This is a genomic window from Vibrio gigantis, assembly GCF_024347515.1.
Taxonomy (GTDB): domain Bacteria; phylum Pseudomonadota; class Gammaproteobacteria; order Enterobacterales; family Vibrionaceae; genus Vibrio; species Vibrio gigantis.
Genome location: NZ_AP025493.1, coordinates 461,370 through 692,055, shown reverse-complemented (window position 1 = coordinate 692,055; position 230,686 = coordinate 461,370). Strand labels below are relative to the sequence as shown.

General features: G+C 43.5%; 202 protein-coding genes, 2 tRNA genes and 3 pseudogenes (2 of these 207 only partly in view). 107 read left to right on the top strand and 100 right to left on the bottom strand.

From position 1 onward, the window contains the following. Window positions 1-752 carry the 5' portion of a LysR family transcriptional regulator gene (locus tag OCV56_RS19185; RefSeq protein ID WP_004742441.1) on the bottom strand. 181 nt of this gene lie to the left of the window's left edge, so the window shows 752 of its 933 coding nt (coding positions 1-752); the start codon lies at window positions 750-752; its stop codon lies beyond the left edge, outside the window. Between the two features lie 167 nt (window positions 753-919). Here OCV56_RS19185 and OCV56_RS19180 point away from each other — a divergent pair, with 167 nt between their 5' ends. Then, entirely contained in the window at window positions 920-1,732 is an 813-nt protein-coding gene (locus tag OCV56_RS19180) for a helix-turn-helix transcriptional regulator (protein WP_086712646.1), read from the top strand. Between the two features lie 25 nt (window positions 1,733-1,757). Here OCV56_RS19180 and OCV56_RS19175 read toward each other — a convergent pair whose 3' ends face one another. Next, window positions 1,758-2,489: an EAL domain-containing protein gene (locus OCV56_RS19175; RefSeq protein ID WP_086712766.1), complete on the bottom strand. Its 732-nt coding sequence runs from the start codon at window positions 2,487-2,489 to the stop codon at window positions 1,758-1,760. A 379-nt stretch (window positions 2,490-2,868) separates the two neighbouring features. Here OCV56_RS19175 and OCV56_RS19170 point away from each other — a divergent pair, with 379 nt between their 5' ends. Together OCV56_RS19170 and tdh are read left to right on the top strand one after the other, a co-directional pair. After that, the gene (locus tag OCV56_RS19170) at window positions 2,869-4,062 is read left to right on the top strand and encodes a glycine C-acetyltransferase (RefSeq protein ID WP_086712647.1); all 1,194 of its coding nucleotides are present in this window, start codon (window positions 2,869-2,871) and stop codon (window positions 4,060-4,062) included. Between the two features lie 107 nt (window positions 4,063-4,169). Beyond that, window positions 4,170-5,201: an L-threonine 3-dehydrogenase gene (gene tdh / locus OCV56_RS19165; protein WP_048657758.1), complete on the top strand. Its 1,032-nt coding sequence runs from the start codon at window positions 4,170-4,172 to the stop codon at window positions 5,199-5,201. 95 nt (window positions 5,202-5,296) lie between these two features. On the opposite strand, the gene OCV56_RS19160 is transcribed toward tdh, so the two are convergent. From OCV56_RS19160 to OCV56_RS19145, 4 genes are all read right to left on the bottom strand, one after another. Further along, window positions 5,297-5,824 (bottom strand): DUF4236 domain-containing protein, encoded by a 528-nt coding sequence (locus OCV56_RS19160; RefSeq protein ID WP_228761191.1) that lies wholly within the window; start codon window positions 5,822-5,824, stop codon window positions 5,297-5,299. Window positions 5,825-5,933: 109 nt separating this feature from the next. Beyond that, window positions 5,934-6,650 (bottom strand): hypothetical protein, encoded by a 717-nt coding sequence (locus OCV56_RS19155; RefSeq protein ID WP_086712648.1) that lies wholly within the window; start codon window positions 6,648-6,650, stop codon window positions 5,934-5,936. Window position 6,651: 1 nt separating this feature from the next. Further along, a complete protein-coding gene (locus tag OCV56_RS19150) occupies window positions 6,652-7,515 on the bottom strand; it encodes a hypothetical protein (protein WP_086712649.1) in 864 nt (287 codons plus the stop codon). Between the two features lie 125 nt (window positions 7,516-7,640). Beyond that, the gene (locus OCV56_RS19145; protein WP_086712650.1) at window positions 7,641-9,119 is read right to left on the bottom strand and encodes an ADP-ribosylglycohydrolase family protein; all 1,479 of its coding nucleotides are present in this window, start codon (window positions 9,117-9,119) and stop codon (window positions 7,641-7,643) included. A gap of 114 nt (window positions 9,120-9,233) precedes the next feature. Between OCV56_RS19145 and OCV56_RS19140 the strand changes: the two genes are divergently transcribed. Then, a complete protein-coding gene (locus tag OCV56_RS19140) occupies window positions 9,234-10,076 on the top strand; it encodes a WYL domain-containing protein (RefSeq protein WP_158094618.1) in 843 nt (280 codons plus the stop codon). Here the strand turns inward: OCV56_RS19140 and OCV56_RS19135 are convergent. Together OCV56_RS19135 and OCV56_RS19130 are read right to left on the bottom strand one after the other, a co-directional pair. Beyond that, window positions 10,060-10,641 carry a hypothetical protein gene (locus tag OCV56_RS19135; protein ID WP_086712652.1) on the bottom strand — a complete coding sequence of 194 codons (582 nt, stop codon included), beginning with the start codon at window positions 10,639-10,641 and terminating at the stop codon, window positions 10,060-10,062. The genes OCV56_RS19140 and OCV56_RS19135 overlap by 17 nt on opposite strands. Continuing rightward, the gene (locus OCV56_RS19130) at window positions 10,619-10,939 is read right to left on the bottom strand and encodes a hypothetical protein (protein ID WP_086712653.1); all 321 of its coding nucleotides are present in this window, start codon (window positions 10,937-10,939) and stop codon (window positions 10,619-10,621) included. The genes OCV56_RS19135 and OCV56_RS19130 overlap by 23 nt, the downstream gene beginning before the upstream one ends. 266 nt (window positions 10,940-11,205) lie before the next feature. Between OCV56_RS19130 and OCV56_RS19125 the strand changes: the two genes are divergently transcribed. The 5 genes from OCV56_RS19125 (at window position 11,206) to OCV56_RS19105 (ending at window position 19,103) form a co-directional block, all read left to right on the top strand. Beyond that, window positions 11,206-12,603 (top strand): hypothetical protein, encoded by a 1,398-nt coding sequence (locus tag OCV56_RS19125; protein ID WP_086712654.1) that lies wholly within the window; start codon window positions 11,206-11,208, stop codon window positions 12,601-12,603. Then, the gene (locus tag OCV56_RS19120) at window positions 12,587-14,605 is read left to right on the top strand and encodes a hypothetical protein (RefSeq protein WP_086712655.1); all 2,019 of its coding nucleotides are present in this window, start codon (window positions 12,587-12,589) and stop codon (window positions 14,603-14,605) included. Before OCV56_RS19125 ends, OCV56_RS19120 begins: the two co-directional genes overlap by 17 nt. Continuing rightward, the gene (locus tag OCV56_RS19115) at window positions 14,592-17,297 is read left to right on the top strand and encodes a DEAD/DEAH box helicase (protein ID WP_150330738.1); all 2,706 of its coding nucleotides are present in this window, start codon (window positions 14,592-14,594) and stop codon (window positions 17,295-17,297) included. Before OCV56_RS19120 ends, OCV56_RS19115 begins: the two co-directional genes overlap by 14 nt. Before the next feature lie 283 nt (window positions 17,298-17,580). After that, the gene (locus OCV56_RS19110; RefSeq protein WP_086712657.1) at window positions 17,581-17,913 is read left to right on the top strand and encodes a lipoprotein; all 333 of its coding nucleotides are present in this window, start codon (window positions 17,581-17,583) and stop codon (window positions 17,911-17,913) included. 344 nt (window positions 17,914-18,257) lie between these two features. Continuing rightward, window positions 18,258-19,103, top strand: coding sequence for a hypothetical protein (locus tag OCV56_RS19105; protein ID WP_086712658.1), 846 nt, complete (start codon window positions 18,258-18,260; stop codon window positions 19,101-19,103). Window positions 19,104-19,322: 219 nt separating this feature from the next. Here OCV56_RS19105 and OCV56_RS19100 read toward each other — a convergent pair whose 3' ends face one another. From OCV56_RS19100 to OCV56_RS19085, 4 genes are all read right to left on the bottom strand, one after another. Then, a complete protein-coding gene (locus tag OCV56_RS19100) occupies window positions 19,323-19,670 on the bottom strand; it encodes a hypothetical protein (RefSeq protein ID WP_060981540.1) in 348 nt (115 codons plus the stop codon). Between the two features lie 500 nt (window positions 19,671-20,170). Further along, on the bottom strand, window positions 20,171-21,394 hold the full coding sequence (locus tag OCV56_RS19095; RefSeq protein WP_086712659.1) for a DUF819 family protein: 1,224 nt from the start codon (window positions 21,392-21,394) through the stop codon (window positions 20,171-20,173). A gap of 541 nt (window positions 21,395-21,935) precedes the next feature. Then, window positions 21,936-23,861, bottom strand: coding sequence for a monovalent cation:proton antiporter-2 (CPA2) family protein (locus tag OCV56_RS19090; protein WP_086712660.1), 1,926 nt, complete (start codon window positions 23,859-23,861; stop codon window positions 21,936-21,938). Further along, entirely contained in the window at window positions 23,861-24,478 is a 618-nt protein-coding gene (locus OCV56_RS19085; protein WP_086712661.1) for an NAD(P)H-dependent oxidoreductase, read from the bottom strand. Before OCV56_RS19085 ends, OCV56_RS19090 begins: the two co-directional genes overlap by 1 nt. A 302-nt stretch (window positions 24,479-24,780) precedes the next feature. Between OCV56_RS19085 and OCV56_RS19080 the strand changes: the two genes are divergently transcribed. Continuing rightward, entirely contained in the window at window positions 24,781-25,857 is a 1,077-nt protein-coding gene (locus OCV56_RS19080; protein ID WP_086712662.1) for a threonine aldolase family protein, read from the top strand. Window positions 25,858-25,957: 100 nt separating this feature from the next. Here the strand turns inward: OCV56_RS19080 and OCV56_RS19075 are convergent, their stop codons facing one another. Continuing rightward, entirely contained in the window at window positions 25,958-26,083 is a 126-nt protein-coding gene (locus tag OCV56_RS19075) for a hypothetical protein (protein ID WP_017060906.1), read from the bottom strand. Window positions 26,084-26,329: 246 nt separating this feature from the next. Between OCV56_RS19075 and OCV56_RS19070 the strand changes: the two genes are divergently transcribed. Next, window positions 26,330-26,764, top strand: coding sequence for a YccF domain-containing protein (locus OCV56_RS19070; RefSeq protein ID WP_086712663.1), 435 nt, complete (start codon window positions 26,330-26,332; stop codon window positions 26,762-26,764). A gap of 154 nt (window positions 26,765-26,918) precedes the next feature. On the opposite strand, the gene OCV56_RS19065 is transcribed toward OCV56_RS19070, so the two are convergent. The 3 genes from OCV56_RS19065 to OCV56_RS19055 all read right to left on the bottom strand — a co-directional run bounded on the left by OCV56_RS19065 (window position 26,919) and on the right by OCV56_RS19055 (window position 29,601). Continuing rightward, a complete protein-coding gene (locus OCV56_RS19065) occupies window positions 26,919-27,842 on the bottom strand; it encodes a hypothetical protein (protein ID WP_086712664.1) in 924 nt (307 codons plus the stop codon). A 195-nt stretch (window positions 27,843-28,037) separates the two neighbouring features. Further along, window positions 28,038-29,186 carry an L-threonine dehydrogenase gene (yiaY, locus tag OCV56_RS19060; protein WP_086712665.1) on the bottom strand — a complete coding sequence of 383 codons (1,149 nt, stop codon included), beginning with the start codon at window positions 29,184-29,186 and terminating at the stop codon, window positions 28,038-28,040. A 238-nt stretch (window positions 29,187-29,424) separates the two neighbouring features. Beyond that, on the bottom strand, window positions 29,425-29,601 hold the full coding sequence (locus tag OCV56_RS19055) for a hypothetical protein (protein WP_167373154.1): 177 nt from the start codon (window positions 29,599-29,601) through the stop codon (window positions 29,425-29,427). Window positions 29,602-29,815: 214 nt separating this feature from the next. On the opposite strand from OCV56_RS19055, the gene yjjG reads away from it, so the two are divergent. Both yjjG and yddG read left to right on the top strand, forming a co-directional pair. Further along, complete coding sequence (yjjG, locus tag OCV56_RS19050) at window positions 29,816-30,490, top strand: pyrimidine 5'-nucleotidase (RefSeq protein ID WP_004740299.1); 675 nt, start codon at window positions 29,816-29,818, stop codon at window positions 30,488-30,490. Between the two features lie 183 nt (window positions 30,491-30,673). Next, on the top strand, window positions 30,674-31,603 hold the full coding sequence (yddG, locus tag OCV56_RS19045; RefSeq protein WP_086712666.1) for an aromatic amino acid DMT transporter YddG: 930 nt from the start codon (window positions 30,674-30,676) through the stop codon (window positions 31,601-31,603). Between the two features lie 36 nt (window positions 31,604-31,639). On the opposite strand, the gene OCV56_RS19040 is transcribed toward yddG, so the two are convergent. Beyond that, window positions 31,640-32,536, bottom strand: a complete 897-nt coding sequence (locus OCV56_RS19040; protein WP_086712667.1) for a cation diffusion facilitator family transporter — start codon at window positions 32,534-32,536, stop codon at window positions 31,640-31,642. A 288-nt stretch (window positions 32,537-32,824) separates the two neighbouring features. Between OCV56_RS19040 and OCV56_RS19035 the strand changes: the two genes are divergently transcribed. Then, window positions 32,825-33,175 (top strand): hypothetical protein, encoded by a 351-nt coding sequence (locus OCV56_RS19035; RefSeq protein WP_086712668.1) that lies wholly within the window; start codon window positions 32,825-32,827, stop codon window positions 33,173-33,175. 10 nt (window positions 33,176-33,185) lie between these two features. Here OCV56_RS19035 and OCV56_RS19030 read toward each other — a convergent pair whose 3' ends face one another. Then, a complete protein-coding gene (locus OCV56_RS19030) occupies window positions 33,186-34,064 on the bottom strand; it encodes a LysR family transcriptional regulator (protein WP_016797108.1) in 879 nt (292 codons plus the stop codon). A 161-nt stretch (window positions 34,065-34,225) separates the two neighbouring features. Here OCV56_RS19030 and OCV56_RS19025 point away from each other — a divergent pair, with 161 nt between their 5' ends. From OCV56_RS19025 to OCV56_RS19015, 3 genes are all read left to right on the top strand, one after another. Next, on the top strand, window positions 34,226-34,807 hold the full coding sequence (locus OCV56_RS19025) for a class I SAM-dependent DNA methyltransferase (RefSeq protein WP_086712669.1): 582 nt from the start codon (window positions 34,226-34,228) through the stop codon (window positions 34,805-34,807). 333 nt (window positions 34,808-35,140) lie between these two features. Beyond that, a complete protein-coding gene (locus OCV56_RS19020) occupies window positions 35,141-36,697 on the top strand; it encodes a YjjI family glycine radical enzyme (RefSeq protein WP_086712670.1) in 1,557 nt (518 codons plus the stop codon). A gap of 24 nt (window positions 36,698-36,721) precedes the next feature. Continuing rightward, a complete protein-coding gene (locus tag OCV56_RS19015; protein WP_086712671.1) occupies window positions 36,722-37,636 on the top strand; it encodes a YjjW family glycine radical enzyme activase in 915 nt (304 codons plus the stop codon). A gap of 46 nt (window positions 37,637-37,682) precedes the next feature. Here OCV56_RS19015 and OCV56_RS19010 read toward each other — a convergent pair whose 3' ends face one another. From OCV56_RS19010 to yccS, 5 genes are all read right to left on the bottom strand, one after another. Next, on the bottom strand, window positions 37,683-38,594 hold the full coding sequence (locus tag OCV56_RS19010; RefSeq protein ID WP_086712672.1) for a LysR family transcriptional regulator: 912 nt from the start codon (window positions 38,592-38,594) through the stop codon (window positions 37,683-37,685). A 74-nt stretch (window positions 38,595-38,668) separates the two neighbouring features. Continuing rightward, complete coding sequence (locus OCV56_RS19005) at window positions 38,669-39,931, bottom strand: hydroxymethylglutaryl-CoA reductase (protein ID WP_086712768.1); 1,263 nt, start codon at window positions 39,929-39,931, stop codon at window positions 38,669-38,671. A 161-nt stretch (window positions 39,932-40,092) separates the two neighbouring features. After that, window positions 40,093-40,419, bottom strand: coding sequence for a hypothetical protein (locus OCV56_RS19000; protein WP_086712673.1), 327 nt, complete (start codon window positions 40,417-40,419; stop codon window positions 40,093-40,095). A 121-nt stretch (window positions 40,420-40,540) separates the two neighbouring features. Continuing rightward, a complete protein-coding gene (locus OCV56_RS18995) occupies window positions 40,541-40,702 on the bottom strand; it encodes a hypothetical protein (RefSeq protein ID WP_086712674.1) in 162 nt (53 codons plus the stop codon). Between the two features lie 356 nt (window positions 40,703-41,058). Beyond that, window positions 41,059-43,242, bottom strand: a complete 2,184-nt coding sequence (gene yccS / locus OCV56_RS18990) for a YccS family putative transporter (protein ID WP_086712675.1) — start codon at window positions 43,240-43,242, stop codon at window positions 41,059-41,061. A gap of 177 nt (window positions 43,243-43,419) precedes the next feature. Between yccS and helD the strand changes: the two genes are divergently transcribed. Next, window positions 43,420-45,495, top strand: coding sequence for a DNA helicase IV (helD, locus tag OCV56_RS18985; RefSeq protein WP_086712676.1), 2,076 nt, complete (start codon window positions 43,420-43,422; stop codon window positions 45,493-45,495). Window positions 45,496-45,582: 87 nt separating this feature from the next. Next, the gene (locus OCV56_RS18980) at window positions 45,583-45,933 is read left to right on the top strand and encodes a VOC family protein (protein WP_086712677.1); all 351 of its coding nucleotides are present in this window, start codon (window positions 45,583-45,585) and stop codon (window positions 45,931-45,933) included. Window positions 45,934-46,158: 225 nt separating this feature from the next. On the opposite strand, the gene OCV56_RS18975 is transcribed toward OCV56_RS18980, so the two are convergent. The 3 genes from OCV56_RS18975 to OCV56_RS18965 all read right to left on the bottom strand — a co-directional run bounded on the left by OCV56_RS18975 (window position 46,159) and on the right by OCV56_RS18965 (window position 50,734). Next, entirely contained in the window at window positions 46,159-48,915 is a 2,757-nt protein-coding gene (locus OCV56_RS18975; RefSeq protein WP_086712678.1) for an immune inhibitor A domain-containing protein, read from the bottom strand. Window positions 48,916-48,962: 47 nt separating this feature from the next. Further along, window positions 48,963-49,265: a hypothetical protein gene (locus tag OCV56_RS18970; protein WP_086712679.1), complete on the bottom strand. Its 303-nt coding sequence runs from the start codon at window positions 49,263-49,265 to the stop codon at window positions 48,963-48,965. A gap of 503 nt (window positions 49,266-49,768) precedes the next feature. Continuing rightward, window positions 49,769-50,734: a hypothetical protein gene (locus OCV56_RS18965; RefSeq protein ID WP_086712680.1), complete on the bottom strand. Its 966-nt coding sequence runs from the start codon at window positions 50,732-50,734 to the stop codon at window positions 49,769-49,771. Between the two features lie 153 nt (window positions 50,735-50,887). Here OCV56_RS18965 and OCV56_RS18960 point away from each other — a divergent pair, with 153 nt between their 5' ends. The 3 genes from OCV56_RS18960 (at window position 50,888) to OCV56_RS18950 (ending at window position 53,904) form a co-directional block, all read left to right on the top strand. After that, complete coding sequence (locus OCV56_RS18960) at window positions 50,888-51,352, top strand: Lrp/AsnC family transcriptional regulator (protein ID WP_086712681.1); 465 nt, start codon at window positions 50,888-50,890, stop codon at window positions 51,350-51,352. Window positions 51,353-51,519: 167 nt separating this feature from the next. Continuing rightward, window positions 51,520-53,082 (top strand): methyl-accepting chemotaxis protein, encoded by a 1,563-nt coding sequence (locus tag OCV56_RS18955; protein ID WP_086712682.1) that lies wholly within the window; start codon window positions 51,520-51,522, stop codon window positions 53,080-53,082. 207 nt (window positions 53,083-53,289) lie between these two features. Next, complete coding sequence (locus OCV56_RS18950; protein ID WP_086712769.1) at window positions 53,290-53,904, top strand: hypothetical protein; 615 nt, start codon at window positions 53,290-53,292, stop codon at window positions 53,902-53,904. An 89-nt stretch (window positions 53,905-53,993) separates the two neighbouring features. On the opposite strand, the gene tkt is transcribed toward OCV56_RS18950, so the two are convergent. Then, window positions 53,994-55,985 carry a transketolase gene (tkt, locus tag OCV56_RS18945; protein ID WP_086712683.1) on the bottom strand — a complete coding sequence of 664 codons (1,992 nt, stop codon included), beginning with the start codon at window positions 55,983-55,985 and terminating at the stop codon, window positions 53,994-53,996. An 86-nt stretch (window positions 55,986-56,071) separates the two neighbouring features. Then, the gene (tal, locus tag OCV56_RS18940; RefSeq protein WP_046209277.1) at window positions 56,072-57,022 is read right to left on the bottom strand and encodes a transaldolase; all 951 of its coding nucleotides are present in this window, start codon (window positions 57,020-57,022) and stop codon (window positions 56,072-56,074) included. A 460-nt stretch (window positions 57,023-57,482) separates the two neighbouring features. Here tal and OCV56_RS18935 point away from each other — a divergent pair, with 460 nt between their 5' ends. Beyond that, a complete protein-coding gene (locus tag OCV56_RS18935; protein WP_086712684.1) occupies window positions 57,483-58,490 on the top strand; it encodes a sugar-binding transcriptional regulator in 1,008 nt (335 codons plus the stop codon). 168 nt (window positions 58,491-58,658) lie between these two features. Next, window positions 58,659-60,026 (top strand): glycoside hydrolase family 18 protein, encoded by a 1,368-nt coding sequence (locus OCV56_RS18930; RefSeq protein WP_190960458.1) that lies wholly within the window; start codon window positions 58,659-58,661, stop codon window positions 60,024-60,026. A 65-nt stretch (window positions 60,027-60,091) separates the two neighbouring features. Here the strand turns inward: OCV56_RS18930 and OCV56_RS18925 are convergent, their stop codons facing one another. The 7 genes from OCV56_RS18925 to moeA form a co-directional block, all read right to left on the bottom strand. After that, window positions 60,092-62,386: a putative bifunctional diguanylate cyclase/phosphodiesterase gene (locus tag OCV56_RS18925; protein ID WP_086712685.1), complete on the bottom strand. Its 2,295-nt coding sequence runs from the start codon at window positions 62,384-62,386 to the stop codon at window positions 60,092-60,094. Window positions 62,387-62,715: 329 nt separating this feature from the next. After that, a complete protein-coding gene (locus OCV56_RS18920; protein ID WP_086712686.1) occupies window positions 62,716-63,564 on the bottom strand; it encodes a sulfurtransferase in 849 nt (282 codons plus the stop codon). 71 nt (window positions 63,565-63,635) lie between these two features. Further along, a complete protein-coding gene (locus OCV56_RS18915; RefSeq protein WP_086712687.1) occupies window positions 63,636-63,950 on the bottom strand; it encodes a hypothetical protein in 315 nt (104 codons plus the stop codon). A 156-nt stretch (window positions 63,951-64,106) separates the two neighbouring features. After that, the gene (locus OCV56_RS18910) at window positions 64,107-64,661 is read right to left on the bottom strand and encodes a hypothetical protein (RefSeq protein WP_086712688.1); all 555 of its coding nucleotides are present in this window, start codon (window positions 64,659-64,661) and stop codon (window positions 64,107-64,109) included. Between the two features lie 11 nt (window positions 64,662-64,672). After that, complete coding sequence (locus OCV56_RS18905) at window positions 64,673-66,808, bottom strand: LruC domain-containing protein (RefSeq protein WP_086712689.1); 2,136 nt, start codon at window positions 66,806-66,808, stop codon at window positions 64,673-64,675. A gap of 259 nt (window positions 66,809-67,067) precedes the next feature. Next, a complete protein-coding gene (moeB, locus tag OCV56_RS18900; protein WP_086712690.1) occupies window positions 67,068-67,817 on the bottom strand; it encodes a molybdopterin-synthase adenylyltransferase MoeB in 750 nt (249 codons plus the stop codon). Between the two features lie 12 nt (window positions 67,818-67,829). Next, window positions 67,830-69,065, bottom strand: coding sequence for a molybdopterin molybdotransferase MoeA (moeA, locus tag OCV56_RS18895; protein WP_086712691.1), 1,236 nt, complete (start codon window positions 69,063-69,065; stop codon window positions 67,830-67,832). 216 nt (window positions 69,066-69,281) lie between these two features. On the opposite strand from moeA, the gene folE reads away from it, so the two are divergent. Continuing rightward, window positions 69,282-69,935, top strand: a complete 654-nt coding sequence (folE, locus tag OCV56_RS18890; RefSeq protein ID WP_017061725.1) for a GTP cyclohydrolase I FolE — start codon at window positions 69,282-69,284, stop codon at window positions 69,933-69,935. A 412-nt stretch (window positions 69,936-70,347) separates the two neighbouring features. On the opposite strand, the gene OCV56_RS18885 is transcribed toward folE, so the two are convergent. From OCV56_RS18885 to OCV56_RS18870, 4 genes are all read right to left on the bottom strand, one after another. Continuing rightward, the gene (locus tag OCV56_RS18885) at window positions 70,348-70,929 is read right to left on the bottom strand and encodes a hypothetical protein (protein ID WP_086712692.1); all 582 of its coding nucleotides are present in this window, start codon (window positions 70,927-70,929) and stop codon (window positions 70,348-70,350) included. After that, the gene (locus OCV56_RS18880) at window positions 70,922-71,461 is read right to left on the bottom strand and encodes a YaeQ family protein (RefSeq protein ID WP_086712693.1); all 540 of its coding nucleotides are present in this window, start codon (window positions 71,459-71,461) and stop codon (window positions 70,922-70,924) included. Before OCV56_RS18880 ends, OCV56_RS18885 begins: the two co-directional genes overlap by 8 nt. 117 nt (window positions 71,462-71,578) lie before the next feature. Continuing rightward, window positions 71,579-71,788 carry a cold-shock protein gene (locus OCV56_RS18875; RefSeq protein WP_010430417.1) on the bottom strand — a complete coding sequence of 70 codons (210 nt, stop codon included), beginning with the start codon at window positions 71,786-71,788 and terminating at the stop codon, window positions 71,579-71,581. 443 nt (window positions 71,789-72,231) lie between these two features. After that, complete coding sequence (locus OCV56_RS18870) at window positions 72,232-73,323, bottom strand: PQQ-dependent sugar dehydrogenase (RefSeq protein WP_086712694.1); 1,092 nt, start codon at window positions 73,321-73,323, stop codon at window positions 72,232-72,234. A gap of 268 nt (window positions 73,324-73,591) precedes the next feature. Between OCV56_RS18870 and OCV56_RS18865 the strand changes: the two genes are divergently transcribed. Then, on the top strand, window positions 73,592-74,785 hold the full coding sequence (locus tag OCV56_RS18865; protein WP_086712695.1) for a multidrug effflux MFS transporter: 1,194 nt from the start codon (window positions 73,592-73,594) through the stop codon (window positions 74,783-74,785). A 106-nt stretch (window positions 74,786-74,891) separates the two neighbouring features. On the opposite strand, the gene OCV56_RS18860 is transcribed toward OCV56_RS18865, so the two are convergent. Both OCV56_RS18860 and OCV56_RS18855 read right to left on the bottom strand, forming a co-directional pair. After that, window positions 74,892-75,677: an ABC transporter ATP-binding protein gene (locus OCV56_RS18860; RefSeq protein WP_086712696.1), complete on the bottom strand. Its 786-nt coding sequence runs from the start codon at window positions 75,675-75,677 to the stop codon at window positions 74,892-74,894. 77 nt (window positions 75,678-75,754) lie between these two features. Beyond that, complete coding sequence (locus OCV56_RS18855; protein ID WP_086712697.1) at window positions 75,755-76,516, bottom strand: siderophore ferric iron reductase; 762 nt, start codon at window positions 76,514-76,516, stop codon at window positions 75,755-75,757. A 218-nt stretch (window positions 76,517-76,734) separates the two neighbouring features. Here OCV56_RS18855 and OCV56_RS18850 point away from each other — a divergent pair, with 218 nt between their 5' ends. The 7 genes from OCV56_RS18850 to OCV56_RS18820 all read left to right on the top strand — a co-directional run bounded on the left by OCV56_RS18850 (window position 76,735) and on the right by OCV56_RS18820 (window position 86,025). Continuing rightward, a complete protein-coding gene (locus OCV56_RS18850) occupies window positions 76,735-77,643 on the top strand; it encodes an AraC family transcriptional regulator (protein WP_086712698.1) in 909 nt (302 codons plus the stop codon). A 206-nt stretch (window positions 77,644-77,849) separates the two neighbouring features. Continuing rightward, a complete protein-coding gene (locus tag OCV56_RS18845; RefSeq protein ID WP_086712699.1) occupies window positions 77,850-79,979 on the top strand; it encodes a TonB-dependent siderophore receptor in 2,130 nt (709 codons plus the stop codon). A 92-nt stretch (window positions 79,980-80,071) separates the two neighbouring features. After that, entirely contained in the window at window positions 80,072-81,025 is a 954-nt protein-coding gene (locus OCV56_RS18840) for an iron-siderophore ABC transporter substrate-binding protein (RefSeq protein WP_086712700.1), read from the top strand. Continuing rightward, entirely contained in the window at window positions 81,025-83,019 is a 1,995-nt protein-coding gene (gene fhuB, locus OCV56_RS18835) for a Fe(3+)-hydroxamate ABC transporter permease FhuB (RefSeq protein WP_086712701.1), read from the top strand. Before OCV56_RS18840 ends, fhuB begins: the two co-directional genes overlap by 1 nt. Window positions 83,020-83,239: 220 nt before the next feature. Continuing rightward, window positions 83,240-84,052, top strand: a complete 813-nt coding sequence (locus tag OCV56_RS18830; RefSeq protein WP_086712702.1) for a crotonase/enoyl-CoA hydratase family protein — start codon at window positions 83,240-83,242, stop codon at window positions 84,050-84,052. Between the two features lie 93 nt (window positions 84,053-84,145). Beyond that, window positions 84,146-85,336: an OmpP1/FadL family transporter gene (locus OCV56_RS18825; protein ID WP_086712703.1), complete on the top strand. Its 1,191-nt coding sequence runs from the start codon at window positions 84,146-84,148 to the stop codon at window positions 85,334-85,336. After that, a complete protein-coding gene (locus OCV56_RS18820; RefSeq protein WP_086712704.1) occupies window positions 85,336-86,025 on the top strand; it encodes a hypothetical protein in 690 nt (229 codons plus the stop codon). The genes OCV56_RS18825 and OCV56_RS18820 overlap by 1 nt, the downstream gene beginning before the upstream one ends. A 112-nt stretch (window positions 86,026-86,137) precedes the next feature. Here the strand turns inward: OCV56_RS18820 and OCV56_RS18815 are convergent, their stop codons facing one another. From OCV56_RS18815 to OCV56_RS26135, 3 genes are all read right to left on the bottom strand, one after another. After that, window positions 86,138-87,736, bottom strand: a complete 1,599-nt coding sequence (locus tag OCV56_RS18815; RefSeq protein WP_086712705.1) for a bifunctional aspartate transaminase/aspartate 4-decarboxylase — start codon at window positions 87,734-87,736, stop codon at window positions 86,138-86,140. 112 nt (window positions 87,737-87,848) lie between these two features. Further along, the gene (gene aspT, locus OCV56_RS18810; RefSeq protein WP_086712706.1) at window positions 87,849-89,567 is read right to left on the bottom strand and encodes an aspartate-alanine antiporter; all 1,719 of its coding nucleotides are present in this window, start codon (window positions 89,565-89,567) and stop codon (window positions 87,849-87,851) included. A gap of 95 nt (window positions 89,568-89,662) precedes the next feature. Then, the gene (locus OCV56_RS26135) at window positions 89,663-89,890 is read right to left on the bottom strand and encodes a hypothetical protein (RefSeq protein ID WP_086712707.1); all 228 of its coding nucleotides are present in this window, start codon (window positions 89,888-89,890) and stop codon (window positions 89,663-89,665) included. Between the two features lie 296 nt (window positions 89,891-90,186). On the opposite strand from OCV56_RS26135, the gene OCV56_RS18805 reads away from it, so the two are divergent. The 4 genes from OCV56_RS18805 (at window position 90,187) to OCV56_RS18790 (ending at window position 96,315) form a co-directional block, all read left to right on the top strand. After that, window positions 90,187-91,377, top strand: coding sequence for an efflux RND transporter periplasmic adaptor subunit (locus OCV56_RS18805; protein ID WP_086712708.1), 1,191 nt, complete (start codon window positions 90,187-90,189; stop codon window positions 91,375-91,377). A 9-nt stretch (window positions 91,378-91,386) separates the two neighbouring features. Beyond that, the gene (locus OCV56_RS18800; protein ID WP_086712709.1) at window positions 91,387-94,434 is read left to right on the top strand and encodes an efflux RND transporter permease subunit; all 3,048 of its coding nucleotides are present in this window, start codon (window positions 91,387-91,389) and stop codon (window positions 94,432-94,434) included. A gap of 143 nt (window positions 94,435-94,577) precedes the next feature. Beyond that, entirely contained in the window at window positions 94,578-95,270 is a 693-nt protein-coding gene (locus tag OCV56_RS18795; protein WP_086712710.1) for a DUF3313 family protein, read from the top strand. Then, entirely contained in the window at window positions 95,263-96,315 is a 1,053-nt protein-coding gene (locus tag OCV56_RS18790) for a phospholipase A (protein WP_086712711.1), read from the top strand. The genes OCV56_RS18795 and OCV56_RS18790 overlap by 8 nt, the downstream gene beginning before the upstream one ends. A gap of 64 nt (window positions 96,316-96,379) precedes the next feature. Here the strand turns inward: OCV56_RS18790 and OCV56_RS18785 are convergent, their stop codons facing one another. Beyond that, complete coding sequence (locus OCV56_RS18785) at window positions 96,380-98,314, bottom strand: winged helix-turn-helix domain-containing protein (RefSeq protein WP_086712712.1); 1,935 nt, start codon at window positions 98,312-98,314, stop codon at window positions 96,380-96,382. A 229-nt stretch (window positions 98,315-98,543) separates the two neighbouring features. Between OCV56_RS18785 and OCV56_RS18780 the strand changes: the two genes are divergently transcribed. The 9 genes from OCV56_RS18780 (at window position 98,544) to OCV56_RS18740 (ending at window position 109,982) form a co-directional block, all read left to right on the top strand. After that, complete coding sequence (locus OCV56_RS18780) at window positions 98,544-99,179, top strand: SDR family oxidoreductase (protein ID WP_086712713.1); 636 nt, start codon at window positions 98,544-98,546, stop codon at window positions 99,177-99,179. Window positions 99,180-99,491: 312 nt separating this feature from the next. Further along, window positions 99,492-100,547 (top strand): NADH:flavin oxidoreductase, encoded by a 1,056-nt coding sequence (locus OCV56_RS18775; protein ID WP_228761194.1) that lies wholly within the window; start codon window positions 99,492-99,494, stop codon window positions 100,545-100,547. Between the two features lie 394 nt (window positions 100,548-100,941). Continuing rightward, window positions 100,942-101,589 carry a CatB-related O-acetyltransferase gene (locus tag OCV56_RS18770; RefSeq protein ID WP_086712715.1) on the top strand — a complete coding sequence of 216 codons (648 nt, stop codon included), beginning with the start codon at window positions 100,942-100,944 and terminating at the stop codon, window positions 101,587-101,589. Between the two features lie 156 nt (window positions 101,590-101,745). Beyond that, complete coding sequence (locus OCV56_RS18765) at window positions 101,746-102,210, top strand: hypothetical protein (protein WP_086712716.1); 465 nt, start codon at window positions 101,746-101,748, stop codon at window positions 102,208-102,210. 99 nt (window positions 102,211-102,309) lie between these two features. Then, window positions 102,310-103,761 carry a TolC family protein gene (locus OCV56_RS18760; protein WP_086712771.1) on the top strand — a complete coding sequence of 484 codons (1,452 nt, stop codon included), beginning with the start codon at window positions 102,310-102,312 and terminating at the stop codon, window positions 103,759-103,761. A gap of 10 nt (window positions 103,762-103,771) precedes the next feature. Continuing rightward, a complete protein-coding gene (locus OCV56_RS18755) occupies window positions 103,772-105,499 on the top strand; it encodes an efflux RND transporter periplasmic adaptor subunit (protein ID WP_086712717.1) in 1,728 nt (575 codons plus the stop codon). After that, a complete protein-coding gene (locus OCV56_RS18750; RefSeq protein ID WP_086712718.1) occupies window positions 105,496-108,639 on the top strand; it encodes an efflux RND transporter permease subunit in 3,144 nt (1,047 codons plus the stop codon). Before OCV56_RS18755 ends, OCV56_RS18750 begins: the two co-directional genes overlap by 4 nt. Before the next feature lie 123 nt (window positions 108,640-108,762). Beyond that, window positions 108,763-109,383: a copper-resistant cuproprotein CopI gene (gene copI / locus OCV56_RS18745; RefSeq protein ID WP_086712719.1), complete on the top strand. Its 621-nt coding sequence runs from the start codon at window positions 108,763-108,765 to the stop codon at window positions 109,381-109,383. A 113-nt stretch (window positions 109,384-109,496) separates the two neighbouring features. After that, window positions 109,497-109,982: a hypothetical protein gene (locus OCV56_RS18740; RefSeq protein WP_086712720.1), complete on the top strand. Its 486-nt coding sequence runs from the start codon at window positions 109,497-109,499 to the stop codon at window positions 109,980-109,982. Window positions 109,983-110,088: 106 nt separating this feature from the next. Here the strand turns inward: OCV56_RS18740 and OCV56_RS18735 are convergent, their stop codons facing one another. From OCV56_RS18735 to OCV56_RS18725, 3 genes are all read right to left on the bottom strand, one after another. Then, on the bottom strand, window positions 110,089-110,346 hold the full coding sequence (locus tag OCV56_RS18735) for a hypothetical protein (protein WP_086712721.1): 258 nt from the start codon (window positions 110,344-110,346) through the stop codon (window positions 110,089-110,091). A gap of 321 nt (window positions 110,347-110,667) precedes the next feature. Further along, window positions 110,668-110,742: transfer RNA gene (locus OCV56_RS18730), tRNA-Gly, on the bottom strand. Window positions 110,743-110,780: 38 nt separating this feature from the next. After that, window positions 110,781-110,855 (bottom strand) — tRNA-Gly (locus tag OCV56_RS18725). A gap of 524 nt (window positions 110,856-111,379) precedes the next feature. Here OCV56_RS18725 and OCV56_RS18720 point away from each other — a divergent pair. From OCV56_RS18720 to OCV56_RS18685, 8 genes are all read left to right on the top strand, one after another. Next, window positions 111,380-112,543, top strand: coding sequence for a threonine/serine exporter family protein (locus OCV56_RS18720; protein WP_004731486.1), 1,164 nt, complete (start codon window positions 111,380-111,382; stop codon window positions 112,541-112,543). A gap of 178 nt (window positions 112,544-112,721) precedes the next feature. Then, the gene (locus OCV56_RS18715) at window positions 112,722-113,060 is read left to right on the top strand and encodes a zinc ribbon domain-containing protein YjdM (RefSeq protein ID WP_076654025.1); all 339 of its coding nucleotides are present in this window, start codon (window positions 112,722-112,724) and stop codon (window positions 113,058-113,060) included. Between the two features lie 100 nt (window positions 113,061-113,160). Then, a complete protein-coding gene (locus OCV56_RS18710; protein WP_086712722.1) occupies window positions 113,161-113,583 on the top strand; it encodes an N-acetyltransferase in 423 nt (140 codons plus the stop codon). Between the two features lie 51 nt (window positions 113,584-113,634). Further along, complete coding sequence (locus OCV56_RS18705) at window positions 113,635-114,129, top strand: GNAT family N-acetyltransferase (protein ID WP_086712723.1); 495 nt, start codon at window positions 113,635-113,637, stop codon at window positions 114,127-114,129. A 92-nt stretch (window positions 114,130-114,221) separates the two neighbouring features. Continuing rightward, window positions 114,222-114,653 (top strand): GNAT family N-acetyltransferase, encoded by a 432-nt coding sequence (locus OCV56_RS18700; protein ID WP_086712724.1) that lies wholly within the window; start codon window positions 114,222-114,224, stop codon window positions 114,651-114,653. 140 nt (window positions 114,654-114,793) lie between these two features. Continuing rightward, window positions 114,794-116,155 (top strand): DUF1800 domain-containing protein, encoded by a 1,362-nt coding sequence (locus OCV56_RS18695; protein WP_086712725.1) that lies wholly within the window; start codon window positions 114,794-114,796, stop codon window positions 116,153-116,155. Window positions 116,156-116,163: 8 nt separating this feature from the next. Then, window positions 116,164-117,387: a DUF1501 domain-containing protein gene (locus tag OCV56_RS18690; protein WP_086712726.1), complete on the top strand. Its 1,224-nt coding sequence runs from the start codon at window positions 116,164-116,166 to the stop codon at window positions 117,385-117,387. A gap of 163 nt (window positions 117,388-117,550) precedes the next feature. Continuing rightward, window positions 117,551-118,111, top strand: coding sequence for a hypothetical protein (locus OCV56_RS18685; RefSeq protein ID WP_086712727.1), 561 nt, complete (start codon window positions 117,551-117,553; stop codon window positions 118,109-118,111). Between the two features lie 113 nt (window positions 118,112-118,224). Here OCV56_RS18685 and OCV56_RS18680 read toward each other — a convergent pair whose 3' ends face one another. Beyond that, on the bottom strand, window positions 118,225-118,836 hold the full coding sequence (locus OCV56_RS18680; RefSeq protein ID WP_086712728.1) for a LysE family translocator: 612 nt from the start codon (window positions 118,834-118,836) through the stop codon (window positions 118,225-118,227). A 102-nt stretch (window positions 118,837-118,938) separates the two neighbouring features. Between OCV56_RS18680 and OCV56_RS18675 the strand changes: the two genes are divergently transcribed. Continuing rightward, complete coding sequence (locus OCV56_RS18675) at window positions 118,939-119,832, top strand: LysR family transcriptional regulator (RefSeq protein ID WP_086712729.1); 894 nt, start codon at window positions 118,939-118,941, stop codon at window positions 119,830-119,832. A 31-nt stretch (window positions 119,833-119,863) separates the two neighbouring features. Here the strand turns inward: OCV56_RS18675 and OCV56_RS18670 are convergent, their stop codons facing one another. Next, window positions 119,864-121,087 carry a helix-turn-helix domain-containing protein gene (locus OCV56_RS18670; RefSeq protein WP_086712730.1) on the bottom strand — a complete coding sequence of 408 codons (1,224 nt, stop codon included), beginning with the start codon at window positions 121,085-121,087 and terminating at the stop codon, window positions 119,864-119,866. 20 nt (window positions 121,088-121,107) lie between these two features. Here OCV56_RS18670 and OCV56_RS18665 point away from each other — a divergent pair, with 20 nt between their 5' ends. Further along, window positions 121,108-123,114: a TonB-dependent siderophore receptor gene (locus OCV56_RS18665; RefSeq protein ID WP_086712731.1), complete on the top strand. Its 2,007-nt coding sequence runs from the start codon at window positions 121,108-121,110 to the stop codon at window positions 123,112-123,114. A 221-nt stretch (window positions 123,115-123,335) separates the two neighbouring features. Here the strand turns inward: OCV56_RS18665 and OCV56_RS18660 are convergent, their stop codons facing one another. The 6 genes from OCV56_RS18660 to OCV56_RS18635 form a co-directional block, all read right to left on the bottom strand. Then, on the bottom strand, window positions 123,336-124,280 hold the full coding sequence (locus OCV56_RS18660; protein ID WP_086712732.1) for an ADP-ribosylglycohydrolase family protein: 945 nt from the start codon (window positions 124,278-124,280) through the stop codon (window positions 123,336-123,338). Between the two features lie 204 nt (window positions 124,281-124,484). Then, a complete protein-coding gene (locus OCV56_RS18655; protein WP_086712733.1) occupies window positions 124,485-125,411 on the bottom strand; it encodes an amino acid ABC transporter permease in 927 nt (308 codons plus the stop codon). A 145-nt stretch (window positions 125,412-125,556) separates the two neighbouring features. Further along, window positions 125,557-126,366 (bottom strand): transporter substrate-binding domain-containing protein, encoded by an 810-nt coding sequence (locus OCV56_RS18650; RefSeq protein ID WP_086712734.1) that lies wholly within the window; start codon window positions 126,364-126,366, stop codon window positions 125,557-125,559. A gap of 12 nt (window positions 126,367-126,378) precedes the next feature. Further along, the gene (locus OCV56_RS18645) at window positions 126,379-127,176 is read right to left on the bottom strand and encodes an amino acid ABC transporter permease (protein WP_086712735.1); all 798 of its coding nucleotides are present in this window, start codon (window positions 127,174-127,176) and stop codon (window positions 126,379-126,381) included. Further along, window positions 127,176-127,922: an amino acid ABC transporter ATP-binding protein gene (locus OCV56_RS18640; protein ID WP_086712736.1), complete on the bottom strand. Its 747-nt coding sequence runs from the start codon at window positions 127,920-127,922 to the stop codon at window positions 127,176-127,178. The genes OCV56_RS18645 and OCV56_RS18640 overlap by 1 nt, the downstream gene beginning before the upstream one ends. A 225-nt stretch (window positions 127,923-128,147) precedes the next feature. Continuing rightward, on the bottom strand, window positions 128,148-129,296 hold the full coding sequence (locus tag OCV56_RS18635) for an iron-containing alcohol dehydrogenase (RefSeq protein WP_086712737.1): 1,149 nt from the start codon (window positions 129,294-129,296) through the stop codon (window positions 128,148-128,150). 193 nt (window positions 129,297-129,489) lie between these two features. Here OCV56_RS18635 and OCV56_RS18630 point away from each other — a divergent pair, with 193 nt between their 5' ends. From OCV56_RS18630 to OCV56_RS18610, 5 genes are all read left to right on the top strand, one after another. Then, window positions 129,490-130,374 (top strand): AraC family transcriptional regulator, encoded by an 885-nt coding sequence (locus OCV56_RS18630; RefSeq protein ID WP_086712738.1) that lies wholly within the window; start codon window positions 129,490-129,492, stop codon window positions 130,372-130,374. 628 nt (window positions 130,375-131,002) lie between these two features. Continuing rightward, a complete protein-coding gene (locus tag OCV56_RS18625; RefSeq protein WP_086712739.1) occupies window positions 131,003-132,250 on the top strand; it encodes a RidA family protein in 1,248 nt (415 codons plus the stop codon). 223 nt (window positions 132,251-132,473) lie between these two features. Continuing rightward, window positions 132,474-132,830, top strand: a complete 357-nt coding sequence (locus tag OCV56_RS18620) for a hypothetical protein (RefSeq protein WP_086712740.1) — start codon at window positions 132,474-132,476, stop codon at window positions 132,828-132,830. 31 nt (window positions 132,831-132,861) lie between these two features. Further along, window positions 132,862-133,377, top strand: a complete 516-nt coding sequence (locus tag OCV56_RS18615) for a GNAT family N-acetyltransferase (protein WP_086712741.1) — start codon at window positions 132,862-132,864, stop codon at window positions 133,375-133,377. 145 nt (window positions 133,378-133,522) lie between these two features. Further along, window positions 133,523-133,672 carry a hypothetical protein gene (locus OCV56_RS18610; protein WP_167373155.1) on the top strand — a complete coding sequence of 50 codons (150 nt, stop codon included), beginning with the start codon at window positions 133,523-133,525 and terminating at the stop codon, window positions 133,670-133,672. 128 nt (window positions 133,673-133,800) lie between these two features. Here OCV56_RS18610 and OCV56_RS18605 read toward each other — a convergent pair whose 3' ends face one another. Continuing rightward, window positions 133,801-134,073, bottom strand: coding sequence for a hypothetical protein (locus OCV56_RS18605; protein WP_086712742.1), 273 nt, complete (start codon window positions 134,071-134,073; stop codon window positions 133,801-133,803). Between the two features lie 254 nt (window positions 134,074-134,327). Here OCV56_RS18605 and OCV56_RS18600 point away from each other — a divergent pair, with 254 nt between their 5' ends. The 6 genes from OCV56_RS18600 to OCV56_RS18575 all read left to right on the top strand — a co-directional run bounded on the left by OCV56_RS18600 (window position 134,328) and on the right by OCV56_RS18575 (window position 140,445). Beyond that, window positions 134,328-135,737, top strand: coding sequence for a hypothetical protein (locus OCV56_RS18600; RefSeq protein ID WP_086712743.1), 1,410 nt, complete (start codon window positions 134,328-134,330; stop codon window positions 135,735-135,737). Between the two features lie 18 nt (window positions 135,738-135,755). Then, a complete protein-coding gene (gene lpoB, locus OCV56_RS18595; protein WP_190960457.1) occupies window positions 135,756-136,364 on the top strand; it encodes a penicillin-binding protein activator LpoB in 609 nt (202 codons plus the stop codon). Window positions 136,365-136,462: 98 nt separating this feature from the next. Next, window positions 136,463-138,010, top strand: a complete 1,548-nt coding sequence (locus OCV56_RS18590; RefSeq protein ID WP_143691559.1) for a hypothetical protein — start codon at window positions 136,463-136,465, stop codon at window positions 138,008-138,010. 45 nt (window positions 138,011-138,055) lie between these two features. Next, on the top strand, window positions 138,056-139,192 hold the full coding sequence (locus OCV56_RS18585; RefSeq protein WP_086712746.1) for a hypothetical protein: 1,137 nt from the start codon (window positions 138,056-138,058) through the stop codon (window positions 139,190-139,192). A 234-nt stretch (window positions 139,193-139,426) separates the two neighbouring features. Next, on the top strand, window positions 139,427-139,891 hold the full coding sequence (locus OCV56_RS18580) for an acyltransferase (protein ID WP_086712747.1): 465 nt from the start codon (window positions 139,427-139,429) through the stop codon (window positions 139,889-139,891). 77 nt (window positions 139,892-139,968) lie between these two features. After that, window positions 139,969-140,445: a GNAT family N-acetyltransferase gene (locus tag OCV56_RS18575; protein ID WP_086712748.1), complete on the top strand. Its 477-nt coding sequence runs from the start codon at window positions 139,969-139,971 to the stop codon at window positions 140,443-140,445. Window positions 140,446-140,533: 88 nt separating this feature from the next. On the opposite strand, the gene OCV56_RS18570 is transcribed toward OCV56_RS18575, so the two are convergent. After that, complete coding sequence (locus OCV56_RS18570; RefSeq protein ID WP_086712749.1) at window positions 140,534-140,980, bottom strand: DUF417 family protein; 447 nt, start codon at window positions 140,978-140,980, stop codon at window positions 140,534-140,536. Window positions 140,981-141,262: 282 nt separating this feature from the next. Here OCV56_RS18570 and OCV56_RS18565 point away from each other — a divergent pair, with 282 nt between their 5' ends. Further along, entirely contained in the window at window positions 141,263-141,625 is a 363-nt protein-coding gene (locus OCV56_RS18565) for a RidA family protein (protein ID WP_086712750.1), read from the top strand. Between the two features lie 144 nt (window positions 141,626-141,769). On the opposite strand, the gene OCV56_RS18560 is transcribed toward OCV56_RS18565, so the two are convergent. Further along, window positions 141,770-143,356, bottom strand: a complete 1,587-nt coding sequence (locus tag OCV56_RS18560) for a BCCT family transporter (RefSeq protein ID WP_086712751.1) — start codon at window positions 143,354-143,356, stop codon at window positions 141,770-141,772. Between the two features lie 451 nt (window positions 143,357-143,807). Here OCV56_RS18560 and OCV56_RS18555 point away from each other — a divergent pair, with 451 nt between their 5' ends. Continuing rightward, a complete protein-coding gene (locus tag OCV56_RS18555; RefSeq protein WP_086712752.1) occupies window positions 143,808-146,975 on the top strand; it encodes a chitinase C-terminal domain-containing protein in 3,168 nt (1,055 codons plus the stop codon). 293 nt (window positions 146,976-147,268) lie between these two features. After that, the gene (locus OCV56_RS18550; RefSeq protein ID WP_086712753.1) at window positions 147,269-148,618 is read left to right on the top strand and encodes a sensor domain-containing diguanylate cyclase; all 1,350 of its coding nucleotides are present in this window, start codon (window positions 147,269-147,271) and stop codon (window positions 148,616-148,618) included. 98 nt (window positions 148,619-148,716) lie between these two features. Here the strand turns inward: OCV56_RS18550 and OCV56_RS18545 are convergent, their stop codons facing one another. The 3 genes and pseudogenes from OCV56_RS18545 to OCV56_RS18535 form a co-directional block, all read right to left on the bottom strand. Next, window positions 148,717-149,649, bottom strand: a complete 933-nt coding sequence (locus OCV56_RS18545) for an IS3 family transposase (protein ID WP_261901430.1) — start codon at window positions 149,647-149,649, stop codon at window positions 148,717-148,719. Between the two features lie 101 nt (window positions 149,650-149,750). Then, window positions 149,751-149,921 (bottom strand): annotated as a pseudogene (locus OCV56_RS18540) (helix-turn-helix domain-containing protein); the annotation flags it as partial. Between the two features lie 127 nt (window positions 149,922-150,048). After that, window positions 150,049-150,303, bottom strand: a complete 255-nt coding sequence (locus OCV56_RS18535; RefSeq protein ID WP_017068159.1) for a YgjV family protein — start codon at window positions 150,301-150,303, stop codon at window positions 150,049-150,051. Between the two features lie 268 nt (window positions 150,304-150,571). Here OCV56_RS18535 and OCV56_RS18530 point away from each other — a divergent pair, with 268 nt between their 5' ends. The 3 genes from OCV56_RS18530 to OCV56_RS18520 all read left to right on the top strand — a co-directional run bounded on the left by OCV56_RS18530 (window position 150,572) and on the right by OCV56_RS18520 (window position 152,981). Further along, window positions 150,572-151,159 carry a DUF4136 domain-containing protein gene (locus OCV56_RS18530; RefSeq protein WP_086714129.1) on the top strand — a complete coding sequence of 196 codons (588 nt, stop codon included), beginning with the start codon at window positions 150,572-150,574 and terminating at the stop codon, window positions 151,157-151,159. Window positions 151,160-151,337: 178 nt separating this feature from the next. Continuing rightward, on the top strand, window positions 151,338-152,522 hold the full coding sequence (locus OCV56_RS18525; RefSeq protein ID WP_086714130.1) for a D-alanyl-D-alanine carboxypeptidase family protein: 1,185 nt from the start codon (window positions 151,338-151,340) through the stop codon (window positions 152,520-152,522). Between the two features lie 165 nt (window positions 152,523-152,687). After that, window positions 152,688-152,981 (top strand): YkgJ family cysteine cluster protein, encoded by a 294-nt coding sequence (locus OCV56_RS18520; protein ID WP_019821980.1) that lies wholly within the window; start codon window positions 152,688-152,690, stop codon window positions 152,979-152,981. Between the two features lie 63 nt (window positions 152,982-153,044). Here OCV56_RS18520 and OCV56_RS18515 read toward each other — a convergent pair whose 3' ends face one another. After that, entirely contained in the window at window positions 153,045-153,941 is an 897-nt protein-coding gene (locus OCV56_RS18515) for a LysR family transcriptional regulator (RefSeq protein ID WP_086714131.1), read from the bottom strand. A gap of 129 nt (window positions 153,942-154,070) precedes the next feature. On the opposite strand from OCV56_RS18515, the gene OCV56_RS18510 reads away from it, so the two are divergent. Beyond that, window positions 154,071-154,430, top strand: a complete 360-nt coding sequence (locus OCV56_RS18510; RefSeq protein ID WP_086714132.1) for a DoxX family protein — start codon at window positions 154,071-154,073, stop codon at window positions 154,428-154,430. Between the two features lie 81 nt (window positions 154,431-154,511). On the opposite strand, the gene OCV56_RS18505 is transcribed toward OCV56_RS18510, so the two are convergent. From OCV56_RS18505 to OCV56_RS18480, 6 genes are all read right to left on the bottom strand, one after another. Continuing rightward, window positions 154,512-156,194 (bottom strand): RluA family pseudouridine synthase, encoded by a 1,683-nt coding sequence (locus OCV56_RS18505; protein WP_086714133.1) that lies wholly within the window; start codon window positions 156,192-156,194, stop codon window positions 154,512-154,514. A gap of 150 nt (window positions 156,195-156,344) precedes the next feature. Beyond that, window positions 156,345-156,965: a glutathione S-transferase family protein gene (locus OCV56_RS18500; RefSeq protein WP_086714134.1), complete on the bottom strand. Its 621-nt coding sequence runs from the start codon at window positions 156,963-156,965 to the stop codon at window positions 156,345-156,347. 24 nt (window positions 156,966-156,989) lie between these two features. Next, the gene (locus tag OCV56_RS18495; RefSeq protein ID WP_086714135.1) at window positions 156,990-158,021 is read right to left on the bottom strand and encodes an NADP-dependent oxidoreductase; all 1,032 of its coding nucleotides are present in this window, start codon (window positions 158,019-158,021) and stop codon (window positions 156,990-156,992) included. Between the two features lie 150 nt (window positions 158,022-158,171). After that, window positions 158,172-158,765, bottom strand: a complete 594-nt coding sequence (locus tag OCV56_RS18490) for a TetR/AcrR family transcriptional regulator (protein ID WP_086714136.1) — start codon at window positions 158,763-158,765, stop codon at window positions 158,172-158,174. Window positions 158,766-158,911: 146 nt separating this feature from the next. Beyond that, window positions 158,912-159,385, bottom strand: coding sequence for an FKBP-type peptidyl-prolyl cis-trans isomerase (locus OCV56_RS18485; RefSeq protein WP_086714137.1), 474 nt, complete (start codon window positions 159,383-159,385; stop codon window positions 158,912-158,914). 57 nt (window positions 159,386-159,442) lie between these two features. Then, window positions 159,443-160,069 carry a thioredoxin domain-containing protein gene (locus tag OCV56_RS18480; protein WP_086714138.1) on the bottom strand — a complete coding sequence of 209 codons (627 nt, stop codon included), beginning with the start codon at window positions 160,067-160,069 and terminating at the stop codon, window positions 159,443-159,445. A 269-nt stretch (window positions 160,070-160,338) separates the two neighbouring features. On the opposite strand from OCV56_RS18480, the gene OCV56_RS18475 reads away from it, so the two are divergent. Next, on the top strand, window positions 160,339-160,974 hold the full coding sequence (locus tag OCV56_RS18475; RefSeq protein WP_086714139.1) for an OmpA family protein: 636 nt from the start codon (window positions 160,339-160,341) through the stop codon (window positions 160,972-160,974). Between the two features lie 110 nt (window positions 160,975-161,084). On the opposite strand, the gene OCV56_RS18470 is transcribed toward OCV56_RS18475, so the two are convergent. Together OCV56_RS18470 and norR are read right to left on the bottom strand one after the other, a co-directional pair. Then, complete coding sequence (locus OCV56_RS18470; protein WP_086714140.1) at window positions 161,085-161,444, bottom strand: glutaredoxin family protein; 360 nt, start codon at window positions 161,442-161,444, stop codon at window positions 161,085-161,087. Window positions 161,445-161,533: 89 nt separating this feature from the next. Beyond that, window positions 161,534-163,126: a nitric oxide reductase transcriptional regulator NorR gene (norR, locus tag OCV56_RS18465; protein WP_086714141.1), complete on the bottom strand. Its 1,593-nt coding sequence runs from the start codon at window positions 163,124-163,126 to the stop codon at window positions 161,534-161,536. 370 nt (window positions 163,127-163,496) lie between these two features. On the opposite strand from norR, the gene hmpA reads away from it, so the two are divergent. Next, on the top strand, window positions 163,497-164,693 hold the full coding sequence (gene hmpA, locus OCV56_RS18460; protein ID WP_086714142.1) for an NO-inducible flavohemoprotein: 1,197 nt from the start codon (window positions 163,497-163,499) through the stop codon (window positions 164,691-164,693). 136 nt (window positions 164,694-164,829) lie between these two features. On the opposite strand, the gene OCV56_RS18455 is transcribed toward hmpA, so the two are convergent. Together OCV56_RS18455 and clcA are read right to left on the bottom strand one after the other, a co-directional pair. Continuing rightward, on the bottom strand, window positions 164,830-165,810 hold the full coding sequence (locus OCV56_RS18455; protein ID WP_190960447.1) for a TDT family transporter: 981 nt from the start codon (window positions 165,808-165,810) through the stop codon (window positions 164,830-164,832). A 206-nt stretch (window positions 165,811-166,016) separates the two neighbouring features. After that, a complete protein-coding gene (clcA, locus tag OCV56_RS18450) occupies window positions 166,017-167,423 on the bottom strand; it encodes a H(+)/Cl(-) exchange transporter ClcA (protein WP_086714143.1) in 1,407 nt (468 codons plus the stop codon). A gap of 551 nt (window positions 167,424-167,974) precedes the next feature. On the opposite strand from clcA, the gene OCV56_RS18445 reads away from it, so the two are divergent. From OCV56_RS18445 to OCV56_RS18430, 4 genes are all read left to right on the top strand, one after another. Beyond that, complete coding sequence (locus OCV56_RS18445) at window positions 167,975-168,958, top strand: CobW family GTP-binding protein (protein ID WP_086714144.1); 984 nt, start codon at window positions 167,975-167,977, stop codon at window positions 168,956-168,958. Between the two features lie 523 nt (window positions 168,959-169,481). After that, window positions 169,482-169,817, top strand: coding sequence for a hypothetical protein (locus OCV56_RS18440; protein WP_086714145.1), 336 nt, complete (start codon window positions 169,482-169,484; stop codon window positions 169,815-169,817). Between the two features lie 350 nt (window positions 169,818-170,167). Beyond that, window positions 170,168-171,454 carry a DEAD/DEAH box helicase gene (locus OCV56_RS18435; RefSeq protein WP_017631840.1) on the top strand — a complete coding sequence of 429 codons (1,287 nt, stop codon included), beginning with the start codon at window positions 170,168-170,170 and terminating at the stop codon, window positions 171,452-171,454. Between the two features lie 208 nt (window positions 171,455-171,662). Then, window positions 171,663-172,283: a LysE family translocator gene (locus tag OCV56_RS18430; protein WP_086714146.1), complete on the top strand. Its 621-nt coding sequence runs from the start codon at window positions 171,663-171,665 to the stop codon at window positions 172,281-172,283. 234 nt (window positions 172,284-172,517) lie between these two features. On the opposite strand, the gene OCV56_RS18425 is transcribed toward OCV56_RS18430, so the two are convergent. Beyond that, window positions 172,518-174,554 (bottom strand): PhoX family protein, encoded by a 2,037-nt coding sequence (locus OCV56_RS18425; protein ID WP_086714147.1) that lies wholly within the window; start codon window positions 174,552-174,554, stop codon window positions 172,518-172,520. A 254-nt stretch (window positions 174,555-174,808) separates the two neighbouring features. Between OCV56_RS18425 and OCV56_RS18420 the strand changes: the two genes are divergently transcribed. From OCV56_RS18420 to OCV56_RS18400, 5 genes are all read left to right on the top strand, one after another. Next, the gene (locus OCV56_RS18420; protein WP_008219317.1) at window positions 174,809-175,150 is read left to right on the top strand and encodes a YggL 50S ribosome-binding family protein; all 342 of its coding nucleotides are present in this window, start codon (window positions 174,809-174,811) and stop codon (window positions 175,148-175,150) included. Between the two features lie 385 nt (window positions 175,151-175,535). Beyond that, a complete protein-coding gene (locus OCV56_RS18415) occupies window positions 175,536-176,219 on the top strand; it encodes a spondin domain-containing protein (protein ID WP_086714149.1) in 684 nt (227 codons plus the stop codon). Window positions 176,220-176,228: 9 nt separating this feature from the next. Beyond that, complete coding sequence (locus OCV56_RS18410; protein ID WP_086714150.1) at window positions 176,229-176,909, top strand: spondin domain-containing protein; 681 nt, start codon at window positions 176,229-176,231, stop codon at window positions 176,907-176,909. A gap of 82 nt (window positions 176,910-176,991) precedes the next feature. Next, window positions 176,992-177,723 carry a response regulator transcription factor gene (locus OCV56_RS18405; protein ID WP_086714151.1) on the top strand — a complete coding sequence of 244 codons (732 nt, stop codon included), beginning with the start codon at window positions 176,992-176,994 and terminating at the stop codon, window positions 177,721-177,723. Window positions 177,724-177,768: 45 nt separating this feature from the next. Beyond that, the gene (locus OCV56_RS18400) at window positions 177,769-179,142 is read left to right on the top strand and encodes a sensor histidine kinase (RefSeq protein WP_086714152.1); all 1,374 of its coding nucleotides are present in this window, start codon (window positions 177,769-177,771) and stop codon (window positions 179,140-179,142) included. A 64-nt stretch (window positions 179,143-179,206) separates the two neighbouring features. Here the strand turns inward: OCV56_RS18400 and OCV56_RS18395 are convergent, their stop codons facing one another. Continuing rightward, a complete protein-coding gene (locus tag OCV56_RS18395; RefSeq protein ID WP_086714153.1) occupies window positions 179,207-179,671 on the bottom strand; it encodes an exoribonuclease R in 465 nt (154 codons plus the stop codon). A gap of 158 nt (window positions 179,672-179,829) precedes the next feature. Then, complete coding sequence (locus OCV56_RS18390) at window positions 179,830-180,759, bottom strand: DMT family transporter (protein ID WP_086714202.1); 930 nt, start codon at window positions 180,757-180,759, stop codon at window positions 179,830-179,832. 149 nt (window positions 180,760-180,908) lie between these two features. Here OCV56_RS18390 and OCV56_RS18385 point away from each other — a divergent pair, with 149 nt between their 5' ends. Next, window positions 180,909-181,367: an Lrp/AsnC family transcriptional regulator gene (locus OCV56_RS18385; RefSeq protein ID WP_086714154.1), complete on the top strand. Its 459-nt coding sequence runs from the start codon at window positions 180,909-180,911 to the stop codon at window positions 181,365-181,367. A gap of 168 nt (window positions 181,368-181,535) precedes the next feature. Here the strand turns inward: OCV56_RS18385 and OCV56_RS18380 are convergent, their stop codons facing one another. Together OCV56_RS18380 and OCV56_RS18375 are read right to left on the bottom strand one after the other, a co-directional pair. After that, on the bottom strand, window positions 181,536-181,778 hold the full coding sequence (locus OCV56_RS18380; protein ID WP_017062621.1) for a hypothetical protein: 243 nt from the start codon (window positions 181,776-181,778) through the stop codon (window positions 181,536-181,538). Between the two features lie 268 nt (window positions 181,779-182,046). After that, window positions 182,047-182,622: a hypothetical protein gene (locus OCV56_RS18375; RefSeq protein ID WP_086714155.1), complete on the bottom strand. Its 576-nt coding sequence runs from the start codon at window positions 182,620-182,622 to the stop codon at window positions 182,047-182,049. 96 nt (window positions 182,623-182,718) lie between these two features. Here OCV56_RS18375 and OCV56_RS18370 point away from each other — a divergent pair, with 96 nt between their 5' ends. From OCV56_RS18370 to phaC, 5 genes are all read left to right on the top strand, one after another. After that, entirely contained in the window at window positions 182,719-183,396 is a 678-nt protein-coding gene (locus OCV56_RS18370) for an SH3 domain-containing protein (RefSeq protein WP_086714156.1), read from the top strand. A gap of 584 nt (window positions 183,397-183,980) precedes the next feature. Further along, complete coding sequence (locus tag OCV56_RS18365) at window positions 183,981-184,721, top strand: SDR family oxidoreductase (protein WP_086714157.1); 741 nt, start codon at window positions 183,981-183,983, stop codon at window positions 184,719-184,721. Window positions 184,722-184,747: 26 nt separating this feature from the next. Further along, the gene (locus tag OCV56_RS18360) at window positions 184,748-185,959 is read left to right on the top strand and encodes an acetyl-CoA C-acetyltransferase (RefSeq protein ID WP_086714203.1); all 1,212 of its coding nucleotides are present in this window, start codon (window positions 184,748-184,750) and stop codon (window positions 185,957-185,959) included. Between the two features lie 131 nt (window positions 185,960-186,090). Beyond that, entirely contained in the window at window positions 186,091-186,438 is a 348-nt protein-coding gene (locus OCV56_RS18355; RefSeq protein WP_086714158.1) for a phasin family protein, read from the top strand. Window positions 186,439-186,513: 75 nt separating this feature from the next. Continuing rightward, window positions 186,514-188,325 (top strand): class I poly(R)-hydroxyalkanoic acid synthase, encoded by a 1,812-nt coding sequence (gene phaC / locus OCV56_RS18350; RefSeq protein WP_086714159.1) that lies wholly within the window; start codon window positions 186,514-186,516, stop codon window positions 188,323-188,325. 125 nt (window positions 188,326-188,450) lie between these two features. On the opposite strand, the gene OCV56_RS18345 is transcribed toward phaC, so the two are convergent. The 6 genes from OCV56_RS18345 to napF form a co-directional block, all read right to left on the bottom strand. Then, on the bottom strand, window positions 188,451-188,588 hold the full coding sequence (locus tag OCV56_RS18345; RefSeq protein ID WP_004731329.1) for a TIGR02808 family protein: 138 nt from the start codon (window positions 188,586-188,588) through the stop codon (window positions 188,451-188,453). 11 nt (window positions 188,589-188,599) lie between these two features. Further along, complete coding sequence (locus OCV56_RS18340) at window positions 188,600-189,181, bottom strand: NapC/NirT family cytochrome c (protein ID WP_009845456.1); 582 nt, start codon at window positions 189,179-189,181, stop codon at window positions 188,600-188,602. Window positions 189,182-189,210: 29 nt separating this feature from the next. Further along, entirely contained in the window at window positions 189,211-189,672 is a 462-nt protein-coding gene (locus OCV56_RS18335) for a nitrate reductase cytochrome c-type subunit (RefSeq protein ID WP_017062614.1), read from the bottom strand. A gap of 125 nt (window positions 189,673-189,797) precedes the next feature. Then, window positions 189,798-192,287 (bottom strand): periplasmic nitrate reductase subunit alpha, encoded by a 2,490-nt coding sequence (gene napA / locus OCV56_RS18330; RefSeq protein ID WP_086714160.1) that lies wholly within the window; start codon window positions 192,285-192,287, stop codon window positions 189,798-189,800. Further along, complete coding sequence (locus OCV56_RS18325) at window positions 192,284-192,589, bottom strand: chaperone NapD (RefSeq protein ID WP_019824440.1); 306 nt, start codon at window positions 192,587-192,589, stop codon at window positions 192,284-192,286. Before OCV56_RS18325 ends, napA begins: the two co-directional genes overlap by 4 nt. Before the next feature lie 23 nt (window positions 192,590-192,612). Beyond that, window positions 192,613-193,092, bottom strand: coding sequence for a ferredoxin-type protein NapF (gene napF, locus OCV56_RS18320; RefSeq protein WP_086714161.1), 480 nt, complete (start codon window positions 193,090-193,092; stop codon window positions 192,613-192,615). A 253-nt stretch (window positions 193,093-193,345) separates the two neighbouring features. Between napF and narQ the strand changes: the two genes are divergently transcribed. Next, entirely contained in the window at window positions 193,346-195,076 is a 1,731-nt protein-coding gene (narQ, locus tag OCV56_RS18315; protein ID WP_086714162.1) for a nitrate/nitrite two-component system sensor histidine kinase NarQ, read from the top strand. Continuing rightward, complete coding sequence (locus OCV56_RS18310; RefSeq protein ID WP_086714163.1) at window positions 195,063-195,695, top strand: response regulator; 633 nt, start codon at window positions 195,063-195,065, stop codon at window positions 195,693-195,695. The genes narQ and OCV56_RS18310 overlap by 14 nt, the downstream gene beginning before the upstream one ends. A gap of 171 nt (window positions 195,696-195,866) precedes the next feature. Here the strand turns inward: OCV56_RS18310 and dcuC are convergent, their stop codons facing one another. The 3 genes from dcuC to OCV56_RS18295 form a co-directional block, all read right to left on the bottom strand. Continuing rightward, on the bottom strand, window positions 195,867-197,234 hold the full coding sequence (gene dcuC / locus OCV56_RS18305) for an anaerobic C4-dicarboxylate transporter DcuC (protein WP_009845449.1): 1,368 nt from the start codon (window positions 197,232-197,234) through the stop codon (window positions 195,867-195,869). 450 nt (window positions 197,235-197,684) lie between these two features. Beyond that, window positions 197,685-198,191: a hypothetical protein gene (locus tag OCV56_RS18300; RefSeq protein ID WP_086714164.1), complete on the bottom strand. Its 507-nt coding sequence runs from the start codon at window positions 198,189-198,191 to the stop codon at window positions 197,685-197,687. After that, the gene (locus OCV56_RS18295; protein ID WP_086714165.1) at window positions 198,184-198,888 is read right to left on the bottom strand and encodes a winged helix-turn-helix domain-containing protein; all 705 of its coding nucleotides are present in this window, start codon (window positions 198,886-198,888) and stop codon (window positions 198,184-198,186) included. The genes OCV56_RS18300 and OCV56_RS18295 overlap by 8 nt, the downstream gene beginning before the upstream one ends. Before the next feature lie 356 nt (window positions 198,889-199,244). Here OCV56_RS18295 and OCV56_RS18290 point away from each other — a divergent pair, with 356 nt between their 5' ends. The 4 genes from OCV56_RS18290 (at window position 199,245) to OCV56_RS18275 (ending at window position 207,267) form a co-directional block, all read left to right on the top strand. Further along, window positions 199,245-201,503 (top strand): lipase, encoded by a 2,259-nt coding sequence (locus OCV56_RS18290; protein WP_086714166.1) that lies wholly within the window; start codon window positions 199,245-199,247, stop codon window positions 201,501-201,503. Then, the gene (locus OCV56_RS18285) at window positions 201,493-202,686 is read left to right on the top strand and encodes an outer membrane protein transport protein (RefSeq protein WP_086714167.1); all 1,194 of its coding nucleotides are present in this window, start codon (window positions 201,493-201,495) and stop codon (window positions 202,684-202,686) included. Before OCV56_RS18290 ends, OCV56_RS18285 begins: the two co-directional genes overlap by 11 nt. A gap of 194 nt (window positions 202,687-202,880) precedes the next feature. Beyond that, entirely contained in the window at window positions 202,881-204,203 is a 1,323-nt protein-coding gene (locus OCV56_RS18280; RefSeq protein WP_086714168.1) for an efflux RND transporter periplasmic adaptor subunit, read from the top strand. Continuing rightward, window positions 204,190-207,267 (top strand): efflux RND transporter permease subunit, encoded by a 3,078-nt coding sequence (locus OCV56_RS18275; protein WP_086714169.1) that lies wholly within the window; start codon window positions 204,190-204,192, stop codon window positions 207,265-207,267. Before OCV56_RS18280 ends, OCV56_RS18275 begins: the two co-directional genes overlap by 14 nt. A gap of 96 nt (window positions 207,268-207,363) precedes the next feature. Here OCV56_RS18275 and OCV56_RS18270 read toward each other — a convergent pair whose 3' ends face one another. The 5 genes from OCV56_RS18270 to OCV56_RS18250 all read right to left on the bottom strand — a co-directional run bounded on the left by OCV56_RS18270 (window position 207,364) and on the right by OCV56_RS18250 (window position 212,787). Further along, window positions 207,364-208,116, bottom strand: a complete 753-nt coding sequence (locus OCV56_RS18270) for a DUF481 domain-containing protein (RefSeq protein ID WP_086714170.1) — start codon at window positions 208,114-208,116, stop codon at window positions 207,364-207,366. Window positions 208,117-208,307: 191 nt separating this feature from the next. Next, a complete protein-coding gene (locus OCV56_RS18265; RefSeq protein ID WP_086714171.1) occupies window positions 208,308-209,204 on the bottom strand; it encodes a hypothetical protein in 897 nt (298 codons plus the stop codon). A 279-nt stretch (window positions 209,205-209,483) separates the two neighbouring features. Next, window positions 209,484-209,774 carry a putative quinol monooxygenase gene (locus tag OCV56_RS18260; RefSeq protein ID WP_086714172.1) on the bottom strand — a complete coding sequence of 97 codons (291 nt, stop codon included), beginning with the start codon at window positions 209,772-209,774 and terminating at the stop codon, window positions 209,484-209,486. Between the two features lie 203 nt (window positions 209,775-209,977). Then, window positions 209,978-211,366 carry an endonuclease/exonuclease/phosphatase family protein gene (locus tag OCV56_RS18255; RefSeq protein ID WP_086714173.1) on the bottom strand — a complete coding sequence of 463 codons (1,389 nt, stop codon included), beginning with the start codon at window positions 211,364-211,366 and terminating at the stop codon, window positions 209,978-209,980. 278 nt (window positions 211,367-211,644) lie between these two features. Continuing rightward, window positions 211,645-212,787, bottom strand: coding sequence for an acyl-CoA desaturase (locus OCV56_RS18250; RefSeq protein WP_086714174.1), 1,143 nt, complete (start codon window positions 212,785-212,787; stop codon window positions 211,645-211,647). A 166-nt stretch (window positions 212,788-212,953) separates the two neighbouring features. Here OCV56_RS18250 and OCV56_RS18245 point away from each other — a divergent pair, with 166 nt between their 5' ends. After that, window positions 212,954-213,499 carry a GNAT family N-acetyltransferase gene (locus OCV56_RS18245; protein WP_086714175.1) on the top strand — a complete coding sequence of 182 codons (546 nt, stop codon included), beginning with the start codon at window positions 212,954-212,956 and terminating at the stop codon, window positions 213,497-213,499. A 169-nt stretch (window positions 213,500-213,668) separates the two neighbouring features. On the opposite strand, the gene OCV56_RS18240 is transcribed toward OCV56_RS18245, so the two are convergent. The 3 genes from OCV56_RS18240 to OCV56_RS18230 all read right to left on the bottom strand — a co-directional run bounded on the left by OCV56_RS18240 (window position 213,669) and on the right by OCV56_RS18230 (window position 217,787). Beyond that, window positions 213,669-214,694 (bottom strand): GGDEF domain-containing protein, encoded by a 1,026-nt coding sequence (locus OCV56_RS18240; RefSeq protein ID WP_086714204.1) that lies wholly within the window; start codon window positions 214,692-214,694, stop codon window positions 213,669-213,671. A gap of 254 nt (window positions 214,695-214,948) precedes the next feature. Continuing rightward, complete coding sequence (gene ylqF / locus OCV56_RS18235; RefSeq protein WP_086714176.1) at window positions 214,949-215,893, bottom strand: ribosome biogenesis GTPase YlqF; 945 nt, start codon at window positions 215,891-215,893, stop codon at window positions 214,949-214,951. Window positions 215,894-216,788: 895 nt separating this feature from the next. Then, window positions 216,789-217,787 carry a hypothetical protein gene (locus OCV56_RS18230; protein ID WP_133154074.1) on the bottom strand — a complete coding sequence of 333 codons (999 nt, stop codon included), beginning with the start codon at window positions 217,785-217,787 and terminating at the stop codon, window positions 216,789-216,791. Window positions 217,788-218,180: 393 nt separating this feature from the next. Here OCV56_RS18230 and OCV56_RS18225 point away from each other — a divergent pair, with 393 nt between their 5' ends. After that, window positions 218,181-218,837 (top strand): inovirus Gp2 family protein, encoded by a 657-nt coding sequence (locus tag OCV56_RS18225; protein WP_086714178.1) that lies wholly within the window; start codon window positions 218,181-218,183, stop codon window positions 218,835-218,837. Window positions 218,838-218,874: 37 nt separating this feature from the next. Here OCV56_RS18225 and OCV56_RS18220 read toward each other — a convergent pair whose 3' ends face one another. The 5 genes from OCV56_RS18220 to radC all read right to left on the bottom strand — a co-directional run bounded on the left by OCV56_RS18220 (window position 218,875) and on the right by radC (window position 221,602). Beyond that, a complete protein-coding gene (locus OCV56_RS18220; protein ID WP_086714179.1) occupies window positions 218,875-219,375 on the bottom strand; it encodes a lecithin retinol acyltransferase family protein in 501 nt (166 codons plus the stop codon). Window positions 219,376-219,476: 101 nt separating this feature from the next. Next, window positions 219,477-220,037: a tyrosine-type recombinase/integrase gene (locus OCV56_RS18215; RefSeq protein ID WP_086714180.1), complete on the bottom strand. Its 561-nt coding sequence runs from the start codon at window positions 220,035-220,037 to the stop codon at window positions 219,477-219,479. A gap of 211 nt (window positions 220,038-220,248) precedes the next feature. Further along, window positions 220,249-220,677, bottom strand: a complete 429-nt coding sequence (locus OCV56_RS18210; RefSeq protein WP_086714181.1) for a DUF2787 family protein — start codon at window positions 220,675-220,677, stop codon at window positions 220,249-220,251. 26 nt (window positions 220,678-220,703) lie between these two features. Continuing rightward, window positions 220,704-221,129, bottom strand: a complete 426-nt coding sequence (locus OCV56_RS18205; protein ID WP_017102421.1) for a DUF2787 family protein — start codon at window positions 221,127-221,129, stop codon at window positions 220,704-220,706. Beyond that, window positions 221,126-221,602, bottom strand: coding sequence for a RadC family protein (gene radC / locus OCV56_RS18200; RefSeq protein ID WP_086714182.1), 477 nt, complete (start codon window positions 221,600-221,602; stop codon window positions 221,126-221,128). Before radC ends, OCV56_RS18205 begins: the two co-directional genes overlap by 4 nt. A 219-nt stretch (window positions 221,603-221,821) precedes the next feature. Here radC and OCV56_RS18195 point away from each other — a divergent pair, with 219 nt between their 5' ends. From OCV56_RS18195 to OCV56_RS18155, 8 genes and pseudogenes are all read left to right on the top strand, one after another. Then, complete coding sequence (locus OCV56_RS18195; RefSeq protein WP_086714183.1) at window positions 221,822-222,259, top strand: RNase H family protein; 438 nt, start codon at window positions 221,822-221,824, stop codon at window positions 222,257-222,259. A 209-nt stretch (window positions 222,260-222,468) separates the two neighbouring features. After that, the gene (locus OCV56_RS18190) at window positions 222,469-222,645 is read left to right on the top strand and encodes an AlpA family transcriptional regulator (protein ID WP_016787630.1); all 177 of its coding nucleotides are present in this window, start codon (window positions 222,469-222,471) and stop codon (window positions 222,643-222,645) included. Between the two features lie 152 nt (window positions 222,646-222,797). After that, a pseudogene (locus tag OCV56_RS26130) lies at window positions 222,798-223,395 on the top strand (DUF2913 family protein). A 748-nt stretch (window positions 223,396-224,143) separates the two neighbouring features. Continuing rightward, window positions 224,144-224,673: pseudogene (locus OCV56_RS18175) on the top strand (DUF1611 domain-containing protein); the annotation flags it as partial. Window positions 224,674-225,088: 415 nt separating this feature from the next. Beyond that, entirely contained in the window at window positions 225,089-226,639 is a 1,551-nt protein-coding gene (locus tag OCV56_RS18170) for an ABC-F family ATP-binding cassette domain-containing protein (RefSeq protein WP_086714184.1), read from the top strand. A 37-nt stretch (window positions 226,640-226,676) separates the two neighbouring features. Then, a complete protein-coding gene (locus OCV56_RS18165; protein ID WP_390903686.1) occupies window positions 226,677-227,786 on the top strand; it encodes an MFS transporter in 1,110 nt (369 codons plus the stop codon). Window positions 227,787-228,243: 457 nt separating this feature from the next. After that, window positions 228,244-230,160 carry a TonB-dependent receptor plug domain-containing protein gene (locus OCV56_RS18160; RefSeq protein ID WP_086714186.1) on the top strand — a complete coding sequence of 639 codons (1,917 nt, stop codon included), beginning with the start codon at window positions 228,244-228,246 and terminating at the stop codon, window positions 230,158-230,160. Then, a protein-coding gene (locus OCV56_RS18155; protein ID WP_206192963.1) for an AbgT family transporter crosses the window boundary here: on the top strand, window positions 230,150-230,686 show its start. The gene runs 984 nt beyond the window's last position; 537 of the gene's 1,521 nt are visible here — the first part of the coding sequence; the start codon lies at window positions 230,150-230,152; its stop codon lies off the right edge, out of view. The genes OCV56_RS18160 and OCV56_RS18155 overlap by 11 nt, the downstream gene beginning before the upstream one ends.

Below are 230,686 nucleotides of genomic sequence, written 5' to 3'. Positions count from 1 at the left end.
TGAATCACGAAGTCATGGAAGATGCCAATCCCCAAACCTTCTTTCACACCTTTAAGTCGCATTTGAGAGTGGTTCACTGCGTATCGACCACTGACGGAGACGGTGTGAAACTCATCGTCTTTGAGAAAGTCCCAAATGTGGTCTTTGTCTGTTTCTGCTAGGTACAAACAATCATGCTGACTAAGATCCGTAGGGTGGGAAGGTGTCCCTTTGTGACCCAAATAATCAGGGCTCGCGCACAGCACTAAGTTGGTTTTACCAAGCTCTTTTAGTACTAAGCTCTCATCGGGTTTATCGGTTAGGCGAAACGCAATATCGATGCCTTGGCGTAGTATGTCTATATCACCATCAGCAGCGCGTAGCTTAAGTTGGATCTCTGGATACTGATTAAGAAATGGCACCACAAAAGGCTGAAGTACAGAGTTCAAAAACGCTTCTGGCGCGGCCACAGTAAGTGAGCCAGAAGGCTCGGTATGATCCGAGGTCGATAATTCAACCGCTTGCTGTGCTGCGTTAATCATGACAACGCTCTGATCGTAAACCAATTGGCCTGCCTGAGTGATAATAAGTGTACGAGTAGTTCGCTCAAATAGCTTTACTGACAGTGCTTTCTCTAAACGCGTAATGAGCTTACTGAGTGCAGAAGGCGTTACCCCTAGTTGCTTGGCTGCCGCAGTAAAACTGCCTTCGTTTACCACTAGGATGAACGAGGCAAGATCAGGAAGTAGGGCGATGAGTTTGGGGTTGACCATAAGTATCCATGGGAGTCAGCGATGAGCGTAATAGTAATTGTGAGTGATCTAACTTAATTTGTGAATCAGTTTCATTAATTGAATCGTGAATTAGGGATATATCAACGGTGTCGTTTAATAACTTAGATAAGTAAACTACACTGATAAAAAAGCTAGGTAAGTGACAGATGAATAAAGAGAATTTCCCAGAAGAACTAAAACGGTTACGTGAAGAAAACACCATTTCTCAGGAAGAGTTTGCTGAGTTACTTTCCCATTCTCACCGAGCATTTTCTGGTGTTAATCAGGTGATGGTGAGCCAGTGGGAAAGAGCGAAGACACTGCCTAGTTTTGTTCGTTGTCTTGGTATTGCGAGTTTCTTTCAAGTTGATTATGACTTTTCGGTTGAAGAAATGGTGCAGGTGAAAGCGGCAACTAAGAACGCTGAGCGCCCGTTTAGTATCGATATTGGTTACGACTACGAGGTAACCAGTGTTGAATCACATAGCCTTAGCTCACTGCCTGCAAAAAGGCTCAAATCGATTCAAGGAATGCATCAAAAAACTTACGGCAAAGATTTTATCGAAGTTGCGAGTCATTTGGGTGTGAAGAGAGAAGATATGCAGGTGCTGTGTTTTCTTTATGAGGGCGTCATCATTGGGCATGTGGTTTACGACGGTGTCAGCAAGATGCTGTGCAGCGTAGGGGCCGTGAGTATTGTCATTCGTCGTAAGATCTTTGATTACATGGCGGACAGCTTAGTTGATACTGAGTTCTGTTTTCCTACTCTTGACCCGGCTATGTGTCAGTTTCTTTATGATCTCTATTTAGAGCCTTACATGAGTAAGCTTGGCATGCCATTCTTCAAGGCTGATATTAAAAAAGTGGTGAAAAACCCCTTTTCTCAAAATATCCAAAACAAGCACGATATCTATTTCAAGTACATCCGTTACCATGACCTAAAACAGAAGAAAAAAAGCGTTGAATTTGTTTTAGGATAACCCTTTCCTTAATGGAACAGAGTCATTACATGACCAGCCTAAGATCCGTCAATGGAAGTGGCTTCGAGTATAGGAAACCCTGACAGCGATCGAAGCCAAGCTGGTGGACACGCTGATGTGTATCCACATCTTCAACACCTTCCGCTACGGTTTCAATTCCAGACGCTTTGCAGTAAGCCAAAGTTTGCTTGATTAGTGCAGAGCGAGAGCTGTCTTCGCTATTTACAATCGACTTATCAAATTTCACTTCATCGACATCAAGGTTCATCACCTTATCCATGTCTGAGTAACCCACACCGAAATCATCGATAGAGATTTTAATACCAAGTGCTTTATAGCGTTTAACCTGTTCGCAGAGCTCTTCATCCCATTGATCAGCTTCACTGAGTTCGAATGTTAACTGTTTTGCTTTGAACGAGGTATTCCAAAGTAGCTCACGTACTTTTTCTACGTTGTCTGGGTTCGCTAGTACTTTCTTGCTGATATTAACAGCCAAGTTTAAGTGCGCTGATAGCGACTTCACTTCAGTTAAAGATTGCTCAAGAACACTAAAAAAGATTTCTTCTTCGTAACCTAATGCGAAAGCACGATCAATGAACACACCTGGTGAAAAGATACCTTCTTCGGGAATATTCAGACGAAACAGTGCTTCTACGCCTGTCACTTTCTCTGCACTCGATTCTACTTTTGGTTGATAAAAGCAGGTGTGCCAGTCGTTTTCGAAGGCTTCTTGAATGATGTGGTCGGATAGTGTCATGGGCTTGTTTCTCATCTTATCTTGAGCATCTGTGTAACGGCCGCACATTCTGAGAGAAACAGTAATTCACCACTATATCGTTTTGAGGTTTAAAATTGAGATTTGATATGAAAGCGAAATCAGGTGGAATTTTCGGTGGATATGGCGTTAAAAAGAACAAGAGAGGGGCGTTAATGTGCCCTGTGTCACTGGGATGAACTATTATTCGTGCCTGTGATTCATTAATGTTTTTCCAATTAAAGGGATAATCGGCAAGCGGATGTTCAACTAGAATATAGTCATAAGTTTTACAGTGTAAATGATCGTGTTGAGATCGTTTGCATCCCTACATAAAGCGGCGCGCGATGCTGCTGAATAATAATTAGGAAGGAATGAGACAATGTCTTCTGCATTTTACCAACAGATTCAAACTCAAATCGAAGAAGTTAAAGAAGAAGGTCTTTACAAGTCTGAGCGCATTATTACTTCTGCACAAAAAGCAGCGGTTTCTATCTCGACTGGTGAAGAAGTACTAAACTTCTGTGCAAACAACTACTTAGGTCTTGCTAACCACCCAGCTCTAATTGAAGCAGCTAAAGATGGTATGGATCAGCATGGTTTTGGTATGGCTTCAGTACGTTTCATCTGTGGTACTCAAGATTCTCACAAAGAACTAGAGCAAAAGCTGTCTACGTTCCTAGGTAAAGAAGACACAATCCTGTACACATCTTGTTTTGATGCTAATGCTGGTTTATTCGAAACGATTCTAGGTAAAGAAGACGCAATCATTTCTGACGCACTAAACCACGCTTCAATCATTGATGGTGTTCGTCTTTGTAAAGCAATGCGCTTCCGTTACTCGAACAACAACATGGAAGAGCTAGAGCAACAACTTATCGCTGCTAAAGAAGCGGGTGCTCGCCACACGCTAATCGTAACAGACGGCGTATTCTCAATGGACGGTGTAGTAGCAAACCTTCCTGCTATCTGTGACCTTGCAGACAAGTACGATGCACTAGTTATGGTTGATGATTCTCACGCTGTGGGCTTCATGGGTGAAAACGGCGCTGGTACTCACGAGTTCCACAACGTTGTTGACCGCATCGACATCATCACAGGTACGCTAGGTAAAGCAATGGGTGGCGCTTCAGGCGGTTACACGTCTGGTAAGAAAGAAGTGATCGACTGGCTACGTCAGCGTTCTCGTCCATACCTATTCTCTAACTCTGTTGCGCCAGCAATCGTATCAGCGTCTATCCGCGTTCTAGATCTTTTAGCAAAATCTGGTGACCTACGTACAACACTGTGGGAAAACTCTGCTCACTTCCGTACTCGCATGGAAGAAGCTGGTTTCACTATGGGTGGTGCTGACCACGCAATCATCCCAATCATGCTTGGTGATGCAAAAGTAGCGGCTGAATTCGCAGAGCGCGCACTAGAGAAAGGCATCTACGTTGTAGGTTTCTCTTTCCCTGTAGTACCAAAAGGTCAAGCTCGTATCCGTACGCAAATGTCTGCAGCACACTCTCGTGAGCAACTAGACCGCGCAATCGACGCGTTTATCCAAGTTGGTAAAGACATGGGTATCATCTAATTTTATTGCAGGTTGTTAGCGTAACGCTAACGCTGTGATGATTAGATAAGAACAATAAGATTTTTGATTCTCGCCTTACAGTTAGGCGAGATGAACTAGGTAACATTATGAAAATTAAAGCACTTTCTAAACTTAAGCCTGAAGAAGGCATTTGGATGACCGAGGTTGAAAAACCTGAAATGGGTCATAATGATCTTCTAATTCGTATTAAGAAAACTGCCATCTGTGGTACAGACGTACACATCTACAACTGGGATGAGTGGTCACAAAACACAATTCCAGTACCTATGGTTGTAGGTCACGAATACGTAGGTGAAGTTGTTGGCATCGGCCAAGAAGTTCGTGGTTTTGAAATCGGCGATCGTGTATCTGGCGAAGGTCACATCACATGTGGTCACTGTCGTAACTGTCGTGGCGGCCGTACTCACCTTTGTCGTAACACAACAGGTGTTGGTGTTAACCGCACTGGTGCTTTCTCTGAGTTCCTTGTGATCCCTGCGTTCAACGCATTTAAGATCCCTGCAGAAATCTCTGACGATCTAGCGTCAATCTTTGACCCGTTTGGTAACGCAGTACACACTGCGCTTTCTTTCGACCTAGTAGGCGAAGATGTGCTAATCACTGGCGCTGGTCCAATCGGTATCATGGCTGCTGCGGTTGCTAAGCACGTAGGTGCTCGTCACGTTGTAATTACTGACGTAAACGAATACCGACTAGATCTTGCTAAGAAGATGGGTGTAACACGCGCTGTAAACGTGATGGAAGAGAAGCTAGAAGACGTAATGGCTGATCTAGGAATGACAGAAGGCTTCGATGTAGGCCTAGAAATGTCTGGTGTACCATCAGCATTCAACAGCATGCTAACTAACATGAACCACGGCGGTAAGATCTCTCTACTAGGTATTCCACCATCAGACATGGCAGTAGACTGGAACCAAGTCATCTTTAAAGGCTTAGTTATCAAAGGTATCTACGGTCGTGAGATGTTCGAAACTTGGTACAAGATGGCTTCACTAATCCAGTCTGGCTTAGATCTAACACCAATCATTACTCACCACTACAAAGTGGACGACTTCCAGAAAGGCTTCGATATGATGCGCTCTGGTATGTCTGGTAAAGTAATCCTAGATTGGGAATAAGCTTTAGCTGAAAAATAAAAACGCTCCGAAAGGGGCGTTTTTTGTATTTAATCCATAAGATTAACTCTGGTAGAGTCAAATTTTATACAAACCTGCTAGCTATTGAGATATAACAAACTGCCTAAGATGATGAAGTTAATTATCCAATTAATTGTCTTGCTATAGGCGAAACAATCTAGGATTGTCACATCGCATTTATGTTCTGTTTGATTTTCCTGTGAATAATCGCAGCTTTCTAGCTCACCTTTTTCGTTCGTGGATAGGACACTAGCTTCATTCTCTGAAACCCCAGAGTTATCGTTGTTTTGAGATGAGCTTCTTTTTGACACTGAGTCATCTAGGTTCTCATGATATGACAGCCCGCTACCTGGAATTCCCAAGGTGCCACGCTTAACCCCAAGAGATCCATTTTTCTTGGTTCCAATATTAATATTTGCACCCGGAGCGCCCACGGTAGAGCTTGTCGTAACCCCTCTCTTTTCGGACCAACTTAGATTAAAGGTAATCCCAGGCGCAACTTTTAATCTTTTTCTAAACCTTAGTCCCATTCTGAAAGCCTTCTTAGTACGAAACGTATAACAGGGATGCTGAACAGCAAGAACGTCAGAGATAAATTTGTCCACTCGATGGCACCATTTGGTAGGCGTTCTACTTGGCTAAAACCATCGACTTGCGTATAGAAAAGGAAGCCGAAAAATGTCCACACTGAAAAGTTAAATAGGAATAACATTATTACCTCGACAGAGAGAACGTTGGGCCGCCAAATACGGCGTTACTGTAATCAAGCTTCGCGTTTACTTGGCATCCAGACGCATTGTTGCGGCAGTTTCTTTTTGCGAACGTCAGTGTGTTGTTATGGGCCACTTTGTTTCGCTTAGGCTTCGTTTTATCGACAGAAACAGGCGTAACTTTCTCTAAGAGAGTAAGGCGACGTTCCACTGCTGCCAAATCGTCTTCATCGCTGAAGCTCATTGATAGTCCATAATTGCCGACGAGCTCGTTATGGTGTTTATCGATTCTACGTATCAACGTATTCACTGCTTCAGAGAACACGCTATCTTCTAAGCGTTTAATCAAGTAAACGTCAGCGTCACTATAATCTAACGTGACAAATTTTGATTCGTAATTTTGGCAGTTTTTAATGTTATGACAGGTCTCTTTAACTTCAGGAAAAGTTCTAAGAACGAAGTCCCCATCTAAACGCGCAACCATATTCGATGAGGTTCCCACCGCTGCGTAAGTGTGCCATTGGTCATAGTTTGAACTATTGACAACAAACACGCCTTTTTGATCACGAGTAATTTCAGCTTTTGGTAATAGCTCTAATGTTACGGTATTTACGACGTAAACAATGCCCGCGATACCCAACACCACCGGAAGCACAACGAAAATAAGTATTGCTGCTAAACCATAAGAAATCAGTGAGCCTAATGGATCTGAACGACTCATATTAGAACGCCTCTACAACGAACTTTTTAAATGCTAGCAAGAACAAAATTGGGAGGAAGATGGTTTTCAAGACAAACAACATCATAAGGTTGATAAACTTGATCATCGCATTATCAATCGATTCCATAATGTTTACGATGATGTCTTTTGGAGTGATGACATTTGCTTTCATTGAGTCCCACTTATCGGACATGCCGTCAATGAACCCTTTGTCTTCTTGTTCCCCATTAGTTTGTATGGAAGCGATGTTTTCTACTTTCTTTGAAATTGATTGAGAAAGTTCGGTTGCTTGTGCTTCATTCTCTTTTACAGATTCGTCGATGAAAAGGTGATCGGCGGCAAGAGATAAAGAAACCGATGCAATCACAGCGAATCGAACAATCAGTAATGTTTTGAAAACCTTCGTCGCTCTCTCTTTGAAAGGAGTAAGCTTACCCGTCCAAATAGTCGCTAGCAGCCCAATACCAGAAAGAAGTACAAGCGCATTAAACAACTTGCTCGACATCGTGATAAGTAAAAACTTCTGTAGGCTTAGTGAGGCTAGAGCGAGTGCCATTGTGTGTTTGAAAAGATCCAGCATGTCACTGATCGAGTTAAGCATCTGGCCTAAATCAAATGATGCAACACCTACAGACACTTCAAAGCTCTTGAACATTGAAACGACCGAGTCCAGTAGTGATGCACTGCCGAAAGTAATGAGTGCAGAGCTAAGAGATTCGTTTACTGCATCATGAGCAGCATGGTCCAATATTGTCGAGCAAGCTAAAACTACGAGTGTAATAATTAGAATAGAATAGGCCTGTTTTGAAATAATTGAAGGCTTGTTGCAATTTGGTTGATCAAGAGCTTGAGATACTTTGTTCATATATGGTATATCGTTCTGGGTTTGGGTTGATTTTATCGTACGCAATAAAAATAGCCAGTATTTTATTCATAAATTAGCAGGCAGAGGAGTGAATGCTGTAAAAACACTGAGAATATATAGAGGCCTTACAACTTCTCTTGGAGCTTCTCAGTGATGCGTAAGCAGTCATTAATAAAGTCGCCAATGGTTTGCCATTCCATTTCAAAGTTATCTAAAGTGAAATCGTATCCCTCAAATGGAGAATTAGAGCCATCAATACCTAACGTATCGGGTAGGTCTTCACATATAGCGAAGTAGAGGGCAAGCCCACGATCTGAAACACCGCCATTTCCCTCTCGATCGCAAAATATTTTACCGTAGCTAACATCAGAGACAGCAACACCATCAATTTTGGCATAGTAGAGCTTTTCAAGTTCGTCATAGAGATGCATCGATTCGTTGATAACCAGTTCAGGCATATCAAATGAATATCGAAAGAACGTTTGAATGTGTTCTAATAGCGATGCACGGCTTCGCAGTTTGGTGATATCCAGTGTAGGGCACTCTGAAGTCAGACTTTCTTGCTTAGTTTCTGAGAGTTCTAGATGCTCCAATCCAAGAACCTGCTCTGGTTTTTTTAGTTTGAAATAAAAGCGGCTGTTTTGTTTAACTGGGTTTGGTTGGTATAACGCGAGTTCCGTTGCCTTATCGCGGATCTTTTTCTGCCAAGCTAATTTAGAAAGCCATTTTTTAGGCAGACTATCATATCCATAATAAGCCCCAGCGATCTGGCCATAAACAGCACAGGTCGTATCCGCATCATCGCCTAAGTTTGCCGCCAATAGTGCGCCTTGTTCGAAGCTATCTGACTGTAGAAAGCACCATATTGCCGCTTGAAGTGAGTCAACAACGTAGCCTCGACCGAAAATATGATCGCGACTTGTATTAGGGTCAACAGCGATGCTTATGGCGTTAAGCAGAGTTTGTGTGGCTTCGCTTGGCTTAGTCTGAATAAATGCTTCTATTAGATTTTCAATCAACGATGTTTTGGTTTGAAAACCAAGCATAGCTTGGCTGAGCAAATGGCCAAGGATCTTGCAAGCTTCAACACACCGAGGCTCTCTATGCGTAATTAACGAGCTTTGAGCGCTGTAATGCTGAACGTCATGCTCGGCGTAGCCTTTCGACTGAGCATAAAAAATCGCGATCGGAGCAAGACGCATGATGCTACCGTTTCCGGCAGAGTTCGATTCTGTGCCGCCTGACTCTGGATCACCTGTTCTCAGGTAAGTATTTAGAGCTGAAGAAATGGTAAAGCCAATGTCAAAACAGTGACCATTTACCGCGTTGTAACCATTTGAGCGCCATTCGAGGTAGCGCTCTACCTGATCTTTTGCATTGTGTTTACTACATTCAAGTAGAGAGTCGGCCAAGCATAAAGCCATTGAGGTGTCGTCTGTCCATTGACCAGCTTCTAAGTTGAATGGGCCGCCGCCACAGATATCAGAGATCGGATTTACAGCATGTTTGGGAATAAATTCTAGCGTTGTGCCTAATGCATCACCTAGAGCAAGTCCAACAAGTGCCCCCTGCGCGCGATTTACAAATGCTTCAGTTTCAGTCAAAAATGAATCCTCAATTAAACCAGTGTTTCAGTACGTAATTATGGTAAATTACGGCCTTGTGAAATGATATGTTGTAAAAAGCGACACATCTTATGCGTTAAAGAGGGCATTACCGTGAAGTGGGACCAACACCAGAGATTCAGACTTATCGAACTTATCGCATACTGGGAGGGAAGGCTAACGACCAACCACCTATGTGAAAGCTTTGGTATTGGCCGTCAGCAAGCGTCTAAGGATATAAACTTCTACATTCAACATATCTCGCAAACGAATCTTGAATACGATAAGAGTCTAAAGGGTTATGTCCCTTCAGGTTCTTTTAAGCCGCATTTCATTACTGGAGAAGCTCAAGAATTCCTTAACTTGCTGGCAAGCCAAGAATCTAACAGCAACATCTTTTCTCCAATGGAGTTTACAGGGGGGACTGCATGTTCATTGCCAATTCCTACTCGACACGTGAACCCTGAGCATGTACGAAAAATTTTGCTTGCTGCAAAAAGCCAGTCTCGTTTGGATATTGGATATCGCTCCATGAGTCAGCCGGAATCAGAGGGAAGGGTGATTGTCCCACATTCAATTGTTTGCACTCCGTTACGCTGGCACGTTAGAGCATATTGCGAAAAAAATGGTGAGTTTAGAGACTTTTTATTGAGCCGATTTGAAGGTGAACTGGATGTACTGTGCAACTCCGACAAGACACAAGAGCAAGATGCAAAATGGCATGATATTGTTGATATAGAATTTTCGCCTGACCCACGTCTTTCTCAAGAGCAGCAAAATATGATTCGTTATGAGTATGATATGACTGATGGGAAGTTTGTTATCGCCTGCCGCTCGGCTCTGGTTCGTTACATTCTGTTTGCGCTGAATGTATTCCTTGAATATGAAGATACGCCGTTGGGTCGTCAGCAATTGGTTGTATTAAACAGAGAAGAAGTGTTTAAACATCTGGTTTGATTGGGGATGTAAGGAGCTCACGAATCTCATCATAGTTCTCTGCTTTACGAATGAATTGCTCCCATATCTTACTGAGTTCTGCCGAGGGGATTTCATCCTCATTGCAACCTGAATCGCATGGTCGCTGATAAGGCGGGTGCGCGATGCGATTGAGAGAGTAGTCCCCAGTCGCATGCCTTATGTCGTCACATAGTGTTGTTCCTAAGTTAATGATATCTAACTCAGGAGTGCAATTGATTAAAGGGAAGAGCCTAGCTAATGACTGGATAAGGCTGCACTTAAGCTCTTCGCTCGGAGCATTTTGTGACTTAGCACGCCAGCGATGAAGATCTTGAAAGATTGCGCTTAATATTTGTTTCTCTTTAAACCCCTCAACAAAGCTAACTTCCATATATTTTTGTTCGTCAGCATTAGCATTAAGAGCATTTCGAAGGTACTGATAGTAATCCACCACCAGTTTAAGTCGCCCTGTCATCATTAGGTTTGTCGGAATACCCAATTTGATGGCTTGCAGCCTGCGCTGAGTGAACTTATTTTTGTTCTTACTTGTTAGCTTTCTTCTCATGCTCAACCTTTTTACAATATTCCAAGCTTGTCATCAGATTCGACGTGTCTATATTCTCCACGCCCACGTTTCCCATGTATGGTTTCACTCCCAGTTTAAGACGCCTCAGGTTCACCTCTTTTTGGTAGCTTTCTCGCATGGGATTAATGCCACGAGGCCTGGCTTTCGCCTCACTAGTTGAGTCATACAGACAATCGTATTCTTCAGGGAACAGATTTGAGTGTTGTTGGTGAATAAATGAATCTCTATCTGAAATGCTATTTAATAGTATTCTATTTTGTTTCTTCTTTGTCGACATTAACCCTCCTTATATTTGAAATTATGACTCTTCCGAAAACAAGAACACGCTAGCACTAGTCGTAGATAGTTAACATGTAGAATAAAACGACAGTTTCTCAATGGGAATTTATGGTATGATGTTCCATGCGTTGCAAGTATGGTTTTTGATAAGGATTACCAAAAGAAGCCGCTAGGTTTTAGCACTTGGTTATGGATGTAACCCAAGACACTTGTAGCAAAAAAAGTTGTTCATTGATTTCACGTCAGTTTAATAAGTATATAACTATGCACCTCAGCCAGTTCTTTACAACATACGACGATACTCTTACTCAATCGTTGAATACCGACCCTCTGGGGATGACCATGATTTGGTCTCGGTTAGGCCAAGATATTTTTCATAACCGCGTTAGCTCTATCTCCAATGACGTGCGTAACTACACCCTGAATCTGGTTCACCATTATGTGATTAAGCAAGTGGTTGACAGCCAAACCGAACTCAGCCGCCGTTTACATGGGGTGTTTGGGCATGCAGATACATTATCCTTTAAACAAGCGTGCCTGATCTATATGGAGAATATCTATGTCTTTTCTATGTTGCAGGCAGAAGAGGTCGAGCAATTTCATGTGCAGACACAAGGTATTCTGGGTACTTCCAAAGCTCGCCAGCAGCTCGCCGAAGGAGAGCCAAGCCTTCTATTCACTAATAAACAAACTGGGCAACTGCTCGTAAGGCAGCTGACATTAGGCGCAAGCGGCCGATACAAAACACCTTTTACCGAGATGGCCTTTTTTGATAAAGAGTATCGCTACCACCTGCCAACCAACACCAAACAATGGAACGCTGCACAGTTTTTTATTGGAAGTAATCGCTGGCTAAATGAGTTGGTCCATAACTTAGCTGAGCACCTTGTTTTTGTGGTATCGCAAAATAGCAAGCTGCCACAAATTGAATGGAATGTGATTCCTGATGTCATTAAGCGTGGTTATGCTCAGAGCTTTGCTACGCCTGCGACAGTAGGTAAACAGAGTAAAGCGTTCTGGTTAAAAGCGACCAGCCTTGATAAAAATGCGGCAGGGTCACTGTATGAAGTGATCAATAGCGCTCAAGACAATGAATCGGCACAGTCACTTATTGAACAAGCGATTACACGAGAACAAAGCGTAATTGAAAAAACAAAGATGCTCGATATTTGTCGAGTAGAGCCGTTACTTGCCGAGTGTGAACTGCTTTTGACTGTACTAATGAGCCAACGGTTTCAGTCGGATGAAGAGGTGTATCAAAGCTACTTGAAACTAGATCGTAATGTCAGCTCTATTATTCAACTTGCGCGAGAGCTGGAAGCAGAGATTGGTATCAAGGAAAAGTTTCAGGTAGGCGTAGCTAAATCACGTTATGAAGCTTTGCTCGCGTTTGGAAAATTAGATAGCACAGAGTCTGCCGAGAACATGACGGCGTTGATCGAAGAGCTGCTTAAGTACCACCGCGCCATTATGAATCAACGCGGCCAAAGCCCTTGGGTGGAACGCGATAGCCAAGGTGTGTATCGCTGTCATGTGAAGTTACGCAATCTACCTACAGTAGAGCAAAGGCCATATAAGTCCTGGGTTAATGGTTACTACTTAGATCAATTTAAGAATTTAATTAAAGGGTTGGAGGGCAAGAGCAATGACGAAAACATTTAAACTTGCAGAAGCTCTTAGCAAGCAGATCCAATCACTTGGTCCGCTTCGACACGCTTGGTTTACCAGCTTTAACCTCAACGTTGATTTTTTTGAGCGTCATGTATTGTCGACTTTGCTGCAGATGGATAACCCTCGTAGTCGTGTCGATTTTGAATTGATGCAGCAAAAGCTAAATGGCTCAATTAAAGAAAGCAGCAAAGGGGATGTAACGCTAAATATTGACGTGAAAGTGTTTGCCGATCAGCGCATGTATCAAGCCAGTGATATTAAGCGCACCGCGATTGAGGTGTATGGGGTTAATCCGGCTCTGCTTAATGGTGGACGTAAAAAGCAGTTGAGCATAAGCTCGCTGTTCCATCCAAAGGTTATCTTTCTTCAGGACATATATGGCAACGCTATTCTAGGTGGCGGAAGTGCCAATCTAACGCTGAGTGGTTGGTCATCAAATCAAGAGGTGTTTACTTTCCAAAAGGTAGAGTGCAAGCATCAAGCGGAAGCGATAAAAGACTTCTTCAAGCCCTTGTTTGAAGCGCACAAACTGGATCACAAAACTATTCTTACGCCTCGCCGGTTTCGTGCGGAAATCAAACCCGATGATTGGAGCTTTGTGCATACCTTTGTCAAAAACAGTCGCGATGGTAGGCACCAAACGTTATTGAGCCATATGTTTGGCAGCCTAACAGATGGCACTAACGATCTTGTGGTTTGGTCCCCCTATTTTCCTGCTGATCTAGCGGGGTTTATTCAGCGATTAAGAAGTGTGAGCCAGTGTGATGAGCTTAAGCTGCACATCATCCCTGATTTAGTCGAGAATCAAAAGCTGCGTACTCAATGGTCTTCGACACTGCTGCCGTTATTGTCTGATGGAAGTGTTGGGTTTTATCGCAGCCCTATAGGTAAAGATGAGCGAAGCGACTTGTGCCATGCCAAAGTTTGGATGACTCATTCTAAATTGGCAATTGGCTCATGGAACTTTACAACACCCGGCTCAAATGTGTTGTTAGAAGATAAGATTGAGGGGCAGGTGAATATCGAGGCAGGTATTGTTGTTGAGAATCAACAGCCACTTGAACAGGTACTTAGTCAGCCGTTAAGTATTACCGAAGATAACTTCATGCTGAGCAAAGAGCTTGAAGAGCACGCTTTAGAAGTCTCAGATCTACTGCCACTTGACGTCAATATCGCTTTTGACTGGCGTACGTTGAGTTATAACGTAGAAATAAGCCTATGTGACATTAATGGTGAGTGGCCTAAGTTTGAATTACAGCTGCCAGACTTGGCTCAGCCATTTATCTACAAAGGGCGAGCAAGCAAAGAGCAAGGTGAGCATTCAACGTGGAGCTTTGAGCATCAACTATTGGAAGAGCCTAAAGAGTTGTTGGTGGATCATGCCTACAAGCTGAATTTTAACGATGGCTCACAACATCGTGGTTTCATTGTCGAGCGCAACAGCGTAATGCGCCGTGTTGAACAGTTTGATTCTTTAGATGATATTTTTAGCAGCTTGATTGATGGTCGCTCACTTGAAAGTAATGCGAACTCATCCTTGAGAAACGAAATCTTAGGTGGTGACCAAGACTGGTTATATGAACAAGATACAGACACACTTTCAGAGAAAGATCAGTCTCCAACGCTCAGTTACTTCCGAATGTTTCAAGCTATGGATAACCTACAGCAGCGCATTACCAGGCTAAAGTCTAATGCGCTTATCGAACAGTATGCCTTCGTTATACCGGGCTGCCTTGTGGAGATCGGTGAAAAGATCCGCAGTGAGCTGCAAGGCAATGCCAGTGTATTTAACTGGTATATGAAACAAGAGTTTAATCTATTGATTGATGTGGCGAAAAAGCAATCAAGTGATAGTGAGTTGAAGACGCGCTTGAGTGGGTTACGTTTTAAAAGTTCAGACAGTGTCGTTCGTGCACAAGGTTTACAAAGTAAAATTGGTAGCAGTGAATACCGCAAACTAATCAAAGAGAAGTGTAAGTATGTCTCTATCTAATTGGTCAACATTGACACCAGAAGTGGTATCTCAACAAATGACGTTTGTCGAAGGTGAGATGGATTGGCGCTACCAAGCTGATAATGCTAGCTCAATGGCAGCGAAACAAGCAGAGGGAGTTGCTCACTTGTGTCGATTGCTTGCTCAACGTCATTTAGCACTTTTGGCCGATGAAGTCGGTATGGGTAAAACTTTTCAAGCCATTGGTATTATTCGCTTATTACAGCAGATGGAGCCAAATGCAAAAGTGCTAGTGATTGCACCTAACAAAAACATTTGTTCGCAGTGGAAAGGGGAGTTTGGGGCATTTGAACAAGATCATTGGCATGGGAACTCTGCTGAACCATTAAAAGTTGCCGATCCTGAATCCAAACTTGAGGCGATGATTGCCAAAGTTAAAGAGGGCGATCATAACGTCTACTTCACAACCATTCATGCGCTTAGTGGTTTAACCAAAGATAGTGAAGCAGACAGTAAGGCGGGGCTCGCTCATGAGAATGCACTTGTATTGAAAGAGCAGGTGATGGAGCACCTTGATCAACAAGGTTTTGATCTGTTGGTGATTGATGAAGCGCACTATCTACGTACTCGTGACGGTGGTTCTCAAAAAGTCGAGGCGGCGAAAGCATTCTTTGGTGAGGCGGGTGCACCATTAGCCAAACGAGTCTTGTTAATGACAGCCACGCCAACTCATTCATCAGTGAAAGATGTCGAGAACATCCTTAGGTATTTTACGCCAGAAAGTGAACTGCAAAACAGTGAAACGGAAAGATCGTATGACGCGGCAGAGTTGCTGACTAAATATGGATTGAGACGTCTGCGCTTATTGCAAGGTGTGAATGGTGCGCATTATGCGAAGCAGCATTATCGAAAGGAAGTGGCACATGCCGTGTCATTTTCTGAAAATCAAAACGCAGAGTTGTTCTTTGGGCTGTATCAACGTGAATTGGTCAAACAGCATCAAGCTAAGGCCTCAAACAGACAGTTTTTGTATGGCTACTTAGAAGGCTTTGAGTCTTTTGGCGAACAAGATCATCAAAGTAGCTCAAATTTTCATAGCTATGGACATAATAGTTCTGCGCATAGTCACTCTGAACATAGCGACTCTGAGCAAGGTTCGGAACAACATGGAAAAGATGCGTTTAGCAAAGCGCCAGACACCGAACTGTTGCACATGCTAAGTCAAGAGTATTACCACTGTTTCAATCAGTTTCCAGAGCACCCGAAATATAAAGCGTTAGTTGACCAATTTGTGCCAACCAAGCTTACGCCAAGTGAGCTAGATGATATTAAACATCTTGTGTTTGTGCGTCGAATCCCTTCGGTTAGAGAGCTGACAAAGCGGGTGAATACGCGCTATGACAACGTGCTTGGTTATCAAATTTCAGATGCCCTCAATTTAGAAGAGGAAGATCAAGACGCATGGCAGAAAAGCCATTGGAGCAGAGCGTGGCTGAACCGTTATCTCAATAATACCGAAGAGGTATTAGATCTGAATGATGAGGAAGAGCGAGACGAACCTGATGGTGATGAAAACCACTTACGCTCCCGTATCACAGAACTGTTTGTAGTGAAAAAGCGTCTAGAGTCTGCGGTTGATGAGACACGAAACACAGAATGTACCAATATCGCACTGCGCTTCAGAACATCAGAAAATATCCTTTCAATGTTTCTTGAGCCGGCGCTGGATTATGTTGACCAAGACTATCTCTACCATTTTGAACACCATTCAGGTGAGCGTAAGCGTGCGACATATTCAAAGGCCGCGGAGTATCAGAGAGCGCAACAGCATCAGCTTGATGAAATGAATGTCACGGCTGAAGAGCAGGCCGAAGATGTGCTGCCAACCATTTGGAAGCATTTGATTGTCTTACTTAACGATTCTGAAAGAAAAAAACTTGCTCAGTGGAGCGCCGCTACGAAAGAGAACTTTGCGACTTACTTTAAGAAAGGCGCCATGTTTGCTAGCCCAGTTATGGTCGAACTATTTTGTTGGTTTTATAAGTTTAATCGCACCACTCAAGAGAGCGTAAATGCCCATAATCGATATATCGGTTTCATTGAGTATGTAGTGCCTAAGTTAAACCAGTCAATGCTGTTGTGGTATTTTAAAGCTGCCCTAAATACGTTTGAAGATGTGTGCAAAAAAATTGCTCGTGTAGGGCTAGAAGATTACACGAACGACTGGCGTGTGCTTCAAGGCCATACGTCACCTGCGGCTTTTGCTAGTGGCGAAACCTCAAATAGAGACAGTTTGCAATTGAGTTTTAACTCACCGTTTTATCCTAACGTGCTGGTTGCAACGTCAGTATTTCAGGAAGGGGTGAACCTACACTTGCAATGCAATCAAGTTCATCATTATGGCATTGCGGGCAACCCGGGTGATCACGAGCAACGCGTGGGGCGATTGGATAGGTTGTTTAGTAAAGTGAACCGTCAATATCAAAATGGTGAACAGGCTGAGCTTAAAATTAGTTTCCCCTACTTAGAACATTCATTTGATGAAGACCAATTGGCTTCATTTTTGGAACGTAAAGTAAAAGCCGAGAGTAAACTCGATAAGTGTTTGTTAGATAGTAACGACTTACAAGTTGGTACAGGGAAAGCAGTGGATTGGCAGCAGTACTTGAAACAACCAGAAGCGGCTGAAAATAGCGAAGTGAAAGATCCTTACCCTGCTAAGTACAGCTAAACTCAGACAATTGTGGCAGTGTTATTGGATTAAGTCGTTTTACTTGTTCAACATTACTCACCACTACAAAGTGGACGACTTCCAGAAAGGCTTCGATATGATGCGTTCTGGTATGTCTGGTAAAGTAATCCTAGATTGGGAGTAGTCTTGACGGCTAACCAATTACGCAAAGGCGGCAGTTTATACTGTCGCCTTTTTTATTGGAGCATCGTACTTTAAACTTGCTCAGTAATTATATAGAATAGCGCTCCTTAAATAATTTAATCATTTGGAGTGTTCTTCCATGAAACGTGTACTCGCGCTCGCTTCACTAGCTTTAGTTTTAACAGGCTGTACTAATGTGACTCATGTGGAAACGGGTAAGCAGATTCTGTTGCTAGAAGAAGTTTCCAACGCTGCTCTTCTGACTTCCTATCAGCCAGGAGTTTACGAGCAAATGGGTATGAAAGACGGTTATGAATTGTATCGTCCTGTTGCGGCGGAAACGACGAATTATATTGGCTCACAAAACCGTTATATCGCAGTAAAAGAGATTGGTAACGAATCAGAAGTTTGCATTCCAGATTCGTTAAACTTCTTTTGGTGTACGACAGCACCAACAAAGATGATTAAGTAGTGATTCTTCTTACCTAGAGGTTACCTTCCACTAACGGAGAATAGTCTGCATCGTTACTCACTGGAGGTGAGCATATGATGGTTAAGCTCTAAGGCACTATTATTTCCATAGCAGTGGATGCTTAACGTTAAAGTAATCGCTACTACCCAGTTCATCAAGTTGAAAATAGGGCAGAATGTTTATCGAGAACACTCTGCTTTTAACTCGATAACTTCTCTTCTGATTTAATCTGTAATCCCTCCGTAATTATTCGATGTCGCTAAATGGCAATTTTCCACATTGGTAATCTCTAAAATACTCAATAAGCAGTTACACCTTATTGTTTATCATTGAAGAGAGACCTCATGGCTTGTAAACCACTTGCACTGATAATGGCTGGATTATTATTAACGTCTACTGTCGCGATTGCTAATGAAGAAAGTAATCAAACAGCAGAGAAGGCAGCAAAGGAACTTGCAAACCCGAACACGGCTTACGCGAGCCTCAATTTAAAATTTCAATACTCTGGCGGATATGACGGAGGAGGGGATAGCTTTGCTACAGTCCTCCAGCCGACGCTGCCATTCCCTATGGAGAATGGCGACAAAATCATTTTCCGCCCGGCAATGTCCTATGTTCACAACGATTTTGATACTGACTCGATAACGAATGCAATTCATATGGATCAGTCGGGAGTGAGTGATATCTCTTTTGATCTAGCTTATGCACCCAAAATGGAAGGGGGTACTATCGTTGCTTTTGGCCTGTTTGCTTCTTTGCCTACGGGGAGTAGTGACCTAACTGCGGATCAATTTGCTATCGGGCCTGAGTTTATGTTTGGGAAGGCGAGTAATGAGCGAGTTGTAGGCATGTTCCCAAACCACTTATATGGCGTGTCTGGAGACGGAGCCGATCATTCTGATACTCGAATCAACAGGACGTCGACACAAGTGTTTTGGGTGGAGATCTTAGGAGGGGGTTGGACGGTAGGCTCTGCGCCGACATTCTCGTATGACTGGAATAAGGATCAGGCGGAAATTCCGTTAAATATCAGCGTTAGTAAAACTACTGTCCTGAACGGACGCCCTTGGAAGTTGGGCATTGAAGCGAACTATTACCTTGAGAAAGACGAAGAAACACGTCCTGACTTTATGTTGAGCTTTAATATCAGCCCTGTGGTGGAAAATAAGTTAGCGTCTTTATTCGATTAGTTGTATTTCTCTTGTCACATTAAATAGGCTAAAGGTTCAGTATTGATATTACCAGAGGTTGCTTTAGCCATTTAACTGAAAATCTCGCCCCAACATATACTTAATGATGCATAAATAAAATAACTAAATATGATAATTAAGAATAACCATACACCAATGTCTTTTTTAAATTTATCAAGGATATTTCTCATTCTGTATATTCCTCGTAATTTAAACTAACTATAAATTTGGTTTTCTACCAACCGGATTCGGTCTACATTTACGGTTCTTAATGAATAGCGCTAATGGCGAGTTCGTGACAATCTCTTGTCTTGCTTCTTCTGTCTCTTTCAGTTGTTTACAGTGAGCAAATTGAAATGGGTTGCAGTGGCTTTTCTTGGTGTAGCCGAATACATTGGTTTGGTAACAGATAAACCATTCGTCACTGCTAAAGCTAGATACAACGATACCCATGTCGTAAAACTCTAGCAGTCCATTCGCGTCAATCTTTATGCTGTGCGCTCTTATTCGATAATTTAGGTACTGACCTTTATCGAGCTTTGTCGATTTTACTTTCCAATTCTTCATCCCTGCTCCTAGAGGAAAGTGTTCTTTGTGGGAGAGTTTAGTTCTTCGAGACAAGTAATTTGGGATAGTTTCATATTATAACCATTCATATATATTGTTGTACGGTTTCTGGGTATGGCGAATCTCAATCTTGCAGGACTTGGTTTTCCGCCATACATTCTTTTTTGTTGAAGCTCTTCTCTTTAGTTTAATTTTTCTCTATGGGGATAGATGCTAAACACATATGGCTTGCTGCGCAATATGACAGATGTATGTATAAATTTAACCGACGTTAAGCTAGTTTGAATGTAAATAATGCAGGAGAGCAGAAAAGAAGAGTAATTAATCGATTTATAGGAAGGAGTTAGAAATAGTCGTTTGATAAGCTCTAATAATTAAATATAAGCATGACTTTAACTTTTAATTCTTGTTTCATTGCCTATTGGTACGCACATAAAAAATCCGATATTGGCGAACCAATATCGGATTTTAAAATCAACAGATTGTTGGCGCTAGTCGTACTAGCCAGCAGCAGCCTGCATGATTAGGCCACAGATGTAAGCACCGTATGTACCAAGTGCGTAACCCAGTACAGCCATCAAGATACCTACCGGAGCTAATGCAGGGTGGAATGCAGCTGCAACCACAGGAGCTGATGCTGCGCCACCTACGTTAGCTTGGCTACCTACAGCCATGAAGAACAATGGTGCACGAATTAGCTTCGCCATCACAATCATCAGAAGGGCATGGATAGTTAACCATGTGATACCTATGAAGAAGTAACCAGGGTTGTCAAAGATGGCTGTAACATCCATTTGCATACCAATGGTAGCAACTAGGATATAGATGAACGCTGAACCAATTTTCGATGCGCCACTGTGCTCAAGGCTACGTGTCGATTTAAAGCACGAAGCGATCAACGCGAACGTTGTTACCATAACGATTAGCCAGAAGAAGCCAGATGTAAGGCTGTATTTCGCAAGTTCTGGAGCATTCGTTGAGATCCATGGTGCGATTAGGTCACTGAAGAAGTGAGCAAGGCCTGTTAGACCAAAGGCAATTGCAGCGATCTTCATTAGATCGGTAGTAGTTGTTGGTCGAGCGTTCTCTTCTTGGTATTTAGAAACCGTCTCTTTTAGCTCTTCGATAGCTGATGTGTCTGCTTTTAGCCATGCATCAATCTTCTTCTGACGACCTGCCATGACAAGTAATACGGCCATCCAAATGTTTGCACAGATAACATCAACTGTAATCATTGCAGAGAAGAGTTGGTCATCAACCTCGAACACTTCTTTCATGGCAGCTTGATTTGCACCGCCGCCGATCCAAGAGCCTGCTACTGTGGTAAGGCCACGCCATACATCGCCAGATACAAGGTCAGGGTTGACTTGGTCGATAATCAGAATCGCCAAAGGCCCACCAATGATGATGCCGACAGTACCCGTTAGGAACATGATGACGGCTTTTGAGCCAAGGCCGAAGATTTTGCGTAGGTCAGCTGAGATGATCAGTAGAACGAGCGCGCTTGGTAATAGGTAACGACTCGCAACGAAGTACAGCTTAGAGTTTGATGCGTCGATGATGCCTAAACTGTTCAATAGAGAAGGAACAAAGTAACAGAGCAATAGACCCGGAACGAACGAGTAGAATTTTTTCAGTGCGCTATTTTGGCTACTTTCCGTGATAAATACACCGCCAAGAATAACAGCTAACATGCCCATTATTACAGCATCATTAGTAATCATTATTATATCTCCTTTAAGGTGAGCGCAAAGGTCTCACTTTTTGAATTGCAGGACTATACCGATAACTGCTAATCGTTACAAATTGTAACGATAGACATACTTTGAAATATTTGTGTTAATTTTGATGGTTTAAGTATGTGAATTAAGCGGGTTGTTTATTTGCCTTGTGAATGGTTTTGTTGGATCTTTTACGGCGCATTTAGATATATGCAATGTAATTCAAGCCTTAGAGAGTGGTCGCTATGAATTGGGTGGATGCTTGAATGGCAGGAATGAGTGCATATATAGCCATGTTTATGGTGTGGTTTATGCAGGGTTGGAATGTTTCAATAATGTAAAAATTGAATCCACTTTTGCTATGTGGTCAGAAATTAAAAATTTTAGCTAGATCACACAAATCTCTCGGATTACGAGTTTCAGCAGCTGATACTTATGCTCATTTGACGTTTTGTAGGGGGGAGATGAAAGAAAAAGCGGCTTAAATAGCCGCTTTTGATGGTTGAATAGCATGGTCATCTAAAGCTGTAGCTTAGACTTCTGTTTAAGACTCGTCTTCCTCAAAGCCATCAGCATAGCCCTTCGGCGGAGGGGTCCAACCACGTTCAGAGCGAGAGTGCTTATCCGAACGGTCTTTCTTCATATCTTCTTTCATTGCTTCTTCAAGATGAATGAAGATTTGTCGGTAGTTGTTGTCGTAGCGTGGGTTCTCTTCCGCTTCAGACCAAGCTTGGTAAAGCTTTTCAGACTTACGGCTCTCAACACGTTGATACGTCGATTTTTGCTGCTCGACGAAGAATGGGTGGTGCCCTAAAGAGCGCAAGGCTTCTGCTCCCATTTCAAGTGCAGAGTGGTAAGTTTCGGACACTACAGAATCTGCACCTGCTTCTCGTAAGCGATAACTATGACCACGGTCGAATGCGCGGGCTAAGATTTTCACTTTAGGGTAGGTGTGTTTAACGTACTTCACTAATTCAACGCTTGAGTCTTGGTTATCGATCGCTACTACTAGCATTGCGGCTTCTTCGATTCCGGCGGTATGCAATAAATCGTGACGAGTCGCATCACCAAAGTAAGATTTGATATTGATGGAGCGTAATAAATCTACTTGGTTCGCTTGGTGATCCAGAACCACAGTATTGACATCATTCGACACCAATAAGCGGTTAACAATCTGGCCGAATCGGCCAATGCCCGCAATGATAACGGTGCCTTTCTCTTCAATAGTATCTTCTTCGCGGTCGTTCGATTTTTGTTCGTAACGCGGCAGAATCACTTTATCAAATAGAATGAACAGCCCTGGTGTTAGGAACATTGAAAGCGCTACAACCAGCGACAATGTTTGGACAATGTCAGCAGGTAGTACGTGGTTTTGAGCAGAGAAGCTCAGTAGTACAAAACCAAACTCACCGGCTTGCGCCAAGCTCAATGTAAACAGCCAACGGTCACTGTTTTTGATTTTGAAGATCAACGCCAACGTAAATAGTACTAAGGCTTTAAGAAGCATAACGCCAAGGGTGAGGCCAATGATCAAACCAAAGTCGTTGAATAGAACATCAAAGTTGATGCCAGCACCTACGGTAATGAAGAACAAGCCAAGAAGCAGCCCTTTAAACGGGTCGATATTAGACTCAAGTTCGTGGCGGAATTCACTGTTGGCCAATACCACACCAGCAAGGAAAGTACCTAAAGCCGGTGATAGGCCGACTAGGCTCATTAATGCAGCAATACCAATCACCAACATTAGTGCGGTTGCAGTAAAGATTTCACGCAGGCCTGAGCTTGCCACAAAGCGGAACAGTGGACGACTCAAAAAGTGCCCGCCGACAACAACTATCGCGATAGATGCCGTGATCACAAGGCCATAAGCCCAACCCGGCAGGCCAGCAACAAGACTTAACTCTTCATGGTGATCAGAAGCAGAAGCGACCGCGCTTTGTGCAGCTTCAATTAATTCTGGTAATGCTAATAGAGGGATAAATGCCAACATAGGGATGACGGCAATATCTTGGAACAGTAAAACTGAGAAAGCGTTCTTACCGCCTTCTGTCTTAGATAGCCCTTTTTCATTAAAGGTTTGGAGAACAATCGCAGTTGATGACAGCGCGAAGATCAAACCGATAGTCAGCGCGATCGTCCAAGGTTGCCCGAAGAAGAGGGCAATACCCATTACAATTGCGGTGGTGCCACCAACTTGCAGACCACCCAGGCCCATAAGGCGATTTCTCATTGCCCAAAGCATTTTAGGCTCAAGTTCAAGACCGACTAAGAACAGCATCATGACTACACCGAACTCGGCAAAGTGTTGAATGGTTGTGGTCTCTTCACCCACGAGGCCAATGATCGGACCAATCACAACACCAGCAATGAGATAACCTAATACAGAGCCAAGGCCAAGCCTTTTGGCAATAGGTACGGCAATGACTGCTGCGACTAAGTAGATAAATGCTTGTAGAAAATATCCCGTCATTATTTAACCTCTGCCATTAATTCTTCTACGTAGTGGTTTAGTTTTTCTGCTTTGCTGGCTTTCTTGATATTGATCTTGCCGGCAACAAAGGCCTCTAACAGTACTTTATAGTTATCGACATGCTCTTGGATGCGATTCTCTTCCAAAGCGGTACGCGAGCCAAATAGCGCAAAGGGCGCGAGATAGTTCATCCCACACAAAGAAGCGGTTTGTTCGATCGGATGAAGCAGTTCTCGAATGGTGAAATGATTGTAACCATCACTTTGGTAAGCATCTTTCTTGCCTCCTGCCGTGATGCTACATAACAAGTTTTTGCCTTGTAGTTCATTGCCATCGGTGCCGTAGGCGAAGCCATATTCAAGAACAAGATCTTGCCACTCTTTAAGAATTGCCGGTGTTGAGTACCAATACAAAGGGAACTGAAAAATGATGATGTCATGATCTAACAGGCGTTTCTGTTCTCGATCGATGTTGATTTTGAAGGTCGGATATTCAGCATAGAGGTCGACACAGGTAACTCCGTCAACGCGTTTGGCTTGTTCAAATAAGGGTTTGTTTGCTTCAGAGCGATGCTGAGAAGGGTGGGCGAATAGCACCAAGACTCGATTTTTCGACATATAGCCCTCTTTGTCCATTAACGAATAATATTTATTGGAATTATAGATATACAATAATAGAAGAATGGTTGAACAACAACGAATTAGCCCATACTTCTCTATTTAGATACGTGTGTTTTTCTGTGCTTAATTATATAAAGCGCTAAGAGTTTTGTATGTTTCAGTGCAAGCAGCCGATGACTGAGTAAAACTAATTATTCACGAATAATAAAAGCGAATATGGGCATTTTATGGCACCGTTGGTAGGTAACGTAAATAATCCCATAACCCTACATAGAACGATAATGAATAAAGGAAAAACTATGAGCATGGACTTGCGTCAACAATGTGATTTGTTGCTTTCCGGTCACCTAGAGCCGACACCAGCACAAACATTCGCTCAGATGGCTGAATGGTGTGAAACACATAATGTGAGCCATGATAGCTATGGTGATGGCGAGTTTATCGAGAGTTTTGAAAACAAGGTTGCAGAGCTGCTTGGTTATGAAGCCGCCGTGTTTGTGATTACCGGAACCATGAACCAACCAACAGCATTGGAAATTGCGTGCCAAGAGAAAAGAAACCCAGTAGTAGCGATGCATGAGTCGAGTCATATCATGCGTCATGAACGCCAAGGATATCAGCTCCAAAATCGCTTCAGCGTGCTTCCAGTCGGCAACGTTTTTCGCACTTGGACTGTTGATGACCTGAAGGTGTGGCCAGATGAAATCGCGGCGGCGCTGTATGAGTTGCCCATGCGAGAAATTGGCGGTCAATTGCCTGAATGGGAAGAGCTTGAAGCGATCAAGCAGTACTGCAAAGAAAAATCGATTCACCTTCATATGGATGGTGCGCGTTTGTGGGAATGTGGCGTGTATTACCAAAAGTCATACAGCGAGATAGCTAACGGCTTCAATAGTGCTTATGTTTCGCTGTATAAAGGTCTCAATGGCCTTGGTGGTTCGTTACTGCTAGGCGATAAAGCCTTTGTAGCGAAAGCATCGGCGTGGATGAAGCGTCAAGGTGGTAATGTTTATCACCGAACGCCTTATGTAGTTTCAGCGGCAATGCAGTTTGATGAGCGATTAGAGTTGATGCCGTCACTGTTTGAGCGCACAAAACAGATCTACCAAATCCTACTCGATTATCCGCAGTTCACGGTTAACCCGCAGCAACCGCAGGCCAACATGCTTCATCTTTATTTACCTGTGAGTTACGAAGACGGAATTATTGTGAGAGATAACATAGCTAAGAAGCACAAGGTTTGGATAGGAAACCCAGCAATCAGCGAGTTTCCAAACCAATGTAAAATTGAATGGTATGTTGGAGATAACTTGCTGAATTTGCCTGATCATGAGCTGATCGACATTCTTGATTTGATTACAGAAGAGTTGATTTGAATGCAGAGGCGCTGAATTGAGTGTAGTTGAGGTCTGCTAATTAGAATGAATACAAGTGAGCTCACCTGTATTCATTTAGATAGGGATAACGGTGGATGTGTCACATATACTGGTTGATGTATACATCGACTAAGAACATGAATACGGGAACCGTACTGAGAAGCCCGAAGAAGACGATTGGCACCCAGTTTTTCATTTTCTTTTTAGGTTGCTCGGTGTTATTCATAAATTCGGCCTTAAATTAGTTGTCGTGTCTGTTTATCTTTGCGGTACAAAAATTCCAGTACATGGTATCAAATAAATTGGTTGAGCCCTATGTGGATTTAGAGAATCGTGGTGTGTATCAATCACATAAAATGTAAGTGATTCATAAACGGTTCATAAAGGTTCAACAATAATGAACCTATTACAACAAGCATTGCCTTACTCGGCATATGAAATAAACAGCATTCAAAGATTTGGAGAATACAGAATGAAAACAATAGGAAACATCATTTGGTTTCTTTTCGGTGGCGTATTTATGGGACTAGCTTGGTGGTTCTTCGGGCTGCTCGCATTCCTAACCATCGTTGGTATTCCATGGGGTAGAGCATGTTTTGTTATGGGTAACTTCTCATTCTTTCCATTTGGTCAAGAAGCCATTTCTCGCGATGAACTGACCAATGAAATGGATATCGGTACCAGCCCGTTAGGTGTGATTGGTAACGTTATTTGGTTCTTATTTGCGGGGATCTGGCTTGCACTTGGTCACATCATGTCAGCGGTGGCGTGTTTCATTACCATTATCGGGATTCCTTTTGCGATTCAGCATCTTAAGCTAGCCGTTATCTCGCTAGCGCCAATCGGTAAGACGGTTGTCGATAAGCGTGAAGCAGAAGCGGCACGAGTAAGAAACTACAAAGGTTAAGGTTGCAGCGTAAGCCTTAGATAGAACTTAAAAAGCACATCACATGATGTGCTTTTTTTGTGCCTCGGTTCCTATCTCACTATGCCTATAATATCTAGTTAATCACTAACTAGACGCTGGTGAGCTAGACACTGTTTAACTAGATGTTGTTTAATTAGACATTGTTGAACAGAACTTCGAGCCGAAGAGTAATGTTGGCTTCTTCGGTATGTTTTTCATAGGGTTCTCGTTCCCATTGATAACGAGGAATGAGTTCGTAGAACAGCCATTCTTTCCATACGTTTTGTCGGTAGGTAACCGAAACCTGAGCGTAACCGTAATGGTTATAAGGCTCATTCGTTGCATTAATCGTGGCGCTATATTGAAGTGCTTGGTCTTGAGAAAGGTAATGATACAAGGTTAGTCCCGTACCATAATTCCAACCTTTAAGGTCGTCGTTGTATCCGGCAAAGCTTGACCAACGAGCTAAGAAATCATCGTTGAGAGAAAGATCAAAATCGATGTCAGTGATTTCGCCCGTCTCTTTTTTTTCTTGATATAGACGTTGGGTTAGCCGGAATACTGCATCTGTGGTGAGAGGGTAGGTAAAACGGTAGCGAGCTTCAATACGTGGTTTTAGTGTCGCCTTAATATTGAAGCTGCTATAACCCTTGGCATAGGCGTCGTAACGCAGGCCTAACGCACTTTCCAATTCATCTGAATCATTTGGAAAAAAATCCAAGAATTCTTCATCGCTGACAGACTCGTAGATTAGCTTAAGCCTTTTACTGACAAAGGGTAAATGCAAGCGTGCATTGAGTTTGGTGGAATAATCAACGTCACCACCTTCAGAATAGATAAAATCATTGTACCAACGTACAGAGGTTCCGGCTCTGGCGTCTTCGGTAATACGGTCATCAACGAAGAAGTTATCGAACCATAGGGCAGGTTGGCAAAATTTGCTATTTAGGTAGTGGTAGGCTTTTTCGACTCGCGTATCTTCTAACGGTTGACTGTGACAATCATCTATCTCCTCCGCGAGGGCAGAGTGAGTAATGAGTGATGCCAATAATGAAGTGCTAACTATCCTACGACTCAATGGAACCTGTTTGTTATTCTATATATCAATAGTTTAACTATAACCAAGCAGTTACAACAATGCGACTTTTAATGACGTTTAACTGGAACAGTGATTATTCAAAACAGAGGTTTGAATAGTATATGGCAGGTAAAGAAAACGGGCTCTAAAGATGAGCCCGTTTGTTGGTTAGCTTATAAGTGACTTAACGGTAGATTACATTGCCGCTTCGAAAATCGCAGAGATTTCTTCGTGAGTCGCTTGCTTAGGGTTAGTAAAGCCACATGCGTCTTTCAGTGCGTTGTCAGACAGTGTAGGAATGTCTTCTAGTTTCGCACCAAGTTGCGCAATACCTGTTGGGATATTCACGTCATTTGCTAGTTGAACAATCGCTTCGATTGCTGCTTCTGCACCTTGTTCTGGTGTCATACCTTCAACATTCACGCCCATTGCTTTCGCAACATCACGTAGACGCTCAGGACAAACCTGCGCGTTGTAGCGTTGAACGTGTGGTAGCAAGATAGCGTTACATACGCCGTGCGGAAGGTCGTAGAAGCCACCTAGTTGGTGTGCCATAGCATGAACATAGCCCAGTGACGCGTTGTTGAACGCCATACCCGCCATGAACTGTGCGTAAGCCATTTGCTCACGAGCTTCAATGTCTTCGCCGTGTGCTACTGCTGTTCTTAGGTGTGCTTGCACAAGTTCAATGGCTTTAATCGCGACTGCGTCTGTAATTGGTGTCGCTGCGATAGAAACGTAAGCTTCGATTGCGTGCGTTAGCGCGTCCATACCCGTTGCAGCAGTCAATGATGCAGGCTTAGCAAGCATTAGCTCAGGATCGTTTACCGAGATAAGCGGTGTTGTGTGCTTATCAACGATAGCCATCTTAATGTGACGCTCTTCATCAGTGATGATACAGAAACGTGTCATTTCTGAAGCAGTGCCCGCAGTTGTGTTGATAGCGATAAGAGGCATCATTGGTTTTTCAGATTGATCGACACCTTCGTAATCGGCAATCTTGCCACCGTTAGAAGCCACAAGTGCAATACCTTTTGCACAGTCGTGTGGAGAACCACCACCTAGAGAAACAACAAAATCACAATCGTTGTCAGTCAGCAATTCAAGGCCGTCGTTGACGTTAGTGATGGTTGGATTTGGTTGAGTACCGTCGAATACAACTGCGTCTACACCGCGCTGGCTAAGAAGATCTTGTACCTGCTTAACCACGCCGATTTGGTTGAGGATTTTATCGGTTACGATAAGACCTTTTTTAAAGCCTTGAGATTGAATGCTATCAGCAGCATCCTTTAAGCAGCCAGTACCCATGAAGTTAATTGTAGGGATGTAAAATGCAGTAGACATTGGAAAACTCCGTTAATTATGATTTTTAATTTCCTACATGTTGGCGGCATTCAAGTGGTCGACCATTGATCTGGAACAACTTTGATTCCGAACTACCACTTTATGACTACTCGTTGTGATAGGGCTCATATAGCAATCGTTTTTATGGTTTTCTGATATGTTTATTGTCACTTATGGATAGTGAATAATTGATAGATTCATGGCCAGTATGCTGCTCTATAACCATGAAAAATAAAGGTTATTCAGCTAATTCTGGCTCTCGTTCTTCATTTGTTAGCTCTTGAACAGAATCAGTACTGCACTCGACCTGAGTTTCTGGTTGCTCAGGCGAATCTGACGCCTCTTGTGGCTCTTCATCGTAGTATTTGACCAAGAATGGGGTGAGCATGACGGATGACGGTAAGAAGTGCTTCATAGTACCTCCCGGTACAGTTCGTATATTTCCTTTATGGTATTGGTTTAATATGTGGCAAAATTTGCGATACATCATGACTTGTTGCTTGTTTTCTATAAATTCTTAGAACTATATTCAGGCTCACAAAAATGGTAGTAGAATGCACACTTAACCGTTGAGGTTAGGAAAGACCAAATATAAATACGGCTCGATAGCGCGAATAATAGGACAGATAATGAAGTACGATTGGATATTCTTTGATGCGGATGAAACCTTGTTCCACTTTGACGCTTTTCAAGGAATGAAGCTAATGTTCTCACGTTTTGGTGTGGATTTTAGCGAGCAGGATTATTCCGTTTATCAAGAAGTTAACTTACCACTATGGGTAGATTATCAAGATGGCCGAATTACGGCTGATCAACTGAAGCACACACGCTTCGAAAGCTGGGCTGAAAAGTTAGAAACAACAACTGCAGAATTAAACAGCGCATTTCTAACAGCAATGGCGGACATCTGTTCTTTGCTACCTGGTGCAAAAGAGCTAATGGAATCGTTACAAGGTAAAGTGAACATGGGCATTATTACCAATGGCTTCACTGAGCTGCAATCGATCCGTTTAGAGCGCACTGGCATGACCGATTACTTCGAACATGTGATCATTTCTGAAGAAGTCGGTGTTGCTAAACCAGATGCAGAGATCTTTGAACATGCACACAAGTTGGTTGGCTTACCAGCAAAGCAGCGCATTTTAATGGTGGGTGATAACCCACATTCTGATATTTTGGGTGGCCTAGACTTCGGTATCGAAACCTGTTGGTTAAACAGCCAAGAGAAGGCGACGCCAGAAGGTATTAACCCTCATTATCAAGTGAAGTCTCTGGCTGAGCTGCAAGCGCTTCTGCTAGCGTAACGGCTCATCGCCTTTAGCTTTATTCGTTGATCATTACTTTATTCGTTGATCACTAATAGCCGAGTACAATTCTGTGCTCGGCTACTTAATTTCTACAGGTTTCACTTTTCGATAGTGGTACTCAGGCGTATTTGTGCTTTAAGCTGCCACGATAACCACTTATAACAAATAGAAGGAATAAGCGTGCTGAAATCTCATCGCCATAGCTGCTACGGCATTGCTGCCATTTTACTTTGGAGCTGCTTAATTGCGTTGTCTCGTAGTGTGTCAGAGCAATTAGGCCCAATTGGCGGCGCAGCCAGCCTTTATACAGTGAGTTCACTGTTTTTGGTTTGCGTGATGGGGTTACCTAAGCTGAAACGCTTCTCAAAGTCTTATTTGTTGATTGGTGGCGCGCTGTTTGTTTGCTACGAAATCTTTCTGGCTTTGGCGTTAGGCATGGCAAATAACCGACATCAGGCCTTAGAGATGGCGGTTATCAACTACCTTTGGCCAGCGCTGACAGTACTGTTTGCGGTATTACTCAGCGATAAAAAGATAAATTGGCTGGTTTATCCAAGTATCTTTTTAGCTTTCTTTGGGGTGGCTTGGAGCATCAGTGGCGACCAAGGCCTTTCAGTTGAACAGATTGCGGCAAATATCGCGACTAACCCTAAAACCTATTCGATGGCGTTCTTCGGCGCGATTATTTGGGCGATTTACTGTAATTACACTCAGAAAGTTGCGAAAGGGCAGAATGCGATTGTGTTGTTCTTTATCGCTACAGCGATCACCTTGTGGATCAAATATGCACTGAGCAACGAAACCGGTATGGTGATGACGAGCAGTGCTGCAATTGATTTGGCTCTGGCTGGCGTGTGTATGGGCGCAGGCTACGCGCTTTGGAATACCGCGATATTGGGAGGCAATATGGTCTTTCTTGCTACCATGTCGTACTTCACTCCAATCTTTGCAACCGTGCTCTCTTCTCTGATTTTAGGGCTAACTCTTACTATTACGTTTTGGCAGGGGGTATGTATGGTGACGATTGGATCACTGGCTTGCTGGTGGGTTACAAGAGAAAAAAAGCCGACGGTTAAGGCGTCGGCTTCTGAAGACGTTCAATCTCAATAGCAATTGCGTTTATCTACCGATTGCTAGGATGAGAAGTTAGCTCGCTATGTTGAGGTTCAGTTGAAGCTCATATGGCATCTTAGATAAGCGTCGTTTTAGTTTGCGGCGCGTACGTTCAATATCATCAACCGCAATTGCGTGCTGGTCGTTGGTATGAATATCAACGTTAATTCTTAGCTCTGGGCCAACCTTAGTCACACCGATTAGCTCCAAATCTTGTTCTGCTTCTTTGTCTACAGCGACAACGTTCTTATCTACCGCGTCACAAATTTCTTTGTTTGCTGACATCATTAGTAGCTCACGCATTGCTTCTCTTAACATATCAAACGGTACTTTGATGAAGTAGAAAGACATCAGCAACATCATCATAGGATCTGCGTACACAGCGTATTCTGAAAGCGGAGAAAAAGTAATTAACCAAGCTGCCACGAAACCTGCTGTTACCGCGACACTCAATAGCGTATCCATTTGCCACTGTTTAGACTCAGCCTGAATCAGGCCTGAAGAAATACGTTTGCTCTTGTTCGCGATGTACCACCAAGCGTAACCACACCCCAACACGTTGAAAATACCAAACAGAGTTGCGATCGAAGCATCAACTTCACGACCACCCGTCATCAGTGCGCCAATCGCAGAGTAAAGTGAATAACCAACCACGAGCAGAATCACAACGGCTTTAATCGCAATAACAATCGGTTCAATGATGGCTCGGCCAAACGGAAACTCAGTGTCCGAAGGGCGATTGATGTATTTCGAGGCGGCTAGTGACAATAAAGTTAACAGTAAACTGATAAGAGAATAGACACCGTCAAATACTATGACCAGAGAGCCAACGAGTAGACCCAACACCAATCCGCCAATTGCGAAGCCTGATGCTAAAAGGGCTGAGAACAATAGTACTCGATTTTCGTTTTGGCTTTTCCTGTCACACATAATATTTTCCAGATGTTTTTGATAACTTCATTGTTCTAATATTGAGCTAACTTTACAAACTTTATCTGATGATGTTTATATGTCTCATTTGACTAATATGAATAAGTTCAGTTAATTCAATTGGTTATTGGGTTGGCCTGGTGTCAGTAAAGTTGACATTGAGTGTTTTTTGGGGATGATGTGCAACTGAAATAGGATCGTTTATGATTAATAAAACATATTGGTCGCTAGGGTCTTATTGATTTTCTAGGCTTTGTTGCGACTGTGATGGGCAAGGAATGGATAAATATGAAGTTTGATAATCTTAGTGACAGTGAGTTATGGGCGATTGCTACCCCAATCATGGACAATTTGATGGAGGGCTCAACTAATGTTGATCATGCCCAACATTGTCGCGACTTTACTCAACGAATGAAGGACATAGTGACGCCTGAGTATTTAGAAAAGGTGTGTCATCATTATCAACACAGCAACGGCTTTTTTGCAGAGCGTGAACCTGTTGCGGTGTTTAAGCGTTCTGATTCCGTTGCTTTTATATGGAAGCAAGCGTACACCATTGCCAAAGGCGAATTCGTTGCTGAAATGGTGTTAGTTGAAGAAGGCGGACATTATCTAGTGGATCACGTGATGGTCTTCTAACCAGTGCCAATTAGAAATCAAACAAGTAATCACTCAGCTGGTCCGCGAGCCAGTTCATGCCTGGGTGTTCTGCCATCCCAGCCGCGGTAAACATGCAGTAATCTTCTTGAGTTAGGCCGTACGTGTGTTTGATCACCGCTAATTCTTGCTCACGCAGCAAATGACGAATCAATGGCTCTGGCATTACGCCCCATGCTTCTTCACGCAAAATCGTATCTAACATAAAGTCAAAGCTAGAGAAACCAATGTAGCGGCGCGAGAAGGGCTCAAGCTCAGGATTATCCTTTTCATTGAGATAAACCATGGTCGCTTGCATAGAATTTCTTAACACCTCATCTGAGACACGTCGCATCGCACTCAAATCGTGTCCTTTTTTACACACCGACATCATTCGAATCTTACCAAGCGGATTGTAAATAATGCGCGGGTCATCGACACGTTCGTAATCGACACCAAAAGCGAAATCAACTTGCTGAGTTTCAACTAGGTTCGCTAAATCGCCACTTGATGCGAGAACGAAGTTAAATGAGGTAGAAGGATACTTGTTATTGAGAGCGTGCGATAAATCCTGCCACATCTCATCGGGTAATGAGTCGTCGCGTGCAATCCATATCTCGGCGTTGAATTCGCCCGAAACATGTAAGCAGGTTTGTTTAATACGTGCTGCCGTCACCAACATGCCTTCGCAGTCTTTATAAATAGCTTTACCGGCTTCTGATAGCTCAACGTGGTTTCCACTGCGTACGAACAGCTCGACATCTAACTCTTTTTCCAAGGCTTTAATCGACATGCTGAGTTTGGTTCGATTGCATTCTAACTGGCGTGCAGCTTCAGAGACTGATCCTAAATCAGCAACGGAACAAAAGGCTTGGACTTGAGAAAGGTTCATTTCATTTCCATATAGAGCGGGGGACGATGCATATTATCTGAATATTGTGCTGACTATCTTAGAAATAGTCCATCTTTGCATGATAACTCTATGACGAATTGACTAATTTGGTTTACTCTGTGGAAGTTCCGAACCTACAAGAAGTAAAGATGGAGGCCATGATGGCGAAACAATGGGACGAGTACGCCGTTGATTGGGATAAAGATCCCGCGACCGCAGTATTCGCACAGTCCGTATTTGACCAGTTAACACAGCTCGTTGATTTAAACGGAACCCGTGTCCTTGATTTTGGTTGTGGTACAGGACTACTCAGCCAGAAAATATCTCCTTTAGCAAAAGAGATCATCGCACTTGATATCTCTGAAGGGATGATTGAAGAGTTAGATAAGAAAGAGTTACCCAACGTAGAACCGGTTGTTGATATTTTATCGCGCGGACTTGCAGCGCAGCATCCAGCATTCAGAAACCAGTTCGATGTAGTGGTCGCTTCTTCGGTGTGTGGTTTTATCCCGAACCTGCAAGACACAGTCAGTCTGATTTACACGCTGCTTGAAAACGACGGCACGTTTGTACACTGGGACTGGCACTTGGAAAGTGACAGTGAAGACTACGGTGTTAGCCAACAGCGCTCAGAGAATGTATTGAGTGCAGCGGGTTTTGCAGTAGTTGAAGTCTCCACACCGTTCTCGATTGACACTCCACAAGGAGAGTTAAAGGTATTGATGGGTGTTGGACGTAAATAAGCGCTTCCTCATATGTAATCGTGTGTATGCTTTGAACTAGCATTCATAATGATCATTTTAAATACTAAACCCACATTAACGACTTTAAGGTCAGTTATGTGGGTTTTCTCTTTTTAGACGCTATTGTTTTAAACAGAATGAGTTAGCGCTGTCTCATCTCTTCACTATTAACTTGGTTTCTCTACTTCCTACCTCGCCTATAGTAAATCTAACCACGGCTAATTAATAAATCGATCATTTCCATTTTGGAAATATAGTCTTGCATACATTTCATTAGTGGAAATTAAATCGTCAGATATAGAATAAGCCCATAACAATACTAAGGGTTTAATGATGAGCCACCAATCTGCTTCTCCACAACTTTCAGAACAACAACAGCGCTTTAGCAATATCATTTCAGATGCCAACCTGTCGCCAAAACAGAAGTCGAGCTATCTTGCCTTAGAAGCTGAAGCGAGCCTACCGTACATGCCGGTAAGTCACGAAGTAGAACAAGCCTTACAACAAGGCGTGCTATGTGACATGTTTGAAGGTCACGCTCCATTTAAGCCGCGCTATGTGCTTCCTGATTATTCTAAATACTTACATCAAGGCTCAAAGTATCTAGAGCTTAGCGCGGCAACTAATTTCGATGAAGCATTGAACATGCTTACTATCCTGTACCATCACGTCCCTTCGGTAACATCTATTCCGGTTTACTTAGGTCAGTTGGATGATGTGTTGATGCCTTTTGTTGGCGACTTAACAGAAGAGCAGGTTTATCAAAAGCTTAAACTATTCTGGATCATGCTAGACCGCACACTGCCAGATGCGTTCATGCATGTGAATATCGGGCCAACAGACAACGTTATCTGCCGTACTATTTTGCGAGTTGATGCTGAACTCAAGCAGATTGCGCCAAACCTTACTTTTATGTACGACCCAGCAGTAACACCTGACGATTTGCTGCGTCATGCTGCAAGTAATATTTGTGAATGCAGTAAGCCACACATTGCTAACTATCCAGCACACGCTGCGGCATACGGTGATAAGCGCTTTGGCATCGTGAGCTGTTACAACTCTCTGCCTCTGGCTGGTGGCTCAAATACGTTAGTACGTATGAACCTAAAACAAGTGGCGTTGAAGTCTGAGGACAGTGTCGATTTCCTACAGCAAGTACTACCACACTACAGTGCAATCATGGTTGAACTGATGAATGCTCGTAGCCGCTTCTTACATGAAGAATCTAACTTCTTCGAAGGCTTCTTAACCAAAGAAGGTTTGATCGAGGAAGATCGCTTCGCACCAATGTTCGGCATCTACGGTATGGCTGAAGCCGTGAACATCTTGATGGAAAAAGAGGGCAAAGCAGGGCGTTATGGTCATGACGAACAAGCCAACCAACTTGGACATCACATTTCAGAAAAACTGGCTGAAATTGTTGATAGATCTGAGGTGAAATATGGTCTAGAGGGCAAAGCTCTATTGCATGCTCAAGGTGGTATCAGCCTAGATGAAGGTGTCACTCCAGGTGTGCGTATCCCTTATGGTACGGAACCAGATCCTGTCTCTTATGTTCGCGCGACTGCGGGTCATCATAAATTCTATACTTCAGGTATCAGTGATATTTTGACCATTGACGAAACTGTGAAGTCAAACCCTGAAGCGATGTTCAACCTGTGTAAAGGCGCGATTCAAGCGGGTTACCGTGAGTTTACCGCTAACGTTGCATCAAACGACTTAGTTCGTGTGACAGGCTACATGATTAAGCTGTCTGATATCGCTAAATACGACGAGGAAGGTTCGCGTACCAACACAACCTTCTTAGGAGCTGAAGCGGCGAAAAATACGGGCATCTTAGAGCGTAAACCGCGCGTGGCAAGCTTAGAGATGTCGCCAACGTACGAATAACCTGGTGTTCGAATCACATTAACTATGAAAATTTCTGATCTAACAACTCAAATGGCTAGGGTTAATAACAATAAGACAGAAAAACAAGCGAAGGTCAGCCGTGTGCTGACCTTTTCTTGTGTTGATGGGCCGGGAAATCGGCTTGTACTGTTTTTACAGGGGTGCAATTTCGACTGTATAACCTGTCATAACCCACATACCATCAATCACTGTAATCATTGTGGAGATTGCGTTAGTGGGTGTCCAAGTGGTGCTTTGAGTACTGCTGGTGGCAAAGTGATATGGGATCCTGTGGCTTGCACAAATTGCGACCAGTGTATTGATGTTTGTAGTCACAAATCGAGTCCGAAAATCACAACGATGACAGTTTCAGAAGTACTAGAGCTTGTGAGACATAATCAGTTCTTCCTGAGTGGTGTTACCGTGTCGGGCGGCGAAGCGACCATGCAGCTGCCGTTTATCATTGACCTATTTGAAGCGATTAAAAGCGATCCGCAGCTAGCACATCTAACGTGTTTTATTGATAGCAACGGATCGCTGTCAAAACAAGGCTGGGACAAGGTGTTGCCTTATCTTGATGGAGCGATGATTGATCTTAAATCTTGGCAATCAGAAACCCACAACTGGTTAGTGGGAAGAGGGAACCATCGTGTGTTTGAAACCATCAATTATCTAGCGGAACAAGGTAAGTTACACGAAGTTAGGCTTTTGCATATTCCGGGCAAGAGTGACCTTGAGGATGAGATAGAGCAAGTTGGGCATTACTTAAAAGGATTGCCAAGTGACGTTAGGATTCGACTCAATGCTTTTCAACATCACGGCGTGATTGGCGAGGCGTTGGATTGGCCGAAGTGTACAAAACAACAAATGCAAAGCTTCCACGACCAGCTCTATGCGATTGTTCAAAGGCCGATGCAAACGCCAGAGGTGTACACCTAATATTCTCGGTCTTCAATGACCAAAGAACTAGGCTTCTAAAAAAGAGCTAGGCTTCTAAAAACAGGTCACACAGCCATTTGATCGCCTGATCATTCATATTTGGCTTGTTCCACACTAAGCTGTACGCCACTTTTCCGTAATCAAAGGGAAGTGGCTTACTCACTAATCCATGCGCTTGTTTCGCATGTTCAGCCCACTGTTTCGAACAAGTGAACAGGAAAGGGGTATTGTGACAAAGTACAGCCGCTGCCCCAAAATCAGCGACCGAAATAGCCATCTCTCTCGGCTTATGGCGTTGCACTAAACTCTGCTCAAAGTAAGGCTGTGACAACTCATTATCTAAGATGCCAATGTGTTTGTAGTCTAGGTAGCCCTCAACCGTCAGTTCTTGTTGTGCGAGCGGGTGATTAGCCCCCATTAAGCACACCATCTCATCAGGTAGAATCGTTTCCCACACCAACTCTTTGTTGTCGGTAGGTGGCTGGGAAATATCGTGAGGCAATAAGATCAAGTTAACTTTACCGCTGAGCAAAGCATCGAAGCCGAGCTGCTGCTTAGAATAGATATTAAGTTTGGCCTTTGGAGCAAGCTCTGTGGTGATTCTGCTGATCTTCGAGGCGAACACTTCAAAAGTACTCTCACGCATCGAGAGTGAAAAGCTGCCTTGATACTCCTCAGGAGCAAAGCTCTTTTGATGAAGCAATCCATTCATGCTGGAAAGAATCGCGTGAACCGTTGGAGCTATTTGAAGTGCAAAGGGCGTTGGGATGAGCTTAGTGCCATCTCGGTAGAACAGCTCGTCGTTTAGGAGCTCACGAAGCTGAGACAGAGTCTTACTTACACTTGATGGGCTTACATAGAGTTGCTCAGAGGTTTGAGTCACGCTATGGGTATTCAGTATAATATGTAGGGCAGTGAGGTGCTTAAGGCTCACTCTCGATAAGTGTAAGTAATCCATGTATGACTCACGAATTCAAATTGGCTTGTGATTTTGAATTTACACCAAAACCGAACAAGCCAAATTGATAAAGGTTATTTACGAGCTAATTTATGGTGAGCTCGTGAAAAGTGGCCAGCGCAAAATGCACCAACGATGGAAAGCTCACCTGCTAAACACAATGCAGCGCAGACCTCAGCGAGGGCTTGGGATTTACCATTGCCGTGCAGCCCTAGCAAATCAAGACACGCTTTCTGGCTTGGGAGGCTTGTACCGCCACCTACTGTCCCCACCATTAAGTTAGGTAGTGTTACGCTGGCGTATAAACCGCCTTCTTTGTTGAATTCCATACGCGTCATACCAATGGCAGATTCTGCAACACACGCTGCGTCTTGGCCGCAAGCGATATAAAGTGCAGCCAGTGCATTAGCGTAATGGGCATTGATACCGATAGTGCCGCTCAGAGCGCCGCCCACAGTGGTCATTTGACCAAACTGAACCATTTTCTCTGGCGTGGTGTGTAGATACTTAGCCACCAACTCTGCAGGAATATTAACCTCAGCCGTAACCTTTTTGCCACGAACGCTGCGCAAGGTTTGGGTATTGGCTTTTTTGTCGCCAGATAAGTTGCCATCAAGGAAGGCGTGATCGGGTTTCACTGGTGTATGTTCAATGATGTACTCAAATACCGCGTTGGTCGCGATAGTTACCATATTCTGACCAGAAGCATCTCCGGTTAGAAACTCAAACACCAAATAAACATGGTTACCTTCAATGTTGATATTGATATCGGTAAGCTTGCCGTGTGATGTTGTTGATTCTGCCAAGCTCTTGAACTGGTCATATTGGGTCACAGCCCAAGCTACAAACTGTCCGGCTTCAACTAACCCTTGGAATGCAAAGCCGGGAGTACGTGTTACGCCCTCATTGAGCAACATCGCACTTGCGCCACCACAAGCTGTAATGAGCTTTGAACCACGGTTATAAGACGCGACAAGCGCCGCTTCTGTCGTCGCAAGTGGTACGAGGTAATCACCCGTAGCGAATAAGCCATTGACTCTTAAAGGACCAGAAACACCAACAGGGACTTTAACCGTACCAATAAAGTGCTCAATGTTTTTCTCATATGCTTGAATCTGGCTTTGTGTATGAGGGTCGAGCAGTTCTTGCTGTGAACCTGCATTATCGAGAGCAGCCCAACGACGTGTGAGATTCTTTTCTGTCAGGTAGGGGCTAGGTGTCAGCTTATTTACCGGATTTTCAAAATGAGGCTGAAGCTTTTTTTCTAATTCGTCTGCGGAGATGTCGCCTCCTAAAATAGAAACATAGTCACGGCGATGCAGATTTAGTTTTGGCATAAATAGTATGAAGTAAAGTTTGTGCAGCAAATTGGTTTGCGCTGATTCTACCGAGTAATAAACCAGAAACAAGCGCCTGATATAATGAGTTACAGTTTGTGTGGTTGTTGAAGCAAAAAGCAGCGAAGTTTCGCGAAATATACGCTGTATTTGAGCGACATTTAGATATGAATGTCGAGAAGGCTACCGATGGCTTCGTTTTGGCGATCAACCACACTCGCACCAACACGGTTGTAGCTTGCGCTTTGTGTCAGTTTAATCAAGGAGTCGGTTGAGGATGAAGCGGGTTCTGGTTTTTTGTCTTTAAAGGAAAGGGATTGCTCCGGCTCTATTTGATTAAAACTCAGGTCACTAGCTTGGAAAGTGTCGTCGGACTCTGATTCTAAAGAGTGTTTGGAGGCTTGGTTGAGCTCGATTGCGGCTTCTTCAGCCATGTTAGTTGACTGCTGAATAATGGCGTAACCAGATTGAATACCAGATATCGACATAGCAGAACCTTATATTGACGTATGAAATGAGTCTAGGCGGACGATATTTTGAGCGCAATGGTGAGAAGTTGAAATTGACGGTGAAAATGTGAACTTAAGCTAAAATAGTGATGTCTGTCTATTAACTGAACAGGTCATTTAGTGCATTTAACTCTTCGTCAGTGAGCAAAGAAGGCTGATCTGTCTCAAGGTTACCGTCGATTTCACCCTGAAGTGCTTTTAATTGCTGTGGACTAAGAAGTTGTATTTGCTGCTTAAACGCTTCAAATTGCTGTGTATTCATAGTGTGACCTTAGTTCAAATCCATATGCTCTATTGAGCATAGCCTACTGATACAGGAAATCAAACAAGATTAAGTGAATATTAAATGGTGTTTGAAGTTTCCTAAAACTAAGACAACTATAAATTCCTGCGGTTGTTTTTTGTCCGAGAAATGTTAAGCAAAGTTAAGGCTTGGTCAATCAAAGTCAGAAAATTCCTACAATGTAAAAACTCCTGTAGCCCTTGGCACACAAGGGTAGGCAAGTAATTGCTCTACCCGGTTTGGGGTATGGATAAAGGAATGTATAAATACTCGTAATGATCAAAAGGTAAGCGATTAATATTATCTTTTTGTTTTTACGGTATTTTATTGGTTATTTAAGACGCTTCTGTTTCAAACGGCTTATCGATCTTAACTTTAACTGCAAACTTGGTCGCTAAGGTATGCAATTCTGGAAGCATTCGATAAATCAAATGGAGCTGTTGTAGGACCATTCTGACAGAGCTTTCATCTTCTTCTCGCCACTCACTCAAACGTTTATCCAGCTCAGGGTCATAAGCGTTTTTCACTTCACACTGCTCTTGATGAGAATAGAGTTGATCATTTAGAGCGTCGAGATGCTCGTGTATTACTCTGTGCGTATCTAGCACCAATTTGTGTGTCGCCTCATCATCAATACGTGTTCTGTGAGCACCCAGAGCCGAGATATAGCTGAGTAGAGCATGATTGAGTGTTAGGAATCGGAAGCTCTCATCTTCAGAGGTGCGGTACTTCCCCGGTTCAACCAACATGCTACTGATAGCGGCAGTCAGGTTTGCATCATTATTATGTGCACTACGACGAGCGATACGATAATTGAGGCTATCTTTCTTACCAACACGGTATTGACCAATGATCTGAGCGAGATAGTTCTTATTGGAATCGAGCGCATCCGCCATCACTTTGTGCAGTCGCTTCGATTGCCAATCAGGTAACACGTAAATCACAGCCAGTACGGCAAGGGCACAACCAATGAAGGTATCCGCTAGTCTTGGCAATACTACCGCGTAGCCTTCCCCTAATTGGTTAAAGCAGAAGAGCACAAGTAGTGTGATAAAGCCGGTCGCAAATCCGTAGTTATTGATTCGGAATGCAAAGAACATCACGCCACTGATCACAATGAACACCAATTGGCTTTCTTGAGACGGGAAGAAGGTTAGTAACGGCACTCCGATCAGCAAGCCTGCGACGGTGCCAATGACACGTGCTGTCAGTTTTTGGCGGGTTGCACTGTAGTTGGGTTGGCAAACAAATAGTGTCGTCAGTAGAATCCAATACCCTCGTTCAATATCGAAACCTTGGATAATTCCGTAGCCGAGTGTCAGCGTGATCGCCATGCGAATCGCGTGACGGAATAGCATAGAGTCGGTATGCAGGTTAGCTTTGATCTTATGCCACATTGCCGTCAAAGTGTGAGGATTGGTGTCGTCTAATACGCCTTCTTCGATCTTCTCCGCATCTGGGTTGCTGATATTCGATAGCTGCTTTTCAACCGTTGCTAGATTATTGAATAAGTAATCCAATTGGTTCAGCAGTGATTTCCACTCAGGATTATTCTGTTGGTGCAGATGATTGAGCGAAGACATCAGTTCATCAAGTGCCAACACGGATTTGTCACCATGCTGGTATTCAGCACCGACTTTCAAAGAGCTCGCCACTTCTTTACACGCTGTGGCTTGGGCTTCAAGTAGGTATTTAAAACGGAACAACACGTCAGAACGTTCAAAGTGCTTTGCCAGTTCTTGATAACGATAATGGCTTGAACTTACGCGTTCATGAATATCTTGTGCGATGAAGTAGGTATTAAGAAATCGGTCACTTGGTCCATCAATATGCCCGCGCTTAGATCGGTTGAGTAACGTCGCTTTGCACATGTTGAGTGCGTTAACAGTACTCGCATTGAGTTTGGCTTCAATGATTCGGTGTGGTTGAGGAATCAAGTCTGATACAGGGTAGAAGAGTTCCGCTTTTGAATCGATGTAATTGCCGATTTGATCGAATACCGTTGCAAGGTTTTGCTGCACAGGTTGCATTGGCCATACTATCTGCCAAATCATCGACATGAAGTAGTACCAAGCAGCGCCAGTTAACAGTAGAAGCGGTTGAAACCAAAGGTTGGTGCTCTCGTGGGCGCCGAGCATGGTATAGATGGCAACTAAGAGAGAACCAAACGCGATACTGGCGTATTTTGGGCCAATTGCCCCAAGAATGATAAAGGAGAAGGTTGAAACAAAAAGCCCTATCGCGAACAACCAAGGCGTATCGAAGAGGATCTCGATAGAGAAAGCCGCAACGGCAAAACAGATAAAGGTCAGCGTAAGTGCTTTTAAGCGACCGGTAAAGCTGTCATCGCTCTCAGCAAGAGCTGCAGCAATTACCCCTAAGATCAAAGGTGTGATCAGTGTGTTTTGTCCATAATACCAAGCAGGCACCACTACACCGAGCAGAGTGATGAGAATTAATACGCTGTAATTTATGGTTTTATTTGCCCAATAGAGGCGTAATTTGGCTGAAAAGTCCACAGTCGCTCGCTTGACACACTAAAAACCATAATCCTAACAGAAATCAAGCACAAGAATTTGATACTTATCCATAATTACCCGTAGGTGGTCATGAAAGCGTCGATAAGAGATGAGATATTATTAATTCTCATTGCATCATGATATAAATTCAATATTCCCAATTAAGAGCACACTCCAATGCAGCTAAGCGCTAACAAGACTGCACAATTTTTTATTCAAAATGAATATCATCAGGTTGAACTTGATGGTTCACGTCTGCTGTTGTCTTCAGTAGGCAGTGAAGAGCGTATCCCGTTTACTATTTGGAGTGGCAAGATCGCAATAAAGCGCGGATTGTTTTGGGGATCACTACAATTCTTTGCTAATCAACAAGACGGAACACAGCGCAGTTGGTTAGTGCAAGGCTTACCTTGGGAGCAATGCCGTCAATTTGCACGCGCTTCGGTTGCTGCTTATCAGAAGTGGCATGATATCCAATGTGAACAATTGGCTGAGCACGTTCCTCAGTGGGAAGCTGAATTAACACGTCTTGAGCAACTTCCTGCTTTTCTGCCGCATTCTAAGGTCAACACTTGGGTTGATATGGTCAACTCTGGCCTAGAGAGTATGACGATGACGCTAGAAGAGGCCGCACAACGTATGCCAAACCGCATAGCTAGGATGCAGCCATGGTTATCTGAAACGGAAATCAAGCAAGCAGAAAGAAACCAGCAATGGTTAGAGACCGAGCGAAAAAACTGGGAAGTGTTGTTTGCGCAATGTGAGTCGTCGCCACTGAACTTGTCGCAGCAATATGCTGTCTTGATGAATGATGATCACAACCTTATTTTAGCAGGCGCAGGCTCAGGTAAAACCAGTGTTCTAACGGCTCGCGTCGCGTATTTATTGCAAAGTCATCAAGCTCAAGCTGAAGAGTTGTTATTGCTCGCCTTTGGTCGTGAAGCAGCAGAAGAAATGAAGCAGCGCCTCGACAGTAAAATTGGTTTATCAGCAGAGAAGGTACAAGTCAGCACCTTTCACCAATTGGGTTTAAAGATACTGAATCAAGTTGAACCCGAACGTGTGGTTATTTCTCCGCTTGCTTTAGATGACAATCAACGCCAAGCATGGTGTATTGATTGGTTGAAAAAGCACTGGATGACGCCAACCAACTTCAAACGTTGGCAAAAGCACTTGTCTAAATGGCCAATCGCTTATTTAACAGGTGATGATGAGCTCGGTAGTCATGTTTCAAACCTCAAGCTGATTGGTTGGCTTGAAAAGCAGCTTGAACAGTTGAATGCGTCGGGTTTAACGAAAAAAGAAGTGCAGCAACAGCTTATTGATCATCGTGACTATACGCGCCTTAACAGCGAGCTTTCATTGTGTTGGCCATGTGTAACAGCGTGGCAAAAGGAACTGAAAGAACAGAATCATATCGACTTTTCAATCATGATCAGTCGAGCGACTCAATATGTCGAGAAGGGTAAGTTTATCTCGCCTTGGAAGTTCATCATGATCGACGAATATCAAGATATCTCTCCTGATCGCCTTGCCTTGGTAGAGGCGCTGTGTAACCAGTCGAAAGCGGAGCACCAAGCGTCTATTTTTGCCGTGGGCGATGATTGGCAATCCATCTACCAATTTGCGGGCGCAGACGTTGATTTAACTACAGGGTTTAAAGATCGTTTCGCGAGTTCGACGATTCATCATCTGGATACCACGTATCGCTTCAACAATCAGTTGGGCGCAGTAGCCAATCGCTTTGTACAAGAAAACCCAATTCAGATTCCGAAAGAACTGAACAGCTTTAAGCAACAAAAGCAAAAGGCGGTATACAGTGCACCAAGTAAAGAGGTTGAGAAGATTCTTGATCAACTGAATCGTCAATCTAAAGGTAAAACTAATAAGTCTGTATTACTGCTTGGTCGTAACCACTATCACAAGCCAGAATTATTGGACGACTGGAAGAAGATTTTTACCTCTATTGATATCAACTTCATGACTTGCCATGCGAGTAAGGGTAAAGAAGCGGACTTCGTCATTATTCTGTGTGTTGACGAAGGGCAGTTCCCTACGAAGAAAAAACAGCTGCATATTGATGGTGCATTGACCGAATCATCAGATGCCTTCCCTTATGCGGAAGAGCGTCGTCTGTTCTATGTAGCAATGACGCGAGCGAAAGAGAAAGTATGGATCACGCACAGTGGCGACGGCTCTGGTTTTGTGCAAGAGCTGCATGGTTCTGACTACCCAGTCGTTCGTAAAAAGTGATGTTATTTGACGCGATTGTCTACTATTAGATCTTCAAGCCCTGACTTACTTTGACAAGGCAGAGGTATAAAGCAGAAGGAATCCGCTATGGAACACGGTTCTATTAACTATATTGAATTTGCTGCGAAAGACATCGCCGCAACTAAGGTGTTTTTCAGTCAAGTGTTTGGTTGGGCCTTCGAAGACTATGGTCCTGAATATTCTGCTTTTGAAGGTAAAGGCTTAATGGGTGGGTTTTATTTGGCGGATTTAGCGTCTAATGCAGAAAATGGTGCTGCACTTATGGTTTTCTATAGTGATGATCTTGAGCAAACCGAGTGCGATGTGATTGATGCTGGTGGTCAGATAAACCGCGAGATATTTAGCTTTCCTGGTGGTAGACGTTTCCATTTTAGAGAGCCAAGTGGCAACGAGATGGCGGTGTGGAGTGATAAGTAGAGAGAGTCACTCCACTGTTTATAACTGAATGTTTATTGTCTGATCATTAAAACAAATAAAAAGCCCTACCATGTCGGTAGGGCTTTTGCTTATGGCTTAAATAATAACGTTTTCTTAAAACTGCTGTTTTGGCTTATATCCTATGACAACAGTACTTAAGCTTGGTTTATCAGTACGTACGTTATTGGCTACGCACTTGTTTTAATGACTCTAGGTTGGAGCGACTTAGAGGTCGACCATAATAGTCTTAGTCGTAATCCCGCCTTGGTCATCGATTATCTTCAAGGTCACCTCGTGTTTTCCGTATGAAGGGAAAATAGAAGTGTATGTGCGACCTCGTTTCACTTTTCCATTTGGTAGCGTCCATTCAGTATCAACAATACGACCGTCATTGTCTGAGCTTGTTGACCACATGGTTACCCAGCGTCCTAAGTGGATGTACTTCGCACTTGCTTCCGGTAGGGCGTTTGGAGATTCGACAATCACTACAGAGCTAAACGAATCAGTGGCCCCTTTGTCGTCGACAACAGTCAAGCTTACCGTGTAATCACCGGCTCGCTCGTAAGACCAAGTTGGTGTCATTTCGTTACTTGTTGCACCGTTACCAAAGTCCCATAGGTAGCGAGTAATCTCGCCGTCTTGGTCAGAACTGAAGTTGTTTGCAGAAACATGCAAACCAGTAATATTAAGCTCGAAGTTCGCAGTAGGGGCGATGTTGTGCTGGCTTACTTTAGATAAGCGAACCACACCGTATTCGTTGTTGTCACTCTGATTGACAATATCGACTGCTAAACCAAACTCCGTCAGTATACGTCCTGAATCAGGCGCTTGTGGAGACGTGTAATCTTGGTCGTCAGAGAAACTAGCATTGCCAAGCAAACTGCTATCTTCAAGTACATCATTGTCGCTGTTTACAAGACGCATTGGAGTATGATCTTTGAGTGAAAACGCAGCATCACGAACTTGGTAACGAGTTTGAGCAACTTCGCCTGAGTTTTCCCAGACCATGGCATTTTGGTCTGCGTCTACAACACCTAACCAACCTTCACCTGGGTGCTTGCCTACCCAGTTATCAGTCAGCGACTCATCTACGTACCAAATGATCAGACCCGGATCGAATGACATCAATTGACCCATGCGTTTGATGTTAGCTAGGCCTTCATCAACGTCCATGTGGCTGCGCCATTGCAGTAAGTAGTAGTGCTGAGCTTGATGGAATCCATTACTCAGCTTGTAACCATTAAGGGCGAAGGTGGAGTTGCTTTCACCATCGTCTATCTCGGTTACTTCACCATCGACAACCACAGCAATGTTATCCAGATAGAAACCTTCCATCGCCAAGCCACCGTCTGTGATGTATTCAAACGAAAGCTCTACTTCTTGGCCTGCCCATTGTGAAACGTCAAACTCAGCATCAATCCAGCCGCCAGACTCACCACCAATCGCAGGGACTAGGCCCGTGTTGTATGGGTCATCCATTGAGGTGATGTTGCCTGCGATGACTTGTCCGTTCACGAGTACGCGTGCAAAGTCGTAATCTTTCTCGATTTGGTACCAGGTTTTGAATGAAAGCAGCGCTGAATCACCTGCTGGAATCTCCAACTTACGAGTCATGCTGTTTTTCAGGTCATCGCCTTTTTGAGAGTGGAAAGAGTACTCACCAGCAAACGGTTTCAAACCCTCGATTTGTTTCTCCGGAAGATCCACTTTAATCATGTTCGGACGGCTGTTATCTGTAGTTTGGAACAGCGTATAAACCTGTGGGTTGTCTTCTAGGTCATCAATCGAGATTTGATCATCGTTAACCCAACGTCCACCAATCGATTTTTGTAGGAAGTGCTTTGCCCAAGAGCTGAATGCTGTTGGTTGTGTGCCCCCAATTTGACCAGCCCAGCTGCCAGAAGACATGATTGACCAGTAAGAAACAGGTTCACCCTTACCTGTGTACTGAGTGTCGTACTCGTCAGGTAATCCTAAATCGTGACCATATTCGTGAGCACAAACACCAGCTGCGGCATCGATCGGTTGAATCGTGTAATCGAACGCCGCGTATTGGCCGTTAAAGCGGTCTGGAAGCGAGCTAGAGGTGCCTTCTAGCACATGAGTGCGACCAAGGTTGAATCGGTGAGACCAAATTGCATCGGGGCCCAGCACACCACCACCGGCTTCTTCGCCCACGGATGCGTGGAATACCATTAGGTGATCAATCACGCCATCGGGTTCGCGGAAATTTCCGTCACCGTCATAATCGTAACGATCTTCGATGTCGTAATCGGCTAAGTTGATGCTCGGATCTTGAGCCAACTGATTGAGCGCTTCGCGAACCAGTTCTTGTGCGTTCAAGTCATTGTCGGTAGTCGGGGAGTTGCCACCATAGAAAGACGCAGGCTTAGAGGCGCGATACCAACCCGCAGCTTGGCCCGCAACGCTATAACTATCGCCCGATTCGCTTTGGTAATATTGGCGCATCGAGATTAGGTTTTCGCCATTTGGCCCTGTGTAACCCGAGTTTGAAAACAATAATTCTTGATAATGTTCTGGGTTGTAGCTCTCGTAGAGCATTTGTGTGTGCTCTTCGGTTAGCCTGTTGTCATCCCAGTTCAAATCCGGGAAATCGACTAACAGCGCGAGCACTTTGTCGGTTCGCTTGGTGCCGACTTCCAAAGCAAAGACGCTCGCTTTTTTAATGCCAGACCCTTTTTCGATGGCTTTGAGTATTTTCGCTCGTTGCTCTAACGCTTTTTTACCGAATTGAGCATCGCCTTTAAAGCCAGAGTTGATCTTGTTCTTTAAATAACGGTCAAGAGCATCGTGTTTTGCAATCTCGCTTGCATCTTGATCGACTAAGCCTTGTCTCACTAACATTTCAATCAGTTTGTCTTCATTAACAACACCTAAATCAATCGGTGTTTTAGCATAACTACTGACGCTAAATAGAGTAAGCATTGCTGAAGCTAGCAATGTTTTTCTCATTATCTTCATTACATTTCCTTTTTGTATTTCCATGTCGATATCAGAATCAACTCGCCTTATTCAGAATGATTGTCCGAGTTTGGCTTAATACACTCTTTTGGTGTTTTAGGTATCTGACGTTTATTAGTTAACTCGTTTTTGCTTTCTATCTTATTTTTTAAATCAAACTGACTGCCTTTCACTTGCTTTGCATTGAGATAGATACGCAAAGCTTCGCGGTTGTCCTCGTAGGTTAAGCCTGGACAAATAACGCCTCGTTCAATCAATGACTTGAGCAACAGTCCATCATTCTCAATGGTGGAAGCCTGTGACAGTGAGGAAAAAAGTAGAACCATTAAAGCCATTGTTTTGTGTGACATTTTTGTATCAAGCTATCGGTTTTGATTATGTAACAAAATATATTTATAAAATTAACCAATCAAACTGATAATTATCACAAATCATTATCCGTTCCGGTTTCAACATTAAGAGTTAATATAAAACAAGATCTGCTATTTATTTTATTGTCAGCTATTTAATGAATTTTGACGCATTAATAGTTGATAGTATTAATAGTTAATAACAATGTTAGGATTATGGTTATCATGCTGGAGGGTGCTTTATATAAGGTGTCGGGTATTAATTAACTAACGCGATGTTCTATATTTTAAGTTTAATAAATGCACGTAATAATTGAGTTTTTAGTAAATAATCACTCTCAAATTATTTTCACGAGAAATATCATCAATTAGTTGTTCAAGCATGATTTAAAGTGCTTCACGAAGGGGTATTTGACGTTTGAACAGCGATACGGGGTGATAGAAGAGAGAAAAGAGCCCAAGTTTAGGCTCTTTTGTAACAGGTAAGCGAGTGTTTAGCGCTTCTAAGATTGGGATACATCGCGATAAAAGTATCGCTCACAAACACTTGGGTTGATACGCTTGATGGCGTTAGATATCAAGGCGATAACGAGTACTGAGAATACGAGCCTTCCCCAGAAGATAGTGTAGAAATCGGCTCCTATCAGTAGGATCACCAAAGTATCCTCTATCAGACTGTGGAGTAGGTTGAGCAACATGATCGCTGTGAATACGTCTCTTGCGGAGATGTGTCCCTTTTTCGCTTCATTGATTAATAGTCCTCCCCCAAACGAAAGACCAAGAGTGATACCTATGATGGTTAGGTTAGTCGCGTCTTTGCTGATTCCCAATAACCTCAAGAATGGTCTCAACATGACTGCCATCAGTTTTTCAATTCCGACAAGCTTTAAAATCTTGAGTAGCAGTAATAGCGCTGAGATCACCATGAAGATAACCGCAAAACTTTTAAGCTGATCCAAGGCCCAGGTTAGGTAGCTGGTATCCGTTGATACTTCCGGTCGCCAAAGCACAGTCGCGGGGTAGTTGAGTAAGTCGCCATATTGGTAGCTGAGATTCAATAGCCATGCTAATACCAAACTGCCGCCGACTCTGACTGATAAGGTCGCTAGCCAACTCACGCCTGCTTTTTTGGCTATCGCACCTTCGATTGGCAGTGAATGGGCGAGAAGCATCATGCTGCCTAATACGGAGGCTTGAGTGACAGTAAGGGGAACATCGGAACTGATGAGAATGATTAACCCAGCATAGATGTTAGTGAGTATGGTGGTTGCCCATACCAAGCCCATCTCTTTTGGTAAGCCAACGCTTTCCATTATAGGGCTTAACCATTCGCTAAGAATCACGATACCGCCGAGCTCTTCGATCACTTTTATCACGATGATGATTGGAATCATGATTCGAAAAAGCGTCGAAGTGACATCGAAAATCTCTTTAAGGAGTTCTTTAAAAAATTGATAAGTGAATTTCATTGTTACGACCATTATTAGATTGTGTTGTATGAGAAGATCTTATCGCGGTTGTTGTGATCGTAATTTTGAAATTGCTTTCTAAAGTTGCGTAATATTTTTTAATTATCGTAATATTAGAAATTATAAGTCACAAAACTATGGCCCTAAGAAATTATGGAAATAGACCGTATAGATAGAAGTATTCTGGTAGAGCTTCAAAAGAACAACCGAATTCCTAATCAGTCGCTGGCAGAGATTGTTGGCTTATCACCGCCGGCTTGTTTGAAGCGAGTTAAGCGCCTGAGAGAAGAGGGCGTGATCGTGGGTGATGTGTCTATCATCAATCCTGAGCTTACTGGCAGTAAGATGACTTTGGTTGTGTCTGTGGAAATGGAGCGAGATCGAGGGGATATCTATCAGATATTTCGCCACTCTATTTCGAAGGCTGCGGAAGTGACTCAGTGTTACCAGATTTCCGGCAGCTTTGACTTCATGCTGATTGTTACGGTCAAAGACATCCAAGCTTATGAAGATTTTGTTGAGCGGGTGCTGCGTAAAGACTTAAACATTCGAAAGTTCCACACCTCTGTATCAATGAGAACGGTGAAGTTTAGTACCGCAGTAAACTTAGATGAGTAGTAACCGTTAGATTGAAGATACGTGATGCGTTGAGCTTTGTGAGGTAATTGGCTTATTTTTGTTTAAATAGCAGGCATTTACACGAAATGTGATGTTCACATTTTGTCATAACTTTAATAATTGTATATATTCCTCGCCTAAAATAATAATTAGCAAAAGTTAATATAATGACTGTCAGTTTATCTTCTCAATCTCGTGAAACGCTTCTCAGCGAACACGAACAACTTGTATCAACGACGGATCTCAAAGGCGTGATTACTTACAGTAATGATGCTTTTTGCCGTATTGCAGAATACAGCCAGCAAGAGTTGCTAGGGCAACACCACAATATAGTAAGGCATAATGACATGCCGAAAGCCGCTTTTGCTGATATGTGGGTTAACCTAAAGCAGGGTAAAGCTTGGCGTGGCATCGTTAAAAATAGAACCAAATCTGGTGGATACTATTGGGTCGATGCTTACGTCACGCCGATTTACGAGAGCGGAAAGGTGAGTGGCTACCAATCTGTACGTGTTAAGCCTAAGAATGAATGGATACAAGTTGCCGACAAAGCCTATCAAGGCTTATTGAAAGCTGAAAAATCTGGCCGTCAATGGTCATTACAGATCAGTGATAGTGTTCGCTATGCCGTGTTATTGGGCTCTCTGGCTGCGCCTCTGATTTCAAATCTTGTCGAAGTAGGACAAGTATCTCAATGGCTTCTTAGCTTGCTACCGGTTTCTGCATTAGCTCTGCTTTTCCGACAAGAGCTGATTGATACTCCCTTACAGCTGAAAAAACTGCAGTCGAAATTCGATAGTGTGAGCCGCCTGGTTTATTCGGGTAACAGCAAATTCTCAGTGGCCGATTTTCACTTAAAGCTGTTATCTGCTCGAATTCGCACGGTACTCGGCCGTATGACCGATTCTGCGAAACCACTGCAAGATTTAGCCGATAATCTGAATGCCACATCATTTGAAGTTTCAGAAGCGTTAGATCAACAGACAAAGGACATTCTACAAGTGCGTGAAGCAACGGAAGAGGTTGAAGTCACGGCGAATGAGGTCTCTTCTCGTACTGAAGAAGCGCATCAGATTGTTGATGTAACTCTACAAACCTGTGCGGGTGCTAAAGAGAGTATTAACCAAACTCACCGCAACCTTGAAAACCTTGCTTCACAGGCTGAGAAAGCAACACATACGACGTACCAGCTAAGCGACCAAGCGCAAAGCGTCAGTAAGATCATGGAAGAGATCGGCGGTATTGCCGAGCAAACCAACTTGTTGGCATTGAACGCAGCGATAGAAGCAGCGAGAGCGGGCGAACAAGGTCGAGGTTTCGCTGTAGTTGCAGACGAAGTCCGTGCGTTATCCGGTCGAACATCTAAGGCGACGGTTCAAATCAAAGAGAGCATTGATACCATGCTCGCAACGATTGAAGGCTGGCAAAAAGATATTCTGGCAAACAGAGAACAAACAGACGCGTGTGGCGATGTAGCCAAGGTAAGCTCAGAACGCTTATCGGAAGTTGAGAACCTGATGCAATCGATGAACGAGTTGATGCAGTCGGTAGAAAATTCTGCGCATAAACAGCGTCAACTATCGAGTGATGTAAACCTCCATATGCAGTCTATCGCTTCGACCGCAGAGCAAAACTTGGTTGCGACGCATTCCGTGAAAGACCATTCCACAGAACTCAAAGAACAAGTAAACGAGTTTTATCAGCTAGCTAAACGTTTTGAAGAAAAATAACTGTCAGAGCTAGTTGGAATGAGAAATAAGAGAAAGCCTTGCGAAATTAGCAGGGCTTTTTTGTGGCTCAGTGTTTCGTTTTGAAAATCTTTGAAACATAAATAAAACACCGTTCAATTACGGTTAGGTTACACTTCTACTATTCCAATCAAATTTTGAGTTACTGAGATGCGCCCTCTTATTTTTACCGTTTTTTGTTTCAGTCTTATGAGTTTCCAAAGCTTGGCTTCAAAGGGTTCTCACTATCTCTACACGGGATATCAGAACACACGAGTCAGTGATGATGGTTTTCAAGATTACTTTGAAGGCTCTTACAACAATTCCGGCAGTAAGCAGCTTTACGGTGGCTATCTCGGCGGCAATTATGCGGTAACAGATTCTCTGTTTTTTGGTTTCGATTCTTCAAAGACGACACGATCTTCAACGACCTTGTCCGATCTGTCTATTCAATTGGGTTGGTACCATTCGGTCACTCAACAGGTTGAACTGTACGCAGCTGGAGGCGTTAACTGGGTGAAACCTAAGAGACGCTCTTCGTGTCGCAATGACAGCATTCTTGATCCATGTAACAGGGAAACCAACAAAAACTACGATGAAGGGTTTATCGGTGAAGCAGGTGCAGTGGTTTCGATTAACGAACGTTGGTCAGTGCAACCGTTTTACAGTTATACAGATACCTATGAACATGGTGTAAATAGTTTGGGGGTGGTTAGCTCAGTTGAGGTGATCTCATGGCTCGCTATTGATGCGGGGTATGATCATACTTATAGCAAGAATTTAAGACAGAATACGATTCGAGTAGGAGCGCGGTTTTCGTTCTAACGGTAAAAGTTTACAGATACAAATAAGCCCTACTCAAAAGAGTAGGGCTTTCTATTATGTGCTTAGAAATCAGCTAACTGATTAGCCAATTAAGCTAGAAGCTCTTTTGCTGTGTTTACTACGTTTTCAGTAGTGAAACCGAACATCTTGAATAGCTCGCCTGCTGGTGCAGATTCGCCAAATGTTGTCATACCGATGATCTTGCCGCCGAAACCAACGTACTTGTACCAGAAGTCAGCGATGCCAGCTTCTACAGCGATACGTGCAGTCACGTCAGATGGAAGTACAGCCTCACGGTATTCAGCGTCTTGCTTATCGAATGCGTCAGTTGCAGGCATAGAAACTACGCGTACTTTCTTACCTTCAGCCGTTAGTTCAGCAGCAGCGTTAACCGCTAGCTCAACTTCAGAACCTGTTGCGATTAGGATAAGCTCAGGCTTGCCTTCACAATCTTTCAGGATGTAACCACCCTTAGCGATGTTAGCTACTTGTGCTGCATCACGATCTTGCTGTGCAAGGTTTTGACGAGAGAAGATAAGTGCAGAAGGACCATCTTTACGCTCGATTGCCAGCTTCCAAGCAACAGCAGATTCAACTTGGTCACATGGGCGCCATGTGCTCATGTTTGGCGTTAGACGTAGAGAAGCGATCTGCTCAACTGGTTGGTGAGTTGGACCATCTTCGCCTAGGCCGATAGAATCATGCGTGTAAACTTGGATGTTCTGAGTTTTCATCAGAGCAGCCATACGCATAGCGTTACGAGCGTATTCCATGAACATTAGGAACGTTGCGCCATATGGTACGAAACCACCGTGCAGAGCGATACCGTTCATGATAGCCGTCATACCGAATTCACGTACACCGTAGTGGATGTAGTTACCAGAGAAGTCGTTTGCTTCAAGAGACTTAGAACCAGACCACATAGTCAGGTTAGAAGGCGCAAGGTCAGCAGAGCCGCCCATGAACTCTGGTAGCATAGCACCGAATGCTTCTAAAGCATTTTGAGATGCTTTACGTGATGCGATGTTTGCTGGGTTAGCTTGAAGATCTGCAATGATTGCGTTTGCTTTCTCTTCCCACTCAGCTGGTAGATCACCGTTTACGCGGCGTTTGAATTCAGCTGCCAGCTCAGGGTATGCTGCTTCATAAGCTGCAAGTTTCTCGTTCCACGCTGCTTCCTTAGCTGCGCCTGCTTCTTTCGCATCCCACTCTGAGTAAACTTCCGACGGAATTTCAAAAGGACCGTGCTCCCAACCTAATTCTTTACGTGTTGCTGCAATTTCTTCAGCGCCTAGTGGTGCACCGTGACAGTCGTGCGTACCTGCTTTGTTTGGAGAACCGAAGCCAATCACTGTTTTAGTACAGATTAGAGTAGGGCGAGGATCTGCTTTAGCTGCTTCGATAGCGGCATTAATAGCGTCAGCATCGTGACCATCTACTGCTGGGATTACGTGCCAGCCGTAAGCTTCGAAACGCTTAGGTGTATCGTCAGAGAACCAACCTTCCACTTCGCCATCGATAGAGATACCGTTGTCATCCCAGAAAGCAACTAGCTTACCAAGACCTAGCGTACCCGCTAGAGAACATGCTTCGTGAGAGATACCTTCCATCAGACAGCCGTCACCCATGAATGCATAAGTGTAGTGGTCTACGATGTTGTGGCCTTCTTTGTTGAATTGTGCCGCAAGCGCTTTCTCAGCCATTGCCATACCAACAGCGTTAGTGATGCCCTGACCTAGAGGACCAGTAGTCGTCTCGATGCCTGGTGCATAACCGTACTCTGGGTGACCCGGAGTCTTAGAGTGAAGCTGACGGAAGTTCTTAAGATCTTCAATTGAAAGCTCGTAACCTGCTAGGTGAAGCAGAGAGTAAATCAGCATAGAGCCGTGGCCGTTAGACAGAATAAAACGGTCGCGGTCAGCCCACTCTGGGTTCGCTGGGTTGTGGTTTAGGTGAGAGCGCCAAAGTACTTCAGCGATGTCCGCCATACCCATAGGTGCACCAGGGTGACCTGAGTTTGCTTGTTGTACGCCGTCCATGCTTAGAGCACGAATAGCGTTAGCTAGATGTTTGCGGTTCATAGAAACTTCCGAATAAAAATTAAGATAAACAAATTGATAAAAGTAGGGGAACTGAACGTTCCCCTATTTGAATTTGGTGAGAGTGATTACAGCTTAGCTGCGATCATGTCTTCTAGTTTGCCTTGGTCAACTGCGAAGTTGCGGATGCCTTCAGCTAGCTTCTCTACAGCCATTGCGTCTTGGTTGTGATCCCATAGGAACTCAGCGTGAGTCATCGCTGCTGGACGCTCTTTAGTGCCGTTAGAGTCGATTAGCTTCTCTACTACTTCGCCTTCTGCTGCTTCTAGGTCTGCTAGAAGTTGAGGTGCGATAGTTAGACGGTCACAACCAGCAAGTTCAAGGATCTCGCCGATGTTACGGAAGCTTGCACCCATAACAACAGTCTTGTAACCGTGGTCTTTGTAGTAGTTGTAGATATCAGAAACTGAGATTACACCTGGATCTTCTGAAGCTTCAAAATCACGACCTTCTTTCGCTTTGTACCAGTCCATGATGCGACCTACGAAAGGAGAGATTAGGAATACGCCAGCTTCAGCACAAGCACGAGCTTGAGCGAAAGAGAATAGAAGCGTTAGGTTACAGTTGATGCCTTCTTTCTCTAGGATTTCAGCAGCACGGATGCCTTCCCAAGTAGAAGCCAGTTTGATAAGGATGCGGTCGTTAGTGATGCCAGCGTCGTTATACATTTTGATAAGTTGACGAGCTTTAGCAACGCTGCCTTCCATGTCGTAAGAAAGACGAGCATCAACTTCAGTTGAGATACGGCCTGGAACTACTTTAAGGATTTCTTTACCGATGTTCACGTTAAGCATGTCGCAAGTGTCTTGAACTTGCTGTGCTTTGTCATCGCTTTGCGCTTTAGCGTATTCGATAGAAGCATCGATTAGAGGTGCGTACTCAGCAATTTGAGCGGCTTTAAGAATTAGAGATGGGTTAGTTGTTGCATCTTCAGGAGTGTACTTGCTGATAGCTTCAATATCGCCAGTGTCAGCTACAACAGTTGTTAGTTTACGAAGTTGCTCTAATTTATTGCTCATTTTGATCATCCTATGTATCGCATAACACCCCTTTTAATGGGAGAGGTGCGGGCATTTGCAAGCTAACTAATGAAGTTCTCAATGGTTGTACCAGTGAGCCAAACTTACATTAATTTAAATTTTTCTCCGAACGAACATTTGCACAGAACATTTGATCGCTCGATGAGTAAATGATGTAGCCATATTTATCCGTTCTAGCACCAAAGTCAACGGTAAATAGTCCTGTATGGTGACTTCAGTCAAATATATTTCGCTCTAGTAATCATGGGGTATGCAAGCAAACGTTTAACGGGCATAGGGTGGTGAATTAATCAACAATAAAACCAAGGCCATCACCGTGAACAAATGTTCCTTGTTGTTACATATGTTCACGGTGTAAACTTGTGTATCACTTGCTGATGCATCGAACATTTGTTCTCAAAGCAGGTAAAATAATTGTTAAATATAGGTTGCGTGGTATATGAGTAAGAATATCCAAGATGTTTCCGAAGAAAACACTGATCTCCTCACTGAAGTGGCAGTTGCTTATTATCAGGATGGCGCGACACAAGAAGAGATCTCTAAAAAGTACTCTATCTCTCGTGCAAAGGTTGGTCGAATGCTCAAGCAAGCCCGAGATGAGGGCATTGTTGAGATCACCGTGAAATACCACCCAGTATTCAGTGCCAAGATAGAACAACGCTTGATTGAGCGCTTTGGTGTGAAACGTGCACTTGTGGCATTAGACCAACCGAACGAAGAGAAGCAGCGACTCCAAGTTGCAGGCTTAGTGTCTAACTATCTAACCAGTACACTGAAAAACGGGATGGTGGTAACAGTAGGGCAAGGGCGTAACGTATCTTCTGTTGCTCATCATACTGGCGTAATTACGCCTCGTGATTGCAAATTCGTGTGCGGTATCGGCGGTATTCACCCAAGAGGCGGTATGTTTAATGCCGACCATATATGTAGGCAGCTAGCCAAAAAATACGGCGGATCTTCCGAGACCTTGTACGCGCCTGCTTATGCAGAGAATAAAGCACAAAAAACGGCATTCATGGAAAATAGCACCGTTAAGCAAACACTCGATCTAGCCCGAAAGGCTGACGTTGCTTTAGTTGGTATTGGTGACATGAGTGAAAACAGTTATATGGTCGACTTAGGCTGGTTTACTGCTGGAGAAGTGGTTCAATCTCGTTTACTCCAAGGTGTGGTTGGTGACTTCGCTGGTTATGACTTTTTTGACGTTCACGGTAAAACTGCAAACACAGTAATGAGTGATCGTGTGATTGGTTTGGCCTTGGAAGAGTTCCGCCCAATAGCGGAAGTTATTGCCATCGCAGCAGAGAACAGTAAACCATTAGCTCTACTAGGTGCGCTAAGAACAGGTGTTGTAGACGTGATTGCTACTAGCGTAAGCAATGCGTTGACGGTACTGAACTTGGACGAGCAACTTAGTGTGAATAAACACAACGGCAGTGAACAGTAAGATATTCACTGCCGTTGAATTCACTATTTGAGTAATCATGGAAATTCCCCCTAATGAAACCAGTGCAATAAGGGGGATAACTATTAGATATGACTCGAATAGTGAATTTGTTCAGCGGTTGAAAGAATTATCACTCTTTAATGTTAAGCCACACTAAAGGAGATAATTATGAAACTGTCATTTATCACAAACGCTATTTCTAGCAACAGTGACCAATCAAGTTCTATCTTTAAACCTAATTCCATCATTGCGCTTAGCTTAATAGCCACGGCTTGTATACTCACACCTACAACACATGCCGATGATAAAGTCGTCGCAGGGTATTTTGCGGATTGGCAATATCTGAATAAAGACAACCCTTATACCGTTGACGACATACCAGCAGACAAGCTCTCACATATTATTTACGCCTTTTTGAGCATGTGTGGTCCTCATAGCGGTGCTGGTGAGCCCGTCCAAAAACAAGTTAAGCAGCAATGTGCAGACAAAGAACCATATACCGCGATTATTGTGGATAAAGAAGCTGCGTTAGAAGTCGATTTCGGAGACGTGGATGTTGACGTCGCCTATAACGGACACTTTGCTCAGTTAGCTCAACTGAAGGCCGACAATAAAAATATCAAAATATTGCCATCATTTGGTGGTTGGACAATGTCTGAACCTTTCCATGCGATGGCGAAAGATCCTAAAGCCATTGCCCACTTTTCAAAAACTGCTGTTGAGTTGATCCAAAAATATGACTTTTTTGATGGTATTGATCTTGATTGGGAATACCCAGGAGGCGGTGGCTTAACCACTTCGCCTTGGAACCCCGAGACTAAACTAACGGATGAGCAAAAAGCGCTAGAGCGTGAAGCGTTCACACTTTTAGTAAAAACAATTAGAAGTGATTTGGACGATCTATCAAAGACGACTCAAAGAGATTACGAGCTTTCAACAGCTGTCGGTGTTGGTCCTAAAGCAGCGCAAATTGATTGGAACGCAGCCAGCCCATATTTGACTAACATGTTTGCTATGACTTATGACTTCCTCGGGGGCTGGGGAACTCAGACTGGTCACACAACAAACTTACATGCCACAGAGCGTAGTTGGTGGGGGATGGGCGCTGATGTCTTTATTAATCAAATGATTGAACAAGGTATTCCTAGCGAGAAGCTCGTCATCGGAGCGGCTTTTTATGGCCGAGGTTGGCAAGGAACAAAAGACTTTGCTGGAGAGTTGCCTAAAGGTGATTTAGTTTCTGAAAAAGGAACGGAGTTTGGCACTGGTGAAAATGGTTACTTCATGTTCTGGGATCTTATGAATAACTACAGCAGCAAGCAAGGTTACGAGTACAAGTACGATGAACAAGCTCAAGCACCTTATTTATGGAACACGGATAAAAAGGTATTCATATCTTTTGAAGATCAGCGTTCTATTAAAGCAAAGGCAGAGTGGGCGAAGAAATCTAAACTAGGCGGCATTTTTACTTGGGAGTTATCAGGAGATCCTTCAGGACAATTGATAGATGTTATGTATAGTGAAATGAATAAATAGCCCGCCACAAAACAAGCATAAGGTAGGTAATTATCCGCCTACCTTATTTACTTTGCTCGTCTATTTTAAATAGAACATTCCGCGTACTCGGTCACCTGTAGATTTAGGTGAGTAGTCAGCTCATCGTAAGGGATAGGGCGAGAAAAGTAATAGCCTTGCATCAAATCACATCCACAGGCCTTCAGTATCGAGAAGTGTTCGTTTGATTCTACGCCTTCTGCTAATACCACCATGCCGAAGTTTTTACCGATAGCGATAATGTTTTGAACCATGGTGAGTGACTGCTGATCGACAGCAATGTTCTCAATAAAGCTCTTATCGATTTTAAGCTCATCGATAGGGAGTGCTTTCAGCATACTGAGAGACGAATAACCAGTGCCGAAATCATCTAAAGAGATCTTTATATTCTTCTCTTTCAAGGCTTCAAACGTCGGCTTCACCAGAGTCACATCTTCAATGAATAAACTCTCCGTAATTTCTAGCGTTAAACAGCTAGGAGAGAGTTGATACCTTTCTAGTGTCGCGAACAAGTGCTCAGAGAATGATTGATGAGAAAACTGACGCACTGATATATTGATCGAAAGCCCAATCTTTTGTTCCGTTGTTCGGTGCAAATGTGCGATCTGCATAATGCTGGACTCAATAATAAAAGCCCCAAGTTTTTGCATTAACCCTGTGTTTTCAGCTACCGGTATAAACACATCGGGTGGAACAAAACCCAATTCGTCATCAACCCAGCGAACGAGTGCTTCTACACCATGAATACTCTCATTTGCTCGAACTAGCGGCTGAAAAACCATGAACAGTGTTTGTTTCTCTATAGCGATACGCAGCCTTTGCTCTATTCTCATTTTGTAGAGGTGAGCATCTTGCATCTCCTTTGTGAAAATGCTGTACGAGTTCTGCTGCTGTTTCGCTTTGTACATCGAAATATCGGCAGAACGTAACAGGCTATCTAGATCTTTTCCGTGTTCAGGGAAGCGTGCCACACCGATGCTGCAACCTAGCAAAAACTGAGCATTTTCAACTTCATAAGGTTGAGAAAGTACTTCAATAATACGCTTGGCGAGTCGTTTAATCTCAGCTTCATTTGACAATGGTGTTAAGAACAAAAACTCATCGCTTGATTCTCGTACTAACAGGCTGAGGCGAGATCGAAACCTCATCAAACGCAAAGCGATCTGTTTGAGAACCTTGTCTCCAAAGTCATGCCCGTGGGTGTCATTGACGCATTTAAAGTTATCTATATCGATAAACAATAGCGAAAACTGCTCAGACTCATCTTCAATCCACTTGTCAATATTTTTACGCATGTACAGACGGTTTGGGAGAGAGGTTAATGGGTCGTGGTTAGCCTGGTAAATGAGCTGGCTACGAGTCCGCTGTTCGTTCTTGGCAATCGACTTAACCAAAAAGTAGAAGCCAAACTGAAGAAAAATAAAGGCAACAAAAAGGATGCTGAACTCTTGTAAAAATATACCATCGACGTGAGTTAGGTCAGTACGTCCTACCACCCATAATTTGTAGTTTGGGATGTATTTTGCGCTCATCAAAGAGTGGTATTGTTCATCGTCGACGACAAAAGAGTAGGTTTCTTGTCCATTCATCGCTTCTTGCACGCTAATGCCGAAGTGTTCAGTAAAAGTGCGCGCAATACGTTGTATGACATCTTTACCTACTGGAGAGGAATACGCACTCACAGATTCGATATCACTTGAATAAAACTGGCGATAGCTGTCTGTTCTGATCAGGCTTAGTGTATTGAAACTTCCGACATGAGCATTATTTTCAAATACGATTGTGGCGTCTAAGCGTAGCCCTGCGGTCATTACAGCATCGGTTTTCTTACCATCGATTGAAATGGATTTTCTTAGCGGAATAACCAAGCTATTCAACGACTCTTGAAAATAGGTACGTCCAAGTACCATGCTACGGCTTGATAGAGCGTCCAAAAAAGAATCTCTCGTTGCCGCGTAATTCAGCAAGTTCTTTTGATTAGCAAGTTGGAGGTTTGAGCTGATCGATAGGTAGTCACCCTCGGTGTTCAACAAGCCAAACGCTGCTATAGCGGGGTGGGTTTCAAGTAACTTGTCTAAAATGGGTCTAATTTGGATAGACGCAGTACGTGTAAAATCAGACTGTTGAGCCAGTTGATGGCCGACCACTTCTAACAAGGCTTCTTGACTGGTCAGTAGCGAATTGACGGAGCTAGAAAAAAGCTCAACCTGAATGTGTTGCTGCTCTGTGAAGTCGTCTCTGTTTGCTTTCCAGTTTGTTACCCCCAACGCGGCGAAAAATATCAGGGTCAGTAGTACGATAAATGCGTACAGCGACCAGATATTTTTCTTAAATAGAGCCATGAGATGCCTTTTGTTGGTTACTACTTTTAATAGGGTGCAAGTGACAAACTATTGGATGCCAATATGATGTCTAAAACTAAGAAGACACATCGATAATGACTAATGATTAAATAGTGTAACGACTACGTTTCGGGATTCTTGAGTAAGAAATTAACATTCATAACAACGATAACGATTAGTGTTTGATTAATCTAAGTTTATTGTTGGCTAATTGCAGAGAGCTCAACCGAGAGTCGTTACGGTATAATAACAAAGAGCTTCTCCTTTTTAGGAGCAAGCTCTTTATGCATGTGCAGTATATTCTAACAGTAGCAGTAAGCGAAGTTGAATTACTTTTTAGTCACGGCGATAGGCAGTTTGTCGTTGGCACCCCATTCTGTCCATGAACCATCGTAAATGCCCATTTCACCTGTATAACCAGCGAGTTTAGCGGCTAACAATATGATGCAGGCTGTTACTCCAGAGCCACAGCTAAAGAACATAGGTTGAGAAGGGGTTAATTCTAGTGCTGAAAAGATATCGACAAGCTCTCCTTGGGGCTTTAATTTGCCGTTGTCGAGTACTTGTGCAAAAGGTAGGCAAATTGAATTTGGTATATGGCCACTACGTAAGCCTTCACGTGGTTCAGGAACTTCTGAATCGAAGCGAGCTTGAGAACGAGCATCTATAATGTTTGCGCTCATGTCACTTGAGTAACCTTCAATTTTCTGAGCATTTACAAAATAGTTGTCTTGAATATTGCCTTCAAAATTACCCGCTTTTATTTCGGTTCGATAGTCAGCCTCGGTCGCGTAACCAGCTTCTATCCAAGCGGGTAAACCACCATCCAAGATATATACATTGTTGTGTCCCATCGCCATAAACATCCACCACGCACGGGGTGAAGCGAAGGTTCCGGAGTTATCGTAAACCACAATCGTACTGTCTCGATTGATGCCAATTTCTTTTGCGCGAGTGTTGAAGTGTTTTTCGGTCGGGAACATGTGAGGAAGCAGAGTGTGCTTGTTACAAAAATCTTTGTCGTAATCAAAACGAATCGCCCCAGGAATCATTTGTCCTTTGATCTTTTCGGACTCATTTGGAATTTGAAATTCGATGCTGGCGTCGAGGATGATGATGTTGTCTTTTTCTAGCAAACGTTGTTGAAGTTGTTCTGGTGAGATGAGTAGCTGATTCATTCTTGTTATATCCATTCTTGTTGTTACTTCGAATACTATTGTTATTTCGAATACTGTTGTTATATCGATGGCTACTGCTCAGCTCGACAGTCAATGAACTGATAGCTGCTTTGTCCGGTTATTTGATTAGTTAATGTATCAAGCGTCACCATAGAATCAATAGGACAGTCTGTGGCAGGAGCGACAGATACACGAAATATTTCCTGGTCACTCGCTTGTAACGTTAGATAACGTCTATGCCCGTCAAGCGATTGGGTGAGAGTGTTAGCTATAACCTTAGCCTTTAACTGCTCTCCGGAGCTTGACGTTATAGGAAAGGAAGTGAGGAGCCAGATCAAGACGGCCCCACAACCTAAGATTAGCAAACCAAATTTCAACGATTTCATTCGCATACGCCTTAAAAGTCAGTACTTAAAATATAAGTTAGGTAGTTTAGAAAGTGAATGTAATTAAAAAGAAACCGAGGCTTCGGTTAGTTGAACAATAAAAAAGTGAGCAATAGTGCTCACTTTTAGTTCTATAGGTTGTCGTGTTGCCTCTGACTACCAAACTATCTGAGAATCACCGCTGGAAACCACTTGTTGCAATGGAGGTTGACCATCGTAAAACCAAATCTCTATCAAGAGTGCTTCATGGTTTACTGGTGCTGCAAAGTTTGAGGCGAACACACCATTGTCTAATGGACCTGCAATTACTTTACTGGAGTAATCGGGCTTCAAAGTTGAGTCATCTCTTGTACTAAAACGGCTGTAAACGGTCACAAAAGAACGGTCTGTCGAAATGCTGCTGATGTCGATGTCGAGATCAAACTGTTCAACAGAGTCATAATTGAATCCGTCAGGTACAACTAAGTCCTCCATTGTAAAAGCCTGTGCCGTCACTGGGCTGGCCGGAGTTGTGGCTGGTGTCGAAGAACTACCGCCACCACCTCCACCGCCCCCACAACCGGCTAGTATCAAAGGAGCTGCAGCCAAAATAACGGCTAGTGACTTCTTCATATTCCAAGAGCTTTGTGCAGACATATTATTTTCCTTAGAGAAGTTGGTTCTCAACTCAACGCTATGATGTTCTCGATTTTGTTTATCTTTGATAGTCATGACGTCTCTCCTTATGGCTCGTAGCATTGGTTGTCTGCTGGTGATGTATACCAAGTCTGGTTATTTTCACCGCCTGACTCTGCATACTGCTTAAACTCTGGGTAAGCAGTTACAATATCCACGTACTCTAGCGGCCATTCCCATTCTTCTGTTGAGGTGATAATTAGAGCCCAAGGGTGGTTTTCTGCTGTTTTGAAATATTTACCTGTTGCGGGGTCGCTATCGTCAACACCGATTCCAGAGTCAAATAGGTTTACCGTGTCGAAGGCTTCGGTAGGTGCTTGGTCTGGTAAGTGTACCTCCCAGCTACGTCCTGGATGTAGAGGTAGGTTATCGCCATGATAGTGGCCTGGTGTAGCGAAGATAAATGGGTCATAAGGCATGTCGGTCCAACTGCTCGTGTCAATTCCATTATCAGCAAGGGTGATACCAATTTGGAAAGAGAATTGTTCATCTTCTTTACATGAACTAACGGTTCGATAGAAATTACATGAAGAGTCAATTTTATCTGTTAGATTCTCAGCGACAATAAAGATAGCTTCACTGCGCCCATCTTCTAAGCCTAAATCGGTGTATACCCCATTGTGTTTCATATAGGAGTTGCCAGTATTGACTGATGATGGAGCAAGATCTGGTAAGCGGACAGCGAACCCGTTTAGATAGCTAGCGCCAACTGCGGCTAGGCGTCCATCAATGGTTGATTTCACCACTTTTCCGTCTTTTAGGATTTCCGTTATGCGATAGAACAGGACAGCATCATTCATATCGTAATCGGCTTTGTACGGCCAGTTATCCTCATAAGCGAGCGTTGCGTATCCAGAAGCACTAGGGAAGTAGCGAGCTGTTGCGCCATCATTTAGTACGTCAACTTGAATATCGACTACCTCACCAGATGTAGAACCACCAAAGTAACTCAAATTGGTCTGTTGACTGAATCTAAAGCGTGCCCATGTTGTGCCAGATAATGCGTTAATATCCACGTTTAGGAACAACTCATTTTCCCCCGCATCTAGTAGGTAATCGGTAAATACTTGTTCATTTGCACCATCGAAACTGCCGTCTTGGTTCCAGTCTATCCATGCTGAAAGGTAACCAGTTGTTGAAGCGTCAATGACGACTTTTGAATCCAACCCGGCTTCAAGTCCTGTAACAAAGCCGATACCACCGTTTACCCATTCGTCATCAATGCCCACGCTCTCATCAGATTGTGGAGTAACATAACCATCTAGGTCAGCATCTGGTGCGTCGGTACCTAACCATGTGATGCCATCGATTTCATGTCGAGGGCCGTTACTTGCTAGTAGAGTGAGGTAACTGTCTGGCGCGTCACCGAAGTCGATATTTGAGTCCTCATCAACAACCGGTGCGTTGGCACAACGTGCCCCATCATTTTGATTAGAGGAAGGTCCATTCGATACAAATTCGACGGCTGGAACTATACCTGCTGCGATATTGGCAGCGTTGTCGGGAGATAGGTTGATTCGGTAAATTTTACCGTCTTGATTTCGAGACACGTAGTAGTAGCCGTTTACATCAAAATAGCCGGCACCGAACGTACCTAACTCACCGGTATCGCCGATGTAGGTTTCGGCTCCTGTGGTTGGGTTGAATTGGTACAATCCGCCCGAGTTATTATCAATACCATATAGAGAGCCATCACTTGGATGGAAGGCAAAATCAGTTAATTTTACAGTTGCTGGGCTACCTGCAATTTTGTTAACTGTCACGGTTGCATTTGGATCTGAATCTAAAGGAGAAAGGTCAACAGTGAATAACCCTTTTCCTGTGCGATAAAGGTAGTAAACATGGTCGTAGACATCGCCGACATAGAAAGTGTGGTCAGTTGGCAATCCGCTTGTGTTGACGACTTCCGCTTGGAAATCTTGACCTAATCGAACTAAGCGTTTGTTAGTTGTGTCATAGCCATAAATATAACGATCTTGGAAATCAAAACCGACACCGTTAATGTTAGCGTTCATTCCCGTGTCATCTTCTAATAGGGTAGTTGAACCTGTAACTAGATTGACTCCCCAAACTTCGACGGGTTTTGACTGAAACAAGTAAGCCTTACTCGGGCAGGTATCAAATGGGGTTGCGTTGGCGACTAGGGGCGCACTCAATAGCAAACTTAACGTTGTAATTCTCATATCTACATCCTTGTCGTGGAAGGTATAGATACTTAATCAAGTTATATGCCATTTTTAACTTGTTGATTTTATTTATTTTATTTTACTGGTGGCTCTATGTTCTGAATATTCTCAAAATGAGAATTCAAATGAAACTGATTACTCATGAAGTGTGTCAATTTGAAATCAAGATTGTATAAACTCAATTCCGAACATAAAAAACCCCGACATCAGTCAGGGCTTGAAGAGTTAGAAAGCAGCTATGTAACTTGTGATTTACTTAGCCACACACCGAACAATTAGGCATCTTCATTAAGTTCATCTCACGCCAGCTGTGTGACATAGCGTCGAGAATCAGAAGCTTACCTTGCTTTGGTTGTCCAAACTTAGCAATAACCTTGATCGCTTCCAAAGCTTGAGCTGCGCCCACCATGCCAACAACGGGAGCCATCACACCAGCTTCGACACAGCTAAGTGCAGCGTTGCCGAATAGAGCGCTCAAACATTGGTAGCAAGGAGCATTTTCATCTTGATAAGTGAACACGCTAATCTGGCCTTCCATACGAATCGCAGCACCAGAAACCAGAGGCGTTTTTGATGAGTAACATAAGCGGTTAAGTTGATTGCGCGTTTCCACATTGTCGCTGGCGTCAAGCACTAACGAGTGTGCTTCGATTAACTTAGCAAGCGCTTCGTCATCAAGCCTGTTATCGACGGTTTCAATTATCAGATGAGGGTTTAATACCTGCAGTGATTCTGCTGCCGAATCGACCTTCTTCTTACCAATGTCGGCATCGGTGTGAAGTACTTGGCGCTGTAAGTTTGAAAGCTCAACAATATCGTCATCGATAAGAGTCAGCTTACCAACACCAGCGGTGGCAAGGTATTGAGCAGAGGCACAACCCAGGCCTCCGGCGCCTAAGACCAATATCGAGCTCTGTTTCAATGATTCTTGGCCTTCAAAATCAAACTGTTTAAGGATGATTTGGCGGTTATAGCGAAGCATCTCTGCGTCAGAAAGTATTTCCATCAGCAAGCCTCGTTAGTAAAGCGTAGAGTTAAACAGTTGAATTTGAACTGTTTCGCCGACTTCTACACGGCCACGTTCACGCTCTAGTACCACAAAGCAGTTCGCTAAGCTCATTGAGCGGAAAGCACCTGAACTTTGATTACCTGTTGTTTCAACAACAAACTGACCATTTTCAATCGAGTAGATGCCGCGTTGATAATCAGTACGACCAGGGCCTTTTTTAAATGCCGACTTAGTTGTCGCTGGAATAGATTCTGGCGCTGTCCACGCAGTGTGACCGGCAAGTTTAGCCAGCATAGGTTGAACTAACACGTACATGGTCATCATTGCAGACACTGGGTTACCCGGAAGGCCACAGAACCAAGCGTTGTCTAATTCACCAAACGCGAATGGTTTGCCTGGTTTGATTGCTAGTTTCCAAAAACCGATCTCTCCAAGCTCTTCAAGAATATCTTTGGTGTAATCCGCTTCGCCGACACTTACGCCGCCAGAAGTGACCACTACGTCTGCCAATTCTTGTGCTTTCACAAAGGTTTCTTTAAGCGTTGCAGGGCAATCAGGAATAATGCCTAGATCAATCGCTTCGCAACCAAACGCTTCAATCAGCGGTTTAATACCATAGCGGTTGCTGTCGTAGATCTGCCCATCTTCAAGAGGCTGACCTAATGGTTTTAGTTCGTCACCGGTAGAGAAGAAAGCGACCTTCGGTTTGTGTGCAACAGTCACATGGCTCACGCCTAGTGAAGCGATCATTGGAATATCACGAGGCGTTAAACGTTCACCGCGGCTAAGAACGATGTCACCTTGCTTGATGTCATCACCGGTAGGGCGAATGTTATTGTTCAGTTTGATACCGTCTTGTTGAATCTCGATACCAGCGTTAGTTTCAGCCGTATTTTCTTGCATGATGACCGCATCGCACCCTTCCGGGATCTTCGCGCCAGTCATAATGCGAATACATGTGTTTTCTGGCCATTCACCTTCAAAAGGTTGACCTGCAAAGGACTTACCCGCTAAAGGCAGCACTTTACCGTTCTCTAGGTCTGCTAAGCGTAGTGCGTAGCCGTCCATTGCTGAGTTATCAAAAGGAGGAACAAAAATAGGGGATAGTATGTCTTCAGCAAGTACGTAACCCAATGCTTCAGCCAATGGCAGTGATAAGGTCGTTTGAATAGGTTTAATTGGTGATAGCAGCTTATCTAGTGCTTCTTCAATTGGCATCAAGCCCGGAGCGTCGCAACAGCCCATAATTGAAATCCTTTGGTCGTTATTATTTTGATTTGGTGGTTGGCAATAAGGATTCAATAATTATCAAATCATGATGGCTCGCCAACGAAATTGCAGCCACTTTAGCATAGTTTAAGCCCCGTAAATAATGACCTCCCTTAAAATATGGGTGTATTTATTCAAAATTACGAGTATCCTTGTTTGCCATCCAGAAGGGGTAATAAAAGAGGAAGTTCAATGTCAGGTCTTAGCGAATCAGCGAAGTTGGTTAAAGATGCGCTAGCAAGCCGCGGATTAGAGACACCAATGAGTCCTAACCAGGTTAGCCGAGAAGAGAAAAAGGAACGAATCGAACACCATATGCGTGAGATTCTAACTCTCCTTGAACTTGATCTTACGGACGACAGTTTGGAAGAAACACCGCAACGTATTGCTAAAATGTACGTGGATGAAATTTTCTCTGGTTTGGATTACGCCAATTTCCCTAAAATTACCGTAATCGAAAACAAAATGGGTGTTCGTGAGATGGTACGTGTAAAAGACATTACCGTGACCAGTACTTGTGAACACCACTTAGTGACGATCGATGGTAAGACAGCGGTAGCCTATATCCCGCGTGGAAAAATCATCGGCCTTTCAAAGATTAACCGTATTGTTCGATTCTTTGCTCAGCGTCCGCAAGTTCAAGAGCGTATGACACAGCAGATCCTTGTTGCATTGCAAACACTACTCGAAACTGATGACGTTGCTGTAACCATGGATGCGGTTCACTACTGCGTGAAATCACGTGGTGTAATGGACGCAACCAGCGAAACAACAACGACAGCACTGGGCGGTATCTTCAGATCAAACCCAGCTACGCGCCACGAATTCTTGCACGGCCTGCGTTAATACGTTTCGTTATTTGATAAGCTCGATTTAGCCTCAGAAAATCGACAACCAAGATTTTAAGCCTCGCACTCTGCGGGGCTTTTTTGTATCTGTAATATGAGTTTTCAGGAGCGTGGATAGGAGAGCCCCAACTCAGTTGTTCCTCCTTCTCAGGGATGACGGAGAATTTCGGCGAGCTTACCTCGGAACATCTTAAGAATACTGGTGATCATTGGTTTATCTGTGTAAGTGTTTAGGTGGAACGCAATCAATAAATTTGGAGCACATACATTCGTCATTCCCTAAAGCGAGGAACGAGCGTAATAGGGAATCTGCTTTTATGCCTGAATTGATTGTGGAAACGGTGGTTGGAAGTAGATGCGCTCTACAGAATCTATAAAGCGCAACTTGGATACAGCAGCTGGTGGAATGCTTACGACAGGTTAAACAAACGCTTTAACTGGTGAACAATACCAGATGGCTTGTTCTCTGCTTGATAGATGTTCAAGCCATCATAAAAACTCGCCATGAACTCAACACGGATTTCGTCGTCTGTGCTTCTTGATAAGCGAGACAGCAGTTTGGCGGTCGCTGCCGCGTGATCGTTGGCTAGGCTATAATCCATCCCAAGTCGACCTTGAATGAACAACCATAAGTGCGTTACTAACTTCAATTGCTGAGCATTGGAGTTTTGAAATTTGTCGCCGTGTTCACTGCCTACTGTACTATCGAAAACGCTTTGCATCGCTTCGCTGGCTTCTTTATTACTCTCAAAGCGATAGCTCACATCGATATGCACTTTTGTTAACAGCCCAAGTAAGGTTTGTCGCTCTGAATTGTCAGGCTTATTCTCACTGGCATGTTTAAAAAGGGCGTGGTTTTCGTCAGTAAATGACTTTAACTCTTTTTCATAGCCAGTCGTCAGCGCTTTCAGTGAATCGAGACCAGCGAGCTGCAAACAAGCTTCGAGCTTAGTTTGGCGCTGAGATTCAGTCTGAGTTTGGATCTCAGTCATTACTCTGTAGCTCTTCCCACGTTACTTCTGCGGATTGCGTGTCGCTGTTAACGAAAGCTGAGTTGCCTGTCAGCATTACAGAAAGATCCATCGTACGTTGTGTCATCGCAGCTAGTTGCTCAATACCATCGTTGTCTAGACGAACGATTTGAGCTTTTAGGTAACCGAATTTACCTTTGTTTTGCTCCCACCAAACATTCGATTTGGTGTTGAAGCTGAATACGCTTACTGACTTAGATAAGCGAGTTGCTTTCTTAACGCGCTCTGGGTCTGGTTCGCCAACATCAATCCATTCTAGGATTTGGTCATCTAACGACTTCTGCCATAAATCGGGTTCTTCAATGCTAGACAACCCTTTAGTGAACTCAAGTTCAGGAGATGCATTGATACAGAAAGCCATGATTCGAGCCATCATTCGCTGTTCTGTTTCAGAAGGGTGTTGTGCAACTGTTAGATTGAAAGAGTCGTAATAGTCGCGATTCATATCGGTTAATGAGATACGAAACTTATAGATTGTCGGTTTAAGAGCCATTGAGAGGGTGTCTTAGGTAGAAATAGTGAAGGGGAATATTACCTTAAATCTCTGAATAGCGGGTAAAAAAATAGCCAGCAGAGGCTGGCTATTTTTAGAAAGCTTTAAAATACTGAATTAAAGTACTTTGATGCTGTCAGCTTGTGGGCCTTTTTGACCTTGAGATACTACGAACTCAACTTTTTGGCCTTCAGCAAGAGTTTTGAAACCGTCGCCTGTGATAGCAGAGAAGTGTGCGAATACGTCTGGGCCGTTTTCTTGTTGAATGAAGCCGAAGCCTTTAGTTTCGTTGAACCATTTTACTGTACCAGTAACTGTGTTAGACATGATGATATCCTAAAATTAAATTTTATTTTGAGCCAATGTGGCACTGATAGCGCGGAAAAGTTTATTGCTATTGCGTACAACACCACGGGGTTACTAGTAATCCAACGAAATGTTTATATACAAAGAACTTTCTTTCTAGCCGAGTGAAGTCTAAATCAAATCAGGGGATAGTCAATCGAATCCATAGTGAAAGGTTGCAGAAACTTGGGGGTAGTCAAACTTTGCATTCCTTAAATATCATAGAGTTACAGTTGTATGGTGATTTGTTGTAGTTTTTGTGAAAAAGGTGGTCGAAATTGATGGTGAATTTGGAGTAATTGCACTGTTTTTGCGAATTGTTTTTTGTAAATCAAAAGCCGCTAATTGGATGTTTAGCCCGCTTTAACGGCTTGTATTTATAAATTTAGTTGTAAGGTAAATGTCTTTACGTGAATGAACTCTGACTACTTTTTCAAGCGGTAAAGGTTGCCATTATCGGTGCTGAAGAATATGTCGCCGCTTGGTGATGTTTCGATGTCTCTTATCCTTTCCCCTAAGTCCTCTAAAATGCGCTCTTCTTTTATTGCCTCACCTTGCTCGTTGACTGTGACGATATTGATGTGGGTAAGTTTTAGTGCCCCTGCCAACAGTTTGCCTTGCAGTTCTGGGTACTTTTCGCCTTGGTAGACAATCAAACTTCCCGGTGCGATTGAGGGAATGTATACCTTTTTAGGTGCTTCAATGCCTTCTTTGGTTTCCGAATCACCAACGCTGATAGGGCCCCAATACTCTTTACCATGTGATGTCACCGGCCAGCCATAGTTAGCGCCTGCTTTTATTAGGTTAATTTCATCACCGCCACGGGGACCGTGTTCAATAGACCAAAGTTTTTGACTTGGGAAATCATAGAAAAGCCCTTGTGGGTTGCGGTGACCGAAACTCCAAATCTCATCGAGAACTTTGTCGTTATTTATGAAAGGGTTGTCGCTTGGTATGCTCCCGTCAGCATTTAGCCGCAATATCGAACCAGCATGGGTTAAGGTATTTTGACCATTGTCTCGGTCACCACGGTCGCCAATGGAAAAGTACAGATGACTATCATCAAAGGTAATGCGGCTCCCAAAGTGACGACCTGTGTCGGTTCTCGACTTGGAGACAAAAACATCTTGCCAATTGGACACTTCATTATTTCTGTAATTAGCAGAAGCCAGTGTCGTTACGCCTTCACCATCGACGTCTTTACTGTAAGTGACGTAGAACTTCCCGTTTTCAAAAGGAGAAAGCGCGATATCCAATAATCCACCTTGGCCTTTACTCCAAACATTTGGCAGCCTGAACAGTGTGTTTTGGTCGCCCGTTTTTAAATCAACGTATTTAATGACGCCTGATTTTTCTGTGACTAGCATGGACTTATCATTGATATAAGCCAACCCCCAAGGGATCACGAGACCGTCTGTGATCTTCTCTGCCTGCCACGCAAACGCTGGGGTTGAAGCAATGACGCCTGATACGATGATTGCAAGTGCAGAAGAACGAATACGATGAGGAGTGTTCATTGAAGTCCCTTGATTGTCATGACGTTGTATTAGTTTAGCTTGCGGTCGGCAAGTAGGTAGCAGGGTAAGTGAAAAGTCACTATTCACATATTTAGTTCAGTCAGTATTGTATGATTATACAAGCTCACGTATGTTTACCTTGCCAAACTCTAATCGATTCCTTTCGGAGCATCATGAATACCACACCTGCGACATGCTCACTACTTTACGCACCTTCATGTTGTCAGGTTGATGACCCAAGTCTCTTTTTAACCTTGCGCACTGCATCATGAGTCGTCGATTCGATTTTAAATCGATCCTACTTGCGTGTCTGGTCATCAGCATCGGCCAGCTCAGTATGGGCTTGGTGTTTCCCTCTTTACCTTGGATTGCCAAAGACTTTGATGTCTCGCTAGAGCAAGCTCAGCTTCTGGTGAGTGTGTATTTGTTGGGTTTTGGTCCATCTCAGTTTATTTATGGCCCAATTTCAGACGCTTTAGGACGTAAAAAGGTTCTGTTGAGTGGCTTGTTGCTCGCCATGCTTGGCCTGTTGATGATCATATTCTTCAGTCATTCGTTTACCAGCATGGTGTTGGGCCGATTCCTGCAAGGCTTAGGTACGGGCTGTTGTGCTGTGCTTGCTCGCGCTTCAACACGAGATAGATTTAGCGGAGCTGACTTACCATTGGCGATGTCTTATATCGCAATGGTCGCGTCTATTACTCCTCTGATTGCGCCCGTAATTGGCGGCTTTATCAACTTTCATTTTGGCTGGAGCATGGTGTTCATATCGCTACTTGGGTATGTGTCATTGGCTTGGGTGGTATTGGCGTTCAAGTTTAAGGAAACCGTCACTCAGATTTCCGCTATTCCTTCACCGAAAACAATGATCTCCCAATACAAAGAGTTATTAAGCTCTCGGTATTTCATGAGCTTTGCGAGTATCGGTTGGCTTAACTTTAGTTTGATGATCACCACCGTATCCGTGATGCCGTTTATCATGCAAAACCAGATCGGTATGACGTCCGACGAATACGCAATGTGGGCGGTTATTCCAGCATTAGGCATGCTTGGTGGAACAAGCTTATGTAACCGCATTCGCCCTATATTGGGTAACAAGAAAACTCTGCTATGCACACCTGTATTACATGTTACGGCAGCCTTGTGGCTATTCTTTTGTCCACTTGAACCCTTGTATCTCATGCTTGGTCAATTCTTGATGATTCTTGGCAATGGCATCGCGTTACCTTGTGCTCAAGCTTTGGTGATGCTGCCTTACAAAAAGAATGCAGGGGCGGCGGCTGCGATGTCGGGCGGTGGTCAAATGGTTGTGTCTTCGATTGTCAGTATGGGGTTAGTTAAACTTGGCCTAGGAGAAGCGTGGCATTTATCACTTGTCATTGCGTTATTCACAGTGATTACGCTGTTTAATATTCTGCGAGGCTTTAGTAGCCAAGAAGCCAGAGATTCTCAGCTTAGCTAGTGAGTTAAATTAGTTAGCGAATTTAAACAGAAAAGGCCATTGAGGTGATGAATTTCAATGGCCTTGTTGATGTTCAGCGTTTTGGTTTAAATTGCCAGAATATTGGCTATTCGCAGACGACTGCGACTTTCTCGCTTGCGGCTGTGTTAGCTGGGACTGGATGATCGATCAGTCGGATAGGGGATTCATACAGTGCAGACAATGCTTGTTCATCAAGTAACTTATCAGCGCTGCCTTCAAATGCAATTTGACCTTTCTTCAGAGCTACGATGTGTGTGGCGTAACGTAATGCTAGGTTTAAGTCGTGCAGAATTACGATAACACCAACGTCTTCATTTTTGTTCAGTTCAGACAGTAAACCCATCAATTGAAATTGGTGATGAACATCCAGAGCTGATGTTGGCTCGTCGAGGATCAACACAGGTGACTGCTGAGCAAGCAACATCGATACCCACGCACGTTGGCGTTCGCCACCAGACAAATCGTCCGCTAATGCTTGCGAGAATTCAGTAACACCGGTTCTTTCCATCGCTTGTTGGATGATCGACTTATCTTCTGAATTCCACCGGCCTAATGCGCCCCGCCAAGGGAAACGTCCTAAACGCACCAGTTCTTCGACTGTTAAGCCAGCAGAAGCCGGAAGCTTTTGTGGTAAATACGCAACCTTCTTCGCTAAGTCTTTGCTTTTTAATGAAGAAAGAGAAATGCCGTCTAATTCAACGCTGCCAAGATCTGGTGACATCTGTCCTGAGAGCAAATTAACGAGTGTGGACTTACCAGAACCATTATGACCAAGAACGACAGTCAGTTCATTGGTCGGAATCGTAAGGTCTTCAATTGAGAGAATGGTTCGTTGATTACGAACAATTTTAATATTTGAAAGCTGAAACATGTCAGTCCTGTGTCTAGACCAATAAAGCTGCTAAATGAAAGCGGATACTCGTTACTGGTCTTTAAAAATAGAGGGTGTTATTGCGCTGTTTTTTTGTTGTCGGGGTGTCTTGGGCAATCGTCGCAATACTTTCCTGATTCGCATTTGTAGACTAGGCAACAGCTTACTCTAATCAGTTTAAGCATCCCAGAATCGGCATCGACCTTGAGGCTGTCTAAGTGACTTTCAGGTAATTGGCATGCCGCTAACCAAAGCTTAGCCTGTTCAGTGATATAGTCGTTGGCTAGACTTGGTTCGTGCTGCTGAAGTTTTATCAAGCTTGCTAAAAGTAGATCGGCCAATAAATGATTGGTAAACCCCGGACGAATACGTGTCCATTCGCTGATCTGGCTGCGATAAAACTCGGTCAGTGCAAGAATAGCTTCACCTGCTTGTGGAATCAGTTCTTCTGGTGAGCCGTGCTGATGCTCACCATTAAAGAAACGGTAGCCAGTGACGAACTCTTTGTACCTAAATTGGCCTATATTCTTGATATCAGGCAGAGAGTGAAGGCCATAGATAGAAATAAAGGTCACATAGATAGGTTGCCAGCAGACTAAATCCCACGTTCGGGTTAACCAATAAGCTTTACCTGCTTCAGAATGATTTTCTGCTAAGCCATCGTAAACACGTTTGATTTCGATATGGCTCTTATCATTCGTCATCGCAATGCTTTTGCTACTCAGAGAGCCATAACTACCGCTGAGGTAAGGCGTGACTTGTTTAGAGTAAGCGAAGATTTTTTGGTGTAGAGAAGGGGCTCTCCGACGAGTGATAATGTTGTGCAGCTGGGAAAGCATCTTAAACCATTAAATGAGAATCAATTTCGTTATCATAGCGAACATTATCGAGGATAACCATACAAAATGGAGCATACCCTCGGAGAACTCGCTATATAAGATATTTATAAATTGATTGTGCCTTAATCATTTTTAAGTGATAAAAGTCTCTTTAAATGATAAAAGTGTTCCTGAATCTAATATGTTGTTACCACTACCGAGAATTTGAAAGCTTGACTATGAACACACCTGCATTTGACCGTATCAGCCGTGTATTGGCTTATATCCATGCGAACCTTAGCTCGACACTATCGCTAGAAGATATTGCCAAACAGAGCTGTTGGTCTCGCTGGCAGCTGCAAAGAGTATTTCAAGCTGAAACGGGACTGACCGTGGCAAACTACGTCAGAGAACTAAAGTTAAGCCAAGCGGCTGAAGAGTTGTTGGACAGCAAAGAGCGAGTGATCGATATCGCGCTTGAACTCGGATTCAATTCAGAAATTAGCTTTAGTCGTTCGTTTAAGCAGATGTTTGGCTCAAGTCCTAGCCAGTATAGAAAAGCGGGCAAAAGAGCAGGCCTTAGAAAACCGATACAAGTATCCGAAACGGTAAGTGCTGCTGATAACGGCCCACTCAGTTTTGTTGAAGTTCGCATTGATGAAAGAGAGTCATTCCTTGTTAAAGGCATCACCTCGGAAATCAGCGGCTTGTTTTCACTGACACAAGACTTTGCACAGAAAGTTCCTCAATTATGGTCTCGCTTAGAAGGGCAGGTAACGCTACCTGATGAAAATGCCTACCAGTTTATTGGCGTTGTCGATCTTACCCAATCTTGCTTTGATGGCACTAACATTCACTATTGGGCTGGAGTAGAGCTTAATGATGAGATCTCAATTCCTCAATTGCCGAGCATTATCTCTGATAAATTAGAAGTATTGACCATTCCAAAGCAAACCTATGCCGTAGTTAAGCACTGTGGCCCGATTGAGAACCTTAGGCATACTCTGAGCTGGTTTGTATTGAATTGGTTACCGAGTTCTGGCTATAGAGGTGTCGATGGCTACGAGCTCGAAGTATACCCATTAGCCTATCAAGCTCATGCCACAGATGCTGTCATGGAATACTGGGTTCCTATTATCAAATCGTAGTCATATCTGGACTTAGCGTACCTTTACAAAGCCTTTCACTTAATAAGGTCAATTGTGTTTTTAATCATCAATTGACTCTTTTTCGTTATAAATCGGCCAAGTTCTTTTTCAACTTGCACCAAATTGTTAATTATCCCATCTATAGATACATACAATGCAAATGAGATTTATTATTATTTATATTAAGTATTGGTACCGAGGGAATCATGACCACTCACACTCGTTTTAAGTATTCATCACTTGCAGTTGCGTTGCTGACTGCACTTTCAGCGCAAGCTATGGCGGAAGAGACCGTTACAACGGCAGATTCGAATGTAGAAACTGTTACGATTATGGGTAAAGCCTATCGTAATACTGCAACGAAAACTGTTTTAGCTCCTGAGGAGACACCGCAGACTCTTAACGTTATCGAAAGTGAAGAGATGGAACAGCGTGGTGTTAAGTCTGTTATGCAAGCTCTTCGATACGCACCTGGCGTTTCAACTGAGAACAAAGGTGGTGCAGTCGTCCTCACTGATTGGGTGAAAATTCGTGGTTTTGATTCTTCTAATAATTACTACGACGGAATGATGTTACCGACTCTTCCTGGTTGGAATGTAAAACCTCAAATTGATCCAGTTGCGATGGAGCGTTTAGAAATATTCAAAGGCCCAACGTCTGTTCTTTACGGAAGTATGCCACCAGGAGGCATGGTTAATATTATTGCCAAAGCTCCTAAGTTTGAAGAGTCTACGAAAGTTGGTTTAGCTACGGGGTTAGATAACCTTGTCGAAGCATCAATTGATACAACAGGCGCACTAAGTGACAACGTGGCTTACCGTTTAGTTGCTCTTGGTCGTAAAAAAGATACGCAAGTGGACGGTGTTGAAGAAGAGCGGTATGTGATTGCACCTTCAATCGATTGGTATGTGTCTGATAAAACCTTTATTAACTTTAACCTTTATTATCAGAATGATCCTGCACTGGGTCAAAACGTGACTGTACCGTTAGCTGCGATTGAATCAGGTAAAATCTCACCATCGACATTTGCTGGTGACGTTAACTACAACACCATCGAAAGAGATTTCTTGATTACTGGTTACAAATTTAATCATGACTTCAACTCTAACTGGGCTTTCTTACAAAACTTCCGCTATATGCAGGCTGATTTTTATCAAGAAAGTACCGCCAGTGGCAATTTTGATGCGACAACGGGAGAGTTGGAGCGCTCAGCATATAGCACTGATGAAAGCTCTAAGGGTATAAGTGTTGATAACCAACTATCGGGCTTAGTGTCCACTGGCTCATTGGATCATTATTTACTCTTTGGTTTAGATTACAGAAACATCGAAGGTGATGTAGCTTACGATGCTTTCGCAGGTGTTGATGGAATCAACCTTTATAACCCAAATAACGATAAGCTGAATCCAAACGATTTCACTAAGGTTTATTATCAGAATGATGACATTGAAATGAGTCAGCTTGGTCTTTACTTCCAAGACCAAATGTTAATTGATAATTGGGTATTCATTGCTGGTGGTCGCTTTGACAAAGTCGAAACAACAACCAAGGTATCTGTGGGGGGCGGGACTCCAAGCAAAGCTGAAACCGACGATACTAACTTTTCCTACCGTTTAGGTGCTTTGTACAAATTTGACAATGGCTTATCTCCATTCGCTAATTTTGCAACTAGCTTCGAGCCTAATGCAAAACTAGATGCTAGTGGTAATAACCTAGATCCTGAAACTGGTGAGCAAGTAGAGTTTGGTCTTAAGTATGACTCATACGAAAATATGGTATCTGGATCGTTGGCTCTCTTCCAAGTTAATAAGAAAAATGTAGGTGTTCGCCCTGACGGAGCTTCACCATGGACTGCCGTTGGTGAGATCCGATCGCAAGGTGTTGAGCTAGAAGGTCGTGCGCAAGTAACTGATAACCTTGACCTGTTGGCTAACTATACGTATACCGACATGGAAATTACCGAAGATAAAGATGCTTCGAACATTGGGCAAACACCTGTTTTCGTACCAGATCATACTGCAAATATTTGGGCTAACTATTTTGTACGTGACGGTGTCATGAATGGTCTTAGAGTTGGTGGCGGCGTACGTTATGTGGGTGAAACCGTACTCAATGATGCATCAGATAAAAACAAAGGCACTGTTCCTTCATACACTTTAGTTGATCTATCGCTTGGTTACGATTTAGGTCAAATGAGCAGTTCTTTAAAGAATGCGACAGCGAATCTCGTTGCGAATAACATTTTCAACGAAGAATATTACACGTGCTGGAACGAGAGCTATTGCTGGTACGGACAAGAACAAACCGTTGAATTCAACGTAAATTATGAATTCTAACTAGGTTAGTGTCCCCCAATTTTAAAGCAGCCTTTATTAGGCTGCTTTTGTCGTTTGTAGAAATATCGAATTTAGATTAAGTAGGCAAATATATGAACTTAAAATCAATCGCTTCTCATTTTTCTAAAGTAAAAAACTTGAATACAAAATTCGCTCTAACGATCTTAGCGAGTATTTTATCGTTTAATGCGATGGCGGATTACCAAGTTGAAGACAGCGAAGGAGTGAAAACCCTTGAAGCTCAACCTGTTAGAGTAGCAGCGCTAAATTGGGACATTGCTGAACAAGTGATTGAACTCGGTGTAACACCCGTCGCGGTGCCAGATATTGCAGGATATACTGATTGGGTTGTTCAACCTGCAATTCCAAAGGGGGTTGCGGATATCGGTACTCGAACTGAACCTAACTTTTCAGCGCTCAAGAAGCTCAACCCCGATGTGATTCTTATCGCTTCACCTCAAAAAGATCTTCAGGAGCGACTTTCTGAAATCGCGCCCGTGCTTTATTACCAAACATACAGTGAACAGCACAGCAATGCGGCTGCTGCTATCGAGAACTTCAAGAAGATAGGCCAATTGCTTGGCAAAGAAGAGCAAGCGAACAGCAAACTGGCTGCAATGGATGAACGAATCGCAGTTCTTAAGGCTAAATTAGATAAAGCGTATCCGGGCGACAAACCGAAAGTGACTTCTTTCCGCTTTGCGAGCACTACTTCGGTTTACATATACGGTGATAACTCGATTCCGCAATATGCGCTTGAACAGCTAGGCTTTGAGAATGCGATGGATCTTCCTGCGAGTCAGTGGGGCATCAGTCAAAAACGTATGACCGAGCTTAAGAACGTAAAGAATGGCATTGCGCTTTATTTTGAACCTTTCCCATATCAAGAAAAACTAGATCGTTCACCTGTCTGGAAGAGTATGCCTTTCGTCCGTGATGGTCAATTTAGCCCAGTAGCGGCAAGTTGGAGCTACGGCGGTGCAATGTCGATCTTGTATAACGCAGAAGCGATGGCGCAATCGTTGTTGACGTTAGCGGAGCAGTAATGAAATCCAGTGGTTTAGTGATGGGGGCAGCTTTGTTTTTCGCCGCCCTTGTTCATTTATGGTTAGGTCAGTCTGAATTTGGCCCTATCGGTGAGCTGTTCCAGCAAGTCTCACAGATCAGTGACATAGTTACATTCAATAAAATGGTCGATGATTCATTCGAGTTGATGGCATTAATCTATGTCAACTTACCACGTTTAGTGATGGCGATTTTGGTTGGTGGAACACTCGGTACTATCGGTAGCCTGTTTCAACAGCTAACGCAAAATCGCATGATGTCTCCGCTTACACTCGGGACATCATCAGGGGCGTGGCTTGGTTTGGTCATTCTGAATGTGGTCGCACCGATGTTGGTCGCTCAATATTCTGTTTGGTTTGCTCTGGTTGGGGCGCTGCTTGCAATGGGGCTTATCGTTTCAATTGTTGGCATCAAAAATATGAGCGGTTTGCCGATTGTTTTGGCGGGTATGGCAGTTAACTTACTGCTAGGCGCATTTGCGACGGCGATTATTTTGCTTAACGACCAATACGCGCAGAACTTGTTCGTATGGGGAACGGGCGACTTAGGGCAAAATGGTTGGGAGCAAGTATTTTGGTTAATGCCTAAGTTACTGCCCATCTTTGCTATTTTCCTGTTGGCTCCAAGAGTTTTGACTCTGCTTTCGATTGGTACTGAAGGGGCTGCTGCGCGTGGTCTTAACATCGGTACGACCTTCTTTGTACTCATGGCGATTGGCGTTTGGTTGGTTTCCGTGTCGATTACTTCGGTGGGCGTGATCAGCTTTATCGGTTTGATTGCTCCTAATATCGCAAGGCACTTGGGCTTTTTAAAAGCGAAACCTGAACTCATCGCTAGCTGCGTGTTAGGGGCGCTGTTGCTTTGTGTTACCGACAGTTTGGCTATCTTTTTGGCTCAATGGTCTTTGGATATGATTCCAACCGGGACTGCAACCGCGGTGATTGGTGCTCCAGCTTTGATCATTATCGCGAGAAAGCAATTATCTGCGCAAGATCAGCTGTTTTTCACGATGCCTAAAGGACCAAAGTCTATCTCGCCTTTGGCTTACTTCTTGTTGGGCACGATGATCTTCGGGTTGTTGGCATTAAGCACGCTCTCACAGCCTTCTTCTGATTTGGGCTACTTTGTTATCCCAGACGCATTTGAATGGTCGATTCGCTGGCCGAGAATGTTAACTGCGATATTTGCTGGTGGCGGCTTGGCGGTGGCTGGTGTGATTTTACAAAGATTGGTCTACAACCCGCTCGCAAGCCCTGACATTCTTGGTGTGTCGGCTGGTGCGGTTCTGGCATTGATCTTCAGTAGCCTGTTTATGGGCTATTCGATTCACTCATTGAGCCCTTGGATTGCTTTTTTAGGCAGTGCAATTGCTCTGTGTTTACTGCTATTCCTTGGCAAGAAGCATCAGTTTGCACCATCGATTTTGATCCTCACTGGTATTTCGCTGACCGCAGTGTTGGAAGCTTTGGTGCAATTCTCTTTAACGCGAGTGGGTGAGGGGAAATACACCTTATTGGCTTGGTTGGCAGGGTCTACTTATCGTGTTGAGCCAGAGTCAGCAGCGACAATGACCATCGTGATAACGGTTTGTATTGGTGTTGCTCTGTTGCTGAGTCGCTGGGTGACCTTAATTGCGACTGGACGTCAGTTCGCGAGTGCCAGAGGGTTGAATATCAATATCGCCTACGTGGCATTGTTGTGTATTGTTGCGATCTTATGTTCGGTCGTGACAACAACGATGGGGCCGGTCGCGTTTGTCGGCTTATTGGCGCCACACATTGCGGCAATGGTTGGTGCTCGTTTGGTTCGTGAACAAATCATCTTATCGTTTTTGATAGGTGCCGCACTGATGTTATTTGCAGATTGGCTAGGGCAAGTGGTGGTGTTTCCGGCTCAACTCGCAGCAGGAACGCTAGTTTCTATTATTGGTGGCAGCTACTTTATCTTCTTGTTATTGAAATCCCGAAGAACATAGGTTTTGCTAACAACTAAGGCTATTGGCAATCTAAGCTATTGCTGTTGAAAGCTACGAATGACAAGCGGTGAATGGAGCGATCCATCACTGCTTTTTTGTTGATGCTGTTTATGTAAGGGAGAGGCGTTAAACAACACAGATCTCGCTTCTTAATGTGCAAGTTTGGCATATGTTAATAAAATGTATAATCTAAAGGTCTGACCACTGATAAGGTAGCACTATGCCAAACCTCGAGCGTATTACTTGTTCTATCGATGAAAACCAGATCGCGACAGTTGTACTGAATCGCCCTGATAAGCTCAATGCCATTGATATGGCGATGTTTCAAGGGGTGAATAACATGGTCAGTCAGTTGAAGAAGAACACTGAGATTCGAGCTGTGATCGTAAAAGGCAGTGGAACAGACTTTTGTTCAGGGCTTGATGTGAAGTCTTTGCTGACTAGCAAGTCTGGTGCGATGAAGCTTTTGTTCAAATGGCTACCGACACTACCTAATGCTGCTCAACGCTTTTCGCTTGGTTGGAGAGATATTCCGTGCCCTGTCATTTTTTCGATTCATGGTCGTTGCTGGGGAGGTGGACTTCAACTGGCCAGTGGTGGCGACTTTAGAATTGCTAGCCCTGATGCAAATTTTTCGATATTGGAAGCAAAGTGGGGTTTGATTCCAGACATGGGTGGCGCCATCGCATTTCGAGAGTTGATGCGTAAAGATCACACCCTAGAAATGGCGATGACAGCCAAAGTGATCGACTGCGAAACAGCGAAAGAGTATGGATTGGTGACTAAAATTTCCGAAGATCCTTACGCTGAAGCCTATGCGTTGGCACTTGAGTGTGCGAATCGGTCGCCAGACGTTGTCGCTGCTAATAAGAAGCTCTACAACAAGACTTGGTGGTCAAGCCCTGGTATGGCTGTGTTCTATGAGACTTGGTATCAAATAAAGGTAGGGTTAGGTAAGAACAGGGCAATTGCTACTCAACGTGAAATTCATCGAGACAAGCCACGCCCATACGTTGCCAGAAAGTTTAAATAGCTTTTGTACAGGAATAATGGATATTCCCTTTGTTTATAGGGCTTTGCGATAACCTTAGAACAATTTAATGTCTAAGGCTAAATGAGCATCCTGATGAACAAAACTTTTACTTACTCTCTAGCTGCCACTGCAATCTTCACTAGCTTAAATACATTCGCAAGTGGCCTGTTTTTGCAAGAGGCTGTTGTTGCCAACGCTGGTACTACAGGCGCTGGTGACGGTGTTTACACACGCTCTGCGGCGGCGATGTGGACTAACCCTGCCACTATGTCTCACATGGGCGAAAGCAAAACGACTATCAATACAATGGCGTTCGATCTTGAGATGAAATATCAAGATAATCAAGATTCTAACGGTGATGGAAAAGGGCACTCAGTTCTTCCTTCATTTGGTGCCTTTCATGCCCATCAAGTCACAGACAAATTACACCTTGGCATTGCGCTTGGCGCTGTCGGTGGCTCAAGCTTAGATTACGGCAGTGATTGGGCGGGTGCTGCACTTCTAGAAGACATTACCCTGACTGCGATGCAAGTTAACCCATCACTGAGTTATAAGCTGAATGATCAGTGGTCAGTAGGCGCAGGCGTTCAATTGAGTTGGGCTGCATTCCAACAAACGACGTCAATGCTTACTGCTAAGCAAGATACCGACTGGGCTTATGGCTACAACCTTGGTGTAATGTACACGCCTACAGATAAACTCAAGTTAGGTGCCAGTTACCGCTCTAAGCTAGAGCATGAATTTAACAATGATGTAAATGGCGTTACTAACCAAGGCGTACTGAATTCATTATCAACTGATATTGCTTTACCTGAAATTGTCGACTTAAGTGCTAGTTATGCTTTGAACTCTCAGCTTGATCTACTTGCGAGCGTTCAGTTCCACCGTTGGAGTGAATGGGATACAACCGTTCTTGATTTTGGAATAGCAGGAAGTCCAGTTAGCGGTGTCCCAATTGAACGTGATTGGGATGATGTATGGAAGTTTGCAGTCGGTGCGGATTACCAACTCAACTCAGATTGGCGTCTGAAAGCTGGCTTCTCTTACGAAACTTCTCCACAAGATGACCCTTCAATGCAGTGGGTGGATCTGCCAGTGGGTGAACAGTATCGCTATTCGGTAGGTGCATCTACCTACTGGGATGACATCTTAATTGATGTGTTCTACGAGTATGCTGATCTGGGTTCAGTTGAAATGGATCGTGATGGTCCTACTGGACGCAATCTCCTTAATGGTTCTTTCGATGGCCGTATCCACTTTATTGGTGTTAGCGCGACCTTCTAATGACATTACGTAATCTATTAATTGTTACTTCGGTAATACTGGGTTCAACGGGTGCTTTGGCTGACGAAAAGCACCCTGACGATCCGACTAAAATCGTAACCAAAGCGGGCGTTGCTTATAACGAAGAGTTAAAGTTCTCGGGCTCTATTGGGCTTGATGAAGCACGAATGATCAACGCTCGTGTTAATGCTGACGGTGAAGAGTGGCGAGTAGGTGGTTCATGGCTGTTGCCGATGGGGATCGTGAACTTCAACTTCAGTCGTTCTGAATATGATAACGATGCCTATAAGAATAACTACAGTATTGGTACATTTATACCACTGAGTTATTTTGATATTGAGCCGTTCGGTTGGCAAATTTTCCCTATGGCTGGCTACAGCTATAATGATGGTGAAGTTGCGGTATTCGATGACGAGAATGTGGGTTCCGATTATGTGCTCATGCCGAGTTCAACACACGGTGGTTATATTGGTGCGTTTGGCCTAAAAACAATTACTGACGAGTGGTCATTGATTGGTTTTGGCGGTGGCTCTATGGGCTCTGATGACTATTCGGGTTATTGGGCGGGGGTTGGCGCTAGCTACAAGTTGAGTGATGCTCAATCTTTCAACTTCTTCACCATTTTTGCTGAGGATGATTTCGGTGAAAATAACAGTGTTGGCGCATCTTATACCTATGAGTTTAAATAGCTATTCTGACTATCGTCTTAAATAATTAGATCTGAGTGTAGGCTCATTGAGTGAGTGAACCTACACTTAGACTTATTGCCTTTCTATGAGCCTACTCGGTGCTGAGATTGTGTTAACAAGTTGCCTCGAAACGCTCTACGTAGCTTTGCATTACGGTATTCATCGCCTGAGTGATATTTGCGTATTGTGCTTCCTCTAGGTTCGCTAGAGACACACGCAGAGACCACGTTGGCGCATCAAAACCCGCCCCCGGCATCACAATCACGCCATGCTCTTCTGCTAGACGTACCAAGAAATCCAGCGGCTCATACGTCTCTTCTAACCATGCGAAGAAGTCGTTGCTGTGAATCGTTTGAGCAATCTCTTTTAGATCAATCTCCACATAATAGAACGCGCCTGTTTGCTCTCCTTCCGCAATGATCGGAGCCGCTAAGTTCTTCTGCATCAGTGTGTGGTAGCGACGGCGCACAATCTGCTTAGCCAAGCGCTTATATTCTTCACCGCCTTGCATTAGAGACAACAACGAGAACATTGTCATCTGGATTTGCTGCGGAGTAGAAAGACCTGCGGTATGGTTCAGTGCCACTGCTCGGCTGTCTGCTACCAAGCGATCAATGAATTTAATCTTACTCGGCTCAAGTGCAATACCTTGGTATCGCTGAGTTAACGTGCTTCGAGTGTCTTCTGGAAGATCTCGAATCATGCGGTCGAAGTTGTTGTCTTCGTGTACGCCAATCACCCCTAAACGCCAACCTGTCGCACCAAAGTACTTAGAGTACGAGTACACAAGAATTGTGTTTTGAGGAGCAAGCATTGCCAACGAAGTGAAGTTATCTGCAAAGGTGCCATAAACATCATCAGTAAGCAGGATGAGTTCAGGGCGGCGGTTAGCAATCTCTGCAATCTTGTACAGCGTTTCATCACTCAGCCTTACCGATGCAGGGTTGCTTGGGTTGACAAGGAAAAACGCTTTTACGCTTGGGTCATTTAACTTCTCTAGTTCCGAATCAGGGATCTGCCATGCTGAAGCTTCCGTTGCCATGATTTCTACTTTGTTGAGCGAGTAGTCCTCAAGCTCTGGCATCTCGATGTAAGGCGTGAAAATTGGTGCTCCAATCGCAATGGTATCGCCTTTGTTTAATAGGCGGTTACTCTTCAAGGTATTGAAAATATAAACCATTGCCGCGGTACCACCTTCAACAGCGAACAAGTCAAACTTACCGGTAGGCAATGGCTGAGAGCCTGCCATTTCCTGCTCTATGTATTTGCGAGCGATCAGTTCTGAATACTTAAGCATGCGGTCAGGAACAGGGTAGTTATTCCCCAAAATGCCGCCAACCCATTCATAAATCAGTTCATCGCTGTCTACTTGATATTGCTCAGTAATGAACTGGAAGGCCTCGATAAGGAACTGAACGCCTTCTTGTTCTTCGTGTTTCTCACAAAATTGGAGGAAACGTAGGCTAATGTCCTCTTTTGCACCCATACCACCAAAGCCTTGATAGCCAGAAAAGGTCGCTTTCGACTCTTCCAGTGCAAACATTCCTAACTGGAAGAAGGCTTCACGTGGCGCTGTCGCTACCCAGTTTGGGTTGCCGCGACCAGCATTGATCATTGTTTTCTCGTGTGAATGTTGAGCTAGGTCGATCAGTGTATTTTTTACTTCGAATGGGCTGAGTGTTTCTAGGCGTTGTTCATCTGTGCGTTTCATAGACTTTTCTCTTTAAATTCTTTTATTTGATAATGCGTTGATTAAGTGTTTGGTTCTTGTTCAAGAGGTATGCTCTTGAACAAGCGGTTGTTCTCTGCAACGAGCGGCTGTTCTAAGAAATTTTGGTAATTAGGTTGACGATAATTGGCCCCCATAAAGTGAGGAAAATATTGGCAACCGCGTAAGTCATGGTGAAACTCGGTACAGGTGTGCTGTTCTGTGTTTTTTCTAGAAGCGACGCGAATGCTGGGTTAGCACTGCGGCTACCTGCGACAACGGCTAGGGCTTCTACTGGGTTCTTAATTTTCAGCACGTAATAGTTGAATAGGAACGTCAGTATCTGAGGAATGAGTGTTACTAACACACCAAGCAACAGCAGGGTTACGCCATTCTCTTTGATTGCAGTCAGTGCTGGAGCGCCAGCGTTGATACCAACTACGGCAACGAACACAGCAAGGCCAAAGGTTTGCATGAAATTAGCTGCGCCATGGTTAATGCTGCCCATGCGTGGTGTGCGCATTCTTAAGTAGCCAACCAAAAGCCCAGAGACCAAGCAGCCTAAACCAGAGCCCAGTGCGATGTGGGAGCCGCCAATCGTAAAACCAATTTCACCGATCAGATAACCCAACACCATACCGAAGGACATGGTTACAAAATCAGTCACACTTGGAAGTGGGCTGTTATAGCCAATTTTCTTCTCGACTTTGGCAAGATCGTCTTTCTGGCCGACGAGTGTGATTTCGTCGCCTAGGTGCAGTTCGGTCTCTGGTAATGTTGAAATGTCATGGCCCATACGTGACAGTTGAGTAATGTAAACACCACGACGAATGCGTGCGTTGGTTTCATCGTGAAGCTTGCGTAGCGTGATACCCGCTAACTTTTTGTTAGTGAGTACGACTTTCTTCTGCGTATGAACAACATTGGTTTCTTCGCTAAATTCGCCAAGCTCGATACCAAGAGAGGTCACTTTTGGAAAGGTTTGCGTGAGGCCTGTCAGGTAGACTTTGTCGTCGGCAGCTAAAATAGGGTTCTTTGTTATGTCTAACGTTGAATCTGAATTTTCATATGGGCGGTAGATGGCTTCAATCGTTAGGTCAGAATCGAACGCTTCTTCTAGTTCAACAACGCTTTTACCAACGAACATCGAATTTGCCGTGACCTGATAAGCGCGAGAAGACACACGGTTTAATGCCGAGAACTCGCCTTCATTGAGTTGCTTGCTACCAGAGCCCATTTTTTCTGCGAGCTTTTTCGCTTCTTTAGTGATGTTCCAGCCCATTACCATAGGGATGAGTGACATCATCAAGATAGGGCCAAGAGAGCCGAAGATGTATGTGATCGAGTAACCTACAGCTACATTTGTTTTGAGTGTTGAAGTTACATCGGGCGCGAGGTTGAGCTGATCAATAGCGTTACCTGCAGTACCAATGATCGCTGATTGTGTTAAACCACCCGCGGCAAGACCTGCTGCTAAGCCTTTATCGAGGCCAGCCCATTTAGAGAGCAACACAACCGTTACCAATCCTACAAACGTCATTACGAATGAAGCGAATAGGCGTGTTAATGATGAGAGACGGAATGATGAGAAAAATTGCGGCCCTCCGTTATAACCCACCATGAATATAAATAACGCAAAGAAGATGCTTTTTACTTCGTTGGAAATCGCGATTCCGCCGATTTGACCAAGCCCTACTGCAACCAAAAGTGAACCTGCGATTCCACCTAATTCAAACTTACCGATTTTAATTTTACCGATTAAGTAACCAAATCCTAATGATAGGAATAGAGCTATAAACGGATAGTCTCTTAATTGTTCAATAATAAATGACATGATAAACCTTTAATGAAATAGTTTTTATATTTCATAATTAATAATATGTTGATGTTAAATTACAGAGTGTTTTCGTTATCTGTAGTTATTCAAACCTAAGAGTTGTGTTTCTTATGGTGTAATCGTGAAGCCTTTTTGTGGTCACGGGTTTTATCTTTGTGATGCTTATTATGATGAGCATCTGGATGGTGATTAACTAAATGCTTATGACCTTCAGGTTCTCCGCCATGTGGCTGACCTGAATGGGAAGGCTGATGCGCTCTATATTCTAGATGATCCTTGTTATGTTTATGGTCGACTTCTTCACCATATACACGTTTCATTTTTTCTTTAATAGCGACTTTCGTGTGGTGTGCTTGATTAGACCTATTAATCTCAGTTAGTTGTTTAAGGAACGATGAGGATTATATCTATCGAGTGGGAATATAAATCATGTTCAAATAAAATCGACATAAAGAGATAAAATGATTTTTACTTGATAAAGACTTGTCAACCTATTGTATCTATTGGTTTTATTTTTATTTTTATTTTATATAGCTTTACTTCGATGTTATATGAGTTTGATTTATTGACGGTGTCGATAGATAGAATAGCCGGACTTTAAACACAAGGTGAACACATGAGTAAGTATAAAGGCGTAATTGTCGGGTCAGCTCTATTTATATTATTGTCTTTTGTATTTGGCTTTCATTATGTGAAAAGCGAAATAATAAAAGAAAAGGTAGCAAGTTTTAAATTACCAGCGACATCTGTAACAACAGAATTAGTAAATAAAGAAGTTTGGAATGAGACTTTGCAAGTGATAGGTAACATTCATGCAAACCAATCGATAAATGTGACAAGCCAAATGTCAGGACAAATAAAAGATGTGCTTTTTAAATCGGGTCAATTTGTCAATAAAGATGATGTTCTCATTAAATTAGATGACGCTTTATTAAAAGCTAATCATAAAAGCCAGTTAGCGAAAGTTGAATTAGCAAGAACGGAATTGAAAAGAAATAAAAAGCTACTTAAAAATAATAGCGTCTCTCAGAATTCGGTAGATAAACTTGCAGCTCAATTTAATGCTGAATCTGCGAAACTCGAGTACATCTCTACTCAGGTTGAATACATGAAAGTTAAAGCGCCTTTCTCTGGCAATGTTGGAATTAGAAATGTTGACGTGGGTGACTTTATTAACTCAAGCACAGCGATTGTTGACCTTGAAGATAGCTCTCAACAGTATGTCGATTTTTCTATTTCTGAGCTTTATCTTCACAGTGTGAAAGTGGGGCAGGATCTCAAGTTTGAATCTGACGCAGCTAACGATGCTGAGTATCACGCAACGATTACGGCGATTGAACCAAGCTCAGATGCCAATACTCACAATATCGAATTACGTGCGGTCACGACTCAACCTGTTCCGTTGGAATCGGGAATGTATGTGGATGCCACGCTGACCACTTCAGATTCAACTTCGGTGATCAGTGTGCCTTCAGTCGCGATCAGCTACAACTTGTCTGGCGATACTGTATTTGTTCTTGATACATCAACAAAACAAGTGAGTACGAATTCTGGCAGCGCTAGCTCTGACGACAAAGATTCAAGCAGCCAAGGTTCAGAGAAAGCAGAGACACCATTTTACGAATACAAAGTGGTGCAACGTACTGTTGAAATTGGCCCGAAACAGGGTGGTTATGTGGGTGTTATTTCTGGTTTAAAGGAGGGCGACGTGGTGGTGACATCGAATCAACATCAGCTTAAAAACGGCGGTCTGGTTTTAGTGAACAATCAACGACCTCTTGTTACCAATACTAAGCCAAGTAAATAGGATACTCCCATGACATTTACTGATGTATTTATCAAACGTCCGGTTTTGGCGACGGTATTAAGCCTTGTGTTGTTGGTGTTAGGTCTAAAGGCCTTTACCTCGCTGCAAGTGCGCCAATACCCAGAAATTGAAACAGGTGTGATTACCGTTACCACCAGTTATCCAGGTGCCAGTGCATCGAGCGTGCAAGGTTATGTTACTCAGCCGTTGCAGGCTGAAATCGCCCAAACTGCGGGCATTGACTACATGACATCAGACAGTGCCTTGGGTAAATCGGTCATTACGGTGTACTTGAAACTGGGTTACCCATCAGACGGCGCACTGACAGAGATTTTGTCTCTGGTGCAGCAAGTGGAATACAAGCTGCCTTCTGGGGTATTGGATCCGAGCATTCTTAAATCGACATCTCAATCACCAATTTTATATGTCTCTTTCTCAAGCGATACGCTGAAAACAGAACAGGTGTCAGACTATGTGAGTCGAGTGGTGAAGCCAACCTTCTCAACCGTAGAGGGTGTATCTAAAGTCGATATGTTGGGCCAACAAGATTTCGCGATGCGTATCTGGCTAAAACCTCAAAAGTTGGCGTCTTATGGTTTGACCGCTACTGATGTACAAAATGCGTTGCGAGCAAACAACATCGTTAGCGCCGCGGGTAAATTACAAAACCCTTATATCGAAGTCGATATCAATGCTCATACCGATTCTAGCTCTGTAGAAGACTTTAAAAACATGTCGCTCAAAGCGCATGACGGACAACTGGTGCATTTGAAAGACGTTGCCACGGTGGAACTAGGCGCGGCCACTTATGACTCAGACGTTGAATTTAATGGTGTGACAACGGTTGCTACTGCGATAAGCAATACTGCAACGTCTAACCCTCTGACCGTGGTTGAAGGTATTTACAAAGTATTACCTCAGATTGAAGCTGGCTTACCAGATGGTATGAAAGCAGATGTAGTGTATGACTCGACCAAGTTCATTGAGACATCGATTGATGAAGTAGCAAAAACGCTGATGGAAGCGGCTCTGATTGTTGTGATTGTTATCTTTGCGTTCCTCGGTTCTATGCGTGCGATGTTAATCCCGTTGGTGACGATTCCGTTGTCTCTAATTGGCTCGATGTTTTTCATGTTGAGCATGGGTTTCAGTATTAACCTGTTGACGTTATTGGCGATGGTTCTTGCGATCTCTTTGGTGGTTGATGATGCGATTGTGGTGGTGGAGAACACCTTCCGTCACCTAGAAGATGGCACCAGCCCAATCAAAGCTGCGATCGACAGTGCGCGTGAAATCGCAGGTTCTGTTATTGCCATGACCATCACTTTAGCCGCGGTGTATGCACCAATCGGTTTCATGGGCGGTTTGACCGGTAAGTTGTTTACCGAGTTTGCTTTCACCTTGGCGGGCTCTGTTCTGATTTCAGGTTTTATCGCACTTACACTGACGCCGATGATGTGTTCAAAGCTGCTCAACAAGTCGGTATTGGATGGAAAACTGGTTAAGAAAATTGATGTTGTTATTGCTGGTGTAACAGAGCGTTACCGAAAGGTACTTGAGCATGTGCTTAATAACCGAGTTTATATCTGGCCAGTGGTCGGAACATTGCTGATCAGCTTGGTGTTTATGTTTATGAATACCGCTTCTGAGCTGGCACCTGAAGAAGATCAGGGCGTAATGATTGTGATGGGGCAAGGTCCTGCTCAAGCCAATACGGATTATATTCGTCACTTTACTCCGGCTCTCATCGACGCCATCGGAAAGAACGATGAAGTGGAAATGACCATGCTAGACAACGGTTACATGCACAACAATGCGTTCTTTGGTTTAGGCGTATTGAAAGATTGGGACTCTCGCGAAGCAACGGCAAAAGAGGTGATGCAGCGCTTCCAAAAAGAGAGTTCGGTCTTACCAGGTTTGCAGGTGTATACCTTCTCACCACCAGACTTACCAGGCACACCACAAGGCTTGCCATTCCAAATGGTATTGAAGACGCCAACTGGCTCGTATCAGGATCTTTATCAGTACGCTGAAAAACTGAAAGAGTACGCGCAGAAGAGCGGTAAGTTTATCTACGTACAGAATGATCTTAACTTCAATAAACCACAAGTTGAGATCAAAATTGACCGTGATAAAGCGGCGCAAATGAATGTGAGTGCTCAGGACATCGGTACCGTGCTGTCTCGCTTTATTAGTGAAGGCTTCGTGAACTACTTCTCGATGGATCAACGCAGCTATCAGGTTATCACGCAAGTACCGAACAAGAACCGTAACTCTTGGGATGATTTGAAGAATTACCACGTACGCTCGAATACAGGCGAAATGGTTCCACTAGCGTCCTTAATCGAGATTAGCCAGTCGGTACAGCCTTCGAAAGTGGATCAGTTCCAACAGCTAAACAGCGCCATGATTGAAGCGAAAATGGTGCCGGGGATCAGTATTGGTGAAGCTTACCAAGTGATGGAAGAGGGCGCTGCGCAGATATTACCTAAGTCTTACAGCACGGATACTTCTGGGCAACTACGTCAGTTCTTGCAAGAAGGGTCATCATTAGTAACGACGTTCTTCTTAGCCTTGGTGATTATCTACTTAGTTTTGGCAGCGCAGTTCGAAAGCTTACGCGATCCGCTGGTGGTACTCACCAGTGTGCCGCTGTCGATCTTTGGTGCCTTAATGCCACTGTATTTGGGCATTGATACGCTCAACATCTACACCGAAGTTGGATTGGTGACCTTAATCGGACTCATCAGTAAACACGGAATCTTGATTGTTGAGTTTGCAAATCAGATTCAACAAGAATTGAAGTGCAGTCGTCGTGAGGCGGCAATCCGTTCAGCCACAGTGCGAATGCGGCCTGTATTGATGACAACTGCAGCCATGGTCGTGGGCGTTGTGCCGCTGCTGATAGCAAGTGGTGCAGGGGCTCAAAGTCGATTCTCGATTGGCTTGGTGATTACTGTTGGTATGTCAATCGGCACGCTGTTTACGTTGTTTGTGGTACCAACCGTTTACACCTACTTAGCAGCCGACCATACAGGACAGGAACAAGATGCTTAGTCAGCGTGAAAATTTAGATATCACGAAAAGCTAATCAGTAAAACAATCCACTAACACGAAAACTTAATCGTCACGAATCCCAATTTATGAGCCTGACCGCTTAGGGATTCGTGCACTCAAAATTCAGGAAATTAGAGGTTCACATGAAACTACATTACTTATACCCACTACTTGCGTTGTTCACGGTTGGCTGTGCTAGCTCGGTACCGAATAAAGAAGAAATCAAAAGCGTCGACTCAGATCATTACTTTGTTGATAGCCAGTTTGATGACGACATGGCGGGGATGTCTTGGATAGCTAAGGACAGTACATCCATGCATTTTAATGAATTTAAGTTCGAAACGGTCGGAATCAAAAAGACAGGGGTAGACAAACAAGTATCTCAGCAAGTTCAGTCTCAGTTTAAAGCGGAAATTGCGAAGCAGGTGGATAAAAAGCTGGCTGAGAAGCTTCAAGGCTATAAGAACCAAATTTTGGAAAATAATGAGTTAGACATCAGCATCATGCTGTATGGGATTGAAGACATTCCGGAGGATTTACGCCTTACAGAAGTCATTCCCGTTGGGACAGTGATTGGTGCAATAAAATATGCTGCGGGAACGAGAGATCGCTCCATACGCATAATTGCTAGCGTTGACTTGAAGGTTCATGAGTCGTCTGAACTTATTGGTCGTCGTATATTCGTGGTTAATAACAATGGTGTTCTCGAAAATGATAAATCAGAGATCACAATCGAGATGCTAGGTAAGAACATCGAGCAAATTACCAAGCAAGCTGTCGACTTTGCTTTTGAAGTTGCTTACTTAAATAAAAACCAAGGCAAGCGAGATGAGTAGTCGACAAGATATGCCGAGTAGTAGTACCTCATATCTGATGTTGAGCTCACTCATACTAGCCTGTTGTGTCAGTGTTCAGGCTCATGCGGAGGAGAAGGACTACCAACAATGTATTTTAGATTCGCTTACAAAAGCGACAAATCAGCAAAATATTGAGTGGTTGAAACAGCAGTGTACGTCGTTCAGTTCAGAGGTCGATGTTAGTGCGAAAAGTCAGGAAGATGTAGACAAAACAGCTACTCGTTCACCGGAACAGAAAATTTCTCGGTTAAAGCTGGAATACACAACAGAGGACAATCCTTTTGTCATAACGCCTTATCGCTTGAACTACATTTTGCCTGTTACCCACATGACGAACGTCAATACTGAGCCATATAGCAGCGATCGGTTTGGAGGTAAAGCGGACGATCTTAGTGACGAAGAAGTGAAACTTCAATTGAGTATGAAAGTACCTTTGGCTGATAAGGGAGTGTTTAATCAAGAAGATAAAATCTACTTTGGTTTCACTATCAAATCATTCTGGCAAGCATATTCTTCAGATATATCGGCACCGTTTAGAGAGACAAACTATCGTCCTGAGCTTTTTTATGAAACTCCGTTAGGTATTGAGTCAACTAATGGTGTTTGGTTTTCTCGTTTTGGGCTTGAGCATGAATCGAATGGCAGAACTGAAGAACTTAGTCGCAGCTGGAATCGTGTTTATGCTGGGGTGGGTTATATGGAAGATGCCTTCGCAGTTTATTTCCAACCTTGGTACCGCATACCAGAATCAAGCAGCAGTGACGACAACCCAGACATTGAAGATTATATGGGACATGGCGAGTTGTCGGGTGTGTATAAGTGGGACGATACTGAACTATCAATGGTTGGGCACTATAACGTTAATACGGGGTACGGGGGCGTTCAAACCTCAATGAGTTTTCCTCTGTATGGGCGGCTCAAAGGGTATGTTCAGTACTACAAAGGTTATGGGGAAAGCTTGATTGACTATGACTACAATAGCGAGCGAATTGGCGTCGGTATTTTGCTAACCAACGCCTTGTAGGAGGCATTGGTTAGCAAATCAATATAGCCAATGCACAAAAGCACTGCGTTCGGTGGTGCTTCTCCTAATCAACTATTTCGAGTTTAGATTCAATTTCAGAGATATTGCTGTTAAAGAACAAGGTTTGTGCAATTTTCAAAACAACCGGATAGCCAGACTCTAAAATGGTTTCATAATAGAACTCTTCAGCAGCAGCAGGGTTGCCTTTCGACTCTTCTAATTTAGCTAAGATAATCATCGACATGACGTTGTAATCGTTTCTCGGTATCAAGGTCATATACCGCTCAGCTTCACTGGGGTTATCTTGTGTTAGCGAGTAGGCGGCGAGTGCATCGTATACTCGATAAGAGGTTGGACTATTCTCTGCTAAAAGAAGCTTCTTGCCGAACCGGTCGTTAAGTTTTTGAACCAGTTTTTCTTTTTGTGAAGACTTCAATAGAAATATGTCGGCAAGTTCATACAAATAACGACTCGACATTAGAAAGTGATTATCAGGTTCAAGCTCGTTGGCTTCGATGACCTTCTTTAAGGTATCTGTTCTATCCAGAGTCATGAAGGTTAACCCGAGAGATTCGAGAGTCAGTTGTAGCGACTCTTCTTGTTTAGGTAACTCAGAAATTTGTTGTCTTAAAATGGATTTTTGGATGTCGATATTAAATGAGTCCAATAAATCGTCGAGCATGTTACGCATAGTGGTGTGCAGTGAAGAGGCATCAATCAAGTAATCACGGCCTAAATGTTTGAAGTTAGAGATGCGGTTGAAGTAGGTAATGTCCAGATACTCTCTATCGCCATCAATTTTTTTCTTAAAGCTGACCACGTTGGCTGAATTGGGGACTAAGGTTTCATCGACCACGATGCGAAAGTCACGATAGGTCGTAAGGTAGCTCATTAATTTATGAACGATGCCGCGTTTAAAGGCATCATTTTTCAAACTTTCATCAATTCTGACGTAGATATAGCGTGGTTCAAGCGACAAGTAATGAACCGAAGCGTGCGCCTTGTGGTTTTCAAGAACTTGGTTATTCGTTACTTGATTTGTCTTGTCAGTCGTATCCGAAGAGTGGCTTTCAGAATCAAAGAGATCGGTCATGCCATTGATGGATGAGCTTGCGTCACTGTCGGAAGATGAAGCGGTATATGAGGAAGAAGTCGATGACTGTGAACTCCACCAAAACACACCAATGGCGATGACAATAGCGCTTACCACGATGGCCAAGCGGTAGGGTTTTCTCTTCGTTCTTTCTGGCTTTGTAGTGGTGTCGTTCCTTTTTGCATAGTTGGCAGAGGGCTGAGCTGAACCATTTGTTAGATCATTAGAATTGCGCGTTTTGCTTGATGCTTCATCCCGATTAGGGTGGATATTGGAAAGCGGTGTTTGGTTATTTTGTGTATTGTCGCGATGATTTTTTTTGTCGTGAGTTCGGTGGCTTTCAGTTTGGTGTTGTGTATGAGCTTGAGGCACCTGTTCATGAGGTGCTTTTGAATCTTCAACCTCATCGTGATTTATGGGTTGGTCAACAATGACCGCTGCGCCATTTATTGGTTGAGGTGAGTCTTGTTGCGTCTTTATTGAGGAGTCGGAAGTAGATGCAGATTCAGGTTGTTCAGTATTTTCATCTACATCGGAAACCGGCAAGGTCTTGGTCACCATTGAAGGGTGAATCAAAATAGTTTTCTGAACCTCAACATCCAGCTTATACCCTCGTTTAGGTACCGTGATGATGTAACCCATCGAATGTCGCTCAGCAGATTTCAATGTTTTACGTAATTCGAAAATCGCTTGAGTGATCACTTGATCCGTTAAGATCGACCCGTTCCAAACCTCATTAATCAACTCATCTCGCGAGAACACAATGTTCGGATTCTGACAAAAAAAGTCCAGTAGTTTGGACAAACGGTTGTCGATAATCACGTCTTCTTCGTTCATGATGAGTTTGTCTTCATCAGGAATAAATAACCACACGTCGAAAGAATATTGAATGCGTTCTTTTTTCATAACCACCGAGACTAAGTCATTGTATTAAAATTACTTTAGTAGACATGTTGGGGCAATTCAATTAACCAATGTTTAATTATGATACGTGGTCGTGCTTTTTAGAGGATTAGTGACAGCTAGTAAAACTAAAAATAATATTGAGACTTATTCTCATTTGTTGATCTTGATAAAGGAACGGTTTAAATTGTCCGGTTAGTATCACTACAACATGAATATTATGAGGTTTTTTATGAGTACGGTCGTTGTATGGGGAGCAGGAAGTGGACTGGGTGCTGCAATAGTTGAGCATTTTCACAAACAAGGTTATCAAGTTATAGCGGTTGCGAGAAACCCAGAGAAAAACACGCGCTTGGCTGAACTTGGTGTTACCACACTTCGCTGTGATGCTACCGATCAAGAACAAGTTGAATCTGTGGTCGCTCAGTTACCTAAATCAGCTCTCATTGTTTCTAGCATGGGCAGCTTCAGAGCTGACACTCCCGTTGATTACATTGGACACCGACATTTGACTGATGCGCTTGAAGCCAATGGTATTGCTCGATTTGTGCTGGTAACGTCGTTGGGTTGTGGTGAGTCTTGGCAGTATTTGTCGGAGCGTTCTAGAAAAGGCTTTGGCGCTGCGGTTCGTGAAAAGTCGTTGGCAGAAGCTTGGCTAGCCTCTAGTGCTTTGGATTACACAATCTTACGTCCGGGTGGCTTGTTGGATGGCAAGGAGACTGGCAACGGTGAGCTTTCCCAACAAGTGGAAGTGCATGGCGTGATTTACCGACAAGAAGTGGCTCGTCTTATCGAAACCTTATTGGCAAACGACGCGAGTATCGGACAAGTTTATCAATGTATTGATCCTACAGTTCAGTATGGCTAAATCATGATAGCGCTGTCTTGAGGTATTTCCATCTAGCTATAAATTTGCAAGGCCGTTTAGTCTAACTGAATGGCCTTTTTGTTTTCTGTCCTCAATTACCTTCCATTCTAATCAAATGCTGCCTGTTTCTTATATGAGAGTGCTGTTCTCTTAATCTAGATTAAGTTTTGCCTGTCATGATCTCTGTAGTATCCGCGTCAATCAGCCTCACGTTAGATGGGGCAATTGCGTAACACGATTGAATGAGGAATAGATTTGAGTATTTTGTTTACAGAAACCCGCATTGGTACCATGACACTGAAAAACCGCTTTATGAGAAGTGCGACGTGGGAAAATATGGCGACTGAAGATGGCCATATGACAGATAAACTTTACGCTATCTATGAAGAGTTGGCTCAAGGTGAGGTTGGCTTGATCGTGACGGGTTACGCAAACATCGTTGAAGAAGAAAAGCCGAATGCTGGCATGATGGGTATGTATAACGACTCGTTTATCGATGAGTACAAAAAGCTGACTCGACTGGTCCATGACAACGATTCTAAAATCGTGATGCAATTGGCTTATGGCGGCACGAAAACCACGTATGACCTTGGGGAACGAGTGATCTTCGCACCGAGTGAGATTCCTGAAAAAGGGACTCAAACACTAGGTAAAGCAATGACCCAAGAGGAAATTGACTACATCGTTGATGCGTTTGCCAAAGCGTCATTGAGAGCACAGAAGTCAGGCTTTGATGGCGTCGAAATTCATGCAGCTCATACTTACTTGATCAACCAGTTCTTAAGCCCTTATTACAATCAACGTGAAGATGAATACGGCGGTAGCTTAGAAAATCGCATGAGATTCTTGCTTGAGATCTACACGGCAACACGCAAGTTGGTGGGTGACGATTTCCCTATCTTGGTTAAGTTGACTGCTTCTGAGTTTTTCGAGGGTGGTGTAACCTTCGACGAAACCCGTTTAGTCTGTAAAAAGCTTGAAGAAGTAGGTGTTGATGGCATTGTCGTTTCTGGCAACATTCATGGTAAAGCCGACACCATGATTGGCGAGTCTCATGATGGCTTTACCATTCAAGCTGAAGGCTACTTCCATGAATACGGCCATGCAATTAGCCAAGATATCGATATTCCAGTAATCACGGTAGGCGGCTTAACGGATTTTGATGCCATTGAAGCGATCGCAAACAACACGGGCATAGAGTACTTCGCACTTTCACGCCCTTTGTTATCGGAGCCGCATCTAGTGAAACGCTGGAAAGAGGGCGACCGAAGCCCTGTTGAGTGTGAAAGATGTTCTAAGTGTCGCACTAAGCGCGGTAACTTCTGTGTGGTAAACAAAGATAGAAAAGTACAGCTTGCGCGCATGTAGTCGTTGAGCCTATATCTAAAAATATAACCGAGTCTGATCCTGTTTAATACCACAGGTTCAGACTTGCTCTGTGTTCTACGAACTTATATTTGAAACCTTATTAATCACATTTCTCTGTCAAATCGGTGCGTACTAACGGATATAATCCACACGTAAATTTTCCAATCGAGTTATTCTGAGCATACTGTGAAATTACTTCCTCTCTTAAAGCAACCTCGAATCCACTGACGCCTCTTTAGTTTTAGCGACATTGCTATGATTTAAGCGTGATACTTACTCTTTAACTCAATAGAACCTGTGTTTATTGGGACGTTAGCTTGTGCACCTCAGATCTCCAACGTCGAATGTTTTGATATTTAAATGAATAAAACTAACAAGTTAATCAGAGGTAGAAATGCAAAATAAGCATTGGTCTAAATTCGAATTGCTTCATGAGGTTGTTACTAACCCCAACATTCACATCAAGGGTCAACACAGTTATTACAGCGATTGCTGGGATAACGGGTTTGAGCGTTCAGTCGTGCGTTACCTGCATGGTGACGAGATCAGCCGTCAGTGGGAGCCTCGCTGGGAGATTGATGAGCTCTACATCGGCGATTATGTCTGCATAGGAGCAGAGGTTGTGATCCTAATGGGCGGCAACCATACTCACCGAGTCGATTGGTTTTCTTTGTATCCATTCATGGATGTCATCGACGACGCCTACATTGGCAAAGGCGATACCCATATCAAAGATGGAGTGTGGTTGGGGATGCGTGCGATGATCATGCCGGGCGTGACCATTGGAGAAGGGGCGGTTGTGGCCGCGAACAGCGTAGTAACCAAAGATGTGGAACCTTACAGTATAGTTGGTGGTTCTCCCGCGAAATTAGTGAAACACCGCTTTGATAAGTCTGTTATCGAAGAGCTAATCTCAATGAAGATATACGACTGGCCACCAGAGAAGTTTGAATCAATGAGGCAGCACTTGTGTGATTCGGATTTAACTGTTCTTAAAAATGCGATGGCTGAATATGATGCACAGAAGTCGTTGAATACTTAACAGTATCTAAGGAAGGAGCACTCTACAGTCCATTGAGTGTTCCTTTTGTTCATCTATGCAGCAGTTATTATCAATTTCATCAAATATTTGCCCTTTCGGGTTGACCTTACCCTAAGGGGAACGTTTATAGTTGCGCTATAAATTTAAAGGTAAGTTATGACAAACACATTCCGAACAACTTGGATTACTGTGTTCAGCATTATTGCAATGTTGATGTCTAGCTATGCCTCAAGCTCATCGGTCATGATGACCAATATGATGACAGCTCAAATGGGTTCGAGCCAGTCGGCTTGTTACCACAGTGACGATTCAGCGAACGGTATGATGGCAGGATGTCATATTATGAACACCGAATCACACGCTGAGCACTCCAATATGGATGCTCAGGCATTTATGACTCAATGTCATATGCCTTCGGCGAGCGAAGATGGTGACAACATGATGGGAAGTCACTGTTCAGGCGCTGACTGCTGTGCTTCTGTTTGTTCTACCGCTTCACACCCAATTCAGGCTATTCAAGCCGCTAATCTCTTTGCCTATTCTCTAGCTCGTTTTCAATCTGTCACTATTGGCCAGAAAGTCGCACGCGCTCAATCTTTGTTACGCCCACCTACCGCATAAATCTATATCTAAAAACATAGCGATATCAGAGTCATAAATCTGATACGCCAATCTTTTATATGCGTTATTTAACGCTAGATATGGACATTCATTGTGAATATAAAACCAACAACCTCCGTGTTTGGAATAAACGCGAGTGTCGTGGTCGCTGCTGCCTTTGTTTCAAGTGTTACGCTACCTGCAACCTTGTTTTCAAGTGCTGCGTTAGCTGCTGTTTCGGACTCAGCACGAGCTTCAGAACTCACGACTAAAGCTGATCAACAGAGCTCAACACAGCAACTTAATATGCTGATTGAGATAGCTCTGAACCAAGACAGTAACCGAAAGCAGTATTTCGCCCAATCGCAAGCGATGAGAGAAACAGGTGTCGCAAGCGCGACCTTAATGGATCCTAAATTGAAAGTCGGATTTGGCGGGCTACCCGTCGATAGCTTTCAGTTTGATGAAGATCCAATGACCAATATCTCTGTCGGTTTGATGCAGCAATTTGAGCGTGGTAATACGCTTGATCTTCAGCAGAAAAAAGCGGGTCAGCAAGCGGATGGAATAGCTCTTCAAGTACAGGCTCGTGAACTTACCGTTGCTAATAGCATGACGCAGCTTTGGCTTGAACTGGGCTATCAACAAGTCTCTGAAAGCGTTATGCGTGAAAACCGACGCCTATTGGTCGAGTTAGAAAACTATGTCCAAACCAATTACTCGATTGGTAAAAGTGAAGCGCAAGACTTGCTCAATGCTCAGCTTCAAGTCAGCAAGCTTGATGAAAAACTACAAGCTAATCAGCAAGTTCAACGTCGTTTGATCTCTCAGCTGTCTGAATGGTTGGGTTCTGATTGGTTAGGTTCTCAAGCTATTGACTCCCAGGGCGTGCTTCATGCCACTAACCAAGTTGATTGGACAAGCTTGGAAAGTAAATTGGCGGGAACCAAGAATAGTGTATCTACCAAGCACTATCAACTACTAACCAATCATCCGTTAGTTAAGATCGTCGATGCGACTATTTCGTCGAATCAAACTCAGGTTGAGTTGGCTGAGCAAGCTTATACGCCTCAGTTTGGTGTGGAAGTCATGTATGCCCATCGACAAGCAAATAACATGGCGGGTGAACCTGCTTCTGATCTTGTCAGCGCTTACCTAACGGTCGACATCCCACTGTTTACTGGCAATCGCCAAGACAAGAACTTGTCTGCAGCTCAGTATCAAGTTGGGGCTGCCAAATCCCAAAAGGACACCTTACTTTCCCAAATGAACGCTCAGGTGAATGCGTTATTAGTGGATAGGTCGAACCTTTCTCAACGTTTAGAGCGATATCAACGTACCTTGCTTCCACAGACAACCGCTCGAATCAGTGCAGTGGAAAGAGGTTATCAAAACAATACCGCGCAGTTTAATGACGTTATCGCTGCAACGGCCGATGAGCTTGCCTTGAAACTTGAACAACAGCGCTTGATCACCGATCTCAACATCGTTAATAGCAAGCTCGCAGCTTTAATCAGTGGCTTTGAATATCAGGTTGAACAGCCACAACTTACCGATCCAACCAATCAATAAGGAATAGATAATGAAATCAGTAAAAGTCGCGACAATCGCTTTATTGGTCGGTGGTGCATTAGGTTTTAGTGCGAACTACTTTCTCTTGAATTCAACTCACGATATGTCAGCAATGGGCGGTGCAAGTGCGGCGAGCTCGGCTGAGGGTGCAAGCAACGAACCACTGTATTGGGTCGCGCCAATGGATCCCAATTATCAGCGTGACAAGCCAGGCCAGTCACCAATGGGGATGGATCTAATCCCGGTGTATGCCGACGACCTAAGTGGTGGTACAGACAAGGCTGGCACCGTGTTTATCGATTCATCAGTGGAAAATAATCTTGGTGTGAAAACAGCGAGTGTTGAGTTTGAAGCTTTGTCACCACGAATTGAAACCGTTGGTTATGTGGCGTTTGACGAAAGTACGTTATGGCAAACCAACGTAAGGGCAGCAGGCTGGGTAGAGAAGCTTTATATCAATGCCGTCGGAGAGAAGGTGAATAAGGGTGATGTACTGTTCACTCTCTACTCTCCAGAACTTGTCAAAGCCCAAGAGGAATTGATAAGTGCTTATAAAACAGGTCGTAAAGGGTTGATCAAAGGCTCGACTGAACGCTTGATTACCTTAGGTGTAGATAAAGCTCAGATACAGTCGATTACTCGCCAAGGCAAAGCCTCGCAAACCATAGAAATCAAAGCTCCCTCGAATGGCGTTATCGCGAGTCTCAACATCCGCGAAGGTGGTTATCTTTCGCCGGCGCAAGCGGTAATCAGTGCTGGGCCTCTCAATGAGGTGTGGGTTGATGCCGAAGTGTTTGAACGTCAAGCACACTGGATCTCATCTGGCAGCAATGCAGAGATGACGCTAGACGCGATTCCTGGCAAGGAGTGGCAGGGCAGTGTGGATTATGTGTATCCCATTCTTGATCCTAAAACTCGCACCTTGCGTGTCCGTTTAAAGTTCTCGAACCCAAATGGCGAGCTTAAACCAAATATGTTCGCCAATATCGCGCTGAAACCAATCAGCGACGATGCCGTACTCACAGTACCAAGGTCGTCGGTTATTCACTCTGGTGGCATGACGCGAGTTGTGCTTTCTGAAGGCGAGGGTAAATATCGCTCTGCACGAATAGAGGTAGGCCGTGAAGCTGGTGACAAGGTTGAGGTTCTACAAGGCCTTGAGCAAGGCGAAAAGATTGTTACATCTGCACACTTCATGCTTGATTCGGAATCTAGCCAATCCGCTGATCTGTCTCGAATTAATGGTGTGGAAGAGCAAGCCGAAACGGTTTGGGCAAAAGGTGAAATCTCGGATGTGATGCAAGGTAGTCGCATGGTGACCATCAATCACCAACCTGTACCTGAGTGGGAATGGCCGGGCATGGTAATGAATTTTACTTTTGCCGAAGGTTTAGACATGAGTGACGTTAAGCGTGGTCAAGTTATTGATTTTGAAATGATGAAGACAGAGTCAGGTCAATATGAGGTTGTTGACTACAAGGTCAACGAACATCAAATGGCGGGCGAAGTTTGGGTGAAGGGACAAATCACAATGCTGATGGCGGACTTCGGTATGATTACGGTAAATCACAAGCCCGTACCTGAGTGGGATTGGAAGGCCGGAGAAATGAACTTCCAAGCGAGTGAAGACCTTGACCTATCCGAATTTTCTGAGGGCCAACCGATTCGGTTTCTAGTGGCCAAGCAAGGTTCTGATTATGTCCTCAAATCTTTAGAATCAGGTGAGGGTACACTATGATCAATGCAATCATTCGTTGGTCTATCAGTAACCGATTCTTGGTTCTGGTCGCGACCATGGCGATAGTGTTCGGTGGTCTATACAGCGTTAAAAGTACGCCCGTCGATGCTATCCCTGATTTATCTGATGTTCAGGTGATCATTAAAACCAGTTATCCGGGTCAAGCACCGCAAGTGGTCGAAGATCAGGTAACGTATCCATTAACCACCGCCATGCTGGCTGTACCGGGAGCTGAAACAGTTCGTGGGTACTCTTTCTTTGGTGATTCGTATGTCTACATTATTTTCAATGATGATACCGACATGTACTGGGCGCGTTCACGAGTACTCGAATACTTAAGTCAAGTTGCACCTAACCTACCATCAAGCGCAAAACCAACGCTTGGGCCTGATGCTACGGGTGTGGGCTGGGTTTACAGTTACGTGCTTCAAGACAAAACGGGCCAGCACGACCTTGCGGAACTTCGTAGCCTGCAAGATTGGTTCTTGAAGTACGAGCTACAAACTGTCGATGGCGTCTCTGAAGTGGCGACCGTGGGCGGCATGGTGAAGCAATATCAGGTGCAGATTGATCCTGCCAAGCTGCGTGCTTACGACTTAACGCTTCAGCAAGTCAATATGGCGATCCAAAACGGTAATCAAGAAACGGGTGCGTCGGTGGTTGAAATTGCTGAAGCTGAGCACATGGTTCGCACTACGGGTTACCTGACGAGTATTGAAGACATCCAATCACTTCCATTAAAAGTGACCGACAAAGGTACACCGTTGCTATTGGGTGATATTGCCGACATTAACCTTGGTCCGCAGATGCGCCGTGGTATCTCTGAATTGAATGGTGAAGGTGAAGCGGTTGGTGGCGTTATCGTGATGCGCTTTGGCGAGAATGCCAGTGAAGTGATTGACTCTGTTAAGAATAAACTCGCAGAGCTGCAAGCAGGTTTACCAGATGGCGTTGAAATTGTCGCCACCTATGACCGTTCAACTCTGATTGATTCTGCGGTTGAAAACTTATGGAAAAAGCTAGCCGAAGAGTTCCTAGTCGTGGCGATTGTGTGTGCGCTGTTTCTATTTCACATTCGTTCGTCTTTGGTTATCGCACTGAGCTTACCTGTTGGTATCTTGGGGGCGTTCATTGTTATGCACTGGCAGGGCATTAATGCGAACATCATGTCCCTCGGTGGTATCGCCATAGCCATTGGTGCGATGGTGGATGGTGCTATCGTGATGATAGAGAACGTTCATAAACACATAGAACGAACGCCGTTGACCGATAAGAACCGTTGGCAGGTGATTGGTAAAGCGGCAGAAGAAGTCGGTGCTCCGCTGTTCTTCTCACTCATCATCATTACCTTGAGTTTTGTGCCAGTGTTCGCATTAGAAGGGCAAGAAGGCAAGATGTTCTCGCCTCTAGCGTTTACTAAAACGTATGCAATGGCTGCAGCAGCAGGTTTAGCGATCACGCTTGTGCCAGTGCTAATGGGTTACTTCATTCGTGGCAACGTACTACCTGAACATAAAAACCCCGTGAACCGTAGTTTAGTCGCGATGTATAAGCCATTGCTCAACTTAAGCCTTAAGTATCCAAAAGTGATGATTGTCATCGCGCTAGGCTTGATGGCTTCTGCGTATTACCCAACCAGTAAGCTTGGTAGTGAGTTCATTCCTCCTTTGGATGAAGGCGACTTGATGTACATGCCAACCACTTATCCAGGGATCTCGATAGGTAAAGCGCGTGAATTGCTTCAGCAAACCAACAAGCTAATCAAAACTATTCCAGAAGTTGAAACTACATGGGGCAAAATCGGACGTGCAGAAACGGCAACGGATCCCGCACCTCTGACCATGATTGAAACGGTTATTCAGCTAAAACCTCGCGATGAGTGGCGTGACGGTGTCACTACTGAGTCGTTGCGCAAAGAGTTCGACGAGCTGATTCAGTTCCCTGGCTTAACCAATGCGTGGGTAATGCCAATCAAAACCCGTATCGATATGTTAGCGACGGGCATTAAAACCCCAATCGGCATCAAAATCGCGGGTCCAGACCTTAGTGTCATTGAGGATATTGGCTCTCAGCTTGAACCTATCTTAAATGGTGTCAGCGGTACGGCTTCTGTATACGCCGAGCGTGTTGCTGGTGGACGCTATGTCACGATAGACATCAAGCGCCGCTCAGCAGCTCGTTATGGATTGAGCATCAAAGAGGTTCAGCAGGTTATCTCAACCGCTGTTGGTGGGATGAATGTAGGTGAAACTGTGGAGGGGCTGGAGCGCTATCCAATCAACGTTCGTTACCCACAAGATTACCGGGATTCAGTCGTGAAATTACAGGGTTTGCCATTGGTGACACCAAATGGAGCTCGTATTGCGCTATCTGATGTCGCGGACATTCGTTATGAAGACGGTCCACCAATGATCAAAACAGAGAATGCGCGTCCTAATGGTTGGGTGTTCGTTGATATTGATGGTCGTGATCTTGGGTCATATGTCGCTGAAGCGCAAAAAGTGGTTGCTGAGCAAGTCGTATTACCTGCGGGTTACTCGCTCGCTTGGTCTGGCCAATATGAATACATGGAGCGTGCAAAAGAACGCTTGAGTGTGGTGGTTCCTATCACTATTGCCATCATTATGTTGTTGCTCTACCTAAGTTTCCGTCGTGTTGGGGAAGTCATGATGATCATGCTGACACTGCCGCTAGCGATGGTGGGTGGTCTTTGGCTGATGCATGCCCTCAACTACAACTTCTCAATTGCGGTGGGTGTCGGCTTCATCGCGCTAGCCGGTGTTGCGGTAGAGATAGGAGTCATCATGTTGGTGTACCTCAACCAGGCGTGGCATTACAAAAAACTCGATGCCGAACAGAACCAACAAAAACTTAAACTTGCTGATTTAACCGATGCCATTCGTGAGGGGGCAGGGCTTCGAGTTCGTCCTGTAATGATGACTGTACTTACCGTCATTATCGGCTTGATTCCAATCATGTACGGCGAAGGTACAGGCTCGGAAGTTATGCAGAGAATAGCTGCGCCGATGATAGGTGGAATGGCGTCTGCGCTACTGCTTACTCTGCTGGTGTTACCTGCCATCTTTAAGTTATGGAAGCAGCGTGAAATTACCCAGATTGAAAAGAAATTGAATAAGTAACTCACTAATTAAAATGAATATTACTGTCCTTATCCATTCTGAAATGGGTAAGGACAAATCAAACTCTATCACTAAAGCAGAATAACTTAAGTGATTAAACGACGAGAAAGTTAAGGAATTATGATGAAAAAAACGATGATTGCTATTGCCCTAACGCTAACTACTGCGACAGCTTTTGCTGAAATGGATCACTCTAAGATGGATGATTCAATGATGAATAACGGTGAAATGGATCACTCTATGATGGACGGCTCGATGATGAAAAATGGCGAGATGGACCACTCTAAGATGGATCATTCAATGATGAAGAATGGCAAAATGGATCATTCAAAAATGATGAGCATGGACGGAATGATGGATATGGAAGGCATGTCTGAAGTGGGTATGCCTGCTAAGGGAGCTAAGCCAGATAAAGTCGTTCACGTTCTGTTGAGTGACGATATGAAAATCACATTCAAAAATAAAGTCGATATTGAGCCCAATGATGTGGTTCAGTTTGTAGTGATGAACACCGGTAAGATTGACCACGAGTTCTCTATTGGTTCTGCAACAGAGCAGTTAGAGCATCGTGAAATGATGAAAAAGATGGGTAACCATGCGCATGATTCCGGTAGCACTGTTACCGTTAAACCTGGCAAGGCGAAGCAACTGCTTTGGCACTTCCATGGTGATAACAACGTAGAATTCGCATGCAATATTCCTGGTCACGCTGAAGCGGGCATGGTTAAAGCAGTAACGCTATAAGGCTAATACACTTGCCATACCTAGTTCAAATGGATGATTGCTAGGTATGGCTTCCTTGTTTTAGTGCTATTTAGGTATTAGCTTTAAAAGATTAAAGGGATGGGGGTTTAAGGATGAATAAGACAGTTCTAGTACTTGCAGTAACGAGCGCTTTGCTTTCGTGGTCTACCCACAGCATCGCGGAAAAACCTGAATGGGCTGGTAAGGGGAAGCCAGATTTAGAAGAAGTAAAAACATTCGCTGAGGCAAAAAAAGTTGAAGGCGAAATTGACGATCATGAGAAGCAGATCGACTCGATGATTGAAGAGAAAAAGAAGAAAGCGAAGAAGACTAAGAATAAAAAAGATAAGCAGAAATTAGATAAAGAACTGGACGATTTAGAAGAAGAGAAAGAAGCACTCGAAGAGAGCAAAGAGAAGCTCAAAGATAAAAAAGAAAAGCTAAAAGATGACATGGATGAGCGAGAAGCGACGCCGGGGTTAGACAAGCAGAAAGACAAGAAGGCGGAACAAAATCGCAAAGAAGAAGGAAAAGGTTCAGAGAAAGGCCAACAGCAACGTGAGGAAAACAGCAAAAAGTGGTGGGATTTTTGGGAGTGATGAATGAATGCCACACTCTTCGCCATCAAATCGATGGATACATTAGATAAGTCTTAACTCATGTTGGTATACATCAGTTAAGACTTATCTACCAAGATCAATACCACTACTGCAATAGAATCGAAGTTTCTAGAAGGTGTTGAGCTTCGCCACTTAGGTGCGGTAGCTCTGCCATGATCTTTTTAAACTTATCGTCGATTGATTCTGCTTCATTCAGCGATCGAAAAGCCAGTACAGCCTGTTCAGGTTCGCGGTTTACATAACCTTTCAATGTATCTAGCTGAATTTTATTGGCATTTTCAACTTTTGCTAGAGCGACATTAATTGCTTCGATGTTAATTGTTAACTCATTGCTTTTAAACATTTTTATTATTTATGGGTTGTTGCTAATGGGCGCACATTAACACAACTGTTTTTTCGGATATTGACCGAGATTATTAAATTGGAACAATTTTGAAAATCGTTTAAAGCTGAGCTGCAATGTGTGATTTGGACAAGTACAAGAAATACGAAACGATTTAAGGAGTTAATAGAGCGAGCTGGTGAATTAGCGCTGGTTGGTCAATCGAGGTTTAAATAAATAGGTTTAGTCAGTATAGATTAATGACTATGGACTTAACGAACGGAGACGTTTTTGAATAGGGTGACGCTGGAAGAAAGCTCGTAATGAATCTTCAGGAGAAGTTGGAGCGTGCAGCGGGAATCGAACCCGCATCATCAGCTTGGAAGGCTGAGGTAATAGCCATTATACGATGCACGCACACTGTCTTATGAGTAAGACTGAGGCATCAAGAAGACTGGAGCGTGCAGCGGGAATCGAACCCGCATCATCAGCTTGGAAGGCTGAGGTAATAGCCATTATACGATGCACGCACATCGTCTTAACGAGTTTGATAATGCCACATCTAACTGAAAACGAAACCTTTTTCTTTCATTTTTATTCTAAGTGCTCGCATAACCACCACTCCGCTAGTTTTTCAATCATGTTCGGCGTTTTCAGAGTGAATAAAATGTGACTAGAATCTCCTTATAAGGAGGACGAGAAATAACAGTAAATTTCATGCTGCTTTTGTGATGAGCTCTCTTTGATTTATAAATCTAACTTGGCAGTGTTAAGTTGTCATAAAACTCATGAAAATTAAGGAATTTTAAGTGTTAACATAAACTGATTTTTATTCGTATTTTTGAGTCCGTTAATAACAATCTGAATGCATAAATTTAACTTATCAACCTGTTAAAATATTCATCAAACTAATCCCAAATGAGTAGAGTTATAGACACTTCTAAGCGTTTGCAGAAAAAAGTAACGAGTTCAGTTGATAATTCACGCAAAAGTCTCGTCATTCCGTCTATCGTTTGGTACATTTGCCGCACATTTTGTCTCGCCTAAAATACCCATGCCTTCTCAGTTCAGAATTAACAAAATTGTTGAAATTGGTGATACTCTTCACCGCAGTGGCTGTGCTCCTTACAAGCTCGAGAAATACACTCAATTCTATGCAAAAAAGCATGGTGTTGATGTGATGATCCAAGCAACACCAACGGCGATAAACTATCAATTTCCAGACGATAACAACGCCGTTATTCTTAAGCGTCTAAAGCCTGCTTCAATTAACCTGAGTTTGTTGGCCAATACGATCATTCGTATTAACCAGCCAAGCAGTGAACCTGTCCCTGAGCCTGTCGGTTATTCTAAATTTGTGACTGCTCTTGCTAATATGGGTATACCGCCTGCGTATTTAATGCTGGTGGGCAGTACGTTGGAAGCGGTTGGCTTTTCTGCGTTATTGGGTTTGATGGTTTGGGTATGTCAGCAAGTTCTTCATTCACGTCGTGCTATTGCGGTTGAGTTTATCTCGGCACTGTTAACGGGTATTTTCGTAGCCTTTTTGGCAAGCACAGGGTTACCGATTCCGGTGTGGGCGCTGTGTATCGCCTCGATTGTCTTGTTCGTCCCCGGGTTATCCATAGCCAACGCATTAGAGTGTTTGGCGTTTAATGATCTAGTCTCTGGTACTAGCTTGTTAGGGCAGAGTGCCTTAACGCTGATAAAGCTGTTTGTTGGGATAATCATGGGGCTCAATATTGGTGAAGCGATATGGGGGCAAGCGGTCTCCATCGACTATACCAATGCGGTACCAATGTGGATGCATATATCTGGCTTGGTGCTGATCTCTGTATCTATCGGTGTGATGTTCAATGCACGCCCGAAAGACATCTTGCTTGGCTTACCAGTTGCGGTTCTCGGTATGTGGGGACCGTTCTATCTAGGTTTTGATAGTGGTTGGGTTGTAGGTACTTGGGTCACGACGGTTCTTATTACTTTGTACGGAACTTGGATTGCCAAGAAGATGGAGCTCACGGGCTCTATTTATATCGTGCAAGGGATCATCATCTTGGTTCCGGGTAGCCGAGTATTAGTGAGTGCTAGCCAGTCAGTGTTTGAACAATCGATTTTGCCGATTCCAAGTATTGGTTTGTCTGCGTTATTCATGTTCTCGGCAATCGTGGCAGGGCAAATCACCGCTTACTCCATTTACTCACCAAAAGTTGAACGCTAAGCCGTTCCGCTTCTCGAACCTACAAACAAACACAGCTTAGCGGCTGTGTTTGTTCGTTTTGGGCACTGTTCTTTTTAAGATAATGAACTCTCAAAGAAACTTGTTAGATTTATGCTCGCTAAGCCAAACAAGAGTCATTAAAATGGACGCAAATTCTATTTAAATGAGTTATTAACGTATGTCTTTACCTCCTTGCCCGCAATGCCAATCTGAATACGTCTATCAAGACCAAAACAACCTAATCTGCCCCGAATGTGCCTACGAATGGAACCCAGAAGAAGAGCGTCTAGAAAGAGAGGCCGCGCGTGTTAAGGACGTTAACGGTGCAGTGTTAGATACCGGCGACAAAGTTACTTTCATTAAAGATCTAAAAGTGAAAGGCAGTTCTAGCGTATTGAAAATCGGTACTAAAGCAGTGATTCGTCGCATCAATGAAGGCAAGGATCACCAGTTAGATTGCAAGCTTGATGGTGGCGGTGAAATGTTGGTAACAGCGAAATACGTGAAAAAGCAGTAACCATTCTTTCGAACAATTGTCGTAAATCTTCAATATTTTGGGGCCGCTTCTGAGCATACTGACTGGCAAATACAGTTGCATTAAACGTTAGAGAATCAAAATGATCAGAGAATACAGCGCAGCCGACACTGAAACGGTTCTAGATATCTGGCTCACGGCTTCCATTAAGGCACACGACTTCATGTCGCCTGAATTTTGGGAGTTACAAGTGGACAATATGCGCGATATCTACCTACCTGCCTCACGAACCTACGTGTTCCAAGGTGATGGGGAAGTTCGTGGCTTTTATTCGGTCTATGAAGGGATCTTAGCGGCGATCTTTGTGAGCCCGCAGCATCAAGGTTGTGGCATCGGGAAACAGCTCATGCAACATGCCAAGCTTGAATGCCCAAAGTTGTCTTTAAATGTGTACAAAGAGAATCAAGCGACTATTGAGTTCTACCTTTCTCAAGGCTTTAAAATCGTAAGTGAACAAGCGGATGAGCACACTGGGCACCAAGAGTACACCATGCACTTAGCCTAGCGTTGGGCTTAGTGCATAGTCAGGCAAGTACTAGGCAGGAATAGAATTTATATGGATATAGTCAAAGCTGACATGGCGCACTCAAATGCGTTCCACCATTATGTACAAGCTTGTATTGATGATGGACTCGAGATCTATACTGGTATTTCTGATGGCAGTGATGCCTATTTAGAAAGACGAATTGCTTATTCAAAAGGTGAGTGCCTGCCTAAAGGGTGGACGCCAGCATCTACTTATTTTTATTTGGATCTTGGACGTATTCTTGGTGTGATAAGAGTTCGGCATGGCACCAGTCAGTACATTCACGATGTCATTGGACATATCGGGTATGAGACCCTGCCGCAAGCCAGAGGGCGGGGTGTCGCAAGTCATATGTTGTCTTGGGTTCAACGTCATGTATTGACCGAAAGCGCTATCATTACCTGTGAGAGAGGCAATATTGCTTCGCAAAAGGTGATTGAGAAATGCAGTGGTCAGTTCCTGAATACTTTTTACTCAGAGCAAGACAGACACGAAGTCCTGCGTTACCAATTAGACCGAACATAAACATGTAAGCGTGGCATTTGTTGGTTTATCGGGGGTTACCGTGTTCCGTCTAAACCAAAATGAAGCCATAGCCATTTATTGTTGGAGGTATTTTGAAGTATTCGACAAGAGCCGCTCAGCCATCAGATTATGAATTTCTGTTCGAACTGAAAAAGGCGGCAGAGTTTGAACCTATTAAAGCTGTCTTTGGTTGGGATGAGCAAGTTCAGCGAGATATACATGCTGAAGAGTGGGCAGAAGAACGGCCTGAAATCATCGAATATCAAGGTAAAGCGATTGGTAGTGTGTTGTTGCAAGACAAAGGAGAGCACTTCTACTTTTGCCGATTTTTTTTGCTACCTGAATATCATGGTAAGGGTATTGGAAGCCAAGTTTTGACTGATTGTTTGGCTCACGCTGCCAAGCTCAATAAGCCAGTAGAGCTATGTTATCTGCAAGGTAACCGGGTTGGGGAGTTGTATCTCAGGTTTGGCTTTGAAATCACCTCGCAAAACGACCAGTTTGTTTATATGTGGCGTAAATAGACATCCATTCAAAATGATCACACCGTGTCCGTAACTTGATAGGCAGTTGACACCCATCTAACGTAAAACCTTGTAAAGCTCCCTATGCTTGATGACTAAGCGATTACACTTAGAAAAGATCGAGCGTAAGGGAGTGTGCAATGAATTATTACCCGACTTCAAAAATCGTGGGTGAGCAAAGGTTTGGTTTTGGGCCTAGATTAGGTCAAACAGCCTATTATTCTCCTTTAGAGCAGTTGGATAAAAAGCCATTTGTTCATCAGTCCATTCAAGCTTTACCCACAACCGAATCTATTCTGATAACCGTCGGTGAGAATCGTGAACAGCGAAAGAAAGCGAAGGGTGATGAGCAAAAGATGCAAGCAATGAAGAAAGAGGCACAGTCTTTTCTTCGTACTCATTATCGACAACAATCTCAAGCTCGCCACTTGCAAAGCGTTGAAACGCCTTATGGTTTCCAAGAACGCATTATTCAGTTTTGGAGTAACCACTTCGCCATCTCGGTTGACAATCGAAAACTGATGCCCTTAGCTGCCAGCATTGAAAACGATGTGGTTCGCGAGCATTGGAATGGTAATTTCAGCGACATGCTGATGGCTTCTTCAAAACATCCAGCCATGCTTCTTTATCTCGACAATCAACTCTCCATTGGACCTAACTCAAAAGTTGGTAAGCGCCATGATAAGGGGCTGAATGAAAATCTCGCTCGTGAAATTCTAGAGCTCCACACCCTCGGCGTTGATGGTTCCTATAACCAACAGGATGTGATTGCCTTGGCCAAGGCGATTTCAGGCTGGGGGATAAAGTTCAAATCACCCAACGCTGGTTTTCGCTTTGCTTCGGATTTACACGAACCGGGTACGATAACTTTACTTGGAAAAGCCTATTCCGAGTCAGGAGTCTTGCAGGGCGAATCGTGTTTGCAAATGCTAGCTATGCATAAAGACACAGTGAAACACTTGGTTGATAAGCTTTGTCAGCATTTTATTGGTGATACGCCTAAAGAACTCTCGGAACAGATGGTTGCAGAGTATCTAAAAAGCGATGGTGATTTGCTACCTATTTACCGTTTGTTGCTGAACAGCAAGGAGGCGAGCACGCCTAAGCCTAATCGCTTTAGGCCACCTAAAGAGTGGTTGTTTGCGGTGCTTCGTAGCGCTGACATTTCACTTAACGAAAAACAGGTACTGAATACTCTTAACACACTAGGCCAACCACCTTTTAAACCGGGTTCACCTGCAGGGTGGTCAGATCAAGACAGAGACTACAACAGCCCGTCGGCGTTAACACAACGTATGCAAGTGGCTAATCGACTTGCTTCGGCTGTTATCAAGTCAGCGAGAACTTCAGGTGAAAAACCTAAGGTCGTGGTGGATAAAGTGATTGCGACTTTATACGGCGATGCAATTGATGAACATACTCAAATTGTATTGAGCAAAGCCGACAGTGCTGCAATGCAACTTTCTCTGTTGTGGTTAAGCCCACAGTTTCAATATCGTTAGGAGTGGGTATGAAAAAGACAAACGGTTCGCAGAAAATGAAGTCACAGAATAACGGCCCAAAAAGTATCAATCGCCGTCAGTTTATGGGAATGGCAGCAGCGGTTGGTATGAGTGCAATGTTGCCATTTCCAAGTTTTGCCAAAACACTCTCAGACAATATCTTTATTTGGATATCACTGCGTGGCGCGATGGATGGGTTAAATGTTGTGGTGCCTTATGCTGATCCTGATTATTTAGAACTAAGACCGAATATCGGTTTGAAGCCCGATCAGCTATTGAAGTTAGATAACTTCTTTGGATTGCATCCGTCTCTCAAACAATGCCACCAATGGTACGAAAGCAAAGAGCTCAGCTTCGTTCATGCGTGTTCAACCGCCTACCGAGAACGCTCACATTTTGATGGACAGAAGATACTAGAAAACGGCACTTCCGATCCCTTTAATACGCATGGATGGCTTAACCGCTTACTCACGTTAAGCTCAGAAAAGTATGACGGAATAGCGATTGATTCAGGCTTGCCGTTAATCATGCAAGGTGAATCTACAGTAGCCAGTTGGTATCCAAACCGTTTAAAAACACGCGACAAACAAATCGAGCTACTTGAAGAACTTTTTCAGAGTGATCAAATGCTGTCAGCCAACTTTGAAAGCGTCATGAAAATCGATGAGTTGGTGGGTGACCAAGGCGTTGGCAAACAATTTAAGTCATTGATGGGAAAAACGGGCGATATTTTATCTGCGGATAACGGACCAAACATCGCTGCACTGGAACTTGGTGGTTGGGATACCCATGCAAATCAAGGCATCGTAAATGGAAGGTTGAGCATCCAACTTAAAACTCTGGATGCAGGATTAGCGGCACTTAAGGACTCGTTAGGTTCACACTGGAATAACACAGTGATTATCGCCGCCAGTGAATTTGGTCGAACAGCGAAGGAAAACGGTACAAAAGGCACCGATCATGGAACTGGTAATGTCATGTTGGTTGCTGGTGGGGCTATGGCTAACAAGGCTTCAAACGTATCGAGTACAGGCAGCTCTGGGGGGCAAGTTATTGCAAACTGGCCGGGATTAAGCCCAAAGGATCTGTATCAAGGGCGAGATCTCAAACCAACGACTGATATGCGAGGTGTAATTAAAGGTGTACTTGGTCAACACCTGTCTATAAAAACGAAGCAGCTAGACACCATCTTCCCTGATAGTGAAATGGTAAAGCCACTTCAAATAATATGAAGTGGCTAGAAACTTAAATCAACGAGACTTTTAATAAGAGAATTGTCACTATTCTTATAAAATAATGCCAACTATATCAATATTTTATGAATCGACGTTTTCGGTTTGATTTATTAATGATAGGGTCGCCGGATAATTATATTGATAAGAATAAAGGCTTTATATGAAATATTTTCTGCCAATGGCTTTGGTGGCAAGCTTAACGGGTTGTATGACGTTACCTCATAATGCGTCAAATACTCTATCTGCTCCTCATGGAGATGGAGCTATAGGTATTACTACAAAGATCATTAAGGTTGGTAGCGCTTATCCGTGTGATACTTTTTCGATTTTAATGTACGAAAAGATTGGCGCGGAACTGGCTCAAGAACCGGAGACGTTGAGGATGACAGTCTACGAAGATCTAGAGTATGTATTATTTGATAATATCAAGCCAGGTAGTTACGTTGTTAAAGAAGCGCGCTGCAATGTTCCAAGAGGGATCGCTGTCGACGGATACAAGCGTTACCACTCTATCGAAATGTCGAGTGAGTATACAGTTAAACCCAACACATTGACTTTAACTGATGACCTAATTTTTGCTGCTCAGGAAACTGAGAAGGACTTTTATTTTACAGTTGAATCAAGTGAAGAAGTTTCAATTTATCTTGAGGGTCTGCTTACGCGATCAGAGACCATCAATGAAGAATGGAACATAGAAACGCCTAAGAGTCAGCAGCTCTAATCGTTAGTTGCCTTCAAATTATTAACTGCTTTACAACCGGTTAACTGAGCTGAAAATTGTAAATCAACTCAATGGCATAATGTGTCATTGAGTTGTTTAGTTTTAGCTTCTATTTAAGACTTAACCGCCAACAATGTCCCAAATGTAATCAACCCAACTCCACACGCTTGATTGAGCCTTTTCTTGGCTTTCAACAAGTGTTTTTGCAACGTATCCGAAGTAAACAACATTGCGACAATTCCAAACCACAATCCATGAAGAACTATCATGTACAACCCATAACCGAGAGCGACATGCTGGTTCTCAGTATCGGGTGAGATGACTTGGCTGAAAATGCTTAAGAAGAACAACATGGTTTTTGGGTTTAGCACGTTACACAAAAAGCCTTGTGCTAAATAGCGCCAAACACTAGTACTTTGCCTCGTTCCTTCCAAAGGTGCAAGCTTGTTGTCCGCACTCAAGATACCTTTTAGTCCGAGATAAATAAGGTAGGCTGAACCTGCATATCTGATCATGTCAAACAGCTGCTCATTCTGTGAGATTAAGTAGCTGATCCCAAGCATTGAATAACTGATGTGAACACAAATGGCTAAACTCACACCTATTGCAGTCCAAATCCCTGCTTGTCTTCCTTGATTGACACTGTTTTTTAAAACTAAAACGAAATCAGCTCCAGGGCTTATAACAATTAATAGCCCCAATACTGCTAGGCTTAACCACTCCATAATGACTCCAACTCTTTATATTTGATGAGCTGGCATTGTATGGTTTTTTATTGCTGCCTATAATCGAAATGAATTCCATCTATCTGTGAGAAAAAATCACACATGAGACATTTGAAAGCATTTCATATTTTCCACGTATCAGCGCATTCGAGCAGTTACAGTGAGGCGGCGGACAAACTCAATATCACTCATGGTGCAGTGAGCAAACAGATCAAGGTTCTGGAAAATCATCTGTCTCAAATTCTGTTTTATAAGCAGGGTAGGAATGTGTGTCTCACTAAAGAGGGTGAGTTACTCAAAGGTTACACAAAGCAAGCGTTTCAAGCATTGGAGACTGGAGTCCATCAGCTTAATCAGCTGAATCATCAAGCGTTGGAAGTCTCGTGTGAACCCACATTGACTATGCGTTGGTTAATGCCTCGACTTGGTGATTTCTATAACGAATCCGGAATTGATGTTCGCTTGTCTACTGCGGGTGGACCTGTGACATTAGGCGCGACTGGGTTAGATATGGCAATTCGCCGAGACGACTTTAACTTAGCTGAGCACTACAAAAAGATACCGCTAGTCGAAGAATGGGTTGGCCCAGTGTTCTCGCCTGATTACTGGCAACAAGTCAAAGACAAGCTAGCCGATGTGAAATTGCTGCATAGCAGCACGCGACCAAACGCTTGGAGCCACTGGGCATCCATCACCAAAGATAGCGAATTGGATAGCAGAATAGTGTCGCAAGCTATTTCAAACCAGACTTTTGCGCACTTCTATTTTTGTTTTCAAGCTGCCGTTGATGGGCTAGGTGCAGCTCTTGGTTCTTATCCTTTGGTGGTTGATGATTTGAATAGAGGTAACTTAATCGCCCCCTTTGGCTTTGTTCCTTCCGGTCATCAGTACATATTGCTTACACAAGATGACAACCTCGATAAACCAGAAAATCCGTTTGTGGTTTGGCTGAAGAATGAGTTATCACAATGTGTTCCAGCTTTAAATAGCCAATAATTAATAACCAAAAGCTATGTTGCGTCAGAATTTAACTCGTTCTTGATACTGAGTTTTTGGCAAGCGCATGGGGTGGAACACCAAAGGCTTTCTTAAAGGCACTGGTGAAATTAGAAGGGTGCTGGTAACCCGCCTCATAGGCCGCTTCGGTTATTGAAACCAAGCCGCGCTCTAAGTGCTGTCGCGCGATATCTAGGCGTCGCTGGCGAATATAGCCGTTGATGGTTAGATTATAAGACTGCTTAAATCGACGTTGTAAATTGGAGATACTCATCGAGAATTGACTCGCGATGCTTTCAAGGCTGAGCTGTTGATCTAGGTTGATTTCAATATAGCTGATGATGTCCTCAATTTTGGCATCGAATGTCTTTGATGTACTGGGCTTAGCAATGTTTTCACTCGAATCTGTATTGTGTGAAGTGAAGCCTAGGTCTGCGCTAGTTGCACTTATGAGGTCATCGTCGGAAGTACACTGCTGACAACATTGAATGGGCATCTGCGACAGGGTTAGCGCGAGCAATTGTTGGGTGAGTGTTTCTACTACTAACTTGTCTTGAAAATTAGTCGGTGTCGCTTGACTGGTTAATGTGTTCGTCAGTCGAATGATGTCAGGATTTAGTTCTAATTCGTAAAACGCCTTGTGTGAATCTAGGAATGATTTGCTAGAACAGTGATCGCTTAAACGAGGCTCTACCCATTGTGGCTTAACCAAGATGTTTACCTTATTCATCTTGTTGCCTTGGATTAAAGAGCGTCTAAAGTTAGCCGGTTTCGCAAGATTGACCACCACACCTTGTGGCCCCGTACTGGCATCGAGATCGAACTCGAGATCGTCGTAGCCAAAGGTGAGTTTTCCTTCAAGAAGAATCGTAATCAGGATGGCGGAGTGAGCGGTCGATACGATGTTGCTGTCGACCAATTCAATACAACGACCGCCATGCACGAATATCTGGTCGTTGTATTGGTAAGAAAGGAATTTTCCCTCAGCAAGTGACGTTTGCTTGGTTTGGCCTTGCGTTACGATGATCTGCTTTTCAGTCTGTTCTAGCTTTTTGGTGAGAGCGACTTTCTTGGTTAATGTAGACTTTTTGACTATCAAATTCGCTTTCGCCACAGCCGTTTCGGCAAGTCTAGCTTGCTCTGACGTTACTTCACCCATTTGACCTTTCCTCATAACACCTATGCGTTTTCGCATAAGCAAATCATCTGTGCATTTATAAATTACAACTCTATCATATTTGCGAATTATTATCATTTACATCTAGGATTGAATTTATGGAAAGCCCAGTCAGCTCAACAATCAAGCTTTCAGCCCTCTGTATTGCCATAGCCAGTGCGTATAGTAGCCCTGTGATAGCAGAAGAGAACACATCGCACTTTGATGAAGTGGTGGTGTGGGGAACGAAAGTATCAAGCAACACCGAATCGATCATTGCCGACGATATGTCACTTAAGCAAGCTGACCATATGTCGGATCTACTGCGTGAAATCCCAGGTGTTGATGTTGGGGGCACGCACTCGGTGAACCAACGGATCACGATTCGTGGCTTAAGCGAAACGGATCTAGATATTCGACTTGATGGCGCTTCGCAGCACGCAAACATGTTCCACCATATTGGCAACCTTACTCTTAACCCAGACATTTTGAAATCGGCCGATATCCAAGTGGGTAACAACTCGGTCACGCAAAATGGGTTAGGTGGCTCAGTACTGTTTGAAACCAAAGATGCCAAAGACTTGCTTCGTTACGACGAGAGTTTTGGCGCTCGTGTTTATGGCGGCTACGCGACCAACGCAAGCCAGCAAGGTTCATTAACGGTGTATGGTTTGCTGTCAGATAACGTCGATGCCATGCTGTACAGCCATTACATGAGCCGTGATAATTTCGAAGACGGTGACGGCAATGAGACCTTTGGGTCTGAAGGGGATGTTTACAACATTCTCGGTAAGATTGGCTTTGAGCCAAGTGACTTACACCGCTTTGAACTTTCTTATGATCTGTATCGTGATAGCGGTGATTACAGTCCGCGCCCTGATATGTCAGGTGGTGCTAACGAAGGCTTATCTAGCGACATCCTTATTCCAACTGATTATGACCGTGACACTATTACGGTAAGTTATGAGCTACGTGGCGAAAGTCATCAAGGTAATGTGACCTTGTACAACACGGAGACTGAGATTAAGCGTGATGAAAGCGTTATGGCACCACGTTGGCCATCGAATCGTTTATCTAATAACACCGCGAAGAACCAAAATTTTGGCTTGAATGCTAAGTTCCAATCGGACTACCGCCTAATGTCGTTTGATAATATCGCGACCTACGGTTTTGATTACATGGACAAGTCATCAAGTAGCTATTACGGCAGCAGTAAATTTATGGACGAGTCAGCAATTTCTACCGCACTTTTTGTTGAAGACCAGTTCTACTTTACCCAAGTATTTTCTATTACTGCGGGTGTCCGCTTCGATGATTATCAACGCAAAGCCGAAACAGGAAACGACGACTTTGACGACGTAACATGGTCGTTGGCAACACAATGGGATATGACTCAAGATTGGACGCTGTTTGCCAGCACGCGCTCGCTATTCAAAGGCCCAGAGTTGATGGAAACCTTTATTGCTTATCAAGATGCTGCGTTCTTAGCTGACGACATCAAGGCTGAAACAGGACAGAACACGCAAGGTGGTGTGCGCTTCGACAAACGTTTAGATAACCACTTTATCGGCGCAAACCTAACCGTGTTCCAAACCAATATTGATGATTACATTGCCGAAGAGTACCAGCCCGCAAACCAGAGTTACTTGATTTACAACTTAGGTGACGTTGAGATAAAAGGTTTCGAAGCTAGCTTGTCTTATGGCTACGAGATGTTTAACAGCAAACTCTCATACGCGCGCTCAGATACGAAAAACAAAGACACAGGCGGTGCTGTCGCGGGTGGTAATGGTCGCAGCATTGATATGGGTGACAGCATCACGCTAACGCTCGACTATCAGTCTGAAGCTCTTGAGACTATCTTTGGATGGAACTCAATGTTTGTTAAAGATGAAGACAATGTATTCGATGGTCAGCCGATCAAAGAAGGCTATGACGTCCATAACCTTTATGCTCAGTGGGTACCATCAAATGTCGATGGATTGTCTGTCACCTTTGGTATCGATAACGTGCTTGATGAGCAATACACCTCACACGCGTCTCGTTCAGGTACCGCAAGAGGCTTTACCTTGGATGATTATGAACCAGGTCGTAACTACAAGCTTTCCGCTGCTTATCAGTTCTAGAGAAGGCTCTAGTTCTTAGGTGTGGTTAGAGCGATAAACTGGCGGTCGTAGGGATCCGCAAAGTTTAGCGCCCATAACTAAAGCTATCTTTTAAGTCGGTCGTTTAAAGCATTCATTTAAGTTATTCGTTTTAGTGATTACTTTAAGCTATTAGTGGAAAGAAAAGCGCCTCTCGAGCAAGGAATCGAGAGGCGCTTTAGTTTTATTCGTTATTGTGGAAATCACTCAATAGGCAAAGACAAGACACCGCCATTGAGATCGACTTGGTTCAGCCATTCCGTTGGAATTCCACCCTCTTCTTCGTAGAAACAGGCCGCTAATACAGCGCCAATCACAATCGCACGGCCACAGCTATCACCGCCACATAAGATGTTATCTCGAATGCCTTGTTTAAAGCTTTGAGCGCCAGCAATGATGCGAATCAGCAATGGGAACGCGGCACTCAGTTCACAATGCAATCCAAATTTTTTTGCGGCTTCGGCTATTGAAAGCTCGGGCTCAGCTAAAGCTTCATCTATTTGATCGTGTATAAACCTGCTGCAGGTTTGTCTTACCATCTCTACGGATTGTAGAGGAGAGTTGCCCTGTATCGCGGCTTGAATCAGCAGAGTGATTGCCTGCGCCCACTCCACGGCTTTGTCGTTGTTATTAGTGACTCGAACCGCGCTTTCGACCATTGCTGGTAAGGTGTGAGAAGTGTAAGTACACGCCACTAATGGAATGATCTTTGATACTGCGGGGAGCTGTGTATCGTCTGCGCCACACGTTGTAATAGGGGCATTTGCTAATTCTAATTGATGGATGTTCAACAAGCTCATGCGCGTCGCTTTATCTATGTAGCCTTGCCAACTACCACCAAAATCAAACCAGAATCGGAAATGTTTGATATAACTTACTTCATCGTATTGTTGATTGTCGACTAGGCTATCGACCATCGCCAATAACTGAGCACCGTATTGCGATTGGTCGCCAGCGGTTTTTCCTTGGTGTGCGAAGTAGCCTTTGTCTTGATAATCGAACTGGTTCGGTGAGCGAAATTCTGGTTCAAAGCCCGCCACGTGTAAGATCCTCTCTTGGTCATACAACCAATGCAGCCCCATGGAAGCGGCGTCTCCAACCAATGCGCCGACAACGGCGTAAAAAGCTCTCTCTTTATGATTATCCATGTTGAGTGATGTCCTTGAGATGAATCAACGTAGTTCGATACTTTAAGTATAGTGATTAGACAAGTATTTTGCTGTGTTTCGAAGAAGAAATTGGAGGGGATTAATCCTGATTGGTCAATGGCTTAAACCAATCAGGTGAAATTGATAAGGGTGATGAATAGTCTGGTGAATCAATGTATTCAGTTGGTGGTGTTACTCGTTCTATTATTGATGATTAAGGTAGGCACTAGAACGCTGCTCAATCACTTTGAACAGACGCGAAAGTGCAAAGCACAAAGCAAAATATACGAAGCCTACAATCAACCAGATCTCGAAGATCAAACCGGAAGAGTTCGCCATTTCAGTACCAACAAACGTCATTTCTTGAATCGAAATCAGCGACACAATCGAGGTGTCTTTGACTAGCGAAATTGCTTGGCCCGCTAAGGGTGGAGTAATCGCGGTTAATACTTGTGGGCCTACCACATATCGATATTTAGAAAATGCCGACAAGCCGAGAGAGTCGGCTGCTTCCCATTGGCCTTTGGGAATGCTTTCTAAGCCAGCTCGAATCACCTCAGCGATATAAGCCGAAGAGAGCAGGCCAATACAGATCACGCCAGAGGCTAAGTTTTCCCAAAGGTTAGCAGGGCCAAATAAGAAGGCTTGAAGTTGGTTAATCTCACCATTATGTTCACGTAAAATACTTTCTAGGCCAAGCAGAGGGATCAGCTGGTTAGAAACAAAGAAATAAAAGATAAACACGAACACCAGTGGAGGAATGTTTCGAACCAATTGGATGAAAATCAGTGCCGGTGTTTTGAAGAAAGCGATCTTAGAGTGTCTTGCTACCCCTAACAGTGTGCCGAAAGAGAGCGCTAATACCATGCTCCATAAGCTCAAACGCAATGTTGCGACCAAGCCTTGAAAGAAATAAGGAATACTGCCTTGAGAAGGTGGAATAAAGATTAACGTGAACGCGTCTTCCCATCGCCACTGATAGTTAATACCGACAGAAGAACGATAATAAAGCCAACCTGCGAACGCACAAATGATGGCAAACAACACACCATCTAAGAGATTAAGGCGTTGATACCAAGGCTTCGTGTGAAGGTTGGGCTTGGGCGTTGATAATGCGCTAGTACTACTCACGTCATTCCTGTTTAAACATTAATTATTATTGAATTGTTGCTTGGATCTAAAGCGATTTAAGTTGTCGATGAGAAGGCAGTGTAAATAGCGCACTGCCTTGATTCTTCAACCAATCCATACTTAAAAAGCTGAACTCAGCTTCAGATTACTGGCCTTGAGCAATCTGATCTTGCCAATCTAGAGTAGAGAACCAGTACTCGTAACGCTCTTTCAACCAACCGTCTTCAGTACGTGCTTTGATCCACGCGTTAAAGAACTCTGTTTTGTCTGTTTCGCCTAGGCGTACAGCAAACGCTTCGTTACCTTTTGACAGACGCTCTTCAAATGGAATGAATAGCGTATCTGCGTTTTTGATCGCTTCGTGTTCTGGTTTCGGGCTAGATGCGATAACCGCGTGTGCATTGCCGTTTAGCACTTCTTGGAACGCTTGAGCGTCGTCATCGAACTGAAGGACTTTTGCTTTCGGGAAGGTTTCACGAGCGACTTGAACCGTGAAAGCACCACGACGCGCAGCAATTTTTACGCGGCGAGAATCAAAATCAGAGATTTGGGTAAAACCTTCAGCTAGCTCTTTATTCGCTGCGAGTTGAACGCCTGAATGAGAGTAAGGTTCAGTGAACAGAACGCTTTTAGCTCGTGCTTCAGTGATAGACATACCGCCGATGATTACATCAAACTTGTTCGAGAGTAGAGAAGGAATAATGCCATCCCATGCCGTCGGTACAAATTCAACTTTCCAGCCTGAATCTTCAGCAAGACGTTTTGCTACATCGATTTCAAAGCCAACAAGATCGCCTTGTTTGTTACGCATCGCCCAAGGAACAAAAGTCGACATACCGACACGTAGAGAGCCACGATCGTTGATTTTGTCTAGGTTAGGCGTTTCAGAAGCGAGTGCAGGCAAACTCACGGCAAGCGCAAGTAAAGCGGTGATAGCGGTTTTAAATAGCTTCATGCTGATAAATCCTTATTGTGTTCGCCAGTTAGCTCCGAGCTTATGCTCAAGCCAAGCTGCAACGGCAGAAAGTGAAAGTGTAAGTGCGAGGTAAATGATCGCCACAGAGAACCAGATTTCAAATGGCATCGCGGTTTCAGAAACAATGTTTCTGGCTTCGGTTGTCAGGTCGAAAATAGCCATGACACTGACAATCGAAGAGTTTTTGATGAGAGAGATCACTTCATTTGTCAGAGGTGGCAACGTGCGTTGTACCACTTGAGGAAGAATCACATCCCAATAAGTATAGGTCTTTGATAAGCCCAAAGATTGAGCTGCTTCAAATTGTCCTTTCGCAATGCCATTTAAACCGGCACGAAATATCTCGGCGGTGTAAGCCCCTTGGAAAAGTGCCAAGGCTAAAACGGCAGTGCTAAAGCGATCCAGCCCCAGTACAGGACCAAACACAAAATAGAGCAAATAAATTTGTACTAGTAATGGCGTATTACGAATCAGCTCGACATAGCTGGTGGCGAGGGTACGACCAACCACGGAATTAGAGTTGCGTAACAGGGCCGTGGTTAAACCAATAATTAGCGTAGCGACCAAAGAAATCAAAGAGATATTGATAGTGACGAGTAGCCCTTCCATCAATTCTGCAGGCCACCATTCACCGTCTTCATAAAAGGCGATGTAGTCAGGTACTCGCTCCCATTGCCAGCTGTATCCCATGGTTTGCGCGCCAGAATCGATGATCCAGATAACAGCCGCTGCAAGCACAATAATTTGTACTAATGCAGATAGGGCAGGTTTCACTATTTTAAACAGCATCAGTAAGTCAGAATCTGATTTAGGAACGCTTGAGTACGTTCATGTTGAGGGTTTTCAAAGAGCGCTTGTGGAGTATTGGACTCCACTATTTGCCCCTCATCCATAAAAATGACACGGTCGGCAACACGCTTTGCAAAGCCCATTTCATGTGTCACACACACCATGGTGATGCCTTCACTTGCCAGTTCTACCATCACATCAAGCACCTCGTTGATCATTTCCGGATCAAGGGCAGATGTTGGTTCATCAAACAGCAGTAATTCAGGTTTCATACAAAGAGAGCGAGCAATCGCAACACGTTGTTGTTGGCCCCCAGAAAGCTGAGCGGGGTACTTATTCGCTTGCTCGGCAATGTGCACACATTCGAGATAGTGCATCGCGGTTTTCTCTGCTTCTTCTTTGCTTTTTTTGAGCGTACGAATTGGAGACAGAGTCAGGTTTTCAAGCACAGTGAGATGGGGGAACAAATGGAAGTGCTGAAACACCATTCCGACTTGGCCTGGAGTGTTGAACCTACACGGAAGCGCTTGTTCTAGCACGGAAAGCTCGCCACTTTCGAAGGGTTCTAGCTGATTGATACAGCGGATCAAGGTTGATTTACCTGAACCAGACGGCCCGCAAATCACCACTATCTCTCCCTGTTCAATCTTTAAATCGATATCCTTTAGGGCATGAAAATCACCATACCACTTGTTAAGTGACTTAAACTTAACCATTTCCTTGAGATTGTTCAAATCGTTATTCATACCTAGTAAAGAGACAGGTTTACCTTAACAATATGGAAATATGATTGCACATAAAATTAGGGACTTAAGAGAATTTAATAGCATCTTGTCGGGCCAATTAAAAAGCAGCGCCCAAAATGAACGCTGCTTCTGTTGTACGAAAGAAAAAAGCAATAGGTTCAGTCAGATGTGAAAATTCATCTTTGTATGACCGCTATCTTTGCTTTCTCTCTATTCTAGCGGATCTTATTGAATCGCAGACTCTAGAATCTCACGTGTTTTCTCTGGGGTGATTGCCTGGTTCTCACCAAGTTGCAGGTAACCGTGTGATTCAAGCTGAGCAACAACGTTGTCGATTGCTGCCGTTTTGGTTGCTTCGTAGCCGTCGAACATAGTTGCAACGTCTAGGCTGTGGTAGAACGCTTCGATTGCATCGATAGTACGCTCTGCCAAGTCAGCACCTGCTTCTAGGCCAAATACGTTACGACCCATTTGCTCTAACTTGCCACGCTTCGCTTCGATTTGGTTTCGAAGTAGTGAAGGTTGAACAATCGCAAGTGAACGTGCGTGGTCTACGTGCCATAGTGCTGTGAACTCATGGCCAATCATGTGTGTTGCCCAATCTTGAGGAACACCCGTGCCAATCAGACCGTTAAGTGCTTGGTTTGCTGTCCACATTAGATTTGCACGCCATGCGTCGTTATCACGCTCGTCGTATTGCTCACCAAGTACAAGTAGGTTTTTCAGTAGTGTTTCTGCGTAACCGTCTTGAACCATCGCATCTGTTGGCATCGTGATGTATTGCTCACAAACGTGTACCCAAGCATCAACGAGACCGTTAATCAATTGGCGTTCAGGCAGAGACTTCATTACATCTGGATCCATTACCGCAAATTTAGGCTGTACTGCAGGGTTCATGAATGCCAGCTTCTCTTGAGTCGCTTTACGCGTAATTACTGCACCCATGTTAGATTCAGAACCCGTAGCAGGAAGCGTCAGTACTGCACCGATTGGTGTTGCTTCCGTTACTTGATGTTTGCCCGCTAGGATATCCCAACCGTCACCGTCGTATTTAGCCGCTGCAGCAACGTACTTAGAACCGTCGATTACCGAACCACCGCCAACAGCGATAATAAACTCTACGTTTTCTTCTTTAACAAGAGCGACGGCTTTGTCTAGCGTCTCTTTCGTTGGGTTTGCTTCAACACCAGCAAACTCAATCCAAGCGTGATCTTTAAGAGATGCGACTACTTGGTCGTAAACGCCATTGCTTTTGATTGAACCGCCACCGTAGATGACAAGCACTTTCTTAGAAGTATCAACCGCTTGGCTGATAGCGTTGATTTGGCCTTGGCCGAAGTGAATCACAGTAGGGTTAACATAAGTAAATTGCATTGTAGGTTCCTTGTGTAAAGCTAGATTTTTTATTCTGATGTATTGCTCAAATTCTATATTTGCATATTAGTACAGGAAACTAGGGTGGTGAAGACCAGTTTCTCCAAATTAATTGCCTATTTCTACAAAGTTGTTATTCTTTTTGGACTTTTGTGCAAATACACTCCGCACCTTGAATGGAATATCACCAGTTATGAATACACTCGCTCGGTTAATGCAGTCTTACGTTGAATACAAAGGTTGGGATGATCTCGAAGGGATCAGAGAAACTGAGATCGAGGGCGTTTGGTTTTACCGAAGCAGCGGCGGCAACCAACGCCAACCTTTTACCTATCAGTCTGGCATCATCATGCTTGGGCAGGGTAAAAAGAATATCTATATCGGCGAAAGGCCTGTTACTTACGCCGCGGGTGATTACCTAGTCGTCGGTGTGCCTATGCCACTAGAGTGCGAAGCCTTACCTGTTGATGGTGACCCCTTGCTTGGTTTGTCGATTAACATTGATTCTCAGCGTTTACACAGTTTGGTGAAAAAGTTAGAAGACCAAGGCTTTCTCGAAAGCTACTGCAACAAGCATAAGCAGAACTCGAGTGGTTTAGAGTCGACACCCATGGAAGAGCAAATGCTAGACAGCTTTACTCGACTGATCAAAACCCTGCACTGCGACATCGAAGCCAACATATTGGGCGATGCGCTCGTTAGTGAAATTGTTTATCGCGCACTGACAGGCTCAGAAGGTCGTGTGTTATTCGATCTTGCCCATCATGATGGCCACTACGCACGTGTTGCCAAAGCACTGTCTAAAGTACATGAAGAGTATGACCAAACCATTACCGTTCAATCGCTTGCCGACGAAGCAAACATGAGCGTGTCTGCCTTCCACAACGCCTTTCGTAACGTAACGTTCGAGTCACCACTTCAATACCTGAAGAAGGTAAGGCTCAACAAAGCTAAAGAGCTGATCCAATTAGAAGGCTTGCGCATCAGCGACGCTGCTCGCCGAGTCGGCTATTCCAGCCCATCCCAATTCAGCCGCGAATTTAAGCGTCACTTCAATACCACCCCAAGAGCAGTGTAGTTCTTCTTCAAAGGAACTATGTGCCAAAAGTTATGGTGTCTCATTCATCGTTGACGCCATCTCATTTCAGAGAGCGCCACTTCTTTATCACAACCATATTCCTAACGCTGTTGTATCACGCCTAACACTTGTTGAATTATATGAGTAAATGTATCTATCCATGGTTTTTTTAGATTATTGGCATTTGAGTATCGAACATATTATTAACGTACTTGTATAAAATAGGCTCTTTAAAATAATTAGTTAAATAGCTTAAGAGTTTATGCAGGATATATTAGTTGTAGTTCACTAGTTCTGATAATAAGGCTGTTTTATTGTGAACGACCTATCAAACAGCATCTAAATTTTGGAAATTAGTCATCACATTACTTGAGAGAGTATTCAGGATTATTGAATAGTTTAAAAATTAAAGAGAATTTAGCAGTTGATAAAGCCAAATGTGACGGATAATTAGTCGTGTTGTGACTAATTATTCTGTAACTTGCTGATTTCTAGTCAACTGAGAGTCTGATGGATATCACGTTCACCTTAGAAATATTCACTTAACATGGCGCTACTTTAATCATTCTTTCTAATACGATTGTTAAATATAAATACGTATGCCTATATTATTAAAAGGATAATTCCGATGAGTAGCGATATCATTAAAATTTCAAGAAATACTGAAAATGCACCAATAAACTCTGTATCTACACAAACGGTCGCTTTTTCTCATTATAATAACTTTTCAGCTCAATTACCTGTTGATCCTAAAACAGGTGAAGTCGTGATTGGCGATATTAAAGACCAAGCAGCACAATGCTTAAATAATATTAAAACCATTGTTGAAAGCATCGATCATGTTATGGATGATGTCGTGAAGATTAATGTTTTCGTTAAGAATATTTCTGATATCGATTCTATTGATGAAGTCTACAAAAGCTTCTTCCACAACAGCCTTCCTACACGTACAGTCGTGGGCGTAGCTGCGCTACCAAACAGTGACGCTTTAGTTCAAATGGATGCTCTTATTTCAAACGGTGAAGGCACTAAACCACAAGCACCTTGCGCGCTAGTTAAGGTATCAAGAAATACGGATAATGCGCCTCAAAGTACTGTATCGACGCAAACAGCGGCTTTTTCTCACTACAACAACCTTTCGGCTCAATTGCCTATCGATGTAAATACAGGTGGGTTGGTATCAGGTGGTATCACAGAACAAACGACACAATGTTTAGCAAACATTAAAACGATTTTAGAGAGCATCGGTCATGTCATGAATGATGTGGTTAAAACCACTATTTACCTTAAAAACATTAAAGATGCAGAAAAGGTAAATGAAGTTTGTGCTAAGTTCTTTCCAAGTTATGTACCAGCGCGAACGGTTGTTAATGCAGCTGAACTACCGATGGGTGCTCTAATTCAAATTGATACGTCCGTTTCACATGGCGACGGTACACCACCGCAATTACCGGAAGATACTCGCTTACTGGTTATTGAAGCTAATAATACTGTTGCTGCACCATTCATGCCTTATTCGCACACCGTTGCTTTCTCTCACTATAACCATATTTCAGGTCAACTACCTGTAGTTCCGAAAACCAATGCAGTGATCGCTGGTGGTATAAAAGAGCAAACTGAACAGTGTCTTAAGAATATTAAGGCGATCATTGAAAGTGTTGACCATAGCATGGACGATACGGTGAAAATTAATATTCAACTTAAAGATATTTCAGATATTGATGTGGTGAACGAGGTCTACACTACGTTCTTTAATGCTGAGTTACCGGCAAGAACGGTGGTGGGGGTTTCAGAGATTCCTATGAATGCACTGATTCAAATTGATGCCGTTGTTTCTAACTGCGAAGGCACACCTCCACAAGACGTTGTTGCTTAATTCACTGAATCCAATTCGATAATCTCGACCTAATGTCGGCTTTAGCTTCTGAACAAGGAGCTAGAGCCGATTCTCTGATTAACGAACCCATCTCAATACGTAGCCCTTCCATTAAGCTTCTCTCCACAAATCACTCAAAACAGGCTTCTGCCAACTTATGGTGCTTATTGATTCGAAGTGTTTTAATATGAAAAACAGACGCTTAACGTAAGAAAACCAGTTTATGCAATTTCGAGTTATTTTAATGTTGTGCCTAGCTATGATGGGGTGTTCATCCAATCAAGAGTTAGCACCCGACCCAACAACCATCACGCTATTTTATGGTGATACATCCATCTCCGCGGGTGTTTTAGAAGATAAAACATTTAATTCTGTACTCGCGGATAGGGTTGAAAGTGTTACTTTTTCAGGCTCAATACGAAAGCAAGACTCTGGCTACTTGGTCGATCTGCTCGTGATTCGAGAAACGAAAGAGCCACGCTCAACTCGACAATTAAACACTTCACTTCATATGGAAACTGGAGAATTAGTGGATGTGGGTGGCGTGAATAATGATGTCTTTAGGGTCATTCTTGAGTAGTCGTTATAAGACGATAGGTGAGGGAAAGGTTATGCAGCAGAACATTATCACAGAACGATTAATCTTAAGGCCATTTAGGTTGAGTGATAGCGAGCGCGTCGCTGACCTAGCGGGTGAGAAAGTGATTGCGGATATGACAGCTGCCATTCCTCATCCATACAAACCAAACATGGCGGTCGAATGGATTAACACGCACGAGTCTTTCTTCCATGAAGGAAAGGGCGTGATTTACGCGATAACTCTTACAGGTAACGATGAGATCATCGGTGCGGTCAGCTTTCCTAGCTTAGTCGATGGCGTTGGGATTCTTGGCTATTGGCTTGGCGTTCCGTTTTGGGGGCAAGGCATTGCGTATGAAGCTTCTTCTGCGCTAGTGGAATACAGTAAAGCTCATTTGGGACTAACAGAGTTGGAAGTGATGCACTTGTCTGAAAATAAACGCTCAGAGTCAGTTATTCGAAAGCTCGGTGTCGAGTTCGTTGAGAAACAGGTACGTAAAATTCATGGTGAAGATCGTGAGTTGTGTGTGTACCGATCTCTGCTCTAGTCTTTTTGTCTGTCGTTTACATTTCTACGCTTACAAACATTAGAAGGTTGAGCGAAATAAAGTGTTCAATTAATCTTAATTTTCGCTTTACCTCAACCTAACTTCAAGTCTTAAGCTTCTCTTACCCATTGAAAAGGAGCTTATTATGCAAAATAACTACGTAAAAGAACTCGCCGTCAAAACTTATCAAGAAGACCTTCAGATAGAGTACGTAAAATCTAAAGCTCGCCCATTTCATGCCCCTAGCTTTATCGGAGGCATACTGTTGTCAGTCGTGTTGGTTGGCTTGTTTTAAGGTCAATACGATATAAATCAGATAGCGCTAATCCACGAATGGATTCGAGCGCTATCTATTCTTTAAGCATTACTTCATTTAAGTTCTATATTTGATGAGAAATCAATCTCAATGTTAGAACGCTAATGCTATTTTACTTGTAGTACTAACCCGTTGTTAGTATCTAGCAGTGTGTAGTTTTTCTGGTTATCGCATTCAACTTGGTAGCCTTTCACATTTGAAGCTAGTTTAAAGTCAGTAATTTCTGAACATTCAACGCCACCATCTTGAATCACTTGTAGAGCTGCGATCATGTTCTGCGCATCTGTACTTACACTTGGTACTTCTACCTTAGGCAGGCCAAAAGCCATTGCGTTTAAAGATAGTGTTAAGGCTGCCGTCGTTGTCAATAGTTGTCTCATTTTTCTTATCCAAATACTGCTAATTTCCAATTAATATATATAGAATATCATTCTGCTCAAGCTTTTTTTGTGTTTAATATTCAAATATTGACTACAGTCAAAATTAATGGAATGCCGTTCTTTTATTTGTTTTCTTTTGGTATTCTATACTGTATTGTGCTGGCCGAATTGTTAGCTCACTTAATTGGATAAAAAGAGCTTCTTGATACTTGTTATGGATGGCGTTTGTATCTTCTTGAATTTAAGGTAATTAAATGAATTCGTTAAGAATTAGCTCTGTTGCTCTCGCTGTTATTGTTTCTTCTGGTTGCTCTACTCTTATGCAAAAAAGCGATTATAAGAAACTTAATGAACCTCTAGAAAAAGGTGACTTGGCAACCGCTCTTATCAATACAGAGCAACTTGCTGGTGAAATTGACCCAAAAGATGGTCAAGCTGAAGATCTTTTATGGGCATTACAAGCAGGTACTCTTAATTATGCTACTGGTAATGATCAAAGAACTATCATGTATTTTGACTCTGCTGAAAAGTCATTCCGAGATGAAAACTCTGAAGGTGCTCTTGAGAATACAGGTGAGACTACAGGAGCAGTGTTAGTTAACGATGCAGTTCTCGACTATGAGCCGACTCAATACGATATGGTATATGCCAATCACTATAAAGCGATGTCTTTCTGGCATGAAGGTGATACTTCAGTTGCGCGAGTTGAATTTAATCGTGCAGAAGAGCGCCAACGCCGAGCCGCAGAATCTTTTGCTGATGTTATTAAAGAACAGCAAGAGCTTTCGAATACGGAAGATGCAAAACAGATCAATTACAACAAGATGATGGGTGATATTGACACTCAACTGCAGTCGTCGGGGATTGATATGACTGGTGCTGAGTGGGCTCCTTATGAAGGTTATGTAAACCCTGCGGTAACTTATGCATCCTCCTTATTCTTTATGTTAGAGGGCAAATCACAATCTGATTTCAATAAAGCAATCGACGGCTTTAAACGTGTGTATGGCATCAGCAAGAATGCATCAGTAAAAGTTGATATGCAGATGGCAGAGTCGCTCGCAAAAGGCACACCAGACTCAGAAATGAAACCAACCACATGGATTATTCATGAGGATGGTTTAGCACCCCAAAAATCTGAATTTAGAATTGATTTGCCCGTGTTTCTGTTAACTGGGCAAGCTCAAGTTGCTTCTTATGCAATTCCAAAAATGGGTACTGGAACACATGCGGTTAAAGAGATCAAAGTTGATCATTTTAAAACGTCTGAAATCGCAGACGTGAGTAAGGTGATTAAATCTGAGTTTAAAGAAGAACTCCCTGCAATTAAAGCTCGTGCTGCGGCTTCAAGTATCTCAAAAGTCGTGATGCAAGCTGCAGCGGCTGAAGCTGCCAAAAACGACGATACGGGAGCTGGTGCACTACTTCAACTTGGCACCATGCTTTACACCATTGGTTCGACTAGTGCAGATATTCGTACAAATGTTCTGTTACCAAACACAGTAAATACCGTGCGCATCCCTAAAAAAGATTCTTTTGTAATGAAGGCCGGTTCGTTCGATATCCCTGTAACGACCGATCCAAACGCGAAGTACTCAATCGTTTACGTACGTACAATGAACTCTGTATTAGAACCAACTGTTTCAGTAATCAATATTCAATAATAAAAATCAGGAAATATCATGAAATTTTCAAAATATGTCACTCTAGTTGTTTTTGCTTTAGTGATGGTGGGTTGCCAAACAACGACTCAATATATCGACAGTACTGATCAGAAGACAAATATTACGGCAGGTTTATCAAACGCTGATTTTGAACAAGCTGCACAAGAGGCTATTGAAGAAATGATTGTTTCTCCATTACTAGTCCATCCCAACGCTCAAGGTGGTGGTCGTTATGTTATTGCTGTGAGTGATATTACTAATGACACAATGCAGCGTATTTCTACTGAACAGATAGCTAAGAAAATTCGTGTTGGTCTACTTCAATCAGGTAAGTTTTTAGCATCAAGTGCGATTGGTGCAAACAAAGACTCTCTAGTAACAGAGTCTCGAAAAATGCAGGAATCTTCGATTGTGAATAAGAGTACGGCAAAAGGAAACAATATTATCATGCCTGATTTTTCCTTGTCAGGAACGATCATACAGCGAGTTAACTCTTTAGATAGTGGTGACCAAAAAATTGAATACTACTTTCAATTAACATTAACAAATATTGATAACGGTTTAGCATATTTCGAGTCAGAAACGGTGATAGGTAAAGTTGCCGATGGTTCGACGGTTAGCTGGTAAGCTCTAATTAGCTAAAGGTATCCATTGGATACCTTTTTAAAATAAGTATTTGGGTAATGTTTTTACGCGCTTGCTATGAGCTGCGTGGAGTAGGTGACATGAAAAAATTATCAATATTAATTGCTTTAACAATTAGCTCTACGAGTGTTCTAGCAAATTCAAGCAATAACACGACGGCTTCAGCTAGTTCAGCAATACAGCAAGACCGACAAGTAACACAACCTCAAGACCCTGCAGACATAGCTATCCAACGAATTCAACATCGTATAGCCAACGATTGTGAGGTCGACAATTTAGGATATACATTGAATCCTAAAGAATGTGTTAATGGTCAAATTGAACTCTATGTTGCCCAAGTTAAGCAGAAAGAGCGCATTAAAGCTGCAAAGCTTGGTACAACTTATAAAAAGTCATTTGTTCATAGTGGCTCTGCGAAAGTAACGGTGGACAAAACAGATTTAAAATGGGGTGACCATCGCATTGCAGCATTTGATGAAGCAATTCAAACAGCACGTGTTAACTTTATTACTGAAATAAATGCAGACTTGTCTTCGTCTACATCAAAAAGTACTTCATACGACAACAGGACCGAGAAGAATATTGGCTTTACGGATTCTGAAAAGCGAGATTATATAGATAAAGCGGCCGTTCTTGATATAACAGCAGATGTAGCGGACGCAGTTATAGAAAATGAAACTGGCAAAAACGTTAATCTTTCAGAAAACATAGAACTTCAACCTATGACTAAAACGGTTAGAGGTAACGAGTCGACGATAGTAACAACAAAAAGTGTTGATGCTGCTGCTGAGATTTCAGGTACTTATGTAGTGCGTTCATTTGAAACAGTTAGCGTCGAAGGAGTTACTTGGGTTGGTGTCGTAATTCGTGGTTCTGAAAAGTCAAAACGTCAAATTCGATCGATCTATGAAGGTGGTTCCTCATATCTGCCTGTACCTGAAAAAGTAGGCAAGGGTATAGACCCGTATATGTGGTTTAATCAAGAATATAACAACCTCTATAAAGAAGTTGGCACCAAACTTATGTGGAATGAACGTGGTTATCCTGTACTACTTTCATTTGGTCAAGCCTCTAATCCACATGTTGAAGGTACGTTTGACTATGATATGTACGAGACAGACTTCGCTGCTGACGATGCATTAACGCAGGCTTTAGGTGGATTGACGGAAGTATTTAATTTACAAGGTGTATCCAATAAAAAGAGTACATCAGGGAAAACAAACTACAAAGAATTTACAGTAACGTTTGATGGAGATAACCAAGAAGTCAACACAGAACAAGTTACTGATATTGTGAAGAAAATTAAGTCATTTTCTGAAATGAGTTCGTCGACTAAAGGTATGCAAGGGTTGAAAGAAATTGGTACTTACGACAACGTCCACCCAATAACTAACAAAAAAATCACTGGTGTCGTTTATGCTTGGAGTCCTGAATACGCATCTGCTTCACAAGGATATAGTAAACAGCAAGGTGCCGATACATCAAAAGGTATTGGTGGTTATAATGGTGGAGGATCAATTGTTGGCCAACAACAATCGACAACTCCTGGGATTACCGATACCCGAACTAAGCCTATTCAACAATCTTTAATCATGTCACAAGATTTGATGGATGATTCTGACTTTTAATCGAATTGTCTACTTTAATACACAAGGTATATTTAGGATTTAATAATGAATAGGTTATTTTTACTATTACTGGTTATTCCATCAATGGTGACGGCTAAGTTGGTTGAAGTTGAGGCTACAGGATATGGCGTTAATATTAGTGCTGCAACTGATGATGCATTGGTTGCAGCTGTTAAACAAACCAATAATACAACGATTAATGTGAACCAAAAGTCGGTGTCGACATTACTCAAAGAGAATGGGACAACTGATCTATCTAAAGCGACAGGTAAAACATTTGATTTGGCCGCGAATGGTGTAATCAAAGAGTATAAAATCGTTTCTTCTCAATGTAATGATGACAAATGTTTAGTTAAAATTGTTGCTGTGGTTAAAGAATCAAAAGAGACTGTGATTGAAAACCTAAATCGTAAAAAAGTATCGATCAAGAAATTTAAAGGGAAATCGAGTGACAACTTCAATACCGCGCTAGAACAATCGTTTACCAAAGGTGGTGGGAAGTTTGCAGTTATAGAAAATGCTGTTGATGAACAAATGGATTACCTGATTGAAGTAACGCTTAAAAAAGCGGATACGAAGTCTTGGAAAGTTGATAGTCGAAAAACAGATCCTCTGACGAATAGGGTTTCAGGTTCAGTGATGACAAAATATTCATCAATATACGAAGTAAATTACCGAGTACTTTCCGGAGTTACTGGTCAAGTAAAATATGCTAGCTCTCAGAAGTCTACATCATCACGAAACAACCTAAGTTTGTTGGCGAAGATTACTGCAAGTAAGGTTTATGAAGATATTACGGATGCGGTTTTCCCGATGAGAATTGCTGCTGTGTCCCCTGAAGTGAATGAGATTGCTGTTCCTACAGACGGTAAGACATTTAGTGTAGGGCAAAAGTTAAAAATCACCGCGGTCGATAATACGGTCCGAGACCCATATACAAAAGAAGTAATTGGTTATCAGACAATTAAAGTTGGTGAGGCTAAAGTTTCGCGTATTGATCGTAAAGTAATGTATGCAACTATCACGTCATCAAATATAGATAGTATTCAAACTAAAATGATAGTTGAAGTCATCAAATCTAAGCGAAAAGTTGATAAGAAAGTAACACAGCCAAAGGTTAAATTTACAGAGGATAAGGCTGAATCGATAGTCGATAGTAAACATGGGGGCGTTGTGCTTTAAACCATACCATAAGTAAAGCTTGTACATATTGGGTGTCGCATCGACACCCAATATATAATCTTTTTCACTGTCGTTATTCGCCCTTCAATATTTATCATTCTCGTTTCATTTTCTAACGAACGCTTCCACTAATTTTTGATCCATTGTCAACTCTCAACATATCTATTTGATGCACTTTAATGCATACGGCACAATCGCTTAGGTTGAATTGTGACGCTAATGTCGAGAGGAAGTATGGCAAGTCCTAGAGTTTTAAAGGCGCAGATTACTGATATTACGTGTGGTGAGAATGTCACTATCATAGAGCCAAGCAACGTTTATGGCTGTGAGCTTAAAGATGATGTATTCATTGGCCCATTTGTCGAGATTCAAAAGAACTCCTTGGTAGGTGAGAGAAGCAAGATTCAGTCCCATACCTTTATCTGTGAGTATGTGACCATCGGGAGTGATTGTTTTGTTGGGCACGGTGTGATGTTCGCAAATGACTTGTTCAAAGAGGGCAAGCCAGATCCAAATCCAGACAGCTGGGGACGCACCGTTATCGCAGATAACGTTACTATTGGCTCCAATGCGACAGTATTGTCTGTCAGTATTTGCGAAGGGACAGTGATTGGAGCGGGCAGTGTGGTGACCAAAGACATCACTGAGAAAGGTATTTATGCAGGTAACCCAGCTAAGAAGTTAAGAGACTTACCTTAGTTTCGAGAAGACAAAGTTACCGTTTATGATTCATAATATATGGCATCAATAGTGATTGTTAGAACAGAGAGTTACTTATGAACATTGTGATAGTCTATAGCGGTAATCAACAGGTATACGCGAATTTGTATCAGGGGTATGCCGCCGAGTTTTCAAAGATCATTGGAGATAAACCAGACGAGTACGGCTTGTTTGAGATTTACCCAACACTTGGTGATAGCGTGACTGGTTATTTACTCTACATTGATGGTGTTCCTGCTGCATTGACAGCCATTGAAACCAAAGGGCCAAACGAGTTTGAGATTTGCGACTTCTATGTGGTGCCTTACTTTAGAAAAAATAAAGTCGGGAAGCAGTTTATCTCTGAACTATTTGAACACCTAAAAGGCAGTTGGGAGATCAAGCAAGTACAGGGCGCAGAGCATGCTGTTAAGTTTTGGAGAGAGGTTGTTAACGACTACACTTCAGGTAACTACGTGGAAGATAAATACCAGGACGAAAAATGGGGTTTGGTAACGAGACAATGCTTCAATCACGATAGTATTGCCGAGTAAAACCTTATTCATTAGAAGCTGGCAGTGTTCTTCTAGCCAGCTTCGAACTTTTTTACTTTTGGGTTTATGGTTACTTCAAAATTTACAGTTACTTCTGAGGTTTGTTACGTTCGATTACGCTAATTGCGATAGCCAAAAACAGGATGTCTTTCACTAGGAAGAAGTTAGTGACTAAAATGCCATCCGATATTTTCCAAGCATTTGGCGTTGTAATTAGGAAGCTGAGTGTCACAACAAAGATAGCCGCTGCTGCAATACCTGAATAGAAAGCAATTGTCGGTTTCTTAAATCCTACGATCAGTCCAATCGCGACAATGATCTCTGCGCCACCCACCATGTTAGACACAGCTTGTACTGAGAACAGATTGTAAAGCCAGTTCATTGCAGGATGATTGGCGATTAACGGTTCAATGAGCATCGCCTCGGTAGGCGTAAACTTGTAAATTCCAATCCAAGCGAGCACTAATGCTACGCCAATCACTCCAAGGTTATATCCCACATTGCTCTGTTTTAAATCATAGGTTTGAACATGCATAAAAGTACTCCATTTAATAAAATCTCTGAATATGACCGCAAGAGTTCAGATTAAATTTCGCGCTGCGAACAATAAACAATAGATCTATCTAGAAACTCGACAGGTAGTAAATAATTGTCTCGATATGAACCGAAAGATTAGTGGTGTTGAGAACTGAAGTATTAGGTAGGCGATCGTGCTGTTCAAAAGGAGCTACGAGTTTTCCAATTTTTGTTTTCAATATTTGCGATTTGGATTAAATTACGCTGATGTTCCCCCCTAATTATAAGAAGAGTATAACCAGTGAAAATTCATAGAATTAACCCGACCAAGCGTTGGTCAGATGTGACTGTTTTCAACGGTATCGCAAGTTTTGTGGAAGTTGCTGAAGCGGATACAACGGCAGGTATCAAAAGTCAGGTTCAGCAAATTTTTGGTCAAGCTGAAGAAATGATGAGCTTAGTAGACAGTGACAAATCTCGCGTGTTGTCGGTAACGATTTACCTAACGGATTTCGCTAACTTTGATGCACTAAATGAAGTTTGGGAAGCGTGGTTCCCTGAAGGGTGCGCGCCAAGCCGTGCATGTGTGAAAGCAGAACTTGCTAACCCTGAGCTATTGGTTGAGATGTCTTTCATGGTTGCTGCTGGTGAAAAGTTTCAATAAGCGAAGTACCGCAAGATGTAAGCACTACTAGAGATAAACGCTAATCGAATAGACAGCGAACAGATTAAACAAAGCCACTCAGGTGAGTCACTTGAGTGGCTTTTTTAAGTTTATACGCTACCTGATACTAAATCGGATCAGGCATTAAACGAGACCTTGATCTCTTGCCATCTGTTTCGCGATCTTCGGTGCGTGCCATAAGCATGGCAGCAAGATAAATGATACCGGAACCGCAGTAATCACAATAAACGACTGCAGTGCAGAAATACCACCAGAGCCCATCGAGATAAGTGAGATAGCGACCGCTCCCATGATGATACCCCAGAAGGTACGTACTGCTGCGTTTGGTTCTGTTGTGCCCGTCATTACCACACTGATGGTGTAAGTCATTGAGTCACCTGTCGTCACGATGAACGTGGTCGTCAGAATCAGGAACAGAATCGCGATCAGAGTAGGGAACGGCAGTTGCGCAGTAATTGCCAATAGGACTGCAGGAAGGTTGAAGCCTTCGAAAGCACTAGAAATCACACCTGGATTCTCTAATTCAAACGCTAAACCACTACCCCCAACAATGCTGAACCAGAAACACGTCACAAGCGGTGCAACGATACTGATAGAAACGATCATCTGGCGAATAGTACGGCCACGTGAGATACGAGCAATAAAGATTGCCATCATCGGACCATAGCCTAGGAACCAGCCCCAGAAGAATACTGTCCAGCCACCTAGCCACGCAGTATCTTGGCGGTAAAGCGCCATTGGGATGAAGTTATCAACCATTTCGCCCATGCCTTGCAGGTAACCGTCAACGATGAAGCTCGTTGGGCCAACAAGAAGGATGTAGCCGATTAGGCACACAGACAAGATGATGTTGTAACGGCTAACCAGTTGGATGCCCTTGTTCACACCACTTAATGCAGACAGCGTGTACATTGCGATAGCAAATACGATAACGACACTTTGAGTCGCAAAGCTGTCTGAAATACCAAATAGTTCGCTCAGCGCGTAACTGATTTGTAGGCCAAGGAAACCGATAGGGCCGATAGTACCCGCGGCTACAGCGACGATGCTGCATGCGTCTACTACGTTGCCAATCCAGCTGTTAATTGCTTTGTCGCCAAGTACTGGGTAAAGCAGAGTACGAGGCTTAAGAGGAAGGCCTTTGTCGTAATGCAGGTGCATTAACACGATAGAAGACAAACCGCCTAAGATTGCCCATGCAAGGAAACCCCAATGCATGAAAGATTGTGACAGGGCATTGAACGCCATCGCTTGAGGATCTGCGTTGCCATACAGTGGCGGAGCTGAAACGAAGTGAGCAATTGGCTCAGCGGCAGCCCAGAATACACCACCACCCGCTAGGAGCGTACATAGGACGATAGACATCCATTTAAAGGTGGTCATTTCAGGTAGGGCAAGCGTCCCTAAGCGAACGTGGCCTGTGCGACCTAGTGCAAGCACTAAACCGATAATGAAGTTGAGAAGTAGTAGGACTTGCCAGAAAGCACCGAACCACTTAGTTGAATAACTAAAGCCGATGTTAACAAGTTCGGACAACACGGAGGTGTTGGTGAAAGCGAGGATGACAAAGAGGGTTAAAAAACTGCCACTAAGCCAAAAGACTGGATTTCCGAGTTCCAGCTTTTCACCCAAAGATTGAGCTTTATTGAAATTGATAGAAGTAGATTCTGCGTTGATGTTTTCGTTGGCGACTTGCGTCAAGTTGGACATTATTTCTTCGCTATATTTGGCTCTTTCAAGCCTATGTATTTCTCCCACACTTGCATAGAAATGTGAGGTTCGTCAAAAAAGCCGCCGATACTAACACATTTGTTATCAAAAAGTGGGTGAATTCTAAAAAGAACATCAAATCACTTATAAATCTCTACTTTTTGGTTAGATTTAATGCGAATTTTTTTCTCAAACTTGAATCACATTTCCGATTTTTGAGACATTATTTTTTAGCTTTCCGAAATAAATCAATATTAGTTGTTGGTGCAAAATAAGTGTCGACTCATTGCATGCTACAAACAAATTAATGCGAGTCATTTTATAAATACTGAATATTTTAGGTGTTTAATTGGCGCTGTTACCTACAGTTGTTTTGCGAAGAGATTTAAGTGGTAAGGAAAGTGCCATTTAGATTAAACATCTTGAAACAACAACTTAAGGGATAGCTAACATGCACCTAAACCAAGGAAGAGTGGCCAAGAAGGTTTTTACACTCAGTACTCTCACCGCGTCATGCTTAATGGCGTTCAACAGTTATGCGGCTGTTGATTGTTCTACGTTAGAAACGTGGGACTCTGCCACGGTATACACTGGTGGTGATCAGGTTTCACATGACGGCAGCGCGTATTCAGCGAATTACTGGAATCAAAACAACAACCCGAGCCAATTTGAAGGTGATTACGCACAATGGAAGAAAGTCGATGTGTGTAGCGGCAATGGAGGCGGTGGTACACCAAATGAAGTGCCAACAGCCTCGTTAACAGCGCCAGCTGCATCAGATGTGATTGTTGAAGGTGACAATGTCGTATTAAGTGCAACCGCACTAGACGCTGATGGCAGTGTTGCTTCAGTAGAATTTTTTGTCGATGGTTCTTCAGTAGCAGTAGTAACAGCGGCACCATTTGAAGCGGCTTGGGCTGCAACGTCGGGCAACCATCAGGTTTCTGTTGTTGCAACAGACAACGAAGGTGCAGCGAGTGTAGCAAGCGCGGTTTCCGTTTCTGTTGATTCAGCACAACCAGGTAATGAAGTTCCGACGGTTTCAGTTGCACTGTCGGCGACATCTGTAGATGTTGGTAGTGTAGTCACACTGACAGCAACGGCAGCAGACAGCGATGGCACTGTCGATAAGGTTGATTTCTACGTGGCGGGTTCACTAGTGGGTACAGCAGCGGCAAGCCCTTACACGCTAGATTACACGACTACTCAAGCTGGCTCTCTAGCGGTTTACGCGAAAGCGACAGACAACCAAGGCGCAACGGCAGATTCAGCATTGGCTTCTTTGACGGTTAATGGTGCTCCAACGGTGAGCACTTGTCGTCCTGATGGTTTGTATCAAACTCAAGGTGTCAATGTACCTTATTGTACGATTTACGATGATGAAGGCCGTGAGAAAATGGGCGCGGATCACCCTCGTCGTGTGATTGGTTACTTCACAAGTTGGCGTGCAGGGGACGACCCACAAGCTGCATATTTAGTAAATGACATTCCTTGGGAACAACTCACACACATCAACTACGCTTTCGTGAGTATCGGTTCAGATGGCAAGGTGAACGTAGGTGACGTAAATGATCCAAATAACGCTGCTGTTGGTAAAGAGTGGCCGGGGGTGGAAGTTGACCCTGCATTAGGATTTAAAGGTCACTTTGGTGCACTAGCAACAGCGAAGAAAAAACACGGTGTTAAAACGTTAATCTCAATCGGTGGTTGGGCTGAAACTGGCGGCCACTTCGCGACTGACGGAAGCCGAGTTGCTGATGGTGGTTTCTACACTATGACGACCAATGCCGATGGCTCTATCAACCATCAAGGTATCGAAACATTCGCGACTTCAGCGGTTGAAATGCTTCGCAAATACCAGTTCGACGGTCTGGATATTGATTATGAATATCCAACCTCTATGGCGGGCGCAGGTAATCCATACGATAAAGACTTCATGGAACCACGTCGTCAGTACCTATGGGCTTCGTACCAAGTATTGATGAAAGTGCTGCGTGAGAAGCTTGATGTGGCGTCTGCTGAAGATGGCAATCACTACATGTTAACGATCGCGGCACCTTCTTCTGGCTACCTATTGCGCGGTATGGAAACATTTGATGTTACCAAGTACCTCGATTACGTGAATATCATGTCTTACGACCTTCACGGTGCGTGGAACGATCATGTTGGTCATAACGCTGCCTTGTTTGATACAGGTAAAGATTCAGAGTTAGCACAGTGGAACGTTTACGGCACTGCGGCTTACGGTGGTATCGGTTACTTGAACACGGATTGGGCTTACCATTACTTCCGTGGTTCTATGCCAGCAGGTCGTATTAACATCGGTGTGCCTTACTACACGCGTGGTTGGCAAGGTGTAACGGGTGGAGAAAATGGTCTTTGGGGCCGAGCTGCGCTACCAAATCAATCGGAATGTGCTGCGGGTACTGGCGAAGGCGAGAAGAACAACTGTGGCCATGGCGCAATTGGTATCGACAACATGTGGCACGATACTGATCCGAAAGGCAACGAAATGGGCGCGGGTTCCAACCCAATGTGGCACGCAAAGAACCTAGAGAACGGTATTTGGGGTTCTTATGCGGATGCTTACAAACTTGATCCTGTCAACGATCCAACGGATGTTCTAACGGGTACTTACACGCGTAACTACGACAGCGTGGCGGTTGCACCGTGGTTGTGGAATGCAGAGAAGGGCGTATTCCTTTCTACAGAAGATAAACAGTCTATCGATGTGAAAGCGGACTACGTTATTGATAAAGAAATCGGCGGCATCATGTTCTGGGAACTAGCAGGGGACTATAACTGTTATGTACTCGATGCGAGCGGCAACCGAACTTCAATTGATACAACCGAACAAGCGTGTAACAGCGGTAACGGTGAGTTCCACATGGGTAACACAATGACGAAAGCGATCTACGATAAGTTTAAGTCAGCAACCCCATATGGAAACAAAGTCGCGACAGGTGCTATCCCAACAGAAGCGCTAGATATCGCGGTATCGGTTGGTGGCTTCAAAGTCGGTGATCAAAACTACCCAATCAACCCTAAGCTCACGTTCACGAACAACACGGGGCAAGCACTGCCTGGTGGAACTGAGTTCCAATTTGATATCCCAGTATCAGCACCTGATAACGCGAAAGATCAATCGGGTGGCGGTTTGTCTGTGATTGCTTCGGGTCATACTCGTGCTGATAACATCGGTGGGCTAGACGGTACTATGCACCGCGTAGCGTTTACTTTACCTACATGGGAAGAGCTTCCTGCTGGTGGTGTGTATGAGCTAGATATGGTGTATTACTTGCCAATCTCGGGCCCTGCGAACTATGCGGTCAACGTAGGTGGTGTTGATTACGCGTTTAGCTTTGAACAGCCGGATCTACCACTGGGTGATATCAGCTCAGGTGGCGGTAACCCTGGCGATGGCGGCACAAACCCTGGTACGTGTGATACTGCAGGTTTAACTGTTTACCCTGATTTACCTCAGAAAGATTGGGCGGGTAATCCAAGCCATGCAAACACAGGCGATCAAGTGGTTCACAACGGTAGTATTTACAAAGCAAACTGGTGGACAAGTTCTGAACCGGGTAGCGATGGCAGCTGGACTCAAGTTTGTTCTTAATTTAATGCTAAGCAATCGATTGATAGACAAAAATCGCATAGTGGGTAATAAATACGAATGCTTTTAAGTCTATTTATCAGAGCCTTAGTGTGAATTAGGTAATCAATTTAAACGTTAAATCAAAACGCCGAACTGAATTCAGTTCGGCGTTTTTGTTATAAGTCACAGATTAAGTATAGAAACCCTTTCAAATATAGACATTCGTTCAGTAAAAAATATAAACATGATATAAAACAGTCTGTATATAAGAGAAGTTACAGCGTTACCTGAAATTATAAATCTATGGGGTAATCTTGAAAGTCAGACGTAAATACATTCTTAATTTCTCCATTGCGCTCGCCGTCGTGTCGATGATTCTTTCCGCTGTTCAATTCAATCGAACTGAGAAGTCATTATTAGAATCTAATGAACTATTTTTTGAAACGATTGTGAACGCAAGCTACGATATTGTCGACACCACAGTTAATGAGGCGATAAAGACCTATCTTAAGGGAATTACGGATACTGTTGCGTCTCATGTGTGGTATGCCACACCAGAACAAGAAATTGAACAGGTAAGCCAAATTGCCAGTGAATTACACATTGGACAATCGGGTTATATCTATTTGATGTCACCACAAGGCGTCCACCTCTATCATCCATTCTTGCAAGGTAAGAAGCGCGGGCATCTCAATCATATCCAAAAACAGCTCAGTATTGACTCTGGTATGAGCGAATACTTTCACGCCAATCCTCATGAGATAAGCCGCAGAGCCAAAGTCGCTTATTCGATGACACTACCGAGTGGCAATACTTTGGTTGCAACGACCTATAAAGAAGAATTGATGTATTTGGTCGACCTTGAAGGTCTAAAGGACAAGCTGAGAAAGTACGCGTTTGGTGATAGCGGATATGTGTACATTGTTGATCTGCAGGGCAACTTAGTGCTTCATCCGGATTTTGAACACAAGCCATTGAAATCACTAATAGGGTACTCGTCTGAACTCCTTATTGATCGAATCGCCACCAAACCAGAAGGTCATTTCAGTTACTCGATTTCCAGTGATAGCGGTACGACCAACAAAAATATTTTCTATAAGTTTTACCCTTATCTGAACTGGGTGATTTCAGCAGGCATCTTAGAGCAAGAGCTTAATCGAAATCACAGCCTGTTGTTTATTAGTTTGCTGAGCATCATTGTCGTGTTGGTGCTTTACTTGCGGCATCGTCACCTCAAAATCTTAGATGTCGCGAGCCTTGATTACCTTACAGGGCTTCCTAGCAGACGGAGTTTTATTGAGCAGTTAAAACTGAAAATTACTCAAAGTTCACCTTATCCGATAACGAATGTCGGTGTCATCTTGCTTGATATTGACCATTTCAAACGGGTGAACGATCAATATGGTCACGCTCAAGGCGATCTAGTTATCTGTGATGAACGTGAGCTATTTGAATTGTCTGAAGCATTAAGACTACGTATTGAGCAACTTCAAGGCTTGGTGTCGCCAGTGACAATCAGCGCTGGTTGTTGTCATACTCAAGCACTGACTGATATTGAAACCGCTATCGATAAAGCCGACAAAGCGCTTTATCAAGCAAAGAACAGTGGGCGTAATAACACTCAAGCATACCGAGAGAGCGAATATCGCGCTGCTTACATGTGATTGCTTAAAAGAATCGATACTCGTAAAGATTGGATGCACACAAATCATGCTCTTGAAAACGACTTGACCCGTCCTGATATGGGTTGACACTTGATTGACTAAAACGCTCGATGTATTTCATCGGGCGTTTTGTATTTTAGAGCTGTGTGAGGCCTATATTCATTATAGATTTTTACTGATTCAGCGACCATTTTCTTTGCTTCATCTAAATCATTAGGCTTATTCAACAGATACTCCATCTTCAGTATTCCGTTGATCCTCTCTGCCAACGCATTCTGATAACAGTCATAGCCATCAGTCATTGAGCAAGATACACCATACTGTCGATGCAACTCTTGGTATTCAACAGAGCAGTACTGAACACCTCGATCTGAGTGATGGACAAGCTCACCTGTATTCTTCCGCTCTTTCAACACGTTTAAAAAGGCCTGCTTGACCGTGCGAGCTTTCATATCATCACTTATGTGATAGCCCACGATTTTTCTTGAGTAAGCGTCCGTCACTAAACTGAGATAAGTACTACCACGCCGCGTTGCTAGGTAAGTAATATCGGCAACCCATAATTGCTCTGGCCCTTCCGGTATTAAGCCTTCTTTGATTCGATTTGGATGGCAGTAAAAGCGATGATTACTGTTTGTGGTTCGATGGTAAGCCCTTCGATTCTGTACTAATAATCGATTCATTCTCAGCAGAGAGAATAAGCGGTCTCGCCCGATTTCAATATCGTTCTGAGCAAGTAAATACTTGATCTTACGAGTTCCTATTCGAGGGTGCATCATCCTTTGCTCCTTCACAAAACCGAGTACGGATTCATCTTTCTTTGTCTGATGAATTTCTGCAACACAGCGCTTGTAGAAAGCTTGTCGTGTAATACCTATGAAGTGACAAGCTTTAGTGACGGTCAACTTTCTGACCGTTTTTTCCTTAATAACTCGGCCTTGCGCTTCTTTGAAATTCGGACTCCGAAATCTCGATCCATGACTTTTACAACCGCTTCGAAGAACTCCGCTTTGAGCTGAGTTTCTTCTAATTGCTGCTCGAGTTCTTTGATTCGTTGCTCTGGGGTTTGAGTTGAGGAAGAGTTTGACATAGTCGCTCCTAACGCTCTCGATTGTTCTATTCCTTTAGACTAATCTAGTTGACCATGTTTGCGAAGCCAAACTAAAACGGTAGAGCGACCTTGGATCCCATAACGTTCTTGAGCTTGCTTATAAGTCATTTCGCCTTTTTCGACTTGGCTTACGACTGCCAATTTAAAGGCAAGAGAATAATCTCGTTGAGTACGTCTACTTGTTGTTTTCATGACACTCTCCAATTTCATGTTGGAAAGGTGTCAACCATATTTAGGACGGTACAACTGACACAAAAAAGCCCAAATAGATCGCTCTATTTGGGCTTTTTCAGAATTATTTGAAATGCTAATCGCTAATTTAAGCTTTCGCTGCTTTCATCGCTTCCGTTTTTTTTTCCTTTTGCATTTTTGCAAGGAAGTAGATGTTTACACAAGCGATAAAGCCGTTGGTGGCTGCAACTGGCCATGCATCAATCATGATTCCGTATGCTGTGAAGAGTGCACAGCCAATAAAGTTAAGGACACGCAGACGAACGATATCTTTCATTGTTAATGAAATTGCGACCATAATAGACGCAGCGTAACCTAAAATTTCAACCATATTGAATTCCATTGTTTGACCCTCTTAAATTTGCCGATACTTTGTCGGTACCAATTCTTCTCTTCATGAGATGATTGAGGAAGCTCCGTGCCTCGAATGGTCTGGTTTTGTTTAACGGGGTGAACTATACCAACTCTGTTTTTGTGATTAAACCCCCAAAACGGACAGAAGTGAAGGTTAGCGATTACGCAAACGTTTAATGACCTTTCTATTAACATAATTACTATTTATGTTGGAGGGTAAATTGATAGTTATTCTTATATACGTAAGGAAGCCGCGAATGATAAAACGATCCATTTGTGCAACAAAAAGCATAAGAAAAGTAGCGCTGTTGGCTTTAATCGCTGTTGGGCTAACTGCGTGCACCACGCAAGAAATACAACCTACTCATAATTATGGTGTGGTCACTAGCGGTGATTTTGATTTCATGAAATACGGAGTGATGACGTATTCATGGCATCCTGAGTCAGAAAAGGTTTATCTTTCTCAAAAGTACGATGAAACCGTGATCACCGATTCAGTACGTGATTCGATTCAACAGCAGCTCTCAAGTAAAGGTTATCAGTTGAAACAGAATGGTGTTGGCGATGTTGTCGTAGGCTTTGGATTAGCGGAAGAATCGGAACTGAACGATGAATCTATCTTCGATGCGATTAAACTGTCTACTGGTGTGCCATTTTACGATGGTGAAGGCAAAGTAGCGGAGAAAGGTTCGCTATACATTGCTTTTTTCGTTCCTAACTCTCAAGTCGTACAATGGCAAGCATTAGCACAGTCTGGTATCCAACCTGATTTAGAGCCGAACGAGAGCAAACAGCGCATTACTGGCTTTGTTGAAATGTTATTTAGACGCATGCCAGAACGGTAGAGTTAGGTATTGAACGTATTTGTTGGATCAATATTAGTTGTTGAAAATATGGTCAGATCGCAGATTATACTTTTTTATTTGTAACGAATGGTACAAATACGTAAAGCAACGTAAAGTTCGCGCTTCTTTTGCTAGCATTTGTCTATACTGCACAAAACGTTAACTTAGGTTTGATTCAATGAAACTCTTCTCCAAATACTCTCTCCCTCTATTAAGTATATTCATTGTAAGTAACGCAGCGATGGTAAGTAATGCAGCGGTCGCAGCACCTTCTATAGTACCAAGCCCACCTAGCCTAGGCGCAAAAGGGTATGTGTTAATTGATTTTAATTCTGGTGATGTGCTGGTCGAAAAAAATGCACACACTAAGTTAAATCCAGCGAGTTTGACCAAACTGATGACCAGCTATGTGGCTGGACAAGAGATGAAGCGAGGCAATATCTCTGCTGACGATCAGGTACGAATCAGCGAAAATGCGTGGGCTAAGAATTTCCCTGACTCTTCAAAAATGTTTATAGAAGTAAACACTGATGTAGCTATGATGGATCTTTACCGTGGCTTGATTATTCAATCGGGTAACGATGCGAGTGTTGCGATTGCGGAACATGTTGCAGGCTCACAAGATGCATTTGTGGATTTAATGAACTCTTGGGCTGCATCTCTTAAACTAGAAAACACCCATTTTGCCAATGCACATGGCTTAGACGCTGACGATCTCTATTCGACTCCTTACGATATCGCGCTGCTCGGTCGAGCCATAATTCGTGACTTACCAGATGTGTATGGCTTATACAGCGAACGTTCTTTTAGTTATAACGGCATCACACAACACAACCGTAATGGCTTGCTACGTGATAGAAGCTTGACCGTTGATGGCATGAAAACGGGCTACACCTCTGGTGCAGGCTATAGTTTGGCGAGCTCAGCGACACAAGGTGAGATGAGGCTTATCGCGGTTGTGATGGGCGCATCAAGTGTTAAGAGCCGTGAATCAGACAGCAAACAGCTATTGAGTTATGGTTTCCGCTTCTTCGACACACTAAACCCGCACCAAGGCGGCGATCAAGTTGCTGAAGAGAAGGTATGGTTTGGTGAGCAAGACACATTGAAGCTAGGTGTGGCAGAAGACACGTTTATTACGCTGCCTAAGTCAGACAGCAAAAAGTTGACTGCATCTATCGAGCTTAACTCTGAACTGAAAGCACCGATTGCTGAAGGGCAAACTTTAGGTGTGGTTCACTACACAGTCGATGGCGAAGATGTTCAAACCCAACCTTTGATTGCGCTTGAAGCAGTCGAGCAGGGTGGTTTGTTCAAGCGTTTAATGGATTACGTTAAGTTGTTCTTCGCGAGTCTATTCTAGATAGCGCTTCTAGTTAATTAAACGAAAAATCTAACGGGCGTTGTGAGTCAATCACAACGCCCGTTTCTATTCTTGCCTGTATGAAAACAGTATTGCCAGCTTTCTTTATTAGCCGTAGCGAGCGGTTTCGATTACTATACGCAAAATTTAGCAGTGTAGTCACTTATGACCATAGAGATAAAGAACATCACCGAACCTGAAGTAACTTGTGCCAATTGTCAGGCGTGCTGTTGTCGTTTAGAGGTTATGATCATCACAGATACGGGCGTACCTGAAGAGCATATCGCTTACGATGAGTGGGGCGGTGAAACCATGAAACGTCTAGATGATGGTTGGTGCTCAGCGGTAGATAGGGAAACACTAATGTGTACTATCTACGAAAACCGACCATGGATTTGCCGTGAGTTCGAAATGGGCTCTTTCGAATGCGTTGACCAGCGTAAGGATGTAATGGGTTAAGACTTTATCTTAGCTATCGATATCGATATCGATGTCAGTTGAGCTCTAGCTGTTCTTAGAGCTTTAACTATTTCTTGAACTCAGATACTCCGCAAGAAAATCGATAAACACTCGGATTCTTTGGGGCAAATAGTCGCTCGCATGATACACCGCGTACATTGGTAGCTGTTCATTACTCCAATCTGCCAATAACCGAGTTAATTCTCCTTTCTCTACAAACTCCTTACCCATCCAACCCGGCAAAGCAACAATACCTAAACCTTGATGAGCCATCTTAAGCAACATTTCTGGGCTGTCTGAAGTGAATATTTGATTTACTTTGATATTGCTGGCTTTGTGGCTCTGGTCGGTAAAGTGCCATTCATTCGTAGGCGTCATCAGTGAGTAGGTTAAGCATTGGTGTTTGATCAGCTCTTGTGGTTGGTGCGGAACTCCGTGTTTCCTGAGGTATTCAGGTGACGCGAAGTAGTGAACTTTATTATTAAACAACAAGCGTGCTTTTAGCCCTGAGTCTTTCAGCTGTGATGCGCGGATGGCGACGTCAATATTGTGCTTATTGAGGTTAACTATGTGGTCGTCAACGCTGAGATTAATACGTATCCGCGGGTGTTGTTCAATGAATGCTTGAAGCGGTTCAGTGAGTAACATGGTCGAAAAGGCGCTTGGAGCGGATATTTTTAATTCACCTTCTACAGACTCGGTTTCTCGCTTGAGCTGACTTTCTATTGCGGACATCTCTTCTAAGAAGCGGGAACAATAAGTGAGGTACTCTTTACCCGCTTGGGTTAGGGATATTTTACGACTGTTTCGCTGGAACAACGTCATTCCCAAATCACTTTCTAACCACGCAATCTTTTTACTGATGGCACTTTGTGTCATGTCCAACTTGTTGGCCGTTGCGGTGAAGCTATTCAGTTGCGCGGTTTCCACAAAGATGCGAATGCATTCGATCTTGTCCATCTTACTCGCCTTTCGTTTATCTATTCCATTTAGGAATCTTAACTATCCTAAATCTAGCATTTATCACCTCAATTATGAATGCTTAAATAGCATCGTTGAAATTAGTGTGATTCTTATAGAGGTAGCGAGATGGGTACAACAATAAGTATTTTGATGGTGGTGTTCTTTGTGTTGGCGAGTTCGATTAAAACACTTGGTTGGCAAAAGCAGGTATTTGAAATTCAGCTGGGTTTCTTTAAAAGCTATGGCTTGAATAGAATGATTATGTTTCTAGTGGGTTTGGTCGAACTGACAGGAGCAGTCCTTTTGATTTTAGCTCTAAGTGACATTTCACCAGAACAGACTCAATTGTTGGGCGGTGCAATACTGGGAGCGACTTCGATAGGAGCACTTTACTTCCACTTAAGATTTGATACTTGGAAAGACGGTATTCCTGCGATAGTCACCTTGTTGTGTTCGAGCTTTTTAGTAGTCGATTTCTGGTACTAGCTTCTATGTAGTGTATTGAAAGCTTACTCACTGGTTATTTGAGCAGAGTAGGGCTCGAAAGCCCTACGCAAGAAAGAAGACTTAGAATTCAGAAGGCACTTCAAACTCCATCCATTCCCCCGTTGTTGGGTGAATCAACTTTAGGTAGCCAGCGTGCAGGTGTAAGCGCTCGCGTTTGTATCCGTATAAGTCGTCACCACGAATCGGTACGCCAAGCCCTTGCGGATGAGCACAGTGAATACGCAGCTGGTGGGTACGGCCTGTTTTAGGGTACAAGTGAACCTTGGTTTTGCCGTTGTTAGTGCTGACGGCTTGCCAATGCGTTTCAGCGTTACGCCCATGTTCATGGCAAACTAGCTGCCTTGGTCTGTCGGTGATGTCGCCGCGCAAGGGCAGGCTGATATCGCCAGATTCACCCGTTATTTCACCATCTAACAAAGCGGTGTAGCGCTTCTCGACGGTTCTATTGATGAACTGTTTTTGAATGTGTTTGTTTGACTCTGCCGTGAGCGCCAAGATCAACAAGCCAGATGTCGACATGTCCAATCTATGGATGATCAAAGGACCAGTAGCGTCCGGGTAACGCGCTTTTATACGTGTATAAATAGAATCTTCGATAAACTTACCTGGAACCGACAAGAACTCCTCCGGTTTATTCACCACCACGATCTCTTCGTCTTCATAAACAATATCAAACGACTTACCCACTGCAGGGTTTACGATAAGCGGGTTATCTTCCAACTCAATGTCGCTTAGCTGGTGGTCGATAATCTCGAAGCTTTTACTCTGGCAAACAGGGTAAAGGTTTCCATGTTGTCGAATGATATCTGCTGGCGGTAATCCCCACCAAAACTCGGCTAAAGCTAACGGTTTAAGACTGTGTTCAAACGCAAAGTTAAATAGCTTTGGTAGACAGCAATCTCCGGAGCCTTCAAGGGCGTCTTTCCCTTCTAACAACTCAAGTAAATGCTTTGGTTCAGCTGCTTGGTTGATAAAGTGATAATGAGACAAACGCTGAGTTTCTAACTCAGCAGAAATGGCTTGATAGTCGTTCTTACGGCTTTTAAGCTCGATTTCGATAGCATCTAATTGTGATTGCTTTTCAGCGATCTTCTGTTTCCACTCGATACGAAGTGCTTTTAGGTCGCGCTTCTCTTGGCTGCTTTGATTACCTAACTGCTTAAGTAGGTTGGCCGCAGACTCTAGGTTTCCTAGTGCTTTCTCTTGGTTAGCTTGCTCTCTGAGCTCATTACGCTGTGCTTTGTTGGCAGCCATAGTGAGCTGAAAGGTTTCTATTGCTTTGCTCGCGTCGTGTTTAAGTTCGCTCAGTGTTGAGGTCAGTTCATCGAGGTTGTGAGTTTGCTCTAGGTTAGCAATGTCGTCAGCTAGAGTCGCTTGTTGAGTTAAGCCTTGCGTGTTTAGGCCCTGAAACTGCTGCTTATCAAAAGCAGAAGGAACAAAGGCGATACTCGATAGCTGAAGTTCCAAAGACGAATCTAGCTGCAAACCTGAGAACGCAGAAAGGTAGCCTAGCTCTTGAGTTTTAGGATCTTGAACGAGAAGAACGGCATAGAGATTACCTTGCGATGTTTCATTCACACCACAGTCAAGCAGAGACTGTTGAAGCTGCTGCATCGCTAATTCACACAAAGGATGCGGAGTATAGTAATACGGGAATGTAAAACGCTCTGGTAATGATAACGCTTGATTCGCTGTTTGGTTTAACGTGCGCAGTGGCGTGTATTGAGCAAGGTTTGCTGACATGAAGATCAAACTCTATGGGTATTCGGTTAGAGCCCGATATTGTTGTCGAAATGAAGGCAAATGAGAAGCCAAAGCGAAAGATAAATCAGCTTTGGCTTCATTTAGATTGTCATCTTCATGCTATGGAAGCATTGAATGGAACAATCTTGATTAGTTAGAGTGTTCTAACTCTAATTGCTCCGCTTTTTGGTAAGCAGGATGGCTTGCTAAAAGATCACCGTATTTAGCGATGTTAGGGTTGAGCGCAGTCGCGCCAAAGTTACCCACGATTTCTACGATGAACGACATCATGAAATCGGCACCAGTGAGTGTTTCGCCTACAAGATAAGTTTTGCCTTCAAGTGCTTCGTTAACGAAGGTTAAGATCTTTTGATTTTCGTCGTCTGCGTAACCACCAAGGAAGTTTGTCTCGCAGCCGTCTTTCATCACGAAGATCTTCAGCAGCATTGGTAAAATGCCAGAGCTTTCAGCAAAGTGGAGCCACTGTGAATATTCAACATATTCAGCTGTGCCGCGTACTGGTGCGAATTTACCTTGGCCAAACTTGTCGATGAGGTACTCAGTAATTGCGCCAGATTCACTGATCACGACGCCATCGTCTTCAATGACTGGAGATTTACCAAGAGGGTGAACAGACTTCAGTTCTGGTGGTGCTAAAAACGTGACACTGTCTCGTTGGTAAGGTTTGATTTGATAATCGACACCAAGTTCTTCCAGTAGCCAGATGATGCGCTTTGAACGCGATTTATTTAGGTGATGTAAAGTAATCATAATTCTACCTATTCTATCTTTGAGCTATTTTGGTTCGTTAGTTTTGATAACAAGTTTGCCGAAGTTCTGACCTTCTAATAGACCCATGAAGGCTTGTGGTGCTTCGTTTAGACCTTCAATTAGGTGCTCGCGGTAGTGCATTTTTCCTTGAGATAGCCATTCGGTCATTTGAGTTGCAAACTCGTTGTAACGGTGTGCGTAGTCATCAAAGATGATGAACCCTTGCATCTTAATGCGCTTAACGAGAAGAGTACCCATTAGGCTAGACATGCGATCTGGGCCTTCAGGAAGTGATGTCGCGTTGTATTGAGAGATAAGGCCGCAAACAGGAATACGAGCGCCTGTGTTTAGAAGAGGCATTACTGCATCGAATACTTTGCCGCCAACGTTTTCAAAGTAAACGTCGATGCCGTTGTCACACGCTTTCGCCAGTTGTTCTGCGAAGTCGTCTGCCTTGTGGTCGATACATTCATCAAAACCAAGAACCTCTTTTGCGTACTGGCATTTCTCTTGACCGCCAGCTACGCCAATGACACGACAGCCTTTTAGTTTACCGATTTGTCCAACAGTAGCGCCTACTGGGCCCGTTGCAGCTGCTACTACTAACGTGTCGCCTTCTTTCGGTCGGCCAATATCCAGTAAACCCATGTAAGCGGTAAAGCCTGGCATACCCATGATGCCCAGTGCATAAGAAGGGTGAGTCGGCTCTTTTCCTAGCTTGATAAGACCTTCACCGTTCGATACGCCATAATCCTGCCAGCCTGTGTAAGCTAAGACCCATTCGCCAACTTCAAAGTCGCTGTTGTTTGATGCTTCAACCTGACACACAGTTGCACCAACCATGACCTCATCAATAGCAACCGGATCGGCATAAGATTTTGCATCATTCATACGACCACGCATGTAAGGGTCGAGAGATAGATAAACCGAGCGAAGTAACATTTCACCATCGTTAATTGCTGGTGCAGCAACGTTTTCTAAGCGGAAGTTATCTTGAGTTGGTGCACCGACAGGGCGAGAAGCCAATACGATGCGACGATTGTCTTGTTGAGTCATTGGATGTCCTTAATTTTATATTGTGTACATCTAGAATTAGACCAGTCGTCTAGTCTTGTTTTCTAAAAATCCCGCCGTCATCAAATTGATAAGAGGGCGGGTGATTTCTTTTAAGCTAAAACAGTAAATGCCAATAAAACGCAGTGCGCGTTAATGGCTTTCACCTTTTAAAATTTGTTCGGTAAGGCGTAATGCCGATTCTAAGCTCTGTGAACTTTGGCTTAACTTGCTTAATAAACTAGCGCCTAGCCACATTGAGTATAGGTTCTGGGCTGCTTCTTGACTGCTTTCTGCCGAGATAGAGCCATCTTCAATACCGCCAACAATACATTGCTTGATGGTTGTTGTGACTTTCTCTGCACCTTTTAGCAGAGCCTGGCGCATGGGATCAGAAAGGTCTGATACTTCAGCACTGAGCTTAACGACTAAACACTTGTGCGCATTACAGGTACCGTTCTCAATTTTTGACCACAGCGAAAAGTAACTCAAGATTCGTTGATAATGGTTGCCTTCGCCGTGGATTAGAATTGCTTCAATCTTAGTGATGTAGTTTTCAAAATAGTGCTGGATTAGCGCCTCACCAAATTGCTCTTTTGATTTAAAGTAGTGGTAAAACGAACCTTTTGGTACGTCCGCTTCTTTAAGCAATTGTGATAGACCAACGCCATTAAAGCCGCTGTTCACTATGAGTTGATAGCCGACATCTAAAATATGCAGGCGTGTGTCATTCGTTTTTTCGTTCATGGGAGTTACTATAAGTTAAATTAGACCGGTCGTCTAGTTGTCTGGTTTGAGGGTGTATTCCGTCGTGGCTCAAGTCTCTTCAAATGTTTAGAAATAAAAAAGCCCCAACATAGCTCGTATGATGGGGCTTAAATCAGTCACTTCGCTTACTTGATAGAGATGAGTTCCACATCAAAAATCAGAGTGGATGATGGTGGGATAGGGCCTGAACCGCCTTTACCGTAAGCCAATGGACTCGGGATAAACAGACGAACTTTTTGGCCTTCTACCATGTAGGTCAAACCTTCTTGCCAGCCTTTGATTACTTGCTTAAGAGCGAATGAGATTGGCTCACCGCGCTCTACCGAGCTATCAAAAACAGTGCCGTCAATCAGCGTACCGTGGTAGTGAACGGTTACTTTGCTGTTCTTCGTTGGGTGCTCTGTGCCAGTACCTTCTTCAAGAACAAGATATTGAAGACCGCTTTCAGTCGTGATTACGCCTTCTTTTTTCCCGTTCTCTATTAGGAACTGTTGACCTTGTTCGAAGTTTTCTGCACCAGACTTATGATTCGTCCAAGTACGGTAAATCATGAAACCCGCCAAAAGAAAGACAATGACCGGGATGACAAATTTAGACATAGTAAAACCTATTTATATTGAGTGCTTAGTTCGACAATCAGTTGGCTAAAGCCGTGATTATGGTTGAGTCAAAAGGTAGTTGATCGTTTTTGCGATACCAGCAGCGTCTTGGTGGCCGGCTGTCAGTACTTGGTATTTACCGTTGATGATAAATGTTGGTACTGAGTTGATCTGACCTTTTACTGAAACTTCTTCCGCTTTCTTAACGTAGTCAAAAAGCGCAACTTGTTGTTCTTTGTTCAGTTGGTATGGGCTAACCAAACCGCGAGAAGTGAATGCTGTTTCTAGAGCTTGTTGACGTTGCTCTGGTGTTGCATCTGCACCCATTTGAACGGCACCAAATAGGTCGTCCATGAACGCGTGATCAGGCGTAGCATCAAGCTGCATCACTGCCGTGTAGTAGATCATTGCGCTAATTTGAGCGCTTTCGTTGAACGTCACGTGCATCTTGCCAATAGTTTGGTCTGTCAGAGATTCAATCTCTGGGATTGCACTTTCCATTTGACGGCAGTGACCACAATTTAGAGAGAAGATTTCAGTGATCGGAGACAGGTTAAATTCTGTTAGAGCAGTCGGAAGCGCTTCGTATTGAACGCCTTTCTGTGGCTCGTCTGTTTCACTACAACCTGCGATAATTAGTACGGCAGCGATTGCTGTGATGAATTTAGTAAATGGTTTAAACATAATGTTTACTCTAGCGTTGAGAAGTCGTGAGATTCTAACTATTTAGTAGGAATTGGAAAACAATTATAAGGTAAATAAATGCAAACATTTCGAACGAGTGCGTGATGACAGGCTAGTTGACGGTTAACTGTGATCAAAAGCACTTTTTTTGATGTGCATTTTCTTGTCTAAAGTTTTTGTCTAAAGTTTTTTTCTCGGTGCCGATATAGACATTAGTGAATGGTTTATCTGCATGAGTGGTTGGTGAAGTAATGAGATATTTAGCAATAATGTTAAGCATAGCTTTGGCTGGATGTGAAACGACGTCACCAACCGATTTACTTGGTGGTGATATGCTAGAGACTGCGCCGCAAACCGATTACGATTTGATGCACCCTGAATGGGGTGTGGTTCAAACGACTCATGTAGCGAGTAACCATGGTTACTCAATGCAGAGCAATACTCGTCAGCAAACAACCATTACAACCAACTATGGTCGTGGCGTATCAACCAATGATCCGCTAGAAGTTTTCCTCAGACAAAACCGTATCGATTTTGAAGTGTTGCCGGGTAACCATGTGATGGTAAAGCTTGAACAGCATGTGAACTTTAAAACAGGTTCAGCTTTCCCTGAGCCAGCTTATAACCAATGGTTGGATACGTTAGGCAGTTACCTTGCTCAACGACAAGATATCGATGTTGTGATTGAAGGGCATACCGACAACACAGGTACAGATCGCATCAACGATCCGCTTTCAGAGCAGCGCGCGAAAGAAGTGAAGGCTCGATTAGAGAGTAACTATGTGTCAAGTCGTTCTATTTATACTCGCGGTTTTGGTGAATATGTTCCGGCTTGCACCAACGCTTCAGCGCAAGGTAAGGCGTGTAACCGCCGTGTAGAGCTGATGCTGATTGTGGCGAAGTAATGATTTGAATTTTCGCTTCTAATTTGAAACGACTGCGCCAAACAACAGACATAAAAAATCCCTCACATTCGAGGGATTTTTTGTATCTGGCTTTCGCTTCGCTTGTGAGCTTATGCGAATTGTTTTTCCAAGTAAGCGACGATGTCTGAAGACTCGTACATCCACTCAGTTTTGCCGTCTTTCTCGATACGTAGACAAGGTACTTTCACACGACCGCCGCCAGCTTCAAGCTCTGCGCGGTGTTGTTCATTGTTTTTTGCATCACGAAGTTCAAACTGAACCGATTGACGTTTCATCGCGCGGCGCACTTTCACACAAAATGGGCACGCTTCGAATTGGTATAACGTGTGTGTCTTTGCTTGCTCATTTACTTTGCTTTGCTCTTCCTGAGAACGCTTAACACCGCGTGGGCTGAAAACAAAATTTAATAACAAGATGACACGACCTAAAAACCAACGGATAAACTTCATAACTCTCTCTACATATTTAAAATTAGCGTTACAATTTGCAGCATTATATACACAAGTTTTGTTAGATGCTCGCAACAAACTGCTAATATCTATTTTGTCCGTTCGATCGTGTGAGACTTAGCCACATTTAGTCCTAAACGCTTAGACAGTCGAGTCAGGTTTGCTCGGTCTGTTTTCAGAACTCGCCCTGCTTGTGCCCAGTTAAAATTGGCATCTTCCAACACCTCAGTAATGATACTGCGTTGAAAGTCGTCCGTTGCGCCACGCAAACCAGCCGAAAGATCGATCGTTGGTGTCGATAACGGTGTGTTCTTCGTCTGTGTAGTCGCAATAGGCTGATCTTGGTCGAGCGGGCCACAATCTTCTTTGGTAATTGTCACTAGGTTTTTATTGGTGCTACGAGCTAATGCTTTCAGTGCTGAACGACTGATCACATGTTCAAGCTCACGCACGTTACCTGGCCAACCATAACGGTTTAGGAACGAAAGAACGTCGGAACGAAACTTCACTTGGTTGATACCAAGCTTACGACGTGCTTGTTCTAAGAAGAAGCCCGCTAACAAGCTGATGTCGTCACCACGATCTTTCAGTGCAGGCACCGCGATAGGGTAAACACTCAGTCGGTGGTACAAATCGGCTCTGAATCGGCCGTCTTCAACTTCTTGTTTTAAATCTCGGTTAGTTGCTGCCAATACTCGTACATCAATGGTTTGAATGTTGTCTTGGCCAACAGGTTGGATTTCGTTGTTTTGTAGGGCTCGTAATAACTTGCTTTGCGCGGCTAAAGGCAATTCACCAATCTCATCAAGGAACAGTGTGCCACCATCGGCTAAAGCAAACTTACCTAAACGGTTTTTGTCTGCGCCAGTGAACGCGCCACGAACGTGACCAAACAGCTCACTCTCGACTAAGTTTTCAGGAATTGCAGCACAGTTTACGTAGACGAGTGGGTTGCGTTTACGTTGAGATTGATGGTGTAGAGTACGAGCTACAAGCTCTTTACCAACCCCCGTGTCACCATGAATCAAAATATTAAACTCAGACGGTGCGACCACGGCAATGTCGTTCTTAAGCGCAACCATAGTGTCACTGTTACCAATCAACTCGCCGCCGTCACGTTCCCATGACTCTACATTCAACTCTTCCAGTAATTGTTTTGATTGTTTCGCTTGATGTTCAAGTTGCGAGAAGGTCAGTGCCATTTGCATGGATGACGCCGCAATCGCAGCCAGTACTTCGAGGTTACGGGCCGGGATATTAGCGAAGACATCAGGTTTTAGGCTGTCTAGAGTTAAAACCCCCAATAACTTGTCGCCGAATAGCAAAGGTAGGCCCATACAAGCGTGCATTGGCAGATCGCCATCATGGTCGATCAGCAGACCATCAAAAGGGTCTGGGAGAGAACTATCAGAATCGAAACGAACAGGAGAGCGAGACGCGCATATCTCCGCAAAACGTGGGTGCTCTGAAATGATAAAGCGACGACCGAACGTGTCGCGGCTGAGCCCTTGCATTGCTATGGGTACTAAAGTGTCACCTTGAAGGCTTAATAGCGCGACACAATCACACGTAATGGTTTTACGAATGGCATCGATTAGGCGATTAAAACGATCTTGATCGTTCACACCACTTGCGAGACCAATGGTCATTTCCATGAGGGTAGATGCGGAGATATCTTGCATAAAAAACTCTAACTGTGTGTGTTTATATACATCATAGAGTCTTATTGACTTAATAAAAAGGTCTTTTTGACATTTTTATAAAAGGAATTTTGAGAATAAAGCTAATGGTGACGGGGCTTGATAAAGTTGGCACTGATTGTGCAAAAGAGACAGCGAAGCCCAATTATAGCGCTGATTAAACAGACTATTCTTGATCTCAATCAATCAGATGGCATTAATCAGGTTTCGCGATTTTTTGAAATGAAAACGAGTCAAAATAACTCAGTTTCTAAAAATAACTAAGCTTTCAGAAAATCGATAAGTCATTCTTAATTTTTAAGTAGTCAAAATGACATAATAGGTCATAAGGCTCAGTGTTCGGAGTAAATTCATGCTTAACAATGCACATATCGAAATCATCAAATCTACTATTCCTCTACTTGAGAGCGCAGGTCCAGCTTTAACTCAGCACTTTTATCAACGTATGTTCACGCATAACCCCGAGTTGAAAGATATCTTCAATATGACTCACCAAAGAACAGGTCGCCAAGGCGTAGCACTGTTTGAAGCTATCGCGGCTTATGCAAAGAACATTGAAAACCTAGCAGCGCTAACAACCGCGGTTGAACGCATTGCCCAGAAACACACAAGTTTTAACATTCAACCAGAGCATTACCAAATTGTTGGTTTACACCTGATTGAAACTTTACGCGAATTGGCTACAGAAGCTTTTACTCCAGAAGTGGAGGAAGCGTGGACAGCTGCTTACCTTTTCTTGGCTCAAGTATTCATCGATCGTGAAGCTGAACTTTACCTACAGCGTAAGCAAGCTGTTGGTGGTTGGGAAGCGGCGCGTACATTCGTGATTGCAGACAAGATTGAAGAATCAGCATTGGTAACAAGCTTCATTCTACAGCCAAAAGACGGCGGCGAAGTTCTAGACTATACGCCAGGTCAATACATTGGTATCGAAGTGAAACCTGAAGGGGCTCAATACAGCGAGATTCGTCAATACTCACTGTCTGATAAGCCAAACGGTAAGCAATACCGCATTTCTGTTAAACGTGAAGGCTATGGTCAAGAAACACAAGGCGTTGTATCTAACCACCTACACGATACGGTTGCTGTTGGTGATGAAGTTAACCTATACGCACCAGCCGGTGACTTCATGTATCAAGAGCGCAGCAAGCCAGTAACGCTTATCTCTGCAGGTGTTGGTGTAACACCAATGCAGTCTATGCTTGAATTTCTAAACACGGAAGATAAAAACGAGCCAGTACTTTACCTTCACGCTTGTGAGAACGTAGGTCAACACTCTTTCACAACTCGTGTTAAAGATATCGTTGCTGACAAAGGTTGGGAAGCGAAAACGTGGTACATGAATAAAGATGAATCTGCATGTGAAAATACGCATCAAGGTCAAATGGATCTAGCGTCTATCTCTGATACTAAAGGTTTTGAAGAGAGCGACTTCTACATCTGTGGCCCTGTTGGCTTCATGAAAAACATCGTAGAGCAGCTAGATGCATTGAAAGTTGACCGTTCACGCGTTCACTACGAAGTATTCGGCCCTCACGCAAATTTCTAAGTTCTCCCGGCAGTTGTATTAGCACTCGCCTGAACGACTAAAAACCTTGCCTATTCAAAAGGCCTCACAGTGTGAGGCCTTTCTTGTTTGGAGGAGCGCTGAATCGAGACGTTCTAGAAAAGATGAGTTGAGTTGATTATGAGCGCTTCGTCTTTTTTGACATGTAGTGAGTGTCAAAAAACTCAGGCCAGTACATTTTGACATAACCGCCTGCAACCCAAATCACCAGGATGGTTGCGATGGTTAGTTCGAAGAAACCAAACTTGTGTAGCCAATACCATTGCGGGTATTCCGCGCCGAAAAACGTGGTTAATCGATGCATAGCAATGGCGCTGATCACGGATGGGAAGGTGACGGCAGCAATTGAAGGTTGGAATTTCAGACGCATAAGACGGATATAACACAAATAAATTAACAGTGTCATGGTGATGGCAATGCCAGCTAAGGCGCCTGTTAGGATTGGGTCTGGATTGTCGAAGTTAACCAAGTAAGCGGCTAAAGACAAGTTAACCGGAGCCGCCATGATAGCGAGTGTTGGCCTTGCTCTGCGTGGCAAGTTTCCTTCGAATACCAAGCGGTACAATACCACTGGCAGCATGAGGAAATAGATACCAATACAAGTGGCCGCAAGTGTTTCTGAAAAGACTGTGTGACCAAACTGTGTACCCGCTAACGAACTGCTGATCAAACCGACTGGATACAGAAACCAACTCGGTACAATGTTCGACATTTTGAAGTTGATGATCTGAAAACTAAAAAACAACACCATCATGGTAAAGTGCAGCAATAGCGCACAGAACCAAACTGGGTAGGCGATGACTGGCGATATCTCGGCTAAATAATCACACAGAATCAGTAAAGCCATGCTCATCGGTGCCATCAAGCTTCCACTTAACGGGTGGCGAATATCATTAAGGAAGGTATTAAAGCTTGTTAAATAGCGAAGTAATACAGGCAGCAATAATAGCGCGCCGAATGAAGCGAGGTAGGGGCGAATTATCTCACCAATGCCCGGTATATATAATGCCCATGCTTGTCCTAACCCTATAACGCCAAGTGCTAAAGACGCCTGAGATGGCGGCACATTTTTTACTTGGGTTAATCTTCTCCAGTTCAACGATTTGCTCCAACGTAGTTAATTACAGAATATGGCATTATTTGCTTTAGCTAGAGCGTGTAGGTATTCCATCAATAGATTTTGAGGACACTCAACTAATTTTGAGTGGATGATACCAAGTTTAACGTTTGCTTTTTTGATTTTGATACGGAATCGGGATATTAAGCACGTTGAATGTGTGCTTTTGTTTCATGAGTCATTTGTAATTAACGTACTTCCTCTTGTTGAGGGAGATCTTGTTGTCTTAGCTTCTCGTTTTTCAGCGTACGGTTTAGCAATTGGCTGTAAATTGGTTGCCCACCTAACATTTGAGCAATGATTACCGCGCCTAAGCAGGTGATGATCAGCGGTAGGATGAGGTAGTAGTTATTGGTCATTTCAATAACCAGCAGTATACCAGTGATAGGTGCTCTCACTGTGGCGGCAAACAACGCTCCCATGCCAGCAATTGCAAACATACCCGGTTCAATATTCAGTTCAGGAAAGAATGCTGCCGCGATAAGCCCAAACGCATAACCAAAGAGTGTTCCTAGAGCAAGCATCGGTGCAAAAATACCGCCTGGCGCACCAGAACCGAAACAAAGCAGGGTGGTGATGACTCGGCCTAAGAAGATCAACAGCAACACGTTGGTGCTATAACTGCCATTCGTGATATTCGGGATGATACCAATACCACCACCAGTTAATTCAGGTATATAGAGCAGCAACAAGCCAAAGCAACCGCCAAGTAGGGTGCCTGTCATCAGGTAGCGTTTTCGGTCATTTTTGTGTATTGCTACAAAAAGGTCTTGGGAAAGCGTAATCAGCTTATTGAAAACCACACCAAACAGGCCGAACAGCACACCTAACAACAAGAACAACCAAAGTGCGTCGAGTTCAGGTGGTTGGTATTGGGGCATTGTAATAACAGCAGACTGGCCATTGATAGAACGAAACACAATGTTGGCTGAAATCGCTGAGATGATGACGGCTTTGATTGATATCAGTGAGTAGCGAAATTGTGGTCTCATTTCCTCAACCACAAACATGATGCCAGCTAGCGGAGCGTTAAATGCGGCGGCTAAACCACCTGCAGCACCTGAAGCCAACAGTGAGTGACGAGTGTCGTCATCTTTGACTCGAAAGATATCAGTGACCATACGCCCAATACTGCCGCCCATTTGAACGGTTGGCCCTTCGCGGCCTAAAACCATACCGGAGCCTAGTGCACCCATGCCGCCAAAGAATTTTACGGGTAATACTCTCCACCATCGAACAGGACGCATGCCGTCCATTGCGCCTTCGATTTCAGGGATACCTGAACCAGCAGCTTCTGGAGCAAAACGGTGAACGAGAAAATAACCAATAAAGGCAAACGCAGCACTAATAAGGAAAGCTGCAAGCCAAAGTGGTAAATGGCTGCCGATTTCATCTTTCAGCCAATCGGTACGAGTTTCTGTGATGAAATGAACCGCGACTTCGAAATAGGTGCCCACAACGCCAGCAAGTACGCCAACGATACAAGAAAGCAAGAGAACGGAAGCTGGGGTCTTATCCCTTGAGAGAAATTGATTCATAGCATCCCTTGGCATTTTGGCTAGTAGGGACTGCTTAATTTTCTCTCTTCTGGTCATTGAGATAAGGCTCCTGAATAGGTTAAGGCGGGCTTGCCGTAAATTATACGCTTCCTCTGCATATCCTATAGCAACAAAGATGGAAAGTTGAATTTCATTTATGGAATGTGCGTGTTACATAAGTGGAATCTATGGGCAATAGTGGAATCGCTGTCACAATTTTGATCGTTTCTCTGGTGGCGGCTTGAATATCCCCAAAAATGAACCATAGTTAAATCGTAAAGCAACATAACGAACCGCAAGGAGAAGTGAGGTTTTACACACAATTTGGATGGATTCAGAAACAAAGTTTTAGTTCCTCGTTAAATGTTCAGGTCGATATTTAAGGCTTCCTGATTCGCGAACTCACGATTGAGTAACGAGGGTGAGGCGTACTGAGTAAGTACGCCTTTAGTTTGTCTGGAGCATCCCATTTCCGCATTCTGCCTCTACAGCCTATCTCTTCAGATTATTTTCGCGCTAAGCTTTATTAACGAATCTCAGTATAAACAATCGATTGGGGTCAACTTTTTAGTGATTGAGTATATACTCCCTTAAAAAGGAGAACTGATATGACTAAAAAAGTTCCTACAAATATCATTACGGGTTTCTTAGGTGTTGGTAAAACGACAGCCATTTTGAACCTGCTAAAAAATAAACCTGGAAATGAAAACTGGGCTGTTCTGGTTAATGAGTTCGGGGAAATTGGTATTGATGGTGCATTGATGACAGATCAAGGCGCTTTGATTAAAGAAGTACCGGGTGGCTGCATGTGTTGTACAGCTGGCGTTCCTATGTCGGTGGGCATTAATGCCTTACTTCGCCAAAAGCCAGATCGTTTATTGATTGAGCCAACGGGGCTTGGTCACCCTAAACAAGTGATTGCAACGTTAACTTCAGAACAATACACACCTTATGTTGATTTAAAAGCGACGCTTGGCTTGGTAGACCCACGAAATCTATCTAATGAAAAGTACACGTCGAATCAGAATTTCAATGATCAACTAAACAGTGCAGATGTGATTCTTGGTACTAAGGTAGACCTTGTTCATGCTGAAGATATCGATGTATTTAATGATTGGGTGACGGATCAAACGCCAGCAAAAGTCTTCCATAAGCTAATCCATGACGGTGAGGTGCCACTGGAAGTGTTGGACATTGAAAGAGTGTATGGCAGTGCTTCAACTCACCTTGAATCACACCATCATGATCACGCTGAACAAGAACCTCAATTCGAACTTCCTCCGGGAGAAGCGTTCATCCGTAAGGAAAACAAAGGGCAGGGTTATTTTAGCTGTGGTTGGCTGTTTGGCGCAGAGTATAAATTCGATTTCGATGCGCTATTCTCTATGTTGTCTGATTTGACGGCTGAACGTGTAAAAGCCGTAGTGAATACCAATCAAGGTTGCTACGCATTCAACGTGGCGAATCAAGTTGTGTCTGTGAACGAAATTACCCTGGATGGATTTGAGTCACGGCTGGAAGTGATTGACTCACAACTCATGTCATGGGGCGATCTCGAGCAGATTCTTCTCAAACTGTGTGGCATCAAATAGCATCACACATTCGTGCTTAAATAATCTGTTAACTTAATGTCTAAAGTTATATATGTCGATTTTATGATTGGCATATATGCCTTTGTGTTTATATCTAGTAGTACTTCCCTTTAAAGCATCCGCTTAGAACTCATCGCACTTTTTACTCTCAAAATACTTATCGACTCTCGTTAACCCAAAATAGTCCTAATTAAAAATATTTCCGGCCTCATTGATATTAAAAGAACCTCATTGATAGTTTTGACATGTTTTCATTCATAGTTTGGGTTGGGATACTGTATCTCAGGTAAATCATGAGCTTATGCAACTGACTTTTGGTCATTTGTACATTTACATTAGATGCTGCTCGTACCTGACTAAGTGCCTAATTATTAGGTAATTCCAATCGGATAAATACAACAAAAGTTAGATGATTCGACAAACTTTATGAATGGTCTTGAGGTTAAACTATGCCTTTTACTGTTAATAGCCCTGGTGCTAATGACTTACTAAAGAGATCTAAACACTTAATAGTGAGAAACCTGTGAGCTTGATTTTATTAAGTGTGCTGTTTCTATTAACGTGCGTAATCCTTATTAAATGTTATGGAGGGAGATTAAAGAAGGATGTTAAGCACTTTGTTTATTTTGGAGATGGCTCTTATGCAGAGTTCCAGACTAAAAAGCTAGCGATGGATAAGGTGCACGAAGTACAATTAGAGGTGAAGAGCACTAAAGCATATTTACGCTCTCAAAATATGCGGAAGCCGGGTGTTAGATTTGCTTATCACAAAGCTGATTTGATGGAACGCACTCATTATTCAAATGAGTTGCCACATGATGGTGAGCATTCCGGCTCCAATGATTTGGATATTTGGTAGAAAAGTTAAGGGATAACTGAACTTGGCTATCATTACAGTGCACAGTCACTCTTCATTTAATCGAATTCCGGTCTATAACTCCGAGTTTTCTCAGAAGCGATTGACTCGCTGTCCATGCCATGGCGCGATCTTGAGCAGTATCGTCTCAAGTTGTGTGGTACCAAATAGCGGTATTTTTGCTGTTTGAACCAACGATCTCGGTGTTTACTTCGTTAAAGGCGGAGTAAACACCAGATTAAATGAGAAAGTTTGCGTTATATCACGATAAATGTGAGATAAATCACTCTAATTACTTTATAGTGCTCGGCTGAAATAAGAATGTAGGCTGTCTGCTTAAGGAACCCGTAACAATGTCATTTTCCTCTCAAGGTTTTGCTCCTGAATTAGTCAAAGCGTTGACTGAGTGTGGTTATGAAAAACTCACTCCAATTCAACAAAAAGCGATTCCAATGGCTCGTAAAGGCCATGATATTTTTGCTACTGCTCAAACCGGTACGGGTAAAACAGCGGCATTCTCATTGCCTGTTATTCAGCACCTACTGAACAGCGGCAAAAAAGCATCTCGAGGAACGGCTCGCGGCCTTATTCTGGCTCCAACTCGTGAGCTTGCTGCGCAGATCGCTCAAAACATCAAAGACTACGTTAAATACACTGAACTAAGCGTTTCTGCGGTTTACGGTGGTAACAAGATGTCTTCACAGGTTCGCCAACTAGAGCTGGGTGTGGACATTCTGGTTGCGACTCCAGGCCGTTTAGAAGAGCACTTAGAAGCGGGTAACGTGTCTATTGCCAATCTAGAATTCCTAGTATTTGATGAAGCTGACCGTATCCTTGATATGGGTTTCATCAATGCGGTTCGTAAGATCATGCTGGATGTAGAAACCTCTCCACAAATCATGATGTTCTCGGCGACAACATCGACGCAGTTGAACCAACTTTCGGTTGATATTCTACGTAAACCAAAACGTATCAGTGTTGAACGTGAAAACTCAACGGCTGCTACTGTCGGTCACGTGGTTTACCCAGTGGATCAAGAGCGTAAAACAGAACTGCTTTCTGAACTGATTGGTCGTAAAAACTGGCGCCAAGTGCTTGTGTTCGTGAACTACAAAGAAACAGCGAATGACGTGGTTAAAGAGCTTAAGCTAGACGGCATTAAAGCTGTACTGTGTCACGGTGATAAGGCGCAAAGTGCTCGTCGTCGTGCTCTAGACGATTTTAAAGAAGGTAAAGCGCGTGTAATGGTAGCAACAGACGTTGCGGCTCGTGGTCTTGATATCGAAGACTTACCACACGTAATCAACTACGACATGCCTTTCCTAGCAGAAGACTATGTTCACCGTATTGGACGTACTGGTCGCGCAGGTAAGCAAGGTCACGCCGTGTCTTTCGTTAACCGCGAAGAAGAGCTGACTGTTGTTCAGGTTGAAAAGCTGATTCAACAGCGCATTCGCCGTGTGGAACAACCGGGTTACGAACCGAAGAAGCGTGACGCTTACATTGAAAAGCTGAACACTAAGTCGGCTTACAAAAACCGCCAAGGTCGTAAGAACAACGCGAACGAAGAGCCTCAAGATCAAGCGAGTGCAGAACGTCGTTTGACTATGATGAAGCGAATTAAAAACCGTCGTAAGTAAAATTACGGTTGGTGATGGAAAAGAGCCACTGTATTGTGGCTCTTTTGCGTTTCTGGACGCGGTTTTATTTACAAACATGGTCGCCATAAATAAATGATTATTCAGCGTTTGTAATCATCGTTCTTTCAGTAATCCCAATTTTCAGTGAACTGTTTCCTAAGTGGGGAGCAGTCAGTTTTAAGCAGTAACAAGGCAGTAAGGTAATAATATGGATAGCGCGCTACTTTTGGCTTTCATTCCCACGTTTTTCTTTGTTTCAATCACCCCTGGCATGTGCATGACTTTAGCCTTAACGTTGGGTATGAGTATTGGCTACAAACGCACATTATGGATGATGATTGGTGAGTTAGCTGGCGTCGCTGTGGTTTCGGTTGCAGCGGTATTGGGCATTGCCTCAATTATGCTTAACTACCCATGGTTGTTTACGGGCTTTAAGTTTGTTGGCGCAGGCTACTTGTTCTACTTGGGTGTTCAGATGTGGCGTTCGAGAGGTAAATTGGCGATCAGTACTGACAATCAAAATACGCAAGTGAATAATGATTGGGATCTCGTGGTTCAAGGTTTTGTGACTGCAATTGCGAACCCGAAGGGGTGGGCATTTATGATCTCCCTGCTTCCTCCTTTTATCAACAGCAGTAAAGACTTAGCACCGCAACTGCTCATTCTTGTGTCGATCATTCTGGTTTCTGAGTTTGTTTGTATGACTCTGTACGCGACAGGCGGTAAGAGCCTGAAGCATATGCTAGGTAAGGCTGATAACGTGAAGTTAATGAACCGCATTGCAGGCACACTTATGATGGGTGTTGGTGTGTGGTTGTTCGTGAGTTAACTGTGATTAACGGTATTACGATTAACTATAACGGTTAGAGATCCCGACTCAGTCGTTTCTCCTTCTCGAGGATGACGAGAGCTTGGGATAACAAGCTCTTGGTATGGCGATGAGCTTTATACCAAAGATTGAATAGAATATAAAAAGAGCGATAGGGCAGTTGGCCTTATCGCTCTTTTTGGTTTTACGTAGCTAGATGTTAGAAATATTTCCGATCTTAGCCAGTTCTACCGATTAAACTGCGATTTCACCACCGTCCTCACGGCGAATCACAACTGTTGCTGCTCGAGGGCGAACCGATACTCCTGACGGAGTCTCTTCTTCTGCATCATCGCTGTATGGCCAATTGCCTGGGTGTTGAATGTTTACAAACAGTGATTTGTAATCTGGACTAATCGTAAAGCCAGTTACCTCACATCCATTTGGACCGACAAAGAAACGCTTCAATTGTGCTTGGTTATCAGCACCAATTACTGCACTGTTACCATTGTCGTCTGTTAGCTTAGACGGAACCACTGCTAACATTTGGTCGTTGGTATAACTCGTCACTTCATCTGCGCCGTTATCAGTCTGAATCCATAATATGCCACGAGCATCGAATGCCAAGCCATCTGGGCTCGCGAACTGGTTCATATCCGTAAGGCCAGAACGGTTGGTGTCTGCATCGCCGTTGGCAGGTGAACCGAATACAAAAATATCCCAAGTGAACTCAGTTGCGCTTTCACCTTCATCCCAACGGATAACATGACCAAACTTGTTGTTCAAACGTGGGTTTGCCGCGTTCGTTTCATCGGTACGCGCAGTGTTGTTCGTAAGAGTTAGATAGACAGAGCCAGTGTATGGGTCCACTGAACACCACTCTGGGCGATCCATTGGTGTTGCACCTACAAGGTCTGCTGCTCCTGCTGTATTTAAGATAATTTCAGCTAAAGAGTTGAAATTATCAGCTAGAACACCGCCTGATAACGTTACGCTATCTAGCGTTAATGGCAGCCATGTGCCAGAGTTGTCATCGTTGAAGCGCGCCACGTAAAGTGTGCCTTCATCCATGTATTTATCGCCTGTTGCTAGTCGGTTTGATGGGTTAGCATCCGCTGGATCCCACGCGACAGTAGATTCGAATTTGTACAGGTACTCAAAACGAGAATCGTGACCTGAGTAGAAGACAACTGGCTGACCCGCTTCTAGCTTACTAAAAGTACAGCCTTCGTGACGAAAACGACCAAGAGCAGTGCGCTTTTTCGCTCGAGCATTCTCTGTGTAAGGGTCGATTTCAACAATATAACCATGGCCATTTGCTTCGTTGCGGTAATCGTCCATTGAGCTTGCGCCTGTAGGCTCAATGTTAAAGCGAGTGAATTCATCTAAACGTTCTTCTGCATTGCCAGCCAATGTTTCCCACAAGTAACGCGTGCTGCTATCGTCGATACCTATACGGTCTTGTTCTTCAGTTCGAACGCCAGCATTAACGAAATAACCGGGCCAGTTTTCTTCACATGTTAGGTAAGTACCCCAAGGAGTGAAACCATTACCACAGTTGTTTAATGTACCACGTGCTTGGCTGCCATCAGGGGAGAAGCGGGTCACAGTTAGCGCGGTATGTGCAACAGGACCAGACAAGTCCATTGCTGTCGCGCCAGTATAGCGACGGTTGAGTGGGTCGGTATCAACCAATTTCCACATATTGTCTTCGAGTTGAATTCGAACAACTGACACACCGTGGGCATTAATTTCTTTACGTACTTCATCAACAACAGTACGAACACCACCGACTATGGTCTGCCCGTTAGGGTGTAGAGCATTCGTATCAATATATTCGTGGTTAATACATAACAAACCATCTGCGTTGCTGTCATTTAATGGGAAAAAGTGCATCCCGTCGTGGTGCATCCCAAGCGCATTTAACTGCTCTTCGCTTGTGTTACTGCCGTCATCCTTCCATGCACTGCCCTGTGCATTAAGCGGCATTCCCCATGGCACCAAAACTTGTGCCATGTAACCTGGTGGAACTGAGACTGCATCGGTTAGTGAGCCCGGAATTGAATCAAAATTCAGTACCGCACTTGAGACTCCAGACCCGTTACCTCCTGAAGTATCTGGACTAGAAGAATTGCATCCAGAAAGTCCAAACGCGCCAAAGGCGGTCATTGCACTGATGCCTAACCCGCCTTTTAATACATTTCTTCTTGAAAGGTTTGCATCTAGAACTTCTTCGAAGGGTTTGTTTTTACTCTTGTTAAAACGAGTGCTATCAAATGTTTCCTTGCTCATCGCGACTGCTTCCTATTGGCTGACTTTATTATTCGTTATTTATGACTTACCCACCTACTAACTAATGGGTTAATAAGTTGAGTAAATGTGTGACCAATCGTGAAGCAGTTAAGTGACAGACTTTTATGGTTTTTATTAAGTTTTTGTTTCTGCAGCACGATTCTTGCTATGACGCTTCTCATGCAAGACAAAACACTTGGGGATTGGGTTAGAACTGTGTATAAATGCTTAATCAAATGAAAAGAGAGACAGTTATGAAATTAGATAAAATCGAAAACAAAAATCGTCGCCTACGCAAAAAGCTATACCTAGGTGAATTCGCGATTCTGGGTTTTGAAGTAAGCTGCAAGACATCGATTGCTGATTTTGACCAATACGATGTGTTCATTGACGAGTTCATCGATTTCATCGATAGCATCGGTCTATGCTTTGGTGGCGGTGGCCTAGAGCTGTTTGAAGGTTTCTTATGTTCTATCGAGCGTTACCGCTCAGTAACTGAAGCAGAGCAACTGCAAGTCGCACAGTGGCTTGAAGCGCGTGCTGAAGTAACGAAAGTTGAAGTAAGCGAGCTTATTGACGCAAACTACGCGTTCTAAATTGATGTTGTACTGTTAGCTTTGCTTAGAGGTCTATACGGTTCTTAGAACGAGCAACAATACACAAAAACAGAGGCCGAATCGGTAAATCGATTCGGCTTTTTTGCGCTTTCTTCCTTTCTCATTCTATTTTTAACGTTTCCCTTTTGCTGTGTGAAGCGACTAATTTCGATTAAATATTCAGCGCTTTATGGCTGCTTATCTGGGCTGTAATAAGTTTGGATAAACTTGTGAGACTTTTATGAGAATTCAATGAAGTTGCTGATAGATTTGATCGCCATTCTTAGAGTCAACAACACCACAGTTCGTGGCTGACTAGATAACACGTATTTCGATGTTATTGATTCGCCGGTCACGAAAGGACTCGATAAAGGATGGAATCAAAATGAATAAACGTACTCAAATCAGCTTAGTGATCGGCTCAGCGATGCTCACTCTTGGAGCTGTTCAAACTCAGGCAGCCCAGCTTGAGGTGACACTGACTAATGCGACGAAAGGGATCTACTTTACGCCAATCTTGGCAGCGGCTCACGATTCAAGCTTGTTCATGTTTAGAACGGGGGAAACCGCTTCTGCTGAGTTGGAATCAATGGCGGAAGGAGGAGACATCTCGGGGTTATCTGGTGTGATCGCCAATGCAGGTGGTGTAGTCGTTGAAAACCCTGCTAGCGGCATTCTTGACCCAGGTGTTGCGACCACATTCGATATTGATACGGGTGATTTAGCGTACTTGTCACTCGGCGCGATGTTGTTGCCGACCAACGATGGCTTTGTTGGATTAGACAGCTGGAAGATCCCAACTCAAGCCGGTACCTATAAAGCCACACTGAATGGCTACGATGCAGGCACTGAAGCCAATGATGAGTTGGCTAGTAGTATGCCAAATCCTCCCTTTATTACCTTTGGTGCTGGCGGTACAGGTGTAGAGACTGCCGTGTCTAACGCTAAGGTTCATATTCATCCGGGCAACATTGGTGATAGTGATCCTGCGGGTGGAATTAGTGACCTTGATAGCAGTAGCCATCGCTGGTTAAACCCTGTGGCAACCATCACTATCGTCGTAAAGTAAGGGGGATATATGAAAGCTAGAATATTATTTATTGCGGCTTCTGTCGCTGTATTAGCCGGCTGTCCTGATGATGACGATGATTACTACCGTTACAATGTGAGCGTTACCAACCTCACGCCCAACCAACCCATGTCGCCTCTAGCAGTGCTGACTCATAACTCAAGTTTTGAGCTGTTTGAAATCGGCCAAAGTGCTTCTATTGACCTTGAATACTTAGCTGAAGGGGGGAGTAATGCTGAACTCCTAGCGCTCAGCGACAGCGACGCTAATGTTTATCAAGGCATCTCTGGCAATGGGCTGATTCTTTCCGGAGAACAAGACACGGTGTCTATACGTGTCGACCCGTATCAAGAAGGGTATATCTCTGTTGCTTCAATGTTGGTGAACACCAATGATGCGTTTGTTGGTGAATCTGGCTTATCGCTGAAATCTTTAGCAGTCGGTGATACCTTCACCATGAACATGAATGTGTGGGATTCGGGAACGGAGCTCAACGACGAGCTTGCAACCACCATTCCTGGGCCAGCTGGTGGTGGGGAAGGTTTTAACAGTGTCAGAAATGACAGTGATGTGGTGAGCTTCCACTCTGGGGTTATCAGTCAAGATGATGGCTTGACGACCTCTGCTCTAAGCGCTAATCATCGCTTCCTTAATCCAGGTGCGAGAATCACCATTACCCGAACTGAATGATTGGGTTAAGAGTGAAATGAAAGAATTCCTGCTCTGTTCCGGTCAATTGAAAGGTGGGCAGACTCCGAATAGAGCAGGGATCATGAATAGTGCTGCGGTAAATTTGATGGCAAACATATTATTGGTTGAAGACGACGATGATTTAGCAGAACTGGTTCAAATGCACCTTAAGTTCCAAGGGCACGATGTCGTAAGAACTAACTCAATTGAAAAGGCTCAAGCGTTATATCAGGGAGGTCAGTATGATTTGATCGTGCTTGATCGAGGCTTACCTGATGGCGATGGTCTCGAGTTCTGTCGATTGTTACGTCAACAAGAAGACTGGACGCCTGTGTTAATGCTCACTGCAAGAGATACTGAGCTCGATAAAGTGTCGGGTTTAGAAGTTGGGGTCGATGACTACATCACCAAGCCTTTCAGCGTACTCGAGTTTCAAGCACGAGTTAGGAACGTACTGCGTCGCTTAAGTCACTCTGAAGCAACTGTGAAAGATTCGCAATCAACCGAATCCGTGATGAGCTTTGGTGGGCTTACCATTCTACCAGAGCGTCATCAGGTTTCATTGAATAATCAAGATGTCCCACTGACTGCAACCGAGTTTACGTTACTTCACTTTTTAGCTACTCGCCCAGGGCGCGTCTACAGCAAAGACGAACTACTCAATCACGTTTGGAATACCGATCATTCTGGTTATCACCACACGGTGTGTAGCACGGTTAACCGCTTGAGAACTAAGTTGTCCATGCCGAATAGTGACGATGATTTCATTAAAACCGTTTGGGGTGTGGGTTATAAGTTCGAATCGAAAGTTTAGGCCTATGTGTCGCATCCTAAGATAAAGAGCCATCGAGGAGAGAGCATGAGTTTCAAATCGCGTTTAGTGCTATTTACCAGTTTGTGGTTTCTGCTCGTGAGTGTGGTTATCGCCTATACCTATAATTGGCAAAAAGAGACCATAGAGCAGAGAACTAAACAGAGCTTACACAAAGAGCTCGCGGTTCACATGCGCGATGATAACCCTCTGATGATTGGCACGGATTACAACCCCAAAGCCCTCAAGTCCATATTTCACACTTTGATGTTGATTGGCCCCGACTTTGACATCTACTTTCTCGATAGTCAGGGAAATATCACGACGAACGCTGCCCCAGAAGGCACAGTGATGGCCAGCCAGATAGACTTAGCACCAATTAAACAGTTCTTAAATGGCGAGCCCTATCCGATTCTGGGCGAAGACCCGATCAATCCGGGATCTCGTAAGGTATTCTCCGTTGCTGCGATTGAAGAGTTGGGTTCCACGGTAGGGTATCTGTACGTGTTGATTGGCAGTAATCGTCATACCGTGATTGCCAATTCACAAGTCGATACACCTTATATGGCGCTAGCAGGGCTTATGCTTATCTCCATCTTAGGTTTTGCGATTGGCGCTTACCTGCTCGTGAAGCGCAGCCTTTTAAACCCTATCGAAGAAGTGACGAACAAACTGCAGCAGCAAGCAGAGCAAGATTTCCGTCTTGACCCCAACTTCATTCATCAAGTGCCAGAGCTAGTGCCAATTGCTCGCTCTTATCAGTTGATGGCGAAACACATTCAGCAGCAATTCTTACAGCTTGAGTATCAGTCGTCCCACCGCAGACAAAGCTTATTGCAATTAAGCCATGACCTGAAAACACCGTTATCAAGTGTGTTGGGTTACTTAGAAACATGGAAGATCCAAAATCCATATTCAGACCCACTGATTGATGTGGCATACCGGAATGGCAATAAACTGTCTGAACAACTGCATTCGCTGCTCGATAGTGCCAAGAATGACAATCCTGTCCCGACCTATCAATACGTGTCGATAGATTTGAACGAGTTGCTGAGTGAGTGCTTAGAAACGATTCAAAGTCAGTACCACCATAAAGATGTCGAACTTAAGGTCGACATGCCTGATGGAGTAAAAGCGGCCGGTGACAGTGACTTGCTTGAAAGGTTGATTTTGAACTTGCTAGATAATGCGTTGAGGCATAGCCCAAATGGTACTGCAGTTTCACTGAGTGTTGATTTAGAGACGGATTCGAAGCGGGTGAGAGTCGTGATTCACAATGAGGTAGAGCAGGAAGCACCGAATGGCTCTTTGGGCATAGGAACCAAAATTGCGCAGTCGATACTGATGCTGCATCATAGTGTGTTAGAAACAACAAAGGCAGAGAACTCATTTCAGCAAAGCTTTTATTTGCCTTCGATATAGTTCTTTCTGCCTTTGGGATTTACTGGCCTACTTTTGAATTGCAGCGTGTTATGTAGAAATGACGTTATGCGTCTTTCTTCTCTTCATTACCTTCATTCACTTTTGCGTAGAAATGAAGCAACTCAGTTAACTCTTTAACCCAACCGAATGCATCTTTTGGTGCGTTCTTTAAGATCTTCTCAACTTTATCACAGTGCACTTCGATTGCGATTGCTTCTTCAAGGTTGAAAGATATTGAATAGAAGTGCCAAAGCAGTAGGCGAGTCATGCGCTCGATATTCTGTTGTGAGTTGTCTGACTCAGAGAAGGCTAGGTTTACTTCACCAAGCGCGATAGCCGTCATTCTTAACATTGCGTCGAATTTTGCAGATTGCATGCGTTCTTCACTGGTGACTTCTTCTTGCTCGAACGTAAATAATTCCGTCATTGCATCTTCAGGAACAAGGCGATGAATCATTCTTAAACTAAATTCTTCTAGTTCATGGCGAGGCATGGTGATCAAGCAATTTAAGGTGTAGTCGCGTTGCATGGTGTTCTCTTGGATCGGCAAAAAGGTCGGACAGTTTAATGGAGAAGTGAGCTTAGAAAAAGCAGATTTTAGATAAGCCTACCTTTGTAGGCTTATCTGGCTGCGGCATACCTGAAACCTGGCCATCGAACCGCTTGAAATGGTGCAGATTATCGGCGTTACGCTTTGTTATGACTTGGCGGTCGGTATTGCATGGATTGATCGTTTCTCATGAAGATATTGCTCGCGACTAAGCTACCGATGCAAATTGAACCAAGGGCAAGCCAGGTCATCGCATCTGGGATTTCGTTAAAAAATGGAATTGCTAATAGTGTCGCAACGGCAGGTGTTGCACTGCCAAAAGCGGCTGAGCGTTCAGCCCCTAATGTATTAACAGCATATAAATAAGTGAACGCCGCTATTAAACCCGCTCCAACACCTTGTACTGCTGAATGAACGGCAAGCTCTGCATATGGCCAATTAGCGATTGGTGTGTCCATTAGGTGGCTTGGGAGCGTGCCTGTTAAGATAAGGACAAGTAGCAGCAAAGTAGAGCAGAGAGAAATAAAACCCGCACTGATTAACGCATTAAGGTTGGCGACACGGGCTGAGATAGTAAAAGTCGCCCACATTAAGCTTCCGCACAAAAACAACAAATGACCTTTGGTGTGTTCAAAGTTGAAGCTACTTAAGCTCTTTCCTAAAAATAACAGTATGCCGAGCAAAACTAGGCTTAAACCTACAACACGGTGACGGCTAAGTGGCTGCTTAAAAAAGAGTACTGCAATTCCTGTGACGAACAGAGGAAGTGTTCCCGGAACTAATGCACTGCCATGTGATACCGGAACAAACTGCATGGCCGTTCCTGCAACAAGTAGATAAGGCAATCCGCTACCCACAAACATACCTGTTAGATATCGTGTAGGAACGACTGCAATGGCGCTACGAGCTTTCCACACTATAGGTAGTAACACCAAAGCGGGTATGAGAAATCTTGTGAGAGCGATATCTGCAGGTGTTAAATCTGAATTCGCGCCGCCTTTAAGAGAAAGGAAAAAGCTCGCCCAAATGAGCAGAGTGACAGTAATAGATAGATAGCCAAGGTTCATAAAATAAAAAGAAAGTGGATGATGGCTCATTATGAGATAGTTGTTGTGCCACAGGTTGGCAAGTTTTGGTCTAACTTGAATCATTGTTGATGATCTTTGCTAATATTTGTTAAATTATTAACGGATCTAACTAATGTTTGGTGTTGACTATGGATAGAATTGATAGGCATCTTCTCGAGCTGCTACAAAAAGATGGCAGGCTAACCACGGCTGAATTAGCGGATGAAGTCGGGTTATCTGCGTCACCGTGCGCGAGGCGCATTAAAAGACTTGAAGAGAAAGGTATCATCGACGGTTATCGCGTGAGCTTGTCCCGAGAAAAAGTGGGTGTGGCGATGAGTGTGTTTGTCGAAGTGAGCCTAAACAACCACCAAGAAGTGTCGATCGATAAGTTCGAAGGTGCCATTGTCGAGATGGAAGAGGTGATCAGCTGTCACGTTGTATCTGGTGCTTATGACTACCTGCTAGAAGTGGTTAGTCCGAACTTAATGGCCTATGAGGCATTTACAAGAAAACTTCAAAGGCTCTCTAACGTGAAAGATATTCATACTCACCTTGCGATAAGGCAAGTAAAAGGCAATGCGTCACTGCCAATTTATACTGATTAAGCGAAAATAGAGAAGCTACACAGCGGAGAAATGAGCTGAAAACGAAATGACACGATCTTTAAGCAGAAGCACAGTCAGTATCAAAAAATTATTGATCAGTTGTTAGGTATAGGCAATAAAAAACGGAGCACCTTATGAAAGGTACTCCGTATATAATAGGTGCAAAACTTAGTGATACTTAAAGTTGGAGATTGAACAATCCCCGGTTTGTGCATTAATCCTGAATGAAAAAGCATGTGAATGATAATCCACACCGTCATTCCAAATTGTCTCTCCAAATATCTTACATAGCTCTAGCTCACTTACTGAACCGAACTCTTCCATGTGTTTAGCTACAGATAAAAGTTTACCTCTTATCTCTGCAGTCCATTCCGTGTTACTCAAGCAGTTGAAAGCCATAGTTTTTTGCATATTACCTAGCCAAAATGTTTCTTGTTATTAAGTTATATGAATAATCATGATAACAATTTTCTGGCGTTTGTAAATCTATTTTGTGATGAATATCTCACATACTTGCTTGCATTGGTCGGAAATTGAACTTCATTGTTGATAGTTAGAACATTGGTTTTACAACTTATTGATAAAACATTGATTAACGACTTATTAGAATGTTTTGTGTGGAAATGAACATATTTATCGGAAAAGTCCAGTCGATAAGTGAGGTAATATAATGGCGATTTCAGTTTGATACATCGTCTTTTGGTTGGCTTGTGCTGCGTGCTTCATCAATCATCCTAGCTTCTCTTCGGTATTTTGAAGACAGCTGACGGAATTTTTCACTGAGTGTCTGGAGATCTCGGGAAAGTGATTGTGAGCTTTGTATGTGCAGCTGCGCACTTTCTGCCTGACGCGTGAGTTTTGCTTTGGTGCAGTGTTTGGCGATGGCCTGCCACGAATACGCTAGAGACTGAGCGCCTTCAAGCTCAGTAGAAACAAGGTACGCCTGTTGTAATAAAATCTCAGAGACGTCATAAGCGGTATTCATATGACTATTGAGCTGTACATTAAACCTTTCTTCGTACTTTACCCAAAGCTCAATGACCTGCTTTTCATTAAAGTGTTTAGATAACAATGTTTGTGACTCATAGGTCGAGAGAACTTGGTTGAACTCGTTGGTGTATTGATTATAGCGACCTTCAAACGAGAGCTGACGATCTAACAGTATTTGCCAGTTTTCGCGGTCACAATGATTCGCTAGAGCGACATTGGCACTCAAAGGTAAGCTTACAATGATAACCTTCCCCCAGAAACTCATGACTTTCCTCTATTTACCGTGCTCTCTATTGAGAGTATAGATGAGCAGCAGCATGAGTTGATGTACACTTGAGACATACCTTTAACGGAAGAGCTGGTGGATTTGATGAAAAAAGCGCTGATCGCTTTACTTGTATTGTTAATATTGGGCGGAGGAGGAGCGGCGTACTACTTCTTTGTTATGAAAAAAGACCCAACACCAGCAGAGAAAACCGAAGAGTCCGTTGAAGAAGTTGCTCAGCCTGAAGCTAATTTAAAACCGATCATGGAACTTAAACCTGAGCCAGAGCAGACAGAGTTTTACGTTCTGGATAGAAAGCTTGAAGTGGTAGAACAGCCGGAAATTGATGGTTTGATAACAGATTACCTCTACAAAGGCGAAAAAGTCGAAGTGCTCGAAAAGCAGGGTGAATGGGCACGTATCTCAGATTACATCGTTCTAAAAGAAGGCGGGCCACAGACAGCCGAATGGGTTTCGATGTCTGGCCTATCGAATGATGAAGTGATTATTTCCGAGAAAGAAAGCATAGAGATATTGGATTCATATTTGGTTAAATCCGACGATCTGAAGATCCATAAAGAGAAGTTCCGCAATACGGTTGCAGAGCTGATCTCCGATGGAGAATGTGACCCAAGTGACTTCGAGGAATTAGGTGGTTGGGTGAAATCGGTGAAGTACAGTGACCGAGATGTCTATTTTATCTATTGTGGTGGACTGTCTCTTGAAAATAAAATTTATTTAGATGTAAATACAAATGAAATATTTACTAAGTAATATCTACTTCGATACTAATGTCATATGTATTAATAGCGATTAGCCTTTCTATTTATTGATTTAGATTGAAAGCCCACTCTCTTGAGAGTGGGCTTTTTTATTGCCTATTCACTTTTATTCATCTAGTCAGAATGTTAGCCAGTGTGATTTTAACATTTACTTATATTGAGTTCGATATAGAAAGACCCCGATAGATTTATTAATAAGGAATAATAAGCTCTCTATTATTTCCACGATCAATTGTTTAGTTTTCCAATATTGCATTCTTCTTGAAACACGTTATAGAGTGTTGTTTTATTCATAATAAACAAAGACTTATCGGCTTGGTGATATAATTGAATTTAAATAAACCCTATTTATATCAGTGGTTTGGCAGAGTTTACATTAGCGCAACATTTCATGGGTTTTGGGATGTAAGTCAAATTTCCAGCCTTAACATGAAAATATTTTTTATTTGTAATAATACTTTTTGATTTTGAGATGTAGGGTTTAATTAAAGCAACACGTAAAGTTTAATTATCGACTAAGACATTATCTTATTAACATCATTGTTATTTAATTGCTTGTAAGGGATGGAACCATTAATGAAAAAACTTGCTTTAATTACAGGATCAAAAGGCGGTATCGGCTCAGCAATTTCTTCTAAATTAGTCGCGGATGGCTATCGTGTTATCGCGACCTATTTTACTGGGAATTATCAGTGCGCACTGGATTGGTTTAATGAAAAACAATTTACTGAAGAGCAAGTGAGATTGTTTGAATTAGATGTCACCAACACCGCTGAATGTGCACGAAGCTTAAGCAAGTTGTTAGAAGAAGAAGGCACGGTGGATGTTTTGGTCAACAACGCCGGTATTACTCGTGACAGCGTTTTCAAAAAGATGGATGCCGAAGCTTGGAAAGAGGTGATTGAGACTAACCTCAACAGCCTTTTCAATGTGACACAGCCTCTGTTTGCACCGATGTGCGAAAAGGGCAACTGCCGAGTCATCAACATTTCGTCAGTGAACGGTCTTAAAGGTCAGTTCGGACAAACTAATTATTCCGCAGCAAAGGCTGGAATGATTGGTTTTTCAAAAGCACTCGCTGCTGAAGGCGCAAGAAGTGGTGTGACAGTAAACGTTGTTGCCCCTGGCTATACAGGCACGCCTATGGTTGAGCAAATGAAGCCTGAAGTCCTTGATTCAATAAAAAACCAAATCCCAATGAAACGTCTAGCGACGCCTGTAGAAATTGCAGACGCAGTGGGCTTTTTAGCAAGTGAATCAGGCGCATACATTACAGGCGAGACATTGTCTGTGAATGGCGGCTTGTACATGCACTAATAAGTAAAACTTAAGGGGATTGAATGATGGAAAAGGTATTTATTGTTGCAGCAAAGCGTACGCCCATTGGCGCGTTTACAGGTTCGCTCAAGAACGTGTCAGCAGGCGAATTAGCTGGGGTCGCGATTAAAGGTGCACTAGAGGCTGCAAACCTTCCGCTAGATGCGGTTGATGAAGTGATCGTCGGAAACGTGATTTCTGCTGGGCAAGGCATGGGCGTAGCGCGTCAAGCTTCAATCTACGCAGGCCTTGCAGAAGAAACACCAGCGTACGGCGTCAACATGATTTGTGGCAGTGGCATGAAGTCAGTCATGGATGCCGCGGCGCACATTAAGGCGCAAGACGCTGAAGTGGTGGTTGCTGCCGGTGTTGAAGTGATGTCTCAAATCCCTTTTGTGGTTCCGTCAAGTATTCGTAACGGACACAAGATGGGCGACATTTCGATGAAAGATCTGTTGGTAGGTGATGGTTTAACGGACGCGTTTAACAATTACCACATGGGCATGACGGCTGAAAACATCGCGAATGCATTGAACATTTCACGCCTTGCTCAAGATAACTATGCGTTAGAGAGCCAACAGAAAGCGGTTGCGGCAATCGAAGCAGGTAAATTCACAGAGCAAATCGTGCCGGTTGAAGTGAAGCAGCGCAGACAGACTGTCACTTTTGATACTGATGAGTATCCGAAATCTGACGCGACATTCGAAGGCCTACAAAAGCTTCGTCCGGCATTCGACCGTGAAGGGACCGTAACGGCGGGCAACGCTTCGGGAATCAATGATGGTGCGAGTGCAATTATCTTGGCATCAGAGAGTGCCGTCGCGAAATACGGACTAACACCACTGGTTGAGCTAAGCAGTTACGCACAATCTGGCTTAGACCCAAAAATCATGGGATTAGGCCCAGTGGAAGCGGTATCGAAAGCGCTCCACAAAGCTGAACTCACACTCGAAGAGATCGATTTGTTTGAACTGAATGAAGCCTTCGCAGCACAAGCGCTTGGTGTGATGTATCAGCTTTCTGAGCAGCACGACCTGCCTTTAGAGGCGTTCAAACCTAAGGTTAATGTGAATGGTGGAGCGATCGCGCTAGGCCATCCTCTAGGAGCTTCAGGCAATCGAATTATTGTTTCACTTATCCATGAGATGCTCGAACAAAAGACAACTTATGGTGTTGCTTCACTCTGTGTGGGGGGAGGAATGGGAACCGCTGTTTTGCTCAAAGGTATTGACGGTTAGAAACTGATATATCGATGGCAAGCTTCAAATATCGGGTCAGCTTTTCAAAGCATCGCGAGTTAATCGATGAAGGTTAGCTGAAACGATAGTTACACAAATTTATTAAACTATGTATTCATCAGGAGTTACTTATGTACACGGATATTTTCAAAACAATTACTGACCAAACTGAAAAGCAATTTGAACCGTACTTTAAGTTCAACAAGTTGGTTGCAAAGAACGTCCAAACGATGACAGAACTGCAAATGAATGCGATGCAGACTTACACGGACATGGGTCTTGCACAAATGAAAGCAGTGACTGAAATCAAAGACGTGACTAGCCTAACGGCTTTCAACAGCCAGCAACTAGCAGCACTAACTCAACTGTCTCAACAGATGATGAGTGATAGTTCAAAGCTTCAAGCTGTGGCTAAAGAGTTTAAAGAAGATGTTGAAACACTAACAACTGAAAACTTGAAAACAGTTACACCTGCATAAATTTAATCGCCATCGAGTTAGCGCAGTGTTTACTGTGAGGCTCGGTGGCGATTTTCCGATTATTGGAGTCATGTTATGTTTCAACACTTCTTTTCGGACTACCTTGTTAAACTTCAACAAACAAACCAGCAATGGTGGGAAAGCTTTGAACAAAACAAGGAAGCCGCGCAATCTCCCCTAAACCAAGCGATGCAAGAATTGAACTTTGATGATGCATCAAAAATCTTCGAGCAAGCCGCCAACCAACCAGCCGTTTTACTTCAGTTGCAATCTCAATGGTGGGAACAACAACTTAAGATCTGGCAGAATGCCGCTCTGATGGGAAATACTGAGAGCGTAATCTCAGAAGATCGCAGCGATAAGCGCTTTATTGATGACGCGTGGAAAAACGACCCGTTTTATAGCTTTATCAAGCAATCTTATTTGTTATTCAGTAAAAGCTACATCGATACCATCAACTCGATCGAAGGTATTGACGATAAAACTAAAGAGCGTGTGGCGTTCTTTTCACGCCAGGCAATCAATGCTCTCTCTCCAAGTAACTTTATTGCAACGAATCCAGAGTTGATGAAACTGACGCTTGAGCGAAATGGTGAAAACCTTCTCGATGGGTTAGAGCAATTGCAAGCAGACGTTGAAGCGAGCGCCGATATACTCAAGATCCGTATGACCAATAATAACGCCTTCCGATTGGGTGTGGATGTTGCGAACACTGAAGGTGATATTGTTTTTCAAAACGAGCTGTTTGAACTGATTCAATACTACCCTAAGACACCGCAGGTCAATGCAACGCCTTTGTTAATCGTTCCGCCGTTTATCAATAAGTACTATATTCTTGACCTTCGTGAGAAGAACTCGATGGTGCGTTGGTTGCTTGAGCAAGGACATAGCGTATTCATGATGTCTTGGCGCAACCCAGGTGAAGCGCAGAAAGATACAGAGTTTGGTGACTATGTCACGGAAGGCGTGGTTAAAGCCGTAGCTGCGATTGAAGACATCACAGGTAAAGAGCAAATCAATGCGGCTGGTTACTGTATTGGCGGTACGGTGTTGGCTTCCACAGTTGCTTACTACGCTGCGAAACGAATGAAAAAGCGCATCAAAACCGCGACGTTCTTTACCACCTTACTGGATTTTTCCCAACCGGGAGAGGTTGGCGCGTATATCAATGAGACCATCATCAATGCAATTGAGAAACAGAACGACGCCAAAGGCTATATGGATGGTCGCTCATTGAGTGTAACGTTCAGTTTGCTGCGCGAAAACAGTTTGTACTGGAACTACTATATTGATAACTACCTCAAAGGCAGCAGCCCGATGGAGTTTGATCTTCTGTACTGGAACAGTGACAGCACAAACGTGGCAGCCAAGTGTCATAACTTCTTGCTGCGAGATCTGTATCTTGAAAACAAATTGGTTCAAGACAAAGGTGTGAAAGTGGGCGGTGTTTGGATTGATCTCAATAAGATAAAAATACCGAGTTACTTCATTTCAGCCAAAGAAGATCATATTGCGTTGTGGCAGGGGACTTACCGTGGTGCATTGAACACTGGCGGCAATAAGACGTTCGTGCTTGGCGAGTCTGGTCATATTGCGGGCATTGTTAACCATCCAGACAAGAATAAGTACGGGTTCTGGCTGAATGACAGCCTAGACGATTCGGCAGGCGAGTGGCTAACTAATGCTACTCATCATGAGGGTTCTTGGTGGACACATTGGAATCAGTGGTTACAGGGTTTTGAAGTTGACGAAAAAATCGAACCTTTCAATCAAGGCTCAGAACTTAACCCTGTGATTGGTAAAGCGCCGGGTAGCTATGTAAAACAGGTGCTTCCTATTGTCGATAAAGAGGCTGCAGAGAAAGAAGCTCAGGCAAAAGAAGCTTAAGGTGCTAACTCACACGATAGTAAAGACATTCAACATCAGATAATAAAAAAGCCACTGAAATCAGTGGCTTTTTCGTGTCAATTCATATCAGAAGTAACTGCTAGAAGTTGACATGTTCTCGATTGTTAATCGATTTCTTTGTCTTTAGTCATAGATAAAAGCCAAAGAGAAACGGCTGCAACACCTGCGAAGCCGCCAAGAATGATAACTGGCATAGCGCTGTAACCTAGGATGTGCCAAATTACGCTTTCTAAAGTACTCATTCAATCGCTCCTTATTGCCAGCCTTCAACGCCGTGCATGTCTGGTAGTTTGTGTGCAATACCTTTGTGACAGTCTACACACGTTTTTTCACCAGAAGCTAGCGCAGTCGAGTGTTGTTTCGCACTACGAGGGCTCTGCTCTGAGAAGTCCATGTAATCGAACTGGTGACAGTTACGACACTCAAGTGAATCGTTCTTTTTCAATCGAGCCCATTCGCGTTCTGCTAGGTGAGCACGACGTGCCTTGAACTTTTCTTCGGTATTGATGGTTTTCGCAATAAAGTGTGCATATAGCTCTTTAGATGCTTGAACCTTACGAACAATTTTATCTGTCCATTCATGAGGTACGTGACAATCTGAACAGATAGCACGAACACCAGAACGGTTAGAGTAGTGAATTGTCTCTTGGATTTCAGCAACGATAGGTGCGTGACAGCCAGAACAGAATTCTTCTGTGTTGGTCGCCTCCATACCCGTGTTGAATGCACCCCAGAACAAAAGACCACCCGAGAAACCCAAGAATAAAACAACGCCTACGGCTGCTTTACTTGGCGTCGCGAGTCTTTTCCAAAACGCTTTAAGTAATTTTATCATATATAGCCTCTCTTACAGTCCGGCTACGATTAACGCAGTGAATCTACAGGTTTGAACTCGTTCTCAACTAGTGGCTTAGCATTAGCTTGAGGTACGTGACACTGTAGACAGAAGTAACGACGAGGTGATACGTCTGCAAGTACCGCATCTTCACGGTTCATGTAGTGAGTTACACTCACTTTAGTAGCACCCATTTCTTTTGCGTTTTTCCAGCTGTGGCAAGAAAGACACTTGTTAGCGTTAAGAGAAACTTCATAGCTACGAATAGTATGAGGCACTAGAGGTGGTTGGTACACGTAGTCACTCTCAAGTACTTGGTCACGAGGGAACTTTTTGAAGTCATCTGCTGCGCGAGTTGCTTCAAGTTCACTTGCACCACGTAGAGATTCTACGCCACCAATGCCGCCTGGGTTATCCAGCTCAGCTTCAGCTTGAACTGCACCAGCTAGCAAAAGACCAGCTGATAGTAGGGCAGTAATCAGTTTTTTCATGGTTAATTTCTCCGCCTAAAGGCTAATTCTTTGAGTGGACTACTTCTTTCAAAAAGTAACGAAAAAAGTAGTCGCAATATTAAATACGTTAGATCTTGTATCTAGGTTCTAAAAGCGCTTGGCTATTAAGAAACCTTAGTGATCTTAACTGGACACTTCTTGTAATCCGTCTGTTTAGACAGAGGATCCGTTGCATCCAAGATCAACTTGTTGATCAGAATTCTTGCATCAAAGAATGGTACGAATACCAAGCCTTGTGGTGGACGGTTACGGCCACGAGTTTCAACACGAACGCGTACTTCACCACGTTTGTTTTCGATAAGAACTTCATCACCACGGCGAAGGCCACGAGCTTTAGCATCTGCAGGGTGGATGTAACAAAGTGCATCCGGTACTGCTTTGTAAAGTTCTGGTACACGACGAGTCATAGTACCTGTGTGCCAGTGTTCAAGAACACGACCTGTACATAGCCACATATCGTATTCATCGTTTGGTACTTCTGGTGGCGCTTCGTATGGAGCATTGATGATCAGTGCTTTACCGTCTGGCTTGCCGTAGAAGTCCCAATCAGAACCTTTCTTAGCGTATGGATCTGAACCTTCTTTAAAGCGCCATAGTGTCTCTTTACCGTCAACAACAGGCCAACGTAGACCACGAACTTGGTGGTAGCGATCGTATAGTGCTAAATCGTGACCGTGGCCGCGACCAAAGGCTGCGTATTCTTCGAATAGACCTTTTTGAACGTAGAAACCTTGAGCTTGTGCGTCGTCGTTAAGCTCTTGAGCTTCAGACAGTGGGAATGCATCAACGTTGCCGTTTTTGTAAAGCACGTCGTACATCGTTTTACCACGATGCTCAGGTGCTTTAGCAAGAAGCTCTTCGCCCCAAACTTCTTCAACAGTGAAGCGTTTAGAGAACTCCATGATTTGCCATAGGTCAGACTTCGCTTCACCTACAGTTTTAACTTGTTGGTACCATGCTTGTGTACGACGCTCTGCGTTACCGTAAGCGCCTTCTTTTTCGATCCACATTGCTGTTGGAAGGATAAGGTCAGCAGCTTGAGCTGTTGCCGTTGGGTACGGGTCAGAACATACAATGAAGTTGTCTGGGTTACGGTAACCTGGCAGACGTTCAGTGTTGATGTTTGGGCCAGCTTGCATGTTGTTGTTACACATTACCCAGTAAGCGTTGATCTTACCGTCTTTAAGCATACGGTCTTGAACAACAGCGTGAGCACCTGGTTTCGGTGGGATAGTGCCTTCTGGAAGTTTCCAGATGTCTTCTGCAATCTTACGGTGTTTAGGGTTAGCAACAACCATATCTGCCGGTAGACGGTGAGAGAACGTACCAACTTCACGAGCTGTACCACACGCAGATGGTTGGCCAGTTAGTGAGAATGGGCTGTTACCTGGAGTAGAAATCTTACCTGTAAGAAGGTGGATGTTGTACACAAGGCTGTTCATCCATACGCCACGAGTATGTTGGTTCATACCCATAGTCCAAAGTGACATTACTTTGATGTTTGGATCTGCGTATTGCTTAGCTAGCTTGATAAGGTCGTCTTGAGATACACCTGACATTTCAGACGCTTTCTCTACTGTGTATTCAGCAACAGAAGCTTTGTACTCTTCGAAGCTAATATCAGTCATTTTGCCTGAGTTAGGATTCGCAGCTGCTTTCTGTAGTGGATCATCGTCACGAAGACCGTAACCGATGTCTGTCGTTGCTTGCTTGAAGTGTGTGTGCTTCTTCACGAAGTCCCAGTTAACTGCATCGTTTTGAATGATGTAGTTTGCTACGAAGTTCGCAATAGCAAGGTCAGACTGAGGGTTGAAGATGTAACCAGTGTCAGCAAGCTCGAAAGAACGGTGGTAGTAAGTAGACAGTACGTTTACTTTAACGTGTGGGTGGCTTAGACGACGGTCTGTAATACGAGTCCATAATACAGGGTGCATTTCTGCCATGTTTGAACCCCACAGTACGAATGCGTCTGCGTGTTCAAAGTCATCGTAACAACCCATTGGCTCATCGATACCGAAAGTACGCATGAATGCGCCTACCGCTGAAGCCATACAGTGACGAGCGTTTGGATCGATGTTGTTTGAACGGAAGCCCGCTTTCATCATCTTAACGGCTGCGTAGCCTTCCATTACTGTCCATTGGCCTGAACCGAACATACCAACACCTGTTGGACCGTTCTTCTTCAGTGAAGCTTTCCATTTCTCAGCCATTACGTCGAAAGCTTTGTCCCAAGATACTGGTGCGAAATCACCATCTTTATGGAACTCACCATCTTTCATACGCAGTAGGGGAGTCTCAAGACGGTCTTTGCCGTACATGATTTTTGAAAGGAAGTAGCCTTTAATACAGTTAAGGCCTTTGTTCACAGGAGCTTCTGGGTCGCCTTGAGTTGCGACCACTTTACCATTTTGAGTACCTACTAGTACCGAACAGCCCGTACCACAAAAACGACAAGGCGCTTTATCCCACGTGATTTTTGTTTGATCAGAGCTAGCAATCAGGTTGGTTGCTGTTGCCGGTAGAGTTACACCTGCAACGGCTGCCGCTGATGCAGCTGCGTTTGCTTTCACAAACGCACGTCTTGTCATTTTCATACTTCACCCTCAAGTTGAGAATTGTTGCTTCCAGTTTCTAAATCCGTTTCGTCCAGTCCAGTTTCGATTTGGTGATAAACCAAAGCTGTCCCTAAAACGTTCGTAATATTATTAATTTCTTCGATGGTATCCGTTACAAAACCTTGGTTTTCGGTTTCTAGGACCACTATGATTTTGCCTTCAGGGCTACTGCCGTAAATCTCTGCATTATCGAACTGCTCGATTTGTGCTTTGATCTCGTCTAGATGCTCTGGGCTCACATGCACGACTAAACTTGATATATGCACTTCATTTAGTGCCATAAATTGCTCTCGTTATTTTTGTTTTATGCATTACTCACAAGAATAGCTGAAGTAGGGCAAACTGCTACGCAGGCTCCACAACCGCTACACTCATCTAACTTGATTTTTGGTAGAGCAACACTGCCTGCTCTAAGTTGAAATTGAATGGCCATAGGTTCACACATGTCACCACAGCTTCGGCATTCAACATTTTGTTTCGCTAAGCACTTATCAGAGATATGTGCTTTTGCTTGCCAAGGCTCTCCTTGCTTTGGCTTAAAAATAGGTTCGGGACAAACATCTGCACATTGATAGCAGAACGTACACTCATCAATAGAAAAATCGACAGTGGGGAAACCACCATCGCCTACAATGATTATCTTAGTCTCACAATTCTCGATGCACTTACCACAGCGAGTACAGTCATCTGTAAAGCTTTCTAGGTTGTTAATCCAAGGCAAACGAATCTGGCTTGAATCCACTTTTCTTCTAGAGAACAGACGGCGTTTTGATAGATCTACCACTAGATACCTATAGATGTTGCTAAGATGTTGTAATTGTAGGCCATTATTTCATTAATATCTTGTAATTTGTCCTCATAAGTAGTGTAGTTTTAGAAACAATTGTATAAATACCCCCTAAGGGCTAATTGGGGGCATATATTGTCTTAGATCAATAAATTACGGAGCGAGTGATCACATATTGAATGGAGCTATGATTTTTGATGTGTGACAATACGATATCGCTGACAAGTCATTTATCAATAGGAAGGCACTTTTGCTTATAAAACCGGTTTCATCTGTCACGAGCACAATAGCAAAATCATTGCTTTTTATACTGCTGTTGTCGGTTGCTACAACTGGCTTTGCCATCTTTACTTTGGCTTCAAGTTTAAATGATGCGGAAGCGGTTAACGTGGCTGGCTCAATGCGTATGCAGAGCTATCGTTTAGCCCATGATATTCAAATAGAATCCGTCGATTACGAATCCCATATTCGTGAATTTGAAAGTTCACTTTATTCGCCATCTATGGCCAACTTGGTCAGTTGGGATGTTCCAACTGACATCACAGAAGATTACTATTTAATTATTGGTCGTTGGCATGAACTGAAACAAGTATTGAACAGTGAAGACCGTCAGCACTACCTTGTGTTGGTTGAAAACTTCGTTGCAGAAATCGATGGCTTTGTTTTTAAACTGCAAGAGTTCTCTGAAGACAAATTGATAAAGTTGGCATGGGCTGGTGGAATTGGCTTAGGTGGGATTCTCGTCATATCTCTTTTTGTTGTTCATTTTGTCCGTAAACAAGTTGTTAAGCCTTTGCATGCACTCGTTAGGGCCAGTCAACGAATAAAAAACAGTGATTTTGAGGTGGAATTAAAGGTCACCAATAATAACGAACTAGGTATTTTGACTAAAACGTTTAACTCGATGGCCAAAGACTTAGGAGTGCTTTACCGAAATCTAGAAGATGTTGTGGATGCTAAGACGGTTGAGCTGCAAAACGCCAACCAATCGCTACAGGCTTTGTATCATTCTTCACAAGAGCTCACCGTAACACGTATCGCCCCAGAGAACTTCCGAGCTATCCTACAGCACCTCGTGAGCTTAGAAGGGATAGAGTCGTTAAGGCTTGAGATTGCCGATAATTCGGGTCGTTCGTTGATTATGGACGAAGGGTATGATTCCAACTTGGACTATGAAAAGTTTGAAATGAAGTTGGATGATAACGAGCTTATCCTAGGCTATTTATATTGTTCATATCATCATGGTCACTCAACCAAGACGCTGATTGAGAGTTTTATCCAACTCTTATCACGAGCGATCTATTATAATCGTGCGCAGAAGAAGGCAGAACAGCTTATTATAATGGAAGAGCGCGCCACTATTGCGCGTGAACTTCATGATTCATTGGCTCAATCACTGTCGTATTTGAAAATCCAAGTGACTTTGTTGAAGCGCGTGATTGGCAAATTGCCAGAACAGCAACATCGAGAGCAATCTGAACAAATAGCGTCGGAAATCGGCAACGGTTTAGCGGATGCCTATACTCAATTACGAGAGTTGCTCACAACCTTTAGGTTGACGATAAAAGAGGGCAATTTCGGAGATGCTTTAAGCACCATGCTTGAAGAACTCAGTGAAAGAACAGATGCAAAGATTAACCTCACCAATACTCTTTCATCTATAGAGCTTGATGCACATAGTCAGGTTCACTTGCTTCAATTGATTCGCGAAGCAACAATAAACGCAATAAAACACGCCAATGCCGACTTGATAGATGTATGCTGTATCGATGAGGACGGTGAAGTATTAGTCGTGATTAAAGATAATGGAGATGGCTTTGACTCTAGTAGTTCCAAGACGAACCACTACGGGATGAGTATTATGCAGGAGCGTGCGGCAAGACTGAATGGCGACTTAACGATTGAAGCGGCTCAAGGTGAAGGCTGTACAGTCATATTGAAATATAAAAGTTTGAAGGAAGTTAAAGTTGACGATTTGTAAAGTAATGCTGGTTGATGATCATCCATTGATGCGCAGAGGTATAAGCCAATTACTGAGCTTTGAAGATGAATTCGAAGTGATCTCAGAAGCAAGTAACGGTACTGAAGCGGTCGCTCTTGCCCATGAAGAAGAACCTGATTTGATCCTATTGGATCTTAATATGAAAGGTATGTCTGGACTTGATACGCTGAAAGCACTTCGTACTGATGGTTCAAGCGCTAACATCGTTATTCTCACGGTTTCAGATAGCCCTGCAGACATTGAAGCGATTGTAAAAGCCGGCGCTGATGGCTACTTGTTGAAAGACACAGAACCAGATGAGTTAATCGAATTGCTTAAGCAAGCACACAGCGGTGACAAGGCTTACAGCAGTGTGGTTGCTCGTTACTTAAATGACGCTGGTAGCCGCAATGATATCTTCGACCAACTGACTGAACGCGAAATGCAAATCCTTCAAGAAGTCGCGAAAGGTTACCGCAACAAGCAGATAGCAGATCACCTGTTTATTTCTGAATCGACAGTTAAGGTACATATGAAAAGCTTGCTGAAAAAGCTGCAAGTGCCTTCTCGTACTGCTGCAACGGTTTTGTATCTAGAACGCTATGGTGAAATGAAGTAGGGCTTGTTCCTTTGAAATAAAACTATTTCAAGCCTTACTGTTTAAACATACCTCGATAGTTTTAACGATGCAGAGAAAGTAAAATTAAAAAAGGCGCTGAACTTATTAAGTTCAGCGCCTTTTTGTTTACGCATTTTATACCTGTTTATTACTTTGCTCGAGGCTTTGTAATTAAGCAGCCATTGGAACCAATACAAGCGTACCGAAGATAACTGTGATAAGACCACAGATTACTGGTACAGAAGTACGTTTAACGACTTCAAATGGGCTGATTTTACCCATACCAGATGTCGCTACGATTACACCAGATACTGGCGAGATGGTACGACCTAGGTTCGATGCTTGAAGCATTGGGATGATTAGGAACGCAGGATTTAAGCCCATTTTCGCAGCCAATGACGGAGCCAGTTCTACGAATGCATAGAACGGTGCGTTACCAGAACCTGTCGCGATAGCAGCTGCAACCGTTAGACCTGTCAGGATAAGCATTAATGCGATACCGCCTGCGCCTGCCGATTCAGCAAGACCGATTAGGTTATCTATCGCGCCGATAGACATTAGACCTTGAGCAAATACGCCAGCCGCAACCAACAGCATTACCACGCCTTTGAATGCGTCAGCCATACCTTGGTAGCAAGAATCTAGGTCTTCTAGTGTTTTCTCGCCGTCAAACTTCTTAACAACGTAATCAATAACTGCACCCACGAAGATAGAACCTACCACAATGGTATAGATATCAAGTGAAAGCCCAGGGATAGTGCGTCCGTTGAATAGAAAAACGCCGATGATAGGTAAGAATGGAAGTGCAGCGTAGAAAGCCGGTGCGGTCGTTTCAATTTCAGAAACGTCTACTTTCTCCATTGGTGTGTTTTCTTTCTTATCTAGGTATTTGTTCCAGAAGAACGCCGCGCCTGCCATCACAATGATTGCACAGATAGAAACAGGCAATACCGTTTGAACCGCAAATACATCAAGAGACATGCCTGATTTTTCTGCTGCGATAACCACATCACCAGAGGTCGGTGAAAGAATAATTGCTGCTGGTGAAGCACAAACTGCAACTGCCGCTGGGCGAGAGATACCCATTGCCGTCATCATTGGGAATAGGGTCGCCATTAACAGCACACCAAGGCCTGTTGCAGAACTTACTGCTAGAGACATTAGACACGCTACGATGTAAGCCGCAACAAGAAGTACATAGGGAGACTTGATAGCCGCAAGTGGTTTAGAAAATTGCTTTACTACCACGTTGTTCGCGCCAATGTGAGTCATGTATGAAGCGAAACCACACAGAAGCATGATTTGCATGCCTAGGCCGCCCCCGCGGTATTGAAGCATGTACTTAACGAATTCTAGTGAGTCGGTAACCATGTTACCTGTTGAAGCTACCTTAGCTGGTAAAACTGTGTGGCCAATAAGGCCAGTAATAAGGAGTAGGGCAAGGCCAGCAGTTAATAATACGCCTGCTGCTTTATAGCCTTTCACAATAAAGTAACCAACAGCGATGGTAATCACTAATCCGATCAAGAGCTCTAACATAGAAATCTCCACAAAGTTTAAAAAATATAAGAAAGTGTTTCAGAATATGACAATGAATGTACAGAAAACTGCACTGTGGCACGAGGCATAGTTGAGGTTGATATGATCTAAGACAAACATTTTTTGCGATGTTAATTGTGGTTGTAAATCATGCATAACTACTGTTGTTTAGATGTTAATAAACAAATCATATCGTTTGCTAGAATATAGCTTGGATCACTTTTGTGGTGTGAGGTTGCATATGAAGGTTTTGATTTATAAAATTATGTTTTTTTTGGCTTAGTGGTAGAAATCAAAAGGAAAGGGCTATTTCTTACATTCAGGAAGGTGTTTTTTGATTCAAGAGATTAGAATCAGAAGATTAAAATCTGACGCCTGTTTAATTGGGAATTAGGCGTCAGAGTTAAGCCACACAAAAGTTACAGAGTTCGACTTGTTAGTGAGGGAAGGTTAGTTGATATTTACGTCCGGATCCGAAATTGAATATGCGGGCAAGTCAGCACATGCCACCTTTTTACAGAAATGAATCATTCCTCGCTGCGTCACCAACAACAGTTCTTTGTCGTTCAGTGGAATGTAGGTCATTGCATCGGAAGAAAGCACAGCACCTTCACTGATCATGACTTTCTCATAAAACGAGAGATCTCTATCTGGGATGATCTGTTCGTGTTGAGTTTCGTCTAGCGAAATATCGTGTTGAGTGACAACGTAAGTTCCGGACGATGTGAAACCAGCTTCTCTAGTCGAAACATATAACAGCTCGTAACTATTATTCTTCTTAAACTCAATATTCACCGAAGCTTGATTATAAATTATTTTTTCAGGTGGATTGACTACCGATGCTGTATTGGCCAAATAATGACCTTTAAGGTGTTCTTGCGGAATAAAGGTTGTTAACCAGCCGACCAAAATACCCAATAGAGCGACAATAACGAATATCTGCTTTTCTTTATTCACAAGTAACTCCTTTAAACTCGGCAGGGAAGCTCAGAGATTTTCCTGAATTATCGATGATGATTTTGCGCCCCTTATATTCGTAAAGCGTCACGTTGAATAACTCATTAAAAGTGAACTCCTCGGATTCAATCTTACAAGAGATAAAATGCTGGCCTACGAGATCTTCGCCTAGTCGGTTTCTATCTAAATAAGAAAACAGATAATGGGATAAACCTGCAGTCACAACAAATAATGCAACCAGTGCTAACATACTATTTGTTTTTTTCGGTGCGGCAGTTGCTTTGGTTGTTGAGCTTTCTGTCGTTGTACGGTCTTCTGGTTGTTTCGTTTCCTGTTTTGGTTGCGCTTGAAGTTTTCGCAGCGCGCGTTCTTTGTCTTGTGTCACTTGCCCTGCAAATCGGTACCCTTTACCGCGCTCAGTGACGATGATCATCCCGCTCTTATCTTCTAATGCTTTTCGGCAAATAGAGATGGTTTGCATTAGGCTGCCATCTTCAACGTATATGCCTTTAGACACCCACACTTGTTCAATAAGCACTTGGCGAGTGATTACCTCATTGGGTCTAGAGATAAAAAACTTAAGCAGCTCTGACTCATTAGAACCTATTGGGTAAGTACGGCCTGTCCTAAAGTGATGGATTTCACTCTCTTCTAAATTGACCTGTATATCATCATTGATAATAAATTCAGCAGACATCTGGGTTCTCATTGTAATAAGCGTTCTAACCTAAATATAACAAATATTACAACAAACATAAACTTACTGATTTCATCGTCTTTGATGCTTAAGTTTCTGAATTTAAATCGATTATTAGCCGAATTAGATTTCCTTATATACCTTTTTGAGGTTGTTTAATGCGGTTTCAGGTGCTTGCCGTTAGTAGCTATTGGATCATTAACGGGTGACGCTGATTTAGTGGGTGTGGGTTAACTGCTCAAATTTCTTACGTAGTTTTATCAACGTGTCATTCCAACTTGTGTTGCCTTGCTCTCTGCGAATCAAAGTCGAACTTACCTCCGACTCAATCGGCAACTCAAATAACGATAAATCGCATGACCACACTAGTTAAATGCGAAAGCTACGAAGGAGCTATTTTGAAAGATTCCAATAAGCCATATCTATGTGGACTAATTACGCTTGCCTTACTCGGCTGTCAGTCTGAAGACTCGACTCAAGATCCCGTTTCGGTATTGGTTCCCTACAACATTAATGAATTACCAAAACCGAACGATGGGTATGGGTATGACGACGATGGAACCATTACCGGAGTCGGTGAACATGCTGTGACCATGTCATCGAAGAATGACGCCTATTATCAGGACTACAACAATTCATACGCAGCCCTGGATGGATGGGGGCTTTGTGCAGAGCCGATTTTAATTCCTTTACAAAGTGTTAATTCTGACAAGCGTTATCCGCTCAATAACGAAACGTTGGCCGAGAACGTTGTATTAATTGATGGACTGACAGGTGAGGAGGTTGACACTCAAATATCCGCTGATGGTTCCAATATTAAAATTCAATGTGAATCAGGTTTAGTAGAGAATCGCACTTATTCGATTGTAGTCACTGATGGCGTAAAAACAGAATTCGAAGAGCCTTTAAAAGCAGACGTAAGCTTTGAAGAGTTGATTTATTCAGACGTTCCATTAAATAGCGAAAAAGAAGAAGTTCTTCAAGAGCAAGTCTTGAGCGCTATTGATTCATATTATGCGTTATATCCAGATAAGGGTATTCCTGTATACGCAGCTCAATTTAAAACTCAGAGTACGTATTCGTCACTAGATGTAATGAGGGATAACCACGTCAAGCTTAATACTAGATTCTTAGCTGGTTATGAAACGGTTCGAGAGTTTAATGGGGATTACAATCAGTATTCTAAGAAGTTAAGAATACCGTCGTATTTACCTTTTACTCAGGCTCGAGAATCCGAGTGCCTTGTTGATGAGTTTGATCCGAAAGAGAACTGCCCTCCTTTATATGAATGGATCACAAATAAAGATGGTGGTTTCCCAACCGCTGCAATGCCGGAACCAAAGGTCATAGAGTTTCTTGAAATAACGGCTGATATTTATTTGCCTAATTTCGAGAACGATCCAAGGCCGATAGAAACATCAACTGGATTCCCAACAGCAATATTTATCCATGGTGTTACGGCGGAACGCGGCACGGCCTCTTTGATGGCTGCTGAATATACAAAAAAAGGTTACGCCGTTGTTGCGATCGATATGCCATATCACGGGGAACGAATGCGGTATGACAACACTGACCCTGATGGGGATGGTGAAGAAACAGGAGTAGAAATCAGTGCCAGAGCAAACAAAGCGTTTTTCATCAATATCGACTCGCCATTGGCACTGCGCTCTAACCTTCAGCAATCCGTATCTGACTTTTTAGGCCTTCGCTACGCACTAAGCCAAGAAGATTGGGTGAAAAAAGATGACGTTCACTTAATTGGCCAATCGTTGGGCGGCATTATGTCGGTGATGGTCAGTGAATTCAGTCAAGCGTCTCGAAAACTAACGGCTAACTCAGACTTTGCTTTCAACACAGTAAATTTTGTAGTGCCGGGACAAGGGCTAACCAACTTGGTTCTGTCTTCTCAAACCTTAGGCCCTGAAATGTCTGAAGGCGTTAAGAAGTCTCCAGACGTTCAGAGAGGCATTGCTGAAACTGTCATACCAGATATTTGTACAGCAGAAGCGACGAATCAACAATGTATTGAATCACTTAGAGAGTTCGTAGCTCTTTCGTCTGATAACGCACAACTTGTTAGTCAGCTAGAGAATGACATCTTCGATTTAGTTGTTACAGACCTTAAACAAGGGGTTCAAGCAACAATTGATAGTGCCGACCCTGCCAGCTTCATCTCTCGTCAAGTTAAGGCTGAGCAACCGACTCTTTTGTTAGCTGCCGTCGGAGACTGTGGAGAAACCTGCGATGTAGGTGTTGATTATGTTCCCGATAGCGTTATTCCAAACAGCGATCCAAACAACATTCGTACAGGTACTGAGCCATTAATTACTGCGCTTGGCTTAGACCCAATAACGGGTACAAAGCGAGATCAGATTGAACTCGGTGGAGTCATAAGAACGACAACCGGTGGACACGGTACGTATTTGTTTCCTTACGAGGGACCGATGGACGAGAGTGGCTTACCGGGAACGCCGGGAGAAAATATGGCTGATGTGCGAGAAGCTGTCGAGACACAGCAAGTTGCTGTTGCTTCAATGGTAATGAGTGACGGCGCAGTCGTTGTCATCAATAACGAAGATCATATCGAAACAGAGGTGCCTCAAAATGAAGAATAAACTTTTATTGGGCACTGCAGCTGCTCTTGTCCCGTGCTTGACCAACGCGGCTGGATTCCAACTTAACGCGCAGTCTGCAACGGGTTTAGGTCGCGCGTTTGCTGGTGACGCTGTAATGGCCGACAGTGCCGCGATTGTTGCTAAAAACAGCGCTGCAATGGCATATATCGACCAACCTATGTTGTCTGTAGGTGCTGTTTATATTGATAGTGGTATCGATGTTTCTAATGTGAGTTATACGCCAATGATTGGCGATACTGAAATGTTAGATGACCAATCATTAGAGGCTGGGACATTAGTTCCGAACATTCATTACGTTCATCCCATCGAAGGTTCGAAGTTTACTCTGGGCGCGACGGTTCACTCCAATTTTGGTACCGACGTCGAATTTGATGACTCGTTCGAAGCGGATGAGTTTGGAGGTAAAACGGCGCTTTCCAGTATCAATGTTGGCTTCGCTGTGGCTTACGAATTGTCTGAAAAAATCAATTTGGGCGCAGGGCTTGATGTTATTTACGGTGAAGGTGAAATATACCGTAAAAACTTGTTAAACGTAGATGCAGACGGCTTCGGTTTGGGGGCAAATATTGGTGCTACCTACCAAGTCGATGATCATAACAAGTTTGGTATTACTTACCGCTACAGCCCAGATATCGAAGTGGAAGGTGACATTACCAAAGGAGGAGTCCCTGCCGATAAGATGAATGTACCTCTACCAGATACTCTAGAGTTTTCTGGATGGCACCAACTCAACGAACAGTGGGCTTTCCATTACAGCCTGCAGTGGGTGAACTGGTCTGAATTTGACTCGCTAACATCAGACTCTTATGAGGACTCTATCAAAGAGTATCAATGGAAAGATGCGGGACACATTTCTGTCGGTGGTACATACAGCATGTCAAAAGACATCGTTCTACGAGCGGGTTACATGTATGACATCTCCCCAACTGATGAACTCACATCACTCTCTATTCCTGATGTTAACCGTCATTGGTTTACTGTTGGGGGGACATATAACTTGACGCCTGCCAGTTCTGTGGACATTGGTGTCGGTTTTATCATCGGAGAATCACAAGATATTGACGAAAGCCTGACGACTATTCCTGGAACGAGTTCCAATATAACTGCTGATGTGACTGCCGATGCTCTTTTACTTGGTGTTCAGTACCAGCATCGTTTTTAACTTTTACTTTGGAGTTCAGAACGTAAAAATTTAGGAATCATATAAAAATTGCAGGGCTCGACAGTGAGTTGAGCCCTTTTCTCATTATTAGCTGTTTTAGCATTATTTAAATAGCTGGAAGCTCATTAAGTAAGAAATAGCTGCTTAGAAAAACGTTTTAATTCAGACGAATTCAACGGTTATGGTTATTAAAAATGAAATTTACAAAGCTTAGTAAAACAATCTGTTTGGCACTGTTTGCCTTACATATCTCTCCATCGTTTGCCCAAGACTCAAACTTGATTCCTGTGACTATCGAAAAAGCGCACCAACAAGCCTTCACTTCTTCAATCAACGAGGTTGGCAAAATCAGGGCAACGGATTCTGCTGCATTGACATTTAGTGCTTCCGACAAAATTCTCAACATCCATTTCAAAGATGGAGATTCAGTCAAAAAAGGCGAGCTGATCGCTCAACTGGATAATACTAAAGCGAAAGCCGATTTAGACAAAGCAAGAAGCTCTCTAGCGTTAGCCAAGTCGAAATTAAAACGGGTACAAGAATTACTAAAGAAACAGCCTGATTCTATGTCTCAGCAAGATGTGGAAGAGCTGGGAGAACAGGCGAATCTAGCAGCAGCTGATTTCCGTCAGAAAGAAGCTCTGATGAATGACTATTTGTTGGTTGCGCCATTTGATGGGCAGCTAACAAATTTTACTCACTCAGTGGGTAGTAAGATTGATAGCTCTACTGCGTTAGTGAGTTTGATTAAACTCGATCCTGTCGAAGTTCAGTATTCAATTGGACAGTCTGACTTGGGTAACGCAAAACTAGGGCAGAATGTTTCCATACAAGTTGATGCATTTGTCGATGAAGCGTTTTCTGGTGTGGTGGATTACATTGCGCCAGCGGTGGACGAAAGCTCAGGCCGTGTAGAAGTACACGCGCACGTGACTAACCCAGAACATCGCTTGGTTCCGGGTATGTTTGCCAAAGTAAGTCAGATGACGAGCGAAGACTCAACGCAGATGGTGGTTTCTCAAAATTCCGTTCAAGCAAAAGATGCCGAGCGTTTTGTTTGGGTAGTGAATGGTGAACAAATCGAGCAACGCATTGTGGAATTAGGCGTAAATACTAACGATGGTTACGTTGTTGTAGAAAAGGGCTTAAAACTGGGTGATAACGTCGTTGTGACGGGGCAACAGAATCTCAAGAAAGCGTCGCTGGTTAAGGTAATGAACCCAAATGCTGAACAAAAAACGGTTGAGCTAATCACGGAGCCGACAGACAAAGAGAACACTCAGCAGGCTGCGGAGCCTCAAGTAGAAAAGACTGTAACACAGGTGGATGAACCACATCCGATTGAGCCTTCGGTTGATTGGACTGAAGCATCGGAAGGTGTAGACGAAGCGATCACTGAAAACAGCAAGCAAGCAGAAACAAACGCAACTGTTGAGGAATCTGCGAGTGAAGCTCAAATCAAGGAAACATTAAGCAAGGAAGCCGTAACGAAGGAGAATTTGAATGAAGCTTCCTGAGATCTGTATTAAGCATCCTGTGTTTGCGTCTGTTCTGAGCATCACCATTGTTTTGTTGGGGCTTTTGTCGTTTCAAAAGCTCTCTATCCAATACTTTCCTGAACATAAAACACCGTCAGCAACGGTAACTGCTGCGATCAATGGCGCCAGTGCAGAGTTCATGTCGCGTAATGTAGCAGATAAGCTAATTACTGCCGCAACTGGCCTCGACAGTGTGAAAACCATGACGACGGACTGTCAGGAAGGAACGTGTAATCTAAAAATTATCTTTGAAGATGACATTGATGACGTCGAATATACCAGCTTGATGAACAACCTGCGCAGCAGTGTCGAAGCGATTGGTGATTTCCCGCCGAGCATGACGGATAAGCCAACGGTAACGGATGATTCTTCTGATACCAGTATGCCGAGTAACATCATCACGTTTGTGAATACGGGCAAGATGTCTAAGCAAGACATGTACGATTACATTAGCCAACAAGTCGTGCCGCAGTTTAAGCATATTCAAGGTGTCGGTGGTATTTGGGGACCATACGGCGGCAGTGAAAAAGCGGTGCGTGTTTGGCTGCAGCCGGATCGCATGATGGCGCTCAATATGAGTGCATCAGATGTGGTTGCAACATTGAGCTCATACAACGCGACATTTACCGCGGGTACTATCAAAGGGCAGGTTAGAGACTTCTCAATCAACCCAGTAAACCAAGTCACCAGTGTTGATGACGTGCGAGACTTGGTGGTTCGTGTTGATAACGGCAAGATCATTCGTATAGGTGATATCGCTGAAGTCAAAATGGGTGAAGAGAGCCTTACGCCGAGTATTCTTCGTGTAGATGACAACCTAGCGATGTCGATTCAGGTATTGCCACTGAAAAGTGAAAACCCAGTAACCGTCGCCAATAAAGTTAAGAAACAGATTGATGTGATTCAGCCTCAGTTGCCAGAAGGCATTGAGATGAAGATGGTTTATAACCAAGCTGATTTCATTAAAACGGCAATTGATGAAGGCTTTATGACTTTAGTTGAGGCGATTGTTCTGGTTTCAGCGGTTGTGGTTCTGTTCCTTGGCTCTTTTCGAGTCGCTTCTATCCCGATCATCACCATCCCGGTGTGTGTGATAGGTGTATTTGCAGTCATGCATTTACTGGGTTTTAGCATCAACGTACTGACCATCCTGGCGATCATTCTTGCAATTGGTTTGGTGGTTGATGATGCGATTGTCGTGGCTGAAAACTGCTACCGTCATATCGAAGAGGGCGAAACGCCATTTAACGCAGCAATTAAAGGGTGTCGAGAGATCGTCTTTCCAGTGATTGCGATGACGTTGACTCTGGCGGTTGTTTACTTGCCAATAGGCTTGATGGCTGGTTTAACCGCTGACCTATTTAGGCAGTTCGCGTTCACACTTGCGGCAGCGGTGATTATCTCTGGATTTGTGGCGTTAACGCTCTCACCAATGATGAGTGCTTATTTAATGAAGCCAGTATCAACCCCGGCGAAGTGGTATCAGAAGGTTGATGCAAAACTGAATGTGTTATCGGACTTATACACTAATGAACTGGGTAAATGGTTTGATCGTAAGGCTCTGATGAGTGGTATTGCTTTAGTGCTGATTGCTTTATCTGCCTTAGCGGTTTGGAAAATGCCTCAAGTGTTGCTTCCAACGGAAGATACTGGCTTTGTAGAGGTGACTTCAACACCACCAACAGGGGTTGGTCGTCAGTACCATTTAGATAACAACGAGCAACTTAACAGTGTATTCAAAGGTAATAATTCAGTAGAAGCGAATTTGTCGTATATCGAAGGTACACCGACCAATCACGTTTTGTTGAAACCATGGGGCAAACGTGACCAGTCAGCCGATGAATTGGTGAATGAATTTATCGCTAAAGCACAAAGCTCGGTCTCTGCTTACGGAATGTCTTTCAAGGTTCGCTCAGCAGATAACTTAAACATTGCTAGCAACATGATCCTTGAACTGACTACGGTTAACCGTGATACCACGGTGCTGTCTGAAACCGCAAGTGAGGTCGTCAATGCGCTTGAGGATTACGAGGGTGTGACCAACATTAAGAACTCAATGTTGCGCGACCAATTACGTTATGACTTGTCGATTGACCGCAATGCGATTGTATTGTCTGGTGTTGATTACGGTAATGTAACCAATGCGTTATCAACGTTCCTTGGTTCTGTCAAAGCGGCAGATTTGCAAGCGGACGACGGTTATACCTACCCAATTCAAGTGCAAGTGAACCGAAGTGACCTTGGTGATTTCAAGGTGCTCGATAAGCTGTATGTGGATTCACAGTCGGGTCAAAGGCTTCCTTTGTCTCAGTTTGTATCGATCAAACAAGTGACATCGGAATCTAACTTCAAGACGTTCATGGGTAAAGACAGCGCTGAAATTACCGCAGACTTGATGCCCGGATATACCGCGAGCGACGTGAAAGCCTACATTGATGATACAGTACCAAGCCTTTTGAAACCTGCTCAGAGCTACGAGTTCAATGGCATTGTAAAAGACCTCGTTGATTCAACAGCCGGTGCCCAGGTGTTGTTCGTATTGGCGTTGATTTTCATCTTCCTGATTTTGGCGGCGCAGTTTGAAAGCTTTGTCGACCCAATGATCATCTTGCTGACGGTTCCATTGTGTATTGTTGGCGCGATTTTGACGCTTTCAGTATTTGGCCAAAGCCTGAATATCTATTCGAAGATAGGATTGCTGACGCTGGTTGGCCTAGTGACTAAACACGGTATTTTGCTGGTTGAGTTTGCCAACGAGAAACGCAAATCTGGCGCAAGTGCGAAAGAAGCGGCGATAAGAAGTGCGCGTTCAAGATTACGTCCAATTTTGATGACGTCACTGACGATGATCCTCGGTTCATTGCCATTGGCTTTGGCGGATGGTCCCGGTTCATTAGGCCGAATCAATATTGGTTTGGTGTTAGTCGGAGGTTTGACTGCCGGAACCTTCTTCTCACTGTTTTTAGTCCCTGTCGCGTACGTTGGCATGGCGAATTTAAAGCAAATGGATGTGCTCACTCGGTTAAGAACCAAAACAGTGTAGCGAGATGTTTAGATTTAGCGAGATACTTCAAGGCCCTCATAGTGAGGGCCTTTTGCTATTGTGGACTAGATTAAGTGTAGAAAGCAGTGAGGGCGGTTAGAAATCGTAGTTTAGATTCATTGAACTGTAGATTTCGGCGTTACTTTGGTCAGATGCAACAGTGGTGTTGTAGATATATTCGGTATCAAAGGTTAGCGCCAAATTACCCATGAGAATGTTCTTTAGATAGCCCTTGAGGTTGTAGTTAGTGTTTTCCTCACCGTAAGCCATGTTTGCTGTAGCACCCATGGAAAACGTCTCTGTCAGCGTTAGTGAGCCATCAACACTGGCATTGACGATCAGTTCATAGTTCTCTTTGTTCGGAAATTCTTCATCGGAGGATTGGCGTTGACTGATTCGGTAACCAGGACCAGCCGAGCCTTGGAGTTTGACTCTTTCAGTATCATAAAAGTGGCGACCCAATCCTGTAGCCGTTATGAATTGCTTACGATAGGATCCATAGTGGTCGTGTTCAAAACGAGTTGTCGCGACCAAATAGGTGACTTCGTTTAAGTCATAGCTGATGCCATAGTTGGTGGTATAGCGATTGGTGCCGTCTTCATCATTTTCAGCATCGGTATAGTAGGTATCGAGCTGGACACGTTGCCCCCAGTTCTCTTTTTTGTATCCAATAGAGATTCCAGAGTTGATTGATAAAGATGAGCTGGTGTTTTGAGAGTAGATAAACCCGAGCTTGGTCAGGATTGTAAAAGGAGATTCTTCAGCTTCTTCGTTTAACTCAGAACCTTCACTTAATACGACTTCGTCCTCGAGTAACACTTCTTCAACCTCTTCTGCGAATACGGGCATAGAGAAAGCGATTAAAACTAAAGGCAGTTTTGCTAGGGTTCGTGTGGATGAAATTGTATTGGCTAATGGGTGCGATGTTCGTGAGATAGCGTGTGTCGACATAATGGCTTGATATATAAAGTGATTGAACACGACGAACGCGAGGTTAGTCGTGAAGAGTCTTTAATGATTGAATCGAATATGAGGCTAAACTAAGACGCCATAGGCAAAGGCGAAAAGATCGTTTTGATCGCTGAGAACCCGTTATCTCGATGAGGATTGAAATCCTCAATGTGTACGAAGAATTCAAGAATCTCAGAGGGTTTATCGTCTTCGACCAATAAGAACTCGAGTAGCCCTTGTTCTACATGGCATGAAACAATGGTCTCGCTCGTTTGGTTTGCTGAAATCTGTTCAACATTGATCACGACGTTTGTCTCGGGTAATACATTGAAAGCATCTTGAGCACACTTGAGAATACAGCTGCATACATACTCTCGATATAAGGCATTACTTTCTGAGACAGACATCTTTTCAAGCTTCACTTCGCCTTGGCACAGTGCCTTTTTTTCTTTTGGGATAACGTTGTGCTTATTAACCTGAATATTGATTTCTAACAGGTGGCCGTTTTTATAGGTATTAAAGTTATGGTTTATCAGCTTAGTGTCGACCACTGCGGCGTTGATAGGGTTCTGTTGAGCTTCAGAAAGGGCAGATAGTTTTGCTTCGCTATCGTTATTCAAAACGCCTTTCGATAATTGATTACCTTTTGCCCAGTAGCTGTAGTTCTGCACCCAATGTACAAATTCAGTTTTGTATTGTTCGATGTCTTGTTCAGCGGCACGCTCAATATTGTTGGTGAGTGTGTACAACTTTGATTTGTTGCCCAGCAGCATATCTAACCAATTAGGCTTGTATTCATCGAGCGCTTGCATAGCTTTGACTTTATGATCAAATCGAACCGTTGGCATTACAGGTGCCGGTTCCATGGCAATCGACTCCCAATTCACTTTCGGTGTAGGAATGGTATGCACGGATTGGATCAAGTGTAGGTGCTGATTGAATAAGCTCACTTCACTTACAGCATTCTCAAGTTGTTTGGTATTCATCTACATTCCTGTTGACGGTTGCTCTTGTCATTTGGCGTTCATTTTATGGCCAAAGCCCGAGAACGTTATTTAAATGAATGTGAATGATCTTTCGTGAGGTTACTTGATATTGGTTTAGGAATATTTGGTTGTGGAGAAGTTTGGTTCTGTTTAAGGGAGGGGAATAAGGGAGTACAGAGATCGGGCGCAGAATGAGCTCGGAAAGCATCGCAGGTAAGAAAAAACGAAACCCTGCGTTAAGAACAGGGTTTGTCATTTAATCAGTACCGAATTGATTGGTTACACAATGTGCGTCATTTTGTTAAGCACAAAGGTTTCAATACAACCTTCAGTTGCAGCCATGTATTCAGCGATGTGTTGGCTCGCTAGGTGTTTATCTAGGTGCGCTTCAGACTCCCAGTTCTCATGAAAAACGAAGTAAGCCGGATTATCGTTATCTTGATGCAGATCGTAGTTAATGCAACCCTCTTCAATACGGGTCTTGTCGAGCAATTTAATCATCTCAGTTTTTACTAGCTCAACTTTATCTACTTTGGCGACGACCGTCGCAATAATGGTTAGTTTGCTCATTCTCAATTCCTAAGTTCTAAATTCGATAAGATTCAGTAATATAAAATAAATTGAGATTGAAAAAAGAGTTCAGTAATCCAATCACTATGGTTCTTGGTGTCCACAATTCATATTTGACAGCACAAAGCTGGTGGTAATGGGTTACACTCATTAAAAAAGCCCTCATAGCGATATGAGGGCTTTTTAGGTCTCAATTGAACGGGTTATTTACTGAAGTCAGCTTTGATCCAAACCATACGGTGATCTGAAGAAACATCCTTTCCGTTACCATAATCACCAATTCGTGAGTCGTTGAATAGCTTGCGTCCTTCTTCGTAAGAAGCTGACCAATAAACACCAGATTCAACAATGTTTAATGAAGCTGACGGCAGTGCGTAATCTACCGCAAGTCCAAACGTCGAAGTGATGCGGTTTGGTTGTGGGTGAGACAATGATTTATCTACCGCATGTTCAGCTGCGCCATAACTAGTAGGGTATAGACTGCCGTTGGTAACTTCTTGGTTAACTAATGAGTCGTTATGCAAATCTTGCATGACAGAGCTAATGCCGTCTCCATCAACAGGGTCTAGGTTTTGGTCACCCATCATGACAAAGTGTTTACCTTGTTCCAGACCGCCCGTTTTTCCAAAATCATCATAGATGAACGATTTGTTTTGGATATATTGGTGCCAGAAGTCGACTTCTGCTGCGTTTTGCTCGATGTTCTTACCCACATCAAAAGCTGGAGGAGTAGGGTGTGACATAAGCAAGTGAACGGTTTCTGTGCCATCTTTAGTTGGAATTAGGATTGGCGCATCAACGTGGTTTTTTGATGATAAACGAACTTCTTCCCATTCAGCCGCTGTGTACCACTCGTCACCACAGTCCATACCGACAGGGAACTTACTAGGATCATCACAGACTGTGATTGTTGGGATGGTTGCACCTTCAAGATCTTTCCATTTAAATTCTTGGAATGTACGAGTGTTTGCCGTGTCGATTTCGTATTTGGAAATCAAAGCAAACGCGTATTGACCATGGTAGAAACCGAATCCCCAAGCATCTCCAGGCAATGTTCCAGAAGTACCGTCATTGTCTAAATCAAAACCAAATTCGTTCAGCAAGCCTGTATTGGTCGAGTAGCTTTCAAAATATGGGTATGAGATTGGCTCTAGGCTTGCGTCGCCACCTGCACCTTCAATACTTTGAGAGACAGAAAGGTAGTTTTTCTGGAAGCCTTCTAGCGCTGATTTATCGGTGCCAGTGCCATCATTGTTAAACTCAGCCATCATCAGCACGTCAGGACGATTCTTTTGAATCACGGCTGCGACGTTGCGGATCTGAATAACTTTCGCTGCTGTTTCTTTGTCAGCAGCACTAATTGTGTTATCCAGATAATCGGACACCAATGTTGCTTGAGCGCTAGGCTCGATTTGCATTTCAGTTACGAGATCTTGAAAGGTTGCGCGGTCAAATGACAAGTTATAGGTAGCGATCTTAACTTCAGTAGAAGAAGGGACGATAGGATAGTAGTTATTTGTTGTTTCGTCACCGCATCCGAATAAAAGGGTAGTAGAGATTGCTAGCGCTAGTGATGTTTTTAACATTTTCATAAAATGGGTCCGCTAATTGCTGAAAGAAATTTGGGACGCGTATGTTATGAGAAGAATGCTGTTCTGTAAGTGATGCTTGTCACAACCTTTAGGCTTAATTAGCATTGCGTTGCATTAAAAGTGTGACATTTGGGACTAGTGTCTGTAATTACAATAGTTACCTAAATCTCATGTATTTAATTAGCTCTAAGAATTAAAAAAGCCCTCATAGTAATATGAAGGCTTTCGTCTAAGAATTAAACAGCATTGTTATTAGGGTGTTACGCGTATTGTTTACCTTAAGCGTATTGCTCTACCGTCATCGCCCAATTTTTCTTTTGTTGCTCGAAATTCATTTTGATTTGTTGGTAGCGAACTTTAAGAACAGAGTGTTCGTACTTCTTTACAACGTCTTCGCGCTTACTTTCGAGTAGCTGTTTTTTCACTTCGTAGTATTCGTTCATGTTTGATACGAGAGCGTCGAACTCTTGCTGAAGCTTGTCTGCGATTTGTTGCTTGTCGGCGCGGTGCATGATTTTTTGCTGCGTGCGTTTTAGTAGCATTGACGCTTCGGCTTTCTCAATACGAGCTTGAGGAGTCTTCTTAAGCTTACTCGCCAGTCCCATCAATGAAGCCCCCTTGATCAACCACTTTGTTGGATCATATTGCCACCAGTAGATGCCGTTACGGTAGTCGTTCTCAAAGATGTGGTGGAAGTTATGATAGCCTTCGCCAAAAGTGAGTACTGCTAACACACCGTTATCGCGCGCTGTGTTTTTGTCAGTAAAAGGTTGGCTACCCCAAATGTGAGCAAGAGAGTTGATGAAGAATGTCGTGTGGTGGTTAAGTACCAAACGAACAGCGCCTACGATTAACAACATGCCAAGCACATCACCGTAAATCACGCCTAGTGCAATAGGAACACCGAAGTTCATAATCAACGCCAGAAGAACGTAGTGCTTGTGCTGCCACATAACAATCTTGTCTTTTTTAAGATCACGGCAGTTTTCGTAGTTTTCATACATTGAGGTGCTGTAATTACGAATCATCCAGCCAATGTGCGAGTACCAAAACCCACGTTTTGCAGAGTATGGGTCTTTGTCGTTGTTATCGACGTGCTTGTGGTGAACACGGTGATCAGAAGACCAGTGTAGCGCGCTGTTTTGCAGGGCAAATGCACCGCCTAATGCAAATAGGAATCTCAGGCTTGAGTGCGCTTCAAACGCTTTATGTGACCATAAGCGGTGATAACCTGTCGTGATTGAAAGGTTACAGAACGTAAAGCAGATCGCTAGCCATATCCAATGCTCCATACCATAGCCAAAAAAGTAGCCATAAACGGGAGCTGCAACAACAGCAAGCAGCATACTAAAAGAGAATACAAAAATATTGAGCCAGATTAATGGCGGCTTTTTTATAGATTGTTTGTCAGCACTATTCATTAGCAAATTTCCATTGAGCTTACATCTGTGCGCTAGAATATCAGCGTACACGTGTAAGTCAATATTGAAAGTGTAAACGTGTATTAGTATGTTTTGCTTAAATATTGTATAAAGGTAGTGTGAAATGTAGTAGCAAGTCATAAATGGAAGTACTAAGGGCTAATAAATGGAAATTAAGGTAGCTGAATATAAAGATTATGAGCGGATTGCCCAATTACACGCGGATAGCTGGAAGCTATATTACCGTGGCATTCTTGCTGATGATTACTTAGAAAATGATGTTTTGGAGGACAGATCTGTTATTTGGCAGACTCGTTTGATTAATCCTCCTTTCAACCAACATGTGCTATTGCTTGAAGAAGGCGGTTTACTGGTTGGTTTCGTCTGCGCGTTTGGTAATCACAACTTTGAGCGTGGTACGTTTATTGATGCGTTACACGTAGACAATAATTATCGTGGCCGAGGCGTAGGCAAGCGTCTATTGTCTGAACTATCGAAATGGTTACAGCAATACTATTCGGATTCAGGGCTTTACCTAGAGGTGATGTCTGAGAACCATCAAGCCATTGCATTCTATGAAGCGATTGGTGGTAAAGAAGAGCTAGAACAAGTTTGGAACGCGCCGTGTGGCAGCCAAGTGAACGAAAAAGTCATCTCTTGGGGCTCTCCGGTTGAACTTGAACAGAAAACCGCAAGCGTTGTGTATTCTTAGTCGATTCTTATTGAATACTGGTTTTTTTGCTGAGTAGAAGCTGATTAACGAAGCTATTTTAAAGCCGAAGAACAAAGACAAAAGCCCCGAGCATTAAATTGCTCGGGGCTTTTTTGATTGGATCAGAGGTCTTTTTATGAATTGCTACGGAGCGTCAAGTACCGAGCGATTAATCACACCATGTGATTTTATTCCTACCGCCTTTCTTCGAAATGTAGAGCGCTTGATCGGCGTCGTCGATAAGTTGCTCGACAGAACCAAGGGCCTGAGGTGCATGTTTAACACCGATTGAAATCGTTACTTCTAACCTAAGGAGGGAAGGAGACTCTAAAAGGGAATTAACTAGCGATTCAATTGAAGCCTCGGTTTCTCCTTGGACCATCACCAAAAACTCTTCACCGCCGTATCGAAAGCAGTTACTGCTGGCCGGTAGCCTTTTTTTAATTTCATCGGCCAATTCTTTGATCACCATGTCACCCATTTGATGGCCGTAGGTGTCGTTAATCGATTTGAAATGATCGATATCTATCATGATCGATGTAATGGATAGTTGACGGTTTATGCTCGGTTCTATCACCTGATGAAGATAAAGGCGGTTATAACAGCCCGTTAGCGCGTCTTGATAGGAAAGAGCCTCAAACATATTGGATTGTTTGCGAAGCTGAATTGCTTGTTTGCGGAGTTGCTCGGATTGCGCGAAACGTTTGTGTACTTCGAGATCCCGCCTGATACAGGCAGCTGAGATCAGGATGTAAGCCGAAATATAAACGGAAATTGTTTCTATTTCATGCTTTGGTTCTGCTTCATAAAGCAGTGGCGCAAGGCCGATGAGATAAGCTAGAAAGATAAATGACAGTGTAGAGATACTGTATTTAGCCGACAGTCTTGAAAAGGTTCCAATGTAGATCATTACGAGAATGATGCCACCTTGGTAATCGAAATTGTTCAGATCAATAGCAAGCCGACCTACATAGACTAAGAAAAGCGAGCTAATTACAAGGAAGGTACTTTCTACTAGTTCTAAAACGTTGGGTTTGCTTGTAATGCAGTATCTGGCGACAGCCATCATCAATAGAAAAAGTATGACTCTGAAAATGATAGGTGTAAGACACTCACTACCAAAGTGGATGTAGTCGGTGATGATGAAAGCGCAGAATATTGAGATCGGGATGTAGATGAAATTTATGTACGGCAAATAAATTTCATTATCGAAATAGGTTTTAAATCTTTGATTCTTGAACCCAGAATAAGAGCGCATTGAGAAATTAGCCGAGATTGATACACAATAATTTGCGTAGTATGTCACAGTCTTTGGGATTGTAAACGACCATTTCTATAGATTTGTCAGTATGTTAGCTAGATCAACAAACCGTATCAGGCAATATTCATGTTCTATGGGGAATAGAACATGAATATTTTAGAGGCTGGTGTAAAAGTGATTAAGAGAGATTAACGTTTGTTCTTCAAGTAACGCTTACGACGCTCCTCTTTCTTCTTAATCTGTTGTTCGGCTTTCAGAGCAGCAGCTTCTTCAACTTCGATCAGCTCTTGTGTGATCATTTCTGGCAACTCAAGCGTTACCTTACCTAAAGTGCCGTTACGCAATTCGTGAAGTAGAATCTCCGAACATTTGTGAATGTCTATATGACCACCGGCACGAAGTGCACCACGTTTACGACCAATTGCTTCCATCAATTCGATGTCAGACTCTGGTAGCTCTTCAATTTGGTAGCGTTCTTGTAAAAGGTTAGGGTACTGCTTTGCTAGGTACTCTACGGTGTAGAATGCCACTTCATCGTATTCCATTGCTGTATCTTTTACAGCACCAGTCGCAGCCAAGCGGAAGCCACTGTGTGGGTTTTCCACCTTAGGCCAAAGGATACCTGGAGTATCTGAAAGGATCACGCCATTTTGCAGATTGATGCGTTGTTGGCGACGAGTTACCGCAGGTTGGTTACCAGTAACCGCAATCGTGCGTCCTGCTAAACAGTTGATGATGGTTGATTTACCCACGTTCGGGATGCCCATGATCATTGTGCGAATGTTCTTACCCATCTGTTCACGGTGCGGTGCTAGCTTACGTACTAGCTCCATAACGTGGTTAACTTCTTCTTTAACGCTAGTAGTAATCGCAATCGCTTTAACACCTTGCTCTTTCTCGAAGTGCTCAATCCAACGTTGAGTTAGTTCAGGATCCGCAAGGTCGCGCTTGTTCAACACTTTTACACAAGGCTTATCGCCGCGCAGTGAAGAGATCATTGGGTTTTCACTACTGAACGGGATACGAGCGTCCAGTACTTCGATGATCACATCAACCTGTGGGATAACTTCTTCGATTTCTTTGCGGGCTTTATGCATGTGACCCGGAAACCATTGGATTTTACTTGCAACCATATGAAAAATATACCTTTTGTTTTTATGGTAAATCTGATGGGGTATCAGGTGGGGTACCAAAAGAAAAAATCAGATAGTGGGGGGACTAGAAGTATTTTTACGACCACCTTAAGCCCCATCAACATTGTTGTGATCATTTTAACACTTTAACTGTTTGGACGAAAATCATAGTCAATTTAATAAATTTCACTTAGGTAGGTGGAAGCTGTCTGCGAAATACATCATTCTACTTGAACGGGTTCAGCTCATCAGATTGTTGGTTGGGCGTAACTGGAGTCCAGACTAAATTTTAGGAGTTTTAACGGGTGTAGGAATACCCAGGAGGCATGTGCTGATTTATTGATATATAGCTGAAGAGAAGGCTAATAAAGATAAGCTCTGCCGACACTTTAGGCAAGGACATAAAGAGTATCGCAAAGGTAAAAGGATTAAAGTTGTAGCTATTATGAGGGTACTGTAAATTAGATAAAGGCGTCGCAGAGAGACAACCTTGAATATACTGATGCCTTACAAAAGGCATGAAGGCACGGTTTACAGCCGACAATGATCGTTATTTTAAGAATCTCGAAGCGATTGGCAAAACATTAGATGCTTAATTGCAGGCCGAAGAAGTGTCTCGAGTTTTTGGCAATGAGCCTTCATGTTCAGAGAAATATGCGTGGTTACTTAAATGGTGAAGTTTCGCTTTTGGACTTGAATTCGGTTTTTTAACGTATAACTATGGGCACCAGATGGACGAAAATAAAGAAAAGCCCTATAAATAGGGCCTTATTGAAGGTTGTGAATTGAGGCTGAAAGCAGTTAGTATTCTGATTTTCAGTGTTGACTTTTTTGTTATTTAAAAAAGGTTTGATTTTTTGTTAACGAGAGTGTCGCATTGCAACCACAACTTGTGCTATTTCAGTTGCTCAAAGCGCATATCAATGAGATTTTTTATGATTTCATTGATGCTACTGTCTTCTTGTTCGACCAACCACATCAATCGCTTTTTCGTCCTGTCTGTCATCGATACGCTATAGGGCCTCTTACCATTACATTTATCTCGAAACTTTTTTTGACTCCATGCGCGCTTCATTTTACCAATCAAGAGTGATTTACGATCTGGCTTATCGTGAAGCATATCGAAAATCGCAACAATAGCGGCTCTTTTGTCTTGTTCGCTTGAAACGCTCCAGACTTTTGACTGAAGTCTGTAACCTGTATCTTTTATATACTTCCATGACCAATTGCTTTGAGCTGTTTGGTTTTCTTCAAGCCAGGCTGACATTCTCGTATCTTCCAGAATGGACTCCCAAGTGTTTAGCAGTGTTTGAATAACTTTACGCTGCTGTGATAGTTCTAGTTCGGAACTCCGAAAGCTATCAATGATATTGCTTTTCCTTGCAGTGAAATTATTACTCATTGGCTTAAAAGCGTCATGTGATAATCCATCAAAGTTTCTGCCAATATCAAGATCGAGGCCAAAGTCATGTAGTTTTATTTTGTTGGAGTTACCTCTTCTAAGCTGATCTCGAAACTTAATTCTGTCAAATATCTTGCTTTGTTCCCTCAGATAACACCATACCCAGTTACAGAAACGTTCATCTGAGTTATGGAGCCATAAAAAATCCTCACCAGATAGTTGACAGTTTTGAAAATCAGTCTTCATTTTCTTAATGTGATTACTGTTAATTTTCCCATTTTTTTCTAGGTAGGATAATTCCTGTCTAAGAGCATTCAAACATTCTTGAACGCTACTGAAACCTTCCACCGATTGAAAAGTATCCTGATTAAGGGCTTGATTAAGGTAGTTGATATAGAAGCTGCATTCGCGGAAGGAATAAGCATTAAATGGTTCTTTAGGTACGTGAAAAGCCATAGTTGATATGCCTCTGTCGTTAAGTTCAGTATCCAATATATATCATTAATTATAATTACTGTGTAGTAATTTTAGTGATATATATGTGATTTTTTGGTGGTTATTATGTGGTTTTAGTGTGAGTTATTAGTGAGGTTATTCTGCATTTTATTGTGGCAATTCATTGGTATTGTTGCTCTGAACGGTGAGCGGAACTAGGCTAGATGTACATAACTTCTGAGTGGATTACAGGACACCCGTATTACGTGCAGCATTGTCCTATAAGGTTTGTGACCAAGTAGCTGAAGAGCAGAAGTGTCGGTATGACTATTATCTGATAGTAAGGTGGGTAACTATAAGCGTTACACCTACCCTAAGTAGGTGATAGAGATAAGGTAAAAAATAAGATGAGTGGGGATACCTGTAGATAAACAACACAGGAACTAACTCATGAAAGAATCAACTTACCATGGACTAACTATTCAAGGTTCGCAGGAAGAAAATAACATGCTCTATCTCGATAGATTGCTTACTACAATGAACAGTGCGCTTGAAGAATACACGCGAGTGTACGCTATTCGAATTGATCTCAGATTGCCAGTCGATGATAGTTTCTTTGATTGTCTTAGCCGAGATGAAATTGTTAGTTATAACCTTAGACGAACAAACTTGATGAAACGCTTTACAGAGTCTTTAAGCGCCAGAATTGAAGCTCAGGCGCGAAAGATACGTGGAGAGCGAAAAAGAGTACATTCCTGTAATGTCAGGTATGCTTGGGTAAGAGAGCGTGATACATCATGTAACGATCATTACCATTTAGTTCTGTTTCTCAATAAAGAGCGCTTTTGCAAGGCAGGTGACTACTCAGGGCAAGATAGCTTAGCCGCTTTAGTGATAAAATCCTGGGCGAGTGCGCTTGGCTGTGCAGCCGAAGATGTTTGTCGTTTGGTCTACTTCCCGAGAAATCATGGTTATCACCTGGATTCAAACCACAAAGATTTTTCTTATTGGTACAGTAAGCTGTTTTATCGAATTAGCTATCTAGCAAAGAAGAGAACTAAGCGCTATGGCGAGGGGCATCGTTGCTTTGGCTGTAGCACTAGGTAACCTCGACTAAGAGATTAAAAAAGGGGAGAGAATCCCCTTATCCTTTGTGACGACCCCTCAAGTCCCACACGCGCCATTGACTCGCTTGAATGTGCAAAAGAGCGTCACGTTTAAGCTGAGTCAAGGTGAAGGTATTTGAGAAGATGTCACCACTTAGGCAGTGGCTACAGAACTGATGGCAGTTTTCATTTAACAGGGAATAGTCTGTTTGTACATCAAGCATAGCGCCTGCTATTTGAACAGTAGACTCATTGCCAACGGCTCTACCTTGGGCGTTGCAACTGACGTAAATTGAAAGGGCTGTGGTATCTGCTAGAAACTGACGAATTGATGCAGCTTCGATAAGGCCTTTGCCATTACGATGGATGATACGTCCATTTCCCATGTACACACCTGAATGCTCAGCATATCCAAATGCGAGATCGCAATACACAATGCTCCCCCTTACTGGACCGTCGGTTTTCCAGAATAAATTTTGGATTAAACTTTTCGATAAGCTGCCTACAACAAAGCTCCCTATTGCGTGATATGGATTCATGTTATTCACTCTCCAATGTGATGATAACGAAACTCAAAAGGGCTCTGAGCTTAATGTTTATAAGGGATTAGCGGCCCCGCCCCTTCACTAAATGACCTGGTTTAAAGTTCAAGAGAAACAAAGTCTTGATCGACTTCATCTTGAGTGATTCCGATATAGCGAAGCGTCACGCCCTCAGAAGTATGGCGAAGCATTTTCATGACACGGCCTATATCTTTTGTGGATTGGTAAAGAAAGTAGCCTCGGGTCTTTCTCATCGAGTGAGTACCTAAAGCGATATTCAGCTCTTGGCCTACTTGCTGAAATGCCATTGACACAGCGCGTCGCGAGATTGGCTGGGGTGGTTTGTTTTTCAGCTGTTGGCATCGGTGGGATTGAAACAAGTAAACGTGGTCGGGATGTTGCTCTCTCAATCTAGCAATGTACTGCTGCGCTTTGGTATTGAGTTGAATGTTGGCCAGCTTTCCGGTTTTACTCTCTCGAATAATGAGTCGGTCCTGATGAATGTCTTCAAATCGAATCGACAACAAATCAGAAATCCGCAGTGCTAAGTTTAATCCGATATGCCACACATCGGCCATTTGTGGATGATAACGAATACTCAATAGATGACCAACCATACGTATCGTATCATCGTCTTTGATTGCTTGGACCTCAGCCATAGTCTGCTTCCTTTTTTGTCTGTAGTCAGGTGTTTTGGGAAGCACAGAGCCGATGATATTAAAGAACCCTTATACTGCAAGGGATGGAAGCTTCCCGTTTTAACAATATGGGAAGCAGCCTCGTTTTGGCTCTGTGCTGGTGGTTGTGCTGAATGTTTGTGATATGAAGTGGAGCGGGACGGTTAGTGGATAGGGTTGCTACGAGTGATGATTAACTGTACTCAACCTGAACTTGGTCGTAGGCGTTCATGTCTACATAAGCTAGAAAGTTACACTCCCACATCTCATATAGCTCGGTTGTTTCTTGCAGGTACATACCAAGCCATCCGCTGAAACGAGCGAAAGCGACGTTGTTAGCAAAATCAAAAGCTAAGTCAGGAACGAGCTCTGGTGTACTGGCTCTCACATAAACAAGGTCAGTGATTTCAATAAGCGCGATATGGCTATCTTTGACATCCACTGTAATAGATACAGGGTGAAAGCCGCCGTCTTTCGGGTGGTAATTGGTATCTTGAAAACAGATGGTCATTTTTCCTCGGTAATTAACATCATCAATAGAGCGTTTGATTAGGTCTTTCAGTTGATGTGAAGGCTTAGCTCGCTTGCACGCGAACATAGCCAGATTGGCTGCTTGATTCATAGGAACCTCTTTGAAATAAGTTAGGATTAACGAACGGATGTGATGTTGATTGAGATAGCAGGTTGCGTGATGAGAGTGTGAGTGATGGCTTTAAGCCAGCTAGCAAGTAAGGTTTGAACTTCTGGCCGTTGTAAGTTGCACTGCTTAATCTCTGGGTGGTAGAACCAACACCCTGCGAAGTTGAAATACAGCGATAACTCTTTTTGTGGCTTACCAGTAACCATCACATCAAAGGTGGCAATAAAGCGAAGTTGCCAAGGTGTTTTGCTTGATGTTCGCTCTAATTGAATTTCGATTGGTTGAAAGCGACTATTTATATCTTTAGAGCGTATGTTTAACGCTACCCGCTCGACTGTATTCGGGATGACGTTTTCAGACATAAGTGCTTCAAGAAAACAATGCATGGGACTAACGAGTTCATCATTTACCCCTGAAATAACAAACTTATTCATACCCACCCCTTTTCTGCAAATGACACACAATCCTCACCCACAACGATGTGGTCCAACACTCGGATATCCACCAGCTTGAGAGCATCTACTAAACGCTGTGTAATGCGTCTATCTGCTTGAGAGGGCTCAGAAATACCTGAAGGATGGTTATGAGCAAAAACGACGGCAGCAGCGTTATGGTTTAGTGCTGCTTTGAGTACCTCGCGTGGGTAAATAGAGGCAGCATCGATAGTGCCAAAGAACAACTCTTCAAAACTGATCAATTGATGTTGATTATCAAGAAACATCACGGCGAACACTTCGCGGTCATGAGCCCCTAACTTGAGCTTTAAATATTCCTTAACATTAGTTGGGTTAGTGAACGTGCCTTCTCGCTTGTATTTCGCAGCCAGTGCTTCGGCTGCACGCTCTAGCAGTTCATTTAACTCTGAAGTTTTGAATGGGTAATCGTGTTGGTTGTTGGCGTTACGCATAAGAGCTCCTTGGATTATCTGTTTGGTTATGCGTACTGATGAAATATATCTGAGAGCGTTTTGAATCAGGGTGTGAAGGAGAGTATTTCCAGAGACAGGTAAAAAATAACTCTCTTGCCGTTGTTATGTAGCAATCGCAATAGAGCGACGAATGAACAATCAACACAATCAGCTGGTGCAAAGGATGTATCGGCTTTTTAGTCTCTGGAGAGTATAAAAATGAAAAAAGAAATTTATGTAGAAGCAGCCATCGTAGAGAAGCGAAGAGGACGACTCTCTGCTGGGGTAGGGCAGGTTGTATTCGATGACTATGAAAGAATAGCGGGTGAAGACTGGTTGTTCCTTGATAGCATCGTAGACCGTAATTACGCAGAGTTATCAGCACTTGCTTTTGGGCTAGAGCGTGCTTGTGATGGCGATGTTATTTATTCAAGCAGTGACTATTGCGTTGATGGCTTTAATGAGTGGCTTGATGGTTGGAAACGTCGAAATTGGCGTAAAGCAAATAAAAAGCCGATAGCTCATCAAGACCTTTGGGAGCTAGTGGATAAACGAAGTGTAGATAAACAAGTTGAGGTGAGGAAAGCAGCTGCTTGCTCCGCAGGAAGAGATGCCGCTTATAGATACGCTCTTGCAGCTGCGAATCGTCAATTGTAATGATAAGGAATCACTTGCTGGCATAGCCAGCAGGTGATTCTTGTTTGTGTGGTCATCGAATGTTAATGCTTTTGGAAGTGCTTGATGATTGAAATCTAGTTGGTTCACTTGATCTGCAAAACTCGGTAAGTAAATAGTTGGAGATAAAAACGGTATTTTTCTACGTGTCAGTCAATCCCATGGGAACACACAGCATAGGAGGATGTCCCATGAGATTTCTAAAACTAAAAGAAGTAATGCAAAAGACCGCTCTGAGCCGTTCAGCGATTTACCGAAAAATGAATGAAGATCAATTTCCTCAGTCTATCAGTCTGGGGGGTAGGGCAGTAGCTTGGGTTGAAAGTGAAGTTGATGCGTGGATGGAGGAGTGTCTAGCTTTAAGGTAATTCAATGCCGCTTTGTTTTTAAGGTAGCCGTCACACTCTATCAGTCTTTTGTCATTCTTCAACCAGTCCCTAAAGTCTATGATAATCAAGGCAAACCAGTAACGGAACAAGTGTCCCATCAGCCCTTGAACTTGACGTGAATCGCCTTACCAATGCCTGAATGTTCATATCATCAACTACTGAAAGTTACTTTCGAAAATACCCTTCTCCACCTTTACTTTAAAGTGGAGGCTTCTCGTGGTTTTGTCAAAGAAGAGCAACGAAATAAGATCATCATTAACTTCTTAAAGCCAAAGGTTAAACAAGCTAGGTATAGTGCGATTAAAAAGAGATTGAAAACGGTTTGCTTAATGAAAAATAAGTTTGGTTCAATCGAAAAAGTATCTCGCCAGTATAGTCACCCAGTATGCGAAACCAGAGATTCAAGACGATGTGGGTAAACTTTACACTTTATTAAACCATTTGGAAAAGGCGGGGTTAGACACCAAACTCATTGAAGCCCCCCCGAACAGGGAAGTGGATGTTGTGTACATTGATCAAGCGCATATTGAATATTGTTTTGATGATGACAATCGTCAAGTCGCCCCTATCTCACTATTCATACGTACTCATAAATTGGATAAGTTCACAACCTGTTTGGCCGAGCAGCTTTACTTTAGATTCGAACAATATCAAGTTAGTAAGTACCTGAGCAACTACCACTATCGGTTGCATCCTATGACCGAAAAAAACCACCTACAAGGAACATAGGTGGTGAACAAATAGGTAAAAGTTCTTAAGTCGGAACAGTGTGTTGCATTTTCGTACAAACAATTAGCTTATACTCCATTATCGTATGCATCACAACAGTTAATGATTAATAATTGTTGGTTTTTTGAAGGAAAATCTCAGCTTATTGAGTTGTTTTTTTACCTTGCACTCTCAAAGTTAGGTTTACCTGTTCTATCAAACAAAGTGGTTTGACATTCGGGGTAGCCTGAACATGACCAAAAGGGTAAGCCGTCTGCAATCAGGTTTTTTTTTCATTTCAGTGAAAAATCCAATGTGAGTCGCGAGCCCTTTATTTATAAGGGCTGAATGTTTAGGTCTGTTTCTTGGCAATCGTCAATGTTGCTTGGTAATTAAGGTCCGACAGAATCGCTTGGTGATCACAAACAACGCTTCATACGACTTCAGAACGCACGGACAAAAACGCGTTAGACCCAAAACTCTAATTCACTTAACTGATATTAGAAAAAACACCTTGAAACCTTAAAGCTGAGAGGTTGATACGGCGACGTTGAACAATGAGTATTAGCTATCTAATCAATCACGTTAGTATGGGTGAAGCCTGAAAGTGATAGACTTAGAAAGTGTATGAATAACAATCAACAAAAGTCTGATGAGTGTGTTACCTTGGTCTCTATCCCTACCGCTTAGTAGGGACTTCTTTTCCTTTCCGAACTCGCATCTCGGCACTCCTTAGTCGCCCTCCTAAGCCATACTGCAGGCTTTAATTATGTCCATCTCAACCGAAAAGTTAAGAAATATATTCAAACTCTCTAGAATTGAAAATGTAGATACTAACAACGTACCCTATATAGCTCCTTGGTTACCACTTGCTCAGAAAGTAAATCCGGTCATCCCTTCTGCAATTATATATTGCGAAGGTAATTTTGGTAAAATTGATGGTAAAACCGCTAATGGGTTAGTGAGGCATTCGTTAAGCTATCGTATTCTATCGGTTATTGATAGTGAGTCTGCTGGCTTAGATGCTGGTGAAGTTCTTGATAACAAAGCCAATGGAATACCGATCCTTGCCAATGCTGAAGAGCTATCATTCACGCGGAAAGCATTCCCGATTACTTCATCTTTGGCATTGCGCCATCAAGTGGTTTTTTATCTGACTTAGATAAAAGCATCATTTTAAATGCCATGTCATTAGGAATGAACATCGTAAATGGCTTACATGAATTTCTAACCGACGATCCTCTGTTTTTAGAAGCCAGCTTAAAAAATAACGTTCGAATATTCGATACTCGCAAACCCTGAGAACGAGTAAGTTACTTGCTCTAAGTTTGCTATCAATAGCTAATTTCACTTGTCCATTGCACTACCATTTCTAAACATTGACTTCCACCCTACCGGATACTACATTACGCAAAGTGTTTTTATAGATGACTCTCTACCATGATTTATATCCTGTTCAAGAACTTCGTGAGAAGGCTGAGCTCCGTGCAAATACACGATGAAGTGTTGCTCGGAGCCTGAAACCAAAACTTCATCAGATGTTGTAATGCGTTAACAGCGCAGGGTAGTTGACATCTGAAAGTAATGGTTAGAGAGGTAGGCCAGTAATGCTTTATTATCGGCCTTTTTTGTGTCTGAAAATCAGAGACATCAACATCATACAGATTCCAGGGGCCGGTACTTGTTACCGGCCCCTTTTTTATGGTTTAAAAACATGAGTTTATTAGTTATCAAACACCTGGGCTTTCAGGTAGAAGACAAGGTTTTATATCAAAATGCAGATTTCGCTCTCCATCGTGGTGAGCATCTTGGTGTCACCGGACCAAATGGTGCGGGTAAAAGTACCTTATTTAAGCTATTACAAGGTGAGTATCTGCCAGATCACGGTGACATATTATGGCAACCGGGTGTGAAAGTTGGTTACCTCGATCAACACCTTGAGATTGATCCCTCGCTGTCAGTATTCGACTTTATGGCGACCGCTTATACGCCTTTACTGGCTGCGGATCGTGAGCTAAAGCACCTCTATGCACAAATGTCATTAGCGGTGTCTGATACAACACTGAATCGCGCGGCAGAGCTGCAATCTCTGCTGGAACAAGAGGGCTTCTACCGCCTGACTCCTCGCGTTGAACTGGTGGCGGCAGGTCTGGGTGTTCAACTACTTGGAATGACCACACACATGAGTTGCTTGAGTGGCGGTCAGCGGCATAAAGTGATTTTGGCTAAACTGCTTCTGGAAGAGCCGGATGTGCTACTGCTAGATGAACCGACTAACTTTCTCGATACGGAGCACATGACCTGGCTCGCGGAATTTCTCAATCAGTATCCAGGTACGTTTATGGTGGTGTCGCATGACACGGCATTTCTGAATCAGATTGCCGATGGCATATGCGACATTGACCATCAACAGATCAGAAAATACAAAGGCGGCTACGCAAAAGCGATGGCGCAGAAGGAGCAAGAGACGCTCAACCAGCTTCAGCAATATCAGTCCCAACAGCAGAAAATCGACAAGCTTGAAGCCTACATAAACAAAAACGGTGCGGGAGTGAACGCCAAGATAGCCAACGGCCGCAAAAAGCAGTTAGCGAAAATTGAGCGTGTGAACAAGCCGCAGCAAAAGAGTCAGCCAGAGTTTGGGTTTTCTTATGCGCCTCTGAGTGCCCAGACGGTTCTGACTGCAACTCGGCTTGAGATTGGCTATCAACATACCTTGTTACCGGCGCTGAATCTCGATATTCAGCGCGGTGAAAAGCTGGCGATTGTTGGCTTTAACGGTTTAGGTAAGTCGACACTGCTGAAAACGCTGCTCGGTCAGCTTAATCCTCTTGCTGGGGAAATTCAGCAGGCCAACGGCATTCAGTGGGGATATTTTTCTCAGGACTTACACTGGGATTACCCGGATAGTACTCCCATGCAAGTGATGCGTGCATCGTGTCGTCAGTTGAATGACAAAAGTGCACGTCATAAGCTGGCGGAGTTTGGCATCAACGGCAGTAAATCCTTGCAACCGCTGCGCAGTTTGAGTGGCGGTGAGCAGACCAAGGTAAAGTTGTCGTGTCTGGCGGTCAGTAAATCAAACGTGTTGGTGCTCGACGAACCGACCACCCATTTGGATGTCAACGTAAAAGCGGCGTTAAAACAGGCGTTGTGTACCTACGTTGGCACGGTGATCGTGGTATCGCACGAGCCGGACTTTTTGTCCGATTGGCCGGATAAGGTGATTGATATAGCAAAGATGGAGATGAGTGATGCCAAATAAAACGTTACCCGCACTATTGTTCCTGGTTGCGTTCTTGGTGGGAGCGGATGAGCTGCTGCTTGGTCCGATTTTGCAACCTATCGGTCAGGATCTAGGCGTGCCAGCAGAACGGATCACGTTGTTTATCACGGCCTACAGCTTGGCGATTGCGTTTATCGCCCCACACTTTGGTCGCTTATCAGACCAATGGGGAAGGTTGCGAATCATGTTGCCAGCTTGTGTGTTGTTCGGTCTTTCTTCGATCGCTACTGGTTTGGTCGATCAATTCGATGTGGGTTTACTAACGCGAGTGATGACTGGCTTAGCCAGCGCTGGTATGTTGCCAATCGCGTTTGCATTGGCCGGTGATCAACCTGGTGATAAAGCGATGAAACAGATTGCTCTAGTTCAGGCAGGTCTGACTTTGGGAATGATCACCAGCCCGGCTATCGGGGCTTTTTTGACTGAGTGGCTGTCCTGGCGCGCAGCGTTTATTGTGTTAGGCGTAGCGGCCCTGATAGTGGCGGCATTGCTCGCTGTCCAGGGTGGTACGCATTATGTTAAAAACAAAACAGCTAAACCGGAACAACCTGCGATGGTGCAACTGTTACAAATTCCGGGTGCCCGCGGAGCGCTACTGACAATGGGGCTTGGTCTTGGTGGTGGGATCGGCGTCTTCAATCTGGTAGGACAGCGCTTGAGTGACGCCACTGAACTGGACATTGCACTGGTTGGCTTAACGTACGCGGTACTTGGTGGTGTGAGTGTGATGGGGAATATGGTGATGTCGCGAGCGATTCGACGCTTGGGCAGCGGCCGTGCTGTAATGCGAACTGCACTGGTGGTTTGCTTACTGTGCAGTGCCTGGGTGTTCGGTGGATCCGCAACGCATGTGTTGATGTTTTTGCCGGTGCTATTCTTCTGGTCGCTGGCCGGTGGAATCGGCTCGCCGGCGCTGCAAAACCACATTGCACAACTGTCAGATTCGCATCGTGGTACTTTGATGGCGATGGGCATGAGTATGATGCATTTGGGGGTTGCGATCTGGTCTGGTCTTGCGGGTTTTGCTTATTCACTGGGATCCATCTGGCTTGCCGTGTTGGCGGTGGGTTTGTTTTCCGCTGCGATTGCTGCCCTAAAACCAATTCCTGTCAGTGGTGCTGATTGATTGCTCTAAACCGAAGCCGTCGTTTTGGCGGCTTTGGTTGGGTTTTTGTCGCAAACAAGGGGGGGATCAGATGAGGGACTCAGTTCCACACCAGGCAGGCGTAGAACTGTGTTCGATAATTAAAAATGGATAGCTCGATAATCCTGAAGGCTTATCTGCTTGGGAGCAATTTTACGCACTAGCAACCTAATTGCATCTGAAAACCAGTACATTTGTTTGCGGAACAACCCTTTAAGCCATACATTCAAAGTATGGCAATACGGCATCACACACTTATCAATCAAAAAACAATTCAACATCATTTTAAACTATCAATAAGTCTGAATTATTATCCAAAAATATATTAAATTTCAATAGAATATAATCAAAAGAACTTTATGGTGAGTGGTATTGTCAATGAGATTTATTTTCATTATATTCTAGGCCAGTCCTCATTTAAAAACCAAGAAGTCATTACATGTTAAAACTCAAATCAAGTCATGCTGTACCGTGTCTGTTTAGCCTGACCTTTATACCCGTTTCTTTTGTTATGGCGGAATCTGCAATTGATGAAACCGTGGTTGTCACCGCAAACGCAGGTCAAAGTACAAGCCTACTAGATGCCCCTGCAACATTGACCGTGATAGACGTTCAAGAGCAGAGTAAATATCAGATGACAGGGGACGTAGGCGATCTGCTTATTGACGCACCAGGCGTTAGCGTGTCGACCCAAGCAAATGGCTCTCGTGGTGTGCGAATTCGTGGTTTAAGTAGTGACTACACGCAAGTGTTATTGAACAGCCGTCGATCTTATACCCGAGAAGCATTATGGCGTGGTAGCGACAATGCATTGAGCCTAACGCCAAGTATTGCTATCGATAATATCGAAGTGATTCGTGGCCCAATGTCCACTCTATATGGTGCCGATACCATGGGCGGTGTGGTCAATGTCATCACTCGTCAGCACAGTGGTACCGCAGAGGGTGCGATAAGCGTTGAAGGGCAATACAACCAAGGTGACAAGGGTGGTAGTGGACAAATTTATGGTCTGTATTTTTCAACCCCTATTACCGATGCTTTGGGTTATACCGTATATGGTAACTATTTAGACACCGACGAATCTTTTTATTCCGATCAGTCGAGCTTCACTAAACGTCGTGCGCAAGAAAATTACAATTTAGTGAACTCTTTTGATTATGCGCTGAACGACCAACACACGATTGACTTGGAAGTCCAACTGTCGAATGAGGATCAATCGGGGACGGCAATGTATCGTGGCCGCTCGTATGAACAAGAGCGTCAACTCCAAAGTTACACGTTAGGGTATGATTACCAATCGTATCTTGTGAGTGTCGATGCCCACCTCTACTACAGTGACTTTGATGTTAAATACGACACCCCAAGTTCAGACATCACCGAACAAAACTATGGCGGTGATGTACAAGCCGTTTTCTTTGTCGATGATCATACCGTGACAGTGGGAGCCGAGGCTCGCAATGCCGAAATCGAAAACGTCGGCATTACAGGAGGCTCTACCGATAGAACCAGTACTGCCGTTTATCTTGAAACCAACTTAGCCGTTGCCGATTCGACCATGCTGACACTCGGTGGACGTTTTGATCATGACTCCCTGTTTGACAGTGAATTTACTTATCGTGGATACATCACACAAGGTTTAACCGACAACTGGAGCTTAAAAGCCGGCGCTGGAACCGCATTCAAAGCACCGACCATGGCACAGATCTCACCGTCTTATACCGCGCCAGCCAGCGGCCCAGCTTGCCCTGATAGACCCGCGGCTTGTAACGTCTATGGCAACCAAGATCTCAAAGCAGAAACCGGCACCTTCAGTGAAATTGGCGCCTACTATGCCAACGAAGCCACCTCTGCTAACGCCACCGTATTCTATAACCGCGTTGACGACATTATTCAGCAAGTTGAAAGATCAAATGGGAGCGACGGCTACTATACGTTTATCAATGTGGATAAAGCGACGCTCAAAGGCTTAGAGTTGTATGCCGAACACCAGTTCAAGCACGTTGGATTTGACGCTTCATATACTTACCTTGATGCGACAGACGACACAAGCGGCGAACGCCTTGTCGGCACCTCTGAACATGAAGCTTCAGTAAAAGCCAATTGGTATGTCACTTACGATACCGATCTGTTTGCAAGAGCCCATTACCGCAGTGAAGTACGTGGTGAGCTCGGTAACAATGATGTCTCTGACCCATACACAACCTTTGATATTGGCATGCGTCATACCCTAATGGAGGAACTGGAACTGAAACTCGGTGTCAACAACGTGATGGATGAAGATGTATCAAGCCCTGAGACTTATACTGAAGTCATTCAAGGCCGAACGTATTACGCTGGCTTGAATTATGCTTTCTAACGTGATGCCAAATACGTTTTTTGATAAGTTAGAGCGATGGGGAAATAAACTTCCCCATCCTGTCTTCTTGTTTCTATGGTTGTCGTTGATAATCATAGTAACCTCATTCTTCACGTCCAACGCCCAAGTCTCTTACACACTGCCCGGTGGAAACATTGAACACGTCAACAACCTGTTGTCTTTAGAGGCGATAAGAACTTGGCTCGGTGGCAGCGTCAAAGAGTTCATCAGCTTCCCACCATTAGGCGTCGTCATTATTGCCACCATTGGAATTGGCTTGGCGGACTCTTCTGGCCTCATCAGTTACTCCGTTCAGCGGTTAGTCAGTAAAACCGGCAAGTGGCAGCTGACAGTAAGCATCATGATCTTGGGCATTTTATCGAATGTCGTCGGTTCTGTAGGCTATATTGTACTCATCCCTTTGGCTTGTCGAGCATACCAAGCCGCCAATCGCCCGCCGCTTGCTGGGCTTGCCACCGCATTTGCGGGGGTAGCAGGGGGAACTCACGCCACCGTATTCTTAACC

What these genes read in the sequence shown, in the direction of transcription:
- OCV56_RS18285 (WP_086714167.1), top strand. Translation starts at nt 201,493, where the DNA reads ATGAAGAATAAACTTTTATTGGGCACTGCAGCTGCTCTTGTCCCGTGC.
- OCV56_RS18195 (WP_086714183.1), top strand. Translation starts at nt 221,822, where the DNA reads ATGAAAAAAGAAATTTATGTAGAAGCAGCCATCGTAGAGAAGCGAAGA.
- OCV56_RS18405 (WP_086714151.1), top strand. Translation starts at nt 176,992, where the DNA reads ATGAATAGTGCTGCGGTAAATTTGATGGCAAACATATTATTGGTTGAA.
- OCV56_RS18690 (WP_086712726.1), top strand. Translation starts at nt 116,164, where the DNA reads ATGAAAAAGACAAACGGTTCGCAGAAAATGAAGTCACAGAATAACGGC.
- copI (WP_086712719.1), top strand. Translation starts at nt 108,763, where the DNA reads ATGAAAAAAACGATGATTGCTATTGCCCTAACGCTAACTACTGCGACA.
- OCV56_RS18615 (WP_086712741.1), top strand. Translation starts at nt 132,862, where the DNA reads ATGCAGCAGAACATTATCACAGAACGATTAATCTTAAGGCCATTTAGG.
- OCV56_RS18535 (WP_017068159.1), bottom strand. Translation starts at nt 150,303, where the DNA reads ATGGAATTCAATATGGTTGAAATTTTAGGTTACGCTGCGTCTATTATG.
- OCV56_RS18250 (WP_086714174.1), bottom strand. Translation starts at nt 212,787, where the DNA reads ATGAATAGTGCTGACAAACAATCTATAAAAAAGCCGCCATTAATCTGG.
- OCV56_RS18970 (WP_086712679.1), bottom strand. Translation starts at nt 49,265, where the DNA reads ATGTCACACAAAACAATGGCTTTAATGGTTCTACTTTTTTCCTCACTG.
- OCV56_RS18225 (WP_086714178.1), top strand. Translation starts at nt 218,181, where the DNA reads ATGAAAGAATCAACTTACCATGGACTAACTATTCAAGGTTCGCAGGAA.
- OCV56_RS18920 (WP_086712686.1), bottom strand. Translation starts at nt 63,564, where the DNA reads ATGAATCAGCTACTCATCTCACCAGAACAACTTCAACAACGTTTGCTA.
- OCV56_RS19075 (WP_017060906.1), bottom strand. Translation starts at nt 26,083, where the DNA reads ATGAATAACACCGAGCAACCTAAAAAGAAAATGAAAAACTGGGTGCCA.
- OCV56_RS18340 (WP_009845456.1), bottom strand. Translation starts at nt 189,181, where the DNA reads ATGATAAAATTACTTAAAGCGTTTTGGAAAAGACTCGCGACGCCAAGT.
- OCV56_RS18265 (WP_086714171.1), bottom strand. Translation starts at nt 209,204, where the DNA reads ATGAATACCAAACAACTTGAGAATGCTGTAAGTGAAGTGAGCTTATTC.
- OCV56_RS18770 (WP_086712715.1), top strand. Translation starts at nt 100,942, where the DNA reads ATGCAAAATAAGCATTGGTCTAAATTCGAATTGCTTCATGAGGTTGTT.
- OCV56_RS26135 (WP_086712707.1), bottom strand. Translation starts at nt 89,890, where the DNA reads ATGAAACGTGTATATGGTGAAGAAGTCGACCATAAACATAACAAGGAT.
- OCV56_RS18170 (WP_086714184.1), top strand. Translation starts at nt 225,089, where the DNA reads ATGAGTTTATTAGTTATCAAACACCTGGGCTTTCAGGTAGAAGACAAG.
- OCV56_RS19175 (WP_086712766.1), bottom strand. Translation starts at nt 2,489, where the DNA reads ATGACACTATCCGACCACATCATTCAAGAAGCCTTCGAAAACGACTGG.
- OCV56_RS18245 (WP_086714175.1), top strand. Translation starts at nt 212,954, where the DNA reads ATGGAAATTAAGGTAGCTGAATATAAAGATTATGAGCGGATTGCCCAA.
- OCV56_RS19115 (WP_150330738.1), top strand. Translation starts at nt 14,592, where the DNA reads ATGTCTCTATCTAATTGGTCAACATTGACACCAGAAGTGGTATCTCAA.
- OCV56_RS19125 (WP_086712654.1), top strand. Translation starts at nt 11,206, where the DNA reads ATGCACCTCAGCCAGTTCTTTACAACATACGACGATACTCTTACTCAA.
- OCV56_RS18980 (WP_086712677.1), top strand. Translation starts at nt 45,583, where the DNA reads ATGGAACACGGTTCTATTAACTATATTGAATTTGCTGCGAAAGACATC.
- OCV56_RS18585 (WP_086712746.1), top strand. Translation starts at nt 138,056, where the DNA reads ATGAATAGGTTATTTTTACTATTACTGGTTATTCCATCAATGGTGACG.
- OCV56_RS19150 (WP_086712649.1), bottom strand. Translation starts at nt 7,515, where the DNA reads ATGAACAAAGTATCTCAAGCTCTTGATCAACCAAATTGCAACAAGCCT.
- OCV56_RS18215 (WP_086714180.1), bottom strand. Translation starts at nt 220,037, where the DNA reads ATGGCTGAGGTCCAAGCAATCAAAGACGATGATACGATACGTATGGTT.
- OCV56_RS19110 (WP_086712657.1), top strand. Translation starts at nt 17,581, where the DNA reads ATGAAACGTGTACTCGCGCTCGCTTCACTAGCTTTAGTTTTAACAGGC.
- OCV56_RS18640 (WP_086712736.1), bottom strand. Translation starts at nt 127,922, where the DNA reads ATGAATAACGATTTGAACAATCTCAAGGAAATGGTTAAGTTTAAGTCA.
- OCV56_RS18805 (WP_086712708.1), top strand. Translation starts at nt 90,187, where the DNA reads ATGAGTAAGTATAAAGGCGTAATTGTCGGGTCAGCTCTATTTATATTA.
- OCV56_RS18395 (WP_086714153.1), bottom strand. Translation starts at nt 179,671, where the DNA reads ATGCAACGCGACTACACCTTAAATTGCTTGATCACCATGCCTCGCCAT.
- OCV56_RS19090 (WP_086712660.1), bottom strand. Translation starts at nt 23,861, where the DNA reads ATGACGGGATATTTTCTACAAGCATTTATCTACTTAGTCGCAGCAGTC.
- OCV56_RS18780 (WP_086712713.1), top strand. Translation starts at nt 98,544, where the DNA reads ATGAGTACGGTCGTTGTATGGGGAGCAGGAAGTGGACTGGGTGCTGCA.
- OCV56_RS18670 (WP_086712730.1), bottom strand. Translation starts at nt 121,087, where the DNA reads ATGATAATAATTCGCAAATATGATAGAGTTGTAATTTATAAATGCACA.
- OCV56_RS18865 (WP_086712695.1), top strand. Translation starts at nt 73,592, where the DNA reads ATGAGTCGTCGATTCGATTTTAAATCGATCCTACTTGCGTGTCTGGTC.
- OCV56_RS18605 (WP_086712742.1), bottom strand. Translation starts at nt 134,073, where the DNA reads ATGAGACAACTATTGACAACGACGGCAGCCTTAACACTATCTTTAAAC.
- OCV56_RS19025 (WP_086712669.1), top strand. Translation starts at nt 34,226, where the DNA reads ATGGCGAAACAATGGGACGAGTACGCCGTTGATTGGGATAAAGATCCC.
- OCV56_RS18995 (WP_086712674.1), bottom strand. Translation starts at nt 40,702, where the DNA reads ATGAATACACAGCAATTTGAAGCGTTTAAGCAGCAAATACAACTTCTT.
- OCV56_RS18365 (WP_086714157.1), top strand. Translation starts at nt 183,981, where the DNA reads ATGAAAAAACTTGCTTTAATTACAGGATCAAAAGGCGGTATCGGCTCA.
- OCV56_RS18870 (WP_086712694.1), bottom strand. Translation starts at nt 73,323, where the DNA reads ATGAACACTCCTCATCGTATTCGTTCTTCTGCACTTGCAATCATCGTA.
- OCV56_RS18650 (WP_086712734.1), bottom strand. Translation starts at nt 126,366, where the DNA reads ATGAAGCTATTTAAAACCGCTATCACCGCTTTACTTGCGCTTGCCGTG.
- OCV56_RS18420 (WP_008219317.1), top strand. Translation starts at nt 174,809, where the DNA reads ATGAAATTAGATAAAATCGAAAACAAAAATCGTCGCCTACGCAAAAAG.
- OCV56_RS18935 (WP_086712684.1), top strand. Translation starts at nt 57,483, where the DNA reads ATGAGTAAGAATATCCAAGATGTTTCCGAAGAAAACACTGATCTCCTC.
- OCV56_RS18400 (WP_086714152.1), top strand. Translation starts at nt 177,769, where the DNA reads ATGAGTTTCAAATCGCGTTTAGTGCTATTTACCAGTTTGTGGTTTCTG.
- yjjG (WP_004740299.1), top strand. Translation starts at nt 29,816, where the DNA reads ATGAAGTACGATTGGATATTCTTTGATGCGGATGAAACCTTGTTCCAC.
- moeB (WP_086712690.1), bottom strand. Translation starts at nt 67,817, where the DNA reads ATGGAAATACTTTCTGACGCAGAGATGCTTCGCTATAACCGCCAAATC.
- OCV56_RS18345 (WP_004731329.1), bottom strand. Translation starts at nt 188,588, where the DNA reads ATGAGTACTTTAGAAAGCGTAATTTGGCACATCCTAGGTTACAGCGCT.
- OCV56_RS18490 (WP_086714136.1), bottom strand. Translation starts at nt 158,765, where the DNA reads ATGAACGAAAAAACGAATGACACACGCCTGCATATTTTAGATGTCGGC.
- OCV56_RS18280 (WP_086714168.1), top strand. Translation starts at nt 202,881, where the DNA reads ATGAAATTTACAAAGCTTAGTAAAACAATCTGTTTGGCACTGTTTGCC.
- OCV56_RS18190 (WP_016787630.1), top strand. Translation starts at nt 222,469, where the DNA reads ATGAGATTTCTAAAACTAAAAGAAGTAATGCAAAAGACCGCTCTGAGC.
- napA (WP_086714160.1), bottom strand. Translation starts at nt 192,287, where the DNA reads ATGAAAATGACAAGACGTGCGTTTGTGAAAGCAAACGCAGCTGCATCA.
- OCV56_RS18775 (WP_228761194.1), top strand. Translation starts at nt 99,492, where the DNA reads ATGAGAAGTGCGACGTGGGAAAATATGGCGACTGAAGATGGCCATATG.
- OCV56_RS18820 (WP_086712704.1), top strand. Translation starts at nt 85,336, where the DNA reads ATGACATTACGTAATCTATTAATTGTTACTTCGGTAATACTGGGTTCA.
- lpoB (WP_190960457.1), top strand. Translation starts at nt 135,756, where the DNA reads ATGAAATTTTCAAAATATGTCACTCTAGTTGTTTTTGCTTTAGTGATG.
- OCV56_RS18855 (WP_086712697.1), bottom strand. Translation starts at nt 76,516, where the DNA reads ATGCTTTCCCAGCTGCACAACATTATCACTCGTCGGAGAGCCCCTTCT.
- norR (WP_086714141.1), bottom strand. Translation starts at nt 163,126, where the DNA reads ATGCAAGATATCTCCGCATCTACCCTCATGGAAATGACCATTGGTCTC.
- OCV56_RS18860 (WP_086712696.1), bottom strand. Translation starts at nt 75,677, where the DNA reads ATGTTTCAGCTTTCAAATATTAAAATTGTTCGTAATCAACGAACCATT.
- OCV56_RS18830 (WP_086712702.1), top strand. Translation starts at nt 83,240, where the DNA reads ATGCCAAACCTCGAGCGTATTACTTGTTCTATCGATGAAAACCAGATC.
- OCV56_RS18625 (WP_086712739.1), top strand. Translation starts at nt 131,003, where the DNA reads ATGAGTAGCGATATCATTAAAATTTCAAGAAATACTGAAAATGCACCA.
- OCV56_RS18720 (WP_004731486.1), top strand. Translation starts at nt 111,380, where the DNA reads ATGCCTTCTCAGTTCAGAATTAACAAAATTGTTGAAATTGGTGATACT.
- OCV56_RS19105 (WP_086712658.1), top strand. Translation starts at nt 18,258, where the DNA reads ATGGCTTGTAAACCACTTGCACTGATAATGGCTGGATTATTATTAACG.
- OCV56_RS18740 (WP_086712720.1), top strand. Translation starts at nt 109,497, where the DNA reads ATGAATAAGACAGTTCTAGTACTTGCAGTAACGAGCGCTTTGCTTTCG.
- OCV56_RS18960 (WP_086712681.1), top strand. Translation starts at nt 50,888, where the DNA reads ATGGAAATAGACCGTATAGATAGAAGTATTCTGGTAGAGCTTCAAAAG.
- OCV56_RS18425 (WP_086714147.1), bottom strand. Translation starts at nt 174,554, where the DNA reads ATGAGCAAGGAAACATTTGATAGCACTCGTTTTAACAAGAGTAAAAAC.
- OCV56_RS18270 (WP_086714170.1), bottom strand. Translation starts at nt 208,116, where the DNA reads ATGCCCGTATTCGCAGAAGAGGTTGAAGAAGTGTTACTCGAGGACGAA.
- OCV56_RS18575 (WP_086712748.1), top strand. Translation starts at nt 139,969, where the DNA reads ATGAACATTGTGATAGTCTATAGCGGTAATCAACAGGTATACGCGAAT.
- OCV56_RS18495 (WP_086714135.1), bottom strand. Translation starts at nt 158,021, where the DNA reads ATGACTCAACAAGACAATCGTCGCATCGTATTGGCTTCTCGCCCTGTC.
- OCV56_RS18210 (WP_086714181.1), bottom strand. Translation starts at nt 220,677, where the DNA reads ATGAATCAAGCAGCCAATCTGGCTATGTTCGCGTGCAAGCGAGCTAAG.
- OCV56_RS18435 (WP_017631840.1), top strand. Translation starts at nt 170,168, where the DNA reads ATGTCATTTTCCTCTCAAGGTTTTGCTCCTGAATTAGTCAAAGCGTTG.
- OCV56_RS19120 (WP_086712655.1), top strand. Translation starts at nt 12,587, where the DNA reads ATGACGAAAACATTTAAACTTGCAGAAGCTCTTAGCAAGCAGATCCAA.
- OCV56_RS18630 (WP_086712738.1), top strand. Translation starts at nt 129,490, where the DNA reads ATGAATACACTCGCTCGGTTAATGCAGTCTTACGTTGAATACAAAGGT.
- OCV56_RS18515 (WP_086714131.1), bottom strand. Translation starts at nt 153,941, where the DNA reads ATGGACAAGATCGAATGCATTCGCATCTTTGTGGAAACCGCGCAACTG.
- OCV56_RS18695 (WP_086712725.1), top strand. Translation starts at nt 114,794, where the DNA reads ATGAATTATTACCCGACTTCAAAAATCGTGGGTGAGCAAAGGTTTGGT.
- OCV56_RS18850 (WP_086712698.1), top strand. Translation starts at nt 76,735, where the DNA reads ATGAACACACCTGCATTTGACCGTATCAGCCGTGTATTGGCTTATATC.
- OCV56_RS18925 (WP_086712685.1), bottom strand. Translation starts at nt 62,386, where the DNA reads ATGGCTCTATTTAAGAAAAATATCTGGTCGCTGTACGCATTTATCGTA.
- OCV56_RS19055 (WP_167373154.1), bottom strand. Translation starts at nt 29,601, where the DNA reads ATGAAGCACTTCTTACCGTCATCCGTCATGCTCACCCCATTCTTGGTC.
- OCV56_RS18825 (WP_086712703.1), top strand. Translation starts at nt 84,146, where the DNA reads ATGAACAAAACTTTTACTTACTCTCTAGCTGCCACTGCAATCTTCACT.
- OCV56_RS18530 (WP_086714129.1), top strand. Translation starts at nt 150,572, where the DNA reads ATGATAAAACGATCCATTTGTGCAACAAAAAGCATAAGAAAAGTAGCG.
- tkt (WP_086712683.1), bottom strand. Translation starts at nt 55,985, where the DNA reads ATGAACCGCAAACATCTAGCTAACGCTATTCGTGCTCTAAGCATGGAC.
- OCV56_RS18220 (WP_086714179.1), bottom strand. Translation starts at nt 219,375, where the DNA reads ATGAATCCATATCACGCAATAGGGAGCTTTGTTGTAGGCAGCTTATCG.
- OCV56_RS18800 (WP_086712709.1), top strand. Translation starts at nt 91,387, where the DNA reads ATGACATTTACTGATGTATTTATCAAACGTCCGGTTTTGGCGACGGTA.
- OCV56_RS19130 (WP_086712653.1), bottom strand. Translation starts at nt 10,939, where the DNA reads ATGTCGACAAAGAAGAAACAAAATAGAATACTATTAAATAGCATTTCA.
- OCV56_RS18765 (WP_086712716.1), top strand. Translation starts at nt 101,746, where the DNA reads ATGACAAACACATTCCGAACAACTTGGATTACTGTGTTCAGCATTATT.
- clcA (WP_086714143.1), bottom strand. Translation starts at nt 167,423, where the DNA reads ATGACCAGAAGAGAGAAAATTAAGCAGTCCCTACTAGCCAAAATGCCA.
- OCV56_RS18360 (WP_086714203.1), top strand. Translation starts at nt 184,748, where the DNA reads ATGGAAAAGGTATTTATTGTTGCAGCAAAGCGTACGCCCATTGGCGCG.
- OCV56_RS18555 (WP_086712752.1), top strand. Translation starts at nt 143,808, where the DNA reads ATGCACCTAAACCAAGGAAGAGTGGCCAAGAAGGTTTTTACACTCAGT.
- OCV56_RS18790 (WP_086712711.1), top strand. Translation starts at nt 95,263, where the DNA reads ATGAGTAGTCGACAAGATATGCCGAGTAGTAGTACCTCATATCTGATG.
- helD (WP_086712676.1), top strand. Translation starts at nt 43,420, where the DNA reads ATGCAGCTAAGCGCTAACAAGACTGCACAATTTTTTATTCAAAATGAA.
- tal (WP_046209277.1), bottom strand. Translation starts at nt 57,022, where the DNA reads ATGAGCAATAAATTAGAGCAACTTCGTAAACTAACAACTGTTGTAGCT.
- OCV56_RS18205 (WP_017102421.1), bottom strand. Translation starts at nt 221,129, where the DNA reads ATGAATAAGTTTGTTATTTCAGGGGTAAATGATGAACTCGTTAGTCCC.
- OCV56_RS18735 (WP_086712721.1), bottom strand. Translation starts at nt 110,346, where the DNA reads ATGTTTAAAAGCAATGAGTTAACAATTAACATCGAAGCAATTAATGTC.
- OCV56_RS18905 (WP_086712689.1), bottom strand. Translation starts at nt 66,808, where the DNA reads ATGAGAATTACAACGTTAAGTTTGCTATTGAGTGCGCCCCTAGTCGCC.
- OCV56_RS18520 (WP_019821980.1), top strand. Translation starts at nt 152,688, where the DNA reads ATGACCATAGAGATAAAGAACATCACCGAACCTGAAGTAACTTGTGCC.
- OCV56_RS19180 (WP_086712646.1), top strand. Translation starts at nt 920, where the DNA reads ATGAATAAAGAGAATTTCCCAGAAGAACTAAAACGGTTACGTGAAGAA.
- OCV56_RS19010 (WP_086712672.1), bottom strand. Translation starts at nt 38,594, where the DNA reads ATGGATTACTTACACTTATCGAGAGTGAGCCTTAAGCACCTCACTGCC.
- OCV56_RS18910 (WP_086712688.1), bottom strand. Translation starts at nt 64,661, where the DNA reads ATGACTATCAAAGATAAACAAAATCGAGAACATCATAGCGTTGAGTTG.
- OCV56_RS18930 (WP_190960458.1), top strand. Translation starts at nt 58,659, where the DNA reads ATGAAACTGTCATTTATCACAAACGCTATTTCTAGCAACAGTGACCAA.
- OCV56_RS18355 (WP_086714158.1), top strand. Translation starts at nt 186,091, where the DNA reads ATGTACACGGATATTTTCAAAACAATTACTGACCAAACTGAAAAGCAA.
- OCV56_RS18570 (WP_086712749.1), bottom strand. Translation starts at nt 140,980, where the DNA reads ATGCATGTTCAAACCTATGATTTAAAACAGAGCAATGTGGGATATAAC.
- aspT (WP_086712706.1), bottom strand. Translation starts at nt 89,567, where the DNA reads ATGTCATTTATTATTGAACAATTAAGAGACTATCCGTTTATAGCTCTA.
- OCV56_RS18525 (WP_086714130.1), top strand. Translation starts at nt 151,338, where the DNA reads ATGAAACTCTTCTCCAAATACTCTCTCCCTCTATTAAGTATATTCATT.
- OCV56_RS18950 (WP_086712769.1), top strand. Translation starts at nt 53,290, where the DNA reads ATGAGTTTCCAAAGCTTGGCTTCAAAGGGTTCTCACTATCTCTACACG.
- OCV56_RS18635 (WP_086712737.1), bottom strand. Translation starts at nt 129,296, where the DNA reads ATGCAATTTACTTATGTTAACCCTACTGTGATTCACTTCGGCCAAGGC.
- moeA (WP_086712691.1), bottom strand. Translation starts at nt 69,065, where the DNA reads ATGGGCTGTTGCGACGCTCCGGGCTTGATGCCAATTGAAGAAGCACTA.
- OCV56_RS18580 (WP_086712747.1), top strand. Translation starts at nt 139,427, where the DNA reads ATGGCAAGTCCTAGAGTTTTAAAGGCGCAGATTACTGATATTACGTGT.
- OCV56_RS18445 (WP_086714144.1), top strand. Translation starts at nt 167,975, where the DNA reads ATGACTAAAAAAGTTCCTACAAATATCATTACGGGTTTCTTAGGTGTT.
- dcuC (WP_009845449.1), bottom strand. Translation starts at nt 197,234, where the DNA reads ATGTTAGAGCTCTTGATCGGATTAGTGATTACCATCGCTGTTGGTTAC.
- OCV56_RS18620 (WP_086712740.1), top strand. Translation starts at nt 132,474, where the DNA reads ATGCAATTTCGAGTTATTTTAATGTTGTGCCTAGCTATGATGGGGTGT.
- OCV56_RS18685 (WP_086712727.1), top strand. Translation starts at nt 117,551, where the DNA reads ATGAAATATTTTCTGCCAATGGCTTTGGTGGCAAGCTTAACGGGTTGT.
- OCV56_RS18665 (WP_086712731.1), top strand. Translation starts at nt 121,108, where the DNA reads ATGGAAAGCCCAGTCAGCTCAACAATCAAGCTTTCAGCCCTCTGTATT.
- OCV56_RS18875 (WP_010430417.1), bottom strand. Translation starts at nt 71,788, where the DNA reads ATGTCTAACACAGTTACTGGTACAGTAAAATGGTTCAACGAAACTAAA.
- OCV56_RS18815 (WP_086712705.1), bottom strand. Translation starts at nt 87,736, where the DNA reads ATGAAACGCACAGATGAACAACGCCTAGAAACACTCAGCCCATTCGAA.
- OCV56_RS18500 (WP_086714134.1), bottom strand. Translation starts at nt 156,965, where the DNA reads ATGATTACTTTACATCACCTAAATAAATCGCGTTCAAAGCGCATCATC.
- OCV56_RS18750 (WP_086712718.1), top strand. Translation starts at nt 105,496, where the DNA reads ATGATCAATGCAATCATTCGTTGGTCTATCAGTAACCGATTCTTGGTT.
- OCV56_RS19070 (WP_086712663.1), top strand. Translation starts at nt 26,330, where the DNA reads ATGAAAACAATAGGAAACATCATTTGGTTTCTTTTCGGTGGCGTATTT.
- OCV56_RS18430 (WP_086714146.1), top strand. Translation starts at nt 171,663, where the DNA reads ATGGATAGCGCGCTACTTTTGGCTTTCATTCCCACGTTTTTCTTTGTT.
- OCV56_RS19015 (WP_086712671.1), top strand. Translation starts at nt 36,722, where the DNA reads ATGAAAATTTCTGATCTAACAACTCAAATGGCTAGGGTTAATAACAAT.
- OCV56_RS19085 (WP_086712661.1), bottom strand. Translation starts at nt 24,478, where the DNA reads ATGTCGAAAAATCGAGTCTTGGTGCTATTCGCCCACCCTTCTCAGCAT.
- OCV56_RS18510 (WP_086714132.1), top strand. Translation starts at nt 154,071, where the DNA reads ATGGGTACAACAATAAGTATTTTGATGGTGGTGTTCTTTGTGTTGGCG.
- OCV56_RS18680 (WP_086712728.1), bottom strand. Translation starts at nt 118,836, where the DNA reads ATGGAGTGGTTAAGCCTAGCAGTATTGGGGCTATTAATTGTTATAAGC.
- OCV56_RS18705 (WP_086712723.1), top strand. Translation starts at nt 113,635, where the DNA reads ATGGATATAGTCAAAGCTGACATGGCGCACTCAAATGCGTTCCACCAT.
- OCV56_RS19040 (WP_086712667.1), bottom strand. Translation starts at nt 32,536, where the DNA reads ATGTGTGACAGGAAAAGCCAAAACGAAAATCGAGTACTATTGTTCTCA.
- OCV56_RS18160 (WP_086714186.1), top strand. Translation starts at nt 228,244, where the DNA reads ATGTTAAAACTCAAATCAAGTCATGCTGTACCGTGTCTGTTTAGCCTG.
- OCV56_RS18785 (WP_086712712.1), bottom strand. Translation starts at nt 98,314, where the DNA reads ATGAAAAAAGAACGCATTCAATATTCTTTCGACGTGTGGTTATTTATT.
- OCV56_RS19030 (WP_016797108.1), bottom strand. Translation starts at nt 34,064, where the DNA reads ATGAACCTTTCTCAAGTCCAAGCCTTTTGTTCCGTTGCTGATTTAGGA.
- OCV56_RS18560 (WP_086712751.1), bottom strand. Translation starts at nt 143,356, where the DNA reads ATGTCCAACTTGACGCAAGTCGCCAACGAAAACATCAACGCAGAATCT.
- OCV56_RS18600 (WP_086712743.1), top strand. Translation starts at nt 134,328, where the DNA reads ATGAATTCGTTAAGAATTAGCTCTGTTGCTCTCGCTGTTATTGTTTCT.
- OCV56_RS18380 (WP_017062621.1), bottom strand. Translation starts at nt 181,778, where the DNA reads ATGCAAAAAACTATGGCTTTCAACTGCTTGAGTAACACGGAATGGACT.
- yiaY (WP_086712665.1), bottom strand. Translation starts at nt 29,186, where the DNA reads ATGTCTACTGCATTTTACATCCCTACAATTAACTTCATGGGTACTGGC.
- OCV56_RS18845 (WP_086712699.1), top strand. Translation starts at nt 77,850, where the DNA reads ATGACCACTCACACTCGTTTTAAGTATTCATCACTTGCAGTTGCGTTG.
- tdh (WP_048657758.1), top strand. Translation starts at nt 4,170, where the DNA reads ATGAAAATTAAAGCACTTTCTAAACTTAAGCCTGAAGAAGGCATTTGG.
- OCV56_RS19020 (WP_086712670.1), top strand. Translation starts at nt 35,141, where the DNA reads ATGAGCCACCAATCTGCTTCTCCACAACTTTCAGAACAACAACAGCGC.
- OCV56_RS18710 (WP_086712722.1), top strand. Translation starts at nt 113,161, where the DNA reads ATGATCAGAGAATACAGCGCAGCCGACACTGAAACGGTTCTAGATATC.
- OCV56_RS18260 (WP_086714172.1), bottom strand. Translation starts at nt 209,774, where the DNA reads ATGAGCAAACTAACCATTATTGCGACGGTCGTCGCCAAAGTAGATAAA.
- OCV56_RS18385 (WP_086714154.1), top strand. Translation starts at nt 180,909, where the DNA reads ATGGATAGAATTGATAGGCATCTTCTCGAGCTGCTACAAAAAGATGGC.
- OCV56_RS18715 (WP_076654025.1), top strand. Translation starts at nt 112,722, where the DNA reads ATGTCTTTACCTCCTTGCCCGCAATGCCAATCTGAATACGTCTATCAA.
- radC (WP_086714182.1), bottom strand. Translation starts at nt 221,602, where the DNA reads ATGCGTAACGCCAACAACCAACACGATTACCCATTCAAAACTTCAGAG.
- OCV56_RS18415 (WP_086714149.1), top strand. Translation starts at nt 175,536, where the DNA reads ATGAATAAACGTACTCAAATCAGCTTAGTGATCGGCTCAGCGATGCTC.
- OCV56_RS18885 (WP_086712692.1), bottom strand. Translation starts at nt 70,929, where the DNA reads ATGACTGAGATCCAAACTCAGACTGAATCTCAGCGCCAAACTAAGCTC.
- OCV56_RS18410 (WP_086714150.1), top strand. Translation starts at nt 176,229, where the DNA reads ATGAAAGCTAGAATATTATTTATTGCGGCTTCTGTCGCTGTATTAGCC.
- OCV56_RS18375 (WP_086714155.1), bottom strand. Translation starts at nt 182,622, where the DNA reads ATGAGTTTCTGGGGGAAGGTTATCATTGTAAGCTTACCTTTGAGTGCC.
- OCV56_RS18485 (WP_086714137.1), bottom strand. Translation starts at nt 159,385, where the DNA reads ATGTCTAAATTTGTCATCCCGGTCATTGTCTTTCTTTTGGCGGGTTTC.
- OCV56_RS18755 (WP_086712717.1), top strand. Translation starts at nt 103,772, where the DNA reads ATGAAATCAGTAAAAGTCGCGACAATCGCTTTATTGGTCGGTGGTGCA.
- OCV56_RS18660 (WP_086712732.1), bottom strand. Translation starts at nt 124,280, where the DNA reads ATGGATAATCATAAAGAGAGAGCTTTTTACGCCGTTGTCGGCGCATTG.
- OCV56_RS18390 (WP_086714202.1), bottom strand. Translation starts at nt 180,759, where the DNA reads ATGAACCTTGGCTATCTATCTATTACTGTCACTCTGCTCATTTGGGCG.
- OCV56_RS19135 (WP_086712652.1), bottom strand. Translation starts at nt 10,641, where the DNA reads ATGAGAAGAAAGCTAACAAGTAAGAACAAAAATAAGTTCACTCAGCGC.
- OCV56_RS18795 (WP_086712710.1), top strand. Translation starts at nt 94,578, where the DNA reads ATGAAACTACATTACTTATACCCACTACTTGCGTTGTTCACGGTTGGC.
- OCV56_RS18610 (WP_167373155.1), top strand. Translation starts at nt 133,523, where the DNA reads ATGCAAAATAACTACGTAAAAGAACTCGCCGTCAAAACTTATCAAGAA.
- OCV56_RS19000 (WP_086712673.1), bottom strand. Translation starts at nt 40,419, where the DNA reads ATGTCGATATCTGGTATTCAATCTGGTTACGCCATTATTCAGCAGTCA.
- OCV56_RS19170 (WP_086712647.1), top strand. Translation starts at nt 2,869, where the DNA reads ATGTCTTCTGCATTTTACCAACAGATTCAAACTCAAATCGAAGAAGTT.
- fhuB (WP_086712701.1), top strand. Translation starts at nt 81,025, where the DNA reads ATGAAATCCAGTGGTTTAGTGATGGGGGCAGCTTTGTTTTTCGCCGCC.
- OCV56_RS18590 (WP_143691559.1), top strand. Translation starts at nt 136,463, where the DNA reads ATGAAAAAATTATCAATATTAATTGCTTTAACAATTAGCTCTACGAGT.
- OCV56_RS19035 (WP_086712668.1), top strand. Translation starts at nt 32,825, where the DNA reads ATGAAGTTTGATAATCTTAGTGACAGTGAGTTATGGGCGATTGCTACC.
- OCV56_RS18965 (WP_086712680.1), bottom strand. Translation starts at nt 50,734, where the DNA reads ATGAAATTCACTTATCAATTTTTTAAAGAACTCCTTAAAGAGATTTTC.
- OCV56_RS18255 (WP_086714173.1), bottom strand. Translation starts at nt 211,366, where the DNA reads ATGAAAATGTTAAAAACATCACTAGCGCTAGCAATCTCTACTACCCTT.
- OCV56_RS18915 (WP_086712687.1), bottom strand. Translation starts at nt 63,950, where the DNA reads ATGAAATCGTTGAAATTTGGTTTGCTAATCTTAGGTTGTGGGGCCGTC.
- OCV56_RS19100 (WP_060981540.1), bottom strand. Translation starts at nt 19,670, where the DNA reads ATGAAGAATTGGAAAGTAAAATCGACAAAGCTCGATAAAGGTCAGTAC.
- OCV56_RS18325 (WP_019824440.1), bottom strand. Translation starts at nt 192,589, where the DNA reads ATGGCACTAAATGAAGTGCATATATCAAGTTTAGTCGTGCATGTGAGC.
- OCV56_RS19005 (WP_086712768.1), bottom strand. Translation starts at nt 39,931, where the DNA reads ATGCCAAAACTAAATCTGCATCGCCGTGACTATGTTTCTATTTTAGGA.
- OCV56_RS19155 (WP_086712648.1), bottom strand. Translation starts at nt 6,650, where the DNA reads ATGAGTCGTTCAGATCCATTAGGCTCACTGATTTCTTATGGTTTAGCA.
- OCV56_RS18275 (WP_086714169.1), top strand. Translation starts at nt 204,190, where the DNA reads ATGAAGCTTCCTGAGATCTGTATTAAGCATCCTGTGTTTGCGTCTGTT.
- phaC (WP_086714159.1), top strand. Translation starts at nt 186,514, where the DNA reads ATGTTTCAACACTTCTTTTCGGACTACCTTGTTAAACTTCAACAAACA.
- OCV56_RS18955 (WP_086712682.1), top strand. Translation starts at nt 51,520, where the DNA reads ATGACTGTCAGTTTATCTTCTCAATCTCGTGAAACGCTTCTCAGCGAA.
- OCV56_RS18335 (WP_017062614.1), bottom strand. Translation starts at nt 189,672, where the DNA reads ATGAAAAAACTGATTACTGCCCTACTATCAGCTGGTCTTTTGCTAGCT.
- hmpA (WP_086714142.1), top strand. Translation starts at nt 163,497, where the DNA reads ATGCTTAACAATGCACATATCGAAATCATCAAATCTACTATTCCTCTA.
- OCV56_RS18470 (WP_086714140.1), bottom strand. Translation starts at nt 161,444, where the DNA reads ATGAAGTTTATCCGTTGGTTTTTAGGTCGTGTCATCTTGTTATTAAAT.
- OCV56_RS19095 (WP_086712659.1), bottom strand. Translation starts at nt 21,394, where the DNA reads ATGATTACTAATGATGCTGTAATAATGGGCATGTTAGCTGTTATTCTT.
- OCV56_RS18475 (WP_086714139.1), top strand. Translation starts at nt 160,339, where the DNA reads ATGTTAAGCATAGCTTTGGCTGGATGTGAAACGACGTCACCAACCGAT.
- OCV56_RS18480 (WP_086714138.1), bottom strand. Translation starts at nt 160,069, where the DNA reads ATGTTTAAACCATTTACTAAATTCATCACAGCAATCGCTGCCGTACTA.
- OCV56_RS18840 (WP_086712700.1), top strand. Translation starts at nt 80,072, where the DNA reads ATGAACTTAAAATCAATCGCTTCTCATTTTTCTAAAGTAAAAAACTTG.
- OCV56_RS18675 (WP_086712729.1), top strand. Translation starts at nt 118,939, where the DNA reads ATGAGACATTTGAAAGCATTTCATATTTTCCACGTATCAGCGCATTCG.
- OCV56_RS18295 (WP_086714165.1), bottom strand. Translation starts at nt 198,888, where the DNA reads ATGTCTGCTGAATTTATTATCAATGATGATATACAGGTCAATTTAGAA.
- OCV56_RS18975 (WP_086712678.1), bottom strand. Translation starts at nt 48,915, where the DNA reads ATGAAGATAATGAGAAAAACATTGCTAGCTTCAGCAATGCTTACTCTA.
- OCV56_RS18290 (WP_086714166.1), top strand. Translation starts at nt 199,245, where the DNA reads ATGACCACACTAGTTAAATGCGAAAGCTACGAAGGAGCTATTTTGAAA.
- folE (WP_017061725.1), top strand. Translation starts at nt 69,282, where the DNA reads ATGTCAGGTCTTAGCGAATCAGCGAAGTTGGTTAAAGATGCGCTAGCA.
- ylqF (WP_086714176.1), bottom strand. Translation starts at nt 215,893, where the DNA reads ATGGTTGCAAGTAAAATCCAATGGTTTCCGGGTCACATGCATAAAGCC.
- OCV56_RS19080 (WP_086712662.1), top strand. Translation starts at nt 24,781, where the DNA reads ATGAGCATGGACTTGCGTCAACAATGTGATTTGTTGCTTTCCGGTCAC.
- OCV56_RS18645 (WP_086712735.1), bottom strand. Translation starts at nt 127,176, where the DNA reads ATGCTGTTTAAAATAGTGAAACCTGCCCTATCTGCATTAGTACAAATT.
- OCV56_RS18505 (WP_086714133.1), bottom strand. Translation starts at nt 156,194, where the DNA reads ATGTCAGCAAACCTTGCTCAATACACGCCACTGCGCACGTTAAACCAA.
- OCV56_RS18880 (WP_086712693.1), bottom strand. Translation starts at nt 71,461, where the DNA reads ATGGCTCTTAAACCGACAATCTATAAGTTTCGTATCTCATTAACCGAT.